217 protein-coding genes, 8 tRNA genes, 2 pseudogenes, 1 riboswitch and 2 other annotated features (1 of these 230 cut by a window edge) are annotated in these 230,686 nt (G+C 42.8%); of the genes and pseudogenes, 174 read left to right on the plus strand and 53 right to left on the minus strand.

Going from position 1 to position 230,686, the window contains the following annotated elements:
• The first annotated feature begins 2 nt into the window (after positions 1-2).
• From H9647_RS16200 to H9647_RS16255, 12 genes are all read left to right on the plus strand, one after another.
• Positions 3-77, plus strand: a tRNA-Gly gene (locus H9647_RS16200).
• A gap of 8 nt (positions 78-85) precedes the next feature.
• A tRNA-Cys gene (locus tag H9647_RS16205) sits at positions 86-159 on the plus strand.
• A gap of 10 nt (positions 160-169) precedes the next feature.
• Positions 170-255: transfer RNA gene (locus H9647_RS16210), tRNA-Leu, on the plus strand.
• Positions 256-265: 10 nt separating this feature from the next.
• Positions 266-338, plus strand: a tRNA-Arg gene (locus H9647_RS16215).
• 13 nt (positions 339-351) lie between these two features.
• Positions 352-431, plus strand: a tRNA-Leu gene (locus H9647_RS16220).
• A 342-nt stretch (positions 432-773) separates the two neighbouring features.
• A complete protein-coding gene (locus tag H9647_RS16225) occupies positions 774-1,088 on the plus strand; it encodes a LiaF transmembrane domain-containing protein (protein WP_191801845.1) in 315 nt (104 codons plus the stop codon).
• A gap of 35 nt (positions 1,089-1,123) precedes the next feature.
• Positions 1,124-1,795: a PspA/IM30 family protein gene (locus tag H9647_RS16230; protein ID WP_191801847.1), complete on the plus strand. Its 672-nt coding sequence runs from the start codon at positions 1,124-1,126 to the stop codon at positions 1,793-1,795.
• Positions 1,796-1,801: 6 nt separating this feature from the next.
• Positions 1,802-2,248: a PspC domain-containing protein gene (locus H9647_RS16235; protein WP_191801849.1), complete on the plus strand. Its 447-nt coding sequence runs from the start codon at positions 1,802-1,804 to the stop codon at positions 2,246-2,248.
• A gap of 1 nt (position 2,249) precedes the next feature.
• A complete protein-coding gene (locus tag H9647_RS16240) occupies positions 2,250-2,948 on the plus strand; it encodes a PspA/IM30 family protein (protein ID WP_191801851.1) in 699 nt (232 codons plus the stop codon).
• 207 nt (positions 2,949-3,155) lie between these two features.
• Positions 3,156-3,803 (plus strand): cell wall-active antibiotics response protein LiaF, encoded by a 648-nt coding sequence (gene liaF / locus H9647_RS16245; protein WP_191801853.1) that lies wholly within the window; start codon positions 3,156-3,158, stop codon positions 3,801-3,803.
• Positions 3,804-3,830: 27 nt separating this feature from the next.
• Positions 3,831-4,898 carry a sensor histidine kinase gene (locus H9647_RS16250; RefSeq protein WP_191801855.1) on the plus strand — a complete coding sequence of 356 codons (1,068 nt, stop codon included), beginning with the start codon at positions 3,831-3,833 and terminating at the stop codon, positions 4,896-4,898.
• Between the two features lie 4 nt (positions 4,899-4,902).
• Positions 4,903-5,547 (plus strand): response regulator transcription factor, encoded by a 645-nt coding sequence (locus H9647_RS16255; RefSeq protein WP_191802287.1) that lies wholly within the window; start codon positions 4,903-4,905, stop codon positions 5,545-5,547.
• Positions 5,548-5,650: 103 nt separating this feature from the next.
• On the opposite strand, the gene H9647_RS25825 is transcribed toward H9647_RS16255, so the two are convergent.
• Positions 5,651-6,016 carry a hypothetical protein gene (locus H9647_RS25825; RefSeq protein WP_225229353.1) on the minus strand — a complete coding sequence of 122 codons (366 nt, stop codon included), beginning with the start codon at positions 6,014-6,016 and terminating at the stop codon, positions 5,651-5,653.
• Between the two features lie 345 nt (positions 6,017-6,361).
• Between H9647_RS25825 and zwf (H9647_RS16265) the strand changes: the two genes are divergently transcribed.
• Positions 6,362-7,918 carry a glucose-6-phosphate dehydrogenase gene (gene zwf, locus H9647_RS16265; RefSeq protein WP_191801857.1) on the plus strand — a complete coding sequence of 519 codons (1,557 nt, stop codon included), beginning with the start codon at positions 6,362-6,364 and terminating at the stop codon, positions 7,916-7,918.
• An 85-nt stretch (positions 7,919-8,003) separates the two neighbouring features.
• Here zwf (H9647_RS16265) and H9647_RS16270 read toward each other — a convergent pair whose 3' ends face one another.
• Positions 8,004-8,876 (minus strand): SDR family oxidoreductase, encoded by an 873-nt coding sequence (locus tag H9647_RS16270; RefSeq protein ID WP_191801859.1) that lies wholly within the window; start codon positions 8,874-8,876, stop codon positions 8,004-8,006.
• Between the two features lie 360 nt (positions 8,877-9,236).
• Here H9647_RS16270 and H9647_RS16275 point away from each other — a divergent pair, with 360 nt between their 5' ends.
• A complete protein-coding gene (locus H9647_RS16275) occupies positions 9,237-10,820 on the plus strand; it encodes a peptide chain release factor 3 (protein ID WP_191801861.1) in 1,584 nt (527 codons plus the stop codon).
• 115 nt (positions 10,821-10,935) lie between these two features.
• Here H9647_RS16275 and H9647_RS16280 read toward each other — a convergent pair whose 3' ends face one another.
• Entirely contained in the window at positions 10,936-11,169 is a 234-nt protein-coding gene (locus H9647_RS16280; protein ID WP_191801862.1) for a small acid-soluble spore protein SspI, read from the minus strand.
• Between the two features lie 121 nt (positions 11,170-11,290).
• On the opposite strand from H9647_RS16280, the gene H9647_RS16285 reads away from it, so the two are divergent.
• The 3 genes from H9647_RS16285 to H9647_RS16295 all read left to right on the plus strand — a co-directional run bounded on the left by H9647_RS16285 (position 11,291) and on the right by H9647_RS16295 (position 13,999).
• Positions 11,291-11,962, plus strand: coding sequence for a potassium channel family protein (locus H9647_RS16285; protein WP_191802290.1), 672 nt, complete (start codon positions 11,291-11,293; stop codon positions 11,960-11,962).
• 42 nt (positions 11,963-12,004) lie between these two features.
• Positions 12,005-12,790, plus strand: a complete 786-nt coding sequence (locus tag H9647_RS16290; RefSeq protein WP_191801864.1) for a TrmH family RNA methyltransferase — start codon at positions 12,005-12,007, stop codon at positions 12,788-12,790.
• Positions 12,791-13,114: 324 nt separating this feature from the next.
• Positions 13,115-13,999, plus strand: coding sequence for a DUF1002 domain-containing protein (locus tag H9647_RS16295; RefSeq protein WP_191801866.1), 885 nt, complete (start codon positions 13,115-13,117; stop codon positions 13,997-13,999).
• Positions 14,000-14,180: 181 nt separating this feature from the next.
• Here the strand turns inward: H9647_RS16295 and H9647_RS16300 are convergent, their stop codons facing one another.
• Entirely contained in the window at positions 14,181-14,492 is a 312-nt protein-coding gene (locus tag H9647_RS16300) for a winged helix-turn-helix transcriptional regulator (RefSeq protein ID WP_191802292.1), read from the minus strand.
• Between the two features lie 371 nt (positions 14,493-14,863).
• Between H9647_RS16300 and zwf (H9647_RS16305) the strand changes: the two genes are divergently transcribed.
• From zwf (H9647_RS16305) to yunB, 4 genes are all read left to right on the plus strand, one after another.
• Positions 14,864-16,318, plus strand: coding sequence for a glucose-6-phosphate dehydrogenase (zwf, locus tag H9647_RS16305; RefSeq protein WP_191801867.1), 1,455 nt, complete (start codon positions 14,864-14,866; stop codon positions 16,316-16,318).
• A 104-nt stretch (positions 16,319-16,422) separates the two neighbouring features.
• Positions 16,423-17,316, plus strand: a complete 894-nt coding sequence (gene gnd / locus H9647_RS16310) for a phosphogluconate dehydrogenase (NAD(+)-dependent, decarboxylating) (RefSeq protein WP_191801869.1) — start codon at positions 16,423-16,425, stop codon at positions 17,314-17,316.
• 111 nt (positions 17,317-17,427) lie between these two features.
• Positions 17,428-18,093 carry a fructose-6-phosphate aldolase gene (fsa, locus tag H9647_RS16315; RefSeq protein WP_191801871.1) on the plus strand — a complete coding sequence of 222 codons (666 nt, stop codon included), beginning with the start codon at positions 17,428-17,430 and terminating at the stop codon, positions 18,091-18,093.
• 167 nt (positions 18,094-18,260) lie between these two features.
• Positions 18,261-19,109, plus strand: coding sequence for a sporulation protein YunB (gene yunB, locus H9647_RS16320; RefSeq protein WP_191801874.1), 849 nt, complete (start codon positions 18,261-18,263; stop codon positions 19,107-19,109).
• 90 nt (positions 19,110-19,199) lie between these two features.
• Here yunB and H9647_RS16325 read toward each other — a convergent pair whose 3' ends face one another.
• Entirely contained in the window at positions 19,200-20,234 is a 1,035-nt protein-coding gene (locus H9647_RS16325) for a M23 family metallopeptidase (RefSeq protein WP_191802294.1), read from the minus strand.
• Positions 20,235-20,470: 236 nt separating this feature from the next.
• On the opposite strand from H9647_RS16325, the gene lipA reads away from it, so the two are divergent.
• Together lipA and H9647_RS16335 are read left to right on the plus strand one after the other, a co-directional pair.
• On the plus strand, positions 20,471-21,358 hold the full coding sequence (lipA, locus tag H9647_RS16330; protein ID WP_191801877.1) for a lipoyl synthase: 888 nt from the start codon (positions 20,471-20,473) through the stop codon (positions 21,356-21,358).
• Between the two features lie 59 nt (positions 21,359-21,417).
• Complete coding sequence (locus H9647_RS16335) at positions 21,418-21,924, plus strand: YutD family protein (protein ID WP_191801881.1); 507 nt, start codon at positions 21,418-21,420, stop codon at positions 21,922-21,924.
• 24 nt (positions 21,925-21,948) lie between these two features.
• Here H9647_RS16335 and H9647_RS16340 read toward each other — a convergent pair whose 3' ends face one another.
• Both H9647_RS16340 and ylbJ read right to left on the minus strand, forming a co-directional pair.
• A complete protein-coding gene (locus H9647_RS16340) occupies positions 21,949-22,755 on the minus strand; it encodes an NAD kinase (RefSeq protein WP_191801882.1) in 807 nt (268 codons plus the stop codon).
• Positions 22,756-22,835: 80 nt separating this feature from the next.
• On the minus strand, positions 22,836-24,053 hold the full coding sequence (gene ylbJ, locus H9647_RS16345) for a sporulation integral membrane protein YlbJ (RefSeq protein ID WP_191801883.1): 1,218 nt from the start codon (positions 24,051-24,053) through the stop codon (positions 22,836-22,838).
• Between the two features lie 443 nt (positions 24,054-24,496).
• Between ylbJ and H9647_RS16350 the strand changes: the two genes are divergently transcribed.
• Positions 24,497-24,877, plus strand: a complete 381-nt coding sequence (locus tag H9647_RS16350) for a globin domain-containing protein (RefSeq protein ID WP_191801885.1) — start codon at positions 24,497-24,499, stop codon at positions 24,875-24,877.
• Positions 24,878-24,919: 42 nt separating this feature from the next.
• Here H9647_RS16350 and H9647_RS16355 read toward each other — a convergent pair whose 3' ends face one another.
• Positions 24,920-25,156, minus strand: coding sequence for a hypothetical protein (locus tag H9647_RS16355; protein WP_191801886.1), 237 nt, complete (start codon positions 25,154-25,156; stop codon positions 24,920-24,922).
• Positions 25,153-25,347 carry a YycC family protein gene (locus H9647_RS16360; protein ID WP_191801891.1) on the minus strand — a complete coding sequence of 65 codons (195 nt, stop codon included), beginning with the start codon at positions 25,345-25,347 and terminating at the stop codon, positions 25,153-25,155. Before H9647_RS16360 ends, H9647_RS16355 begins: the two co-directional genes overlap by 4 nt.
• Before the next feature lie 158 nt (positions 25,348-25,505).
• Between H9647_RS16360 and H9647_RS16365 the strand changes: the two genes are divergently transcribed.
• Both H9647_RS16365 and H9647_RS16370 read left to right on the plus strand, forming a co-directional pair.
• Complete coding sequence (locus H9647_RS16365; protein WP_191801916.1) at positions 25,506-27,302, plus strand: M3 family oligoendopeptidase; 1,797 nt, start codon at positions 25,506-25,508, stop codon at positions 27,300-27,302.
• 209 nt (positions 27,303-27,511) lie between these two features.
• The gene (locus H9647_RS16370) at positions 27,512-27,913 is read left to right on the plus strand and encodes an O-methyltransferase (protein ID WP_191801918.1); all 402 of its coding nucleotides are present in this window, start codon (positions 27,512-27,514) and stop codon (positions 27,911-27,913) included.
• 97 nt (positions 27,914-28,010) lie between these two features.
• Here the strand turns inward: H9647_RS16370 and H9647_RS16375 are convergent, their stop codons facing one another.
• Together H9647_RS16375 and H9647_RS16380 are read right to left on the minus strand one after the other, a co-directional pair.
• Positions 28,011-28,226, minus strand: coding sequence for an alpha/beta-type small acid-soluble spore protein (locus H9647_RS16375; RefSeq protein ID WP_191801921.1), 216 nt, complete (start codon positions 28,224-28,226; stop codon positions 28,011-28,013).
• A 224-nt stretch (positions 28,227-28,450) separates the two neighbouring features.
• Positions 28,451-29,428: an aldose 1-epimerase gene (locus H9647_RS16380; protein ID WP_191801922.1), complete on the minus strand. Its 978-nt coding sequence runs from the start codon at positions 29,426-29,428 to the stop codon at positions 28,451-28,453.
• A 184-nt stretch (positions 29,429-29,612) separates the two neighbouring features.
• Positions 29,613-29,860 (plus strand) — a binding site (T-box leader).
• Between the two features lie 67 nt (positions 29,861-29,927).
• Here H9647_RS16380 and trpS point away from each other — a divergent pair.
• The gene (gene trpS, locus H9647_RS16385; protein WP_191801924.1) at positions 29,928-30,908 is read left to right on the plus strand and encodes a tryptophan--tRNA ligase; all 981 of its coding nucleotides are present in this window, start codon (positions 29,928-29,930) and stop codon (positions 30,906-30,908) included.
• Between the two features lie 3 nt (positions 30,909-30,911).
• Here trpS and H9647_RS16390 read toward each other — a convergent pair whose 3' ends face one another.
• On the minus strand, positions 30,912-31,094 hold the full coding sequence (locus H9647_RS16390; protein WP_191801926.1) for a hypothetical protein: 183 nt from the start codon (positions 31,092-31,094) through the stop codon (positions 30,912-30,914).
• Between the two features lie 121 nt (positions 31,095-31,215).
• Here H9647_RS16390 and H9647_RS16395 point away from each other — a divergent pair, with 121 nt between their 5' ends.
• A complete protein-coding gene (locus tag H9647_RS16395; RefSeq protein WP_191801928.1) occupies positions 31,216-31,434 on the plus strand; it encodes an alpha/beta-type small acid-soluble spore protein in 219 nt (72 codons plus the stop codon).
• 150 nt (positions 31,435-31,584) lie between these two features.
• On the opposite strand, the gene H9647_RS16400 is transcribed toward H9647_RS16395, so the two are convergent.
• Complete coding sequence (locus H9647_RS16400) at positions 31,585-32,574, minus strand: metal-dependent hydrolase (RefSeq protein ID WP_191801930.1); 990 nt, start codon at positions 32,572-32,574, stop codon at positions 31,585-31,587.
• Positions 32,575-32,890: 316 nt separating this feature from the next.
• On the opposite strand from H9647_RS16400, the gene cyoE reads away from it, so the two are divergent.
• Entirely contained in the window at positions 32,891-33,823 is a 933-nt protein-coding gene (gene cyoE / locus H9647_RS16405; protein ID WP_191801933.1) for a heme o synthase, read from the plus strand.
• A gap of 287 nt (positions 33,824-34,110) precedes the next feature.
• On the plus strand, positions 34,111-34,671 hold the full coding sequence (locus tag H9647_RS16410; protein WP_191802296.1) for an SCO family protein: 561 nt from the start codon (positions 34,111-34,113) through the stop codon (positions 34,669-34,671).
• Positions 34,672-34,723: 52 nt separating this feature from the next.
• Here the strand turns inward: H9647_RS16410 and H9647_RS16415 are convergent, their stop codons facing one another.
• Complete coding sequence (locus H9647_RS16415) at positions 34,724-35,077, minus strand: toprim domain-containing protein (protein WP_191802298.1); 354 nt, start codon at positions 35,075-35,077, stop codon at positions 34,724-34,726.
• A gap of 174 nt (positions 35,078-35,251) precedes the next feature.
• Positions 35,252-36,403 carry an MFS transporter gene (locus H9647_RS16420; RefSeq protein ID WP_191801935.1) on the minus strand — a complete coding sequence of 384 codons (1,152 nt, stop codon included), beginning with the start codon at positions 36,401-36,403 and terminating at the stop codon, positions 35,252-35,254.
• 181 nt (positions 36,404-36,584) lie between these two features.
• Between H9647_RS16420 and H9647_RS16425 the strand changes: the two genes are divergently transcribed.
• The 12 genes from H9647_RS16425 to H9647_RS16480 all read left to right on the plus strand — a co-directional run bounded on the left by H9647_RS16425 (position 36,585) and on the right by H9647_RS16480 (position 51,756).
• Entirely contained in the window at positions 36,585-37,022 is a 438-nt protein-coding gene (locus tag H9647_RS16425; RefSeq protein ID WP_191801937.1) for an ATPase, read from the plus strand.
• Positions 37,023-37,063: 41 nt separating this feature from the next.
• Positions 37,064-38,215, plus strand: coding sequence for a transglutaminase domain-containing protein (locus tag H9647_RS16430; protein WP_191801939.1), 1,152 nt, complete (start codon positions 37,064-37,066; stop codon positions 38,213-38,215).
• Between the two features lie 39 nt (positions 38,216-38,254).
• Positions 38,255-40,321, plus strand: coding sequence for a peptidoglycan D,D-transpeptidase FtsI family protein (locus H9647_RS16435; protein ID WP_191801941.1), 2,067 nt, complete (start codon positions 38,255-38,257; stop codon positions 40,319-40,321).
• Between the two features lie 180 nt (positions 40,322-40,501).
• Positions 40,502-42,535: a peptidoglycan D,D-transpeptidase FtsI family protein gene (locus tag H9647_RS16440; RefSeq protein WP_191801943.1), complete on the plus strand. Its 2,034-nt coding sequence runs from the start codon at positions 40,502-40,504 to the stop codon at positions 42,533-42,535.
• A 124-nt stretch (positions 42,536-42,659) separates the two neighbouring features.
• On the plus strand, positions 42,660-44,696 hold the full coding sequence (locus H9647_RS16445) for a peptidoglycan D,D-transpeptidase FtsI family protein (protein ID WP_191801945.1): 2,037 nt from the start codon (positions 42,660-42,662) through the stop codon (positions 44,694-44,696).
• A gap of 288 nt (positions 44,697-44,984) precedes the next feature.
• Complete coding sequence (locus H9647_RS16450; protein WP_191801947.1) at positions 44,985-45,938, plus strand: metal ABC transporter solute-binding protein, Zn/Mn family; 954 nt, start codon at positions 44,985-44,987, stop codon at positions 45,936-45,938.
• Positions 45,939-45,967: 29 nt separating this feature from the next.
• A complete protein-coding gene (locus H9647_RS16455; protein WP_191801949.1) occupies positions 45,968-46,774 on the plus strand; it encodes a metal ABC transporter ATP-binding protein in 807 nt (268 codons plus the stop codon).
• A 5-nt stretch (positions 46,775-46,779) separates the two neighbouring features.
• Entirely contained in the window at positions 46,780-47,709 is a 930-nt protein-coding gene (locus H9647_RS16460; RefSeq protein WP_191801951.1) for a metal ABC transporter permease, read from the plus strand.
• 12 nt (positions 47,710-47,721) lie between these two features.
• The gene (locus tag H9647_RS16465; RefSeq protein ID WP_191801954.1) at positions 47,722-48,603 is read left to right on the plus strand and encodes a metal ABC transporter permease; all 882 of its coding nucleotides are present in this window, start codon (positions 47,722-47,724) and stop codon (positions 48,601-48,603) included.
• A gap of 221 nt (positions 48,604-48,824) precedes the next feature.
• The gene (locus H9647_RS16470) at positions 48,825-49,580 is read left to right on the plus strand and encodes an HAD family hydrolase (protein ID WP_191802300.1); all 756 of its coding nucleotides are present in this window, start codon (positions 48,825-48,827) and stop codon (positions 49,578-49,580) included.
• A 7-nt stretch (positions 49,581-49,587) separates the two neighbouring features.
• Positions 49,588-50,073, plus strand: coding sequence for a DUF456 domain-containing protein (locus tag H9647_RS16475; RefSeq protein WP_191801956.1), 486 nt, complete (start codon positions 49,588-49,590; stop codon positions 50,071-50,073).
• Positions 50,074-50,124: 51 nt separating this feature from the next.
• The gene (locus H9647_RS16480) at positions 50,125-51,756 is read left to right on the plus strand and encodes a putative polysaccharide biosynthesis protein (RefSeq protein WP_191801958.1); all 1,632 of its coding nucleotides are present in this window, start codon (positions 50,125-50,127) and stop codon (positions 51,754-51,756) included.
• A 47-nt stretch (positions 51,757-51,803) separates the two neighbouring features.
• Here H9647_RS16480 and H9647_RS16485 read toward each other — a convergent pair whose 3' ends face one another.
• A complete protein-coding gene (locus tag H9647_RS16485) occupies positions 51,804-53,114 on the minus strand; it encodes a DUF2515 family protein (protein WP_191801960.1) in 1,311 nt (436 codons plus the stop codon).
• Positions 53,115-53,254: 140 nt separating this feature from the next.
• Here H9647_RS16485 and H9647_RS16490 point away from each other — a divergent pair, with 140 nt between their 5' ends.
• The 8 genes from H9647_RS16490 (at position 53,255) to H9647_RS16525 (ending at position 61,326) form a co-directional block, all read left to right on the plus strand.
• Positions 53,255-53,599, plus strand: a complete 345-nt coding sequence (locus H9647_RS16490; RefSeq protein WP_191801963.1) for a thioredoxin family protein — start codon at positions 53,255-53,257, stop codon at positions 53,597-53,599.
• Positions 53,600-53,850: 251 nt separating this feature from the next.
• Positions 53,851-54,795 carry a COX15/CtaA family protein gene (locus tag H9647_RS16495; RefSeq protein ID WP_225229358.1) on the plus strand — a complete coding sequence of 315 codons (945 nt, stop codon included), beginning with the start codon at positions 53,851-53,853 and terminating at the stop codon, positions 54,793-54,795.
• A gap of 161 nt (positions 54,796-54,956) precedes the next feature.
• The gene (locus H9647_RS16500) at positions 54,957-56,723 is read left to right on the plus strand and encodes a UbiD family decarboxylase (protein ID WP_191801965.1); all 1,767 of its coding nucleotides are present in this window, start codon (positions 54,957-54,959) and stop codon (positions 56,721-56,723) included.
• 67 nt (positions 56,724-56,790) lie between these two features.
• Positions 56,791-57,510, plus strand: a complete 720-nt coding sequence (locus tag H9647_RS16505; protein WP_191801967.1) for a Cthe_2314 family HEPN domain-containing protein — start codon at positions 56,791-56,793, stop codon at positions 57,508-57,510.
• Positions 57,511-57,622: 112 nt separating this feature from the next.
• Positions 57,623-57,756, plus strand: a riboswitch (SAM riboswitch).
• Positions 57,757-57,855: 99 nt separating this feature from the next.
• Entirely contained in the window at positions 57,856-58,881 is a 1,026-nt protein-coding gene (locus H9647_RS16510) for a methionine ABC transporter ATP-binding protein (RefSeq protein ID WP_191801968.1), read from the plus strand.
• Positions 58,868-59,536: a methionine ABC transporter permease gene (locus H9647_RS16515; RefSeq protein ID WP_191802304.1), complete on the plus strand. Its 669-nt coding sequence runs from the start codon at positions 58,868-58,870 to the stop codon at positions 59,534-59,536. The genes H9647_RS16510 and H9647_RS16515 overlap by 14 nt, the downstream gene beginning before the upstream one ends.
• 48 nt (positions 59,537-59,584) lie before the next feature.
• Positions 59,585-60,424: a MetQ/NlpA family ABC transporter substrate-binding protein gene (locus tag H9647_RS16520; RefSeq protein WP_191801970.1), complete on the plus strand. Its 840-nt coding sequence runs from the start codon at positions 59,585-59,587 to the stop codon at positions 60,422-60,424.
• A gap of 131 nt (positions 60,425-60,555) precedes the next feature.
• Entirely contained in the window at positions 60,556-61,326 is a 771-nt protein-coding gene (locus H9647_RS16525; RefSeq protein WP_191802306.1) for an SDR family oxidoreductase, read from the plus strand.
• A gap of 47 nt (positions 61,327-61,373) precedes the next feature.
• Here the strand turns inward: H9647_RS16525 and H9647_RS16530 are convergent, their stop codons facing one another.
• The gene (locus H9647_RS16530) at positions 61,374-61,622 is read right to left on the minus strand and encodes a NifU family protein (protein ID WP_191801972.1); all 249 of its coding nucleotides are present in this window, start codon (positions 61,620-61,622) and stop codon (positions 61,374-61,376) included.
• A gap of 81 nt (positions 61,623-61,703) precedes the next feature.
• Between H9647_RS16530 and H9647_RS16535 the strand changes: the two genes are divergently transcribed.
• On the plus strand, positions 61,704-61,955 hold the full coding sequence (locus tag H9647_RS16535; RefSeq protein ID WP_191801974.1) for a YuzB family protein: 252 nt from the start codon (positions 61,704-61,706) through the stop codon (positions 61,953-61,955).
• 19 nt (positions 61,956-61,974) lie between these two features.
• On the opposite strand, the gene H9647_RS16540 is transcribed toward H9647_RS16535, so the two are convergent.
• Positions 61,975-63,036, minus strand: coding sequence for an NAD(P)/FAD-dependent oxidoreductase (locus H9647_RS16540; protein WP_191801976.1), 1,062 nt, complete (start codon positions 63,034-63,036; stop codon positions 61,975-61,977).
• Positions 63,037-63,213: 177 nt separating this feature from the next.
• The gene (gene mqnE, locus H9647_RS16545) at positions 63,214-64,320 is read right to left on the minus strand and encodes an aminofutalosine synthase MqnE (RefSeq protein ID WP_191801978.1); all 1,107 of its coding nucleotides are present in this window, start codon (positions 64,318-64,320) and stop codon (positions 63,214-63,216) included.
• 362 nt (positions 64,321-64,682) lie between these two features.
• Between mqnE and H9647_RS16550 the strand changes: the two genes are divergently transcribed.
• From H9647_RS16550 to H9647_RS16560, 3 genes are all read left to right on the plus strand, one after another.
• Positions 64,683-65,042: a HesB/IscA family protein gene (locus H9647_RS16550; RefSeq protein ID WP_191801981.1), complete on the plus strand. Its 360-nt coding sequence runs from the start codon at positions 64,683-64,685 to the stop codon at positions 65,040-65,042.
• A 232-nt stretch (positions 65,043-65,274) separates the two neighbouring features.
• A complete protein-coding gene (locus H9647_RS16555; RefSeq protein ID WP_191801983.1) occupies positions 65,275-66,021 on the plus strand; it encodes a hypothetical protein in 747 nt (248 codons plus the stop codon).
• 260 nt (positions 66,022-66,281) lie between these two features.
• The gene (locus H9647_RS16560) at positions 66,282-66,668 is read left to right on the plus strand and encodes a VOC family protein (protein ID WP_191801985.1); all 387 of its coding nucleotides are present in this window, start codon (positions 66,282-66,284) and stop codon (positions 66,666-66,668) included.
• A gap of 69 nt (positions 66,669-66,737) precedes the next feature.
• On the opposite strand, the gene H9647_RS16565 is transcribed toward H9647_RS16560, so the two are convergent.
• Entirely contained in the window at positions 66,738-66,965 is a 228-nt protein-coding gene (locus tag H9647_RS16565) for a hypothetical protein (RefSeq protein WP_160034799.1), read from the minus strand.
• A 287-nt stretch (positions 66,966-67,252) separates the two neighbouring features.
• On the opposite strand from H9647_RS16565, the gene ppk1 reads away from it, so the two are divergent.
• Positions 67,253-69,346, plus strand: coding sequence for a polyphosphate kinase 1 (gene ppk1 / locus H9647_RS16570; protein WP_225229360.1), 2,094 nt, complete (start codon positions 67,253-67,255; stop codon positions 69,344-69,346).
• Here ppk1 and H9647_RS16575 read toward each other — a convergent pair.
• Together H9647_RS16575 and H9647_RS16580 are read right to left on the minus strand one after the other, a co-directional pair.
• The gene (locus H9647_RS16575) at positions 69,321-70,850 is read right to left on the minus strand and encodes a Ppx/GppA phosphatase family protein (protein WP_191801987.1); all 1,530 of its coding nucleotides are present in this window, start codon (positions 70,848-70,850) and stop codon (positions 69,321-69,323) included. The two genes, ppk1 and H9647_RS16575, sit on opposite strands and share 26 nt — an antisense overlap.
• Before the next feature lie 111 nt (positions 70,851-70,961).
• Complete coding sequence (locus H9647_RS16580; protein WP_191801990.1) at positions 70,962-71,165, minus strand: hypothetical protein; 204 nt, start codon at positions 71,163-71,165, stop codon at positions 70,962-70,964.
• 195 nt (positions 71,166-71,360) lie between these two features.
• Between H9647_RS16580 and H9647_RS16585 the strand changes: the two genes are divergently transcribed.
• Together H9647_RS16585 and sda are read left to right on the plus strand one after the other, a co-directional pair.
• Complete coding sequence (locus H9647_RS16585; protein ID WP_191801992.1) at positions 71,361-72,020, plus strand: YheC/YheD family protein; 660 nt, start codon at positions 71,361-71,363, stop codon at positions 72,018-72,020.
• Between the two features lie 314 nt (positions 72,021-72,334).
• Positions 72,335-72,478: a sporulation histidine kinase inhibitor Sda gene (gene sda, locus H9647_RS16590; RefSeq protein WP_191801994.1), complete on the plus strand. Its 144-nt coding sequence runs from the start codon at positions 72,335-72,337 to the stop codon at positions 72,476-72,478.
• On the opposite strand, the gene H9647_RS16595 is transcribed toward sda, so the two are convergent.
• Both H9647_RS16595 and H9647_RS16600 read right to left on the minus strand, forming a co-directional pair.
• A complete protein-coding gene (locus tag H9647_RS16595) occupies positions 72,475-72,753 on the minus strand; it encodes a hypothetical protein (RefSeq protein ID WP_191801996.1) in 279 nt (92 codons plus the stop codon). The two genes, sda and H9647_RS16595, sit on opposite strands and share 4 nt — an antisense overlap.
• Before the next feature lie 84 nt (positions 72,754-72,837).
• Positions 72,838-73,839, minus strand: coding sequence for an NAD(P)/FAD-dependent oxidoreductase (locus tag H9647_RS16600; RefSeq protein ID WP_191801998.1), 1,002 nt, complete (start codon positions 73,837-73,839; stop codon positions 72,838-72,840).
• Positions 73,840-74,329: 490 nt separating this feature from the next.
• On the opposite strand from H9647_RS16600, the gene H9647_RS16605 reads away from it, so the two are divergent.
• Together H9647_RS16605 and H9647_RS16610 are read left to right on the plus strand one after the other, a co-directional pair.
• Positions 74,330-75,520 carry an NAD(P)/FAD-dependent oxidoreductase gene (locus H9647_RS16605; RefSeq protein WP_191802000.1) on the plus strand — a complete coding sequence of 397 codons (1,191 nt, stop codon included), beginning with the start codon at positions 74,330-74,332 and terminating at the stop codon, positions 75,518-75,520.
• 3 nt (positions 75,521-75,523) lie between these two features.
• A complete protein-coding gene (locus tag H9647_RS16610) occupies positions 75,524-75,775 on the plus strand; it encodes a hypothetical protein (RefSeq protein WP_160034815.1) in 252 nt (83 codons plus the stop codon).
• A gap of 68 nt (positions 75,776-75,843) precedes the next feature.
• On the opposite strand, the gene hemQ is transcribed toward H9647_RS16610, so the two are convergent.
• On the minus strand, positions 75,844-76,590 hold the full coding sequence (gene hemQ, locus H9647_RS16615; protein WP_191802002.1) for a hydrogen peroxide-dependent heme synthase: 747 nt from the start codon (positions 76,588-76,590) through the stop codon (positions 75,844-75,846).
• Between the two features lie 241 nt (positions 76,591-76,831).
• Here hemQ and H9647_RS16620 point away from each other — a divergent pair, with 241 nt between their 5' ends.
• From H9647_RS16620 to dnaI, 3 genes are all read left to right on the plus strand, one after another.
• Complete coding sequence (locus H9647_RS16620; RefSeq protein ID WP_191802004.1) at positions 76,832-77,125, plus strand: YuiB family protein; 294 nt, start codon at positions 76,832-76,834, stop codon at positions 77,123-77,125.
• A 266-nt stretch (positions 77,126-77,391) separates the two neighbouring features.
• Positions 77,392-78,927 carry a DnaD domain protein gene (locus H9647_RS16625; RefSeq protein WP_191802006.1) on the plus strand — a complete coding sequence of 512 codons (1,536 nt, stop codon included), beginning with the start codon at positions 77,392-77,394 and terminating at the stop codon, positions 78,925-78,927.
• 79 nt (positions 78,928-79,006) lie between these two features.
• Positions 79,007-79,963 (plus strand): primosomal protein DnaI, encoded by a 957-nt coding sequence (dnaI, locus tag H9647_RS16630; RefSeq protein WP_191802008.1) that lies wholly within the window; start codon positions 79,007-79,009, stop codon positions 79,961-79,963.
• A 129-nt stretch (positions 79,964-80,092) separates the two neighbouring features.
• Here the strand turns inward: dnaI and H9647_RS16635 are convergent, their stop codons facing one another.
• Positions 80,093-80,251 carry a YqzM family protein gene (locus tag H9647_RS16635; protein WP_191802010.1) on the minus strand — a complete coding sequence of 53 codons (159 nt, stop codon included), beginning with the start codon at positions 80,249-80,251 and terminating at the stop codon, positions 80,093-80,095.
• A gap of 233 nt (positions 80,252-80,484) precedes the next feature.
• On the opposite strand from H9647_RS16635, the gene trxA reads away from it, so the two are divergent.
• Positions 80,485-80,799, plus strand: coding sequence for a thioredoxin (trxA, locus tag H9647_RS16640; protein ID WP_191802012.1), 315 nt, complete (start codon positions 80,485-80,487; stop codon positions 80,797-80,799).
• Positions 80,800-80,989: 190 nt separating this feature from the next.
• Positions 80,990-82,903 carry an excinuclease ABC subunit UvrC gene (gene uvrC, locus H9647_RS16645; RefSeq protein ID WP_191802014.1) on the plus strand — a complete coding sequence of 638 codons (1,914 nt, stop codon included), beginning with the start codon at positions 80,990-80,992 and terminating at the stop codon, positions 82,901-82,903.
• On the opposite strand, the gene H9647_RS16650 is transcribed toward uvrC, so the two are convergent.
• Complete coding sequence (locus tag H9647_RS16650; protein WP_191802016.1) at positions 82,872-84,581, minus strand: CPBP family intramembrane glutamic endopeptidase; 1,710 nt, start codon at positions 84,579-84,581, stop codon at positions 82,872-82,874. The two genes, uvrC and H9647_RS16650, sit on opposite strands and share 32 nt — an antisense overlap.
• A gap of 386 nt (positions 84,582-84,967) precedes the next feature.
• Here H9647_RS16650 and H9647_RS16655 point away from each other — a divergent pair, with 386 nt between their 5' ends.
• Together H9647_RS16655 and H9647_RS16660 are read left to right on the plus strand one after the other, a co-directional pair.
• The gene (locus H9647_RS16655) at positions 84,968-86,299 is read left to right on the plus strand and encodes a TrkH family potassium uptake protein (RefSeq protein ID WP_191802018.1); all 1,332 of its coding nucleotides are present in this window, start codon (positions 84,968-84,970) and stop codon (positions 86,297-86,299) included.
• A gap of 19 nt (positions 86,300-86,318) precedes the next feature.
• Positions 86,319-86,984 carry a potassium channel family protein gene (locus tag H9647_RS16660; protein ID WP_191802020.1) on the plus strand — a complete coding sequence of 222 codons (666 nt, stop codon included), beginning with the start codon at positions 86,319-86,321 and terminating at the stop codon, positions 86,982-86,984.
• Here H9647_RS16660 and H9647_RS16665 read toward each other — a convergent pair.
• The gene (locus tag H9647_RS16665; protein ID WP_191802022.1) at positions 86,974-87,897 is read right to left on the minus strand and encodes a LysR family transcriptional regulator; all 924 of its coding nucleotides are present in this window, start codon (positions 87,895-87,897) and stop codon (positions 86,974-86,976) included. The genes H9647_RS16660 and H9647_RS16665 overlap by 11 nt on opposite strands.
• 234 nt (positions 87,898-88,131) lie before the next feature.
• Between H9647_RS16665 and H9647_RS16670 the strand changes: the two genes are divergently transcribed.
• From H9647_RS16670 to H9647_RS16705, 8 genes are all read left to right on the plus strand, one after another.
• Entirely contained in the window at positions 88,132-88,794 is a 663-nt protein-coding gene (locus H9647_RS16670) for a succinate dehydrogenase cytochrome b558 subunit (protein WP_191802025.1), read from the plus strand.
• A gap of 23 nt (positions 88,795-88,817) precedes the next feature.
• A complete protein-coding gene (sdhA, locus tag H9647_RS16675; RefSeq protein WP_191802027.1) occupies positions 88,818-90,560 on the plus strand; it encodes a succinate dehydrogenase flavoprotein subunit in 1,743 nt (580 codons plus the stop codon).
• A 50-nt stretch (positions 90,561-90,610) separates the two neighbouring features.
• The gene (gene sdhB / locus H9647_RS16680) at positions 90,611-91,384 is read left to right on the plus strand and encodes a succinate dehydrogenase iron-sulfur subunit (protein ID WP_191802029.1); all 774 of its coding nucleotides are present in this window, start codon (positions 90,611-90,613) and stop codon (positions 91,382-91,384) included.
• A 124-nt stretch (positions 91,385-91,508) separates the two neighbouring features.
• Complete coding sequence (locus H9647_RS16685) at positions 91,509-92,333, plus strand: aminoglycoside N(3)-acetyltransferase (protein WP_191802031.1); 825 nt, start codon at positions 91,509-91,511, stop codon at positions 92,331-92,333.
• Positions 92,334-92,365: 32 nt separating this feature from the next.
• A complete protein-coding gene (locus tag H9647_RS16690) occupies positions 92,366-93,316 on the plus strand; it encodes a metallophosphoesterase (RefSeq protein ID WP_191802033.1) in 951 nt (316 codons plus the stop codon).
• A 55-nt stretch (positions 93,317-93,371) separates the two neighbouring features.
• Positions 93,372-94,139, plus strand: a complete 768-nt coding sequence (locus H9647_RS16695) for a metallophosphoesterase family protein (protein ID WP_191802310.1) — start codon at positions 93,372-93,374, stop codon at positions 94,137-94,139.
• Between the two features lie 31 nt (positions 94,140-94,170).
• Positions 94,171-94,773, plus strand: coding sequence for a GNAT family N-acetyltransferase (locus H9647_RS16700; RefSeq protein WP_191802035.1), 603 nt, complete (start codon positions 94,171-94,173; stop codon positions 94,771-94,773).
• On the plus strand, positions 94,751-95,713 hold the full coding sequence (locus tag H9647_RS16705) for a DMT family transporter (RefSeq protein WP_191802036.1): 963 nt from the start codon (positions 94,751-94,753) through the stop codon (positions 95,711-95,713). Before H9647_RS16700 ends, H9647_RS16705 begins: the two co-directional genes overlap by 23 nt.
• A 161-nt stretch (positions 95,714-95,874) precedes the next feature.
• Here the strand turns inward: H9647_RS16705 and H9647_RS16710 are convergent, their stop codons facing one another.
• A complete protein-coding gene (locus tag H9647_RS16710) occupies positions 95,875-96,684 on the minus strand; it encodes a histidinol-phosphatase (RefSeq protein WP_191802038.1) in 810 nt (269 codons plus the stop codon).
• 18 nt (positions 96,685-96,702) lie between these two features.
• Positions 96,703-97,605: a LysR family transcriptional regulator gene (locus tag H9647_RS16715; RefSeq protein WP_160034853.1), complete on the minus strand. Its 903-nt coding sequence runs from the start codon at positions 97,603-97,605 to the stop codon at positions 96,703-96,705.
• A gap of 178 nt (positions 97,606-97,783) precedes the next feature.
• Here H9647_RS16715 and H9647_RS16720 point away from each other — a divergent pair, with 178 nt between their 5' ends.
• The 6 genes from H9647_RS16720 (at position 97,784) to H9647_RS16745 (ending at position 104,193) form a co-directional block, all read left to right on the plus strand.
• The gene (locus H9647_RS16720; protein ID WP_191802040.1) at positions 97,784-99,121 is read left to right on the plus strand and encodes an MFS transporter; all 1,338 of its coding nucleotides are present in this window, start codon (positions 97,784-97,786) and stop codon (positions 99,119-99,121) included.
• Positions 99,122-99,371: 250 nt separating this feature from the next.
• Entirely contained in the window at positions 99,372-99,830 is a 459-nt protein-coding gene (locus H9647_RS16725) for a chemotaxis protein CheX (RefSeq protein WP_191802042.1), read from the plus strand.
• A gap of 104 nt (positions 99,831-99,934) precedes the next feature.
• Positions 99,935-100,711: an SDR family NAD(P)-dependent oxidoreductase gene (locus tag H9647_RS16730; protein WP_404822637.1), complete on the plus strand. Its 777-nt coding sequence runs from the start codon at positions 99,935-99,937 to the stop codon at positions 100,709-100,711.
• Positions 100,712-100,856: 145 nt separating this feature from the next.
• Positions 100,857-102,197, plus strand: coding sequence for a DEAD/DEAH box helicase (locus H9647_RS16735; RefSeq protein WP_191802046.1), 1,341 nt, complete (start codon positions 100,857-100,859; stop codon positions 102,195-102,197).
• Positions 102,198-102,226: 29 nt separating this feature from the next.
• A complete protein-coding gene (locus H9647_RS16740) occupies positions 102,227-102,973 on the plus strand; it encodes an ABC transporter ATP-binding protein (protein ID WP_191802048.1) in 747 nt (248 codons plus the stop codon).
• A gap of 2 nt (positions 102,974-102,975) precedes the next feature.
• Positions 102,976-104,193, plus strand: coding sequence for an ABC transporter permease (locus H9647_RS16745; RefSeq protein ID WP_191802050.1), 1,218 nt, complete (start codon positions 102,976-102,978; stop codon positions 104,191-104,193).
• 128 nt (positions 104,194-104,321) lie between these two features.
• On the opposite strand, the gene H9647_RS16750 is transcribed toward H9647_RS16745, so the two are convergent.
• From H9647_RS16750 to H9647_RS16760, 3 genes are all read right to left on the minus strand, one after another.
• Positions 104,322-104,468: a sporulation protein YjcZ gene (locus H9647_RS16750; RefSeq protein ID WP_191802052.1), complete on the minus strand. Its 147-nt coding sequence runs from the start codon at positions 104,466-104,468 to the stop codon at positions 104,322-104,324.
• A gap of 196 nt (positions 104,469-104,664) precedes the next feature.
• On the minus strand, positions 104,665-105,963 hold the full coding sequence (locus H9647_RS16755) for an aminotransferase class I/II-fold pyridoxal phosphate-dependent enzyme (RefSeq protein ID WP_191802312.1): 1,299 nt from the start codon (positions 105,961-105,963) through the stop codon (positions 104,665-104,667).
• 172 nt (positions 105,964-106,135) lie between these two features.
• Entirely contained in the window at positions 106,136-106,759 is a 624-nt protein-coding gene (locus H9647_RS16760; protein WP_191802054.1) for a pyridoxamine 5'-phosphate oxidase family protein, read from the minus strand.
• A gap of 136 nt (positions 106,760-106,895) precedes the next feature.
• Here H9647_RS16760 and pdxR point away from each other — a divergent pair, with 136 nt between their 5' ends.
• Together pdxR and H9647_RS16770 are read left to right on the plus strand one after the other, a co-directional pair.
• Positions 106,896-108,368 (plus strand): MocR-like pyridoxine biosynthesis transcription factor PdxR, encoded by a 1,473-nt coding sequence (gene pdxR, locus H9647_RS16765; protein WP_191802056.1) that lies wholly within the window; start codon positions 106,896-106,898, stop codon positions 108,366-108,368.
• A 102-nt stretch (positions 108,369-108,470) separates the two neighbouring features.
• Positions 108,471-109,256 (plus strand): helix-turn-helix domain-containing protein, encoded by a 786-nt coding sequence (locus H9647_RS16770; RefSeq protein WP_191802058.1) that lies wholly within the window; start codon positions 108,471-108,473, stop codon positions 109,254-109,256.
• A gap of 292 nt (positions 109,257-109,548) precedes the next feature.
• Here H9647_RS16770 and asd read toward each other — a convergent pair whose 3' ends face one another.
• Positions 109,549-110,370 (minus strand): archaetidylserine decarboxylase, encoded by an 822-nt coding sequence (asd, locus tag H9647_RS16775; RefSeq protein WP_191802060.1) that lies wholly within the window; start codon positions 110,368-110,370, stop codon positions 109,549-109,551.
• A 142-nt stretch (positions 110,371-110,512) separates the two neighbouring features.
• Positions 110,513-111,589 (minus strand): YheC/YheD family endospore coat-associated protein, encoded by a 1,077-nt coding sequence (locus H9647_RS16780; RefSeq protein ID WP_191802062.1) that lies wholly within the window; start codon positions 111,587-111,589, stop codon positions 110,513-110,515.
• Positions 111,590-111,946: 357 nt separating this feature from the next.
• On the opposite strand from H9647_RS16780, the gene H9647_RS16785 reads away from it, so the two are divergent.
• From H9647_RS16785 to H9647_RS16860, 16 genes are all read left to right on the plus strand, one after another.
• Complete coding sequence (locus H9647_RS16785) at positions 111,947-112,930, plus strand: glycosyltransferase family 2 protein (protein ID WP_225229361.1); 984 nt, start codon at positions 111,947-111,949, stop codon at positions 112,928-112,930.
• Positions 112,931-113,002: 72 nt separating this feature from the next.
• On the plus strand, positions 113,003-114,028 hold the full coding sequence (locus H9647_RS16790; protein WP_191802064.1) for a glycosyltransferase family 2 protein: 1,026 nt from the start codon (positions 113,003-113,005) through the stop codon (positions 114,026-114,028).
• Entirely contained in the window at positions 114,025-114,798 is a 774-nt protein-coding gene (locus H9647_RS16795) for a glycosyltransferase family 2 protein (protein ID WP_191802067.1), read from the plus strand. Before H9647_RS16790 ends, H9647_RS16795 begins: the two co-directional genes overlap by 4 nt.
• Positions 114,799-114,800: 2 nt before the next feature.
• The gene (locus H9647_RS16800) at positions 114,801-115,532 is read left to right on the plus strand and encodes a sugar phosphate nucleotidyltransferase (protein ID WP_191802069.1); all 732 of its coding nucleotides are present in this window, start codon (positions 114,801-114,803) and stop codon (positions 115,530-115,532) included.
• Between the two features lie 14 nt (positions 115,533-115,546).
• Complete coding sequence (locus tag H9647_RS16805; protein WP_191802071.1) at positions 115,547-116,584, plus strand: GT-D fold domain-containing protein; 1,038 nt, start codon at positions 115,547-115,549, stop codon at positions 116,582-116,584.
• A 16-nt stretch (positions 116,585-116,600) separates the two neighbouring features.
• Positions 116,601-118,013 carry a glycosyltransferase family 2 protein gene (locus H9647_RS16810; RefSeq protein ID WP_191802073.1) on the plus strand — a complete coding sequence of 471 codons (1,413 nt, stop codon included), beginning with the start codon at positions 116,601-116,603 and terminating at the stop codon, positions 118,011-118,013.
• A 135-nt stretch (positions 118,014-118,148) separates the two neighbouring features.
• Complete coding sequence (locus H9647_RS16815) at positions 118,149-118,766, plus strand: DedA family protein (protein ID WP_191802075.1); 618 nt, start codon at positions 118,149-118,151, stop codon at positions 118,764-118,766.
• Positions 118,767-118,919: 153 nt separating this feature from the next.
• Positions 118,920-120,446, plus strand: coding sequence for a helix-turn-helix domain-containing protein (locus H9647_RS16820; RefSeq protein ID WP_191802077.1), 1,527 nt, complete (start codon positions 118,920-118,922; stop codon positions 120,444-120,446).
• A 43-nt stretch (positions 120,447-120,489) separates the two neighbouring features.
• A complete protein-coding gene (locus tag H9647_RS16825; protein WP_225229362.1) occupies positions 120,490-122,313 on the plus strand; it encodes a sensor histidine kinase in 1,824 nt (607 codons plus the stop codon).
• Positions 122,303-123,844: a response regulator gene (locus H9647_RS16830; protein WP_191802079.1), complete on the plus strand. Its 1,542-nt coding sequence runs from the start codon at positions 122,303-122,305 to the stop codon at positions 123,842-123,844. Before H9647_RS16825 ends, H9647_RS16830 begins: the two co-directional genes overlap by 11 nt.
• Before the next feature lie 127 nt (positions 123,845-123,971).
• Positions 123,972-125,651, plus strand: a complete 1,680-nt coding sequence (locus H9647_RS16835) for an ABC transporter substrate-binding protein (protein WP_191802081.1) — start codon at positions 123,972-123,974, stop codon at positions 125,649-125,651.
• A gap of 140 nt (positions 125,652-125,791) precedes the next feature.
• A complete protein-coding gene (locus tag H9647_RS16840) occupies positions 125,792-126,757 on the plus strand; it encodes an ABC transporter permease (protein WP_191802083.1) in 966 nt (321 codons plus the stop codon).
• Complete coding sequence (locus tag H9647_RS16845) at positions 126,754-127,698, plus strand: carbohydrate ABC transporter permease (RefSeq protein WP_191802085.1); 945 nt, start codon at positions 126,754-126,756, stop codon at positions 127,696-127,698. The genes H9647_RS16840 and H9647_RS16845 overlap by 4 nt, the downstream gene beginning before the upstream one ends.
• Positions 127,699-129,258, plus strand: a complete 1,560-nt coding sequence (locus H9647_RS16850; RefSeq protein ID WP_191802087.1) for a glycoside hydrolase family 43 protein — start codon at positions 127,699-127,701, stop codon at positions 129,256-129,258.
• 54 nt (positions 129,259-129,312) lie between these two features.
• Positions 129,313-130,350 carry an endo-1,4-beta-xylanase gene (locus H9647_RS16855; RefSeq protein WP_191802089.1) on the plus strand — a complete coding sequence of 346 codons (1,038 nt, stop codon included), beginning with the start codon at positions 129,313-129,315 and terminating at the stop codon, positions 130,348-130,350.
• An 82-nt stretch (positions 130,351-130,432) separates the two neighbouring features.
• Complete coding sequence (locus tag H9647_RS16860) at positions 130,433-131,419, plus strand: glycoside hydrolase family 43 protein (protein WP_191802318.1); 987 nt, start codon at positions 130,433-130,435, stop codon at positions 131,417-131,419.
• A gap of 131 nt (positions 131,420-131,550) precedes the next feature.
• Here the strand turns inward: H9647_RS16860 and galU are convergent, their stop codons facing one another.
• The gene (gene galU, locus H9647_RS16865) at positions 131,551-132,432 is read right to left on the minus strand and encodes a UTP--glucose-1-phosphate uridylyltransferase GalU (RefSeq protein ID WP_191802091.1); all 882 of its coding nucleotides are present in this window, start codon (positions 132,430-132,432) and stop codon (positions 131,551-131,553) included.
• 387 nt (positions 132,433-132,819) lie between these two features.
• On the opposite strand from galU, the gene H9647_RS16870 reads away from it, so the two are divergent.
• From H9647_RS16870 to H9647_RS16960, 19 genes are all read left to right on the plus strand, one after another.
• Positions 132,820-134,454, plus strand: a complete 1,635-nt coding sequence (locus H9647_RS16870) for a lactate permease LctP family transporter (protein ID WP_191802093.1) — start codon at positions 132,820-132,822, stop codon at positions 134,452-134,454.
• Positions 134,455-134,496: 42 nt separating this feature from the next.
• Positions 134,497-135,450: an L-lactate dehydrogenase gene (locus tag H9647_RS16875; protein ID WP_191802095.1), complete on the plus strand. Its 954-nt coding sequence runs from the start codon at positions 134,497-134,499 to the stop codon at positions 135,448-135,450.
• Between the two features lie 135 nt (positions 135,451-135,585).
• A complete protein-coding gene (locus H9647_RS16880) occupies positions 135,586-135,873 on the plus strand; it encodes a nucleoside-diphosphate sugar epimerase (protein ID WP_191802097.1) in 288 nt (95 codons plus the stop codon).
• Between the two features lie 36 nt (positions 135,874-135,909).
• Positions 135,910-136,230 (plus strand): restriction endonuclease subunit S, encoded by a 321-nt coding sequence (locus H9647_RS16885; protein ID WP_191802099.1) that lies wholly within the window; start codon positions 135,910-135,912, stop codon positions 136,228-136,230.
• Positions 136,231-136,232: 2 nt separating this feature from the next.
• Complete coding sequence (locus H9647_RS16890; protein ID WP_191802101.1) at positions 136,233-136,526, plus strand: hypothetical protein; 294 nt, start codon at positions 136,233-136,235, stop codon at positions 136,524-136,526.
• Positions 136,527-136,541: 15 nt separating this feature from the next.
• The gene (locus tag H9647_RS16895) at positions 136,542-136,880 is read left to right on the plus strand and encodes a hypothetical protein (protein ID WP_191802103.1); all 339 of its coding nucleotides are present in this window, start codon (positions 136,542-136,544) and stop codon (positions 136,878-136,880) included.
• 252 nt (positions 136,881-137,132) lie between these two features.
• Positions 137,133-138,200 (plus strand): CgeB family protein, encoded by a 1,068-nt coding sequence (locus H9647_RS16900; protein WP_318245330.1) that lies wholly within the window; start codon positions 137,133-137,135, stop codon positions 138,198-138,200.
• Between the two features lie 44 nt (positions 138,201-138,244).
• Positions 138,245-139,396 (plus strand): CgeB family protein, encoded by a 1,152-nt coding sequence (locus H9647_RS16905; RefSeq protein WP_318245331.1) that lies wholly within the window; start codon positions 138,245-138,247, stop codon positions 139,394-139,396.
• Positions 139,397-139,576: 180 nt separating this feature from the next.
• Complete coding sequence (locus tag H9647_RS16910; protein ID WP_191802106.1) at positions 139,577-141,004, plus strand: glycosyltransferase family 4 protein; 1,428 nt, start codon at positions 139,577-139,579, stop codon at positions 141,002-141,004.
• Between the two features lie 16 nt (positions 141,005-141,020).
• Complete coding sequence (gene wecB, locus H9647_RS16915; protein ID WP_191802108.1) at positions 141,021-142,112, plus strand: non-hydrolyzing UDP-N-acetylglucosamine 2-epimerase; 1,092 nt, start codon at positions 141,021-141,023, stop codon at positions 142,110-142,112.
• Positions 142,105-143,091 carry a polysaccharide biosynthesis protein gene (locus H9647_RS16920; protein ID WP_191802110.1) on the plus strand — a complete coding sequence of 329 codons (987 nt, stop codon included), beginning with the start codon at positions 142,105-142,107 and terminating at the stop codon, positions 143,089-143,091. Before wecB ends, H9647_RS16920 begins: the two co-directional genes overlap by 8 nt.
• Complete coding sequence (locus tag H9647_RS16925; protein WP_191802112.1) at positions 143,088-143,918, plus strand: dTDP-4-dehydrorhamnose reductase family protein; 831 nt, start codon at positions 143,088-143,090, stop codon at positions 143,916-143,918. Before H9647_RS16920 ends, H9647_RS16925 begins: the two co-directional genes overlap by 4 nt.
• Entirely contained in the window at positions 143,900-144,859 is a 960-nt protein-coding gene (locus H9647_RS16930; RefSeq protein WP_191802114.1) for an NAD-dependent epimerase/dehydratase family protein, read from the plus strand. Before H9647_RS16925 ends, H9647_RS16930 begins: the two co-directional genes overlap by 19 nt.
• The gene (locus H9647_RS16935) at positions 144,856-145,578 is read left to right on the plus strand and encodes a glycosyltransferase family 2 protein (protein ID WP_191802116.1); all 723 of its coding nucleotides are present in this window, start codon (positions 144,856-144,858) and stop codon (positions 145,576-145,578) included. The genes H9647_RS16930 and H9647_RS16935 overlap by 4 nt, the downstream gene beginning before the upstream one ends.
• A gap of 16 nt (positions 145,579-145,594) precedes the next feature.
• Entirely contained in the window at positions 145,595-146,176 is a 582-nt protein-coding gene (locus tag H9647_RS16940; RefSeq protein WP_191802118.1) for a class I SAM-dependent methyltransferase, read from the plus strand.
• 12 nt (positions 146,177-146,188) lie between these two features.
• The gene (locus H9647_RS16945; RefSeq protein ID WP_225229363.1) at positions 146,189-146,896 is read left to right on the plus strand and encodes a glycosyltransferase; all 708 of its coding nucleotides are present in this window, start codon (positions 146,189-146,191) and stop codon (positions 146,894-146,896) included.
• Between the two features lie 21 nt (positions 146,897-146,917).
• The gene (locus tag H9647_RS16950) at positions 146,918-147,964 is read left to right on the plus strand and encodes a glycosyltransferase family 4 protein (RefSeq protein WP_191802122.1); all 1,047 of its coding nucleotides are present in this window, start codon (positions 146,918-146,920) and stop codon (positions 147,962-147,964) included.
• A 204-nt stretch (positions 147,965-148,168) separates the two neighbouring features.
• Entirely contained in the window at positions 148,169-148,942 is a 774-nt protein-coding gene (gene aroD, locus H9647_RS16955) for a type I 3-dehydroquinate dehydratase (protein ID WP_191802124.1), read from the plus strand.
• 174 nt (positions 148,943-149,116) lie between these two features.
• Positions 149,117-151,309 (plus strand): stalk domain-containing protein, encoded by a 2,193-nt coding sequence (locus tag H9647_RS16960; protein ID WP_191802126.1) that lies wholly within the window; start codon positions 149,117-149,119, stop codon positions 151,307-151,309.
• A 129-nt stretch (positions 151,310-151,438) separates the two neighbouring features.
• Here the strand turns inward: H9647_RS16960 and H9647_RS16965 are convergent, their stop codons facing one another.
• Complete coding sequence (locus H9647_RS16965) at positions 151,439-152,860, minus strand: glycosyltransferase family 4 protein (RefSeq protein WP_191802128.1); 1,422 nt, start codon at positions 152,858-152,860, stop codon at positions 151,439-151,441.
• Positions 152,861-152,881: 21 nt separating this feature from the next.
• The gene (locus H9647_RS16970; RefSeq protein WP_191802130.1) at positions 152,882-153,952 is read right to left on the minus strand and encodes a glycosyltransferase family 4 protein; all 1,071 of its coding nucleotides are present in this window, start codon (positions 153,950-153,952) and stop codon (positions 152,882-152,884) included.
• A gap of 192 nt (positions 153,953-154,144) precedes the next feature.
• Here H9647_RS16970 and H9647_RS16975 point away from each other — a divergent pair, with 192 nt between their 5' ends.
• From H9647_RS16975 to H9647_RS16995, 5 genes are all read left to right on the plus strand, one after another.
• Complete coding sequence (locus tag H9647_RS16975) at positions 154,145-155,167, plus strand: ABC transporter ATP-binding protein (protein ID WP_191802132.1); 1,023 nt, start codon at positions 154,145-154,147, stop codon at positions 155,165-155,167.
• Positions 155,164-155,877: an ABC transporter permease subunit gene (locus H9647_RS16980; RefSeq protein ID WP_191802135.1), complete on the plus strand. Its 714-nt coding sequence runs from the start codon at positions 155,164-155,166 to the stop codon at positions 155,875-155,877. Before H9647_RS16975 ends, H9647_RS16980 begins: the two co-directional genes overlap by 4 nt.
• 5 nt (positions 155,878-155,882) lie before the next feature.
• Positions 155,883-157,271: a GldG family protein gene (locus tag H9647_RS16985; RefSeq protein WP_191802137.1), complete on the plus strand. Its 1,389-nt coding sequence runs from the start codon at positions 155,883-155,885 to the stop codon at positions 157,269-157,271.
• A complete protein-coding gene (locus H9647_RS16990) occupies positions 157,268-158,224 on the plus strand; it encodes a DUF4340 domain-containing protein (RefSeq protein WP_191802139.1) in 957 nt (318 codons plus the stop codon). Before H9647_RS16985 ends, H9647_RS16990 begins: the two co-directional genes overlap by 4 nt.
• 150 nt (positions 158,225-158,374) lie before the next feature.
• Complete coding sequence (locus H9647_RS16995; RefSeq protein WP_191802141.1) at positions 158,375-159,214, plus strand: YhcN/YlaJ family sporulation lipoprotein; 840 nt, start codon at positions 158,375-158,377, stop codon at positions 159,212-159,214.
• A 138-nt stretch (positions 159,215-159,352) separates the two neighbouring features.
• Here the strand turns inward: H9647_RS16995 and H9647_RS17000 are convergent, their stop codons facing one another.
• Positions 159,353-159,787, minus strand: a complete 435-nt coding sequence (locus tag H9647_RS17000) for a hypothetical protein (protein WP_191802143.1) — start codon at positions 159,785-159,787, stop codon at positions 159,353-159,355.
• Positions 159,788-159,967: 180 nt separating this feature from the next.
• On the minus strand, positions 159,968-160,753 hold the full coding sequence (locus tag H9647_RS17005) for a DUF817 domain-containing protein (RefSeq protein WP_191802145.1): 786 nt from the start codon (positions 160,751-160,753) through the stop codon (positions 159,968-159,970).
• Between the two features lie 435 nt (positions 160,754-161,188).
• Here H9647_RS17005 and H9647_RS17010 point away from each other — a divergent pair.
• Positions 161,189-161,261: transfer RNA gene (locus H9647_RS17010), tRNA-Phe, on the plus strand.
• A gap of 65 nt (positions 161,262-161,326) precedes the next feature.
• Here H9647_RS17010 and H9647_RS17015 read toward each other — a convergent pair.
• From H9647_RS17015 to nikA, 5 genes are read right to left on the minus strand one after another with little or no spacing between them, the layout of a single operon-like run.
• Positions 161,327-162,091, minus strand: a complete 765-nt coding sequence (locus H9647_RS17015; protein ID WP_225229364.1) for an ABC transporter ATP-binding protein — start codon at positions 162,089-162,091, stop codon at positions 161,327-161,329.
• A 7-nt stretch (positions 162,092-162,098) separates the two neighbouring features.
• Entirely contained in the window at positions 162,099-162,881 is a 783-nt protein-coding gene (locus tag H9647_RS17020) for an ABC transporter ATP-binding protein (protein WP_191802149.1), read from the minus strand.
• Between the two features lie 4 nt (positions 162,882-162,885).
• On the minus strand, positions 162,886-163,731 hold the full coding sequence (nikC, locus tag H9647_RS17025; protein WP_191802151.1) for a nickel transporter permease: 846 nt from the start codon (positions 163,729-163,731) through the stop codon (positions 162,886-162,888).
• The gene (gene nikB, locus H9647_RS17030; RefSeq protein ID WP_191802153.1) at positions 163,731-164,675 is read right to left on the minus strand and encodes a nickel ABC transporter permease; all 945 of its coding nucleotides are present in this window, start codon (positions 164,673-164,675) and stop codon (positions 163,731-163,733) included. The genes nikC and nikB overlap by 1 nt, the downstream gene beginning before the upstream one ends.
• A complete protein-coding gene (gene nikA / locus H9647_RS17035) occupies positions 164,676-166,259 on the minus strand; it encodes a nickel ABC transporter substrate-binding protein (RefSeq protein ID WP_191802155.1) in 1,584 nt (527 codons plus the stop codon). It abuts the gene before it with no gap.
• Positions 166,260-166,565: 306 nt separating this feature from the next.
• Here nikA and H9647_RS17040 point away from each other — a divergent pair, with 306 nt between their 5' ends.
• Positions 166,566-167,048, plus strand: coding sequence for a DUF2975 domain-containing protein (locus H9647_RS17040; protein WP_191802157.1), 483 nt, complete (start codon positions 166,566-166,568; stop codon positions 167,046-167,048).
• 9 nt (positions 167,049-167,057) lie between these two features.
• Entirely contained in the window at positions 167,058-167,273 is a 216-nt protein-coding gene (locus tag H9647_RS17045) for a helix-turn-helix domain-containing protein (RefSeq protein ID WP_191802159.1), read from the plus strand.
• A gap of 159 nt (positions 167,274-167,432) precedes the next feature.
• On the opposite strand, the pseudogene H9647_RS17050 reads toward H9647_RS17045, so the two are convergent.
• A pseudogene (locus H9647_RS17050) lies at positions 167,433-167,669 on the minus strand (Lrp/AsnC ligand binding domain-containing protein); the annotation flags it as partial.
• On the opposite strand from H9647_RS17050, the pseudogene H9647_RS17055 reads away from it, so the two are divergent.
• From H9647_RS17055 to H9647_RS17065, 3 genes and pseudogenes are all read left to right on the plus strand, one after another.
• A pseudogene (locus tag H9647_RS17055) lies at positions 167,666-167,965 on the plus strand (MBL fold metallo-hydrolase); the annotation flags it as partial. The pseudogenes H9647_RS17050 and H9647_RS17055 sit on opposite strands and share 4 nt — an antisense overlap.
• Positions 167,966-167,995: 30 nt before the next feature.
• Positions 167,996-168,199, plus strand: coding sequence for a nuclear transport factor 2 family protein (locus H9647_RS17060; protein ID WP_191802162.1), 204 nt, complete (start codon positions 167,996-167,998; stop codon positions 168,197-168,199).
• Positions 168,187-168,402: an ester cyclase gene (locus tag H9647_RS17065; RefSeq protein ID WP_191802164.1), complete on the plus strand. Its 216-nt coding sequence runs from the start codon at positions 168,187-168,189 to the stop codon at positions 168,400-168,402. Before H9647_RS17060 ends, H9647_RS17065 begins: the two co-directional genes overlap by 13 nt.
• A 198-nt stretch (positions 168,403-168,600) precedes the next feature.
• Here H9647_RS17065 and H9647_RS17070 read toward each other — a convergent pair whose 3' ends face one another.
• The gene (locus H9647_RS17070) at positions 168,601-168,822 is read right to left on the minus strand and encodes a helix-turn-helix domain-containing protein (RefSeq protein WP_047913631.1); all 222 of its coding nucleotides are present in this window, start codon (positions 168,820-168,822) and stop codon (positions 168,601-168,603) included.
• A 268-nt stretch (positions 168,823-169,090) separates the two neighbouring features.
• Between H9647_RS17070 and H9647_RS17075 the strand changes: the two genes are divergently transcribed.
• From H9647_RS17075 to H9647_RS17090, 4 genes are all read left to right on the plus strand, one after another.
• Positions 169,091-169,948 (plus strand): MurR/RpiR family transcriptional regulator, encoded by an 858-nt coding sequence (locus H9647_RS17075; RefSeq protein ID WP_191802166.1) that lies wholly within the window; start codon positions 169,091-169,093, stop codon positions 169,946-169,948.
• A 5-nt stretch (positions 169,949-169,953) separates the two neighbouring features.
• The gene (gene nagB / locus H9647_RS17080; RefSeq protein ID WP_191802168.1) at positions 169,954-170,679 is read left to right on the plus strand and encodes a glucosamine-6-phosphate deaminase; all 726 of its coding nucleotides are present in this window, start codon (positions 169,954-169,956) and stop codon (positions 170,677-170,679) included.
• 1 nt (position 170,680) lies between these two features.
• Entirely contained in the window at positions 170,681-171,865 is a 1,185-nt protein-coding gene (gene nagA / locus H9647_RS17085) for an N-acetylglucosamine-6-phosphate deacetylase (protein WP_191802170.1), read from the plus strand.
• A 151-nt stretch (positions 171,866-172,016) separates the two neighbouring features.
• Positions 172,017-173,000: a phosphotransferase family protein gene (locus H9647_RS17090; protein WP_191802171.1), complete on the plus strand. Its 984-nt coding sequence runs from the start codon at positions 172,017-172,019 to the stop codon at positions 172,998-173,000.
• Positions 173,001-173,100: 100 nt separating this feature from the next.
• Here H9647_RS17090 and H9647_RS17095 read toward each other — a convergent pair whose 3' ends face one another.
• The gene (locus H9647_RS17095; protein ID WP_191802326.1) at positions 173,101-174,456 is read right to left on the minus strand and encodes a dipeptidase; all 1,356 of its coding nucleotides are present in this window, start codon (positions 174,454-174,456) and stop codon (positions 173,101-173,103) included.
• A gap of 237 nt (positions 174,457-174,693) precedes the next feature.
• On the opposite strand from H9647_RS17095, the gene H9647_RS17100 reads away from it, so the two are divergent.
• The 7 genes from H9647_RS17100 to H9647_RS17130 all read left to right on the plus strand — a co-directional run bounded on the left by H9647_RS17100 (position 174,694) and on the right by H9647_RS17130 (position 187,790).
• Positions 174,694-177,114: an AraC family transcriptional regulator gene (locus H9647_RS17100; RefSeq protein ID WP_191802173.1), complete on the plus strand. Its 2,421-nt coding sequence runs from the start codon at positions 174,694-174,696 to the stop codon at positions 177,112-177,114.
• Between the two features lie 381 nt (positions 177,115-177,495).
• Positions 177,496-178,431: an ABC transporter permease gene (locus H9647_RS17105; protein ID WP_191802328.1), complete on the plus strand. Its 936-nt coding sequence runs from the start codon at positions 177,496-177,498 to the stop codon at positions 178,429-178,431.
• Positions 178,432-178,485: 54 nt separating this feature from the next.
• Positions 178,486-179,370 carry a carbohydrate ABC transporter permease gene (locus H9647_RS17110; RefSeq protein ID WP_191802176.1) on the plus strand — a complete coding sequence of 295 codons (885 nt, stop codon included), beginning with the start codon at positions 178,486-178,488 and terminating at the stop codon, positions 179,368-179,370.
• A gap of 33 nt (positions 179,371-179,403) precedes the next feature.
• The gene (locus tag H9647_RS17115; protein WP_191802178.1) at positions 179,404-180,930 is read left to right on the plus strand and encodes an extracellular solute-binding protein; all 1,527 of its coding nucleotides are present in this window, start codon (positions 179,404-179,406) and stop codon (positions 180,928-180,930) included.
• Positions 180,931-180,953: 23 nt separating this feature from the next.
• On the plus strand, positions 180,954-184,220 hold the full coding sequence (locus H9647_RS17120; protein ID WP_191802180.1) for a glycosyl hydrolase: 3,267 nt from the start codon (positions 180,954-180,956) through the stop codon (positions 184,218-184,220).
• Positions 184,217-185,506, plus strand: a complete 1,290-nt coding sequence (locus H9647_RS17125) for a Gfo/Idh/MocA family oxidoreductase (protein ID WP_191802181.1) — start codon at positions 184,217-184,219, stop codon at positions 185,504-185,506. Before H9647_RS17120 ends, H9647_RS17125 begins: the two co-directional genes overlap by 4 nt.
• A gap of 226 nt (positions 185,507-185,732) precedes the next feature.
• Positions 185,733-187,790 carry a glycoside hydrolase family 88/105 protein gene (locus H9647_RS17130; RefSeq protein ID WP_225229366.1) on the plus strand — a complete coding sequence of 686 codons (2,058 nt, stop codon included), beginning with the start codon at positions 185,733-185,735 and terminating at the stop codon, positions 187,788-187,790.
• A gap of 87 nt (positions 187,791-187,877) precedes the next feature.
• Here the strand turns inward: H9647_RS17130 and H9647_RS17135 are convergent, their stop codons facing one another.
• The gene (locus tag H9647_RS17135) at positions 187,878-188,756 is read right to left on the minus strand and encodes a DUF72 domain-containing protein (RefSeq protein WP_191802183.1); all 879 of its coding nucleotides are present in this window, start codon (positions 188,754-188,756) and stop codon (positions 187,878-187,880) included.
• 185 nt (positions 188,757-188,941) lie between these two features.
• On the opposite strand from H9647_RS17135, the gene H9647_RS17140 reads away from it, so the two are divergent.
• Positions 188,942-189,955 (plus strand): MBL fold metallo-hydrolase, encoded by a 1,014-nt coding sequence (locus tag H9647_RS17140; RefSeq protein ID WP_191802185.1) that lies wholly within the window; start codon positions 188,942-188,944, stop codon positions 189,953-189,955.
• Between the two features lie 58 nt (positions 189,956-190,013).
• Here the strand turns inward: H9647_RS17140 and H9647_RS17145 are convergent, their stop codons facing one another.
• Positions 190,014-190,592: a phosphatidylglycerophosphatase A family protein gene (locus tag H9647_RS17145; protein WP_160036321.1), complete on the minus strand. Its 579-nt coding sequence runs from the start codon at positions 190,590-190,592 to the stop codon at positions 190,014-190,016.
• Positions 190,593-190,713: 121 nt separating this feature from the next.
• Here H9647_RS17145 and H9647_RS17150 point away from each other — a divergent pair, with 121 nt between their 5' ends.
• The 3 genes from H9647_RS17150 (at position 190,714) to H9647_RS17160 (ending at position 193,258) form a co-directional block, all read left to right on the plus strand.
• On the plus strand, positions 190,714-191,769 hold the full coding sequence (locus H9647_RS17150) for a GerMN domain-containing protein (protein ID WP_191802187.1): 1,056 nt from the start codon (positions 190,714-190,716) through the stop codon (positions 191,767-191,769).
• A gap of 99 nt (positions 191,770-191,868) precedes the next feature.
• Positions 191,869-192,624, plus strand: a complete 756-nt coding sequence (gene rph, locus H9647_RS17155; RefSeq protein WP_191802190.1) for a ribonuclease PH — start codon at positions 191,869-191,871, stop codon at positions 192,622-192,624.
• Between the two features lie 7 nt (positions 192,625-192,631).
• Positions 192,632-193,258 (plus strand): XTP/dITP diphosphatase, encoded by a 627-nt coding sequence (locus H9647_RS17160; protein ID WP_191802192.1) that lies wholly within the window; start codon positions 192,632-192,634, stop codon positions 193,256-193,258.
• Between the two features lie 104 nt (positions 193,259-193,362).
• Here the strand turns inward: H9647_RS17160 and asnB are convergent, their stop codons facing one another.
• Positions 193,363-195,207 carry an asparagine synthase (glutamine-hydrolyzing) gene (gene asnB, locus H9647_RS17165; RefSeq protein ID WP_191802195.1) on the minus strand — a complete coding sequence of 615 codons (1,845 nt, stop codon included), beginning with the start codon at positions 195,205-195,207 and terminating at the stop codon, positions 193,363-193,365.
• A 179-nt stretch (positions 195,208-195,386) separates the two neighbouring features.
• Between asnB and H9647_RS17170 the strand changes: the two genes are divergently transcribed.
• From H9647_RS17170 to mgtE, 4 genes are all read left to right on the plus strand, one after another.
• Positions 195,387-195,722: a hypothetical protein gene (locus H9647_RS17170; protein WP_191802197.1), complete on the plus strand. Its 336-nt coding sequence runs from the start codon at positions 195,387-195,389 to the stop codon at positions 195,720-195,722.
• Between the two features lie 18 nt (positions 195,723-195,740).
• A complete protein-coding gene (locus H9647_RS17175; protein WP_191802199.1) occupies positions 195,741-196,094 on the plus strand; it encodes a hypothetical protein in 354 nt (117 codons plus the stop codon).
• Positions 196,095-196,167: 73 nt separating this feature from the next.
• Positions 196,168-196,296 (plus strand): hypothetical protein, encoded by a 129-nt coding sequence (locus H9647_RS26030; RefSeq protein WP_263621324.1) that lies wholly within the window; start codon positions 196,168-196,170, stop codon positions 196,294-196,296.
• A gap of 245 nt (positions 196,297-196,541) precedes the next feature.
• Positions 196,542-197,921 (plus strand): magnesium transporter, encoded by a 1,380-nt coding sequence (gene mgtE, locus H9647_RS17180; RefSeq protein ID WP_191802200.1) that lies wholly within the window; start codon positions 196,542-196,544, stop codon positions 197,919-197,921.
• A gap of 149 nt (positions 197,922-198,070) precedes the next feature.
• Here the strand turns inward: mgtE and H9647_RS17185 are convergent, their stop codons facing one another.
• On the minus strand, positions 198,071-198,364 hold the full coding sequence (locus H9647_RS17185; RefSeq protein ID WP_191802202.1) for a DUF4870 domain-containing protein: 294 nt from the start codon (positions 198,362-198,364) through the stop codon (positions 198,071-198,073).
• 143 nt (positions 198,365-198,507) lie between these two features.
• Here H9647_RS17185 and H9647_RS17190 point away from each other — a divergent pair.
• Both H9647_RS17190 and H9647_RS17195 read left to right on the plus strand, forming a co-directional pair.
• A tRNA-Arg gene (locus H9647_RS17190) sits at positions 198,508-198,581 on the plus strand.
• A 142-nt stretch (positions 198,582-198,723) separates the two neighbouring features.
• Entirely contained in the window at positions 198,724-198,957 is a 234-nt protein-coding gene (locus H9647_RS17195) for a hypothetical protein (RefSeq protein ID WP_191802204.1), read from the plus strand.
• Between the two features lie 239 nt (positions 198,958-199,196).
• On the opposite strand, the gene H9647_RS17200 is transcribed toward H9647_RS17195, so the two are convergent.
• Positions 199,197-199,270 (minus strand) — tRNA-Arg (locus H9647_RS17200).
• A gap of 244 nt (positions 199,271-199,514) precedes the next feature.
• Between H9647_RS17200 and H9647_RS17205 the strand changes: the two genes are divergently transcribed.
• The 25 genes from H9647_RS17205 to H9647_RS17325 form a co-directional block, all read left to right on the plus strand.
• Positions 199,515-200,447: a hypothetical protein gene (locus H9647_RS17205; RefSeq protein WP_225229367.1), complete on the plus strand. Its 933-nt coding sequence runs from the start codon at positions 199,515-199,517 to the stop codon at positions 200,445-200,447.
• A gap of 133 nt (positions 200,448-200,580) precedes the next feature.
• Positions 200,581-201,909, plus strand: coding sequence for a trigger factor (gene tig, locus H9647_RS17210; protein ID WP_191802206.1), 1,329 nt, complete (start codon positions 200,581-200,583; stop codon positions 201,907-201,909).
• 435 nt (positions 201,910-202,344) lie between these two features.
• Positions 202,345-202,935 carry an ATP-dependent Clp endopeptidase proteolytic subunit ClpP gene (gene clpP, locus H9647_RS17215; protein ID WP_191802208.1) on the plus strand — a complete coding sequence of 197 codons (591 nt, stop codon included), beginning with the start codon at positions 202,345-202,347 and terminating at the stop codon, positions 202,933-202,935.
• 12 nt (positions 202,936-202,947) lie between these two features.
• The gene (gene clpX, locus H9647_RS17220; RefSeq protein WP_191802210.1) at positions 202,948-204,207 is read left to right on the plus strand and encodes an ATP-dependent protease ATP-binding subunit ClpX; all 1,260 of its coding nucleotides are present in this window, start codon (positions 202,948-202,950) and stop codon (positions 204,205-204,207) included.
• A gap of 126 nt (positions 204,208-204,333) precedes the next feature.
• Positions 204,334-205,431, plus strand: a complete 1,098-nt coding sequence (gene ispG / locus H9647_RS17225) for a flavodoxin-dependent (E)-4-hydroxy-3-methylbut-2-enyl-diphosphate synthase (protein ID WP_191802212.1) — start codon at positions 204,334-204,336, stop codon at positions 205,429-205,431.
• A gap of 183 nt (positions 205,432-205,614) precedes the next feature.
• A complete protein-coding gene (gene lonB / locus H9647_RS17230; RefSeq protein WP_191802214.1) occupies positions 205,615-207,354 on the plus strand; it encodes an ATP-dependent protease LonB in 1,740 nt (579 codons plus the stop codon).
• Between the two features lie 87 nt (positions 207,355-207,441).
• Entirely contained in the window at positions 207,442-209,778 is a 2,337-nt protein-coding gene (lon, locus tag H9647_RS17235) for an endopeptidase La (RefSeq protein WP_191802216.1), read from the plus strand.
• Positions 209,779-209,796: 18 nt separating this feature from the next.
• Positions 209,797-210,456 (plus strand): ribosome biogenesis GTP-binding protein YihA/YsxC, encoded by a 660-nt coding sequence (yihA, locus tag H9647_RS17240; RefSeq protein WP_191802218.1) that lies wholly within the window; start codon positions 209,797-209,799, stop codon positions 210,454-210,456.
• Between the two features lie 250 nt (positions 210,457-210,706).
• Positions 210,707-211,294, plus strand: coding sequence for a non-ribosomal peptide synthetase module (locus tag H9647_RS17245; protein ID WP_191802220.1), 588 nt, complete (start codon positions 210,707-210,709; stop codon positions 211,292-211,294).
• 423 nt (positions 211,295-211,717) lie between these two features.
• Positions 211,718-212,116 (plus strand): adenosylmethionine decarboxylase, encoded by a 399-nt coding sequence (gene speD / locus H9647_RS17250; protein ID WP_191802222.1) that lies wholly within the window; start codon positions 211,718-211,720, stop codon positions 212,114-212,116.
• A gap of 373 nt (positions 212,117-212,489) precedes the next feature.
• Complete coding sequence (gene hemA / locus H9647_RS17255) at positions 212,490-213,875, plus strand: glutamyl-tRNA reductase (protein WP_191802224.1); 1,386 nt, start codon at positions 212,490-212,492, stop codon at positions 213,873-213,875.
• Positions 213,876-213,892: 17 nt separating this feature from the next.
• Positions 213,893-214,720, plus strand: coding sequence for a cytochrome c biogenesis protein CcsA (gene ccsA / locus H9647_RS17260; protein WP_191802226.1), 828 nt, complete (start codon positions 213,893-213,895; stop codon positions 214,718-214,720).
• A gap of 10 nt (positions 214,721-214,730) precedes the next feature.
• Positions 214,731-215,381 carry a precorrin-2 dehydrogenase/sirohydrochlorin ferrochelatase family protein gene (locus H9647_RS17265; protein ID WP_191802228.1) on the plus strand — a complete coding sequence of 217 codons (651 nt, stop codon included), beginning with the start codon at positions 214,731-214,733 and terminating at the stop codon, positions 215,379-215,381.
• A gap of 4 nt (positions 215,382-215,385) precedes the next feature.
• The gene (hemC, locus tag H9647_RS17270; protein ID WP_191802230.1) at positions 215,386-216,330 is read left to right on the plus strand and encodes a hydroxymethylbilane synthase; all 945 of its coding nucleotides are present in this window, start codon (positions 215,386-215,388) and stop codon (positions 216,328-216,330) included.
• Between the two features lie 5 nt (positions 216,331-216,335).
• Positions 216,336-217,871 carry a uroporphyrinogen-III C-methyltransferase gene (gene cobA, locus H9647_RS17275; protein ID WP_191802232.1) on the plus strand — a complete coding sequence of 512 codons (1,536 nt, stop codon included), beginning with the start codon at positions 216,336-216,338 and terminating at the stop codon, positions 217,869-217,871.
• A gap of 43 nt (positions 217,872-217,914) precedes the next feature.
• The gene (gene hemB, locus H9647_RS17280) at positions 217,915-218,916 is read left to right on the plus strand and encodes a porphobilinogen synthase (protein WP_191802235.1); all 1,002 of its coding nucleotides are present in this window, start codon (positions 217,915-217,917) and stop codon (positions 218,914-218,916) included.
• 46 nt (positions 218,917-218,962) lie between these two features.
• The gene (hemL, locus tag H9647_RS17285) at positions 218,963-220,267 is read left to right on the plus strand and encodes a glutamate-1-semialdehyde 2,1-aminomutase (protein ID WP_191802237.1); all 1,305 of its coding nucleotides are present in this window, start codon (positions 218,963-218,965) and stop codon (positions 220,265-220,267) included.
• Positions 220,264-221,169: an RluA family pseudouridine synthase gene (locus tag H9647_RS17290; RefSeq protein WP_191802239.1), complete on the plus strand. Its 906-nt coding sequence runs from the start codon at positions 220,264-220,266 to the stop codon at positions 221,167-221,169. The genes hemL and H9647_RS17290 overlap by 4 nt, the downstream gene beginning before the upstream one ends.
• A gap of 147 nt (positions 221,170-221,316) precedes the next feature.
• Complete coding sequence (locus H9647_RS17295) at positions 221,317-222,645, plus strand: LysM peptidoglycan-binding domain-containing protein (protein ID WP_191802241.1); 1,329 nt, start codon at positions 221,317-221,319, stop codon at positions 222,643-222,645.
• Positions 222,646-222,877: 232 nt separating this feature from the next.
• Positions 222,878-223,160: a binding site (T-box leader), on the plus strand.
• Positions 223,161-223,240: 80 nt separating this feature from the next.
• The gene (locus tag H9647_RS17300; RefSeq protein ID WP_191802243.1) at positions 223,241-225,919 is read left to right on the plus strand and encodes a valine--tRNA ligase; all 2,679 of its coding nucleotides are present in this window, start codon (positions 223,241-223,243) and stop codon (positions 225,917-225,919) included.
• A gap of 69 nt (positions 225,920-225,988) precedes the next feature.
• Complete coding sequence (locus tag H9647_RS17305) at positions 225,989-227,365, plus strand: bifunctional folylpolyglutamate synthase/dihydrofolate synthase (RefSeq protein WP_191802245.1); 1,377 nt, start codon at positions 225,989-225,991, stop codon at positions 227,363-227,365.
• 7 nt (positions 227,366-227,372) lie between these two features.
• Positions 227,373-228,740 carry a UDP-N-acetylmuramate--L-alanine ligase gene (gene murC, locus H9647_RS17310; RefSeq protein WP_191802334.1) on the plus strand — a complete coding sequence of 456 codons (1,368 nt, stop codon included), beginning with the start codon at positions 227,373-227,375 and terminating at the stop codon, positions 228,738-228,740.
• A 125-nt stretch (positions 228,741-228,865) separates the two neighbouring features.
• The gene (locus tag H9647_RS17315; protein ID WP_191802247.1) at positions 228,866-230,170 is read left to right on the plus strand and encodes an SPOR domain-containing protein; all 1,305 of its coding nucleotides are present in this window, start codon (positions 228,866-228,868) and stop codon (positions 230,168-230,170) included.
• Positions 230,171-230,195: 25 nt separating this feature from the next.
• A complete protein-coding gene (locus tag H9647_RS17320; protein WP_404822638.1) occupies positions 230,196-230,534 on the plus strand; it encodes a DUF4321 domain-containing protein in 339 nt (112 codons plus the stop codon).
• 103 nt (positions 230,535-230,637) lie between these two features.
• Positions 230,638-230,686, plus strand: the 5' end (the start) of a protein-coding gene (locus H9647_RS17325) for a Maf family protein (protein WP_191802249.1). It continues 569 nt past the right edge of the window; only the first 49 of its 618 coding nucleotides appear in the window; its start codon is at positions 230,638-230,640; its stop codon lies off the right edge, out of view.

Consider the following 230,686-nt stretch of genomic DNA (forward strand, 5'->3'; position numbering starts at 1 on the left):
TTGCGGACGTGGCTCAGCGGTAGAGCATCGCCTTGCCAAGGCGAGGGTCGCGGGTTCGATTCCCGTCGTCCGCTCCAATATTTACGGCGCCATAGCCAAGTGGTAAGGCACAGCTCTGCAAAAGCTTTATCCCCAGTTCGAATCTGGGTGGCGCCTCCATTTTTTATAAGCGGGAGTGGCGGAATCGGCAGACGCACAGGACTTAAAATCCTGCGGTAGGTGACTATCGTACCAGTTCAAGTCTGGTCTTCCGCATATCTAGTCTGTGCCCTAGCTCAGCTGGATAGAGTATTTGACTACGAATCAAAAGGTCCGGTGTTCGAATCTCTTAGGGCACATACTATAGAATAAGCCGGTGTGGCGGAATTGGCAGACGCGCGCGACTCAAAATCGTGAGGGAAACCGTGGGGGTTCGAGTCCCTTCACCGGCATAGAAAAATAAGGGTTATATTACTGAATTCAGTAATATAACCCTTATTTTATTTTCATATCATAAGTTAATGTTATGAATCATGTAAGTTTGTGGCGTGGTTGGAACCTGAGGAAGTAAATAGAGCTTGAATAGACCTATAGGTTTTTATAAGGCTAAATCCGTTCGTCGATCTGAGGTTTCAGTTGACTTATACTCATGGATTACTTAAGGGTCCGGGATGATCCCCGACCTGAGTCTAGGATAAAGAACCGTCCGGGGTCCGTTTTATAAATCGCGAAAATTACCTAAAATAAAGACATGAGAAACACGTAGTACACAAAAGAGGCGGTGATAACAAATTATGAGGTACACGAAAGAGAAAAACTTGGCCATCATTCTGATCGCCATCGGAGCATTATTGTTACTTGGTAAATTTATTCCTTTTCTCGGATTTATCTCTGGAACGATTATGAGCTACCTAATACCGGTGATTATGATTGCGATTGGATATTACGGTATTAAAAGAGGGAATGCGCTTTTTGGTTACATCATTCTGATTATCGGCGTACTTTACTTGCTCAGTAAACTTGCATGGCTTATCGGACCGCTTCTTGCAATTGGACTTATCATCTTCGGTATATCCATGTTAAGAGGTAGAGGAGTAAAAAGGTATTAAGGAAAGAGCAATAGAGAAAAGGGAGGTAAACAAGAATGAGTGTGTTTCGCCGAATGCGGGATATAACCGCAGCTACGATTAATGAACATTTAGAACAAAGTCAAGATCCTGTGAAAATGATCGACCAATTTCTTATGGATACAAGAAATGAGATCGGTGAGGTAGAAAAACTGCATGCGCAGTATTCACGTCATACAAGACAATTGAAGCAGCAGGTAGATGAAGCCAAAGCGATGATCATCAAACGAGAAGAGCAAGCACTGCTTGCACTCAAAGCAGAAGAAGATCATCTTGCTAAACTGGCTCTACAAGAAAAAATGCTATATGAAGAAAAATACAACCAATATATCGGACTTTATGAACAGAGTAGAGACGCATTAACGGAGCTAGAAGAACAACTGGATCAATTAAAGACCGAATACCAAACCGTCTATAGCAAACGTCAGTACTACTATGCACGAATGCAGACGATTCAGCTCCAGCAACGAATGAACGAACGAGCGGGCAAAATGGGAGGCACTCAAATTCCAGGTATGTTCGGAAGACTTGAGGATCGAGTCTCAGATCTGGAATATGAAGCAAGAAGCCTTCGTGAGCTTCGTCGAGGCGAGCAAGAACGCAATTCATTACAGCATTCCGTATCTGACTTACTTGAAAGAGAGCTTGCAAAGCTTAAGAAAAAGTTGGATTCCGGAGGAAAGGAGTAACTATATATGAGTAAGCTATATCGCTCTAGACGTGATAAAAAAGTAACAGGATTGCTTGGCGGTTTATCTCAAACGCTAGGTATGGATTCAACTCTGGTGCGGGTGATCTTCATTGTAGTCACATTCTTTACAGGTGTACCGATCTTCCTGTACTTTCTTGCTGCACTAGTTGTACCGAAAGAACCTTTCCCTCCTTATGATCCATATGCTCCAGGACCTGGAATGGGAGGGTACCCTGGCGGAGGATTCTCTAATCCTCAAGGCTATGACTCACAAGGTTATGGAACTCCTAGAGACAATCGTTATAACAGCAATCGTTTTGATAGAGGATTCGGGGCTCCAAAAGAAGATCATTTGGACTCCATGATGGAAGATATCGAGAAAAAAGCATTGAAAAAAGAAAACGAAGAACTACGTAAAAAACTATCAAAGTATGAGAAGGGAGAATTATAAAATGGGAGTATTTAAAAGAATTAAAGATATGACAAAAGCGTCGGTAAATGAGGTTCTTGATAAAGTAGAAGATCCAATCGTAATGCTTAATCAGTACATTCGGGATATGGAAGCAGAGATTCGTGAAGCAGAGGTTACGGTTGCAAAACAAATGGCTAATGAGCGCCGTATGAAACAACGTTTGGAAGAGGCAGAGCGTCTTGGTGGACAACGTGAAGCACAGGCAGAATCTGCACTTATCAATGGTCAAGAAGAAGTAGCACGCAAGCTGCTGGAAGAAAAAATTTACTACGATCAAAAAGTATCTGAATATCAGAATCTGCATGCTGAATCCGAGACTCAAGCGAAAGAACTTGTACAACAACTGCATGATATGAAAGATGAGTTCTACAAAATGCGTAACAAACGTAACGAGCTTGTATCTCGTGCCCAAATGGCAAAAGCAAGAAAGCAAATGTCCCAAATTAACAGTGTTCATTCCATTGAGAGCGGCAATGCATCATTAGGATTCCACCGTATGGAAGAAAAAATTATGCAACTCGAAGCAGAAGCAGATGTAATGCGTGTACCTTACAGCTCCAGCTCATATACTCCTAATTCTGTAGATCAAGAAAAACAATTTCAAGTTAATGAGCAGCTGGAAGCATTGAAAAGTAAATTAAATGGAAAAGCTTCAACTTCTGAAGCTCCAAAAGAATAAACTACCCAATGTATCATAGGATATGATATCCTAAGTATCGTGGAAAAGCCATACGGAGTTCATCCTTCGTATGGCCTTTTTACTGAAAGAACATGAATTGTAGTGCGGGATATTACTCTTAGCTTTTTTGCATGTGAATTGATGATATACATAATACGGATGAAACGAGAGGCAACTCTTGTTATCCAATAAAAGGGGGTGTGACGAATGAGTAGAGGAAAGTCGCTGTTTGCTGTTCTGGCAATAGGGATTGGCTTAATGATGTTGCTAGGAAGATTCTTGAGTTTCTTTACTATCGTTGCACTGCTCTTATTGATCTTTGGATATTACAAACACAAGTCAGGGGACATCAAAAAAGGTCGTACTTTGATGTGGGCAGGAACAGCAATTATTATTCTAGATAATCTCATCCTTGTGGTAGGAATAATGTTGATTTCACTCGGTGTGTTTTATTGGAAAGGTCGTAAAGTTCAGCCGCGCGAAGGATATATAATTAATCAGAACTTTATGTCTAATTATGCATGGGATCAAGCACCTTGGATTCTTCGGAACACCAGTATATGGCATGTTATAGGAGAAGTAGATGCTGATCTTTCTCTTGCACTTCCTGAAGAAAAAGAAACGGTCATTTATTTACAGGGTGTGATGGGTGATATTGATTTGTCGATCCCTGAAGATTACGGTGTAGAAATTGAAGCATTTGTGCTATTCGGAAGACAAAAGTTTGGAGATGACCAGAAAAGCGGCGGAATGAACAGATTGGTTTATCAATCCCCTGGATATGCCGGAAGTGAATACAAAGTTAAATTTGTAATTTCCTATTTAATTGGAGACCTTGATGTAAAACTAACGTAATACTATCTATAGGAGGGGAGGTTCCGGATGCATTCCGAAAAGACAAAAAATATGGTGACTCGCGGCATGGGACAGGGCATTTTGTTTTCTGTATTGCTAGGGGCTGTCATCATTTACATTCTTTCATCTTATGGCTTTCTAACTCCTTGGTCGACATGGGATCGATGGATTCCGTTCGGAGCAACTCTCGTATTATTGTTAGTAGGTGTGGGTGCTTGCTACGGATTCCTTCAAGCTTATCGAACAAAGGTGAAACTAGAGAGGCTTCGGGAGACATTATTGCAGTGGGAAAAAGGCAGTGTGATGAGAGCTGTTCCTGAGCTAGGAAGTGATGAGATCGGGAGACTAGGGGAACAACTTTCTCGTATCAGTAAAAAGTGGGAAGAACAAGTGAGTTCTTTACAGCGCTTGTCGACGAATAATGCACAGCTTGCAGAGAAGGCTCGGATCTCCGCTATCGTGGAGGAAAGACAGCGACTCGCTCGAGAACTGCATGATGCGGTATCTCAGCAGCTTTTTGCTATCTCGATGACGGCTACGGCAGTCGGCAGAACACTCGACAAAGATTTTAATCGTGCGAAGAGACAAGTGGCGCTCATCGAAGAAATGTCAGCTGTCGCACAATCTGAAATGAGGGCACTTTTGCTTCATTTGCGGCCTGTATATTTAGAAGGGAAACATCTTGAGCAGGGCCTTAGAGAGTTAGTAAGAGAACTACAAGTGAAAGTCCCTATGGAAATATTGTTTGAGATGGATGAGAATATTCATTTGGTAAAAGGAGTGGAAAATCACCTCTTCCGCATTATTCAGGAAGCCATGTCTAACACGCTTAGACATGCAAAAGCAGAAAAGATGGAAATTCGGATTCTGCGAAAAGATCAGGCAGTAAAGGTCGTCATTCGAGACGATGGAGAAGGTTTTGAGTTAGATGATAAAAAACAGGCCTCCTATGGCCTTTCTAATATGCAGGAACGTGTTAACGAAATTGGAGGTTCTATTCTTTGGATTACAGCACCAGGTAAAGGAACAAGAATAGAAATAACAGTTCCTGTGATGGATAAAGAAAGTGAGGTAGCACCAGGTTATGGAAGATGAATTGATGGAGAGAAATATCAAAGTGCTTTTGGTCGATGATCATGAAATGGTACGAATTGGTCTTGCTGCAGTACTGGATACCGAAGAAGGGATTGAAGTGATCGGAGAAGCAGGTAGTGGAGAAGAAGGTCTCCGGCTTGCTAAAGAGTATAAACCTGATGTGGTACTGATGGATCTCGTGATGGACGGGATGGACGGAATTGAAACCACTAGAGAACTGCTTAAACTACAGCCTGATTGCAAAGTTATTGTGCTTACCAGTTATCTAGACGATGAAAAGATGTATCCAGTTATTGAAGCTGGAGCATTTAGTTATTTACTCAAAACGTCACGTGCTACAGAAATTGCAGATGCAATTCGGGCAGCGGATCGCGGGCAGTCTGTACTGGAATCACAAGTTGCATCCAAAATGATGAATCGCTTTAGACAACCTCCTGCGCAAATGAAAGCACATGAAGATTTAACGGATCGCGAAATGGATGTCTTACGATTGCTCGCTCAGGGTAAATCTAATCAAGACATTGCAGATACGCTAATCATTGGGATCAAGACAGTTAAATTTCATGTGACCAACATTTTAGCAAAACTCGATGTAGATGATCGTACACAAGCCGCCATCTATGCTTATAAGAATGGATTAGCAGAATGAACATACACATATGTAAGGTGCGATTCTTGTCTTCGTAAGGAAGAAAAGAAACGCACCTTTTTAAATTCAATTAAGAGTTTAGTAAAGAGCAGTTAAATCCAGATTAGATAAGGAATAACAAAGCCAGAGCTGTTAAACCTAAAGCCCAGCCCCATCCAGCTCCCCATCCGCCTCCATAGCCGTAACCGCCATATCCGCCGTAAGGATAAAAACCTTTGATCTTCGCGTTTGGTTTACGTTTCTTTTTCTTTTTTGTCGTTTCTGTTTTTGGATTTGTCTCAAGGATGCTGGATTTGTATGCTCGGCATGGACGATATTGATTACGGCGTTCATCTGCAACGAAGATGTGTGTATTATTGCATGCTTTAAGTCTGCCGAAAATACGCCGGCCGTCTTTTGTTACCGCACAAACCATCTTTCCACAATGGCGGCTTAGTACCTCTGGAGTTAAAGGGTTGACAGGATACATATAGTACACCTCTTCATTAAATAAGATAGTAGTCAAGATATTTATATTCTTACAGAGTTAAATAGGTTTGGACGATGGACTAAGCGAGTGAAAATAACTCTGCTTGGAAGGATTAAGTACGCCGATCAAGGTGAATATTAAAACAAAGGCATCAAAGTGAAGGTTTGATGAATGTTTATTGAAAGTAAAAGATTAGCAGAGAAAGTTCGTAGCTTTCGAAGGAACACTTATGCTAAAATGTCTTCAACATAAATGACTTTTGCTTATGTGGAAAAGGCGATAGTCCACTTGAGACACATTTTAATATACTAAAAAATCTATGATATATAGGGGAAAGAAGGGGCCATGAATACTAATCAACCATTGGAATCACTCAAGACTTCGGGTGCCGTATTTTTTATTTTTGGTGCTACAGGAGATCTTGCTCGGCGCAAGCTATTCCCAGCCATTTATAGTTTGTACCGCGAAGGGAAATTAGCACAGGATTTTGCAGTTGTCGGTTTGGCACGTCGCCCTCGTACACGTGATGAGTTCCGACTTGATGTACATACATCCATCCAGGAGTTCTGTCGTTATTCCTGTGATTCAATTGAAAGTGAAGAATGGACAACATTCGCAGAGCACTTCGAGTATCAATCTCTTGATATTAATAATGTCGATGGTTTTCGTGAGCTGAGTGTTCTGACTGAGGAACTAGAAACGAAGTTTGATATTCCGGGTAACCGTATGTTCTACCTTGCCTTGGCTCCTGAGCTATTCGGCAGTGTGTCCTATAATTTAAAAGAGGGTGGACTTCTAGAGAGCGCAGGGTGGCACAGACTTGTCATTGAGAAGCCTTTTGGATATGATCTGGCCTCAGCTGAGAAATTGAATGAGCAGATTCGGGAAGTATTCCGCGAGGAAGAGATCTATCGTATAGATCATTATCTGGGTAAAGAAATGGTGCAAAATATTGAAGTTATTCGGTTTGGTAATGCGTTCTTTGAACCTTTGTGGAATAACAAACATATTGCGAATATTCAGATTACACTTGGTGAAACGGTAGGAGTGGAAGAGCGCGGAGGTTACTATGACTCCGCAGGTGCGCTTCGGGATATGGGACAGAATCACATGTTGCAAATGCTCACTATGATTGCTATGGAACCACCTAGCAGGCTGCTTCCTGAAGATATTCGAGATGAGAAGGTGAAAGTTCTTCGGTCGCTTCGTCCTTTTGCTACAAGTGATGATGTGAAGAACAACGTAGTACGCGGTCAATACACAGCAGGTGAAGTGAGAGGCACTGAACTTCCTGGATATCGTCAGGAGGAGAAGGTAGATCCTAACTCTAATACAGAGACTTATTTTGCAGCCCGTGTATTTGTAGATAATTTCCGCTGGGCGGGTGTACCTTTTTATATTCGTACGGGGAAGCGTCTTCCTGTGAAAACAACAGAGATTGTAGTCGAGTTTAAATCGATGCCAAACAATGTCTATTTGGGTCAAAAGCATAAGCTCGAACCTAACTTACTCGTTATTCGTGTGAATCCAATGGAAGGAATCTACATTAAGATTAATGCGAAAAAACCAGGGACAGACTCACAAATTGAGCCGCTCGCAATGGATTTCTGTCAGAGCTGTATGATTGGAATTAACTCTCCGGAAGCTTATGAGCGACTTATTCATGATGCAACGAAAGGGGATTCTACTTACTTTACTCGTTGGGATGAAGTGGCGACAGCTTGGTCATTCGTAGACCGGATTGCTGCTGCATGGGCAGAGAATCCAGGCGATATTGAGACATATCCTGCGGGAAGCTGGGGACCGAAAGCAACAGAAGATCTACTGGCGAAAGATGGATACTTCTGGTGGCCGGTTAATGGTCAGGACGAAGATAATGTAGTGTGGATCAAAAATAATTAATTTGCATGACAATGAAAAAGCAGGTCACTCTCTACGGAGAATGCCTGCTTTTTCTCATTATTGGATAAGACTTATCGTATAAGGCTTAGGAAGACATCGTCATACCGCCGTTTACATGGATACACTGACCGGTCATGTAAGAACCTTCGTCAGAAGCAAGCAGAACGTAGGCTCCTACGTGTTCAGCAGGTTGTCCCGGACGACCCATAGGTACATTTTGACCAAAACTTTCTACCATGTCTTCGTCCATAGTAGAAGGAATTAGTGGAGTCCAGATTGGACCTGGAGCTACCATGTTTACTCGAATGTTTTTCTTAGCGAGACTTTGGGCCATACTGCGGGTAAACCCAACGATGGCTCCTTTGGTTGAAGTATAGTCAATAAATACTTGGTTCCCAACGTAAGGATTAACGGAAGTCGTGCTAATAATGGAGCTTCCTTCCTTAAGGTGTGGTACCGCATATTTAGTCATATAGAAAACGGAATAGATATTTGTTTTAAATGTTTTATCCCATTGTTCACTCGTAATGTTCTCAATTCCTTCCACTACGAACTGAATAGCAGCATTATTGACGAGGATATCAAGTTTACCGAATTCTTCTACTGTTTTATCGACGATTTCTTTACATGTGTTCTCGTCTGACACATCGCCAGGAAGAAGCAGTGCTTTGACACCTTCTGCCTCAATATAATTTTTGGTTTCTTCTGCATCACCTTGCTCTTGATCGGAAAGATAGTTAATAGCTACGTGAGCACCTTCTTTTGCATAAGCAATGGCAACAGCACGCCCTATTCCGCTGTCTCCACCTGTAATAAGAGCCACTTTACCTTTTAATTTTTCACTGCCTTTGTAATCAAGAGGCTGAATGGGACGAGGATCCATTTGGGATTCTACACCAGGTTGACTAGCTTGTGTTTGTTTTGGAGTTCCATTTTTTTGTTGTTCGTAAATATTCATAAGTTGTCATCCTCCATTTAGCTAATAGGTTGTATCGTAGAATTACCCGTCTCATTTGTTCTAAAACAGAATATTTTCAAGAAATTAATATATATACGGATGGGATTACAGGTAAAAATAATAAACAAATGTGGTACAATAGGAAAGTTAACTTGGTCGAATTAATCGTACTTAGGAAAGTAAAATTCACTCTTGTAACGAAAGGAAGGTGGCACCCTTGTGAGTAACCACTCAAAACTTTTATTATGTTATAGAGGTTTGCAGAGGGACTGCCTTTACATTTCACAAGAAGAGCCTATATGAAATAGTAAATATACAGATACTTATATTAATTTACTGAAGGGTAAGAGGGATAACAAAATGAGTAAATCACAAGAACATGCTATACAGAAAGAAGTCGACAAACGTCGTACGTTTGCGATTATTTCTCACCCGGATGCCGGGAAAACGACACTAACGGAAAAGCTTCTTTTATTCGGGGGTGCGATTCGTCTTGCAGGAACAGTAAAAGCGCGTAAGGCTAGTAAGCACGCGACGAGTGACTGGATGGAAATTGAAAAGCAACGGGGGATCTCTGTAACGTCTTCTGTTATGCAGTTTGATTATAATGGACACCGTATTAACATTCTCGACACTCCTGGTCACCAAGATTTCAGTGAAGACACGTACCGTACGCTTACTGCAGCCGATAGTGCAGTCATGCTGATTGACGTGGCTAAAGGGGTCGAGGCTCAGACGATTAAATTGTTCCAGGTCTGCGCAAAACGTGGAATCCCTATCTTTACGTTTATCAACAAATTGGACCGTGAAGGACAAAGTCCGTTTGATTTGATGGAGGAGCTGGAGAACGTACTCGGAATTCGTTCGGTACCAATGAACTGGCCAATCGGAATGGGACGGGAACTGTGCGGAGTATACGATCGGATGAAAAATCAGGTTGAATTATTCCAAGGAGATGACCACTCCAACATCCAAGTACAAAAAGTAGACAGTTATGAAGACCCGGTAATTCGTGAGATGGCGGGTGAGTTTTTACATGAGCAGTTGAAACAGGATTTAGAGCTTCTGGATGTTGCTGGAGATCAGTTTGATTATGAGAAAGTATTAAAAGGGGAATTAACTCCGGTGTTCTTTGGCAGTGCGGTAAATAACTTTGGTGTTCAAACCTTCTTAGAGAACTTCCTCGAACTTGCACCTAAACCTGAACCGCGCCGCAGTACGCAAGGTATGGTAGAGCCGACGAATGAGAAGTTCAGCGGATACGTATTCAAAATTCAGGCGAATATGAATCCTGCTCACCGTGACCGTGTTGCATTCCTTCGGATTGTATCAGGAAAATTCGAACGCGGAATGAGTGTACGCCATGTACGAGCAGGCAAAGAGATCAAGCTGTCTCAACCGCAACAGTTCCTCGCTCAAGATCGGGATATCGTTCAGGAAGCTTATCCTGGAGATATTATCGGTTTGTTTGATCCCGGCATTTTCCGAATTGGAGACTCTTTGAGTCAAGGCGGCAATATTGTGTTTGATGAATTGCCAACGTTCTCTCCTGAGATTTTCTCCAAAGTTACGGTTAAGAATGCCTTGAAACATAAACAGTATCAAAAAGGGATTGACCAGTTAACTGAAGAGGGAACGATTCAGGTGTTCCGTACAGCGAGCTTCGATGAAACCATTCTTGGCGTAGTTGGACAACTGCAATTCGAAGTATTCGAACATCGGATGAAAGCAGAGTATGGGGTAGATGTACAGTTACAGCGTATGCCGTATCAGTTTGCCCGCTGGATTATTGATGAGAAAATAGATCCAAGTAAATTCCGGATTAACTCTGTACTTGTTAAGGATAAGAAAGATAATTATGTCGTTTTATTCGAGAATGAATACGCGATGAGAACAGCAATCGATAAAAACCCGACTGCTCAATTCCTTGAGATGGCTCCTTAAACAGCTGATTTAATTAGAAAATCAAGGTATCGAAGATTAAATAAAAAATCCTCCGTCCCATTAACTATGGGCCGGAGGATTTCTTTTTTTGCAGTAAAAGAAACAGATGTGGATCCTAGGTTAATGGCACGGGTTGAATGGTCTTTAAATGTGCTTGCGCAACTTTAACGAGTTCATCCCGTTTCTCCGCGGAGAGCTGTTTCCAGATCATTTCAAAAATAGAGCCAAGACCCGGTAATGCTGCTTCGGGACCGTCGACGGAACCTTCAATCATTTCCTTAAGTTCTTGATCGGTTTTACCGTGCACCTTGTGAACAATAGCTTGGCGCAAATCCATTACGATTGGCATTCGCTTGTCCCTCCAAATTCAGTCTTTTCCTGCCTTTATACTGTTCCCCGCACCTCTCGCTTACATTCAAGTTTTTCAGACATTGTGGTATACTACGTAGGATGATAGCACCGCAGGAGGTATCCATATTATGGCTAAGAAGCAATATGCCGTCATCGGTATGGGCCGATTCGGATCCAGTGTCGCAAACGTTCTTAGCGATATGGGTTTTGATGTGCTCGCCATTGATCGGGATGAGCAAAGAACACAAGAAATATCGAATGTAGTAACCCATGCGGTTTCTGCGGATTCTACAGATGAAGAGGCACTCAGAGCGCTTGGAATACGTAATTTTGACGTAGTGGTTGTCTCCATCGGGGAAGATATTCAGGCCAGCATTCTGACGACGCTGATCCTTAAGGATATGGGGATAAGTACACTGGTTGTAAAAGCGAAGACAGAACTGCATGGCAAGGTGCTCGAAAAAATCGGTGCAGATAAAGTCGTTTATCCAGAAAGAGACATGGGCATGCGGGTTGCTCACCATCTGGCCTCTCCTAATATCCTAGATTACATTGAACTATCGGATGATTATAGCATTCTTGAAATGAAAGCTTCTTCAAATATTGTAGGGCAAAATTTAAAACAGCTTGATATTCGTGCACGCTATGGATGCAACGTGATTGCTATTCGGCGGGGGACGCAAATGAACATTTCTCCGTATGCAGAAGACAGCATACTTCAAGATGATGTTCTTATTATTGTAGGTCATAAAGGTAACCTCAGTAAAATGGAGCTGGCTTATTCGAAATAAGAAATAATGAATTGGTGAAAGACATAAAGAAGGGAACTAAACATGGAAATTGCTTCTGTTAACAATCCTCGTGTTAAGGATTGGGCTCAGCTTCTCGAGAAGAAGCATCGAACGAGACAAGGAAAATACATCATCGAAGGCATACATCTGGTCCAGGAGGCGCTCGAGCATCGTGCTGAGATTGAATGTATTGCTTATGATATGGATAAAGGCATTCCGAGTGAACTTAGCGGGTATGCGAATACAGCGGGTGTAGAATGGATTGGGGTATCGGCTGCTGTTATTGCTAAATGTACAGATACGGTGACACCGCAAGCGGTGTTTGCCGTTATTCGTAAAGATGATAAGCAAGCGGATGGACTACTACGTAAACCGGATAGTCTCGTTATTGTGCTGGATCGACTCCAGGATCCTGGAAATGTCGGGACGATTATCCGCAGTGCAGATGCTGCGGGGGCAGATGGTGTTATTTTGGGACGCGGAAGCGCGGATGTGTATAATCCCAAGACGATCAGGTCAACGATGGGATCGTTTTTTCACCTTCCAGTTGTAGAAGCTGATCTTAGTGTGATTTTGCCTGAGGCAAAAGAAGCAGGTGTGACTCTCGTGAGCACTTCACTTGCTGCGGATCACTCCTGTTATTCTTATGATTTCAAAGGTTCACGCTGGATTGTGATTGGTAACGAGGGAAGCGGTGTATCCCAAGAGGTAGGCAGTCTTGTTGATGATGCTGTTATTATCCCAAGCAAGGGGCAAGCAGAGTCACTGAATGCAGCGATGGCAGCAACCGTACTTTTGTTTGAAGCAATGCGTCAGCGCCATTTCTAACAAATAAAAATCAGTTAATAATATCGACTATCCTTGAGCAGCTCATGCTCTGGATAGTCTTTTTGTTATGTCCAAAATCATGAGACACAACGAGCTTAGTTACAATCGGCGAATATTTAACCTAGTCTATATTTATTTGGAACTTTTTTGACGGAGGATGCGTCTTTTATTACAAGCAGTGAGCATCTTAAGGCAGAACTAAGGACAACCATGGTATACTATGGAGGCTGAGTTATATTTGCTGATAAATAGAGAAAAGAGCTCTGCTGTATTTTATTTATGAAAGAAAAAATCAGATGATTTACGTTAAAAAGGAGAGTCATAATGAACATTCTACGTAAATGGACAGCTCTTGTGCTGTCGGCGCTTCTCATTGTAGCTGTATATAGTCCTATAGCAGCTTATGCCGACGCAGCCGAGGGTGATGTCATTATCATTCTAGGAGAAAATTTAACGAATGATCAAAAAGTAAAAGTGTTGGCTGATTTGGAAGCACCAAGTGGCGCTACAGAATTAACTGTTACTAACGAAGAGGAACATAAATATTTGGGAAGTTATTTATCTAAAGCACAAATTGGAACCAGAGCACTTAGTTCTGCCAAGATTGTGATCGGTAAGGCAGGCAGCGGACTATCGGTAACTACAAATCATATTAACTGGGTAACGAGTGATATGTACCTTAATGCGATGATTACAGCTGGAGTTAAAGATGCACACGTGATGATTACAGCTCCATTTGACGTATCCGGAACCGCGGCCCTTACGGGAATCATAAAAGCTTATGAAACAACGACAGATACTAAAATACCGGAAGAACAAAAACAAGTAGCGAATGAGGAAATTGTTAAAACTGCAAAACTCTCTGATTCGATTGGAGCGGAAGAAACAACGACCCTGATGACGAATATTAAAGAGCAGCTTGCAGAGAAACAGCCTCAAACAAGAGAAGCGATGCAGTCCTTAGTGGAAGATACAGCTAATAACCTGAACATTGCGATACCAGAAACTCAATTGAATGGACTCGTAGACCTCTTCATGAACATGAAAGATGCCAATATTAACTGGGATGCGGTGGGAGAACAGTTAGACCAAGCGAAGCAGCAGTTTACTGATTTTATTGAATCGGAAACAGGACAAGGGATTATTGCCAGCATAAAAAATTTCTTCGTGGGACTTATTGATGCAATAAAAAGTTGGTTCTCATCTTAATTATAAAATGCCGAAGTACGTAAAATGATCTAATCTCATTTACGTTGCTTCGGTTTTTTTTATGGAAATTCCGGTGAAATCATCGCAATAAACGACAAAAACCTTCCAAATTTCTCATTCACTTGGGATTGGGAGGTTCTTGTTTGAAGATGTTCCTTTGGTTTATAAATTCTTTATGCGGTTATAACCATTCTTTAGCCCAACGACCAACCGCATTAAGCGCTCGGGCAAGTTCGGTTCCCTTTCGAGTTAAGGAGTATTCCGTACGTACTGGCCGATCTGCAATCACATTCCGAAGGATAATTCCTTCTTCTTCTAGTTCTTTCATTCGTTCTACGAGTACTCGCTTACTTAGATCGGGAATTAGGGCATGTATTTCACTGAATCGCTTTGGCTCTTCCATCAAGGTGTGAATAATGGGTGCAACCCATTTTCGTCCAATGATCTGGTAAGATTGGGTCACTTTTTCACACATTTTCAAATAATTTGACATGGATTCCTGGTCCATTGTAAAAGCCCCCTTCACGTAGGATTGTTTACTATAAGTAACTGTGATTTTCAATGGACTATATCACACTTTTTTTGAACGATTTATTAGTATAAGTAATAGGATAGCATAGAAAGCGCTACCATAACAGGATAAAATTAATGTTCACAGATTGGACATTTTTCATTGACGAATGTTGTCGGATGGGTGTATTATGGTTACATAATCTTAACTGGTTACATTTAATAACCTAAAAATAGAGAAAGCTGATGATTCAGCATTCTACTTTCGATGTTATGTATAGACAGAATGTGCACGTAACGTTCTTCACATGCTAATGTCGCACATTATAGAGTGAATATCAGGAGGCAATACGCATGGAAGCAATGACATTTGTCCTGTTCGGGGCTACAGGCGATCTAGCCAAAAGAAAAATATATCCGGCACTTTACAATTTATATGTCGATGAGAAGATGCCAAAAGCATTTTCGGTAATCGGTCTGGGAAGAAGAGAAGTATCCGATGTTGATTTTCAAGCCCGAGTTGAGGAATCATTACATACATTCTCTCGCCGGTCGCCAGAAGATGCAGCTAAAGTTCGGGACTTTTTAGGCGCATTTCGTTATACGTCGTTAAATAATAAGAACGTAGAAGACTACAAGAAACTGTTAGAGGTTGTGGAACGCCGTGAACAAGAACTGGGTATCCCGCAGAATCGGATGTTCTATTTGTCCGTAGCACCAGAGTTCTTCGAACCGATTGCTGAGAACATTAAAGAAAGTGGATTGGGATCAGGAAAAGGTTGGAAACGAATGATTATTGAAAAACCTTTCGGGCATGATCTCAAATCAGCACGTCGTCTGAACGAGAAACTCAGCAATACATTTGCAGAAAATGAAATTTTCCGTATTGACCACTTCCTTGGTAAACCTATGGTTCAAAATATGGAAGTGCTTAGTGCTACTAACCCTGTCATTCAAGCTCTATGGGGTAATCACTATGTATCGAACATTCAAATTACAGCAAGTGAAACGGTAGGGGTAGAGGAAAGAGCGGCATATTACGACCAAAGTGGTGCAGTACGTGATATGTTCCAAAATCATATGCTGCAGTTACTCATGATGATTGCTTTACATCTACCGAAGAAATCTTCTCCAGAAGAGATTCGTTCGAAAAAGAAAAATACGGCAGAAGCACTCATTCCTCTTTTACAAGAAAAATTGAATGAGAACATTGTTCGTGCACAATATCGTGCAGGAGAGCTGCAAGGTAAACCTGTGGTGGCATATGTGGACGAACCTGGCGTTGAGTCATCCTCTCAGAATGATACGTACTTTGCTGCACGTGTATTTCTGGATGATCCGTTCTGGAATGAAGTTCCTTTCTATATTCGTACAGGTAAACGTCTCAGCGAGAAATCCACACGGATTGTCGTTGAATTTAAACGCCCGCTCAACACGGGAATTCCTGTCGATGAAAACTTAGGCGCAAATCTGCTCATTATTGATATTGGTCCAAAAGAAGGAATTCGCATCCAATTGAATGCGAAAAGTCCGATGCACCACGATACGATTGAACCGATGGAACTCAGCTATAGTTCATCTTACGATAATGTTCCAGAAGCTTACGAGAATCTGATCTTTGATGCTTTACGTGGAGATGCAACCTTCTTTGCACATTGGGATGAAGTAGAATTGTCCTGGAAATGGGTACAGCCTATTCTAGATGCATTTACAGCTAATGAAGTACCGCTCCATTATTACGAAGCAGGTACAGAAGGCCCGAAAGCTGCAGAAGAACTTCTTGCTCAAGATGGTAACGAGTGGCACTAATAATGAAAAACTGATTTTATTCGCGTTATACAGCTGACTAAAGCTGATGACATATACAGTTTCACTACATTTTAGATCGAGCATAATTTAGGAGGCACTTGGACATGAAAGTAGGATTAATTGGTTTAGGTAAAATGGGACTTAATCTAGGTAAAAATCTGATCGACCACAAGCATGAAGTGGTTGCTTATGATTTGAATGAAAATGCAGTTTCAGAGATGAAAGAATACGGTGCAACAGGCGTTTCTTCTTACAAAGAAATGGCAGAATCCTTGGAATCACCAAGAATCCTATGGATCATGGTACCGCACTCCGTAGTTGATGGAGTAATTTCGGATTTGATCCCAGTATTGTCTAAGGGCGACATTGTTATTGAAGCGGGCAACTCTCACTACAAAGAATCCACTCGTCGTTATGAGCAGCTAAAAGAACATGGCATTCACTTCATGGACGTTGGTACTTCCGGCGGCATGGAAGGTGCAAGAAATGGTGCATGTTACATGATTGGCGGCGACGAAGAAGCATGGAATATTGTTGAACCGTTATTCAAAGACACGGCTGTAGAGAATGGATATCTATATGCAGGTAAAGCCGGCAGTGGACATTTCCTGAAAATGGTTCACAACGGAATTGAGTACGGTATGATGGCATCGATCGGTGAAGGATTTGAAGTTCTCGAGAAAAGTGACTTTGACTTTGACTACGAAAAAGTAGCACGCGTATGGAACAACGGTTCGGTTATTCGTTCTTGGCTGATGGAACTTACAGAGCGTGCCTTCTCCAAAGATTCGAACCTGGATGAAATTCGCGGGGTTATGCACTCTTCTGGTGAAGGTAAATGGACGGTTGAAACGGCATTTGATCTACAAGCAGCTACTCCAGTTATCGCACTTTCGCTTCTTATGCGTTACCGTTCCCTTGAGAATGATACGTTTACAGGAAAAGTGGTAGCGGCACTTCGGAATGAGTTTGGCGGACATGCTGTAGAGAAAAAATAAAAAATATAAATTTGTTTAAAATATATGCCAATGTTTATATATAAATGTTGGCATATATTTATATCTATTTGAGATCGACCTATTATTTTAAAAGATGGAGGGCATGTCATTATGAAATTTTTCTTAGATACTGGTAATGTTGAACAAATTAAAAGAATTCATCGTCTGGGTCTGGTAGATGGCGTAACGACGAATCCTTCTCTAATTGCTAAAGAAGGTCGCGTTTTTAAAGACGTGATCAAAGAAATTACTTCTTTTGTAGAAGGTCCTGTCAGTGCTGAAGTGATTGGTACAAAAGCAGAAGACATGTTGAAAGAAGCAGAAGAAATTGCAACTTGGGCGCCAAATGTGGTTATTAAATTGCCAATGACTGAGGAAGGCCTATACGCGACGAACGAACTGAGTAAAAAAGGAATCAAAACCAATGTAACCCTAGTTTTCTCAGCAGCTCAGGGTCTCATGGCAGCAAAAGCGGGGGCAACATTCATTAGTCCATTTGTTGGACGTCTTGATGATATCTCAGTAGATGGAATGCAGCTTATCCGTGATTTGCGTCAGATCTTGGATACTTATAACCTTCCTGCTGAAATCATTGCAGCAAGTATCCGTAACATTAAACATGTAGAGGATGCTGCACTGGCGGGTGCACATATTGTAACGATTCCTGGTACACTGGTGCCAACCCTATGGAAACATCCACTTACTGATAGTGGAATTGAGCGTTTCCTTAAAGATTGGGAGTCTGTTCCTCAAGATGCTAAACCACCAATGAAATAACTTTTAAAATTCTATTATTTATAATTTGGGTGAATAAAAAGGGAATTCCTACGGGAGTTCTCTTTTTTTTTTGTATACATAATCTTGAGATCGTTAGGCTTGCTTCTTTTTTAGGGTCAGGCTGCATAGATTAAACAAGGAACCTCTCTCAAGGGAGGAATGCGTGCATGGCATTCAGAAGATCTAGGTGGAGAAACCAGCGACAAAAAACAGGGGGACACTGGAAGAAGTGGGTATTGATCATCATGCTGGTAATTGTAATTTTGACGGTACAATCTGCTGCATATATAGAGCGGAATCTGAAACCTCCTATTATGCATCTAGCTAAAATCAGGGTGAAACAGCTGGCGACAGAAGCGATTAACAAAGCCATAACGAGTCAAATTGCAGATGGCAAACCGTCTGATGATCTCATTGAGTGGAAAACGGATACCAAAGGAAAGATTAGTGGTTTTATGCTGAATTATGATGAGCATATGAGAATTACCTCAAATGCTTTATCTATTGTTCAAACTACACTTCAAGATATGGAATCATTCAGAGATCACGTTCCACTCGGGCAAGCGCTGGGAAGTACGATATTATCATCTTTCGGTCCTAAGGTGCCCATTCGGATCGAACCACAAGGCGCGGTAAAAGTAGATCTTAGTACCAGACAGCAAAATGCAGGAATTAATATGATTTTAGTTGAGGTATATATTCATATCATTGCTGAGGTTGCGGTTGTAGTTCCGCTTGATATGGAACCGGAAGTAGTGGACACTGAGCTGCCGATTTCCTACTTGCTTGTTGTTGGAGATGTACCGATGTATTATTACGATAATCAAGGACGTCCCGTAGGAGATAATGGAGCAAGTGCACCAAGCTTAGCGATTCCTTCTTTGCCGTCAGGTACAGGATCACAGAATACTGGAGTAACAACTCCGGATGCAAGCAGCACCGTTCCCAAGAACGAGGGGAATAGCGAGCTGTATCTTGAAGAGCCGGAACCTCTTTTGCCGAATGGTAATGAGTGAGAAAAATAAAACCTGGATCGTAAAAAAGAAAGTGACTTGTACAAGAATCGTCTGTTTACAGAAGATGCTTAAGTAACAAGTCACTTAAAATTACGATGAGGTTTTATTTTTCTTTTTGGCTTGTAAAGCTTTACGTTCTTCATTCTCCCAGCGATGCAGTGATGGATAGGGATCGAAGGACCATTCCGTAAGCCCTGTATCCCGATAGATCCCATAATGGAGATGCGGAGGGAACTTACCTTGTGTCCCTGGCTTACCATAACCAGAGCTTCCTACCCAGCCGATGGTTTGTCCTGGAGTAACGATACTGCCTACATGTATACCCTTTTCGAAACCAGACAAATGCGCATAGTAGTGATAGTGGTTGTCCAAGTCCCGTATTCCCACGCGCCATCCTCCAAAAGGATTCCAGCCTTTAATTTCAATAATCCCATAACAAGTACTTCGGACCGTCATCCCATGCGGGGCAAAAAGGTCTGTTCCTTCATGTATTCTTCGTCCACCCCAGCTGCGGCTTGTTCCCCATGTGCTTCGGTAAGAGTACATATTACCTAAAGGTAACGGGAAGGCATGCTTTGAAAGATCAAGCGTATCAAAATGCTTATAGATTCTGGCGAATTGCTGTATTCTCTGTACTGCTCTTGTGTTTTGGTAATAGTGCCATAGCGAGATCCCAATATCATCTGCCGATATCCCATATTTTGAAGCAACACGAGACATTGTAAAAAGCAAGTCTACATTGTTCTCTGGGTCTGCTTTTTGATCTCCAGTTCCATCTAGTCCGAGTCCACCAAAGAGGGCGATGGACATAGGATTCTTATCCTGCTGATCCGGATTTAAAATTCCTGTCCATCTTCGAGATTCAAAAAAGATACCTGTTAACCGATCTTCGTGTGCGCGGTCTTTCGGATGTGCTTTTGTCATCGTCCGCTCATACTGATCAATAGCTGCAAGATAATACCAAGGAACGCCACTCACAATACTAATTTGGTCATATAATGCCTTGCGTTCTTTATATATTTCTTGTGCGCTTGGCGGATTTGCAGGTTTCTCCTGAGCCAAGGCATCAGCTGGTGCGATGGAGGCAAAGAAAGAGAGTGTGAGTGTGACTTTCAGACAAAGCATTCGCCAGTTATGTTTTTTGTATATCCGTATCAACAGATACTCCTCCTTTCTTCGTTTCCGCTCAAAGTTATGTTTAGGTTCACACAACTTCCTTGTTTTTATGCCTTATCATGAAAAAAGAATCTGAATCGAAAAGAAGAAATGATAAGAAATGGAGGTTATTTCCATAATAAACGTGTTATAATGTGTCCGTGCGAAAGTCTAATACAACTCGATATAGAAAAGAGGGTACTTCCTTGGGAAGCAAAGTGAAAGAACCTAAACCAGAGTGGATTAAGATTAAACTAACCGCAGGCGAACCTTATCAAGAGATTAAAACAATGATGCGTTCGAAAACTCTTCATACGGTCTGCGAAGAAGCACGTTGTCCTAATATTTATGAATGCTGGGCAAACCGCACAGCAACTTTTATGATCCTTGGAGATATTTGTACAAGAGCCTGCCGGTTCTGTGCAGTAAATACCGGGCTGCCTACTGAGCTTGATTTAGAGGAGCCTGAACGTGTTGCTGAAGCGGCAGAACAGATGAATTTACAGCATTGTGTAGTAACAAGTGTAGCGAGGGATGATCTTAAAGATGGGGGAGCTTCCATCTTTGCAGAAACGATCAAAGCGATACGCAGAAAACTGCCTTTATGTAGTGTAGAAGTACTCATTCCTGATTTTCTGGGAAATAAGGAGGCACTGCAGATTGTAATGGATGCTAAACCGGATATTTTGAATCATAATATTGAAACGGTGGAACGCTTGTCTGATCAGGTTCGTGCCAAAGCTAAATATGAACGTTCTCTTGAATTGCTTAAAACGTCAAAAGAAATGAACCCCAATATACCAACCAAATCAAGTATTATGTTAGGGCTTGGAGAAGAATGGGATGAAATTCTTCAGACAATGGATGATTTGAGATCAGTGGATTGCAATATTATGACGATTGGGCAATATCTTCAGCCCTCGGACAAGCATTTATATGTAAAAAGATATGTAACACCTGAAGAATTTGCTGAACTGAAAAAAGAAGGGTTAGCCCGCGGATTCAGTCATGTGGAATCGGGACCTATGGTTAGAAGTTCATATCATGCACATGAACAAGTAAAGTCTGCCGCGAATGCAAATAATGTAGTATAGTAGGAGTAAGCCTTTGCATAAAAAAGAGGCGGTTCGGATAGAAGGGAAGGAAGACGGTTTTGATTCAGATCAGCGGCAAAACTTATGAAGTCTTGCAGGACTATAGAAACGGTTGGAATCCGGAAGCCTTTCGTGATCGGTATAGCGATGTCCTTGAACGATATGATTACATTATTGGGGATTGGGGCTATAATCAACTGAGACTTAAAGGATTTTACCGAGAGAACCACCCGAAGGCGAATAAAGATACTTCGATTACGGGCATGGTTGATTATATTAACGAATATTGTAATTTTGGTTGTGCCTATTTTGTACTTCATAAGCAAAAAGAAACTAAGGATTCTAAAGAGAAAGAAATTAAAGAATCTAAAGAATTTCAACCTAAAGAACAAAAAGAGGCTAAAGAGCTCAAAGAGTCAAAAGAACATAAAGAGGCTAATGAGGCTAAAGAGCCGAAAGAGCCAAAAGAACCAAAAGAACCAAAAGAACCAAAAGAACCTAGAGAGCGCAAGTTTTCTAAGGAGAATAAAAGAAAAGAAGAAGTTACAACAAAAAGCGGTTCCTAAATAGGAACCGCTTTTTGTTGTAACTTAATCCAGAAAGGCTGTACGAACTCGATCCCAGAATGGGTAAGGACGATATCTTGCAAAACTTACTTTCTGTCTGGAAACCTGACATCTTACAGATATAAGGTCATCAATCGTCATATTGACGTGATCAATGGTAAGTAGCAGTCTTTGGGATTTTCTAGAGAAAATATCGCAATGATGATGCTTGGGCAGTACGATAGGCGATCCTAACGTTCGGTAGACCCGGTTATTAATGGAGGCAATCTCAGCAATTTGCATCGCTTCAATCGTGGGGTGAATCATGGCTCCGCCAAGCGCTTTGTTGTAGGCCGTGCTACCAGAAGGGGTGGATACGCAAATGCCGTCACCACGAAACATCTCAAAAGTAATATCATTAATATCGACTTGAGCTACAACTGTTCCATCGACACCCTTGAGGGTAAACTCATTAAGTGCAACCATGGAGGTAAACCCTGACTTTCGGTGGATCTCCAGATCAACTAAAGGGTACTCCACAATCCGTGGCTGCAACTGCTGACTCGCATTTAGACCGTTACTCATAAGATTGATCAGCTCATGAAGTTCATCCGCTTTCCAGTCTGCATAAAAACCAAGATGCCCCGTATGAACACCAACAAAAGCAATATCAGGGATTTGATCTATAAACGTATGAAAAGCCTGTAGCATGGTGCCATCGCCGCCAATAGAAACAACGATCTCTGGAGATTTGGCATCAAGTATAAATCCGTGCTCTTCAGCAAGACGGTGAAATTGCTCAGCCAAATCCATAGATAAAGAGTCTCCTCTGTCCTGAACATAATATCTCAAGATGAAAGCTCCTTTGTAATAAGTATAACTTGATGATATCCAATTTCAGGACAGAAAACAATCGCTCCAACACATTTCCTTTAGTTTCGATATTTTGCAATGAATTGACTGACCCAGATATAGACAGCGGTTATTATAACTAACCCACCAATCAGAATTATAGTGATTGCTAATTGTGATGGGAGCAGGTGAATACCAGTCAGAAGAGGAGCGGAATCGGAAAATCCTGACGGATAGATTGTATCTACACTATTCATTATTGGGTTCCAGCATAAAAATACAATTCCGGCTGCAAGGATCGCATGAACGGCTCTCGCAAACATAAAAGGTAGATAACGCAGCGGTGTAGAGTTCAGGATGCTCACCACCTGAGCATGAACGGATAGACCTCCCCAAGAAAGAATACAAGCAGCAGCTGCAACTTTATAGATGAGGGGGATTCCTTCTAAAGTTCCGGCATACCGAGCTCCGAGGGTAACTTCAAACAATCCTCCAACAAGCGACTGAGATAATTCTTTAGGTAAGCCTAGGAATAGAAGGACTTGTTCAAGCCAGTGGTACATTCCATTCATAAATCCAGCCTCTGTAAATAATTGAAGAATGACCGAAAAAAATACGACAAGTCCGCCGACAACGATCATCAGCTGTAAAGAAGAACGGATTGCTTGTTGCACAAGTTGTCCAAGAGAACGCCCATCACTCTCACGAGCTTGATGCATTGCATAAAATGCATGCTTTAAACGGTTACCTTCTACAGTCAACGCTTCCGAATTCTCATGCGTATCTTTTGGACCATGAAACCGCATCAGTAGCCCAACGATGAGTCCAGATCCATAATGAGCAATGGCTAGAATGCCTGCTAAAGCAGGCGTGTGAAAAAAACCAACAGCGACTGCTCCTATTAAGAAAATAGGATCAGATGTTGTAGTAAAAGCAACGAGTCGTTCTCCTTCTTCTCGTGTAATTTGTTTTTGTTCCCATAACTTAGCTGTCAATTTAGCTCCAACCGGGTATCCGGAAGCATAACTAATAGCGGCTACAAATCCGCCCGTTCCTGGGATCCGAAAAACCGGTCTCATAAACGGATGAAGAAGAGTGCCCATGAAGTGGACGATGCCAAGTCCAAGCAGTAACTCTGATATGACAAAAAAGGGAAATAGAGAAGGGAAGAGAACCTCCCACCAAATGGAAAGACCGCGAACTCCGGACTCCCATACGGATAAAGGATAAACCACCATTAAAATGCATATAATGAGTAGACCGCAGGTGATCAAAAGTGGTAAAGCTAGACGCTTCATATGCCATGGTTCGCCCCTTTTTTTAAAAGCTGTTCGCTGGTTATGAATACTATATGAGCCAAGATGGACAAACAGGACAAAAAAAATAGAAAGCGTTTGCAAATTTGCTGTAATTTAAGGAAATGTATGCTAATATAAATAGTAATTAGTGAATAGATCTAAAGTCCTCTTTTGATATGCCTGATTTCTATTATGTAAAGGATGGAGTGGTGTCGTGATGGGAGTAATTGCAGGGATACTCGTCTGCGCTATTGTATATGTGATGCGGGAAGCGCATACCCATCCGGGTGAAGAAGACTGGCGGAGTTATTAAAGATCAACTGCAAATATATACGTAAGGCAAGAACAGCTGATATGAGACAAGAGTCCTAGACAGATAGGAGCTCTTGTCTTTTTTTGTTATACTAGAGCAAGAACTTTAGCATGAGAAAGAAGGCGAGAGAATGGATCCGAATAAAACGCTTTATGAGAACTTAGGAGGGGCTGAGGGTGTAAGAGCACTTGTTGAGGCTTTTTATCCAAAGGTGCAAAAAAATGAATTGCTATCTCCGCTTTTTCCAGAGGATATTACTCCGGTTATGGAGAAACAGTATATGTTTTTAAGTCAATTTTTTGGAGGTCCCTCTCTGTATTCCGATGCAAATGGTCATCCGATGATGAGAGCAAGACATTTACCTTTTCCTGTTACCGAAGAGCGGGCTCAGGCTTGGTTATCTTGTATGTATGAAGCTTTAAAAGAAATGGATATTCCGGAAACGGTTGTGGATGTTACCATTCAACGATTATCTGGCCCGGCCCACCATTTTATTAATACTCCCTCGTAATGATGAACAAGAAAAGCACCGGTTTTCACCGGTGCTTTTCTGTCATAAGGATCTTAAACGCTGATCAGCGAGCAGATAATCCTGATCGATATCGAGCAAAGTCACCCGGTTTTTACAGCATGGAAAAACAAGCAGATGTTTTTTTCCGTCATGTATTAATGAAAGTTGATTCGGTTTCAAGGGAAGTAGAACATTCTCTGCCGAGCAAAATGGACACTCCTGAACATAAATGTCGCCCATTACAATGTCATAGGGCCATGTATTTTCAAAAGGAATCATAAACGGTTATCCTTGTCTTGATCTGTACTTATATCGGAGTTCTCCGCAGCTGGAGAAGACTCTTCCTTAGCCAGCTCAGCTAGTTTTTGCATAAGAATATGTTGCGGCATATGCATGAGATGCTCAATAGGAACACCTAGTTTTTTAGATAACGTAACGGCTGTCTCTGCAGAAATTTGTAAAGGTCTCATTTATATTTCCTCCTGAAAGTTATATATAGAATTTAGGTAATGACTGGAATCAATAGAAGCTTACTTCTGATATAGTATTAGTTATACACCTTGAACAGGGGTTGTTCAAACCTGTTTCTTGATGTTTTTGAAAAATAAATATAAGAGGTGGCAAAAGTATGAGTAAAACACTGCGTCAAACATGGGATTTGGAAACGATTTTTAGCGGAGGTTCCTCATCGGAAACCTTTGCTGTTTATCTTAAACAACTGGAGCAGGATATCGCAAGTCTAAATACACAAGTGGCTGATGCCAAAGTTCCTGTGACAGTGGAAGATACATATGCTCACGATGGAATGATTGATCAGCTTCAAGATATTATTGCACGATTGTCAGAAGGATCGGCCTTTGTATCATGCCTTGGTGCAGAGAATCAAGATGATAAAAAAGCGGTACAGCTCACGGGCAGAATTGCTTCGCTTCACGCCCAGTTAGCGAGTGTGAAGACTAGGTTTGACAGCTTGCTGCAACAAACGGATGATGAAGTCTGGACAGGGTGGATGAAGCGCCCTGAGATCATGCCAATCGCTTTTGTTATGAATGAGAGCCGTCAAGAAGCGAAAGAGAAAATGGCACCTGAACTGGAAAGCTTAGCGCTTGATCTTGCAGTGGACGGATATCACGGTTGGGGAGATTTCTACGATACGATCGTAAGTAAAGTGCGGGTTCCTTATGAAGAGAATGGGGAAACGACTTTCTTGTCTGCGGGACAAGCGGCGAATAAATTACAGCACCCCAATCGTGAAGTACGTGAATCGATGAGTGTGAGTTGGGAAAAGGCTTGGAGTGAGGCGGCAGACTACTGTGCTGACACCCTTAATCATCTCGGCGGTTTCCGTTTGAAACTGTATGAAAGAAGAGGATGGGATTCTGTTCTCAAAGAACCACTTGCTATTAACCGGATGTCTGCACAGACCCTTGATGCGATGTGGGATGTGATAACACGCGCGAAACCAGCCCTTGTCAAATATCTGGAACGTAAGGCTAAGCTTCTTGGTGTTGAGCGTTTATCCTTTGCTGACGTATCCGCACCTATTGGTGAATCAACAGGAACGATTTCTTACGAGGAAGCGGCGGAAAGTATTGTATCTCAGTTCCGTAAATTTAGCCCTCGGATGGCTGATTTTGCACAGATGGCCTTTGATAAACATTGGATTGAGGCTGAGGATCGCCCAGGTAAACGACCTGGTGGATTCTGCACATCGCTTCCCGTAAGCAAGGAAACACGTATTTTTATGACTTATGCAGGTACTGCCTCTAACGTGTCCACACTAGCCCATGAGCTCGGACATGGTTATCATCAGCACGTAATGGATGATATGGAGATCTTGAATCAAAGCTATGCTATGAACGTAGCAGAGACGGCATCTACTTTTGCAGAGCTAATTGTAGCAGATGCACTGATCCAAGAAGCAGATGAAACAGAAAAACTTGCTTTACTGGAAGAAAAAATTCAGAATACGGTTGCTTTCTTTATGAATATTCATGCTCGTTTCCTTTTTGAGACACGTTTCTATGAGAAACGTAAAGAAGGTCTTCTCAGTGCAGCGGAATTGTCTGAGTTAATGGAGGAAGCACAGCGGGAAGCATTCTGTGATTCTCTTGGTTCATATCATCCAACATTCTGGGCATCGAAGCTGCATTTTTATATCACGGGAGTACCTTTCTACAATTTCCCTTATACATTTGGTTTCATGTTCAGTACAGGGATTTATGCACAGGCTCAAAAAGAAGGAGCAGCATTTGCTGAGAAATATGACAATTTATTACGGGATACCGGCCGGATGACAGTGGAGGAACTTGCTGATAAACATCTAGGTACAGATGTAACGAAACCTGATTTTTGGCAGGGAGCTGCTGATTTATGTATCGCTGATATTGAACAATTTCTTCAAATGACGGAAGGCCTACAATAGAACTCGAATGAATAGGACCTTAGCAGCGATGCTGAGGTTCTTTTTTTATAAAAGTTATTGATTTATGCCTGAAGTTTGTCGAAATATGATTATAGAATAAAAAAACATTATTTTTTTGCATAAAATTGTTGTAAAATAGAAAAATTTGACATATACTGAGTCACAGGCCCTATATATGTATAGGCTAAAAGTATAAGAGGATGGTGTATATGATCTCACTTGATCAGCTTTCTCTACCTAGACAACTGGATATTGTCTTTAGAGCACTTGATGAAGAACTTACAGGTCTTGATTCAGGAATCGTTTTTGTGCAAATTCGAAATAATGTTATAGGTAAATTCGGGATTAGACATTATCCTGTACCTATGAAAAAAGTGATGGAGAGTTCTAAAGGACTCACAGAAACTCAGCGTTCTTCTTTTCGGCTTATGGCCCTGGAATCTCTAAAGTTAAAAAAACACTGGACGCATGGAGAAATCACTTATGATTTCGCCGTTAGAAATGACATGATTGTTGTAGATTCAACCTTAGAGTCCAATTATAACCTTGCTAGTTTGATGATTCGTTACCCACGTACTACATATACAGATATTCAATTAGGCCCATCATAATAACAAAGCGGCCCTCTCCACAAAGAGAAGACCGCTTCGTTTAACCCGCTTAGATTCTTGCGTGGAACCTAGCTAGATTTATGAAAAGATAACGACGTTATTGACGACCAGCCAATTGCTGTTCAGCGATTTGTACCAGACGTTTTGTGATATAACCTCCGAGAGATCCAGTCTCACGGGAAGTATAGTTACCGTAGTAACCATCTGCCGGAATTGTTACGCCTAGCTCTTGTGCTGCTTCCAATTTAAGTTGTTGAAGTGCAGCATTTGCTTGTGGAACTACCAAGTTGTTAGAACGAGATCCTGATGCCATGTGTTGTCACCTCCTTTTGTGCTTTGTGAGATTAGTATGGTTTTAGGAAGAGAAAATATACTTAAAAAACAAGCAGGTAACAAGTGGAAAAAGCAGATTTAGTCTGAGGTGAAATTGGAGATGAAATCTGAGGTAAAAACAAAGATCAACTTGTTTTAGAATACGTGTGTATACAACACAAATAGACAGCTGAATCAGCTGTCTATTTGTAAAATATGTTTTTATTATTCTCGCTCTGCAGGTTGAACGATTTCAATCTGTGTAAAAAGTTCAATGGTTTGACCAGGCTCCATATGTATGAGTCCTGTAAAGTCTGCATTTCTCTCCATATTGGGAGCATCGGGCAACCAAGTATAAGGTTCAATGCACAAATAATCACTGCTTTCTCCTTTGGTAAATAATACCCAATGTAAAAAAGAATCTTTATTCGCTGTATATTTAATGGCATAACCATCATTACGCGTTAGATAAGCAGTGTCATGTTCACGATCTGATCTAAATATGGTATCTAGATTGTGCCCTGCTAGATTTATTCCATAAGGCAGACCGGCTAGAGAACCCAAATCCTCTAAATCTCCGGTTGGCAATAAATCTTCGTTAAGCGGATAAATTCCATTCACCGGAAGTTTAATATTCCAACGCTGTGGCTCACCATCGAGCATAAACCAAGTGTGGTATCCCATACCAAATGGTGCTGCATGATCACCTTGATGGGTAACACGAAGTTGCTGTGTCAGAGTAGAACCTTGCAGTCGAAAAGTCATTGAAAGTGTCATAGGAACGGGAAAATGTCTCATCCAGAGTTCATCTTCACTTGTCTTCCATTCTGTTGTTACGGTGCATCCATCTTCATCTTCTTCTATGTCACTAACGCACCAAGGCTGTGTACGATGAAGTCCATGAATATGGTTATTATTTACGGAATTTTGAGCAAATTGATACTCTTGACCTTCATATTCAAAGTGACCCAGGTGAATACGCCCTGGGGGGATCAACATCGGAACACCAAAATGGTAAGGTTTCTGAAGATAAAAAGCGAGATCCTGTTCGTCAGGTTTACGAACGACTTCCCGGTTTTGAATACGATCATAAATGGATATAATGTTGTTACCGAGGCGGGGTAGCAGGGTGACTTCAAGATCACGACTGTGCAAAATATAAGTATCATAGCCGTTCCAAAGCCCTTTGGTCACTTGTTTCATCTTTTTTGCTCCTTTTCCCACGAAAGATCTTAAGCATCTTACACGTATGTCTATCATAACAGATAATTGTATCTGTAGTAAAAAGCACTTGGATTTCACAAATGAAATTTATGTAATTTATGCTTCTCATATTTCATGTTGACATTAGAACTTTATCATGATTATGATAAAGCAAGTATATAACTTATAATCGTTGATAGGGATAAGTAAGCTTAGTGATGGCAACTTGCAGAAAGCCGATGGTTGATGCGAATCGGTGTTGCGGACTTTGACTGAATGGACCCTGGAGAGCCCGGCTTAACGAGAAGTGATCCTTCTTTAGTAGGTCAGGACGACTAATCCGCGTTAAGGAAGATAAGGTTGCTTATGAGTAGTTTTTGATGTGCGAATAGGCAACAAATTAGGGTGGCACCACGGTCTCACGTCCCTTTCACGGGATGTGGGGCCTTTTTGTATTTTGTTTTATTTTGAAAGATATGAATTGTAGGAGGAATAAAGAATGAAAACGGTATTCTCGGGTATTCAACCTAGTGGAAAACTAACCCTAGGGAATTATATTGGGGCAATGAAAAATTTCGTTAAGTTACAAGACGAATATCATTGTAATTTTGTAGTTGTAGACTTGCACGCAATTACGGTTTCACAAGACCCAGCTGCGCTTTACGAACAATCTAAAGATGTTGCTGCTTTGTATCTGGCCGCTGGAATTGACCCAAAGAAAGCAAATGTGTTCTTGCAATCTCATGTTCCTCAGCATGCAGAACTCGGATGGATGCTGACTACGCTGACAGCGATGGGTGAACTTGAACGTATGACACAATTTAAAGATAAATCGGCAGGCAAAGAATCCGTAGGGGCAGGACTCTTTGTATATCCTTCTTTGATGGCAGCTGATATTCTGCTCTACAACGCGGATCTCGTACCGGTTGGAGATGACCAGAAACAGCATATGGAACTGACAAGAGACCTCGCTCAGCGGTTTAACCGTCGTTATGGAGAGTTCTTTACCATTCCTGAAATCTATACGCCAAAAGTCGGGGCACGGATTATGTCACTGGATGATGCATCTAAAAAAATGAGTAAGAGTAACCCGAATCCAGGAAGCTATATCTCGCTTTTGGATACACCTAAAAACATTCGTAAAAAAATCAGCCGTGCAACAACGGATTCGGACAGTACGGTCCGATTTGATCCTGCGAACAAACCGGAGATCAGTAATTTAATGAGTATTTACAGCGAATGTTCCGGACTCTCTCTGCAAGAGATCGAAAAACAGTACGAAGGACAAATGTACGGAGCTTTCAAGAAGGAACTTGCGGAAGTCGTGGTTTCTGTTATTGAACCGATGCAGGAGAGATTCCGTGAAATTCGTGAGTCCGATGAGCTGATGCGTATTCTAAATGAATCTGCTGAGCGGGCAAGAGAGATCGCCGCTGCAAATCTGACAGAAGTGAAGAAACGGATGGGGTTTGTTGTTTAGTATCTAAGACTGGTTCATTTCAGCACGATTTCGTTTTGCCTTAATGATAAATCCCCAGCCGATATTGCAGGTGGCTAAAATACTAAAGAGTAGAGCTAACCATAAGGAATGGCTAAGTGAAACTGCGGTGACCATAAGTAATATAATAGAAGAAGCGGCAAACCAAAGAGACAGACCTTTACTCATGTGAAAGTACCTCCAAAAAAATATTTTTAAAAAGAAGTATAGCTTTTCGAGAGAGAGCCATAATAATCTTGCAAGCTTGCAACAGCATATATCACGCGCGAAGCGAAAGGAGATTACACACATGGCATCAGGATCTCGTTCTAACAATTTGGTAGTTCCACAAGCGAACGCTGCACTTCAACAACTTAAATTGGAAGCTGCTCAAGAGCTGGGCGTAACAATTCCGGCGGATGGTTACTACGGTAACTACACTTCCCGCGAAACAGGTTCACTCGGGGGATATATCACAAAACGTCTGGTACAAATCGCTGAACAGCAATTGTCTGGTCAAAGCAAATAAATGTAATACAACAATCACATTAGTGAGCTTGGACGGTATTCCTACCGTCCAAGCTTTTTGTGTTACCTATGTAGCTGATTCTGCATGAAAGCGGTATATTCCGTCAAGCATAAAAAAACGGCCTTAAGGGCCGTTTTCTCTTTTTTATAGTTAGATGTGAGAGCCAAGGGATAATTTCTTCTCCATCTTATCCTCACTAAGCCACCCTACATAAGTGCTGATCGGTTCATAATTTTTGTCCATTACCATACAGGCAACAAAGGGATATTGTTTACGATGACGATACCTTACATCTCCCCATCGAACAAAATAGCCGAAACTTAATTCTTCTACTTCTGCAACAGCAAACGAAGTGAAATATAGAAATGCCTGAATGTCTGGATGAGATTTAGAAATCTCTACAGCAGGATGATCTGAGGACACAGCATGCTTACTCCAAACGAGGAGATGTCCATCTAGTTTCCCAATCTCGTAGCTGCCATCTTTGTGTGCTTTTACTACATGCCAGCGGTTTAAGTGAATCGTAGGTATCACATAATACTTATCTTCAGGAACCGATGAAGTATCCATCTTTCTTACTTGTTTTGTTTTGGAATAATGAACTAGTGTACGCCAGACGTAATAAAGAGCCAAGAATGAATAAAGGACAATAAAAGTGGGTGCAGGATCGAAAATCCCAAAGAACCAGAATAAAATAGCGATCACATGGGTTGTAAAAAGAACCGGATCAAAAATATGAATGATATTCCACGAAATCCATTTTTCTGTAAATGGTCGCATAGCTTGTGTCCCGTATGTATTAAATACGTCGGTAAATACGTGAACACACACGGCTATTCCGGTCCATAACGCAACATGCAGGATCGGTATGTCTCGGAACAACAAGGAAATAACGGCAGTAATCAGCGCTGTCCATATAAATAGAAAGGGAATCGAATGCGTTATTCCTCGATGATTTCTTATATAGGAAGCATTGTTCTTTTTAATCCGAAGAACGGTATCGATATCTGGAGCTTGTGACCCTGCAACTGTGCCAATCATGACGGCAACGGCCAGTTCTGGATTTGAGGCCACGACAGGGTCAACGAAGCTTAGGCCAGCAAGACCAAAACCCATAACAAAATGTGTAGCTGTATCCATGTAGGTACTCTCCTTTTGGTAATCAAGTCATAAATTCTGCTGAAATTGTTACTTTGTAATTATAAAGATATTAAATTATTTAATGCCCTATTGGGGAAATCTCTATTCAAGTAAGAAAAGATACAATGCTCGTATTTTGCCATAAAGGTACATGATATTCCAATAACTTACCTCACAAATAGGAAATTTGTCATAGCCTATTCATATTTCAATGATCTTTGTCAAAGACTTTCCTTATTTGTTATGATAAAATTTATATCGGAGGCAATAATGATTTTCTCCAATAAGACGTTCATCGTAAGGAGGATTTACAAGCGTGAATAATAGATATCAGGCATCTTCCGATACAGCAGCTATCCCCGCACGGCCTACGCCGCCGAGAGAATCTGCAACATGGAAAGATTTTGTTGTTTTAACAAAGCCAGGCATCCTGAGAACAAACCTGGTTGCAGCATTTGGTGGTTTTTGGCTTGGATCACAATGGGATGTTGATTATTTAAGAATGATTATTACCATGATCGGGACAATGCTTGTTATGGCCTCATCCTGTGTGTTTAATAATTATTTTGATCGTGAATTAGATAAAAAAATGGAACGGACTCGTAATCGCGCACTACCCACTGGGAAACTAAGCCCGAAGGTAGTGCTTACTTATGCTGTCAGCTTAGGAATTTTGGGACTTGTCGTTTTGTTTGCCTATTCCGGCTGGCTTGCAGGCGTCCTTGGTATTTTTGGGATGTTCATTTACGTCATCATCTACACATTATGGCTGAAGCGTTCATCCACATGGAGTACATCCATAGGCGGATTCTCCGGTGCGGTACCACCCGTTATCGGATATGTAGCTGCATCAGGAACACTTGATCTTGGCGCTCTACTTTTGTTCGCTTTGTTGTTTCTATGGCAGCCTCCACATTTCTGGGCACTGGCAATTCGCAGGGTAGAAGATTACCGTGCTGCAGGATATCCGCTTCTTCCTGTGGTAAAAGGGATCGAACGTACAAAAATTCAGATGATTCCTTATATTATCCTTCTAGTCCCTGTGCCTATTCTGATGTATGTGTACAATTACACAGGTTTTGTGTTTATGATTGTTTCGTTAGTTTTATCATTGATATGGTTATTTTACGGCTTCCAAGGTTTCAAAGCAAAAGACACCGATGCCTGGGCCAAAAAAATGTTTTTCTTCTCAATTAATTACCTAACGATCAGTTTTCTTCTTATGATCCTAGATACGGTTCATAAATAAAAAGAATGACTTTGTTTCAAAAACGATGTCTATTTTTATTACACCAAGTAACTTTGCGTTAATCATGAAATAAGAGGGAGACCTGCTCCAAACGGGATGGGCCTCCTCCTTTTTTACTCTTCAGCTTCAATAATATTACATAGTTGGATCTATTTTATAACACCTTTAGTTGCATTTCATATATCGCATACATCGTTTTCATCAACCATTCATTGAAGAAGGAGCGGATCTTTTTGATTTTCAAAAAGTACATATGGACGTGGATATTATTATTGATTGCAGCAGTTATGGCAGGTTATCTCATTTATAATGCACTCGATTTTGGGAAAGAAGAGTATCCAAAGTTAGGGAAAGTAGATAGTTTTTCAATGGAAAATGTGGATGGAAGCACTGTTTCTCTAGAAGATACGGAAGGGAAAACACGGCTGTTTTATTTTTATTTTACAAGTTGTCCTGATGTATGTCCGGTGACCACTTTTAGCATGTCACAGATTCAGGAACTTTTGAAGGAAGATGGGACGTTTGTCAAAGATGCTTCTTTTGTTTCTATATCATTTGATCCAGAAGTAGACACTAGAGAGACTATCAAAGCCTTTGGAGATCGATTCAAAGCAGATTATTCAGGCTGGTATTTCTTGAGGGGAGATGCAGAAGAAACAAAGCAGTTAGCAAGAGAATCATTCAAAATTCTCATTGAAGGAAATAGCGTGGATAATTTCGTACATGCTAATCTGATTGCATTGGTCGATGAGGATAACAATATACGCAAAATCTATAATGCTTCTAATACAGAAGAAGCTGCGCCGGAGATCATTGCAAGAGACGTTAGAAATGTAGTGAGTGAATAATAGCTTTATCTGTATCGTGAAGAAGCTGTGTCCATAAAGGCACAGCTTTTTTTTATTGAAATGGTTGCTGAAAGTCAGGGTAGATAATGTATTCATCGAGACCTGCTTTTTCTAACTGGGCAATAAGATACTCATCAGGTGTACCTTCCACTCCTGCATAACCTCGTCTGGTATAAATATGCTCTGCATCCGGGAAAGTATCTCTGAGTTCACCTCGAATACGTTTTCCAGAGCTGTCATTGTCCATAAACAAATAAACCTCATCATATTTAATCTGTTTACGAAGTTTCTCAAGCTTCATGCTATTGAGTGTTCCATACGTGCATAAAATAGAAATCTCGGGTTGTAACAACCGACGGAGTTTGCTGCGATCATTTTTACCTTCCACAATGACATGAATCGGCATCGTATGCTTCACCTCTTGTTTTATTCGCATATGAACTCGAAATTCCCCGGGAAATGTTTATGTTCTATTTTATCGCAAAGTATGGATTTCATGCAAAAAGATCAGTCCATTATTGGGCTGATCTCAAACGGTAGACAAAATTAGTCTCACCTAGTTTGCCTACCGTCTTTTTTATTAGATGTGTTTTGGTTCTGGAGTAAGTGTGGAGGTGCGCACTTGTTTTGAAAAAGGTAAAAATAAGAGACCAATCATGAGGACAAGGAAAGCTAGGAAGTAAGGAGAGATCTCCATTCGAATCTGTCCTGATGCGATGGGGCCTACAAACGAACCTAATGAAGTGGCGATAGATTGAATGGAAAAAATCCTTCCAAGCCTAACTCCGCCGCTTAGCTGTACAAACATAGTAGCTAGTGCTGGGAAGATAATACCTTTGGATGTGCCCAGGACATATAGAATGAGCCATAAAGGCAGTTCGGGCGCAGAAGCGAGTAGAAAGAAGCTGATTGCCATCAGTAATACGCCTGCGGCAAGACGAAGCTTCGTTGAATAACGATTGAGAAACAACATACTTAATGTAGTGAGTGCTCCTAGACTGATGATAGAGAATAAGAGGCCTGTTGATAAGATGGAAGCTGATCCGCTGCCTCTCAGGGGGAGTTCAAAGAATAGAACGCCTTGAGAGCATGCAATGACTAGCGGTAAAACAAAATAACGCCAAGATATCGGAAGAAAACGGCCTTCCATAGGAGGCAACACTTTGGCACTCTGGGTACTTGCTGCCTTTACGGCAGGAATCGTAAAAAATGCCATCAGCCCAGTAATGATCAGCAGAATTCCAAGAATCTGAAAAGTCCCGGAGAAGCCAATGCCTGCAACAATGAAGGCGCCCGCTGCGGGAGAGACCACAGAAGCCAGTGTATGGACCACACCATGTCCCGACATATACTTTCCTTGCGTGGTTGGATCAGACGACAACTGAGCAAGCAGAGTCATACAGGCAGGAGAGAGAAAAGCAAGAACAAATCCGCTGAGTGCCCGTAAAATAAGTAGTTGCCACGGGGTATCAACATAGGCTTGAAGCAACAAAAGGATCCCAGCAGTTGTTAGACTGAAAATAATGTAACGCTTGCTTCCATACTTATCGATTTTTGTGCCTGCAATCAGATTTCCCGGTAGATGGGTTAAGGAATAAATGCCCATCATCCAACCAATAAAGGTGGGAGCTGCGCCTAATGAAATCGCAAAAGGCGTAAGAATAGGATACTGAGCATGTAAATCGAAGAAGGCTAAAAAAAGAAATAAATAAAGCCATATGGCCGTTTTCAAGGAAACAGCACCTCCCATTTCAATATATAGCTAGAACATCGTATGATATACTTGTACGCCTAATGGGACAGTCTTATACCGTATTTTTGCGTAAACCGGCGCTTAGCTGACAGCAGTATCGGTAATCATGTATAATATTCGGGAACTCATAACAATGGAGTTCGGGAGGTGGATGATCATAATGGATTTAGAAGTATGGAAAGAGTTCGTACAGCAAAATTGGCTGGTTATTATTGTTGCTTTGATCTTGTTGTTTATTGTCATTAATGTACTTAAGACGGTACTCAAGTGGGCTATCGTTCTTGTAATTGTGGCCGCACTGATCATATACAGCGGTGTTTCTTTGGACCAGATCAAAGATGTAGTTACGGATGTAAGTTCGTCTACTGTGGAAACGGTGAAAACAGAAGCACAAGAATTGATGCAGAACGAAGCGAAGCAAGCTACCTATGTTCTTCACGAGGATGGAACGTTTACTATTACGAGTCCCAATGTGGAAGTTTCAGGAGAACAAGGTAAAGATAAAGTGAAAGTAAGTCTGCGCGGTGTATCTGTAGGTGAGTGGAGTATTAATAATGCTGCTGTGAAACAGTACATGGAAACCGCACAAACTAAATAAATAAAGATAAATATAAGTATAGGTATAACAGGGGTGAAAACATGTTCGAATCATGGATCGATAGCCTATTGAACGGAAATGTGGTCACGCTTGTTTTATTGGTCATTCTCCTTGTATCACTGATTCAAGGATTTGCAAGAGGAGCTTCACGCTCAGCAGGAGCATTGGTAAATCTGGTTACGGAAGGGATGTTTACCGTCATTGGCCTTGCTGGTGCTTTTTTGCTATCTATGAAGTTATCTCCAATTATCCAAACGTGGCTAGCACAGTACAGTGAGAACATACCTAATCGAGATTTGAAAGTATGGGAGCAAATTTATTATACTGCCATTACCGGGCTCACTGATTTTCCGTTAATGCGATTTGCTGTTCTTTTTATGATTAGTTATGCAGTGATACGTTTTGTTCTTTCTGTAATTGGTGGTTTGCTTACAGGGCTTGGCCTTGGCAGGTCAAATACCAGATCTCGTAAGGATCCAGGAATGATTAGTCGCCTTCTTGGTGCTGCTTTCGGAGTTGTTGTCGGCGTAGCGAGAAGCATTCTGGTAATTGCGCTGTTGTTTATATTAGTGAGTCTATATCCAGGAAGTGCATTCAGTAATTATGTTGAATCTTCCCCTTTGTATCAGCAGGGTGCCAAAAAAGTGATTGAACCGCTCTCGGGAACACTGATTAAGGAACGGCTTCCTGTCATTACCCAAGCGGCTAAAAATGAACTGACCGGCATAATGCAGCGAAGATATGAAGTGATCGATCGGAGTATTCCTAAGGATATAGAAGGAGCAGCTGCTAAAGTAACAGAGAACGCGGCCACTGATGAAGAAAAGGCAAAGGCGCTCTATCAATGGGTAGGTACTCGTGTTGAATATGACTACGGAAAAGTAGAGGACTATGAACAAAGAGGCATTTGGAATGAGCAAACACCGCAGGATACTTTTCAAACCATGAAAGGCGTTTGCATTGACTATGCAAGGCTATACGCGGTTATGGCCCGGTCACAAGGATTGGATGTAAAAGTCATTACAGGTCTTGGATATAATGGACAAGGCGGATACGGTGCTCATGCATGGAACGAAGTATATTTAAGTGAGACAGATGAGTGGGTACCTCTTGATCCAACTTGGGCGAATAGTGGGAATTGGTTTAATCCATCAAACTTCTACGACACCCATATTAAAGATCAGTCCTTATAATGTATTTGTTAAACCGCAGTTAGAAAGGATAGTTTAGGAATGAGCAAAGAGGAAACAGACCCATATATGAAAAAAGAGATTTTGAAGGAGAAAAGGTTTACTTTTCGACTAAATGTCTTTTTCCTTGCTACCTTTTTGATCTTTGGTGTACTGATCATCAGGCTGGCTTATCTGCAGCTGGTTCAGGGTCCTACGCTAAAAAAAGAAGAAGCAAGTGTCGCAACGAAAAGTGTATCTCTTTCTCCCATTCGAGGGACGATATTTGACTCTACGGGCGAGAATCGCCTCGCCTATTCGACCTCGACTCAGTCTTTGTATGTGAGTTTAGATAAAAACTACACCCGTGAAGAAAATAAAGATGAATTAAAAGAGCTGGTTTCGAGTCTCAAACATGTTTTTGATCGGTATGGAGATCCGAGCAAAGCAATGACAGAAGCTGAAATAGAAGAAGCTCTTGATATATCCTATCGCAAGAATTACGGATATACGCCGAGAAGAATTAAGACGGATCTGACAGATGAAGAGATCGCCTATTTTCTATCGCATAAGGATGATTTCCCAACGGTAGAAGTGGTAGAAGAAAACGTGAGACGTTATGACGAGGATACCGTTGCCGTACAGACTGTAGGATATATGAAACCATTCCGCTCCGTAATTGATCCAGATTATGGACTCGGTTATTATCTGAAAGCCAAGGAAGAAACGGACCCTAAACTTCAATATCTGGACGACGAGGAAGTCGGATATGATGGTATAGAGTTTATGTTTCAAGAGGAATTAAGAGGAACAAAGGGCGTTAAGACTTTCCCAGTTAACTCACAAAATCAAATTTCTGGTGAAGCAGAGATTACGGCTCCTAAAAAAGGGAATAACGTGTGGTTATCTATTAATAAAGATGTTCAGTTGGCTACCGAGCAGGCAATCATGGACCAATTGGAATATTTGCAAACGACAAGTAATTCTAATATAAAAGCACCAAATGCCAAAACGGGATTTGCAGTTGCCATGGAAGTGGACACAGGCAAGATCGTAACGATGGCGAGTATGCCTGACTATGACCCGAACATTTGGACAAAAGGAAGCATGACACAAGAAGAACTTAATAATATTGCTCCTTATGCTTCAAATGGCGCAATTCGCGAAGTGTATCAGTCCTACAGCAGTAAAGAAGAGAGTTATAAACATCCATCTTCCACTGTGCTGCTCGGTTCCGTTATTAAGCCTTTATCTGTTCTCATTGGTCTGCAAGAAAACTTATTTACGACTTCTACTTTATATAATGATGTGGGGGTAGGGAAGTTTGGTAAGAAGGGTTATGAAACTTCCGTTCGAAATTCGGGGAGTCACGCTTACGGTTTGATCGACCCTGCTTCTGCTATTGAACATTCTTCCAATGCGTTCATGGTAGAAATGGTCGGCAATAAATTATATGAGAAGTATGGTGCAGATGGCGTTGACGTATGGGATCAGTACATGAAGGAATTTGGGCTGGGGGTATCGACAGAGAGCGGTTTACCTAATGAGCAGTCTGGTCTACGCGAATATATAAATGAAGCACAGAATAGCAGTTCGCAGTCAGCGCTTGCCTATGCTTCTTTCGGACAGCAAGGAAAGTACACAACACTCCAGCTTGCTCAGTATACAGCCATGCTTGCGAATGAAGGAAAACGACTGAAACCACAAATTGCAAGCAAGATTACGGATGTAGAAGGCAATGTAGTGAAGGAATTTGGTGCGGAAATACTAAACACCGTTGAATTTGATTCTTCTTATTGGGATGAAATCAAAGCAGGGATGAACAGTAATGCTCAAGGATTTGAGGGATTCCCGTATGATTTTGCTCGCAAAACAGGAACATCTCAGCAAAGTGTAGGTGGCGAACTCGTAGAAAACGGCGTCTTTATTACATTTGCTCCTAGAGACAACCCGAAACTTGCTATTGCTGTGGTTGTGCCTGAGGGAGGATTTGGATCGGTTAGTGCAGCGCCTATTGCACGTAAAATTTATGATGCCTATGATCAATACATTGGCCTTGACGGAACACCAAAAATTCAAGATACTCAAGATCAGAGTGAAGCTTCTGAACAAGATGATTCCGGTGAATAGGCTTTGAAATATCCATTTGCAATATAATATGATAAAAACAGCGTGTGCCACGTTAATGAGGCGCACGCTGTTTTGTCGTTTTATGACGAAATTGTAATCAACAAAAGAGAAATTTGGATATCAGTTGTGGTAGAATAAAAAAAGGATATCTATGGAACAGAAAGAAAAGTGAGGTATAGTATGACGCAGCAGCAAAATCATGAAAAGGAAGAACTCTCAAATAAACGCCGATTTAGTTTTCGTCTGAATTTTTTCTTCTTTAGCTCTTTTATTATTTTTTCTATTATTATCATTAGACTTGCTGTGCTTCAGTTTGTAGAAGGACCGGAGCTCGCGCAGCAGGAGAGCGGCAGTGTGACTAAGAATATACCGCTACTTCCGGTAAGGGGTTCCATACTTGACTCTACCGGTGAGGTGAAACTTGCTTATTCAGAGCCTATTCAGTCACTGTATATTACTTTATATAAAAATTATAGTAAGCCGACAGACGGTTCGGTAAATCCAAACCATGCAGAGGCATTGGAGATGGCTGAGCGTCTTGCTGAAGTTTTTGAGAAATATAAAGATCCGGATGCGGAAACAATAACAGCAGCTGACATCGAAAAGGCAATGGACCTTAACTATCGACAAACGCATGGCTATACACCTAGGCTGATTAAGAGTAACTTATCAGAAAAAGAAATCGCTTATTTTTTGCAACATAAAAAAGAGTTTCCAGGTGTCAGCGTAATTGAAGAGACGGTAAGGAAATATGATGAGGATACAGTTGCTGTACAAGCAATCGGCTACCTCAAAACGTTTAAGACTTCAAAAACACTCGAGAAATATAAACAAATAGATGAAACGAACAAAGATCAAACCGAACCAGGGCTGGTGTATTCGGAACTGGAGTCAGTTGGTGCAGACGGCCTTGAAATGCAGTATCAGGATGAACTTCGTGGTAAAGCAGGCTATAGTCAAATTCCAATCAATCCACTGAATCTTCCAGAAGAAGGTACAGTTATTCAGGCTCCTGAAAAAGGAAATGACATCGTATCTACCATTAATAAAGACATTCAGGTAGAAACGGAACAAGCGATTCTGGATCAGCTTGATTGGCTGCATCGTAATCCTGTCTCTGGTAAACTACATCCTAATGCTACAACGGGTTACGCTGTTGCGATGGAAGTAGATACAGGGAACATTGTGGCAATGGCAAGTATGCCGGATTACGATCCCAATGATGAATGGGACTATGACAAAATCAAGTACATTTATCGTAACGGAACAACAGAATCGTACCCGCCGGATGATTCGAGAAGACGGATGGAATCGACGGTTCTTTTAGGTTCTACTATTAAACCACTTAGTGTATTAATCGGTTTAAAAGAAGGTCTATTCAGTACAAACACGGCCTATCAAGATGTGGGGTATGCCCTTTTTGGTCGAGACGATTCTAGAGTACGAAACTCACAGAACCATGTGTATGGACTTCTTTTCCCGGATACAGCCATTAAGCACTCCTCGAACGCGTTTATGGTAGATATGATCGGTGAAAGACTGTATAACAAGTTCGGCAGTAAAGGAATTGATATCTGGGATCAGCATATGAAAGAATTTGGTCTTGGTGTTGAGACAGGTGTAGATCTACCGCGTGAATTTAAGGGGCAAATTGAGTATAAGAACGAAAAGGAAACAGCTCTTTCTCGACTTGCATTTGCATCCTTTGGACAGCAGGGTAAGTATACAACCATGCAGCTTGCTCAGTACACAACGATGCTGGCTAACAAAGGAAAAAGGTTGGAACCGCATCTTATCAAAGAAATTCGCGATTCCGAAGGAAATATAGTGAAGAAAATTGAACCTAAGATACTCAATGAAGTGGATTTCGCAGATGAGTACTGGAATACGGTTCACCGCGGGATGTCGACGAACGTAGATATGGCCTTCTCAGGATTCCCATATGACTTCGCTCGTAAAACAGGTACCTCGCAGCAAGATATTTTTTACAATGGGACAAAAAATCGGATTGATAATGGTGTGTTTATTGCCTTTGCACCACGTAATAATCCGAAGCTGGCTGTAGCCGTTGTCATACCTGAAGGTGGATTTGGTTCTAGCAGCGCGGCTCCCGTTGCTCGTAAAATTTTTGATGCTTATGATAAAGTGTACGGTCTGGATGGTGTTCCTAAAGGGGATCCGCAAGACGATGAAGAAACTTCACAGAATGAATAGATTGATAAGAAAGGCGTCTTTTGCATAAAAGCAAAGGGCGTCTTCTTTTTTGTACAATAGTGGTAAATGTTGGTATAATTAGGGCGTATGTACAGTTGTTGTTTTATCTATGGGGGGACTACTAATGAATCGTTATGAACAGGATGAAGAGAATATAAAGATCGAGCGGAGACGGACTTTTCGTATGAATATTTCCTTTTTCGCCGTTTTTACATTATTTTGTGTTCTTATTGTGAGACTTGCATTTATACAGTTTGTAGAAGGGGAGGAACTGGCGAATCTAGAACGAGGAGAGAACAAAAGAGCGGTACCCATGATGCCGATCCGCGGGACGATCTTTGATTCTACTCATACACCACTGGCTTATTCAGAACCCTCACATTCCTTATATATTTCTTTATACGAGAATTATGGAATGTCTAATGGGATTCCTACAGCAGGAAGAATTGAAATGAATTTAATGGCCGAAAAAATAGCAGATATCTTTACGAAATACGGGGATAAGGATGCTCCGGAAGTTACTGCTGGGCAGATTATTGAGGGACTCGATCTTAATTATTCTAAGTTCGGTGGATATGTCCCTCGTCTCATCAAAAGTAATTTGTCAGATAAAGAAGTTGCTTACTTCTTACAAAATAAAGATCAGTTCAAAGGGATTCAAATCATTGAAGAAACGGTGCGTAAATACCATAAAGATACGCTTGCTACGCAAACCGTTGGATACCTGTTTAAATATAAAGGAGCCAAGGATGATCCTTTCTATAAGAAGATTAGTGAACAAAATTCAGAAGTGGGTCTAGAAAATCCAGGTCTTTTTTATCAAGAGAATGAGAATGTTGGTTTTGGCGGGCTTGAATTACAATATCAGGAGGAACTCCGCGGAGAATCGGGCTATCAGTTAATACCAGTAGATATGCGTAATATGCCAACAGGTCCAGGGGAGCTAGTGCCGCCTAAAAAAGGGAACGATCTATATACTAATCTGCATAAAGATGTACAGCGGATAACGGAACAGGCCATTACAGATCAGATCAAAGCGCTGCGTACAAGTGGAAGAAAAGAATCACGCAATGCAAAGACAGGTTATGCGGTAGCCATGGAAGTCGATACGGGAAATATAATTGCTATGGCAAGCATGCCGGATTACGATACGAACGTATGGGAAAGCGGCGGGGTTTCTCCTAAGGTATATGATGAAATCAAAAATGTATATCAAAACGGCACGATACGATCTTTTTTTCCAACGGATCAAACGAATACGCCGGAGTCTGTAGTTCTACTAGGTTCAACGATCAAACCTCTTAGTGTTCTCATAGGACTAGAAGAAGGACTCATCAGCCCATCATCAGTGTATACAGACCGAGGCTATGCTGAATTTGGACGTGATGGCAGAGTAGGTAACTCAGGCGGTGCAGTGATGGGAAGATTGACTCCACGGGAGGCCATTCGCAGATCATCTAATGCTTTTATGGTGGATTTGATTGGGGAAGGACTTTGGAATCGTTATGGCAGCAGCAAGGCAATCGATATCTGGGATGAATATATGAAAAAGTTTGGGCTTGGAGTAGAAACCGGGGTGGATCTTCCAAATGAATATCGTGGATACATTGAGTATAAGAACGAAAAGGAAACAGCTCTCTCCCGGCTCGCTTTCGCCTCTTTTGGACAGCAGGGAAAATATACGACAATGCAGCTTGCTCAGTACGCAGCCATGCTTGCGAATAAAGGGAAACGCATGGAGCCGCATCTTGTCAGCGAGATTAGAGATTCTGAAGGGAATGTCATCCGTAAAATTGAGCCAAAGGTACTGAATGAAGTAAAGTTTAACGATGCGCACTGGGATTTGGTCCGAAGCGCGATGGCAACAAATGTAGGAACAAGCTTTGATGGCTTCCCTTATGATTTTGCGCGGAAGACAGGTACTTCTCAGCAAAAGATTTATCCTGGAAAAGGTCAGGCAGCGGTGACGGTGGATAATGGAGTATTTATTGCCTTTGCTCCTCGTGAAAATCCAAAACTTGCGGTTGCAGTTATGATTCCGGAAGGCGGCTTTGGATCGGTCAGTGCTGCCCCGATCGCTCGCAAAATCTTTGATGCATATGATATGTATTATGGTTTGGATGGCACACCTAAGAAACAGAAGGCAAACAAAGAGAAATAAAAATAGTCGTATCGTCCTGATTAAAGCAACTAAAGGTATTATGAAATTGATTCAAGTGACCGTGAATCTCACGAAATTATATTCAGGCTATAGCCGTTTAGTAGCCCAATCTAAGACAAGCAAGAGAAAATTTCTCTTGCTTTTTTATTTTGTCTCCAATAAAATTTGCCTTAGGGAAACTTAATTGGTTATATATAAATTAATTGTGATAGGTTAAACAACTTGTACATGGTAAAGATTTGGGTTTTGGGATTTGCCAAATTAACTCGTAGAGAGGAAGAGTGGACAATGAAAAAGAGGAGTAGATGGAATCAAATCGTTATGGCTGTGGTGGTGATGAGTTCGCTCGTGGTTTTAGCAGCTTGCGGTACATCAAGTGAAGCTGGAGGAAACGAGGAAACGGGGAAACTAAAGATCACGACCACAACGGGCATGATTGCAGATGCTGCTAAAGAAGTCGGTGGAGATCATGTAGAAGTAACCGGACTGATGGGACCCGGAGTGGACCCCCACTTGTATAAAGCTTCTCAAGGAGATATTAGAAAATTAGAACAAGCGGATCTCATTTTGTATAACGGTTTGCATCTCGAAGGAAAGATGTCCGATATTCTAATCAACTTAGGCAAATCTAAGACCGTGACTCAAGTGACTAAGGATATTCCAGAAAGCGAGCTGCTCATGGTTCCTTATGGCGATAAGGAAGAAGCGGATCCTCATGTATGGTTTGATGTGACAAAGTGGATACAGGTTACGGATACAATTCGGAATACCCTCATTGAGGCAGATCCCGAACATGCGAAAGATTACAATGACCAGGCTGATGCATATATAGCGAAGCTGCAAGATTTACACGAAGAAGTCAGCGAAAGCATTGCTTCCATTCCTAAAGCATCTCGGGTACTCGTCACAGCACATGATGCTTTTGGATACTTTGGTCAGGCTTACGATATTGAAGTGCTTGGTTTACAAGGAATCAGTACATCTGCTGAATATGGAGTGAACGATGTTAGTGAGCTGAGAGATTTTCTTGTAGACAACCAAATTAAAGCGGTTTTTGTAGAATCCAGTATCTCACCTAAAGCGATGGAAGCGATCGTAGCTGGGGCAAAAGAGAAAGGTCATACGGTTACAATCGGCGGTCAATTATACTCTGATGCGATGGGCCAAGAAGGAACCGAAGAGGGGACCTATATTGGTATTGTAAAAAGGAATACGAAGGTTATCGTAGCAGCTTTGAAATAGGATGCACGAGGATAAGAGGAGTGGAGAAAATGGGCATATTAACGCAGGAAGACACCGTGAACCTGTCAGAATCTAGTGAAGAACAATTTCCGTTTTCTGTTCAACATCTGGCCGTTGCCTATCATAAAAAACCGGTGCTTGAAGACATCACATTCTCCGTACCGGAAGGAAAATTAATAGGAATATTAGGACCCAATGGAGCGGGAAAATCAACACTGATTAAAGCAGCGCTAGGCCTAGTGCCCTCCCTCAGTGGGGATGTCAAGATATACGGAAAATCTTATAAAGAACAGCGCAAGAGAATTGGATATGTACCGCAACGAGAATCCGTCGATTGGGATTTTCCAACGAATGCCCTTGATGTAGTTATCATGGGAAGGTATGGAAGACTGGGTTGGTTTAAGAGACCTGGGAAAAAAGAAAAGGAAATCGCAATGGATTGTCTGAAAAAAGTAGGGATGGCCGATTTCTATAACCGTCAGATTAGTCAGCTGTCTGGTGGACAGCAACAGCGTGTATTCCTGGCAAGAGCCCTTGCTCAGGATGCGGATATCTATTTCATGGATGAACCATTTGCAGGCGTAGATGCGACAACAGAGAAGGCCATCATCGCCTTGCTGAGCGAACTGAAAGAACAAGGGAAAACAGTGCTTGTCGTTCATCATGACCTTGCTACAGTAGAGGAATATTTCGATCATGTCATATTGCTGAACGGAAAGTTAGTGGCAGCTGGTCCAACACCAACCACTTTTACATCAGAGATGCTTCAAAAAACATATGGCGGCCGCATTGCGATGATTGGTCAGTCTGCCGCTGCGGAGAAGTGGAAGGAGTAGTACGTATGATGAACTGGATATTCTCCATTATGACAGATCCAAATGCAAGGTGGATCATGCTTGGTTCGATGCTGCTTGGGTTTAGCAGCGGAATGGTGGGATCATTTACTTATCTTCGTAAGCAAAGTCTGATTGGAGATACGTTAGCTCATGCCGCTCTTCCAGGCATCTGTATAGCCTTTATGCTAAGCGGGGTAAAATCAACTTTCTTATTTATGTTGGGTGCTCTCGTTTCCGGAATAATTGCGACAGTCGGAATATCAGTCATAACGAAGTATTCCCGTATAAAGCAAGACACTGCACTCGGAGTCATATTGTCCGTCTTTTTTGGAGTAGGGGTTATGTTGTTAACCCGCATTCAGCACGGGGATTATGGAAGTCAGAGCGGACTGGATAAATATATGTTTGGTCAAGCGGCTTCTATGGTTAGAAGCGATGTCTATACGATGCTGGGTGTTTCTATATTTCTACTTGTTGTATGCTGTCTTTTATTTAAAGAATTTAAGTTAATTAGTTTTGATCCGGGATTTGCTAGAGGAATGGGGTATCCTTCTGGGTTACTTGCGCAGCTGTTACTGTTCCTTACGGTAATTGCCGTCGTAGCAGGAGTTCAGATTGTAGGTGTCGTGCTTGTTGCTGCACTTCTCGTTACGCCCGCTGCAGCGGCTAGATATTGGACACATCGGCTGGGTCTGATGGTTGCTCTAGCTGGATTATTCGGAGCACTTAGTGGAGTAATCGGTACGGTGATTAGTGCAACAACACCCGATTTACCTACAGGACCAGTAACCGTACTCGTTGCTACAGGATTGTTTGCTGTATCTGTTCTTTTTGCCCCAGATAGAGGATGGATTGCTAGAGTCATTCTTGGGCGGAGAGTGAAAACAGATTATAATCAGCGGTCAAGTAAGCAGCAGGCTGAAATCAGGAAGTAGAGGAGGATTATCATGTCAGGATTTTGGATTATACTCACCGCGATACTCGTTTCCTCCGCCTGTGCGCTTCTTGGAACTTTTCTAGTGCTTAGAAAGATGGCAATGGTCGGGGATGCCATTAGTCACGCTGTGCTGCCAGGTATAGCAATTGCCTTTCTAATCAGCGGGCGTGAGTCGCTGTGGATTTTGGCAGGCGCTACTGCTTTTGGACTCATTGCTGTTTTTCTCATTCAAACTTTACAGTCGAGCGGACTATCGTCCGATGCATCAATTGGGATTGTGTTTACGTCTCTCTTTGCCGTAGGCGTTATCATGATCAGCTTGAACGCACAAAATATTGATCTTGACCTCGATCATGTGCTTTTCGGAGAAATCGCTTATGTTCAGTGGGATCAGCTGACTTTGGGCGGTGTTGACGTAGGACCAAGGGCGGTATGGATGCTTGGGATAACCCTGTTTGTCATATTGGCCTTACTAACTTTATTTTATAAACAATTTAAACTTTGTTCGTTTGATCCAGCACTTGCGGCAGCAAGCGGTATTCCGGTGGCACTGTTTCATTATTTACTCATGGGGATGGTCTCCATGACTTCGGTTGCCTCTTTTGATAGCGTAGGCGCTATTCTCGTTGTCGGGATGCTCATTGTTCCTGCTGCAACAGCCTATTTATTGACTGACCGTCTTGGCGTCATGCTGATTCTTAGTGTTCTTATCGGAGCAGCAAGCTCCGTTGCTGGGTATTATACAGCCTTCCTGCTTGATGCTTCGATTGCGGGATGCATGGTGGCTTCGGCAGGTGGGTTGTTCATACTTGCTTTTCTGTTCTCGCCGCTTCATGGTGTCTTCGTTCGGAGAATGATGCGAGGCAAGGGGAGCAGGGAAGTACAACTGTAATATGGAATATATATGAAAAGCATAGGAATAAAATAAATTCATAGGTAAGAGCAGGTGAAACCACCTGCTCTTTTTATATATGTCTCACATATGTCTTTGTAACATGTGAACCTCTTTTGTTGCATTCCCTTGTTTATGATAAAATGCGATATGTATTGTGATTCATAAACGGACAATAAAGATAAATAATGGATGGATAAGAGAATAAAAGGAGGATACTTATTTTGAATAATCAATATCGATATAAATTACTTGCTTTGGATATGGACGGCACACTGCTGACCGATGAACATGAAATCTCTCATGAGACGTCCAGCTGGATTCATAAGGCGATGAAAGCGGGTATACATGTATGCCTATCTACAGGACGTGCTGCTCATCATGCGCTTCCCTATGGACAGGAACTCGGTCTTGATACACCGATGGTTACGGTGAACGGAAGCGAAGTGTGGAAATCACCGAATGAATTGCAAGTAAGAACTCTGCTTGATCCGGAACTGGTATCTAAAATGCATGAGATTGCGATAAAGCACGATTGTTGGTTCTGGGCTTATTCGGTAGATAAACTGTTTAACAGTGAACGGTGGGTGGAATCCATCTACGACCATGAGTGGCTGAAATTCGGTTATACAACCGACGATAATGAGGTCCGCCATCAGATTTTAATGGAACTTCAAGATTTGGGTGGTCTTCAGATTACGAATTCTTCAACAACGAATCTCGAAATCAATCCGGCGGGTATTTCTAAAGCCAGCGGGATACAGGAAGTATGTAAACTACTCGGAATTACGATGGAAGAGGTGGTTGCGGTAGGCGACAGTCTGAATGATCTTGCTGTCATTCAAGCAGCAGGACTTGGAGTCGCTATGGGGAATGCACAGGAAACGGTAAAAGAAGCAGCAGATCTCGTAGTAGGCACGAATAATGAAGATGGAATTGTGGAAGTGATACGAGACTATATTTTGAAGGAGGCATAATCGCCTGATGACAATCCTTGGCTGGATTTTAGTTATTCTATTATTTGCGATTGGACTTGCGGGAGCGATTTTCCCCATTCTACCTGGCGCTCTTGCCATTTATTTAGCCTTTTTCGTATATGGCTGGTTCTTCGGATTCGAACAATTTGGAGTCTGGTTCTGGATTATCCAGACACTGATCGTCGTGGTGCTGTTTGTTGCTGACTACGTAGTGAATGCCTGGGGAGTGAAGAAATACGGAGGTTCAAAGCTTTCGACCACACTCAGTACGATTGGTGTAATTATCGGACCTTTCGTTATACCGGCATTTGGACTTGTTATTGGACCATTCCTAGGCGCTTTCGTTGGTGAACTAATCGGTGGATCGACGGTTCAAAAATCAGCGAAAGTTGGATTTGGTTCTGTGTTAGGTTTATTTGCAAGTACAGTGATGAAGATCATTTTGCAAGTAGCGATGGTTATCATATTTTTTATATGGATTACGGTTAATTAAAATTAGGTTCCTAAACGTTTCGTTCGGGGGAAGGAAGAAGGGAATTACGTCTTGTCTAAAAAGGAATCATTCATCAAGGGTACCATTATCCTTGCTGTGGCAGCACTTGTTGCCCGGCTGCTTGGGCTTGTCCAGCGCGTTCCGCTTGAACACTTGCTCGGAGATGTGGGGGACGCCTCTTTTGGGGTTGCGAACAGCGTATATCTAATGCTGCTTACGGTTGCTACTGCAGGTATTCCAAGTACACTCAGCAAAATGGTTTCCGAGCGTTATGCGCTGGATAAACCTGAGGAAGCAAAACGAATTTATCAAGCTGCACTTATTTTTTCCGCATTTGCTGGGATTGTAATGACGATACTGCTATGGACACTCGCTCCATTCTACGCAACTTATGTTGCCCAAGTTCCGGAATCGGCTTTAGCCATTCGTGCACTGGCTCCGGCGCTATTGTTGTTTCCGACGATTGCCATGATGCGCGGCTACTTCCAAGGTCGCAACAACATGACAGCAGGCGGAATCTCGCAGATTGTTGAACAATTTGCACGGGTCGGTACTGCAATCTTGCTTGCTTATATCTTATTAAGAGCGGGATATGGAGATAGTGAGGTTGCAGCAGGTGCAACTTTCGGGGGAGTACTCGGTAGTGTCGGTGCATTCGCAGTAATGCTGTATTTCACTCGGAAACAGATTCGAAAAGATCGAGAACTCGGTCTCCATGATCTGCAAACTGCGCGAATTCCATTATCTCGGATCTATCGTGATATTTTCACACTTTCCATACCGATTGTACTGTCATCGTTAGCTGTTCCAGCTGTTAACTTTATTGATTCGTCCATTATTAAACCGCTGATCAGCGGTCAGGTCGGCTCAGATATGTCGACGACGTTACTTGGTATTTTGACAAACCGGGCTCAGCCCGTTGCGGGGATTCCACCGATCCTGGCAATTGCACTTAGCACGTCGCTGATCCCGATTATCTCGGCAGCATTTGCAAGAAAAGAAGAAGCGCATTTGCGTAATCAAGTGACGCTCGCTATGCGGATCGCCATATTGACAGGGATGCCAATGGTTATTGCTCTCTGTGTAGCTGCTTATTCGATTAATGGTCTCTTGTTTAGTAGTTTGGATGGCAGCGGAATTGTTGCTTTATTGACATTTGGAACTATATTTCAAATTACAATGATGACTTCAAATTCCATTCTGCTGGGTATTGGCAAACCAAGAATTACAATGGTAACCGTGTTTATCGGGATTATGGTCAAGTTGTTGTCTAGCTTTATCCTTGCTCAATTTTTTGGAATTTACGGAATCATTATCTCAACGGGTCTTGCTTTCTTTATCATTACACTTCTCAATATTCGTGTACTGAAAAAGACAGTTGCCTTCTCCATTCTCGGTAAGAGATGGGTTGGTTTTCTGATTACTGTTATTATATCCAGTGCGATTGGATATGGACTTCATCAGCTTGGGCTATCTATGGTAGATATGATGCCCGCAAGAGTGGCATTTTTACTGAACTGTATCATCGTTGGAATTGTTGTAGTAATCAGTTACTTCGTTCTGCTTATTGCGTTGCGCGTACTTCGTCAGGACGAGCTTGCCAACTATCCGCGGATGATTCAGAAGGTGCTTCGGCCTTTGATGAGATTACAGCGAGGTAGTAAGCAAGGTAGCAAAGAATAAAACAAAAAGAACGATAGCTCATGTAATCATGAAGCTTCGTTCTTTTTTTATGGGATCTGATGGTTATTTCTCATTTCGCTCAAATCATGAACAATGCCAAGTTTCCATAGGGCGAATCGGTGCCGGTAACTTACATCAAATACTCGTGGTCTTCTTGGAAGGTTAAGGTGACCAAGAGTATCTGTACGAGGGGTATGAGTAAGCCAGTCCTCACGGGTTATTTTCTCATAGGGCATATCATACCAAGCTTTATATAGTGTAGGACTGTATATTTTATTTTCTGTAGAAAGAACATTTTTATTACTTAACGCAGGTGTAAGAAGGGGTTCCTCCCGTTTCTGACCATATAAGGAAGTGTAATATTTAGGCCAATATTCACTTCGGGAACCTTCGTGATGAATTTTTTTAGAAAAGGCGGTGGCTCTCTCTAGTACCTGCGAATACCCGAATAGCAGGGCATACAGCGCTTTGCCGAATTCGATCCGTTCATGAAGTTTGTTGAAATGAGTAATCGTCAAACCGACCAATTCCTGATCCACACCAAGCGGAATAATAATATGATTGAGCCCAGCTAGTTCATGGGAACGAAAAGAGAGCGTAGCCATGACATGATGCTGATAATAGGGATTACGAATGACCCGATTCTCGATATAATTTTGCTCGTTAATAATAAGACCGACGGTCAAGATCTCACTGTTGCGTTCCAGCCAGAATTGTTCCCAAAAAGGACTCATAAAGGCGGAAACATGAAACTCGGATAACAGATGAAAATAGCTACGACCTTTTTCTCGACTTTTCATATATAACATCAGCTGCGGATAAGCATCTTGAAAAATAAGTGCATTACACCGTTCTAGAAGAAGATAAACTTGTTTATTATCCTGACTTTTAAGTACATTTTGCAAAAGCTCGCTCTTTAGATCGGTCATATTGTAACCGCCGTTACGAGATACAAAATGAGCAAGCAGAGCCCAGTGAAGCTCCGGGTAAGCCTCATAGCAAGCCAGATAAGCAGCAGTTCTTGTTATATTGCTTTGATTATGCTGCTGAGTTTGTTCCATGATCTCGCGTACGAGTTCCAGCTCTTCCACACTATAAGGATCGAGCTGACTGCTCCGCATGGAAGCAGGCTGGACTCCGCTGGCACGTACACTAGCGAGTGTTTGTTCCAGTTCATTCTGTATCCAGGAAGCAGATGAAGCAGGCCAGGTGAGTGGACGAAGCGGATGACGCAGTTGTTTCGATGACCGAATAGCGGCCTGTTTTCCGCGGATCACTTCTGCTGCAGTGATAGGCAATGTCTTCAACATTTGCCATATTGCGTCTAAGGAATGGACAGAAGATTGCTGACTTTTCATCTTTTTCTTGCCTCCTCTTTTGCTACAGACTTTGCCTGGTTATATAATAGTATGTACGAATGATTTGACTTCCACTCGTCAAGAATGATTCACTGAACCAGAAAGTCTATACGAGCTGTAACTAGAGAGGATGAATAAGGATGAAAAAAATTACTTCTAAAGCGGAATTCGATGTTTTAACCCAATCTTCTAATTTGACGGTCGCTGTCTTTAAAGCAGACTGGTGCGTAGACTGCAGATTTATCGATCCCTTCATGCCAGAGGTAGAGCAGGAGTTTTCCCAGCTTCTTACCCTGATTGAAGTCGATGTAGAACAAACCGGCGATTTAAGCCAGGAACAGAACATCCTAGGAATCCCTAGTTTTGTGGCTTATGCAGATGGACGTGAACTCATTCGTTTCGTGAATAAAAATCGCAAATCCCGCGAGGAAATTGTAGAATTCCTTCAACGTGCGGTTGAAGTGTATCAAACACTGCGCAGCTAAACATAATCATAAAAAAACACCGTGCTCTTAGATAAAGAGAGTGCGGTGTTTTTTGTGTGAATGAATTTTGTTAGGATCTAGCGAGGCAATGAAAAATGTTACGTTTGAACAGGCGTTAAGATATTGTCACAATCCCATTATGTTTCGAATTCTTTTATCCGTTATAATAATAAGAGTTGCTGAGAATTGCTTATATAATCAGCATGCGGAGAGTTCTCTTCGCCATATCATATAATTGCAGGTGAATAAGGTTGAGGCATATCAGACTTTTAAAATGGTTTAGTTTTGTGACTACGCTGTTCATGTTTTTTGCTACCTTCGGCGGCGGCGTAGTTACGCGTACGGATTCGGGCCTTGGTTGCGGGAATGAGTGGCCTTTATGTCACGGGGAATTTGTGCCTGCGCATACACTCGCTTCGCTCATTGAATATTCACACCGGATTGTCAGTACGTCAGCAGGGCTGCTTTCCATTACCACATTTGTACTCTTTATGCTGTTTGCTAAACAGCGCCGTGATCTACAAATTTTTTCGCTTTTAACATTGTTCTTCGTTGTTATTCAAGGGATGATGGGAGCACTCGCAGTTGTATTCTCCCAAGTACCCGCTGTTATGGCATTACATCTTGGTTTTGCCATTATTTCGCTTGCAAGTTCTTTGATGACTACCCTTGGTGCAAGACAAGAACAAAAATTTGGCGGACTTGCTAAGTTTGATAGCCTGCCGCGGGTAAGTAAGCAATTTCGTAACTTGGTGTGGCTAACGATGATTTATTCATATATCGTTGTTTATACAGGAGCTTTTGTCAGCCATACCGAGTCTGCAGGTGGCTGCAGTGGATTCCCACTCTGTAATGGAGCAGTGATTCCTGAACTCTCAGGCGGTGTAGCTGTTGCATTCTTGCATCGTGTTGCTGCGTTTTTCCTTGTAGTCGTTATTGCTGTCCTCAGTCACTATGCTTACCGGCATAATAAAGGGAACAGGGAGCTGCAAATTCTTGGGATTACAGCGATCTCACTCGTAATTATACAAGTGTTGTCGGGTGTAGGCCTTATGCTGACAATGGATCGTCCTGAGATTTACATGTTTGTTGTACTTGCTCATATGACGATTATTTCGGTATTGTTCGGACTTCTCGCCTACATGAGTTATGTGGTATGGAAACTGGCTAAGCCGGCAGGTATCCATCGCTCATAAAAGACATCATAAATAACTGGATACAATAGTTGTATCTTGGAAAAAAATAGCCGGACAGTGTACAATAAATGCTAGTGCCTGTCTGAAGGCTACATATGTAAATGACAAAGTCCACGAATTAGATTCGCAGGGCTTTGTTTTATAAAGGAGGATCTTCCACATTGATTTATTCAAATTTACGTGAGTTTGTAACTAAATTACAACAGGAAAAAGACCTTGTTATTATCGACGCGCCTGTTGATCCTTACTTAGAGATTGCAGAAATTCATCGACGTGTCATTGAGGAGCAGGGACCTGCTTTGTTATTTACAAACGTAAAAGGAACTCCTTTTCCGGTACTCACGAATATGTTCGGGACAAGCCGTAGAGTAGATATGGCATTTGGACCAAGACCTGAAGAACTCATGAAATCCATTGTTGGTGCAACGAAAACACTGATGCCCCCAACAGCAAAAGCACTCTGGAATGAACGAGGCTTGATTAAAGAAGCACTAAAAGTGGGTTTGAAAACAGTGCAGCGAAGTGATGCACCCATTTTATCTGCGAATCAAACAGATTCCCCTCTAAAGATGCTTCCGAAGGTAACGAGCTGGCAGCTGGACGGAGGCCCATTTTTAACATTACCGCTTGTTTATACAGAACATCCTGATGATCATAAAGATCATAACCTGGGGATGTATCGTATTCAAATTTATGATGATCATACGACAGGCGTACACTGGCAGATTCAAAAAGGCGGCGGATTCCATTACCATGAAGCTGAAAAGCGCGGGCAAGGTTTACCAGTGTCTGTCATCCTCGGAGGTCCACCGGCTCTAATTGCGTCTGCAATTGCTCCTATTCCGGAGAAGCTTCCGGAACTGCTCATGGCTTCCCTGATTATGGGGGACAAGCTGAAAATGGTTGATGACCCTTTCGGGGGGCACCGTATGCCGGCTGAAGCAGAATTTGTAATCAAAGGAATTGTGCCGCCTCACGAGCGTAGAATGGAAGGACCATTCGGTGATCATTTCGGTTATTATTCTTTGGCTCATGAGTTTCCCATCTTGAACGTGGAGCGGATGTGGCACCGTAAAGATGCGATTTACCCGATGACGATCGTGGGTAAACCTCGACAAGAAGATTATTATCTCGGAGAATTCGTACAGCGGTTATTATCTCCCGCCTATTCCATTGTCATGCCGACGGTGAAAGATTTATGGGCATATGCGGAAAGCGGAGTTCACGCGCTTGCTTCTGCTGTTGTACGGGAAAGCTATTCGCGCGAGGCATTAGTTTCCGGATTCAGCATACTTGGACAAGGACAATTGTCTTTGACTAAATTTTTGATTTTAACCGATCAGGCAATCGATTTATCTAACTTTACGGAATTGATTGAAACGGTACTGGAACGGTTTGATCCGCAGACGGATCTGTTTATTTTTGATCATACTTCACATGATACGCTCGATTATACCGGTCATAAGCTGAACCACGGAAGTAAAGCCATCTTAGTCGGTGTTGGAGAGAAAGTGCGCGATCTTCCTCGCACATACGAAGGTGGATTTGTGAATGAAATTTCCAATATCACACCTTACTGCGGCGGGGTACTGCTTGTAGAGGGAGCTTCATATGAGGAAGAACCAGAACTTGCAGGCCGGCTCGTAGAACGTTTTGGGGCACTCGAACAGACTTGGCCGCTCGTGATTCTGGTCGATCATGCACAAGAAACAGCGAAAAATCAGATGTCCTTCTTATGGACCGTGTTTACTCGCTTTAATCCAGCAAGTGACATGTATGCAGATACTTCAGTGAAACGGAATCATATCGGGTACTCCTTGCCGATCGTTATAGATGCACGGATGAAGCCAGGTTACCCTGAAGAAGTCATTCCACGGGAAGATATTGTAAAACTGGTCGATTCACGCTGGAAATCTTATTTTGCTTAGGACCAATAAGAAGTAGGGATTCTGTGTGCCTGTATGGGGGAAAATGAGGTGCAGGGAGGATGTTCATATGCTGCGTACTTTATTAGGTGAACCACCCCGGGTGAACTCGGGATACTTGAAAGAAGCCATGGATGCGATGGCACGTATGTTGCAGTTACTTATGAATGAAATAAAAGAGAGTACAGATCCAACACATGACTATCGCGAATTGGAAATATGGACCCGTGGACTGATCACATCATTAGATGAACTAGAACAAAGTTCCTTTGCTGCTTCTTTTTATGCCGCGAAGATCCATGCTGCATCAACGGATGATATGGGGCCGGATGAAAAAGCCGATTATGCCAGATACGTATACTTTTACAAGGACGGCTTCATTCGTATGTTTGCAACCTTAGACAAACTGGGTAATGTTCTAGATGACTGGTATCATTTAGAAACGTCCAGAATTAAAGCGCACTTTTCCTATTTTACGGTTCTGAAACAGCTCGAAGGACAACCGAAGCATAAGACGCTTCTCATCAAATTAAGCAGCCTGAAAGATAAGTATCATCAGCCCATGAATCGTCTTCGCAAAAGACGCAACACAGAGATTCATCATATGAACGTGGAAATGCAAGATGATTTATGGCAAAGGCATCAAGCACTGCATGGGAAAGTGAAACTCGAAGATCTAAAAGCGTTTACCTCCGATTTAGAACTTGGTGTGGATTTGGTCTCGAGAAGTTTACGTGAATCCTTTGAGTACATGAATAGCACTTGGAAAAAACAAACGGTTCGCGCATAATACTTTTCCTTTGACAAGTGTTATGAAATATCATATACTTTCACTAAGTTTCTGAAACAATTAATTTGTTTAGCAAATGACAACATTCGACTTTATTCATAATTGCATATCATTCTTATCGAGAGTGGCGGAGGGACAGGCCCTATGAAGCCCGGCAACCGATTCTTTATAGAGATTTTTTCTATATTGGATGACATGGTGCTAAATCCTTCAAGATCATATGTTTTTGGTCTTGGCAGATGAGAAGGAATCGTTTAACTATTGATGCCCTCTTTTTCTGTGAAAAAGGGGGATTTTTGTGTCTATGAGTCAAATGAGAATGACCGCAAGTAAGGAGGTACCGTATTGATTGAATTAAAAAATATCCGCAAAGATTACGGACAAGGAAAGCAGGTAACTACTGCCTTGTCAGGTCTTGATTTGTCTATTAATAAAGGCGAAATCTTTGGGGTGATCGGTCATTCCGGAGCAGGGAAAAGTACACTGATTCGGTTGATTAACTTGTTAGAACGCCCAACATCGGGTGAGGTTTATGTAGACGGCATTAATATGACGAAATTAAATAAATCGCAACTCCAGGCGCAGCGGCGCAAAATAGGGATGATTTTTCAGCATTTTAATCTGCTGAGTTCTGCCACCGTTTACGAGAATATTGCATTCCCGCTGCGTTTAGTAAAAACGGACAACAAGAAAGTGGATCAAAAGGTGAAGGAATTACTTGAACTGGTTGGACTTACAAACCACAGTAACAAATATCCTTCTCAACTGTCCGGAGGTCAAAAACAGCGTGTGGGTATTGCAAGGGCGCTGGCAAGCGATCCTCAAGTTCTGCTGTGTGATGAAGCGACCTCAGCGCTGGATCCGCAGACAACGAACTCAATTCTCAAGTTGTTGCTTGATATTAACCAGAAGTACAATCTCACGATTGTACTGATTACTCATGAGATGCATGTAATTTCGACCATCTGTGATCGGGTGGCTGTTATTCATCAAGGTGGGATTGTGGAAGAAGGACCGGTGGCAGAAGTGTTCCTGAAACCGCAACATCCTGTTACCCAAGAATTTATTTTACGTGAAACGGAAGTTAGTGATTTAATGGAGGAAGCCATTCAGGCTTCGCATTTAGAACATTCACAAACGGTAAAAATCACTTTTCTAGGAAGTAAAACCTATGATTCGATTTTATCGCAGACTGTGCGGCAAACCGGAGTGGATTTTGCAATCTTGCAAGGAACAATCTCTACAATCAAGCAGATGCCGTATGGTCAGTTGATGGTTCGTTTAGAGGGACATCCTGAACAGATTTTAAGAACGGTTGAATCCTTGACTCTTCAAGGTCTTGAAGTGGAGGTGCTACATCATGGGTCTTGATTTTTCCGTAATTAATTGGGATGAGATTCAAAAAGCTACCTTAGAGACACTAAGTATGCTGCTTGTATCCGGTATCTTTACTTTTATTATTGGACTGCCGGTGGGAATTATCCTATTTTTAACTTCACGATCTGCTTCTACACCAAATCGTTTCATATACACTGTACTATCTTTTATCGTAAATATCTTACGTTCGGTTCCCTTTATTATTCTCATTGTGGCCATGCTTCCGATTACAAAAGCGATTGTCAGCACGACAATAGGGGTTGTGGGCACAATCCCGCCGCTGGTGGTTGGTGCGGCACCTTTCTTTGCAAGGCTCGTTGAGACTTCTCTGCGTGAAGTGGACAAAGGTGTTATCGAAGCATCGCAAGCAATGGGCGCTTCTACCGGGCAGATCATAATGAAGGTGCTCATGCCGGAAGCTCTTCCTGGGTTACTTGCAGGAATTACGATCACGGTGGTTACACTAATATCCTACACCGCAATGGCCGGGATGGTTGGCGGCGGGGGACTTGGTGCTCTAGCCATTAACTATGGATATTACAGGTATGAACGTGAAGTGATGATTGTAGCGGTTATCGTTATGATTATTCTTGTACAAGTCCTGCAGATGGCAGGGGACAGATTAGTTAAACATTTTACACGTAAATAGCAATTCGCTTTAAGAGATAGGGATTTACTATACTTAGGAGGGTTAACGATGAAAAAATGGTTTTTATCTAGTCTTACACTTGCATTGGTACTGGTTTTAGCTGCATGTGGAAATGATTCTGCTGGTAATGATACGACAGGAAGTGGAAATAGTGGTCAGACAGATAAAAGAGTCACCCTTCGAGTAGGAGCATCGCCTGTACCGCACGCTGAAATTTTGGAACAAGTAAAACCGATTCTTGCAGAAGAAGGTGTCGATCTGGAGATCACCATCTTTAACGATTATGTACAGCCTAATGTACAATTGTCACAAAACCAACTGGATGCAAACTTCTTCCAGCACAAACCATATCTTGAGAACGAGAATGAAACACGCGGTTTGAATTTGGTTGCTCTTAACAATGTTCATGTAGAACCTATTGGAGCTTATTCCAACACCATTACATCAGCAGATGAATTAAAAGAGGGAGCGAAGATTGCAATCCCTAATGATGCTACGAACGGTGGTCGTGCACTGATGTTGCTTGATAAAAACGGAATTATTAAACTGAAAGACAACACGAATGTAGAGTCTAAAATCAGTGACATTGCGGAGAACCCGAAAAATGTTAAGATCGTTGAACTGGACGCAGCTATGCTTCCAAGACAACTAGGTGAAGTAGATCTCGCTGTAATCAATGTAAACTACGCACTTGAAGCCGATTTAAACCCACTTGAGGATGCCCTGTTCATTGAAGATGAAGAATCTCCTTATGCGAACTTGCTTGTCGCTCGTGAGAACAATCAGAATGATGAAGCTGTACAAAAGCTTAATGCTGCTCTGAATTCCGATGAAATCAAGACATTCATTGAAGATAACTATGCGGGAGCGATCGTTCCTGCATTCTAAAATTACGAAGAACCTGCACTCTGTTCATAGAGGCAGGTTCTTTTTTTCTAGAAATCTATCCTTTCTTTTCTTATTACTCCAGCTATATTATACTGAGTAGGAACCGCTCTTTTTAGGAGGAGGAAGGGATGTTGGACAACAAAGTCGCTCTGATTACAGGAAGTGCAAAGGGACTTGGCAAGATGACAGCACTTCGACTTGCAGCAGAAGGGTATGATATTGCTCTGAATTATGTGCATAGTCAGAAGGAAGCAGAGGAATTATGTGCAGCCGTCAAAAAGCTGGGTGTTCGTTGCATCGCAGTACAAGCGGATATATGTAAGGCAGAAGATATCGAACGGCTGATTACAACTGTAGAACATAAGCTTGGTGTAGTGGATATACTTATAAACAACGCTGGTCCTTTTATTAGGGAGCGGAAGCTGTTTTCGGAATATACGCAAGAAGAAATTATTATGTTAACGCAAGGAAACCTGGTAGGGACGATGTTATTAGATCACCGGGTGCTTCCCGGCATGAGGAAGAAAAATTGGGGACGTATTATCCATTTTGGATTCAGCCATGCGGGTGAAGCGAGATCTTGGCCACAGCGGGCAGTTTATGCCTCTGCAAAGGTAGGGCTTGTTTCTTTTACAAAGACACTTGCTGTCGAAGAAGCGCCTTATGGTATTACCGTTAATATGATTTGCCCTGGGGATATTCGGGGAGCGCATAAAGAGATGACTATTGAACAAGTAAGTGGGTTAATTGATAAGGAGACACCAAGAGGAAGACCGGGAAGTGGAGAAGATGTGGCAAGAGTTATTCATTTTCTATGTCAGGATCAATCGGACTTTATAACAGGGAATATTATGGATATCTCAGGAGGACTTGATCCGATTCGTCCTACGATTACAGAATAAAAAAGAGAGTCCCATATTCGGGACTCTCTTGTATGCTTAGGGGATGATTAGAATACTTGAACTACTTCATGTACGCCCTCTACTTCTTCAACGAGTGCGCGTTCAATCCCTGCTTTTAATGTAATGGTGGAGCTTGGGCAACTACCGCAAGCACCCATTAATTTCAGCTTAACGATGCCGTCTTCAACATCAACCAATTCCACGTCACCGCCATCGCGTTGCAGGAATGGGCGAAGTTTATCAAGAACTTCTAGAACTTCATCATACATGGTGCTGCTTTGTACGTTTTCGCTCATATTGTCAACTCCTTTCCTTCCCTTTATTATAGTACAATTGAAGTCAAAATAAAATGGTCAAAACTAAAGCAGGTGAATAATTTGAGACCCATTATTGAATTTTGTACCAACAACATGCATTTTGGAACGGATGAGGTCTTTGAGGCACTTGAAGAAAACCTTGAATACGACGTGATCGAATACGGATGCCTCACCAATTGCGGACAATGCAGCAACACTCCATTTGCTCTTGTGAATGGTGAAGTTGTCACAGCGACAAGTGCAAAAGAACTGCATGAAGCCATTTTGTCCAAAATTGCAGAAATTGACGCATGGAATGACCTGGATTTTTAAAAGAGAGAGACTCTCTTCTTTAACCCAGATGACGTTTCGACATCCAGAGGACACCGCTTTTTAGAATCCGGGGAACACGTCCCATCATCGATGTCTTACCCATAAGCCCAAAACCAGCTTTCTTGCCGAGTGCTCCTAGAGTACCGCGCAGTTTGAGAGCTTCGGTTTTGGGTTTTTCATTCTTCCAAAGTGCTTGAATAATATGTGCAATTTGTTCTCCTTGCACTTCTGCAGCCTGTGCGCTTGGTGCAAAAGGAAGGCTCGCACAGTCACCCACGACATATACTTCCGGATATTCAGGAATTTGATAATACTCATTAAGAGTAACCCGGCCCTGGGGATCTTTCTGTACATTCAGATCACGAACCATTTTTACAGGCTGAATTCCTGCTGTCCATATTACCGCATCGGTTACGATTTCTTCATCCCGATTATAGATGGCATTGGGTTCTACCCTCGATACCGAAATATGATTCTTAATCTCTACCTGATGTTCTGCGAACCATTCTCCAACATAAGCAGATAATCGCTGCGGAAAAGCGGAAAGAACACGATCACCTCGGTCCAAAATGGTTACATTTAGATCTGATCGGCTTTCTCTAATTTCAGCAGCGATTTCAACTCCGCTGAGTCCTCCTCCTACAATGTGAACTTGACCATAGGGTTTGATTTCACTGAGGCGTAGATAGGTCTCACGTGTGTTTCGGAAGCTTTGAATGGTATTACTGTATTCTTCTGCACCCGGGGTTCCATGAAAACGGTCTGTGCACCCAAGACCAATAACTAATTGATCATAAGGGAGGGGGTCCTCATTTTGAAGTTGAATCACTTTTCCTTCTAAATCAATGGATTCAACTTCACCATATTTATATGTTAGACGTTCATGCACAGGGTACTGCACACGCAGATCATAATCAGATACAGTCCCTGCAGCAAGTGCGTAGTATTCAGTTTTGAGCCCTTGAAAAGGCATGCGGTCCACGAGGACAATCTGAGTATCATTTGGGATAGAGCCTTCAAGAAGATGTTTAATTACGGTAAGACCGCCGTAGCCGCCTCCGAGGATAACGATATTTTTCATGACGATATAACTTCCTTTCTTATGCGATCTTGCAAAGATGTTAGTTTACGCTCGGTCATGATGATAAGGCCGATGGGGATGATGGGATAATGAATGTAACCTGCGGAAACAATAAAGTGGATTCAGCTCTATGGTAAAGAGCTGAATCCAATGGGAATTGTTTCAAGGATCAAGTTATTATTCGAAAACTTCAATCTCATTGTAGAAGGTGTCACGTTCAACGGGAATACGGCCCGCACCTTTTACAAGCCAGATGAGTTCTTTACGAGTTAGCCCTGCAGGAGTAAGCGCACCAGCAGCGTGACTGATCTGTTCACGTACAATTGTACCGTGCACATCAGATGCCCCAAAACTGAGAGCTACTTGCGTTAATTGAGCACCAATATTAATGAAGTAAGCTTTCACATGATCGATGTTATCGAGCATGAGTCTAGAGATCGCGATGGTTTTAAGATCTTCATATGCTGAGTTCCGACGCATGATACCGGCATTTTTACTTTTCGGCTGCATGGAGAGCGGAATAAAGACCATAAATCCACCCGTTTCATCTTGAAGCTCACGAATTTGCAGCATATGTTGAATTCGATCTTCGTAGGATTCAACAGAGCCATAAAGCATTGTTGTGTGTGTCTTCATACCAAGCTGATGAGCTGTCCGATGAACTTCGAGGTAGCGATCAACATTGGCTTTGGTTACTTTCATTTTCTGACGATATTCATCAGATAGAATTTCCGCACCGCCACCTGTGAGGGATTGGAGTCCTGCGTTTTGCAGTTCTTGCAAAACTTCTTTGACACTGAGGCCGCTGATCCGTGTGAAGAAGTCAATTTCAGCTGCCGTGTACGCTTTAAGTGTAACATTCGGATATTTTTCGTTCAGAGCTCGCAGGGAATCAACATAATACTCGAATGGCACATGAGGGTTATGTCCACCAACAATATGGAACTCTCTAACACCAGGATGGATGTGCTGTTCTACATAGTCAATCATTTCTTGTCCGGAAAGGGTATAAGATCCTTCTTCCCCCTGGTCTTTTCTGAAGTTACAAAAAGCACAGCGAGCTTCACATACATTCGTAAAATATAAACTCATATTTTCAATGAAATATACTTTTTTACCGTTTTTGCGCAGATTTGCTTCATTGGCAAGTTGTCCAATCGTAAGAAGATCATCGCTCTCATAAAGATAAACACCGTCTTCCAGTGTCAAACGCTGTCCATTCTGTACTTTTTCGATGATGGCAGCCATTTTGGTATCTGTAAATGGTGTGATTAATGTAGACATGCTAATTCCTCCTGAGTCAAACTTTATGTTTTCCATAATAAAATGATTCAAAGACCAAACAGTAGTTATGTTAAGAATGTGAAAAAAGTTACAACTAAAATTACGGCTACAAAGGCAGATTTCTGTGACAATTCTTCGACACTTCCATGTACAATTCCCTACTATTATAAACCTCACATCCGAGCGGTTCAATACATAGGTGTAAAAAGCTTGTTCACTTAGGGGCTTTATTCCATGTTAATCCCTTGAGGTAGGAGAACAGGTGGAGTATAATTCTACATAAGATATAGGAATCATATTATTTTTTCGTCACATCGGACGTCAGATAATTGAATCTTATTAGATAGAAGGAGGTATGACCGATGATTACCATTAGTGATACAGCAGCAGAACGTTTGAAAGAGATGCTCGAGCAACAAGAAACACCAAATATGTTTTTGCGTCTTGGCGTAGCACCCGGTGGTTGCACCGGATTTTCATATGCAATGGGATTCGACGATAACGAAACAGATCAAGATGTATTTATGACGATCCAGGATATGAAGGTAGTCGTGGAGAAAGACAGCCTTCGTCTGTTAGAAGGTCTGGAAATCGACTTTGAAGAATCCGGCATGACCGGAGGATTTACCATTCATAACCCGAATGCGATTGCCACTTGCGGATGCGGTTCTTCTTTCCGTACGGCAACCGATGCAGGGAAACCAAACGAAGAACCTTGCTAAGATCTACTTTTCATAGCATAAAAATTTCATATTGGATTTGAAATGTATAGGACGATACCTCCTGAACCTTGAGCATAGCGAAAGTGATGCTTAGTTCAGGAGGTTTTTTTTGTTTTTTATGAATGATTTAGACTCATCATAATGATCGTATTCACCGATATCTTTTATATAAGCAGGTCTTTGTACATAGAAAAAGGGGACTAATATGATGGTGAATAGCATAAATAGGGTCATGCGAACTATCCTTGTCGTACTGATTATTTGCGCAATTCTGTTAATTTTGGTGAAAAAGGTGGTTGAACCTGTATTTTCGGATTACATCGCACAGCCCATTTCGGAACATATAGTAAAAAAAGCTTCAGATTACTTAGAGTTACCTCCCTCACCTGAGACGCTTAGGGAGTTTAAACAGGAAGCACTAGGCAATGATTGGTATGATTCAAAAGGTCAGCTGATTGTGGAGTATAAGCAGCTTCCAAATGCTACAGAAGGGACGATCACTGTATCGTACTCCGAGACATTTTTGATATTTATGCGACTAAGCTCTTCGTCCAATAAGGTGGTTTATTATCAGGAGCCTAATGACACGGAATTCCTTGTTTCAACAGAAGATGGAGACATAGAGCAGATGACGACTGAATATGCAGAGGGTGCTAAAACGGAACAGCCTGAAGAGACCAATGAGTTAACGGCAGAGAGCGGGTCCGTAGAGAGCGAAGCTGTAATAGCAATAGAAGAAACTGCACCGTTACAGGACATATTCCCGGAGGAAACAGAACAACCCAGCAAAGACAGCGCAGAGGTGATTTTGGCGAATACAGAAACTTCTTCGGAAGAACACGGTGTAGCTTTATATGTAGATGGGGCCTATTTTGATGCCTATTTAAATAAACAGGATGCGTTAGAACTTGCCGCTTTTGTCGAAAATGCAAAAATTATCGATTTGGTTACGAGTCGTGTCGTGTGGGAGAGTCAATAAAAAGGTAACGTACATAGATAAGTGGCATTCTGATGAGTACAGATGGTTAGTATCTTCTGTCTAACTGAATATGTTGATGATAAAAAGAGAGCTGGCGATATCACAATAAGTGATGCTGCCAGCTCTCATTTATTGTCTTTCGCAGATTTCGTAATTTATATCAACAAGAAGCGCAGGATATGTTAGCATATCATTACAGACTGTTTTGTAATATATTTCCTGTTAGGATATACAAAAGAAATAGAAGAGGTGTAACCACCATGATTGAAATGGAACGTATCCATCATGTGAGTTTGGCAATTCGAGACTTAACGAGGGCTCATCAGTTCTATGCTGAAAAATTAAAATTAAAACAGATAACGCGGCCTCCTTTTGATTCAACAGGAGTTTGGTACTCGATTGGAGAAGGGCAGCAGCTGCATCTATTGCAGCACCCAGCAGGAGAAACACTTCGGATCAGCGGGGTGGATACTACAGACGGGCACTTTGCTGTGTGGGTAAAAAGCTTTGAAAAAACGAAACAATGGCTTGAATCTGTAGGAATCCCCTATGAAGCAAGACCTAACAGTGTGGCTGGATTTGCCCAAATTTTCATTCTTGATCCCGATCATAACATCATCGAATTTGATGCACCGTATTTATCATAATATGAAGTAATAAAAAACGACTACATTACAACGGATAAATGCTTCGTGTCATGTAGTCGTATCTATATATTAAACCTCGGTTTGAAATATAACGGTATCTCTGGAGTAATGGTGTTCCATCCCATCCTCACTTCTAACTCGAACCTGATCATTAGAAAACATTTCTACATATCCGCGAGCGATTTCGCAATACACGCCTGCGGAATCTTCCTGCCAGACGGAAACGACGGTTTGAGATAAGGCGGCGGTAAAAAACTCTATGTTTTTTTGCAACGTTCTAGATTTGTTAGAATTCATCGTATCCTCCTTCTATTAGGTGTTAATTTACGTTCTAATGCCCTAAAGAGAGCTGACGTAAACACTTTACCTTCTCTCTACTCTATTGTAAAGCATTCGATAGAATTTGGCAGACTAGTGCTCTAAACTTTATGAACTCTTCATCCTATCTACGATATATATATGCAGCCGAATGGAAGATTTTACATGATATTTACGTAAATTTAACATAGGGTTGATGATTGACTCTTTTAGGAAGGTTTACAATATAATGAGCTACTATAATGATTCTTACTGTGAGGGGTCTTATGAAAAAAGAGAACGTGATTCTAGAAAACAGGACGGAACGTGAAGTATATTCCTATTTGAATCGAGATTTAAGCTGGCTCGAGTTCAACCGAAGAGTACTTCAGGAAGCACAAAATGTGGATACACCTCTATTAGAACGTGTTCGTTTCTTATCCATTGTTACCTCGAATCTAGATGAATTTATGAGTGTACGGGTCGCTGAAACGAGAGAGAAGATGAAGGCAGAGCTGATGAAAAAAGATTTTACCGGTTACACACCAACGGGTCTCTACAAACGATTAATGAAGCGGATCTCTAAGATGATTCAGGAACAGTATCGCTCTTATCGGGACCTCATGAGACAGCTCTCCAAAAAAGGCATTGTATTTATGGAGTACCCAGATCTGAATGCAACCCAGCAGAAGGCGATGGAGCAATATTATCATGATATTGTGTTTCCTGTGCTTACACCTATGGCTGTGGATCAAAGCAGACCTTTTCCACTTGTACATCATAAGTTTGTTTATCTCGCTGTCGTCTTGCGGAAAGAAGGAGACGGGGACGAACTTTATTTTGCTATCGTCCAAGTTCCTTCCAATATCCCAAGAGTGATTCAGGTTCCACTCCGTTCGAACAGTAAGAAAAAATCATTTATCCTTACCGAAGAGCTAATAAAGCATCATATTCATACGCTGTTCAGTGGGTACATACCGGAGTCGGTTCATGGCTTTCGGTTAACCAGAAATTCGGATCTTTATATTAATGAAGAAGAAGTAGAAGATTTACTGGAAGAAATAGAAAAAGAGCTAAGACGTCGCCGGCGGGGAGCCCCGGTATGCCTTGAAGTGGAGGAGGGTATTCACCCGAATGCACTTGCTTACTTGAAGCATGAGTTCGGTATTAAAGACGACCAGATGTTTGAAATTCAGGGTCCGCTGGATCTAGGGTTTCTAGGCAGTTTTGTTGACCAGCTCGAAGGCTACAATCATTTGAAATATCCGAATCTGAAACCGGTATATCCAGAAGTCTTTCATACCGACGAAAGCTATTTTAAAATTTTACGCAGACAAGATGTTCTCTTATACCATCCCTATGAATCTTTTGATGCGGTGACTGATTTTCTGGAAGAAGCAGCAGAAGATCCAGATGTCATGGCGATCAAAATGACGTTATATCGGGTAAATGGAGACTCGCGGTTAATTCCTGCGTTGGCACATGCTGCTGAAATGGGGAAACAGGTCACCGTCGTCGTAGAACTCAAGGCAAGATTTGATGAAGAACGAAATATAGCTTGGGCTCGGGAACTTGAAAAAGCGGGCTGCCACGTAGTTTATGGCTTATTAGGTCTCAAAACGCATGCGAAAATCATTCTGATTGTACGCAGAGAACAGGATACGCTGCGCAGATATGTTCATGTAGGAACCGGTAATTATAATGCGAGCACAGCACGGGTATATACGGATATCGGTTTATTAACCTCGAGTCCACAGATTGGAGAAGATGCTTCAGAGATATTTAATGATATTACTGGTTATTCAGAAGCTCAGGGGCTAAGGGAAATTCATCTCGCACCAGATGGACTGAAAAATAAATTGTTCGAAATGATCCAGCGAGAAGCAGCAAACGCCAAGAATGGTAAACCCGCTAGAATTATTGCCAAGGTTAATTCTCTTTCTAATCAGGAAATCATTGATGAACTATATGCAGCTTCACAAGCGGGAGTAAAGATTCAGCTTATCGTTAGAGGAGTTTGCTGCTTGCGTCCGGGCCTTGAAGGGATCAGTGAGAATATACGGGTTATAAGTATTGTCGATCGTTTCTTAGAGCATTCACGTATTTTCTACTTTGAGAATGAAGGAGACTACGAAGTTTATTTATCGAGCGCAGACTGGATGACAAGGAATCTGGATCGCCGGATCGAACTCATGTGCCCGGTAAATGATCGCAAACTAAAAGAAATACTGGTGAATACGCTGGAACTTTCGCTTAAAGACAACGTAAAAGCCCGCCTGTTATTATCTAACGGAACTTATGTCCCGGTTAATAACAAGGAGCCTTTACTTCGGAGTCAATTTGAGGCGATTCAGATTAAGACTTGGAAGAAATCGAAATAGTCCAATACAAGTGTACTTTCCAAGCTTTTTCTACTTCTTTTTTTATGTCTTCCAGTTCTTTTTGTTCCATAGATGGCATTCTGCGGCAAGTTAAATTCAGCTGCAGGAAGTCGTCTTTTTTGTCTATTGTCATCGACTCTACGACGGTTCCGCCGTTTCCATACAAGGCAGAAGCAAGTCTTAGCAGTGAGCCGAGGCGAGTGATTCGTTTATAGTCTTCTGAATATAAGATGTCTTGATGAGAATCGATCTCAGCAGGCGTTCGGCCTTTTGGATGATAGTCGGCTATGATGGCAGTGATGATCGTTTCACGGTGGCTCAGGCCCCATACTCCATGGTTCTTAATCCAGTAAAGCGAGTGCTGGCTTGCCCTATGATGCTGAATTTGCTCCCCGATGCGATACAGCATGGAGGAGGCATACATAATTCGGCTGTCAGATAGCGAAGCTTCCCCTTCAAGCACCTGATACAGCTGCTGCATACAGGAATGGACTTGGTTCATATGCCCTGCCGGGGCTGATGAATGGAAATGAAGGAGATTCCAAATACTTTTTGTTAATACTTCCTGTTTCATGTACTCAGGGTAGTCTTTTTGCATGAGTTCATAGAAAAGCCCATCTCGAAGCCCTGCTCCACTGACGATGTAGTGTGTGGATTCAAGCCAGTCGAAGATCGTTTGTAATAAAATTACACCAGGAATGATCAAGTCTGCCCGGTCTTTTGATAAGCCGGGTGTCTTTTTTCGTTGATCTGAAGGAATATAAGGAAGAGTATTATAAAATACGCGAATATCTTCCGATTCCATTCGGTAATTGTGCATGACAGGAAGAGAATATTCTTGTTTTTTCTGTACCATCTTAGCTAGAGAACGAACCGTGCCTCCAAGACCAACCAATGTGAGCCCCGGGTGTTGCTGTGTCCAAGCATGTTCCTTGAGAAAGGTATGTATGGAACTACGGAAATCGTCTACCATCTCACGACTCCAGTGAGTAGAAGTTCCATAGCGGGCATGCGCATTTACAGCACCATATGGAATAGAAAGACTTTCATGATATTCACCGTTTAGAAAAAGGGTTATCTCCGTACTTCCTCCGCCAATGTCAATAATAAATCCGTCAGATAAGGAAATGGATTCAATGACACCTAAAAAGCCTAAACGGCCTTCATCTTCCCCAGATATCAGCTGGATTTCAAGACTAGTTTCTTCCTTAATCCACTTGGTTATGTCGCTGCTATTCTGTGCATTACGTATCGCAGCTGTAGCGGCTGCTCTGACATGAGTTACTTGGTAGCTAGCACATATTTCTTGATAACTGCGAAGTACCGGCAGAATAGAGCTGATCGCTTCATAGCTGATCGTCCCGTCAGTGTCTACCTTTTGGCTCAGTCTTGCCGCATATTTTTTCTCGTATAAAACACGGTAGGCTCCTATATTCAGCACTTCATAGATTACAAGTCTGATGGAGTTCGATCCGATATCAATGATTCCAATACGCTCAGACATGGGCAGCACAGCTCCTTCTTTCCTCGTTTTTGTTATTGTAACCGAAAAAGAGATATACGAAAAAAACCATCTCTCTTTTCTTTGGAGAAGATGGTTTCCTGTAACCATTGCTTAAGCGCTAATTAACTTAACGGCTTCTATAATAATTACGGTAAAGAGAATGGAAAAGCCAATACAGCCGATTCCAAATCCGATATGTTTTTTATCACGAATAAACTTGATGCCTGTGATAAAGGTAAGAGTGGTGACTGCCACGAGTACAATGGCCATGGCGAAATAGGCAACCCCGTAAAAACTTTCAATAAATTGAGCCACGAAGTGAAAGCTCCTTTCCTTATCGTAATCTATCTATTAATATAGCCTATCTTAGATAAAAATCCCAATTCTCATTTCCCTCATAAAGAGGCGTTTCTATAAGGACAGACATACAAGAGAAGAAAGAGTTACAGAAATATATATATATTAGGACTCGATCTGACTTCATTTTTATGTTCTGAAGGAGGGAAACGTATGAATCGGATCATTGGAAGTAAATTAATTAAAACAGAAGTTCTTCAGACAAATCCTTATATCGCAAATCATATCCCAGAAACAGCGGTATTTACCGAGCAACATTTGAAAGATATGTTACAGAAATATGGAATGGTATTTGTTAAGCCCGTACATGGCGGGGGCGGGAACGGAGTTATCCGTGTGAGTAAAGAGGGAGAAAAATATTCTTTTACGAAAATGTCTCATACGTATAGCTTCTCTAGCTATAAAGCGTTGTATCGTTCGCTTGCGAAAAATAAATTGAAAAGAAGTTATCTGATCCAACAAGGAATTGCTCTGGCTCGTATTAAGGGACGCCCTATTGACTACCGAGTAAAATTCGTGAAAAAAGAGGGAGAGTGGAAGATTACAGCCATGCTTGGGAGACATGCTCGCCCAGGTCTCGTCATAACCAATGTATGTAAAGGGGGAACGCTACTGAAATGTCGGGAGGCTTTGCGACGTTCCTTACCTCATATTGATGCGAGAGTGAAACAGCAAGAGATGCGCAAACTTACGCGAACCTGCACCGTACTTCTAGAAGAAAGGTTCCCAGGCATTGGTGAACTTGGCTTTGATTATGGACTTGATTATTCCGGGAAAATATGGATTTTGGAAGTGAACACCAGACCACAATAATTTTATTTAGAAAGTGATTAGAGAAGATGTAACCGGGTAAAAGGTTCTGATATTTCTTCTTTTCTATTATTTCACTTTAAATCTAGCTAATTTCTTTAATAATAAATTAAATATATTTTTTTTGAAAATCGTTTTATTGTCCTGTGTATAAATATTGTCCACATATCCTTCCTTTTAAAACCTCGTCTTTTTCAATTTATTAACATATTATACACATGATTTCCACATTTGGGTGTGGATAACAGAACGCTTGTTCTACTTTTTGTTCTTTGATAGAATAGAGACGAGGAAAAAAAAGAAAGGTTGTGTCGGAGATGGCTATGCTTTCAGATGAGATGTTGCTCGATTCTTATCACATGGCAATCGAGCTTCAGCTTGAGCGCGATTTCATTGAGTTATTATTAGGTGAGATCCTCAGGCGCGAACTGAACACCGACGTCCCTGCCGTTTTTCATTAGAGATCCTCGTGGTTTGGCGGTCCAATATGGCCTGGCACTTCCCATGTTTCTACAGCATATGAAGACTGCGTCAGACAGTGAGGACAGAACATGAGGTGAATACAGTAGCCTTTAGCTTCTGGTATCGTAAGATAATCCGAAGATGACACATAAGGGCTATAAGGCCCGGCGTAATCTTCCGTTAATCCGTAATCCACGATAGACTCGCCGCAGGTGGGACAAGGTTGTGCAGCAGGTATATGAAGACCGTTACATAGTGGGCACAAATAAGACAAAGGGTATCCCTCCTGAATGGTTGTCAGGAGTAAGATACCCTTTTTTATTGGTGTGTTATTCTTCAATTATAATTTACCAAAAGATTACATCTTCATATTACTACTGTGTCCAGGAGAAAGTTTCGCAGTAGGGTCCACATATACTTTGGCATTATTGACTGCTGTAGGTGCTTCACCGAAGCCGACAGCAATCAGTTTAAGTTTACCTTCGTAAGTTGTAATATCCCCTGCAGCAAATATTCCAGGTATGCTTGTCTCCATTCGACTGTCGACAACGATGGAGTTACCTTGAATCTCAATTCCCCACTCAGCAATAGGACCAAGAGAAGAGATGAAACCAAAGTTTACGATGACATCATCGACTTCGATTTCTTGTGTTTCTTTCGTTTTTACATGAGATAGAGTAACTTTGGTAATCCGATCTTCTCCGTGCAACTCTGCAATTTCTGTAGGAGTAATGACATTTACTTTGGAAGCCATCAGATTCTCCACACTATGTTCGTGCGCACGGAATTTGTCACGGCGGTGGATCAGTGTAACTTGTTCAGCAATTGGCTCTAGCATGAGCGCCCAGTCAACTGCAGAGTCGCCGCCGCCGCTGATCAGCACCTTTTTACCTGCGAAACGGCTTAGATCACTTACAAAATAGTGAAGGTTTGTTTTTTCAAAACGTGCTGCGCCCTCAAGATCCAGTCTGCGTGGTTCAAATGCGCCTACGCCTGCTGTAATAATAACGGATTTAGCATGATGAACATCTTTGTCTGTCGTAACAACGAAGTGCCGTTCTTCTTTTTTTTCTACAGATACGACTTTTTCTTCAAGTCTAATGTCTGTATCAAAGCGATCCATTTGCGTGAGGAGATTATTCACCAGTTCTCCTGCTGTAATTTTAGGGAAGCCGGCTACATCATATATGAATTTCTCAGGGTATAATGCAGCAAGCTGGCCGCCCAGTTGAGGCATGCTTTCTACAATTTTCACAGATGCCTGACGCATACCGCCATAAAAAGCAGCAAACATCCCAGCAGGACCACCGCCGATAATGAGCAAATCCGTCATTTCATTCGTAGTTTCAGGGGTCGTCATTTTAAAAACACACCTTTCTCTATATGTTATTGTGAATCAATAAAGTCACGGATATCCACGAGATTGTCGATTCTTATATTTAAAGTCATTTTCATTATAGACACTACCGCAATTTGTTGCAAAGATGATTTCTATTCTGTTTCCACTGTTATTTCAAGCTATTGCCTTTCATTTTATCCCAGTAACAAGATTTATTTTCACTTGCTATTTTGAGATTGTATCGCTATCATTTTTGTTGCATGATATATTTCTTGATTTTTACGAATTTTCCTTTTATTTTATAAAGTTTTGAAACCTCATGACATAACATGTCGTTTTAATGAATAGGGATAGAACTATATTTGTCTTTAGGTAGTAATCAATTTTTATAGGTTGGGATTATAGAGTGACTAAGGAGCCCTTTTTGGAACTTATCGCTTTCATGCGTTAATTTCATGAAATATTCTTAGACCTTCTATAATGAGTTGAATGATTTTGGAGGGGTAGGCGCATGAGTAACATTCCTAAGATCGTCATCCTTGGCGCAGGCTATGGCGGTATTTTAACCGCACAGCGACTTCAAAAAGAACTGAACTACAATGAAGCAGATGTTACGCTTGTAAACAGGCATGACTACCATTACATAACAACGCATCTGCACATGCCAGCTGCTGGAACGGATACTATTGATCATGCAAGGGTACCCATTTCTAAGCTGATTGACGAGTTCAAGATCGATCTTGTGAAATCTGCTGTTAAAGATATTAGGCCGCACGAGAAAAAAGTAATCCTGGAAGACGGCACCTTGTCGTATGATATTTTGGTCGTCAGTCTAGGGGGAGAACCGGAGACATTTGGGATTCCCGGGATGAAAGAACATGCAATGACGATTCGCAGTATTAACTCTGTAAGGTTAATTCGAGAACATATTGAATACCAGTTTGCTTGTTATAAAAATGACAATATAGCAAGCCGTCTTCGATTTGTAGTCGGAGGAGCTGGGTTTAGCGGAGTAGAATTTGTATCTGAACTGGCAGACCGGTTACCTCGACTATGCAAAGAGTTTGATGTAGAACCGGAAAAAGTTGAACTTTACAATGTCGAGGCAGCTCCCACCGCGCTTCCCGGCTTTGATAAAGAATTAGTAGAGTATGCTATGGATGTACTTAAGAATAAAGGGATTATACTTCGAATCGGTGTACCGATAAAAGAGTGTTTTGCCGGTGGTGTCATCATTGGAGATGGCGAACGAATTGAAGCCTCCACCGTAGTGTGGACTGGGGGGATTCGAGGTAACAAGCTGATCGAGAATGCAGGGTTTGAGGTGACACGCGGACGTGTCAAAGTGGATGAGTATTTGAGAGCGCCAGGTTACGACCATATTTACATTATAGGAGACAGCTCACTCGTACTTAACAAGGATGGCCGTCCTTATCCACCGACGGCTCAAATTGCTATGCAGCAGGGGGTTAATTGTGCGAAGAATATAGCGCTTTCGATTCGCGGGAAACATCTGATCAAGTTCACATTCAGCCATAAAGGAACGGTGGCTTCACTCGGTAAAGGGGAAGCCATAGCGATTGTGAACGGAAAGAAGTGGAAGGGATGGAAGGCCGCGCAGCTGAAAAAAGCAGTGGATATTCGCTACCTATATGTGATCGGCGGTATACCGCTTGTACTCCAAAAAGGAAGGTTCTTTTAAACAATGAGACATTGCAGTGTACAGGTTAGAGGGCTACTAAAAAGAGATGAACTGGATCGGTATCATGCCTTAATGGAAGTTGGGAGTTATCTCGAAGAGCAGGAAAAGTATGATCTATCCTATATAGTACAAAAGGAAATTGATATCTTGATATTACCCGCTATCGAAAGGTTAAAAGAAAAAGGTCGTGACCGTGATCGGGCCACGGCTGAATTCCTGGAATCCTTAAAGAAGCTTGAAGAAGAGAATGACTAAACGAAAAAAACACGCAAAAAAAGGATGCCGCATAAGGGCATCCTTTTTATTATATGAGCTTATTTACATTATACTTTCAACATACTTTCGAAAGATTCCGGATTCAGCTGACTACCTACATAGAAAGATCCGAATTCTCCGTAACGTGCACTAACCTCGTCAAAACGCATCTCGTATACCAGCTTTTTGAACTGAAGAGCATCGTCGGCGAAGAGAGTAACGCCCCATTCCCAATCATCGAAACCAACAGAACCGGTAATAATTTGTTTTACCTTCCCTGCATAGCTTCGTCCAATCAGACCATGACTTCTCATCATTGCTTTACGCTCGTCCATAGACAGCATGTACCAGTTATCGCTCAATTCACGCTTTTTATTCATTGGATAGAAACAAATATATTGTCTTTTTGGAAGAATCGGCTTCAGACGCGCCACAATTTCTGGGTTTTGCATCGGATCAGCGTCTTTACCAGCGAGGTAATTACTCAGTTCTACTACGCTGACATAAGAGTAAGCTTTGGTTGTAAAACGAGCAAAAGTCGTTTTGTTAAATGCATTTTCAAGTGCATTCAAATCTTCCAAAGATTCACGTAAATGCATCATTACAAAATCAGCTTTTTGACCGATGATCGTATATACGGCTGAACTCCCTTTGCCAGCTTCTTCAACAGAAGTCCACTCTTGTAAAAATTCTTGCAGATCATCTAAAGCAACAGCACGTGCTTCCTCATCAGCAGAACGCCAAGCGGACCAGTTAATCGATCGGAAATCATGAAGAGCATACCAGCCTTCCAGAGTTGATGCAGCTTCGCTCATTTGTTTCACTCCTATATGATATTAAATTTTGTATATCAGATTATTTCATATATCAAATCAATGATTCTATTGTATCAAAGGCAGAAGGAGCAGGGCAAATGAAGATCTCATTAAAAGTCGGTAAGTACACTGGAGTAACCTAGAAAGTTCATTGCCGGGATACATTTTTTCGGTTACACTATTTATTATCTGTTATGGATAGTAGTTCTTGATTTGGTAGAAAGAAGGAGGATGTAAGCGAATGCAGTTTTTACCTGTGCTCGTGCTTATGATCTTGTTTTTTGTTATGATGTTTGGAATCGGGTTTATTTTGAATATGCTGATGAAAACGACTTGGTTTCCTGCTTATCTATTTATCATTGTCCTTATACCCATTGTCATTTTCTCCATGTGGGATCGCAGCAGCAGTTTCGGTACACATATGAGTTCTTATGGACCTGTTGATTATTTAATTGGACTCAGTGGTGTGGCGGGTGCAATTCTAAGTGGATGGACGATCCAAAAGTTACGTTTAGGCGGCTACAAAATGTTTTGATTTCCCCATATTATTTGTGTGTATACTTGCCCTCTTTTCATATCATGAGAAGAGGGTTTTGTCATGAAAGTCTTCCCTTTTCATAGAATAGTAGAGTACAATGAAACACCTTGATTTCAAAAACAGAGGGAATGCGAACATTTGTCAGATAAGAGGGAATAGCGGAAAGATTAAGCAGGGATTTTGGCTATATTTGAAGATTTAAGCCGGCCCTTTTTATGATAGAATAGAATTCACTACAAATCGGAGAGAAGGAGTAATGAGCAATGCGCGTGAAGAATATGCTTCACTTTACAGAAAATCATCGTTACTGCGTTTTCCGTGAGTTTGGCCTTAGCAGCCTGGACGAACGGATGCTCAGCTCTGCCTATCAGCCGATGGTAGGCGCTTTTGCCATCAGTCTGTACCATTTGCTGTTTCAGCATGTAAGAGCTGATCAGATTGGTTATTCAGGAATGGAACAGCAACGTAAATTATTTCTGACTTTGGGAATTGATCCAAGTGAGAAGGGACGGTCATTCCTGATGGAACAAACTTCCAAGCTGGAAGCGGTCGGCCTTTTACAAACATCACGGGTTTATGTACCAGAGACAGATGAATATACCTATGAATACGAGCTTAGTCCACCGCTTTCGCCTGGAGAGTTTTTCAGGACACAGCATTTGACTTTGCTTCTTAGAGATAGAATTGGCAAGTTTGCCGTGCTGGCTTTGCGGTCTCAGTTGTGGACGGAAGATGCACCGGATGTTGGAATGCCTGCTATGAATAAAGAGAATATTTCGGTGCCTTTTTATGAAATTTTCGAGCTGAATACGCATGTAATTGATTATGAACTGGAACAAGCTTTGTCCGAAGTATCCAGTGGCAGAGCCGATCAAGCGATTGTTTCTGTACCGGAAGAAAGCAAACTGAACTATTCAGATATTATTCTTCGGTTTCCGAAGGAATCCGTGAATCGTCGTCATGTGGAACATCTTAGATTTGATACAGAACAGCTGGGGATTATTAATTATGTAGTCCATAAATATAGCTTAGGTGTTCAAGATGTATGCAGATTGCTTGATGAAGATGGTGTATTTAATCAGCAAGGCGAAGTCATTCTAGATCGACTTCAGCAACTGGCGAGTCAAACATTCCGGCAAGGGAAGAAACGGAAAGAAGAACAAAGTATCCATGCAGCCAAAGTGGTTAATCTTCGTCAGGTAGCGCAGAGTGAACAAAGCGATGAACTTCCTGTTGAACATGTGGTTGAAATGGAGTACTATCTGGAGGTTCCACCTCAATTTGCGACTAAATGTGACATTCATCAATATAATATGATGCTTAGGAACGAGCCTTATTTACGTCTATTACAAACGTTCTTCCCAGGTTCTGTTCCGGATAATCTGATTGATATTTTTGAGAAGGTTGATCTAAGCTATAAGCTGCCAGCAGAAGTGATCAATGTGCTGATCCACTATCTGATGACCATGCTTGTAACAGGCAGCGATCAGCGAATTAATCGTAATTTTGTGGAAGCTATAGCTTCAAATATGCTGCTAAAACAAGTGTATACTTATGAAAAAGCAGTTCAATATATTCGGGATCAAGCGAAAATAAAAGGGAACAAAGAAAAAGCGGGAGCTGGAGAACGGACTTCTAAAACAAGTCGTCCTCGTTCATATCAACAGCAGACAAGATCAAAACCCGAGATTCCAATTGTTCAAGATACAGGCAGCAGTGATGTTGTCAGTGAGGAAGAACTGGAGGAAATGATTCGTTTTGCTGAGGAAATGCAGGCGAAACGAACTACTTTTTCTTGAGTTTCGGCTAGGTACGCTTAGCAGAGCTGAGCGAGTTTAATTCACAATTTAAGAAGAAAGGTGGGCGCAAACTATACCTATGGAATCTTTAGGCCCCATTTTGCAACAGTTGAATCCATCCTTTCGTCAGCAATCGAAGCGCATTGAAGAACAGGTTAAAGCAGATCCAAATGTGCAAAAATTCAGGGAAGAACATCCTGAAGTGGATGATATGAAGTTTAAGCTCTCATTAAGTAAATTTTATCAATACGCTAAAGACCGCAATCATTGTGCCAATTGTCCGGGACTTGCGAATTGCCCCAATGATTTTCAGGGTCATTATTCCAAACTTTCGGTTGAATATTTTAATGGACAACCTGAAATTATAGATAAGAAGACGCCTTGCTCTCTACAGCTGAAAAGCGAACATGATAAGCAGGTGAAAGAGCGAATCCGCAGTTTCTATGTGGATGACCGTACTTTAAGTGAAGGATATAATGTCGCAGAGATTTTACGTAAAGATCTCCAGCGTGCTCCTGCTGTGAATAAAGTGTTCCGTTATATTAATGATACGAAGCAAAATGGTTTATCACCAGAAGGGCTTTACCTGGAAGGAAGTTTTGGAACAGGGAAGACATTTTTAATGGGGTATTTGCTTCATGAACTTGCTCTTCTTGGTTATACGGGTGTGATCGTCTATATGCCTGATTTCGTGGAAGATCTGAAATCCATGATTCAAGAAGGACAGAAGCTAAAAGAAACAACGGAAATATTAAAAAATTGTGATTTGCTCATTTTCGATGATATCGGTGCAGAGAACTTAAGTCCATGGGTACGGGATCATGTGCTTGGTTCCATTTTGAACTACCGAATGAACCGTAAACCAACGTTCTATACCTCCAATTACAGTTTGGAAAATTTGGAACAACATCTGAGTTTTACAAGCAAGGATGGGGAAGAGAGACACAAAGGGCAACGACTTATGGACCGTATCCGGCCTTTTGTTGAAGTTGTTCCTGTGCGCGGAGAGAATCAGCGGGGAAAACATAGAGGATAAAGCAGATGGAACTTTCTTTTTCGGAAAATTGAATAATAAATCGCTCTAAGCAGCAAAATAAACAAAGTCTGATCCTATCTCTTAATAGAGAAAAGAATCAGACTTTGGTGTTTCCTGGATCTTCGGCGGTTAACTGATCAGGAACTTAATAATGACCATTCCAAAAAAGATGACCGTCATGAACAGAAACATGCCAAAGAATCCACCCATAAGATCGAATAAATCATTACGGGGTTCTTCATTCTTGTGGGAACGTGGATCGTAAGGACGAAGCACTTTTGGTTCCATGATGGACCCTCCTCCATAAGACTGTATACGCTGAAGTTCTTTCCTATAACAGCGTGTACGAATTTCTTCAAGTATAACGTTTATAGGAAGATTTTGTAAAGAAATTGTAGGGATAGGAAACAATCAAACGTTTCGCATTACACATCGTTATATGCTATAATAAAGTAATCGTTTATGATAACGATAAGGTGTTTAAATAATACTTGTGCATGATATAGAAGGAGGACTTTCTCATGGCTATTGTAAATGTATCCGATCAATCCTTTAACACTGAAGTTGAAGGTACAGGTACGGTTCTTGTAGATTTCTGGGCGCCTTGGTGCGGTCCTTGTAAAATGCTTGCTCCGATCTTGGAAGAGCTTGCTGCTGACGTGGGCGATGACGTTAAAATTGCTAAGGTGAACGTAGATGAGAACCCTGAATCTGCTTCCCGTTTTGGCGTTATGAGTATTCCAACTTTGATTCTGTTCAAAGATGGTCAGCCCGTGGATAAAGTCGTTGGATTGAACTCCAAAGAAAACCTAAAAAACCTGATTTCCAAGCACTAATACCGCTTGTGATAAGGGGAACGCCTCTGGCATTTATGCCAGGGGCGTTTTTTATGTAATCCATAGGCTTCCACTTGAATAGAAGAAACAGAAGTTATACTATGATATAAGAACATGTATTCGATAAATAATTTAGGATGAGATCCTTTTTTATATAAAGCTTATTTCATGGTTAGGAGGGGAAACCGCGATGGATTCGCATTTGGAGAGCATAGAAGAACAAGAAAAAGCGCTTGAGAATATCAGGCATAAGCTCGCTTTACTTCCGGATCTTCCCGGCTGCTATCTCATGAAGAATGCACAAGGAACGATTATTTATGTAGGTAAAGCCAAAGTTTTGAAGAATCGGGTACGGTCTTATTTTACAGGTAGTCATAATGGAAAAACACAAAGACTCGTTGCGGACATTCGCAACTTCGAATATATTGTCACAAACAGTGACAAAGAAGCGTTGTTACTTGAGCTCAATCTCATTAAAAAACATCAACCGAAGTATAACGTACTTTTAAAGGATGACAAGACATTTCCTTATTTAAAAATAACGAATGAACGCCATCCCAAGTTAGAGGTGACGCGGAGAGTTCTCAAGGATAAAGCAAAGTATTTTGGGCCCTATCCAAACTCTTATGCCGCACATCAGACAAAAAAGCTGCTCGACCGGATGTATCCGCTTCGTAAATGTGGTGTTATGCCTAAAGAAGTTTGTCTTTATTACCACATGGGTCAGTGTATGGCTCCATGTGTGAAAGAAATTCCGAAAGAGACGTACGAGGGCATTAGTCAGGAGATCGGATCTTTTCTTAGCGGTGGTCATGAAGAAATAAGAAAAGATTTAGAGAAAAAAATGCATGAAGCTGCAGAAGATCTTTATTTTGAACGGGCAAAAGAATTACGTGATCAGATTATGAGCATAGATGCCCTTATGGAGAAACAAAAAATTACGACCGCGGATAATAAAGACCGGGACGTATTTGGTTTTGCTGTGGATAAAGGGTGGATGTGTGTTCAAATTTTATATGTTCGCCAAGGGAAAATGATTGAACGACATGTCACGACTTTTCCGTTCTATGGGGATGCTTACGGTGATTTTATATCCTTCGTAACGCAGTACTATAGTGACAACCCTGCATTACCTAAAGAGATTCTGCTTCCCGTAGCAGAGGAAATGGACCATAAGGAAGATCAAGAAAAAGATGAAGCCGCAGCGCTATTGAGATCCGAAAATGCGGAATCTGTTGGAACGCATGACCCTATTTCTGCAGCTGCACTTTTACAAGACTGGCTTGGTATTAAAGTCCTTCTGCCAAAACGTGGACTCAAACGTCAAATGGTAACCATGGCGATTCAGAATGCGAAAGTTTCTCTTGATGAGAAATTCCGTTTAATTGAACGGACCGAAGAACGGACCTCCAAAGCAGCAGAACGCTTGGCTGATGCCCTTGGACTACCGTCATTAAACCGGATTGAAGCGTTCGATAACTCGAATATTCAAGGTTCAAACCCCGTATCTGGTATGGTGGTATTCATTGACGGAAAACCAGAGAAGAAAGAATACCGGAAATATAAGATTCGGACTGTACAAGGACCTGATGATTATGAGACGATGCGTGAAGTGATACGGCGCCGATATGAAAGGGTGCTGAAGGAAGACTTGAAGCGACCTGATTTAATTATCGTCGATGGCGGGAAAGGCCAAATATCAGCAGCTCAGGAGATTTTGCATGACGAGTTAGGCTTATTTATTCCGGTTTGCGGACTTGTAAAGGATGCAAAACATAAGACTGCGCAGCTGATGAAGGGCGATACCTACGAAACGGTGCAGCTTGCTCGCGACAGCCAGGAATTTTATCTTCTTCACCGGATTCAGGAAGAGGTTCACCGCTATGCCATTACGTTCCACCGTGAGCAGCGCGGCAAGTCCATGGTTGTCTCTAAGCTTGATTCCATTCCAGGGATTGGGGAAAAGAGACGCAAGATGTTACTCAAACATTTTGGTTCTTTACGCAAAATTAAAGAGGCCAGCATTGAAGACTTCCGGCCTCTTTCCATTGGCGATAAACTAGCCAAACAAATTATTGATTCTCTTCAAGATGAGGAGCCGTGAATAACGGCTTCTTTTTTTTAGGTGCGGGATTAAATCGATAAATAATGTAACCCACAATAGCGGGAAGAATGATCCAGAAAACGCCGGCGAACACATTTACTGCATCCATCATCATGATCAGGCTTACTCCCATCAGAATGCTGTTAAATATGACGTGACTAAACATGGAAGTGATAAATCCGTATCGTATCATAATAAAGCTGAATACGAGTCCGATAATGGTAAGTTCAATCGGTCTTGTTATGACAGGATAGATCGGATACAGCGTATGTCCCATTGCCCAAATCACAGAAGTGATCAGACTTGCGAGAATGGTGCTGCGCACCATTTTTTTGAACATACGGATACCGAACAGACGATATACAGCTTCTTCTCCAATACCAGCCATCCAAGCGAGTAGAGGCATAAGCCATGGATAGAGCATGTTATACGGTGACTGGCTTGCATCTGTTGTTGACCAGGAACCAAGGCCTTTTTCCAAAAAGATGAAAATGATGGATTGAAGCCCTAACAGAGCGAATGCCCAGAGGTAACCGGAAAACATACTGTTTAGTACATAACGTCCATATCCTTTTTCATTGGCCTGCGGCCATAGATTCATTCCATCTTTACGCCAGAGTCCATTACCAGCCACAAGGGAGAAGTACACGAGACAAGTCATCGCCAGTGTAAACAATGCTTGTATACTAAGCAGTATGATCAACATCGCCGTTGAATATCCTTCTGCCTGAAACGTGGGAAGCAGGTTAAAGGTACCGATCATGGTAAACAGGAAGTACAAAATGGATAGCCAGATTCCTCGTTTAAAAGAGGTGTATGCTCGGGTACGGACACTGTAGATAATGGCTAGAACACCGAGCAGTAAGGTGAATAAACCGTAACCGACAAGCGTCATTATGGTGGCTTGAGACGTTTGTTTTTCTACATAGGCTGTATGAGCTGCCGGAACAGAGAACTGAGGCTCATATGAACGTATTTCTCCATTCTCAAAGGTGAATCGAAGTTCAAGAACAGAGTCGCCAATTTTCATGGAAGGATCCGTATAGATAAGGCCTGTATCCGATTCATCCGTATTTGTAAGGTTCAGCTTACTGGGTGTATAACCTGCAGCGGCTAAGATGGGAGCAGCTAGTTGCTGCTTTTCCGATAAGGTAATCCCTCCTTCTGCCATTCGGTTGATTAGCAGTGCTTCTTCTACTTGAGATGCGGGAAGCACTTCAGGGTCCACATAAGAAGAAGAAGGGGACTCATGAGTATAGCTAACGGGTATCCCCGTATTCATATGTACATCGACAGTCACCTGCCCACCTTCTGAATCCGGTATCCTTACACTGTATAGATCATAAGGATATTGCTGTTTAAACTGTTCGTTATAAGAAACAAGCAGCTTATTATCTACCAGATAGCCGTAGAGATCGGAGTGAGACTTATAGGTGACAAGTACATCTTCATATGAGACATTGGCTGCTATAATTCCTACTTGCTGCTGTGCATAAGGCAGAGCTGCCTCAAAGGCTTCTTGTTTTGTAATTACCTTCTGTGTCTGCTGTTCAGTGGACTGCATCGCAGTTCCTGGTAAAATTTGAAAGACAACAAACAAAATAAGGCCGATAGCTCCCAGCACGCTAAGCCGCTTAAAATTGGGGGTAAGCACAAGGGGTTGCCCTGTTCGATTCATGTTATTCCTCCTTGTAATTTGCAGGTAAATCGCCATAATAAGTTTACTGTAAAGATAGCATAGCCACTTAGTGAAAGCGAGTGGATCGAGCAAATCTATGATAAAGCGTTTATAAGCTTGTAAATATACAATAATGTCTTATAATCTAATCTTTATGGATGAATTTATGCTAATTTGAATGAATTTCTTTTAAATTATCGGTTCTTTCATTTTGTGTTCATGATTGGGGAAGACTTATAATCGGGGATGAACTTCATATGGTCATGGGCAGAATAAATCCTAAAAAGTAAAAACAGGGGGAACCATTACCTAGAGCTATACAAACTTGCTCGGAAAAGGTTCTCTTTTTAATTGAAGAAAATGAATGAGGTGAACATGTGTTTAACATGACTGCCCGTATCTTTAAATTAAACCCGCCTCAAATATTAGTGCTCGGCTTTGCAGCAATTATTATGGTTGGTACTTTGCTGCTGATGCTTCCGATTGCTAATACGACAGGGGAAAGGATCGCATTTATAGATGCTTTTTTTACGGCAACATCGGCAACATGTGTAACTGGACTTGTCGTAATGGATACGGGACATTATTTTTCTGTATTTGGCCAAGTGGTGATTGCTGTACTCATTCAGCTTGGCGGTCTGGGATTTATGACAATGACGACTCTGATCGCGATTGTCTTTCGGCGGAAGATATCCCTGCGTGAACGGCTTATTTTACAGCAAGCTTTAAATCAAAATTCGATAGAAGGCATTGTAAAACTGGTAAGGAAAGTATTATTTTACTCTATTTCTATAGAGTTGATTGGAGCACTCATCTTAACAATACGCTGGTCTTTTGATATGCCGTTTGGCAAAGCCCTCTATTTTGGTGTGTTTCATTCGATCTCTTTGTTTAATAATGCTGGGTTTGATTTGTTTGGCGATTTCCGCAGTTTAACCCTGTACGTAAATGATCCGGTCATCAATATCGTTAGTATGGCTATCATCATTCTTGGCGGTCTTGGATTTGTGGTTTTGTCTGATTTAGTCGGAATACGTCAGATTAGAAAATTATCTTTACATTCTAAAGTAGTCATTTCTGTGACTTCGTTTCTCATTATTTTCGGAGCTGTCGTATTTTTTATTCTGGAGGTTACCAATCCTAGGACACTGGGACAAATGGATGCGGGGGGCAAAATACTCGCTTCATTCTTTCAGTCAGTAACCACTCGGACAACGGGCATGAATACGGTCGATATTGCCGGACTCCGGCAAGCAACTCAGTTTTTCATAATTATATTGATGTTTATTGGTGCTTCCCCGGGCTCAACAGGCGGAGGGATCAAGACTACAACATTTGCGATTCTTATAGGGGCAGTTATCTCCATGGTTAAAGGACAAGATGATGTGGTGATGTTCCGTTATCGAATTCCGCAAGAACGAATATTTAAAGCATTGACGATTACGATGTTATCTTTGGTGGTGGTTATCGGAGTAACGATGATTCTATCGACAACGGAAGACAGTCAGTTTTTAGCAATCTTATTTGAAACCACTTCTGCCTTTGGGACGGTCGGTCTCTCCATGGGACTTACACCGGATCTCTCAACGATTGGGAAATTATTGATCAGTTTAACGATGTTTGTGGGTCGTCTTGGTCCGATTACACTAGGTTACGCGCTTAGCAAAAAAAATAAAGAACTATACAGGCACCCTGAAGGCAAGATCATTATAGGGTAAGGGAGTTATTAATATAAAGATGAAGAAACAACAATTCGTAGTGGTGGGGCTTGGTCGTTTTGGATCGAGCCTTGCAATGGAACTCGTTGAAAAAGGATATGAAGTACTCGGTATAGACCGCAATGAAGAGATCGTAAATGACATGAGTGATGTGCTGACTCATACCGTTGTAGCGGATGCTTCAGACGAGGACATGCTGCGCTCGCTTGGTGTCCGAAACTTTGACTGCGGAATTGTCGCTATTGGCGATGATGTGCAGATGAGTATTTTAAGTGCGATTTTGTTAAAAGAACTCGGTGTAAAAAAAGTCATTGCCAAAGCCATTTCCTTACTGCACGGAAGGGCCCTTGAGAAACTCGGAGTCGATCGTGTAGTTTATCCTGAAAGGGATATGGGTAAGCGGGTCGCTCATCAGCTTGTAACCCCTAATCTGCTCGATTATATTGATCTGTCGGATAACTACACGATCGTTGAAATCACAGCTCCGATACATCTGAACGGAAAAACATTAAGTGAGGTAAATACCAGAGCACGTTTCAATTGCAGTGTTGTCGCTCTCCAAAAGAAAGAGGGCGTAATTATCGCCCCTACTGCTCTTGATGCCATTAACAGTGGAGATATTATGGTTATTATTGGTACCCATACCAACATTGATCGTTTTGAAGAAGAAGTAATTAACGAGTAAAAGGAAGACGCATCATCGTGAGCGGCGGGCATGCAAAAAATTCAGTCGTTTCCTGAATCCACTGCTTGGCGGTTGCGCTGAGTTCTTCTTTTTTTCCGTAAATCATACAGGTCGTTCGCAGCGTCTGCTTCAGCTCGGCGATCTGAACGGTGACAAGATCATTGTCTAACAGTAGCTGCGGTCTTACATAGGATTTGGGAAGTAAAGCAGCTGCTTTACAAGTAGGAAGCAGACGAATAATAGCCTCAAAGGAATCAATTTCCATGCGAATGTCAGGCATTATCCCTGTTCGGTGAAACAGATCATCGGTTAATTTACGGTACCATGTCCCCTTGGAAAAAGTGATCATAGGCAGCTTCTGTAAGTCTTCCATAAAGGACTCTTTACCGCTTAGAGGATGAGTGCTGGGGACGACAAGTTCTAGGTGATCCTCAAATAGTGGAATACAATTCAGCCCTGGCTCACTGATGGATGAGGCAACAATGCCTACATCCGCTCGCCTATCACGTACTGCCGATACAATCTCATGGGTTTTCCCTGTGACAAGCTTAATCTCTGCATGGGGATGGTTATCCATAAAAGCCGAGATCAGGGGAGGCAGCGTGGTTTGAAGCGTCGTAAGACTCGCTCCTAGTGTGATGATACTATCGGTGTCGTCCTTAAACTGAGCCAGAGACTGCAGAAATTTTAACTGATGCTGACGCTGCTCCAGTGCAAAGTCATAAGTAAGCCGACCAATGGATGTCAGTTCAAGCCTTTTTCCTTTCCGATTAAAGAGTGTCACGCCAAGCTCACCTTCGAGCTTGGCTATTTTGCGTGATAAGGCTGGCTGGGATAGATTTAATAATTTGGATGCCTGATTAAGACTGGATTGTTCTACAACAGTAGCGAAGGCTTGCATCTCTTCAAACATATACTTGCACCTCCAATGGATCCTTTGGAACCTTATACCTTTTAGTTATAACATGTAATAATTATATTGCAATTCCATTATAAGAGAAAAAGAGGTAACATAAAACATGACACAAGTTGTTCACAAGTAGGAATATGGAGCAATTTGTCGATCCCTTTGTAGCAAAGGGTAATGCGGTGATCTTTCAATTCAAAATATGAAAACGCTGTACATGGGAAAGGGGAACGTCAATTTATGAAAGGGTTTTATTCGAGAAAGCTCCACTCGCTTCTTGGTGTCATCCCACTGAGCTTGTTTTTCCTCGAGCACTTGATTACGAATTTTTCAGCCGTTGAGGGCGGCCCGCAAGCGTTTAAGGATTCGGTTGCTTTTCTGAACAGTCTTCCGCTCGTACTTGTCTTGGAGATGTTCTTAATTTGGCTGCCGCTTCTGTTCCATGGTGTTTACGGGTTGTATATTGCTTATCAAGCGAAACCGAATGTGGGACGCTTTGGTAACGAACGTAACTGGAGATACACTCTACAGCGGATTTCCGGTGTCATTACGTTTGTATTCGTAATCTGGCATATATACGAGACACGAGTTCAGGTAGCTCTTGGGAATGTGACACATGAACAGCTGGGCAGTGTTATGCACGATATCGTGATGAATCCAATCTTCTTTGTCATCTATTTGATCAGTGTAGTATCAGCATCATACCACTTTGCAAATGGTATTTGGTCTTTCTTGGTAAGTTGGGGGATCACACGCGGACCTCGTTCGCAACGCGTATCTTCTTATATTTGTATGAGTATGTTTGCACTCATTTCCGTTATGTTTATCGCATCATTATTCGCATTCCGCGGCGTGGAGTTCGATGAAGCGTCCGCTTTTATTGAAATATTGAAGACAGTCTAAGGTTTAAAGGAGAGTGAACTAAAGTGGCTACAACTAACGTTATCGTAGTGGGCGGTGGTCTAGCAGGCCTTATGGCTACCATTAAGGCGGCTGAAGCCGGCGTCCATGTTCATTTATTTTCGATCGTACCCGTAAAAAGATCTCACTCCGTGTGTGCACAAGGCGGTATCAACGGAGCCGTTAATACGAAAGGAGAAGGGGATTCTCCTTGGGTGCATTTTGATGACACCGTTTATGGCGGAGACTTCCTGGCAAATCAGCCTCCGGTTAAAGCGATGTGTGAAGCTGCGCCGGGTATTATCCACTTGATGGACCGGATGGGTGTTATGTTTAACCGTACACCGGAAGGACTTCTTGATTTCCGCCGTTTTGGTGGAACGAAGCATCACCGTACTGCATTCGCAGGTGCAACGACAGGACAACAGCTCCTATACGCACTTGATGAGCAGGTACGCCGCTGGGAGACAGCAGGACTCGTAACCAAGCATGAACACTGGGAGTTCCTGCAAGCGGTTGTAGACGATGAGGGTGTATGCCGCGGAATCGTAGCTCAGGATCTGCGTAACATGGAAGTTGTTACTTTTGCAGCAGATGCAACTATTCTTGCAACAGGCGGTCCTGGTATTATTTTCGGTAAAACAACAAACTCCGTAATTAACACAGGAACAGCTGCAAGTGCTGTATATCAACAAGGTGTTAATTACGCGAACGGTGAATTCATTCAGATTCACCCCACTGCGATTCCTGGCGATGACAAACTAAGACTGATGTCTGAGTCTGCGCGTGGTGAAGGTGGCCGAATTTGGACTTATAAAGATGGTAAGCCATGGTACTTCCTTGAAGAGAAATATCCTTCTTACGGTAACCTTGTACCGCGGGATATTGCGACTCGTGAGATCTTTGATGTCTGCGTCAGTCAAAAGCTCGGAATCAATGGCGAGAACATGGTATATCTTGACCTGTCTCATAAAGATCCGAAGGAACTGGATGTAAAGCTCGGCGGAATTATTGAAATTTACGAGAAATTCATGGGTGATGACCCGCGTAAAATTCCAATGAAAATTTTCCCAGCCGTTCATTATTCCATGGGCGGTATGTGGGTAGATTATAACCAAATGACAAATATTCCTGGTTTGTTTGCAGCCGGTGAATGCGAATATCAATATCATGGTGCGAACCGTTTGGGTGCAAATTCCCTGGTGTCAGCGATCTACGGTGGTATGGTTGCAGGACCGAAAGCAGTGGAATACATCAAAGGAATGAAAAAATCTACACAAGATATTTCTTCTTCTGTTTTTGATGGGTACAGAAAACAACAAACAGAGAAATATGATCAAATTACTAAAATGCAAGGCAGCGAGAATGCCTATGTAATTCATAAAGAGCTGGGCGAATGGATGACAGACAACATGACGGTTGTTCGTCACAACAATAAGCTTGAGCAAACGATCGGTAAGATTAAAGAACTGAAAGAACGTTACAAGAACATTAATGTGAACGATACATCGAGCTGGAACAATGCGGGGGCTTCGTTTACAAGACAACTCTGGAACATGCTGGAATTATCGGAAGCAATGACACTGGGCGCTCTATTGCGTAACGAAAGTCGCGGCGCTCATTATAAACCGGACTTCCCGGAACGTGATGATGAGAACTTCCTAAAAACAAGTATCGCTACATGGAGTAAAGAAGGACCTAAGATTTCTTATGAGGATGTTGACGTATCGCTGATTCCGCCGCGTATTCGTGACTACTCCAAAGATTAAGTTAGGATATCAGCAGCAATCCTGCAGTAATAAGTGAGGAGGGAAACATCATGGCAGAAACTACGGTGACAAAACAATCATCTAAAACTGTGAAGTTTATTATTACCCGTCAAGATAAGCCGGATTCCGCTTCGTACAATGAAGAATTTGAGCTTCCGTACCGCCCGGGTATGAACGTAATTAGTGCTTTGATGGAGATCCAACGAAACCCAGTGAACACAGAGGGCAAACAAATTGCCCCTGTCTGCTGGGATTCCAACTGTCTGGAAGAAGTGTGCGGCGCTTGTTCTATGGTCATTAACGGGAAACCCCGCCAAGCTTGTGCAGCACTAGTAGATCAGCTCGAACAACCGATTAGACTTGAGCCGATGAAGACCTTCCCGGTCGTCCGTGACCTTGTTATCGATCGTGACCGGATGTTTAAGGCGCTCAAACGCGTTAAGGCATGGATTCCAATTGATGGCACCTATGACCTGGGACCAGGTCCTCGGATGCCTGAGAAGAAGCGTCAGTGGGCTTACGAACTGTCGAAGTGCATGACATGCGGCGTATGTCTCGAAGCTTGCCCGAACGTAAATGAAAAAACAGACTTTATCGGCCCGGCAGCCATTTCACAAGTTCGTTTGTTTAATTCACATCCAACGGGTGAGATGAACAAGGAAGAGCGTCTAGAAGCGCTGATGGATGATGGCGGCATCGAGGGCTGTGGTAACTCTCAGAACTGTGTACGTGCTTGTCCAAAAGGTATTCCACTCACCACTTCCATTGCGGAGATGAACAAAGACACAACAAAACATATGTTTAAACGTTGGCTTGGCGCGTAACTTACGAGTAGTAACGATAGAACATGAACCCCGTTCTTTATGCACGGGGTTCTTTTGTTTGGAATGACAAAGATAAAATGTAGAATATGATATAATTTGATCACTAGAAGGGAAGTGCATCTCTATGGCAGACGCCATTATAGAAAGACCCGTCACCCGTTCTGAAATAGCGGAAGGGCTTACGAAACTTGGAATTAGGCCCGGAATGACGATTCTTGTCCATTCTTCAATGAAGAGTCTTGGAGGGTGGGTCCCAGGCGGTCCTCCAGCGGTTGTTTTAGCGCTCCAGGATGTGATTGGCCCGGAAGGAACCATGGTTATGCCTACCCAATCGATGGATCTGACAGATCCTTCTACATGGATGAATCCACCGGCTGATTCCAAATGGTGGAATTTGATTCGTAATGAGACGCCTGCCTATGAACCCGATCTCACGGAAACCGCAGGAATGGGTGTCATTGTAGATGCATTCCGGCAATCTAAAAATACCCGCCGTAGCAGACATCCGCATGTGTCTTTTGCTGCATCAGGACCGATGGCTTCCTATATATTAGAAGACCACAGTTATGATTACAGTCTCGGGGAACAGTCCCCCTTAGGACGTCTATATGAACTGGATGCACACGTTGTCTTACTTGGCTGCGGACATGAGCGGAATACTTCATTTCATCTAGCTGAATATCGAGCCCATTATGCAGGTAAGGAAGAAGTCCAGCACCGTGCCCCTGTTCTATCGAATGGAGTAAAGCAGTGGATTACATACCGAGACTACAACATTAACTCTGATGATTTCCAAAAACTGGGCATGGATTATGAGCAATCTGCAGTTTCGCCTTATAATAAAGTTCAGATTCGCTGGGCTCCGTGTTTTATGGCACCACAGCGTGCCTTGGTTGATTTTGCGGAAACATGGTTGATTACAAATAGAAAGATAGAGAAGGAAACCTAAGCGATGGTTAGGTGAAGAAAGGGGGCCTCCTAATGAAGGAAACACGAGTGCATTCAGAGCAGAATGACCGTAAACCGGAGCGACCAAAAGATGGACGCGAAACGGTCCCAGCGATTTTCCCAGGAAAAGAAAAAGTGCATGATCCCTCCCGCCGGCGCTTTCTTAAGAAGGCGAGTAAACTTGCGCTTACAGCAAGTGCCGGTATTTTTACAGGAGGATATGCTTGGTTATGGGAGCCGAGGCGACTAGAAGTAGAACATGTAGAGCTGTCATTGCCGCGGTTACCCAAAGCTTTTCATGGTATGAAAATTGCCCATTTCAGTGATATGCATCTAGGATTTCATATGGATTTATCAGATATGGAGCGTCTTGCTTCAGCACTAGCCAGACAAAATCCGGATCTAATCTGTTTTACTGGAGATATGTTGGAAGGCAGAGCCGAGCCCATGGAAGAATGTATTCCACTGTTACAATCAATGAAAGCCCCGCTCGGGAAGTATGCCGTTCTCGGTAATCATGATTATCGGGGACGTGAATATGAGCGACTCGCTCAAATGTACAGGGAAGCAGGATTCACATTACTCGTAAATAAGCATATCACTGTGGAGCGCGAGGGAGAACAAATAGCCATCGTAGGATTAGATGATGCATTAAACGGAGTACCTGATCCCGAAGCAGCCCGCAAAGGGCTGAAAAAAGGAACTTTTGCTTTACTTCTCATGCACGAACCTGATTATGCGGATATCGCAAAGGATTATGATTATGATCTGCAATTATCAGGACATAGCCATGGAGGTCAGGTTAGAGCACCTTTTATAGGGGCACTTACCACTCCAAGAGGATCTGAGAAGTACATTCAAGGACTGTATTACACAGGTGAAAAAGGAAAATCGATGCCTGTTTATGTGAATCGTGGAGTCGGTATGACTCAGCTGCCCATACGTTTTCTGTGCAGACCGGAACTGACCATTGTTCATGTATAACATTCATGGCATCGTAGAAGTAAAGCTGGCAAAAAGGGCAGAAAGGAATGATAACATGCAGCGAATCGCCATTGTTTCCGATATTCATGGCAATATGACGGCATGGAATGCGGTGCTAGGAGATATTCGTAAAAGAGGAATTACCCGTATCTTTTGTTTGGGTGATCTGGTTGGTAAAGGTCCGAGCTCGATCTCAGCTGTGGATAGTGTTCGTGAGAACTGTGAAGTTATTGTGCGTGGGAATTGGGATGAACTTGTTGCGAAGAGACAGCCAGGTCCGCATTTTGAATGGCATGCGGAAAGTCTTGGGGAGGAGCGTTTATCCTACTTGGCAGCACTTCCTTTCAGTTATCACTTCCAGCTAAGCGGTAGACTGATTCGGCTTGTTCATGCCTCGTCTACGAGTGTATATCACCGGGTACAGCCATGGGATAAGCTCGAAGAGAGGATGGGGATGTTTGGGACCATTCCAGAGTCTGTCTCGAAGGAAATGATTGTTGGAGAACCGGATGTCGTTGCTTATGGTGATGTACACAATGCATACTTACAGTATTTGAACGGTAAATTGTTATTCAATGTTGGCAGTGTCGGCAATCCCCTTGATCTGCCGCAGGCTTCCTATTGCATTGTAGAGGGAACTAGCAAAGAACAAGATGAACTTGAAACAAACACTTCAAGCCAACCTTTTAATGTGCAGTTTGTTCGTGTACCTTATGATATTGAAGCAGAAGTATCTATAGCGTTACAATCAGGCGCACCTAATATTGATCTTTACATCAATGAAATTCGAACGGGAGTTTATCGCGGATTACAAGGCAAGTAACTTATTTTGAAGAAGGAGTACACTCACTTTCATGTTTACAAAACTTGCGCTGAGACAGGGTTTGCCGGTACTGACTTCAGAGCGCTTGCGTATGAGAGCTTTGGCGCCTGAAGATGACGAGGTAATCTTTCAATTTTTAAACGATAGTGAAGTGATTCAATATTTAAATCGTGTAAACTTACCGACCAAGATCCGTGCAAGACGCATTATGAAAGAAATGCGGATATCTGGAGCAAAACTCGAATCCATACATTACGGAATTTGCTTGCAGGAATCAGGGCATCTAATTGGGGTTATCTCGTTTCAGCAGTGGAAAGAGTCGCAAAAGCATGCACAGATAGGCTATATGTTTGATCGGGCATATTGGGGTCAAGGATATGCTGCAGAAGCATTAGAGCGGCTAATCCGGTTTGGTTTTGAAGAGCTTGATTTTACTCGGCTGGAAGCAAGATGTCATGAGCAGAATGGTCGGTCTCAGAAACTACTGATGAGAAGCGGTTTTACTCATAAAAAGACACAACAGCACTTTTCTTTACTTCAAATGCAGAAGCAAGACATTCTTGTCTATGAGACAGACAAAGAACAATACAGACATAATAGAAGAGGTTATCATGAAAGCGGAAAATTGGTTTAGACATCCGGCAGGCATTGTCGTAAGTTCTGCAGTTGCCACATTACTGTGGGGCAGTGCTATGCCTGTCATTAAAAAAGGGTATGCAGCGCTTGATATCGAGGCAGCCAATATTAGTGAGCAATGGCTGTTCGCAGGATATCGCTTTACGCTGGCAGGTATGCTGCTGGTCTTATTTCACTATCTGTTCCAGAGAAAGAAGAGCGGATCTGAGCAAAGAATAAGAAAAGGACGGCTTGGCCGACTCGCACTCATTCAGACATTTCTTCAGTATCTGCTGCTCTATGTAGGACTTAGTTACAGTACAGGAATACAAGGGTCTATTATCGTGGGCTCTACTTCCCTGTTTCAAATGTTATCGGTTCGGATGTTTGACTCATCAGAGCGACTTACTTTGATGAAAATATCAGGTTTGTTGCTTGGGTTTGCAGGAATTGCGGCTGCAGGGATAGGAAATGGAAATATGGAGATATCCTTTGGATGGGGAGAATTATTGCTGCTCGGTTCTGCGATGTTTGGCGGAGTAGGGAACGTACTCGCTAGGCAGGAAAGTAAAAACGAACCGGTCTTATCTTTGACTGGAAGACAGATGATGCTGGGCGGGATTATGCTGCTTGTTATTAGTGTCCCTGTTACTGGACTTGCCCCATTTCCGATGGACGGAACAACTTTCTTATATTTATTTTATCTTGCCTTGTTATCAGCAGCAGGTTTTGGATTATGGAATACCATTATGAAATATAATGAAGTGGGCCGGGTCTCGATGTACTTATTTTTCATTCCGGTATTCGGAGTAATTCTATCCTCTCTCATCCTTGGGGAAGAGCTGTCAGGCTGGATTTTGGTATCTCTATCGCTGGTGGTCAGCGGGATTATTATCGTGAATCGATCGGTTTCGGACAAGCGTTTAAAGCGGCTAAAAACAACGAATAACACCCCATGATATCGCATTAACATATCTTGTTACACAAATGAAATATTGCTGACACTAAACTCTAACAGAGACAGGGTAAACTGATCTCATGACCCCCTTTTTGATAATATAAAATGCAGTTAGGACCCGTGAGCGAGCTCAACGGGTCCCTTTTTTTATCTGGAGTCAGGCTAGAGTGGAACAACCTGCATTTCTTTTTGTTTGAAATAGACCCAGCTTTCAAATCCAATTTCTTTCAGCTTGCTGCGAACCTCTTCCCATTCATCACCAACACGCTCTGGTTTATGCGCATCAGAACCAAATGTAACATACACACCGTAATGATGGGCCCGCTCCAAGATCTCGTCAGAAGGGTACCAGCCGCCGCTAAGTTTAGTTTTGCCGGATGTATTAATCTCAATAGCAATCCGTTCTTCCGCAATCGTTTGCAGCGTATCGTCAATCGCTTTTTCCGCCGGTATTTTAGAAAAGTCAGGGTAATTGCCTTTCATTGCATCAATATGACCGAGGATTTGGAACATCCCGCTTTTTGCCGATTGCCGAATCAAATCATAATACGTTTCTTTGACTTTGATTTTCGCCTTTTCATCATGATTTTTCCAACGATTTTTGTTAAAAATACTAACTCCTCCCGTACTATGTACGGAACCGATAATGTAGTCGAACGGATACTTGTTTAGCGTCTCGCGATACACTTCGGCAAACTCCGGAAAAAAGTCTGACTCAATGCCAAGCAGAACATCAATCTTTCCTGCATATTCTTTCTTGAGAGAGAGTACTTCCTCCACATAGTTTACAAGCTCGCTTTTTGCCATCGCAATTTTGGGAAAAGCCTGTTCTTCTTCCCTTCCAAAGTAAGGGGTATGATCAGAAATACCAATCACTTGAAGGCCTGCAGATATTCCAGCTTCAACGTAGTCCCTTATGGTTCCGTTTGCATGACCACAGCGAACGTGATGCGTGTGCAGATCAAATTTCAAGGGTAGAGTCCTCCTATTCTATTCGGAACTGACAAACTGAGTTTCTGGCATACCTTTCAGGTCACTTAAAAACTGCTGCATCGCGGAGTTTAAATATCGGGTGGATTTGTAGATGACGCCAACAGGATGAGCAACACCAAGCTCGCTAAGCGGGATCATAACTAGTGAGCCTGAGCGGAGTTCACTTGCTGTTGATTGTTTTGAGATGACTGCCGCGCCCAGGTTAAGCTCCACCATCCTTTTGATCTCTTCACTGCTAGACAATTCCATAACAACATTTGGTTCAATCTGATGCTTCTGCAGAATGTCATCAACAAACTTTCTTCCTACGGTATCAGGAGAAAGCATAATTAAGGGGGTTGTACCTAATACATCAATGGTTGCATGTTTTTTTTGAGCTAATGGATGATGCGGTGAGACCACGAGCTCAAACGTATCATAGTAAAGTACAGAGGTATTTAAATTAGGGTTACGTTCAATAAGATAACCGATTCCCACATCGATCATGCTATTTTCTACTTGCTGATAAATTTGGGAGGAGGGCATGGACTGAATACTGGTTTTAATTAAAGGAAATTGATCCTGAAAATAGGACAGAATTCGCGGTAGAATCTGAATCGCGATCGAAGTCGTTGTTCCAAGCACAATATGTCCTTGTGGATTTTGATCGAGGTCGGAGAGCTTAAGTTTGAGTTCATCCACAATATCAAGAATCCGTTCCGCATGATTTAAAAATACCATGCCGCGATCGGTTAGTGTTACGGGCTGCGTACGGTCAACCAGCACCGTCCGAAACTCGTCTTCCAGACTTTTAATTTGAGCCGACACAGCAGGTTGCGTTAGATTGAGAAGTTCTCCGGCTTTGCGGAAGCTCATCGTTTTAGAAATGGTGATCAGTGTCTCCAGTTGACTGATGTTCATGACGTGCCTCCTGACGTTGAAGAGTGCATAGATTTCGTTCTTTATAAATTATAGGGGATTGATAGGTGGAGGGCAACGCTGGTGTGTTTTCATTTTTAATAGAAAGCTTGAATATATTTCATACATCTCCTGTAAAGTGGCTTATATCGAAGATTAGTATAAAGATGGAGGGGTTTAGGTGGACCAAAAACGGGCAAGGGCCTGGGCAATGTATGATTGGGCTAATTCTGCGTTTGCAACAACGATGATCGCAGCTGTACTTCCTGTGTTTTATCAAACAGTGGCTGCAGCTGATCTTGAGGGGGCGGTAGCTACGAGTTACTGGGCTTTCTCTCAAACAATAGCGATGATACTTGTTGCTGTGCTGGCACCCCTGCTTGGTGCGGCTGCAGATCAAGGGGGGAGAAAAGGGCTTTTTCTTCTGATCGCTGCTATTGTAGGAGCTGTTGCAAGTGCACTCATTGGCTTTACAGGGAGAGGTGATTATGTAGCTGTCTCTGTCCTGTTTATTATTGCAACGCTTGGTTTCTCCGGCGGAAATACGTTCTATGACTCTATGTTACGTGATATTGCGCCGCCAGATCAGCGTCATGCCTTGTCTGCACGTGGTTATACGTATGGTTACCTTGGAGGCGGCCTCTTACTTCTTGTGCACATTGTGCTCATTCAAGGATGGGCGAGCTTTGGATTTACTTCTCAAATTCAAGCGATGCAAATCGTTTTTATGACCGCTGGTTTATGGTGGCTGCTGTTTTCGATTCCACTTTTTCGGAATGTTCCACTGATTGAGCCTAAACACACCGATTCTTCACAATTCTCTCCCAAGATAGGGGTGCTTCGCACCGCGAAACAAAGTGTAAAAAGCGTTCTTCGCACCTTGTTACATATCAAAAAATATCCTGAACTATTCAAATATTTAGTAGCCTTTTGGCTTTTTAACGATGGAATCAGCACGATTATCAGTATGGCAGCTATATATGGTGCCGAGATTGGCATTGGCGCTACGCATCTAATAGCGGCGTTACTGATTACTCAGTTTGTGGGTGTTCCGTTTACTTTCCTGTTTGAGAAACTACCGGTGAAAATCGGTGCTAAAAATGCCCTTTATTTATCCCTAGGGTTTTATGTGGTGATTGTTATTGTTGGTTATTTTATGAATAGTCCGCTTCACTTCTATATTCTTGCGGCGATGGTTGGTATGGTGCAGGGAGGAAGTCAGTCCCTCGCAAGGTCTATTTATAGTCAGCTTGTTCCTGCAAGCAAAGCCACCGAATTTTTTGGCTTTATGAGTTTGTCGGGCAAAGTATCTGCTGCGCTCGGTCCAGCCGTATTTGGCCTTACCGCAGCAATGACAGGCACAAGCCGGCTTGCGATCTTGTCCGTTCTATTCTTTTTCTTATCAGGGATGTGGTTCTTAACGAAGGTCGATTTACCAAAAGGAGAGAGAGAAGCGATAGAGGATGATGATAAGTCTTTGCCGCCGGATCATAATACACCTAGTGGGTTTACAGTGTAAGAGAAGTTTCGGGGTCTTTTGAACTAGGAAAATAAGATGGTGAACCTTCAGACTTGCCTAATTGCATGCATGTGATTTAGCAGGACTTCTTATTCATGTATAAACAATCCCTTCTTATCTGTCGATAACATTTATTATGGGCCTTTGGATTTAATTCGTAATGAATTAAAATATGGCTTCAAGTATAATAATGTTAATTATAATGGGACTTTTGGTTCGAGACCATTAACCCAGTAAGGGGGCAAAATCGTTGAAAGCCGAAGTGATTAATCCGTTTTTGGAGTCCGCAAGGCTCGTATTTGAACAATTGATTCAAATATCACCTTCCACCGGTCAACTGGGTATCAAAAAAGTGGAGTACTTAGAGGACCATATATGGATCATGATCGGAATGACAGGACAACTGAACGGCAAAGTTGTTTTTGGAATTGAGGAACAGGTCGCACTGCGTATCGTATCCGCTATGATGGGCGGATTTATCATTGCTGAGATGGATGAGATGGGGCAGAGTGCTATTTCAGAACTCGGTAATATGATTAGTGGGAATGCAAGTACCATTCTATATAATCAGGGATACTCCGTTGATATTACTCCGCCGCAGGTGATGAAATCCTCTCATCCCGGTATGGATCTTGTCAGTCAGGCACTTTGTATTCCCATATCAATGGACGGCATCGGAGAGTTAGATATACAAGTTATGATCTCTTAAACCGTTCTCTAAGCAGCAGCTCGCTATTCTAGTTTTGTTTTTTACATACAAGTGCATTATCATAATAGGAATATAGCGAACTGCAGGCTGGAGGATAAATGGCGATGAGGTTACAAGGCAAAGTTGTACTGATTACAGGAGCTTCAAGCGGTATCGGCGCTTTATGTGCACAGAAGCTGAGTGCGGAAGGTGCGATTCCGATCTTGACGGCAAGATCAGAGAAAAAGCTAACCCATATCAGTCAGTCCATAGGCGGTACTCATGAATGGCTGAAGATGGACGTAACAGATACAAAGGAAGTACAGTCCAGCGTAGAGAAAATCATAAAAAAGCACGGTGAAATTGATATTGTACTTAATAATGCGGGCTATGGACAATTTGAATCGTTTGTTGATATGCCTGTGTCTTCTTTCGAAGATATGATGGATGTGAATTATTTGGGAACGGTACGGGTAACGAAAGCCGTATTGCCTTATATGTTGAAAGCAGGGCAGGGCCAAATTGTGAACGTTGCCTCGATGGCAGGAAAGATCGGAACTGCAAAATCCGTTTCCTATACAGCGACTAAACATGCGGTTCTCGGCTTTAGCAATGCGCTGAGACAGGAGTATAGAAAGTCGGGCATTCACGTAACAACGATTAATCCGGGACCTATTGATACCCCTTTTTTTGAACTGGCAGATCCGGACGGCGGGTATATGAAAAATCTGGGCGGCTTCATCATGAAACCCGAATACGTAGCTGATAAAATTGTAGAGGCGATCATCCGCCGCAAGGAAGAGGTAAATCTCCCCCGATCAGCGGCTTTTGGCATGCGGATTTATCAGTTGTTTCCAAGATTTGCAGACAGGTTAACCTATGGACTCATGAACCGAAAATAAAGGGAAAGCTCCTGGCTAATTATAAGCTTAGGGGCTTTATTTTTCGTTTTTTTATGACGGAAAAAAAGATCGTATTTGGTACAGCGCCTGTTTTCGCATATAATGAAATATAATCGATTTTCAAACAAAGGATGGACTAATAAAAATGACAACAAGTTTTGATTCACTCGGGCTACACCCGGATTTAATACAATTGCTTTCGGATAAAGGGATAACAGAGCCTTCTCCCGTACAGGAACAGACGATTCCTGTGATACGTGAAGGAAAAGATGTACTTGCTCGTTCCCAGACCGGAACAGGAAAAACACTAGCTTATTTACTGCCGCTTTTTGAAACGGTAGATACGAATGTGAAAGGTACACAAAAAGTAATTCTTGCTCCGACACAAGAGCTTGCTATGCAGATTGTACGAGAAGCAGAAATGTACGGCGCATATAAAGGAATTAAGACACTTGGTCTTATTGGCGGTGCTGCTATCAAACGCCAGATCGAAAAGCTGAAAGAGCATCCTGAGATTGTCGTAGGGACACCGGGCCGAGTACGTGAATTAATTGAAGTACGTAAACTCAAAATGCACCAGGTCAAAACGATTGTTATCGATGAAGCCGATCAGGTATTTCAACTAGGCGGTGCAGGCGATGTGAATCATATCCTGCGCAGTGCACTCAGAGATCGCCAGCTCGTCTTTTTATCCGCTACGGTGGATGAAGGAACACGGAGACTGGCTGAACGTGAAATGAAAGATCTGGTCACGATTGGTATTGATCCAGAGCAAATGACGGCAACCGGACTCACACATTTGTATTTTGTAGCGGGTGAGCGCGAGAAAATTGATATGCTTCGCCGTGTGGTGCGTCATTTTGACCCAACCAAAGCGATTGTGTTCGCTAATAATGCGGAGACGATTTCGGAAGTAGAAGCGAAAATGAACTACATGGGTATCTCTGCTGCCGCTCTTTACGGTGATGCGGATAAAATGACTCGGACCCGGGTTTTGAGTGCATTCCGTGATGGACAGATTAAACTTCTCATTGCCAGTGATGTAGCTGCACGAGGTCTTGATATTCAAGATTTACCGCTCGTCATTAACTTTGACCCTGCTTTTGACTCCGATCATTATGTTCACCGTGCAGGCAGAACAGGACGGATGGGCAAGACGGGGACCGTTGTCTCCATCGTTGGGGAGAAAGAGACCTTTATCATGCGTAAATTCGCTAGAGAACTTGGCATTGAGCTGAATGAACGGGCAATGCAGGGTGGAGAAATTAAAGATGGAGCGGCGGTTTCTTCTAATAGACCTCAGCGCACATTTACTAAAAGAGGAGATTCTCCTTCCGCTTCTCATGGAAAACCAGCGGTTCGCACAAGCAGTACGAAAGACCGTGAGCAATCTGCTCCTGTTCCTGGACGCAAAAATGAGAGAGAACGGGATCGGAAGAACAAAGGGGCTCCAAAATGGCTTAAGGACAAGAAAAAAGAGCAATAAGTCTAATATAGAAGAAAGCGGGGGATATCATGGAACAATCACCGATTCTGCAAATTAATGATCTTAGCGGAGGGTATAGTGCCAAAAAACCCGTACTGCATCATATTGATTTTCAGGTGGCTCCTGGTGAGATGGTAGGCCTGATTGGACTTAACGGGGCGGGGAAAAGTACGACCATGAAGCATATACTCGGCCTGATGGTTCCGCAGCAAGGGGAAGTTCTGATTCAAGGGAAACGAAGGGAAGAAGATCCTGAATCTTATCAGAGCGGAATGGCCTTTGTTCCTGAATCACCGGAACTGTTTATGGAAATGACCGTTATGGAGCATCTGGAATTTACAGCACGTGCTTATAACGTAACCAAAGCAGAGTTTAAGGAACGGGCTGATCATTTGCTGGACATGTTCCGAATGAGAGATAAGAAAGATACCTTGTCCTCTCATTTGTCCAAAGGGATGCGGCAAAAAGTGATGATTATGAGCGCTTTTGTCGCAAGACCGCCGCTTTACATTATCGATGAGCCTTTCCTAGGTCTTGACCCGCTAGGTATTCGGTCTTTGCTCGATTTTATGATGGAAATTCGCGCATCGGGTGCTTCCATTTTGCTTAGTTCGCATATTCTATCGACTATCGAAAATTACTGTGACAGATTCATCATTCTTCACAGTGGCAAAATTATTGCCCAAGGAACACTCACAGAACTGCGTGAACAGTTCGGTATGGAGCAAGCTCCGCTCGAAGATCTATTCTATCAACTTGTACAAGGCAGGGATTGAAGATGGATCTGAAGCAGCTATGGAAAACAAGGCGTTCTGCATTCTGGAATCAGATTACTCCTTATTTAGGGTATGTAATGCAGAGCGGGGTAGCAGTGATGATGGGGTTCGCCCTGATTGCTTTTTCCGCTTGGTATACCGCACTTGTCCAGGATATTCCTGAAGGATTTCCGATCAACCTGGTTATGCTTGTTGTGCTTGCTCCTCCTGTGATTTTCAGCAGTTTTAGAACGTATCTGCAGCAGGCAGATATCGTCTTTCTAAGACCTCAGGAATATCGGATGAATCTGTATTTACAGAACAGTTTTGTAAGAGGGATCGTCTATAAGTCGGTAGGTCTTGTTCTATTATTCATTCTTCTATGGCCGCTTTATATTCGCAGTGAAGGAGAACCGAAGCCCTTTTATCTGTTCTTACTTGTAATTCTATTGCTTAAGTACTTCGCCAGCTATGGTGGATGGACTGAGCAACAGATGCTATCACGGTCTGCTCGATTAGGGTATCGAGTAATAAGATATGGCTTTATTGTAGTGAGTTTATATGCATTTTTATGGCATTCGCTTGCGCTGAGTTTGATCTTTATTGCCTTGCTTGCCGGATTATATCTGGTTTCTCTTCGTTTTCCAGTGAAGCTGCCTGTTCACTGGGAATATTTGATCGAGACAGAGCAGAACCAAAGTTCACGAGCGATGAAGACGTTAGGTTGGTTTGTAGAAGTTCCTGCTTCTCGTCAGCGGGTTCATGCCCGGAAGTGGCTGGCGCCACTCGCTGATCGGCTTCGGTGGGGGCAGCAAACGGCATTTCAGTATCTTATCATCAAAACATTCCTGCGCAGCGACTTGCTTGGAATCACCGTAAGACTTACCGTGATTGGCGGATTATTCGTATACTGGACAGCAGGCAGTTTATGGGGAAGCGGAGTTTATTTGTTTTTCTTATTCCTGTTAGGAATTCAATTGTCTGGTCTTCGGCGTAATCACCATGATTCGTTCTGGATTCATATCTATCCTGTGACCCCACAAAGCCGAAGAGAACAGGTACTTGGTTTTGTCTATGTATTACAGATGGCGGGTGTAGTCTTATTATTCATCCCGCTGCTTCTTGGAGGGTGGGGCAGATGGGTAGAGATCCTAATTACATTCGTAATAGGCATACTCATCGCCCGCTGGTTCCGAGCTTCGGAACGTAAGAAGTGGTCAAACGAGGAAGATGTGGAGTAAATGGAAGGTGTAAGAGGACAAACATTGAAGAAATAATGGAGTCCTTGCCATTGATCCGATGGGAAGAAAACAAGGCCGGGATGATCCCGGCCTTTTGTCTTGTAATGGTTACAAGAACAGGTTTTTAATTAGTAGCTGTAGCTCATGAACGATTTAGCGATAATCACGAGCAAGATAAAGAGTACGAGGATTGCACCAATGCTTTTGCCATCACCGTGACCTCCGCCGTAACCTCCACCGTATCCATATCCGCTTCTTTCTTCAGATCCAGACATTGTACATTCCCCTCTCAAAACGATTTGTCGTGCGCCTCTTAACGAAGCGTACAACGTATTGTATGACAGGTGTACCTTGAGGGTTTGGGCTTAAGCCTTAATGTGTGAAAAAAAAGGAAACTCCGTGCTGAAGAGCAACGAAGTTTCCTTTTTTTTGTTAATGTAAAAGTTAGTATGGGACAGGAAGTGTGGAATTCTACTCCTGGATTAAATCTTGAACAGCCTGATAAATGAGATCAAACAGATCTTCTAGCTGCTCTTCTTCAAGAGAAGAAAATGCAATTCTAAGATCGTGTTCGCCAATGGCAATCGTGCCGATTCCGTACTCATTCAGCAGATGAGCTCGCAGTTCTTCAGCAGATACTTTTGTGAGCTTGAGGCACATAAAATAACCGGAGTTAAACGGATAGTAATCCCAAGCGCCGCTGTATTTTCCACTATCGAGCAGTGCTTTTACTTTATTAGCTCTTGCCTTCATAATCAAAAATTTCTCTTGTTTTTGTTCAGAGAATTCCGGTGAATTCAGTGCATCGAGTACAAAAGTCTGGGATGGGTGTGGTCCGCTTGAAATCGTTGCCCGAATAATACCTAGTGTTTTTTGCTCCAGTGCAGATAATACATCAGCACTTTCATGACCGTAGGTTATGAAGCCAACACGGAAGCCCCACACGAATTCTTCCTTCGTTGCGCCGTCCACTTTTATAGGCAGAATACGCGGATGAATGTTGGTCAGGCTTCCGAAGAGGGATTCATGCAGTGAATCTTCAAAGAAGAGACCGAAATAAGCATCATCCGTAACAACCACGACATTAATACCTGCGTCTGCGGCTTCTTTCACGGCAGCCACAATTTCTTTGCCTTCCTCAGCCCCTGGCGTATACCCTGTTGGGTTATTCGGGAAATTAAGTACAACAATCGCTTTTCCTTGATCTTTTTGAGCAAGGAGAGCTTCTTTGAGTCCTGCGCTGTTAAACTGATTGTTCTCATTAAACAGCGGATAGTTAATGAGTCTACCTTGTCTGCGAACCCCAAAAGTGAGTTCATAGTTCTCCCAGTTTTTATCTGGGTATATAACAGCATCCCCTTCGTCTACGAATAGGTCGGCAACAATGCTGAGACCATGGGTGAGCGCATTCGTAGCGACGGGATTACCAAATGATTTTCCTTGTAAAGAGGGGGTCTCTTCGAGCATTTTCTTACGCCATGCATCCCGGAGAGCCGGTTTGCCTGCAGGAGGTGCATAAGGATACAAATCCTGTGGTTTGTAAGCAGATAATTTTTCTTGAATGACTTGAAGGTGCATCGGTTTACCGTTTTCAGTGGCGATTCCGATTGTAGCATTATATTTCTTGGCACGGCTAGAAGCTTCTGCTGATTGACTCAAAATACCTTCTTTCGGATAATAAAGTTCTTTGCCAAGCTTCGAGAGCATGTCGTACACATGATTACTGCTCGCTTGAATGCTTTCGTTCAGCTGTAAAGCTAGTGGATTCATTTTATTCATCCTTCCAAGTCTTTGAATTGCATCCGTTCTGACCTTCTAAGGTGATAATATAAGACGCAGCCCGGATAGTCACCATTTACTGCCTCATATTATAGCACCAACACCTAGTGCCGTCACGGAAAAAAGGCTTCAGGTGAGCACCCACTGCAAGAACGCGTTACTTTTATGTTAGATCTGTATGGAACGGGCAAAATTTACGCATGAGTTCAGCTGTTTCTACGTCTTTATTCGTTCCTCGTTCTTCGAGCAAGGCCTGCACCTTCTCGTGTTTACTTTGCTCTAGGTTTTGTCCAAATTTAAATTTAGCCGTAACTCGGTCAGGTACGATACGAATGACAGCAACTGCTTTTAGCTGCCCTTTATATAAGGCGTCGTTTGCAATAATAGGAGTGTATCCGCCTTCCGGTTGGAGTTTATTCATGAACAAGGAGAGAGCCTTTGCTTTTTCTGAAGGATCAGATACTTTCTCCGCATGACCGAAAACCGTGACACTTTTGAAATACGCAGTAGCAGGACAAGCCAGCAAGGGATCACTGAAGTAGGAAGGAATGAGTGCATACTCTTCTGCTACATTAAAACTGACTCGAGTCTTTGCTTTAAGATGCTTCATCTTTTCGCCTGCAAGGCTTCCATGAAAATAAACATAACCGTTATCATATACAAAATTCAGCGGTGTAATATGCGGATCTCCATCCACACTTATGGTTCCAAGAAACCCATAGGTTTTCTCTGCCAGAAAGGCCTCGATTTCTGCTTCTTGCTCTATCGTAAATTCTTTTCTTCTCATTTGTCGTAGTACCTCCCCTTTGTTTTGTTTATCATAGAGGGAAGATTGTCATGAAAATAGATCCAATAATTCGAATTTTTATTGGTCCATTAGAGTGGGAGATAGTAATGAGTAAGAGAAAAGGGAGAGGTTGGATATGGAATTCACTATACCCTGGGAACACTACGTAGCAAAATATCGTTACAAATACAGTGCCTTATACCATGCAATTCGTGAGGGGATTCTAACAGGAACACTCCAGAGCGGCAGACGATTACCAGCTACGCGGGAACTAGCTCGGCAATATGGTATCTCAAGAGGTTCAGCTGCAACAGCTTACGATATGCTGCTCGCTGACGGTTATATCATTACAGAGATCGGGCGAGGGACCTATGTAGCAGTAGTACGTATAGAAGAAAAACAAGCTGTTCATCCCTCTTCCGAAGTTTCGCTGTCTACTTGGGGGAAAAGAGTACTGGAGCAACAAAGAAGGGAAGAGGCAGGCGGACTTTTGACTTCTTCTGAGACAGGAGAAATACATATAGAGGATCAGATCCGCTTTGATAAAGGAGAAATGCCAGCCGATGACTTTCCTTTTGCAGAGTGGAGAAAAGTCGCTTTCTCTAAAATGGAAGACGAAGATTCTGCTGTAACTGATCCTGCAGGTGATGTTTTGCTTCGGGCAGCTATTGCGGGCCATCTTGGACTAAGCCGGGGTATTGCAGTTGATCCTGATCTCATCGTATTATTTAGCGGTTCGATGCAAGGAATTGCCCTGCTGACACAAATCTTGCTGAATGAGTCCGAAAAAGCGGTGATAGAAAATCCCGGATACCCAGGATTCTTGCAGGCGATCCGTGTTAATGGTGGTGTTCCTATATTCGCCTCAGTAGATGAGGCAGGAATTATTCCGGAAGACTGGGATGCTTCCCTTCTATATGTGACGCCAAGTCGTCATTTTCCTACGGGGGCTGTGCTTCCCCTGTCCCGAAGGCAAGAACTGCTAGCCTGGGCTCACAAGCGGAATGCTATCATTATAGAAGACAGTTATGATAGTGACTTTCGTTTTCGGGGCCGTCCCATTGAGCCGCTGAAAGTGCTGGATTCAGAAGACAGAGTGATCTATATGGGTTCTTTCTCAAAAACAATGTATCCGGGATTTCGTCTTGGCTATGCCGTACTGCCGCGCGGACTTCTACAGGCTGCTCGGGCAGTAAAGTCTTTTTATGATCCGTTTCCACCGGGTTTGAATGAGCAGCGTGGACTTGGGGAGTGGATGCGAAGAGGCGGATATGCGAAACATGTACGCAAGTTAACCCGATTGTATGGTTCTAAGCTGCATGTTTTTGTGGAAGCAATGGAAACCTATACGGATGATTTTTTTGAGCTTCATGTTGGAGATGCAGGGATCAGAGTGTATGCCATCTGGAAGCAGAACAGGGAGAAATACGTACAATTTATGGACAAGTGCAAGCAGAACGAAGTTTATTTTACGGACAGTGCGATCTATCAGATGACGGAAGATCATAAACCGGCTGTGTATTTTGGATATGTACACCTAACGGATGAAAGAATAAGAGAAGGCGCAAGACGGATGGCAGCTGCTTGGGAAGAAATAAGAAACCGCTAAGAACCTTCACAGATCGCTGCTCCCGTCTGTTTTTTTTCAAGACGTTTCACGCTATAATAGAAAAAGTACATAGGAACCACTTTTATAAGGAGGAAGGACGACATGTTACAGGCGTCACCGTCGTCTTTTGTGATTTTGCCCGCCGTCGCCAAGATTGTCTGTGAGCCAGGCTGGAAATGGCAGAAGCGCGAAAAACCGATGCAAAACTATGATTTGTTTTATGTATGGAGCGGAGAAGGCACCGTTATCCTGAATGATGAACCTTTTTCTGCCCAAAAAGGAAGCTGTTTTCTGTTTAGACCTGGTGACCATACGAGTGCGACTCATAATCCACAAAAACCATTTGTCTTGACGTATATTCATTTTGATGTGGAAGGGCTGGTCGAGGAAGTTCCTGGTCCTTATCGCAAACTTAGAGAAACAGTTCATTTTGAACACATGCTGGCTAGGTATGTGCGTTTGTTCTTGTCTAATTCGTATGGCAGAGAGGAAGAAATCAAACTGATCCTTAAACAGCTGATGATTCATCTGCTTCGGGTTGACCGAGAGGAGCCTGAGGAAAGGAAAGTAAGTAATCAGCTTGCACAAGCGATCCAGGAGATTGCAAACTACGTAAGGCAGCATCCGGGAATTAATCATCGTGTGGAGGATTTGGCTGCACGTGCAGGGTTATCCCCGCGTTATTTTTCAATTAAATTTAAAGAACTGGTCGGTTATTCGGTACAGTCTTATATTATAAAAATGAGAATTGAACGTGCCGAGCATCTATTGGTTCACGCGGGTATGAATGTGACCGAAGTAGCCGATGCGCTAGGATATCGTGATATTTTCTTTTTTAGCAGGCAATTTAAACAGTACACAGGAAAGAGTCCATCCGAAATTCGGTGAGATGAGACCGTTTCAAACTCTTTTGTGCAGGGTATTTACTTGAAATACTTGAAATAGTAGATGAAAATGCTTGCACAGGGAGGAGGGTGTAATCGTGAACGGAACACGAAGAATTCGTAATCGTGGTTGTTCGGGTAAAGGGTGGAATTTATTCCGCACGCGTATGCGTCGTAAACCGGCAGAAGATATATGGTTTTAATGTCAATGATAATCACATCTCAGTCCATATGATGATTGGCCATAGATAAAAAGCAGCGAGCTTGTCAGGATATCCTGAAAGCGGCTGCTTTTTTTAGGTATGTGGCTGAGTGGATACTGAACGTGATTTTTTAGGTTTTAGCAAGCCAAGAGGCTGCCCCATTTTCACATTTTGTCCTAGAGTAAGATCATGATTCGGTTCAAAAGTTCCTTCCTCGCAGAGGAGAACAACCGTGGAACCAAATTCAAAATAAGCAAGTTCATCTCCGCGTTCCCAAGCGGTTGCTGTATTGTCTGTATATTGAATGCTGCTTACATTCATGGCCCCGACTTTGACCACCGCGATCTCACCAAATTCGTGTTTGATATATGTAATTCGTCTTTCATTTCGGCTGAGTACCGACCTCATATGACGAAGACCGAAATCATTCACAGGATATACTTTACCGCGTATATGTTCACTTTCTACCAAAGTTCCAGATACGGGAGAGTGAATTCGATGATAATCTTTTGGACTGAGATACAGTACAAAAGCCCAGCCATTCTTATATTTTTCTAGATGAGGAGAATGGTTGAGAAGATCTGACAATGTGTAATCATGGCCTTTTACATTGAGGAGTGTTCCTCCCGTAATAGGGCTCATCGCTGTAATCTTACCGTCCACAGGACTCAGGAGCATATTTGGTTCTTCGTAAATCATTCTTGCACCTGTCTGTAATCTCCTCGTAAAAAAAGCATTTAATGAGGGATAATCACCAGGTGCAAGTTCTGCCTCGTGTGCAGGGATCTCATATGTTTTGATAAACCATGGAATAAGCAGCCGGCTTGCACTGCTCTTCGAAAAAGTGCCGGTGATCCGGGAGATCCATTTACGTGAAGAAAGCTCTGTCATCAGACGCAGCAATGGTTTCGACATGTATATCCCCCTTATAGACGTACCTTATAGACCGGGTTTCAACGGCCCGGCCACTCTGCATTATATTGACACAGAACGCAGGCGAAATCAATACAGCTTTATTCTTATCAAATGATCTGCATAGAGAGATTCAGAGGGTGCCTTAGCTCTGCTCCAACAAAAATCTTGCATACGCTATAGGACTTCTATAACTTTCCAGCCATTCCTTATCCATTCCTGCTTTTCGAAAACCGTAACGCTGGTCTCTGCCATTACATTCGATGAAATAGATTTCTCCCTGTGAGGTAAGAGCCATGTCAAACCCTAGATCAGCTAGACCAGGTAACGTAAGGGAAAGATGCTGAGCGGCTGTTACAGCCAGGTGGTGGATCTGTTGGACAACAGCTGGTAATGAGTGCGAGGGAAGAACCAAGGGATGTATTACGTCATAAGGCAATGCCATTCCGCCTTGAGCCACATTAGTCACAAAATGATCCCGTGGAGCAACCTTCGCATACATCCCCGTTACATGCCAGCAGCCCGTACTTCCTTTCTGCACAGAGACACGAAGATCAATAGGACACCCTTCATAGGTAGCTAGGGGAATCCGTTCTTGAACTAGGTAATTCTTTTTCCGAATACGAGCGTATAGTGCAGGAGGCAGAATCCCGTTTTTGATCGGATAATGATCCCGCTTTTTATCACGAGCCGATGAAATAAAGATTTTCCCATTTCCATGTTCGTGAATGACACGCATAATTCCTTTTCCTATACTGCTGCTTACCGGCTTAAGGATCAAATCACGGTGTCTTTCTAGCATTCGCTGAATTGCCCCGATGGATGCAAGTTCTGTTTCCGGCAGATGAGTGGATAGTTCCGTGTTGTTCATGAGCAATCGGTAAATCTCATCTTTACCATAACGGTTCCGCACATTAAAAATAGTAATGCCACGCTGAATGAGACCGGCAATTAAGTAATGACTGATTTTAGAGAAGTGCATGGCCCGGTTGTGGATTACCTTAGGGATTTCGATATGATGCATCTGGTAACGTTGATTTTTACGAATGTAAGCTTTGCATTTACCCGCAAGTAGGTCGACATCTTCTAATCTTAGATAACAGACAGTCAGACCATAGCTAGTAGCAGCAAGCTCATAGCAAGCAAGAGATTCCTGTCTAGTTCTACCTGCAGGGATGCCCCGAAGTATGCTTGAATCCAGTAAAATTCCTACACGGTTCATCACCATACCCCTTCCTATTTATTTCCTGCCTAGTTGTTATTCTTCTTATTCTATGAAAAAAGAGAACAGCCCGGGTAGGGCAACAGCTGAACCTGAAGAAATGATACAAGCCTGATTCGGGAGCTGGGGAGTAAACCCACGGAGAGGCACGGGCAGAGAGGAGATATGAATCGCAGTGTCAGGCGCCCAAAAGATAGCATAGGATGCTAAGATTGCAGATCTATGTTGATCTGTTCACCCGAGAAGGTTATTAAGAAAAGGAAGGGCAACTGCCGTTTCCAAAATTGAAAATGGTCATAAGATGTACGTGATAACTCCATCGATATGCTGGAGGCCTGCAAGGGAGGTATACAGCGCATGGGAGATTTGAGTAAAAGACAGCGGAAGGCGAAGAACGGATCAAGAAAAAATTCAGAACCTAAACATCCGGGAATCATTAGAAAAAAAACAAAGAAAGGTTCCATGAAACCTCATCGAACCCATCAAATAAAAAATAACCGAAGTAAGAACAAGAAACGCAGAAGTAAGAGAACTAGGCCCATCTGGGCAACGGTATCCCCACTAGAGCAGGAACAATTCATAGCACTGACCCGTAGCATTCCTTCAGATGAACCGGTAGTTTCGGTTATTATTCCTGCGATGAATGAGGATTCCACGATTGCAGAAGCAGTCCTCGAGGGCCGCCGAATTCATCCATCCAGTGAAGTAATCGTTGTGGATAATGGTTCTACAGATGAGACAGCAGTACGAGCGGAGACAGCGGGAGCCAAAGTGTTACGTTATCATGATCCACTTGGTCATGATGTCGGGAGACGTATGGGAGCAGAAGCAGCAAAAGGACGGGTGCTTTTATTTGTAGATGGAGATATGGTTATACCGGCTCAACAGCTTCGGCCGTTTATTCAGGCGGTTCTATCGGGTGTTGATATCGCACTTAATGACTATAAGGGTCCGATACAGCGAACACCGGTTCATCCGGTCATCGAAGCCAAATATGTGTTAAATATTATGCTTGGAAGGTCCGACCTAAGGGGCGCTTCGCTGACAGCAGTACCTCATGCGATCAGTCGTAACGCATACGAAACGATGGGGTCAAGCGCCCTCAGTTCTCCTCCGCTTGCACAGGCAATAGGAATAGCAAGCGGACTGAATGTTCAGGCGGTTCATCCTATTCCCGTGGGTCAGCTGAATCCATCTCGGCGGAAGGGCGGAGCAGATCTACTGACGGAGGTTATTCTCAGAGACCATCAGGAAGCGATACACTGGTTGACCGAGAACTATGGTTCAAGAGCAGGTTACACCGATTTATACCGAGATCGGCAGTTAGTACGAATGAAGTGAGGCGAGGTGATGAGAATGAGGAACTCTACTGCAAAGAAAACGATAAAGCCGCGAAAGCGAAAAAATAAAAACGTGAAGCGAATCCGTGTTTCTCGTATCTCATCTGCTCCTAAGACGCTTCGGATTCTTGGAGTAAAGGCAGGTCTCGCCGCTTCGAAAAAACTGCGTCGCCAGTCCTCGGTATCCATACAAAATGTGCATGCGGAATTTACGTCATGGTATTTTCAATCCGTAAATAAATCCCTGCCATATGGTCAAGTTAGACAAATTGCAGAAGCCTATCAGCATGCCTTTTATCTCAAGAAGAAAAGTACAAACCTGCCTATATTATTGCCACTTGCGCATTCAGCTGCAGCCGTTGTATCCGCTTCAGACGAAGAAAAAACGCTCGGTGCTGTTTTGAATGAACTAAGCAGGTTGCCTTTGCAAGAAATCATCGTAGTACTCAATGGATGCAGTGACAATAGTTATGATTTGGCGAGAGAATACCCCCTCGTGACGATTATCTATGAGCCGGAGCGGGTCGGTCATGATGTCGGGCGGGCGATCGGTGCTCAAATGACGACCGCAGATACGGTATTGTTCACAGATGGTGATATCGTCATCAAAGCAGAACAATTGGCTCCTTTTCTATATGCTGTAGACAGAGGGGTAGATATGGCTCTAAATGATCTTCGTTCCTACTTACCGTCTTTTGCTAATCAGGATGCAGTAACACGTCTGAAAAGTTATCTGAATTCGGTACTGAATAGGCGAGATCTGGGTGCAAGTTCCCTTATCTCTGTTCCGCACGCCCTTTCAAAAAAATGTATTCAAACGATAGGATATCCTAGCTTGATTGTTCCGCCGCTAGCTCAAACCACAGCAATCCAAAAAGGATGCACTGTAGAGGTGGCTGCATCCGTTGACGTTATTACAAAGAATCGCCGCAGAATAGGGAATGTGGGGAAAGGGAATTCGGTGGAACAAATGATTATTGGAGATCATGTTGAGGCACTGTCATCACTGTTAAGCACTTTACGTGCGGAAGCGGAGGAAAAAACCGAAGCCTCATTCTTAAGCAGAGTAGAGGTAGCGCGCTGGAGGAATGCCAAATGAATCATTACCCTCTAACGAGTATAGTAATCCCCTCATTTAATGGGAGAGGTTGGCTGAAGCAGTGTATCGATTCCATCCGTCAGTACACGAATGAACCTTATGAAATCATTGTCGTGGATGATGGTTCTACGGATGATACATTTGGCTATTGTGCTTCAGAGAAGGTTCGTTTCATTTCTTTACCGAAGACTGGAGGATTTCCTGCCGCCTGTAATACAGGGTTAAGATTGGCTAGAGGGGAATCACTGCTGCTGCTTAACAACGATGTAACGGTGACAAAAGACTGGCTTACCTTACTCTTGCAAGGGCTTTATAGTGACCCATCTATTGGAATTGTAGGCCCAGTCACCAATTATGCGAGTGGAATTCAGCAGATTCCGGTGGAGTACCATTCAGTGGAGCAATTTCAACAAATAGCGGCTGAACATAATAGACCGGACCCTCAGAAATGGTTAGAAGTAAACCGAATTGTTGGTCTCTGTTTTTTGTTCAAACGTGAGGTTCTTGAGGCAATTGGCGATCTTGATGAACGATTCAGCCCAGGTCATTATGAAGATGATGATTATTGTTATCGGGCTCGGCTGGCGGGATATCGTCTTCTCGTCTTGGGTAATATTCTAGTCCATCATGAGGGAAGTGCAAGTTTTAATAAAGAAAAGAAGGAAAGATTACAGCAAATGATTAACCGCAATCGGATGTTATATATGGAGAAGTGGAAGGTAGATCCACTGCAATTTATTGATAATTCATTTGATGCGAAGGAGGGATAGACTTGAAAGGAGTAATCCTTGCAGGAGGAACGGGAACACGTCTTCGTCCGCTTACCCTGTATTTAAATAAACATCTGCTGCCAGTCGGGAAGTATCCTATGATTGTGTACGGAATTGAATCTTTGCGTAAAGCAGGAATAAAAGAAATTTTTATGGTCATCAGCAAGCAGTCTTCAGGTCTATACACTGACTTTTTAGGCAGCGGAGAAGCTTTTGGCGTGAGTATTACCTACCGAATCCAAGAACAAGCAGGTGGAATCGCTGAAGCGCTAGATCTAGCCAAAGGATTTATTTTGCCAGAGGAGAAATTCGTCGTACTGCTGGGGGATAACTTGTTCGCAGATGATCTAAGTCCCTATGTTGCATCTTATGCAAAACAACCGAAAGGAACGGCCCGGGTGCTGCTGAAAGAAGTGGCGGATCTAAGAAGGTACGGCGTCCCTGTATTTGACACGGCGAACAATAAACTTATTTCTCATATTGAAGAAAAACCGGATCAACCTAAGTCTGGTTATAGTGTAACTGGGTTCTACATGTTCGATGCTTCCGTATTTCAGTTCATCAGCGGACTTGCTCCCTCGGCAAGGGGAGAACTTGAAATTACGGACGTGAATAATGCGTATGCCGCAGCAGGAGGGTTAGAGTATGATATTATTCCTGGTTTCTGGAGTGATGCAGGAACGTTTGAATCTTTACAAGAGGCCACAATAAAAATGAAAGACCTACTGCCATAGGAGAGTGGTCTATAATGAGTCGCAAGCAAGTCTCCAAACATAAGAAAGGGAGTCGTTCCTATAAAACTTTCTCCGGATCCAAGTCCAGAACGAGAGGGAAAGGTAGCTTTCGTGGCTCCAGATCAACCTCTGCGGGCTCGAAGCGCCATCGTAAGGTTCCTAAACAGCCGGCTGACAAGCAGATAGCAAAAAAGAGGCAGAAGGCCGTAATGACTGAATCCAGGAATCAACCTCCTCTTCATTCCTTATATAGAGAAGGACTTTATTCAGGTGGTGAAGCCCTCGTAGAGAAATGGATGCCTGACGGGATGCTGCTGCCGGATGTCACTTGCGAAGATATAATCCAGGCAGGACTTGAATATTATCGTTCTCATATGTTGCAGCTTGCAGGCACCTCGGAGATTAGAGATCTCTTGTGGACCGCAATCGTTGAGAAGAGGCCGCTATCGCTGGTAAGGCTTGGTGATGGGGAGCTGCTAAGTCTTGCTTATGATACAGTGATGTCTCCAGCAGAAGTCGATGAGTTAGGGGCATTCCTACCCTATGCTGGAGTGCCTGTACCTGATGCTTCTGTACAGATATCCTTAATAGATGCGATCAAAACTGCTGATTATATCGGGGTGCCTGTATCACGCAAACCAGCTTTTCAGATGCTGATGTTTCGTTTATTCAAGCATTACCAGCTGCCTATCAGAGAAATGAGACTCACGACTTCTACTATAAACTATAGCCTATATCACACAGGGTATATGATACCGCTTCTGTACGGAAGGCGTATACTACTCATCGGGAACAAAGCCGTAAGTGCAGCGCAGGTCCTGCGGGGAAAAGGAATTAATGTGACCGGTACAATCTATCCGGTCTCTGATTTTTCTGGCATTGACCAGGTTCTTGCTTCCTGTTCGAAATACGAATATGATATTGCACTTGTAGCTGCGGGTGTTCCAGCTGTCGTTATCTGTCAGCGAATTGCATCAACGTACGGAAAGGTTGCTATTGATATAGGTCATGTTGTGGATGAAATGATAAATAATGAAGCAGCACCTGGCTGATAAAAGGGGAATTCGTATGAAAAAAACCTTCAGCAAGAAAGGGACCATCTCTAGAAAAAGGAAGCAAAAACAAGGAGGATCAGTCGCACAGCCATCCAACCCTGCTTATCAAGACGGATACCGGTTGGGCTATGAAGAGGGCTTAAATGCGGGGACAGTATCATACGGGAATTACATGGATGGAACCAGTATTGTTATTCCTACATTTAACCAGGTCGCTTATCTTAAAGAATGTATTAACAGCATAAAGGCAAACACCGACGTGCCATACGAGATTATTGTCGTGGACAATGCGTCAAGTGATGGCACAGCAGCTTATTTACGGAATCAAAAATCAGGGATACGCTATACAATTCTTGAAGAAAACCGCGGGTTTTCAGGGGGAATTAATTACGGGCTGATGATGGCACGAGGCAAATATATTGTCATGCTGAACAATGATACAGTGGTAACAAAAGGGTGGTTAACTCATATGCTCCATTGTTTACAGAGCGATGAGCAGATCGCAGCAGTGGGCCCTGTCACGAATTACATTGGTGGAGACCAGCAGATTGATGTGCCTTATCAGCGGATACAGGACATGTGGGCATTTGCGGAAAGATACAGTATCCCCGATCCTTCTCAGTGGCGGATAACAGACAGGCTTGTGGGATTCTGTCTATTGTTTCGGCGTGAGCTCATATCAGAAGTCGGCTATTTGGATGAAGGATATCGCATCGGAAACTATGAAGATGAAGATTGGAACATTCGTATTCACTTACTAAACCGAAAATTAGCTGTGGCGGGAGACAGTTTTATTCATCATTATGGCAGTGTAAGTATGAAGAAGCTTGCAGATCAGTTCGTTCAGACGAATGATCGTAATGCGAAGTTTTATGCAGACAAGTGGGGAAATCCCCATGATCTTGTTCAGAGTACAAAAGAAATACTGCGAACAGAAAACACTCCTGAAATAAATAAATATGCCTACCATCTCTACCCAAACTATCGCTGGATTCAGAGTGCAGCAGGGAGTCTATACTGGTTAGCTGATGGACAGAAACATCGGGTAAGCTATGGTGGAGAAGAGGCTGACTATCATCTGTTTCGAAAGAGGGCTGTCACTTTATCAAGACCGGAGCTTCGTCAGATTCCGACTGGGGTGGACATTACGGCAAGCTCTGAACAAGAGGTCGCTGGTATGATGAGGCTGCAAAACTACACTTTTGGCTTACCCGAAGGAAGTATCATCGCGGAGAACTCCCTGAATGAGAATTCGGAATTGTTTCAACTGTGTCAAGGAAAGCGAAGACCATTCGTGACCAGGTATGCTGCGGAGTGCTGGTTGAACGATACGGATATCATTCATATCCTTAGCAGCCAAATCATTCATACCTTACCGCTGGGACTGCCCTTAATTGCACCCTCTGTGATGTATCATTCACTATAGAACATGCGCAAGAACCTTCTGCTTATCTCTATGATTCTTTTGAGAGGCAGAAGGGTAAACTTGATTAAAGTTCTACATATGGATTACTATTTCTAGAAAAGAAAATACATTTATTTCTGTATATAAGGAGACTTCATGAATCTGATTGATGTAGTAGAAAGATTGTTCGATCAATACGGGTACTATGTATTACTTATTGGGCTGCCCTTAGATTTTATTGCTTTGCCCATTCCTCCGGGTAATAGTACGTTAACATATACGGGATATTTAGTATATCTAGGTCTGCTGCACTGGCTTCCTGCTTATTTATTTGCCCTGGCAGGTGCAATTCTAGGTGTTACGATTACATATAGCATTGGTTATCGGTTTGGAACTCCGCTTGTAGATCGGTTTGGAAAATGGCTGTCTATTCATCCTGAGTTCTTAGAGAAGACAAGGAAACGATATGATAAATATGGGGACAAGCTGTTGCTCTACGTCTTTTTTGTTCCTGGCGTGAGACAATTTATTGGCTATTTCATCGGTATTATTCGCCTCCCTTACCGTACAGTAGTAACGTACGCTTATGCAGGCACAGCCATCTGGGTCACTGTATTTTTCTCTATTGGTTACGTGTTTGGTGAACAGTGGAAGCAAGTGTTTCAGATCGTTGAACGTTCGCTGACCCGGACGCTTATTTTGCTTGGAGTCGTATTTGTACTGTATCAGCTCATTCGCTGGATCATTCGCCGATCGAATAAACGAAAATCATAGTCTAGGCAAATAAAACACTTGGATTTTTAGGTAATAATTGTAATTACGATGCGAAAATGTGATATATTACAATAAATATTGTTGTTTTAGCAAGTATTTACATTCGCTTTCGAACACCGTGCAAGCTGCATTCAAAGGAAGGAGGAAGCAAGTATGATGAATGTTTTATTGGTGGATGATGAGCCATGGGTGCTGGAGGGCTTGCGAACCATGGTGAATTGGGACAAATATGGATTTCAAATCTGCGGAGAGGTCGAGAACGGAAATGCTGCCTGGTCCTTAATTGAAGATCTTCAGCCGGATCTGGTGCTTACAGATATTCATATGCCTTCCCTGAGTGGTCTCGAACTGATTGACCGTTCTATGCAGGAGCTGGCTAAGCCGCCGAGATTCGTCATATTAAGCGGATATGATAGCTTTGAATATGCGAAAACAGCGCTTGAACAGCGTGTTGAGGATTACTTGCTTAAACCCATTGATGAAGTTGAGATTGAAAATGTTTTAGAACAGATCAGCCGTAAAATTCAGGAAGAGCAGGCTTTCGAGGATGTGCATCAGCGCGAGCATGCTTTGTATGTAAATAGCTTGTTCAATCGACTGCTCCAGGGCGAAGATTGCAGCATACTAAAAACGGAAGTAGAAGCGATGCTGCAAATGAAAGGCCATGAGAATATCGCCTGCCTTTTAATTGAGACGGATACTTATGAGGAAGACATAAAATCGCAGGTTCGTAGCCTAACGGGTGCTTATCGCGCGGAGCTCTTCACAGATGCGGAAGGAAGAGTAGGAGTATTCTCTGCGATGAAAGAACCATCCCAGGAGCGGATGGAGATGCTCGGAAGAGAACTCTATGAGCTATACTCCGGTCATACGCAAATGACGATGGCACTCGGACATCATCCAGGCGGAGTAGAGGCTACGAAGCAGGCCTACGAAAAAGCATTATTTGCACTTAAATGGAAGCGCTATCAAAGAGAAGATGGCATTATTCATTATGAGGATCTACCACCAAATGAGGGTATGACGAGTGTGAATCAAAAAGCGTTGACGACTCTGATGGAAACGATTATGTCCGGTGAACAGGGAAAATTGGAAAGAGCAGTGCAAGATTTGCTTACTAACTCTAATTCTGGGGTGCCTGTATCGGATATTGAATATGCCCGGGTTCAATTACTTGCACTCGAAATGGGTGTTCGTAAGCAGTTGAAGGAGCTGGATGGAGATGTGGATCACTTTATGCAGGACATGGAAAATACGCTGGGTCTTACTACCGGAATTAGCTCCTATTCTGCGTTTCGGAAATATGCGCTCGATTTAACTCAGAACGCTATGAAAATGCTGAAGGAGCTACGGAAAGAAAAGGAGTTTAGCACGATTTTTCATGTAGTGCAGTACGTTAATCAGGAGTTTCGAGAGAAATTGCAACTACAGGAGCTTGCACAAAAATTTCATATGAATGCTAACTATTTGGGGCAAGCATTCAAACAGCAGACCGGCAAGTCCTTTCGAGAGTATCTAAATGACAAACGAATGGAGGAAGCAAAGCGATTGTTGCGTCAGAGTCGTTTCAACATTGCTGAGGTTTCATTGAATTCAGGGTATCCCAATGTTGACTATTTTGTCAGTCAGTTCAAACGAATGACCGGGATGGCACCTTCTGCATATCGAAAGCAACGATGATGACGATTTGATAAGTAACAAATGGAGGATGGCGATAACAACCATGTTTAAGAAATTTCGATTTCGCGGCATCGTGAACGATATTCCTTTGAACTATAAGTTTATGCTGATCTATATTATTGGGATTTTGCTTCCCATCATCGTGAGTAATTCTCTGTTCATGGATCGGATGTCTGGGCTGATTAAGGAACGGGAAGAGCAAAATTTACAAATATCCCTGGAGCGGGCAAGAAAGGACATCCATACGATGATTGATGGCGGTGTTGCTGTCAGTCATGCCTTGATCACAGACAAGCTGTTGTCTGAATCCATGGACCGGCAGTACAACGGCCAATTAGATTTCTACAGGACGCTTGATGAGCAGCTTCGTCACCGAGTGACCTCTTATATTCCTGTAAATAACCAAATTCAGCGAATTGGTATTTACACGGACAATCCAACCATCGTGCCTGGCGGCGATTATTACTATCTGGATAGTTCGGTGCGTTTAAGCAACTGGTTTAAGGCTTGGGAAGCGGTGGGAGAACCTCTGCAAGTGGTCGCTTACCGCGATCAGGCAGCCAATGATCGGGCTACGACCTCGTCTTATTTTAGCGTTATTGAAAAAATGGACTATTACTATGCGGACAATGCTTATCAGAAGCTAGTGCGCATTGATTTTTACCTGAATCGGTTTTACGACGTGATCGCGAGAGAAGAAAGCTCGCTTGATCTGTATCTAGTCAACGCCCAAAATCAAATTATCGTGTCTGCAAATGACAAGTACCAGGGCGAGATGGGCAGCGATTATGCGTTGTTTGATACGAGCAAAACAATAGAGCAGGACTTACATATTGTTCCGATTGGCAATGCCAGCTATGTGAAGGGATGGAAACTGATTGGCGTGCCTCAGGAAACGCGTACGAAACAAGCGATGCTGTCCATGCAGCTTTATTTTGGCATGCTCGCAGGCATCATTACTTTGATTACCTCGATTTTCATATATATTATGCTGCGTTCGTATAATTACCGAGTGAAACGGCTATCCAGACATATGCAAAAGGTGGGGAATGAGAAATTTGATCTGATCAACATCGATGGTGGACAAGACGAGATCGGTGATTTGATCCGAAATTTCAATATGATGACCGCTCAGATCCATTCCTTGATTAACAATGTGTACAAGCTTGAAATTCAGCAACGAAGTTTAGAGGCTGAGCGTATTCGTGCTGAGCTTAATTTGTTGCAAAGCCAAATGAATCCCCATTTTTTATTTAATACATTGAATGCGCTGCTAGTGGTTAGTACCAAGAACAATTATGTGGATGTTAAGGACATTATCAAAGACCTGTCCAAGCTGCTTCGTCGTCTGTTGAATTGGAAGGATGATTTGGTCACCTTGGAGGAGGAAATGAGTTTTACAGTAATGTACCTGGGGATCGAGAAATTCCGTTTTCGGGACAAGTTTGAATATTATATTGAAATCAGTGAAGAGGCGCGGCGCTATAAAATACCAAAAATGAGTATTCAGCAATTGGCAGAAAATGCTTGCAAACATGGGATACAAGCCACTCCGGGACTTGGTTATGTGAAGATCCGAGCTGAAATCATGGGCGATTGCCTGCGTATCGTTGTATCTGATAATGGCAAGGGCATGGATAAAGAACGGCTGCAAGAGGTGATGTACCATATGCGGAGCAAAGAGGAAAGTGGAGGAAGTAACATTGGCATGCGGAACGTTTATCGCCGTCTCGAATTGTATTATGACGATAAAGTAAATTTTAGAATTGTGAGTAAATTGGGTGAAGGGACCGAGGTGTCCTTTGAAATTCCTCTACAGCTGCTTGAGAGTCAAGGTGGAGAAGGAGGCAGAGACAATGACATTTAAAGTGCTGCTGATTGATGATGAGCCATGGGCGCTCGAGGGCTTGCAGCTCTGGATTCCCTGGGAACAGCTTGGATTTGAAATATGCGGTGTCTGTGAGAATGGGGCAGAAGGACTTAAACGGATGGAGGAACGGAAGCCTGATCTCGTCATGGTCGATATCCATATGCCAGTTATGGATGGACTAGAAATGATCGAGGAGTGGCGGCGCAGAGGTAACGGGACGACTAAATTCATTATTATAACGGGGTACAGTGATTTCGACTATGCAAGAAAAGCACTTAAATTTCGAGTGTCCCGTTATTTGCTCAAACCTCTTGATGAGGATCAGGCAGTGTTCGAAATTCGTGCGGTAGTAAAGGAACTCATCAAGGAGCAGGAACAGCTTCATATTGGACAAGTCGTACAGAGAGAGCACGAGATTTTGTCGATAAAGGAGGCGCTCATGGGGAAAGAGTTATCCATAGAAGCGAATCAGGTTATAGAGTCTCTCTCCCCGTCCGCCGAAGAGTGGAATGTATGCCTGGTTCAGGTGCCCCAAGAGAACGCTGCCCGGTGGATCAGCCTTGCTGCAGATTTTCTAAACAAATGGGATACCGTTTATATGGTTCGTTTGCGAAATAATCTGGTTTCCATTGTATTCGGTGATGCTGCTGCTCATGAAACGAGTGAACCCATCAGAAAACAATTGGAAATAATGGCTCGCCGTCTGGCGAGCTTTCGTGCATTTATGGCTGCTGGTTCTGCCGTGCCTTCACTGACTCGTATTAGACATTCTCAAATAACGGCAGAAGAAGCGCTGTTGCATGCCTTTTATGAACAGGAAAATAGTTTTATTTTGGATTATGACAAGCTCAAGGATCAGAACTTTTCTAAGCATTATAACCAGCTGGAGATACTGGAGCGCATACTGGCAGCATTTCAGCTCATTGATCATGCGGCCTACCGATCTGTCGTCGAGTATATGCAGCAGACCTTCCTTCAAACACGGGTCCACCCGAATGAAGCTCAGAAATTTGTGATCTATCTTCTTCATGAAATACGGACGTATATGGATAAGCATATATCACAGAATTCAGGGACACTAAACCAATTGTTCGAAATTCCTAATCTGGATGAAGCTTCGCTGACCTTTGATGTGCTGATTGGCATGCTGTATTCGTGCGGCCGAGTCTGCTTTGAGCTTTTACTTAAGGAGAATCCAGCTGAAGCCCAAGGCATTGTGCAAGATATCAATGATTATATTCATGTGCATTTTCGTGAGGGATTGACCATTAAGATGCTGGCGGAACATTTCTTCCTGCATCCGGCCTACTTAGGGCAATTATTAATACGTAAAAATGGGATTGGATTTAATGAAATGCTTCATAATCTGCGGATTGAGGAAGCATGCCGTTTACTCCAGATGAATCAATACAAAAATAGTGAAATTTCAGAAAAGGTCGGATATTCAAGTTACCCTCTTTTTTTAAAGCAATTTGAGAAACGGATGGACATGTCACCTAATGATTACAAGAAAAATGTCCAAATATAAGAAAACCTGTACTTTTCTCGGAAAAAGCTATAATTCAGATATAGTTTCCATGACACGTTAAATCTATAATGAAATTACGTAATGTAAGGGCTTTCAACATGGCAAGACCAAAATTTGGAGGTGCTTTATGGGGGAAAGAAAAAAACCATTTTTTCGTGCGGGGGCAACATTGTTATTGTCACTGGGTGTAGTGCTAGCCGGCTGTTCAGGCGGCAGTGGGAATGATCCAGGCAGCGGAGAAGCAAATAAGGGAAGTGAGGTTGGAACTGATAATCCGATAGAAATCTCGGTATTCCTAAACGAGGCCGGACAACAGCCAACTGCAGACAACAAAATCTACAAAAAAATCAAGGAAGAGCTTGGTGTTACATTTAAATTCGAATTTCTAGCCGGTGACAAGAACCAGAAGCTCGGCGTTATGATTGCTGGTGGTGATTATCCAGACTTGATCTCTGCGGATACCAAGCTGACAGCGGCGGGTTCGGTAATTCCACTGGAAGATTTGATCGAGGAACACGCACCTAATTTAAAGAAACATTACGAGAAGTACTGGAATCAGATGAAGGACCCTAATGATGGACATATCTACTATCTGCCTAACTACGGGGCATATAACGGTGAAGTGTCTGATACTTATTACAGCGGACCTGCTTTCTGGGTTCAAAAAGAAGTGTTGAAGGAATTCGGATATCCAAAACTGAAGACACTCGATGAGTATTTTGACTTGATCGAGAAATATAAGGAGAAGTATCCAACCATTGACGGCAAGCCAACCATTGGTTTTGAAGTACTGAACTATGACTGGAAAAACTGGGGCTTGCTAAACGCACCACAGCATTTGATCGGTCATCCAAATGATGGCGGTGTGGTTGTAAATGATGGCAAGGCCGAGATTTTTGCGGATAAAGATTATGCTAAACAGTATTATCAAAAGCTCAATGAAATCAATGCCAAAGGCTTGCTAGATAAGGAAGCGTTTGCGCAAAACTATGATCAGTACATGGCTAAAATATCGAGTGGTGCGGTACTGGGCATGTTCGACCAGAAGTGGAACTTCGGCACAGCGGAAGATTCCTTAAAAACGCAAGACAAAATCGAACGAACTTATGTAGGTTTTCCGCTTGTATATGACAGCAGCACGAAGGACTATTATCGTGACCGCGCGGCACTGAATTTGAACAATGGTTTTGGCATTACTGTAAGTGCCAAGGATCCGGTGAAGATCATCAAAGTGCTTGATAAGCTGATGGAAGAAGAATGGCAGAAAACACTCACTTGGGGTGTTGAGGATGAGGACTATTACGTTAATGACGAAGGACGTTTCATGAAAACGGAAGAACAGCGCGATAATGCAACCGATGCTGCCTGGAAGCTGGCAAACAAAGCAGATGCTTTCTATGCAACTGCACCGAAGCTGGAAGGTTACTTCAGCGATGGGAACGCAACTTCGGCAAGCAATCAGCCAGAGGAATATCAAGCAAGCTTGAAACCTTTTGATAAGGAAGTTCTGGATGCTTATGGATATAACAGCTATGTGGACTTCTTTAGTGATCCACCTGAAAATCCGGTTTATTACCCAGCATGGTCTGTTGATCTGGTAGAAGGATCTCCCGCCAAGATTGCAAATACGAAGCTGACGGAAACGTCTACCAAGTATTTACCTAGAGCTATTCTGGCTAATCCATCCGAATTCGATAGTGTCTGGAATGAATACGTTTCTGAGATTCAAAAACTGGACGTTAAAGCTTATGAAGATCGCATTAATGAAGTATTGCAGTGGAGAATTGATAACTGGTCTGCGAAGTAAGGCTATTTCTATCGGGAAGGAAGGTATCCTTCCTTCCCGATTTTTTTTCGAAAAAGAATGTTTGATACGTTGTTATATGGAAGATTCGCTACTCTACGTTTTTCTTTTCATGACAAAGATGGATAGGGAGTTTGATATTTATGGAGGAAATTGTAGTGGGCACCAAGCCCCACAGCCCGAAGAAAAAACCGAAAAACAAGCGGCTGACCTGGGAAACGATTAAAGAACAGAAACAGCTCATATTCATGTCTGTTCCTCTGCTAGCATATATCATCACTTTTTCTTATGTACCTGTCTGGGGCTGGACGATGGCTTTTCAGGATTACAAACCTGCACGAAGCTTTTCGGATCAAACTTGGGTGGGATTTAAACATTTTAAATTTTTGTTTACAGATGACAACTTTCTACGCGTACTTCGCAATACGCTAGGAATGAGTATTATCAACTTAATACTAGGATTTGTAACTGCCATTATTTTGGCCCTTCTGCTTAATGAGATCAAAAAGGTTCTATGGAAGCGGACAGTGCAGACCATTTCCTATCTGCCTCACTTTTTATCTTGGATTATCGTTACTGGGATCGTAGCAACATCACTAGCTTCCGATGGAATTATCAATGATATTTTAATGAAACTGCATTTGATAGATCAGCCGATCCTGTGGCTGACGGAAGGAAAGTATTTCTGGGGAGTCGTCGCAGCCTCCCATGTTTGGAAAGAAGTAGGATGGAATACAATCATTTATTTGGCAGCCATTGCCTCTATTGATCCGGCGCTGTATGAAGCATCCGACATCGATGGAGCTAACCGCTATCAAAAAATGTGGAATATTACTTTGCCAGGAATCAAGCCTACGATTGTTATCCTGCTGATTATGTCTATCGGACATATTCTAGAAGCGGGCTTTGAGGTTCAATATTTGCTTGGCAACGGACTTGTTGTTGATTGGTCAGAAACGATTGATATCTTCGTGCTTAAATACGGGATTGCACAAGGCAACTATTCACTGGCTACTGCAGGCGGGATATTCAAATCTGTGGTCAGCATTACCATGTTGCTCTTTGCGAATTGGACCGCCAAGCGGCTTGGGGAAGAGAGGCTGTTATGATGAAAAAAACACCATTGTCTGGTTCAGCGGTAGTTTCTACACGCCGCTCGGGAAACGGAACCATCGAACCAATCCTGTTCAATACCTTCAATACCATTTTCATGATCATGTTGGTGACAGTGACACTGTATCCATTTTTGAACACGATCGTTGTTTCATTTAATGCAGGAAATGATACCATTCGGGGAGGATTATACTTATGGCCTCGTGAGTTCACCCTGCAGAATTACAAAGCAGTATTTGCTTCAGGTACCATTTATAACGCATTCCTAGTTTCTGTTGCACGTACCGTTTTATCCACAGTCTTGAATATTTTCTTGACTAGTATGCTGGCCTATACGCTGAGCCGGCGAGATTATGTCTTCCGTAAGCTGATTACTACGGTCTTTGTTCTCACGATGTATTTCAACGCAGGACTTATTCCAGGGTATTTCCTGATCAAAGACCTGCATCTAATTAATTCGTTCTGGGTGTATGTATTACCATCACTTATCAGTGCGTTTAACCTTATCGTTATTCGGACTTATATTTATACCATTCCTGAAGCCTTGATCGAATCAGCAAAAATCGACGGTGCGGGAGAATTCAAAATTTTCTGGAAAGTCATCTTTCCGTTATGTACACCCGTTCTTGCAACCATTGCCCTTTTTGTTGCGGTTGGCGCGTGGAATACTTGGTTTGATGCTTTTCTATACACGTCCTCTCGTCAAGAATTGAGCACACTCCAATATGAATTGATGAAACTTTTATCTTCCAGTATGAATGCCAACAGCAATCCTTCGGTTGCCAACGGTGTGGGAATGGAAAATGCAACCCAGGTGACGCCGATTTCCATCCGAGCTGCAGTTACAATTGTCGCTTCAGTGCCGATCCTGTTGGTTTACCCGTTCATGCAAAAATACTTTGTTGTTGGACTCAATGTAGGGAGTGTGAAGGAATAGATGAAGGATCAGCTACTTTCCAAAACGATCCGTTACACGAATCCAATCCTTCCTGGGTTCTATCCCGATCCTAGTATCGTGAAAGCAGAAGATTATTTTTATCTCATTTGCAGCTCCTTTGAATACTTCCCCGGCGTGCCGATTTTTCGGAGCCGGGATTTAATCCATTGGGAGCAGATAGGCAATGTACTGAATCGGTTCAGCCAGCTTGATTTAACCGGGCAAAAAAGTTCAGATGGGATCTATGCACCTGTACTTAGATATCATGAAGGCATTTTCTATATGATAACGACAGATGTGAGAGGCATCGGCAACTTTTATGTTACGGCAACGAACCCCGCGGGTCCTTGGTCCGACCCGATTCGCATTCCTTATGGAGGGATCGACCCATCGCTGTTTTTTGATGATGACGGCAAAGTGTATGTTACTGCTCAGCAAGGTGCCGATTACGACTCTCATGCCATTCAGTATGAGATCAATATTGCTACAGGAGAGGCACTCTCTGATCCGCAAATTGTTTGGTATGGAGATGGCGGTCCTTGGACGGAAGGTCCGCATTTATATAAGATCAACGGTTTGTATTACATGATGTCCGCTTCTGGAGGTACGGCCAAGGAACACCGTGAAATCATCGGTCGAAGTGAAAATCCGTATGGTCCGTTTGAACGCTACCCTGAGCCGATTCTAACTCATCGTGATCTGGATCATCCTATCCAGTATCTGGGTCATGCTGATCTGGTCGAAGATCATCAAGGCGACTGGTGGGCTGTATTCCTTGGTGTTCGATTGACAGATGGCGGATACAGCGTGCTTGGACGAGAAACGTTTCTCGCACCCGTCGTTTGGAAGGATGGTTGGCCGCACATCGACAACAATGAAGGGACAGTTAGCCTGGATATGTCAGTCCAGCGGGTAGAGATGACAGCACCTTCTATCTTAGCCAGGAATGAAGCAATCGTTGTTGGCCGGGAGGACTTTGACGCAGAGCTTGGGCCGCACTGGCTGTATGTACGCAATCCAACAGATGGAAAATGTACGGTTACGGAAAAACCAGGTTTCCTTACTTTGTATGGTCAGGAAGCAGGGCTTAATGATACCGGGCAGATCACATTTGTTGGCCGAAGACAGCAACATTTACATGCCAGCTTTACTGCTTGCATATCATTCGTGCCGGCTTTCGAAGGAGAAGAGGCTGGACTATGTATTCGCCGAGATGAGGATGCGCATTATGAAATTGGCATAAGACGGTCTGCAGGTCAGAATATTATTTTTGCCCGCCTGACGGAACGTGGAAAGTCCGAAATTGTGCATGAGAGCGAGGTAGAAACGGAGCAGCTATTACTCCGAATCGAATCGACAGAGAACGAATACACCCTAACTTGTTCGGAGGATGGACAGAACTGGTTACGTTTAGGTTCAGGTACAGCTCGTGCAATCTCTCCAGAGGCTTTTGTGCATAAAATGTGCTTTACCGGGGCAGTGGTCGGGCTATATGCTACCGGCAATGGCCAGGAAAGTCAGACACCTGCTCGCTTCGACTGGTTTGAGTATCTTATTTAATTTGCATTAATGCATGAGAGGGTGGGTTAGCAGCAAGACAAGAGGAGGGGAACCATGGAACCGATAAGAACAGAAGCTCCACTGAAGGAATTGTACAAGGACGCTTTCCAGATTGGAGCAGCAGTTAGTCCGAAAACGATTGTAACCCAAGGATCATTACTTGCATATCACTTCAACAGCTTAACCGCAGAAAATGTAATGAAATTTGAAATCTTACACCCGCAAGAAGATGTGTACTCGTTCGAAGACGCGGACGTTATAGCCGCATTTGCCAAAGAGCAGGGTATGGCACTGCGCGGTCACACACTCGTCTGGCATAACCAAACTCCGGACTGGCTGTTCGAGGATGGAAGAGGAGGACTAGTGCCACGTGATGTATTGTTTGCGCGATTGCAGGAGCATATTCAGACAGTCGTTGGCCGATATAAGGATGTCATTTACTCCTGGGATGTCGTGAACGAAGTCATTTCAGATGATGCAGGCGATGAAAACGCATTTTTGCGGCCATCGAAATGGCTGGATATTGCTGGAGAAGACTTCATTGCCAAAGCTTTCGAATTCGCCCATGAAGCAGATCCTCAGGCGCTTTTGTTCTATAACGATTACAATGAGTCCCATCCGCATAAGCGGGAGCGCATTTATCGTCTCGTTCGTTCCTTGTTAGATCAAGGTGTGCCGATTCATGGTGTTGGTTTACAGGCACATTGGAATCTATTTGATCCATCTCTGGATGATATTCGCGCTGCGATTGAACGGTATGCAGAGCTGGGCTTGCAGTTGCAGCTTACTGAACTGGATATGTCGGTATTTCGCTTCGAAGATAGGCGCACGGATCTTATTCAGCCTACGCAGGACATGCTGGAGTTACAAGCCGCAAGATATGAGTCTATTTTTCGCGTGCTTTATGAGTATCGTGAACATATCAGTGCCGTAACCTTCTGGGGAGCTGCTGACGATTATACCTGGCTTGATGATTTTCCGGTTAGAGGACGCAAAAACTGGCCTTTCCTATTTGATGAGGCTCATCATCCCAAGGAAGCTTATCAGCGAGTTGCCCGAATTCCTGATCTAAATATAAACAAGAGGAACTAATGCAATAACTTGAACCTATAGAACATCGATATAATAGAGCAATTCATTATACCTTTTGGAAGGAGTTATTTGGATGTCTACTATGCCTAAACAGCCGAAACCCCATGAACCTTTAGTTACTCATATTTATACTGCTGATCCGTCAGCTCATGTGTTCGAGGGTCGTATCTATATTTATCCTTCTCATGATTTGGATCACGACGGTCCAATTAATGACAATGGTGATCAATATAAGATGGAGGATTACCACGTTTTATCAATGGATGATCTGAATTCACCCGTGACTGACCACGGTGAGGCACTGCATGTGAAGGATGTCCCGTGGGCATCTTGTCAAATGTGGGCACCGGATGCCGCTTTCAAAAACGGGAAATATTATTTGTTTTTCCCTGCGCGGGATCATGAAGGTATCTTTCGTATCGGCGTAGCTACGTCATCGTCTCCGGCAGGTCCATTTAAGGCCGAGGAACAGTATATTCAGGGCAGTTTCAGTATTGATCCGGCTGTCTTTATTGACGAAGATGAACAGGCTTACATGCTCTTTGGCGGACTGTGGGGCGGGCAATTAGAGAAGTGGCAGACGGGAAGCTATGTGGAAGATGCAGAAGGCCCAGCTCCGGATGAGCCGGCGCTTGGTCCAAGAATAGCGAAGCTAAGTGAAGACATGCTCTCCATGACCTCAGAAGCGATGGAGATGGTTATCCTGGACCAGGAAGGACAGCCGCTGACCGCAGGTAATGAGGAATGCAGGTATTTTGAAGGACCATGGATGCACAAGTATAATGATAAGTATTATCTGTCCTACTCTACAGGTTCGACACACAAGCTGGTTTATGCGATCGGTGACAGTCCGATGGGACCTTTCACATATCAAGGCACCATTTTACCGCCTGTTATGGGCTGGACAACACATCATTCAATTGTGCAATTCCAGGAAAAATGGTATTTATTCTATCACGATTGTTCTCTTTCCGGCGGCGTTGATTACAAGCGTTGCGTCAAATTTGCGGAGCTTACGTACAATCCGGATGGGACAATTCGTATGATTGATCCTTATCCCGAGAAGTAAAGTAGATTTGAGGGGCTGGAACAGGATTGCTCTGGAACTGGAGCAGCAAGGCAGAAAAGCCAAAAAGGAGGATGTCTCATAACATGAGACTTCCTCCTTTTTAATTAAAACAAGTAATCTATCATTGTAATTTATCGATGTAAAGAGGTATTTTCAAGTTTGGTATGTAACATGCGTAATACTTCATCACGGTACTTAGGATTTGCTAAGGCAAATTCAATATTCGTATCGAGAAATCCTAGTATATCACCTACATCATATCGTTTACCTTCAAATTCGTAACCGTATACAGGCGTAATTTGATTTAATCGCTCAATCGCATCAGTTAACTGGATTTCACCGCCAAGACCAATGTGGTGATCTTCTAGCAGCGGGAAAATATCAGGTGTGAGTACATACCGACCGATAATTGCAAGATTGGAGGGAGAGGTTCCAGGTTTTGGTTTCTCGACAAAACGCAATGCAGAATAACTTCGTCCTCTTTTTCCAAGCGGCTCCATAATGCCATATTTGTGTGTATCTTCATCGGGTACCTGCATGACCCCCAGTACCGATGCACCAACCTTTTCATGCTCATCAATCAACTGTTTCAAGCAAGGTACAGGATTTACAACAATGTCATCGCCAAGTAGAACCGCAAATGGCTCATCTCCGACAAATTTTCGAGCACACCAAATTGCATGGCCAAGACCTTTTGGTTCCTTTTGCCGGATATAATGAATATTAGGCACAGTAGAGGAAGAGAGAACTTCTTCCAGAGCGAGGGATTTCCCTTTGTCAGCAAGCAGTTGTTCCAGTTCAAAAGCATGGTCGAAATGATCCTCGATTGCTCTTTTTCCCTTTCCGGTAACGATGATAATATCTTCGACTCCAGCAGCGATCGCTTCTTCGACAATATATTGAATGGTTGGTTTATTCAGAATCGGCATCATTTCTTTTGGCATGGCTTTTGTAGCGGGAAGAAATCGGGTTCCAAGTCCTGCAGCAGGAATTACTGCTTTTTTTACTGTCATGAATCTCATCACCTTCCTAGTTTATCTGCTTATGATCATCATATCAAGATTATGGAATAAAGTCACAGAGGGCGAATTTGATGGAATTATCTTCTTATTAATAGAAAAAGTTAGAAAATATTTCACTGGAATATAATGTATCTGATATATCGTGTGAAATAAATCACATACAAAATTGATAAGCATCGCTATAGTAAAAAACGCGGCCGGGCATTGTGACAATCATCATAAATGAAAATGAGCGGCTTTTTTTAATCGCTTTAAAGTGAAAGTTTTCACATACTTGGATTAGAAAGACAAGCATCTCTATTTTGTCGGCAATGTGAATAGGATAATCTAGCACGGCTCACAATATCTAAACAATTAGGATTAAGGAGTGGGATACAAGTGGGGGTTTGGAATCAAATCTACGACCCGATGGGCAATATATGGCTATCTGCTTTGGTGGCTGCCATACCCATCATATTCTTTATCGTGGCTTTAACGGTCTTTAAAATGAAAGGTTATGTAGCAGGAATTCTCAGCATCGTTGTTGCAGCATGCGTTGCTCTATTCTTCTATAAAATGCCTTTCGTTAAAGTGGTTGGTACTGGTTTCTATGGTGTACTTGCTGGTTTATGGCCAGTAGCTTCAATTGTACTTGCAGCAATTTTCTTGTACAAACTTACGGTAAAAACAGGAAAATTTGATATAATCAAGAATAGTATAGCAACAATTACCGAAGATCAGCGTTTACAAGTACTCCTTGTTGCTTTTTCCTTTGGTGCGTTCCTGGAAGGGGCAGCTGGCTTTGGTGCTCCTGTGGCGATTACAGCGGTAATCCTGATTGGTTTGGGATTCAAGCCTGTATACGCAGCTGGTCTTTGTCTTGTGGCTAACATTGCCGGAGGTTCTTATGGTGCGATGGGTATTCCTGTTACGACACCAGCTACGCTTACGGGACTTTCTGGACTTGATGTTGCAAGCCGAACATCGTATGTTATTCCGATTATCAGTTTAATGATTGCTTTTCTGTTGGTTTACTTAATTGATGGATTTAAAGGAATGAGACAAACTTGGCCAGCGATCCTGGTAAGCGGAGGTTCATTTGCCATCACTCAGTTTATTGTACTTAATACCCTGGGTGCTGAACTCGTAGATATTATCTCTGCCCTTGTCAGTCTGGTTGTGCTTGCACTCTTCCTGCGTGTATGGAAACCGAAAGAAATTTACCGTTTGGATAATGAGGAATCAGCGAAACAAACGAAACAAGCGGTTAAGAAAGAAACGTATAGTTTGGGACAAGTTGCTTTTGCTTGGTTACCATTTATTTTGCTAACGATTATGGTTATTTTGTTCTCACTGAAACCAGTTAAAGCGTTGTTCGCAGCAGGTGGACCGCTTAACAATCTGGTCTTCAGTTTCCCTATAAAAGGAGTTCACAACCAAATTCTGAGACAACCTCCGGTTGTTCCAGAAGAGACACCTTACGCTGCTGTATTTAATCTTGATTTATTCTCATCTACTACCACCGCAATTGTCATTGCAGCGCTTCTAACCATTCTGATTTATCGAATTAAAGGAAGCGTCATTAAAGAAGCAGCAGTAGAAACGTTTAAAGAATTGTACATCCCGATTATTACCATTTGTAGCGTGCTTGCATTTGCTTACATTTGTAACTATTCAGGTATGTCTTCAACACTCGGTCTTGCTTTTGCATCAACGGGCAGTATCTTCCCATTGTTCGCACCAATTCTGGGTTGGATTGGGGTATTCTTGACCGGTTCTGTTGTTAATAGCGGATCTCTATTTGCACCATTACAGGCTGTAACGGCAAATCAAATCGGCATTTTGCCAGAAGCCATGGTTGCAGCGAACGTAATGGGTGGTGCAATGGCTAAAATGATCTCGCCGCAATCCGTAGCAGTAGCTGCAGCGGCAGTAGGTCTTGCAGGTAAAGAGAATGAATTGTTTAAATTTACAATCAAGATCAGTGTAATTTTACTCGTAGTTGTTGGGATAATAAACTGGGCTCTTTATTAAGAACAAAAATTCAGCTTTTGAGATTGAAGGGAGATTATTATTATGGTAGGTAATAAAATTAATCGTGTTGTATTGGTAGGTACTGGAGCAGTAGGTTGCAGTTACGCTTACGCTATGATTAACCAAGGGATTGCTGAGGAACTCGTTCTTGTTGACGTAAATGCTGCTAAGGCTGAAGGCGAAGCAATGGACCTTAATCATGGTGTACCATTCGCACCTTCTCCAACTAAAGTTTGGAGCGGTTCTTATAAAGAATGCAAAGATGCTGACCTTGTGGTTATTACAGCAGGTTTGCCGCAAAAACCAGGTGAAACCCGTCTTGATCTTGTAGACAAAAATGCGAAGATCTTCAAAACGATTGTACGTGAAATCATGGACAGCGGATTTGATGGCATTTTCCTAATCGCTTCTAACCCGGTAGATATCCTTACTTATGTAACTTGGAAAGAGTCCGGATTGCCAAAAGAGCGTGTGCTTGGTTCTGGTACAACTCTCGATACAGCTCGTCTACGTTATATGGTGGGTGAATACCTGGAAGTGGATACACGTAACGTTCACGCAGCCATTATTGGTGAACATGGTGATACAGAATTTGCTGTATGGAGTCAAGCTTCCATCGGTATCGAATCCCTTGATAAAGTAATTGAGCGTCGCAATAACCCAGAAGACCGAGCAAAACTGGATGAAATTTTCGTCAACGTTCGTGATGCGGCATATCACATCATTGAACGTAAAGGTGCAACTTACTATGCAATTGGTATGGCACTCGCTCGTGTTACCAAAGCAATTCTTGGTAATGAGAACAGTATCCTAACCGTATCTTCGCTTCTTGAAGGACAATATGGACAAGAAGATCTATATATCGGTGTGCCAGCCGTTGTTAACCGCGGCGGTGTGCGTGAAGTCATCGAGATTGATCTGAACGAAGAAGAAAAAGCGAAATTCAATCACTCTGCAAAAGTACTCAAAGAATTGATCGCTAAAGTTTATAGCTAATCCCCTTATTATATATAGGAACTGAGTTCCCCGGCCCGGCATATGCTACTTAAGGCAAATGCTAAGGCCGGGGATTTTTTGTTCTTTCGGAAAATTAAATAACCGATCTCAAATTTTATAAGGAGGGGCCGGGACATGCAAAACAAATTAGATGAAATGCTTGCACATATGGCTCATGCTCATCAGCAAGTGGCCAGAGTACTCGATGCGGAACGAGAGGTCAATGTCCGTATGGCAGAACTCATGAATGAAATGCCAGATCTATTGCCTCATTTTACAGATGCTCAAGGCTTGCTGGATGGTTCTGGTTCTATAAATGCGGGCATTGTTGCTTATCTCAGCGGACTTGCTGATTTACAAGAAATGATGGCTGACTCCATTTCTCATTTGGTAAAGGAACTGGCAGTAGCTGATGAAGAATAAAATTACTTATATTTTAAAGGCAGGTGATCGTGGAAAATGAACAGAGAGAAATCACTGCTCCAAATGCTCGATGCTGCGGTCAAAGTTCAGTATAATATTTCCCTTATATTGGAGGCGAAGGCGATCGAAGCAGAGAAAATGAGAAACTGGTCCGTCAATCACTTAACCAGTGCCACCTATGACAGTCATGAGGATCAACTAACCGTCTCCCTTAAATTACAAGAGCAGTTAATTGAGCTGCTTGAGGGAATTAACCGAATGGAAGCAGGACTGAACAAGAATTTGAAAGCACTGCTTCATCAAAGTGAAGAGAGTGGTTTTGATCAAATGATGGACTACGATAGCGGTAAGGGATAGAGATGAATCTACTATCAAAAGAAAAAGAAGCGAAAATCGCATTTCTTGAATCCATGACAAGAAGTCAGCTAGCACTGTCACGGATGCTGACCATCATTGCCGATCGCTATGAGCTGATTAGCCCCACTGAGGACATTGTGCCTGAACATATCCTTCTTATTGAACGCTGTCGCCTGGAGATGGCAGAGATGGCCGGGATGATGAAGATCAATGCACTGAATAAGGGAACTCCTACGCCTCCATGGTATGCAAATCAGCTATTGTCATGCAAGCACGCATCCCAAGACTCAATTTAAACAGGAGGAATGATGATGAAAAGAAAAAAGTCTTCAAAAGCAGGGCCCTTAAAAAAAGGTGCTTCCAAAAAGGCAATTCATTCGGCGCCGAAATCAGTGAGACTTGCGAAGAAAAAAAAGAAGATGGCAGGGCGGAAGACCAAATCTCTGTTGAAAAAGAAAACCTCTTCGATAATCAAAAAAAAGAACCGAAAACGAAAGGTCTCACGAAAAACTACCGAGAGACGACACTCGCAAGCAAAAAAAACCGGACTCAAATCGTACAACAACGCTTACAACGAAGGGTTCAACGTCGGATTTGCCAAAGGGTTCGAAGATGGTCATGCACTCGCTTATCAAGGTGAAGAGATCTAAGCTCGTGAGGGCCGTCATCTTTGTCTGTCTTATGTAAACAGACGTGTAAGATGACGGCTTAGGCTCTATTTTCGGGAGGACAAGTCACTCGAATAGACTTGCCTATACATAATGCAACATAGACAAATGTCTGCCGTACAAACGCCAATTTTCGTAGGCTCTGGACACACGTCCATGATGCATTTGACCTTAGGGCATATAGTTAGAAGGACTACATGAACTAATGTACAAGAGAGATAGGGTGAGTGCGAGGTGAAACTTACAAGGAGGAAGCAAAGTTATCGTGATGGATATGCGGAAGGGATCCGGTTCGGTGGGTGTGAGGCAATCCTTCAGAGAGTAAAGAAGCCCGAATATATGGTCCACCACATGAAAGTACTTTATGTACCACAAGGTTTTGAAGCCATCGATGAAGGAGTCATTGCTGCTCTACAGACGGCTGTCTCGGAGTGTATCGTAGTGAATGCTGCTCATGTGAGAGAATATGCTGCGATCCATAGGCCGGATCTTGTGCTCGTTATGAATGGTCTTCATGTTTTTCCTGAGGATCACCTATCACAAATAGATGAGATTCGAGCATTGGGTATTCGTACGGCGATCTGGTTCGTAGATGATCCTTATTTTACAGAAGATACAGCAACCATTTGTCTGCACTACGATCTAGTGTTCACCCATGAAATTAGGGCGATACCATTCTATCGGGATCAGGGAGCTAAACATGTCCATCATGTTCCGCTCGGTGTAAACACATCCCTTTTCTCACCTCGTAAGACATCCTTAGATTATCAATATGATGTTTGCTTCATCGGCAATGGATTCTGGAATCGTATCTCTTTATTTGATGAACTAGCTCCTTTTCTGAGAAATAAACGTGTACTGATTGCAGGAGGACAGTGGGGCAGGCTGCAGAGGCAAGATTTACTCACTTCTTTTATCAAGCCGGACTGGATTCCTCCAGTGGAAACGGTAGATTACTATAACGGAGCAAAAATCGTGATTAATATGCATAGACCTCATGAATACGGGTTAGATAATCGGAACACTCATCAGATTACTGCAGGCTCTATTAATCCGAGAACGTATGAAATTAACGCCTGTGGAACACTGCAAATTACGGATATTAGAGAAGATCTATCGAATTACTACAGGCCCGGCTACGACATAGAGACTTATGAAAATGGTGCTGAGTTGCAGGATAAGATTGCATATTATCTTAGGAATGAAGAAGAAAGGCTAGCTGTTGCTTGGAGAAGTTTATATACAACACATGAGAATCATACCTTTCAGACGCGCATTCAAACGTTGCTGAGTTATGTGTAGACTATTCACTTCGTGAACAGACAAGAAGAAGGAGGGTGATCGTGGTGGCCATAAAGCGAGTAAAGGCTTCGAGAAAGAAAACAGTACGAGCAAGACCAAAGCGGTTACCGTATTCAGTAAATCCAGCGAATCAGAGTACATTTTTCCAAAGAGGTTATGAAGATGGATATCTGCGCGGCCGCGCTAATTTTATGATGAACCGAGCAGTAGAGCCTTTTCCTGTACGCCCTGTTCATGTTCTATATGTTTCTTCTGGCAAGGGGTTTCCTTATTCGCCGCTGGACGAAGCAATAAGAGGGACGTTGCGAGACTTGGTTACGACTCTTCATGTAGCAGAACCTCATGAACCCATTGCAGAAATGGCAGCCTTGCTGAAGCCTGATCTCGTGCTGGTCTTAGATGGAATGTACTTTCCGGTAGAACAGGTAGATGCCATTCGAAATCAAGGAATTAGAACCGCAGTCTGGCTGACAGATGATCCCTATTACACAGATCTAACGCTAAATATCGCTCCTCATTATGATTATGTATTCACACTTGAACTCAATTGCATCGAGCTATATGAGAGTCATGGATGTCCTGAGGTGCATTATTTACCTTTTGCTGCTTATCTCCCCCAGTTTCACCCGAATACGCTGCCTACCATTCATCGCAGAGATATCAGCTTCATTGGGTCAGGATATTGGAATCGTGTGAATTACTTCCATCCTCTTCTCCCCCGCATGATGTCGCATCAAACCGTATTCAACGGAATATGGTGGGATCGACTCCCTGACTTTGAAAAATATAAACACAAGATTGAACTGAATCGCTGGATGAGTCCAGAAGAGACAAAAGATGTGTACAACGGAACAAAGATTGTGCTCAACTTGCACCGTTCCCATGAAGATGACTCAGTAAATAATAACAGTCTTAAAATCCCCGCTTTATCACCCAATCCTCGTACTTTTGAAATTTCAGCTTGTGCAACCCTGCAGCTTACCGATGCCAGAGAAGATTTGGCCCGTTTTTATACACCTGGAGTAGAGATTGAAACGTACGAGACGGCTTCTGAGATGATGGACAAAATTGAATACTATCTTGCTAATGAAGATAAACGGAGAGACATTGCGCTGAGAGGCTTTGAACGCACTTGGAAAGAGCACTCATATCATCACCGCATTCACTCCTTGCTTCAGACGATATTCGGCTCTTAGCGAGCATGCTGTAAATTATGTGCGAATGATACGGTGCATATGTCGTGCCGTCATTTGCCGTATTTCATATATTGAGGTTAGAGCCATGATCCTTCAAACGCACAATCGAAGGAGGTGAACAACGCACATCCTTTCGCTGGCTATTGTGAGGTAAGTAAGCAGGAAGGTTGTACGCCCGAGATGACACGAAAGCCAAAATTAATGTTATTCAGTCATATCAGTCACAGCCAAAGTATTACGGGGGCAGAAAAGTTGTTGTTGCGCTTTTGCCAAGAAATGAGTCCTTACTTTCGCTGTGTACTCGTGGTCCCTAGTGAAGGATTGATCTCCTGGCTAGCTCGAAAGAATGGAATTCGGGTAAAAGTCCAGTCTTATGAACTGCTTCACACCATATACACCCCCTATGAGGGACTTAGGCATGAAGCAGATAGGTTAATGCATACCCCATCTTCCCACGCGGTGATCCATCTGCTGCAAAAAGAATCCCCCCAAATCGTACTCACGAATACTTGTGTGAATGCGGTACCTGCCATGGCAGCACGAATGCTTAATATCCCGGTGATTTGGAAAATTACCGAAACCATTACTATGAACGCGTATACTGCGGAATCCATAAAGATCATTGATGAGTTCAGCAACTGGGTAATCGGCATCTCGCAAACGGTCTTTGAACCCTTACAAGGCGGCAATATCTCCGCAAAATCCACCGTATTATCTCCAACATGGGATGATTCTTTTGCTGCTATTCATCAGTGGAACGATCTTCGAGCAACAAGACGCAGCATGATGGGACTATCCCCTGAACATTTCTGCATTGGTTATATTTCCACTTTTATATACGATGCCAAAGGGTTACTGCCTTTCGTACGAAGTGCTCTGTCTTTATGTGAATTACATCCCCATAGCAGGTTTTGGATTATAGGAAACCCGGTTGATGAAGTCTATTACAACCAATGTGTGAGAATGATTGCTGAATCGGGGTACCGTCATCAATTCATCTTTACTCCTTTTCTTGAACAAGTAAGCGAGGCGTACTGTGCAATGGATCTTACCGTCGTCCCGAGTATGGTCAAAGAAGGTTTTGGGATGACGGCACTGGAGAGTCTTTACTTTGGAACACCGGTTGTTGCCTTTGGGCAGGGAGGACTTCAGGAGATGATGGAGGCGGTCGGTAATTCTCATCTACTTGCTGAGCCGGGTAGTGTTGAGGAATTAGCAAGCAGGATGGCTGTCTGTATCCAAAACCCAGAGGAAACTGCACGTACGGGCGAACGAAGTAAATTAGCCGCAGAGCAGCGATACGGTACAGAAGCATATAAGACCCGCGCGGAAGAAATGATTCGTAACCTCATGAGCCGATTCCCGGATTGGTTCAATACACCCTCTGCTCGTATACGAACTCATGGGAAGAAGCGTAAACCGGCAAGAAGCAAGAAAAAGATTCTTCATCAACGAAAGAAAAAATCGACCTCTGCACGGCTGAGAAAAACCGTTAAAAAATCTAAAAATACAATGAAGATAAAGCCAATGAAGAAAAATAAAAGGAAACAAACACGTTCTGCCATGAAGCCTCTGAAGTCTCAGAAAAAACGGAAGATGACTTCATGAAAAAGGAGGGATCACCTTGAAGATCATGACGGTACTTGGAACAAGACCGGAAATTATCCGGCTAAGTCTTATTATTCCTAAGCTGGATCGTTATGCAGATCGGCACATCCTCGTGCATACAGGACAGAATTTCACGGAAAGTCTCAGCGGCCAATTTTTTAGAGAATTAGGACTGAGATCTCCGGATTATATACTCCAGGATGAAGCAGCTACGCTTGGTGAGCAATTGTCTGCAATGTTCAGTCAGCTGGAAACGATTCTAATTCAGGAAAAGCCGGATAAAATCTTGCTGCTAGGAGACACGAACAGTGCTTTATCGGCAATTCTTGCGGAGAGAATGGGCATTCCAGTCATTCACATGGAAGCAGGGAATCGGTGTTACGACCTAAATGTACCAGAAGAGAAGAACCGCCGGGTAATTGATGCCATATCAAGCATTAATATGCCTTATACAGAACAAAGCAAAGCACACTTAATCCGGGAAGGTGTCCCTAGTCAGCGAATCGTACTCACGGGCAATCCCATATACGAAGTAATGAAGCATTATGAAAATCGTATGCTGGACAGCAAAATTATGAAAACCTTGAGACTTGAAAAAGGAGAGTACTTTCTCGTTACGGCCCACCGTGCAGAAAATGTAGATCATCCGGGGCATCTAGCAGCCATTATGACGGGACTCAATCTCGTAGCAGAGAAACATGGAAAACGGATTATTTGCAGCATTCACCCTCGTACAGCTGCACGGATTAAGGAACATTTAAAACTTAAAATGCATCCGCTAGTAGAATTTCATGAGCCTTTCGGCTTTTTTGACTTTCTTCTACTGGAGCAGAATGCATGCTGTGCCTTAACGGACAGCGGAACGGTACAGGAAGAATGCTGCATTATGGGAGTGCCTACTGTGACCATGCGTAAGACTACGGAACGGCCAGAGACCGTGGATTGCGGCAGTAACATTGTATCAGGGCTTGATGCTGACCGTATTGCATCATCCGCAGCGCTGATGATGGAACTGCAGCGTTCATGGCAGTGCCCCAAAGGGTATCTCGCTAAAGATGTATCGGATAAAGTAGTTAAATTTCTGCTTGGAGGGAAGCTGCATGTTTGAAAATCAACGTATTCTCGTTACCGGAGGTACTGGTTCTTGGGGGCATGAATTAATCACTCAATTACTGACTTTAAATCCGAAGGAAGTCATCGTATATTCTCGCGGCGAATCGAGCCAAGTAGCCATGAGCCGTGAATTTGAAGACAGCCGCCTTAGCTTCTGTATCGGAGATATCAGGGATAAGGAAGCGCTTGTTGCCGCTTGTAAAGAAGTGGATTATGTATATCATTTAGCAGCGCTGAAGCATGTACCTGTCTGCGAAGATCAACCCTATGAAGCGTTAAAGACCAATGTCATTGGTACTCAAAATGTAATTGAGGCAGCGGTAGAGAATGAAGTAAAGAAAGTGATCTATATCTCCACGGATAAAGCAGCAAATCCATCGAACTTTTATGGAATGACAAAGGCGATTGGAGAAAAGCTGATTGTATATGCGAACTTACTCCGCAGCAAAACAGCATTCGTAACCGTGCGGGGCGGTAATGTTCTGGGTACGAACGGAAGTGTAGTCCATCTGTTTAAGGATCAGATTAAGAATAAAGGCGTAGTATCGATTACGGATATGGAGATGACTCGGTTCTTCCTTACGCTTCGCGATGCGATATCGCTTTTATTTGATGCTTCTGTAAAAAGTGTGGGTGGAGAAATTTTTGTAATGACGATGCCTACCTGCAAAATTGTAGATCTTGCAGAAGTATTAATCGAAGATGCAGGGGTATCTGGTGTTCAAATCGTGGAACGAGGTACTCGGCCGGGAGAAAAAATTCACGAAATTCTGATGAGTGAGTTCGAGAGCAGAACAACCGTTGTTTATGATGAAAAATACCTTGTCATTCTTCCGACGATTAATCTGCCTGATCTTAAAGAACACTATAAATACTACGAGCCGGTGACCTTCTCCAGTTTCAGTTCGGAATTTAATCTGATGTCGAAAGAGGAGATAAAGGAAATCCTGCAGCGCGGGGGGTTCCTTGGATGAAACTGCTCATAATTGGTGGTCAGGGTATGGCGGGGCACATGATGGTTCAATACTTCAAACAACAAGGACACCACACGGTGTTTTATACATCTCGTAATAAGAAAGATCCAAACGGACTGATCCTGGATGTAAATGATATTCACAGTGTCGATCTGCTCGTAAAAGCGGTTCACCCTGATGTCATAATCAACGCAGTGGGGATCTTAAATCAGTATGCAGAGAAAAATATAATTCAAGCCTACCATGTAAATGGTTTTTTACCGCATCGCCTTGCGAATTTGGCTGATCAGATCGGTGCAAAACTCATTCATATCAGCACAGATTGTGTATTTAAAGGGGACCGGTCAGGAGGTTATACAGAAGAAGATTTACCAGATGGAGAGACGATATATGCGATTACCAAATCACTCGGGGAAGTTTGTTCCCCGGGTCATCTTACGATACGTACCTCCATTATCGGACCGGAAGTGCGTAAGAACGGGATCGGTCTCATGCATTGGTTCTTTCAGCAAAAAGGGGTTGTGCAAGGGTATACGAAAGCAAGATGGAATGGAGTGACTACACTCATGCTTGCTAAGGTGGTGGATGAGTACATGACTTCGAAAGTGTCGGGTCTGATTCATCTGGCTCATCCTGAACCCGTATCGAAGTATGAGCTATTATTACTTTTTAAAGAAATATGGGATCTCAAAGAAACAGTAATCGTCCCCAACAGTACGTTTGTACAGGATCGAACCCTCGCTGTCACTCGGGAGGATGTAAACCCTCTTCTGCCGTCTTATCGTGACATGCTGAAGGAGTTGAAAGAATGGATACAACAGGGCTGAAAGACAAAGTCGTGCTGGTAACCGGCGCTTCTGGATTTACAGGACGGCATGCAGTTCAGCTTCTCCGAGCCTGTGGTGCAAAGGTTGCGGCCGTCACCCGATCTCTTTCTGCAGATTTTCAAGATGATAACGTAACCGTTCATTTATGTGATCTCCGAGATCGTCAAGCAGTGAATCAGCTTGTGAGTCATACTCAGCCTGATTATATCTTACATTTAGCAGGTCAGAATTCCGTACCTGCCTCCTGGGCAGACCCTGTGTCTACAATTGAAATGAATGTGATGTCCCCGCTGTACCTGCTCGATGCCATGCGAACGCTGCCCGAATGCCGGGCAGTCATCGTTGGTTCACGTCTGAAGTACATTCCTGTTCCAGATCTCCCTCTATCGCCTCCTCACCCTTATAGTCTCAGTAAGTACATGGAGGAACTCGTTTCTATGTCATTCTCAGCAATGTATAGCCAGCAGATGATCTACGCTGAACCAGGAAATCTGATTGGGCCCGGTCCTTCCACTGGCATATGTTCATTGCTTGCTGCACATGTCATATCGGCGGAACAAGGGAAGAATCCAGAACCATTTCGTCTATCTTCTCGTAGTGATGCTCGTGATTATTTAGATGTGCGGGATGCCGTTCGGGCATATCTTGCGCTTTTGCTAAATGGGGAGCCAGGCAGAATCTATCCTGTTATTTCAGGGAAAGAAAGAATGCTTGGAGAGATCGCTGACTTACTCCTTTCTAATACAAAAGCGCAGGTACCTCTGCTGTGGGGAGCGCCTTCTTCTGGTCCTGGAGGTGTCTCTGCTGTAGAGAATGAGTCTGATTCCTGCGTTTCTCTTACCAAATTAGGGTGGAAACCAGAAATCCCATTTGCCTCTTCTATAGAAGATGTACTACAAGATCATCGCCATCGCCGAAGTAAGGAAGGAGGGCAAGCATGAATTCGCTCCCTCTGGTCACGGTAGTCATTCCTTTCTATAACTGTCCCTATATCTCACATGCCATTCGCAGTGCACTCAGCCAAACGTATTCTATGGTAGAAATTATCGTAGTGGATGACGGATCTACACAGTATACGGAACAAATTCATCCCTATCTGCCTTTTATTTATTATCTTGGTAAGGCGAATGGCGGGACGGCATCCGCACTCAATCACGGAATACGGTATGCCTCTGGAGAGTACATCGTTTGGCTTAGCTCGGATGACCGGTTCTATCCAGAGAAAATAGAGAAACAAGTACAGTTCATGATGAATCAGCAGGCCGTCATTTCGCATACCAATTTTAATTATATTAATGAACATAACAGTGTGACCCAATTCTGTGCTGGGAGTTCCCCGATGACAGATACGGAAATGATGCGGATTTTTCTTATGGGCAATCCAGTGAATGGATGCACCGTTATGTTTCATAAATCACTGGTTGAGGCCGTAGGATTATTTGATGAATCTCTGCCTTATACGCATGATTATGATTTATGGTATCGCGTTCTGCTGAAGGGATATTCGGTTCCCTATTTGCCGGAACCGCTGACGGCCTATCGTAAACACCATGGAATGGGTTCTGTAAAATATGCAGATGCCATCCAGCAAGAAATTCGAATGATTCAAACCAGATATGCGGAACGGATTCAGCAGATGATTCAAGTGCAAGGAGGGTAAGGAAGGGGGAAAACGAGTGTATCATGAAATACAGAAAACTGATTTTTTGCCATTATTGAGTGAATTGCTTCGCTTCTCAGATAGTGTGCTTGATGTTGGCAGCGGTCTAGGTGTTTTACTAGAATATTACGAGTCCAGGCTCATTGTAGCACTGGATATCCATCGGCCCTATCTGGAACATCGCGTCTACCGAGCTCCGCATGTCATCCCCCTGAATGCAGATGCCAAACTATTAGATCAATTATTTCTTCCCAATTCATTTTCTGCGGTAACGATGATTGATTCTTTGGAACACTTTACAAAAGAAGATGGAACCTCGATTCTTCAACAAGCAGAAAAAATTGCGAAAAATCGGATTATTATCTTTACGCCGCGCGGTTTTTTTCCTCAAGAAGGGGTTGATCACTACAACTTACAGGGTGAAGTGTATCAAAATCATTACAGCGGTTGGGAAGCAGAAGAACTCGAAAGTATTGGATATCAGGTCATTGTCCTTAAAGGATTTCACAATCAAAAGAACCCCTCTTTCGAGGAGTCCTATGGAACAGAACATGAACCTGTTGATGCACTATTGGCTTGGAAAATCCTTGATGAGTAAAAGTGAGGTGAGATGCTTGTGAATAGCAAACCTGTTGTGACCATCGTTATCCCCTTTTATAATTGCAAATATATTGGAGAAGCCATCGGGAGTGCTTTGCAGCAAACCTACCCCCATATCGAAATTATTGTCGTGGATGATGGATCAACTCAGCACACAGAACTCATTACACCTTATAAAGATCAAATTCGCTATATCCGTAAAGTGAATGGCGGGACAGCTACGGCACTAAATACAGGAATTGTACATGCGAAGGGGCAATATTTTGCCTGGCTGAGCAGTGATGATGCCTTTCTTCCTCATAAAGTGGAGACACAAGTGAATTATATGCTTGAAAAACGCTTATCTTTTACCCAATCGGCTTATCATTATATGAATTCACTTAGTGAGCAGACCGAAACGATCTATCCCAAGCTTGGAAGCAGATCAGACATGATTCATACTCTTTTATCGTACTGTCCGATCAACGGTTGTTCCGTCATGCTAGATACGCAGGTATTTGGTAAAGTGGGGCTATTTAATCCGAATTTCCGCTATGCACATGATTATGAGATGTGGCTCAGATTACTTCCGCATTACGAACTTGGATGTGTGGATATCCCGCTGATCAAGTACCGGATGCATGAACAGATGGGAACTGCAAGGCATATGGAAGAGATAGAAAAGGAGATAGCTGTCATTCAGAATCTTCATAGGGCTGCTCTGTTATCTTTACTGTGAATGGATGGAGGTGAAGGGCAGGTGCGTTACATTTTACCTGTATATACGTTATGTCACGGCGGTGCACAGCGGATGATCGCAGAACTTGCGAATCGGCTTGTGGACACGGGGCATGAAGTTTTGATCGTAATGCCAAGTCAAGGAATAGTCGAATATGAGATCAAAGCACGGATTTTGCAAGTGAAGGAGACTATTTTACAATCACGCCATATTCCTAAAGGGGATGTCATATTATCTAATTTCTACACAACAGCTTATCCGGCGCAGCAAGCCAGCGAAGAAGGGAAGGGGCTGCATGTACGATTGTCCTTGTGTTATGAGCCTACTTTTCTGAGAGATAACCAATATTCATTTCCTTCGTATCATCTAACCCCTCATTTACTTGTATTATCTCGGTGGCAACAAGATATGATTTTTCTTAACCATGGAATAAAAGGCAGAATTGTACCTGTAGGTGTGAGTACATTTTTTCATAATATGCGTTTTCGGGATCAATTAAATGGTCCGCTAAGTATTACTTCGATCTATCGGAAAGAAGAAGGGGATTTTTCGTGGCATCGGGAACAAAAATATTTACTTGCTCAGCTTGATCTTGTGAAGGCCGCCCATCCAGAAGTGACTCTGAACCTAATTACGCCACCAGGGGAATATGCAGACTCCGAGGATATACAGTTTCTTCAATCGACGGGAAAATATAATATCTTCACTCCAGAGAACGATGAAGAGCTGAGATATCACTATAACCAGACAGATATTTATGTTAGTTCAGGATCATACGATACAGGTTCTCTTCCAGGTCTTGAAGCGATGAGATGCGGAGCGGCTCTTGTCGCTTGTTATTCAGGAGGAAACACGGAATATGCAGTGCATGAACGAAATTGTCTTATGTCTTATCGATACGAGAATCGGTTAGCTAAAGATGTAATCAGGCTGATTGAAGATCACCCGCTTCGGTTAAAACTAGCGAAGAATGGGGAACGGGACTCGAGTGTCTTCACCTGGGAGAAAAGTTATTCCGAGCTGGAGCGGATTGTGAACGATATCGTGAGCAGAGCCCATGCGAATTAACCCTAAGTTTCTTTTGAGTTCCTATAGGAAAAGACCTCTGCGTATAAGGCAGGGGCTCTTTACGTTTGGTAACGATATAAAAAGTCTTGCTTTTCTTTTTGAGATTTCGCTTTTTCTGATAATATTCTCAATAGCTGTAATAACAGGTATACTATCCAAAACGAGTATCAACTCTTTATAGAGAAGATAAAGGAGTCTACCAACATGCAAAATACGCTAAAGCCCGTTATCGTAAAAAATGTCGCGATCGGCGAAGGCGCACCTAAAATTTGTGTTCCTCTCGTAGGGGAGACGGTTGAACAGTTAAAAGAAGAGGCCGACTTTTTAAAAAACCAAGATCTTGATGTCATTGAATGGCGCGTCGATTTCTTTGAACATGTAGAAGATCCTGAGAAAGTGAAAGAAGCTCTAGCGGAAATCCGCTTGATTCTTCCTTCCCAGCCGATTATCTTCACGTTCCGCAGCGCGAAAGAAGGCGGAGAAAAAGAAGTCACCACCGCTTATTATGTAGAACTGAACCAAGCCATTGCAGCTACCGGACAAGTAGATATCGTGGATGCGGAGCTGTTTACAGGTGATGCAGAAGTAAAAGCAATTATAGAGGCAGCACATAAGAATAATGTGTATGTGATCATCTCAAATCATGATTTTGACAAAACACCTTCTAAAGAAGAAATCGTCTCTCGCCTTCGCAAAGCACAAGAACTCGGCGGCGATATTCCGAAACTGGCAGCTATGCCGCAAAGTGTCGCTGATGTGCTGATGCTGATGGAAGCGACTCATACCATGAAAGAAGAGTATGCAGACAGACCGATTATTACCATGTCTATGGCGGGTAAAGGTGTGATCAGCCGCATTGCGGGTGAACTGTTTGGTTCTGCACTCACTTTTGGAGCTGCTAAGAAAGCATCTGCGCCAGGTCAGGTGCCGGTTGGAGAACTTCGCAGTGTGCTGAACACGCTGCACAATCATATGTAAATTTGAGACAAAAAAACGTTTGGGGCCTTTTGGGGTTCAAACGTTTTTTTATTTAAAGGTAAATTATGGCTTCATTTAAATTGTGCGAAACATTATAATTCATTCTGCGTCTAACTTAGGGCACGTTTTTTTTAACATAGTCCTACATATATCACACACCTAGAAGGAGACAGAATGAAACAAATGAAGCGCAGTTTACTAGTTATAATCACCATTTTAGGACTGCTTTGCTATCCTTTATCAGGGTACGCTCAGGCAGATGAGCTTGATTTTGAAGATCTTTTTAACGAGGCAGTTATTCTGTCCATTGGGAGTCCAAACGCCATCTATGATACGGAAGATCGTATTATTGATGAAAACAACTACAACATTGTGCCTTATGTGAAAAGTCAACGAACGATGGTGCCGTTGCGCTTTATTAGTGAAAGCCTTGGTGCACGAGTTGCCTGGAATCAGTCTACTTCTACCGCAACCATTACGCTTGCAGGAAAGGAAATAAAAATTACGCTAGGCAGCAAGACCATACTTGTGAACGGGAAGAAGACAGCACTTGATGCACCGGCAGAATATAAACAAGGCCGGACGTTTGTACCTATTCGTCTGATCAGTGAAACACTAGGTAAGAAGGTATTTTACAGCCGGGGAATTATTGTGATTAGTGAGAAAGCAATTCTACATCCGGTGCAAGATGCTGAGATTGTAGATTATTTAAAATTTATTTTAGAACCCTATAACAAAAGTCCTTATACAGGTAAAAACTTAACAAATCAGCAAATCGCGGGTTTTGAACAAAGCGTTGTTCTATTGGAAGCACTGGATCGCAGCGGTGAATCTACGGGATTTGGCAGTGCATTTGCGATAGGTTATGGTTTGTACTTAACGAATTATCACGTGATTAATGAAGCAAGCAGTTATGTAATTTACACAGGAAAAGATCAAGTGTATGAAGCAGCAGGCATTGTAGCTGTGGACAAGACGAATGATCTGGCTTTAGTAAAAGCGAAGATTCGAACGAATGTACCTCCGCTTCATATCGGTTCCACACAGAATTTGGCGAAAGGACAAGCCGTTGTTGCCATTGGTAATCCGGAAGGACTGCAAAACACTGTTTCTACCGGAGTGATAAGTGGACTTCGTGTAATTGATAACCAAAGTTTAGTTCAATTTACAGCACCGATTGCTTCAGGCAGTTCGGGAGGAGCGCTATTCAATAAAAAAGGAGAAGTTATCGGCGTTACTTCTTCCAGTATAGATGAAGGGAATTTGAATTTTGCTGTTCCGATTGATTATGCGAAATCTTGGATTAGCAAATATAATTCCACGGCTTTTTCAAAAATAACGGTATTAAATCAAGATCAATTTAGAGAGCCCATGAATGGATCTGGTACAGTTACACCTGAAGAAACTCCAAAGCCTCCAGCAGTTACACCGGCAGGAAATGTAAGTGTACTCAATGAAGTTATACAGGAAGCAGTAACCGATCCATCGAGGCCCGTTGTCTATGCTATCGATGACAGTGAATCTACTATTGTCTCCTATGACCTTACTAAGAAGAAAGTAATTAAGACTTCTACTTCATTTAGCAAGGCACCACGGAAACTCGTATATGCAAGTGGAGAACTTTATGTCATTTTTAGTGATGGAGAATACAGTCCCTATCGGTTTGATGAAGAGCAAGGTGGAACCGTGAGAGTACTTGATCCGTCTACACTACAAGTAATAGATGAGTGGGATGTGGATATTGATCCTTACGATATTGTGGCTGATGAATCGGGTCATGTATATCTTACCTCAGGCTCCGGTCAGTGGACATATATTAAAAGTTATGACCGAATGACCAAGAGGGAGCTTTCTTCGTCTCGCGTATATCACCAAACGAAAATCATGATGCATCCATCAGAGAATCGGATTTATTCGATTACTACTCCGTTAAGTCCGAGAGATATGGATGTGTTCCGGCTCACGGATGGGAAGATTACAACCACCTATGATTCTCCCTATCATGGAGACTATAAATTGTCTACGGTATTTGGGATTACGCCAGATGGTAAATTTATTGTGAATGGTGCGGGTTCGATCTTTACTGCTACTAATAATAAAACAAGTGATATGAACTATGCAGGTACGATGGATAAGTTTGATATCTTTGTTGCGAATAAGAATCATAGTGAAAAATTCTATACAGCTACAAAAAATGTGATTAATCAAGTGGACACAAACACATTATCCACTACGAAAACGTACAAGACACAAGGCGCCATCGTAAAACTGCTGATGACAGATACTCAGCTCATTGCAATTACTAAAGTCTCTGTGACGGGCTCAACGCTAACGAGACATGCGATGGAGATGGTTACAGAGCTCTAGTTCAAAGAAACGGTTAGACATTACTAAAAAAATTCCTTGTCTCAAAAGAATGAGAAATAAGTGCCTCAATCATCCGATGCGCGCAGACGGTAGACAAACTAGCTTCCTCTAGTTTGTCTACCGTCTTTTTTATTTTCCTTCCTTTATTACCTTCCGATCAGGCAGGCGGTAATCGGCGGGAAGTTTGCTCATTAAATCTGCAAGAAGCTCGGAAGCAATCGGCAGATGATGAAGAGAGAAAGCTGGTGATGTACTTAGGGATTCCATTCGTGCATCTCTTCCGATTTTCATATCTGTCTTCTCGTCTTGCCCACGCTCCGCCAGCCGATCCTTTTTGATATACCGCTCATAAACCGCAAGGGTATCCTCTGCCTGCCGCTCCAGTGAACGATATTTACGTGCCCAGGTACGCGCTGCCGCTCCAACATGGGTTCTTACTTTAGGATGTGTGAGAAGGTGGTCAAGCTTGCGGGCAAGAGCGGCAGCATCGGAAGGAGGAACGACATATCCGGTCTTGCCCTCTACTACCATATCCGGCATACCGGCGGTATCTGCCACAATGACGGGAATTCCAGCAAGCTGTGCTTCCGTGACAGAGAAGGGCTGAGTATCCTGTAAACTCGGCTGTACATAGATATCCACGTTTTTTAGAAATGAAGGCACATTAGTAACCATACCCCAGAATTTCACATGATCGTTTAATCCTTTTTTCTGAGTTTGTTCTTTATACAGTGATCCCATACTTCCTTCCCCAGCAATCCAGATGACAAAGTCCTCTCTGTACTCTTTCAGAAGTGCGGCCGCTTCAAGCAGAACATGGATCCCTTTGATGTATTCCAAACGACCTGTAAAAGCAATCACCTTTTTGTTAGGAGGAGCAGGATATGAAGTTTGTCTTGCTGCAAGCTCATCATACTGGATCAGGTCTACCGCATAAGGAATTCGGCTGAATGCAGCGGGAGGTGCACCAAACTGCTGCATTAGCTGCTGAATCCAGCTCGATGAGACGATAAATCCGTCGGATGCAGCGATGCCGAGTTGTTCCATCGTCTGATAGTATTTTCCTAGCGGGGTACGTAAATAATCTTCTTTACGAGCATTAGGATTTATCTGCAGTTCATCGAGATATCCTTCTAAATGAAGTGATCCATGATAACTCGTCACAAGCGGAACTTTGCGTTTCATCACACGGGAGATAGAGTATGCGCTAATCGGGTCTTGGGCATGAATCAGGTCATAAGATTCGGTTCCAAGATAGGCCATTCCAAGTTCATAGGCATACCGATTCAGTTCCAGATAAGCAAGATAGGGGTCTGCATGAAGTGCTAGAACATGGTCGGTAGTAAGTGTTGAACGCAGAGCGGGGAGGACCGCCTTTTTTTCGAATAACCATCCCTTTTTTAATATATAAACGGTCTCTTGCTGCATATCGGTTCCGATGACATCGACTTCTATTCCATGTTCCGCGTACCACTCCGATAACTGCCGAATATACGTCCAGATCCCCCCAAGGTTCTGCAGTCCCCAGAAGGTTGCCATGAGTATTTTCATGAAGAAGTGCGCTCCTTCCTATTAAAAAACAGCCAAGGCGTTCATCATTTGACGGAACGAATGAGCATAAGCATCTGGGGAAAATTGAGAGACGAGATACTCACGGCCTGCCTTTTGAATCTGCGTACGAATCGTATCATTGTTCATCAGTTCCAGGACTTCGTTTGCTGCCTGTTCGACTTGACCCAGCGGATAAAATTTGCCGGTTTGATTATGTGTAATGAACGCTCTTACGCCGTCCGAATCCGTGCTGACTACAGGACATTCACAGCTGATCGCTTCAGCCACCGCATACCCAAAGCCCTCCATAATCGACGTAGAAATCATGACTCCGCCTGATCTCGCAGCCATGGAATAGTACATCGGCATTTTGGAGTGTGGAACGTTGCTGAAAATACCGATTTTATCTTCCAAATGGAGCGTTTTTAATGTTTCGTAGAACTGCTGTTCATCCGCTGAAAAGGCAAGGGTAGGGTCATGAAAAAACCATAGTCTTGCTTCCGGTTTTTCTTGAATTACACGGTGACCAATGTGGAGGAATTCCCGCCAGTTTTTATTAAATTCGAGACGACCGACCCAGAGTAAAGCGGGATAGGGTGGGATGTCGGTTTCAAGCGGGGCAAAGCTCGTTGTATCGAGCATTCCTTTAATAATAAACAGGTGCATAAACGGGCACATGTCCAAAAAAAGTTGATGAAGATGGGTGGTTGGGGGAATAAGAACAGCATCTGCATAGGCTTGCAGATAAGGAGAAGCCATTTCGATGGTCTCAACAGCCGCTTCTCTTGTGCCGAGTCCCTGAGCCTCAAAGATAATTTTCCCTTTGTAATGAAGAAAAACACGGAGCCGTTCCAGCATATTAATATCCGAAGTAGAAATGACGGCATCGTATTGCTGCTCTTCCAAAAGTGCACGAATCTCCTCATTATCTGACATGGTAAACACCGTACCTGTAGTATTCTGAAGTCCGGTGCCTGGCATGAGATATAAGGTATGTGCTTCGATACCATGTTGTTTCAAGGCTGCACAGCGCAGCCGATTGAGCGTCTCCACACCGCCGCTTGGAATAAAGAAAGTGAATAGTACTTTCAAGACATACCCCTCCCGTTACTTTTGATAAGATAAGGTACGTATAACATGGGGGGACGGTGTGGGTGGATAGGTGTTAGTTCACAATTTAGACAACTTTTTTTAAGGATTCTTTTAGATTCATTTAAGAATCGTTTATTGTTATAAGGCTAGACTGGAAATACCGTTAATGAACGGAGAAGAGAAGCAGAAAGGATGAGTCTTTTGCTGAAGCTAGATCAAGTAAGTAAAACTTACAATGGTCAAAGAGGGGTTCAGGACCTCAATTTCTCAATGGAGCGGGGAGAGATTGTTGGCTTTCTGGGCCCAAACGGAGCAGGGAAAACAACAACCATGCGAATGATTACCGGATATTTAAGACCAACCGAAGGCAAGGTCCTCCTAGATGGAATGTCTGTACATGAGCAGGGGAGAAAAGTTCGTTCTCGTATCGGATATTTACCAGAGACCCCCCCATTATATCCAGACATGACCGTTCTGTCTTACTTAAAATTTGTCGCGAAATTACGTGACGTACCTGCAAGGGAGCAGAAGCACAGAATAGATGAGATGGTAAGCAGACTTGGACTGATCGGAAGAGAACACCAAATGATTCGAAGCTTATCCAAAGGATATAAACAGCGGACGGGACTGGCAGGAGCCATTATCCATAAGCCGGATCTACTGATTCTTGATGAACCTACGTCTGGACTAGACCCCAACCAGATTATGGAGATACGGGATTTAATCAAAGAATTAGGAGAGAATCATACCGTATTACTCAGCACTCATATCCTCCCAGAAGTAAGTGCTTTGTGCAGTCGAGTTCTCATTATTAACCAAGGGAAACTTGTATTGGATGGATCACCGGATTCGATAGGAAATTCCATGGAGGATGCATTCCAAGTTCATCTTACAGTAAAAGGAGAAGCAGATTATATATTGCCTATTCTGACTTCTTGGGGAAATACTCAAGAACATCCTATCTCAGTGGGGATGCACAAACAATCAGGTGGATTATTAGAGCTGCAGCTGAGCACCCCATCTCGTTATGACTACAGAGAGGAACTCTTTAGCATGCTTGCTGCTGAGCATATTCCTATTCTAGAAATGAAGAAACAGGATCAGACACTGGAAGAAGTGTTCCAGAAACTGACGATGACGGAAATAAAAGATGGAAGCGAGCTTTCTAGCGAGGAGTCCGAGAAAGCCAAGAAAGAAGGGAGGAAGCGGAAATGAAACGGATGATGGCTATTTTCTATAAAGAACTTCAATCTTACTTTCTTGCTCCCACTACGTATTTTGCTTTTGCAGTATATGTATTGTTGTCGAGCTTTTTGTTCTTTATGAGCTTTGTCTACTATCAGCCTAGTATTGTGGACTACCGGCTTGTGCTCGGAGATACCGTATCTTTATTGATTTATATTGTACCTCTGCTGACCATGCGTCTTATTGCCGAAGAATTTAAGCAGGGAACCGACGAACTATTAATGACTTCACCCACGAGCGTAACTGAAATTGTGTTTGGAAAATATTTAGCGTCTTTGGTCATTTTACTGCTTCTGATTCTATGCAGTCTGACCTACCCGCTTATTATGTCCTTGTATGGTGATATTAATGAAACGACAGTATGGCTTTCCGCACTCGGTCTCTTTTTAATGGGTGCTTCGATGATGGCTATTGGACTCTTTGCGTCATCCTTAACCCAACATCAGATGGTATCAGCGGTGGCTGGATTCATTATATTACTTGTGCTGTGGATGATTGATTCCTTTACAGATAGCAGCAGTACGATCACGGCTTGGCTTTCGCCATTTTCCTTGTCTAACCGATTCGCGAATTTCACTAAAGGTGTGATTAGCGGACCTGATGTGATTTTCTATCTTACATTAGCCGGTGTTTTCCTGACGCTCAGTATTCAGGGCATTGAGCGGAAACGGTGGAGGTAAGAAAAATGAAAAAATGGATGAATCATACGAACAGCGGTATTATTTCCGCAGCGGTTATCGGTATTTTTATTTTGCTGACGTTATTTATTAATTCACTCGGAAGTTTTCAGCTTGATTTCTCTGAGGGAAAGCAGAACACGTTATCAGAACAAACGAAAGAAGCGGTCAAAGCGATTACGGAAGATACCCGGGTACTGGTGTTTACGGTTAACAGTTCAAGTGACGAATTATTAAACCGGGAAGTAACGGATTTAGTCGATGAGTACAGTAAACTGAATAGTAAACTGAAAGTGGAAAAATATAATCTTGAATCGGAACCTATACTGGCTCAGCAATATGGACTGAATTCAAGTTCCATTGTGATTTTACAAGGGGACAAGCAGCAAATTGTGTCGATGATTGACTTATTTTCTTCTGGGGAAAATGAAGGATCTTATTTGTTCTCAGGAGAAGAAAAATTAACGCAGGCACTTCTTTCACTTGAATCAGATGAAAAACATAACATAGCCTTTTTAACTGGACATGGGGAACTTGAACTGTCTGCGGCTACAACGCTGCAAAATTCACTGAATCAGAGCAATATGGAGACAACTGAGATTACTTTATCGGAAGATACTGCGGTACCTGAAGATACAGATGTCCTAGCTATTTTGGGTCCGCAAGAGGATCTGAGTGACGCAGAGTTGAAGCAGGTTCAAAACTATATGGATCATGGGGGCAAGCTGCTCCTCACACTTGGTTTTCACGAAGATATGGAGAGCAAGTGGACAAATATTGATGCTTTGATGAAACAATACGGTGTGGTAGATGAACATGCCATTATGGTCGATCAGGAATCTTCTACAACTAATGGACCTTTATGGTCCATGCCTCAGCTTGAATCACATGCGGTTACAGATAAATTAATTCAAAATAATCTCCAGCCTGTCTTCAGTTTATCGCTTGGACTTAGTGCTGAAGTGCAAGATAAATGGATGGTAACGTCCATTCTGGAGTCCTCTGATACGAGTTATGGGGAAACAGATATAACAGGTCTTTTGGAGAATGAAACCAATAATGATACGGAAGAAGATTTGCAAGGACCCGTCAAATTAGGGTATGCCATAGAAACAACGGATGGTAATCCGAAAGCCGTTATTTTAGGTGCGACTACTTTTATGCAAGATTACGAAATTGGAAGTGGGGGGAACCGGGATTTTGTCCTCAATACCATTAATTATCTTGCTGAAAAAGAAAATGGCGTGACCATTCGTCCAAGGGAGCAGATGGGATACGAACTGGCTTACTTGACACAGGCGCAAGGTTCGGTAATTTTCGCGATTGCCGTGATCGGAATGCCGCTTATTTTTGTCATCATTGGTGCTTTATTATGGTGGAGGCGCAGAAAAAAATGAAGAAGTTTATTCCGACGATTCTTTTGTTAGTTGTGCTCGCAGGGATGTGGGCTTTCGCTCACTCCCAGAACTATTTTCAGGAAGAAGCTGAACCGGAAAAACTAATGGGCACGGATGTGATAGACCCAGCAGCGATTACCTCATTTCGTATTGTGAGCGGCGGTGAAACCACAGAACTTACAAAGCAAGATAACGAGTGGGTAATGACTACCCCTGAAGAGTATCCTGTGAATAGCTATGCCGTTGATGAATGGCTTGATACGGTAACTAATGTGGATCTTGCGTCCGTCGTAGAAGAGAATCCGACAGATCTTGAGAAATATGGACTTTCTCTAGATGATCAAGGGATTATAATTACAACGGAAGATGGCGGTACGGTTGAAATCGCGCTTGGGAATAACTTGCCCACGGGAAGCAAGGTTTACGCACAATTAGGGGCAGGACAAGTGGTAAGTATTGCAGAAACGACGGCATCGAATCTCCTGCTGAGTCCTCTACAGCTGATGGACACCACCCCTTTTGAATGGGATAATGATCAGCTTGTATCTCTTGAGTGGGAAAGCAGCGATATTTCATGGGTTTTGAAACGTAAAGATGGAGAAGAAGGGGAGACAGCGGTCTGGACTTTAAATGGTGAAAGTGTAGAACTCACGGATGCAGATTCGCTTATGAACCAGCTGAAGACGATCGCTACCGATCAAGTGCTGCAAAAACCTAAACAAGGAAGTACCTCTGTTTCTTTTACACTAACGACTGAATTAGAAGATGGAACGACCCAGGTGTATCAAGGGCTGACGGATTCCACTGACGAAGGTATTTACTATGTGAAAACGAACCAGGACATTACACTTGCTTATGTTATTTCTGCTGATTCAGTGGATAAGGTAGCTGATAAAGCGAAAGATTTACTGAATGGTACGAGTGATACAGAAGAAACGGATACAACAGAATAAGGAAGGAAGCTCGAAGATCCTGCTTATACAGTGGAAATCTTCGGGCTTTTTTTAATGGCGTGTTCCATATCCTTTCAGCATAAGGCAGCAGTGCTTCGCGCATGCTAACGGAGTGCTATAACAACTTCAAACTGAAGCGGAGGATGAACCATGCCAGGAATGAAAAAAACCAAAGCGGTTACCCTTTCTTTATCTGCTGCAATTCTTATGATGTCAGCCCTAACCGGTTGTGGAACATCAACGGATGATCAAGGAGTGAAAACGAACAGTGTCCGTAATTATGCGTCGGATGTGAACCGCAACGTTCGTAATGGGATCAACTATGGAATTAATGGCATTAATCCGGACCGAGCTAGTGTACATCGCACAACCAATCTTTCTGCACACAATCAAATGTCAAAAGCGATCTCGGAAATGAACGGAGTGGGAGAGGCTTATGTTTTGCGCACTGATCATAATGCTTATGTTGCGGTATCGCTCAAAGAAGGCGTCCGGCCACAAAGTACAAGACATCATAATAACCGAAATCAAATGAATCAAGATTTAGGCGGGGTGGGTGTAAATGATATGGGGACAAGAGCTCCATATACAACGAGCGGTATTGCACCAGGGCTTCGCTCAAACGACTATTCTCAAAGCAATATGCTTGGAGATAATGCGAATGGTCCTCGCGGGGCAGGCGGAATTTTCAACCCGAATAGTGTTAGCATGAAGAGCCAAAAAGGGCCTGGAACGTACACGAACAAGAATAACACCCAAGCAGAAGAACAAGTTACAGATGAAATGAAACAAAAAATCACGAAGAAAATTAAGCAAATGGATCCAAAGGTGAAAAATGTGTATATTTCAGCTAACCCTGATTTCTTGGAGCGTGCACAAGGATATGCTTCTGATCTAGCGAATGGCCATCCGATTAGCGGTATTGTGAGTGAGTTCCAGGTTATGATGGACCGCATTTTCCCGGCCAAAACCACGTCTAATCAAGAGTAAAAGCAGTAATCATTGATTTTATTAAAATTGAAGTAAAGGCGTTGTCCAATAGGACAGCGTCTTTTTAAACTTGGCAACGAGATAATGATGACAGAACTTTAGAACATGGTTAACCTTACATCGAATATACCAAGGTGGTTATATGCCTCCAGCAACAGCTATTCCGCTAAAGCTTCTAGCTCCTAAACCTATACCGTAATTTGTAGATACGCTAATTGTATACTGTATTTGACCCAGGAGAACTTCGTTCTCGGGGGGGAAATCTACAACTGTAATTGCTGCCATTTCGTATGTTATATCTAATTGATTTGCTGGTTTTTGATATACAGTTGTGAAAATGGTAGTTCCGTTACGCCTGACTGTAAATGTAGCATTGGGAATAATGGTTGGATTGGAAGAAGGGGCCATTAGCAATCGTACATATGCATTTAGTGTTACGCGTACGGAGTTTACATTGCTCGGAGAAACACTTGCTGTCTGTAGGCCGATGTCCCCAAATGTATACGGAAAAAGTGAAGAGGAAGTAAGCTCCCTCTGGGGTGTATCTTGTACACTATCTGAGGAGATTCTCATATCTAAAAACTGTGTACTCAACTTGATCATCCCTTTCTATTAATATAGTTCATATTATGATAGAACAGAGGAATGTGATTAGACAAAGCTATATGAATTGAAGGACGAATATATAAGTTTTGAAAGCCACGCTCAATGATTAATATAGTCTAATAGTGCGGAATTTTTCTTTGAGTAATACTAAAGAGTGTGTCGCGGATCTTTGGTTCGACTTGCTTTCACATGTTTAAGCTGGGCAACAATGATAACGCTAATGATAACTAGCAGAAACCAGGAGCTGATTTTACTAAAACTAACTAACTGCCAGGTTTCATGCTGGTCAGGGTATTTCCAACCATCAAAGAATGTAGCTATATTCTCCGCAGCCCAGATGAAAAAACCTACTATAATAAAGGCGAGAGTTAGAGGCATTCGATAGGTTTCAGTCCGTACCCGATAAATGATCCAGGTTTTCCAAAAAACAATAAATACAAGCACAGTCAACCACCAACGAAAATCGGGTATAAAATGATGCGTGAAAAAGTTGAGATAAATGGCTCCTCCTAACAAGAGCGAAGGAATAAGCCCAGGCCATCCAGTCATGTCCATGCGCAGTCTCCGCCATATTTGACACATAAAGCTTGCTACACTTGCATACATAAATCCGCTATAAAGCGGTACACCAAATAGCTTGGTATATCCAGGCTCTGGGTAAGCCCATGACCCCATCCATACCTTATAAATCTCCAGCACCAATCCAATAACGTGAAATATACAGATTACTTTAATTTCGTCTATTGACTCTAATCCACTGCGGTACATGAGAAACTGCACTCCGAGCAGTATAAGGAGAATAGCGTCATAACGATAGAGGAAGGGGATCTCTATTACACTAGTGAGGGCAAGCGTAATAAAGATTGCCACCGGGAAAATACAGCTCATCGCCTGATGATAACCAAAATGTAATAGTTGTATGATAGGTCTCACTTTATGTACATCTCCTTTCTATTTGAGTAAAAGGATCATTCATTCGTAGCCTACGTATTAAATATATTTCTTTTTGTTATTTATTAATATATAGGTGTAATGGATTCGAAAAAAGAGAAAATAGTCTGACCAAAAGTTCTTATTTTTTATATGCATTAGATAATCCTATCTGAATACGCCGAAGATTGAGAGCGTTTCTAGGGTAATGGTTTGAATGAAGTTCGCTCTGGAGCTGTCCCTTGAAACCATTTGATGGTAAGTAGAGGTGTACCGGTTTAACCGTTATTTATTAAAGTGAGAGCTTTCTTCTTTGTTAATCAAGAAGGCTCTAATATAGGGTGGTACCGCGGCTCCTCGTCCCTTTGAACGAGGGGCTTTTTTGTATTCAATTAAGGAGTCAATAGGTTCCCATTAGCAATGATCTATTTAAAATAAGGCTTGGTAGCTCAGTAGGTAGAGCATAGGACTGAAAATCCTAGTGTCGGCAGTTCGATTCTGTCCCGAGCCATTTATTACAGTTCTTCGGACTTGTTTAAAATAAAAAACGACTCAGTAGATGAGTCGTTTTTTATTTTAAAATATAGAAATGAGTTCTTTTGTATAGGGATGTCGATGATCTGAGAATAATTGATCGCGGTTGAATTGATCTACAATGTTCCCATCCTTCATAACCATGATTCTTTGACTCATTTGATGCACAGCGGCAAGATCATGAGAAATAAATAAATAAGAGAGATCCAAGGTATTGCGAAGTTTTGTTAATAAGTCCAGGACCGCACCTTGTGATATGACATCTAAACTGGCGGTAGGTTCATCAAGTACAATAAGCTCCGGCTCAATACTGATCGCACGAGCAATGGTGACACGCTGACGTTGTCCGCCGCTTATTTCGTGTGGATATTTGTTCGCTATGTTCTCTGGCAGTTCCACTGCTTCAAGAAGCTGCTTTACAAAGGCTTCTTTTGAAGTATAGGAGAAGTGTCTTAACTTGAGCTTCTTACGATATACGTCGTAAGGATCGACTAACGAATCTTTGATTCTTAGCTTGGGATTCAGAGCTGCGGAAGGATTTTGGAATACAATTTGCATCTTTTGACGGTAAGGATGTAACTGACGCTCATTAAGATGCTCTATCGCTGTATTGTTAAATTGAATCGAACCTTCATCTATAGACTCAATTCTTAGCAAGCACCGGGCAAGCGTACTCTTGCCACAGCCGCTCTCGCCAACGAGTCCAAGACATTCGCCTCTAAACAGTTCAAAGGAGAGGTTGTTTACCGCCAACTTCTCTTTTCCTTGGTATGATTTTGTTACATGGCTTACTGTAAGCAACTTCAAACGACTTCTACCTCCTGTACATACGCTGCATGGCATCTAGTGTGGGTGCTGCTTTGATTAATTGTTTGGTATATTCGTGCTTTGGATCATGAAGAATATGATCTTTCTCGCCTGATTCGATGATTTTACCGTCTTTCATTACGGCCAAACGATTTGCATTACGTTTAACATGGCGCCAGTCATGTGTGATGAATAGAATGGCAAAGCCTGTCTCTTTTTGCTTCAATGAAAGTAATTCTAAAATCTTATGTCCAGAGACACTGTCTAGAGCCGTGGTTATTTCATCTGCAATGATTAAATCTGGCGATAGCAGAAGCGCCATAGCAATAGATACTCGTTGCAGCTGTCCACCGCTTAACTGAAAAGGGTATCGACGATATAAAGATGTATCTAAACCAACAGATTCAAGAGCATGAAAGGCGTTTGATTTTCTGGCCTTGCTGTCGCTAATCCCATGTACTTTTTGATATTCTTCAAAGTGCTGTCCAATGGTTCGAAAAGGTGTGAAGGACCCTTGGTAATCTTGAAAAATATAAGATATTTTCTGACCGCGAAGTGTCCTCATCTGTTTTGGTGGAGCAGTCAGTAAATCAATATCATGAAACAAAATTTTGCCGTTTGCTTGAAGATTAGGAGGGAGCATCTGGCCAATCGCTTGTGATAATAATGTTTTTCCACTTCCGCTTTGCCCAACTAGTGCATACCAATCTCCCTTATGAAGAGAGAGGGATACAGAATCAACAATTTTCTTGTTTTTGCTGGATACGGATACTTGTTCGATGGATAACACTAACTTACCGCACCTCTTTCTTTACATCAAAATAATCACGTAAGTAATCCCCGAGCAGATTTGTTAATAGTACAGCAAGCACAATAGCCAGCCCAGGACAGATCATTAATTCAGGTTTAGATTGGAAATAAGGTCTTGATTCATTAAGCATTGCTCCCCATTCAGGAACGGGAGGCTGCGCACCAAGTCCGATATAACAGAAGGCAGAAATAAGTAAGATAATCTTTCCTAAATCCAAACTTGCAAGTACAAAAACATTTCCTATAATATGCGGGAATAAATGCTTACACATGATTTTGCTAGAAGATAGACCGTTCGTACGTGCAATCAGAACATAATCTTTTTGCGACTCTGCTAGAACAGTGCTGCGTACAAGGCGGGCATAACTGACCCATTTAACCATTACAATGGCTAGGACAAGGTTGCCGATTCCAGCTCCGAGCAGTCCACTTAGAACGATAGCGACAATTGTATCCGGGAAAGCTAAAAATCCGTCAGCAATCCGCATAAAAATCCGATCAACAATTCCACGCTTATATCCTGAAAAGAGACCAATTGGAATTCCCATCACGAGAGAAACGATCAGTGCTAGTAAACTGTAACCAATGGTTTGCTGCGTTCCTACTAAGAGTCTGGTAAGCACATCTCGTCCGAGTTGATCAGTTCCAAGTGGATGCTGAAGGCTCGCTCCCTGAAGTCGATTATCCAAATTTGTGAGAGAAGGGTCATGTCGTAAGAAAATAAAAGCATAGATAGCAATAACCACTACAAAGAGAATGCATCCCAGTGCGAGGATCCCTTTCCAACGATGCTTTTTAATCTTCAGGAGCTGTAAAGGTATACCTCTCATCAATGGTTCTCCCTCTCTTTCAGTTTCATTTCCGGATTTAAATAACGGTAAGATAAATCAACACAAGTGTTTACGACAAAAACAATTACAGCCATCATTAAAATGTATCCTTGAATAAGTGGATAGTCACGTTGACGAATTGCATCAACGATAAGCTTTCCCGTCCCTGGATAAGCAAATAAAACTTCAATGACGACAACACCGCCAATTAAGCTCCCTAGACTTACTCCGAAAAAGGTGATTACAGGGGGGAGACTGTGTCTGAGTGCATGCACTAGAAAAATCCTATACTCGGACAATCCACGGCTTCTTGCTGCACGGATGAATTCTTGGCCTAGGGAATCAAGCAAACTTGAGCGGAGTAAACGAACATATACACTGGAGATCGCTAGACCGAGCGTTAGTGAAGGTAAGATCAGTGTTGCCCACCCGTCTCTTCCCATAGTAGGCAGCCAGTTAAGGCGTACACTAAACAAATCAATAAAAATCAGGCCAAGCCAAAAACTTGGGATGGCTGCTCCAAGAATGGATAGGGTTCTACTTACTTGATCGATCCAACTGTCTTTGTAGAGAGCAGATAATGATCCTAACGGGATCGATACGAACAGCATCACGAGTAACGCACCGGTGGCTAATTCAAGTGTTGCTGGAAGTCCCCTTAAGATGACGTCCATTACAGGCTGACCGGTGGTGTAGGATTGACCAAAATCAAGTTGAATAAATTGGAGCAGCCACATTCCATATTGAACAAGTAAGGGATCATTAAATCCCATCTCTTCTCTTAATGTCTCCACTTGCTCTTGGCTAACGGATAACTCATCCACATTCAAGATCGTAAGCACGGGATCACCCGGTGCAAGTCGGATAAACAAAAAACTGATAAATGTAATAAATAACATGAAGAAAAGAACTTCCAAAAACTTACGAGTTAATATTCGAATCATTTAATTCACATCCAGCTGGTTTGTAATCATGTAATATTCGCTGCGTGTGGTAACCCAATTTTTCACTTTGTTTGCATCGTAAGCAACGATCGTAGAAGGGTGGAGAACATACGAATTGAGCACATTCTCATGAACGTAATCAGCAGCTTGTTCCGCTAGCAAAGCCCGTTCCTCCTGACTAACGGTTTGATTCAGTTTTTCAATAATTGCGGTGAGTTCAGGTTGTTCTGTGCGACTAAAGTTGAGAGCGCCTGTAGGATGATACGTTGCATTTAAATAATATCCAGCATCTCCACGCGGGGCTGTTAGATTACTATAAGTAGCTAAATCCCAATCCCGATTCGAAGCCATGTATTCTTCCGGGGTATCGATTTGACGGATCTCGACATCAATTCCGATCTGTTTAGCGTCTGACTGAAACACTTGGGCTATTAATGGAAGATCTGCTCTTGCACTATAAGTTAAAAGAGTGAGCGTAAGAGGTTCACCGTCTTTTTGCATTTTTCCATCTACAAGAGAGTAACCTGCTTTATTCAGGTACTGAATAGCGATGTCGGCTCCTGATGGTTGCTGTTCATACTTAGGAGCGAAAGGTAGTGAAGGCAGAAAAGGACCTGTAGCAGGTTCAGCGTAACCAAGAAGAATGGAATCAACAATCTTTTGGCGATTGATTAACGCATCAACTGCTCGCCGTACATTCACATCTTTTAGACTTTCACGATCCATGTTCATTGTCATTTGATGTACGCGAAATGTAGCAGTGGATTCCACTTTAATACTATCTTTTGCCTGAAGGGTTTCTAAACTTTCTGTCGCAGGACGGTATACGATATCAACTTGACCGGACTGCAGGGCAAGCGTTCGGGCATTTGCATCTTCATTGAAGGAAAAAGTCACTCCATCCAGATTGGAAGCACCATCCCAGTAATCATGGTATCGTTCAAGCTCTAGTTTACTTCCAGGTGTGAAAGACTTAAGGACAAAAGGCCCCGTTCCCACCGGTTGATTGATAAAATCTTCTTCCGTTACGTCAATAATGGATACATTCGGATTAACCAGCTCGGATATAAATTCAGGAAAAGGTTCCTTTGTCGTAATATGAAGGGTATAATCCTCTGCTTCAATGCTTTTAATTTTAAGTGCGTTTTGTATAGCAATGTTTTCATGTAATGCACGTTCTAGAGAAGCCTTCACAGCTTCTGCATCCATTATATTTCCATTATGAAACGTGATATTCTCACGAAGTTTAATGGTCCAATGCTCTCCATCATCGCCTTCCCAGCTTTCCGCTAGCCATGGAGAAACCGTTAGATTTTCCTCATCTAAACGAACCAGTGTTTCCGTAATTCCTGCTCTTAAAGGAACGTAACTCGAATCTACATGTGGATCTAACGAATTTGTTGAGAAATTATAAAGAAAGTGGATGTGTTTACGATCATCAGCGCTTTGAGGGGGCTGGCTGCAAGCACTTATTAAACTGATACATAACAATAAAATACTATTCTTAAGAAAGTTATATCTATAGCTCTTTTTAGGCTGTTTAACATTAATATGATGCTGTGAATTGTTTTTCTCATGTCTCATTCTATGTACCTCCCTTATTCGTAATAATTACGATTACGATTTATATAATAACGGAAGGATCCTTTTGTGACAAGAGAATATTTTTATTGAATTTTGGTGGGTTTTAAAGAAAGTATCTGAGATCGATATCTTTTGATCACTTGGACATCGTAGATACAGCAGAAGCAAAGAATATATATGATGATCCTGCAATCAAAGCAGTGATGAATCAGGAATAATAATGTAATAAATAACAATATTTTTTTATTGAAAATCGATAAATCACTATGTTAAAGTGAATGAAAAAAATTGAAGTGAGGTGTATTTGTGAAACGAGTATCAACACTCTTTTTAAGAATAGCTGTTGTACTTATGGGGATTCCGATTCTTGCTTTATGCATCTTTTTGGTGCCTAATATCGGGGGATTTGTAGGAGAAATGATTCCGAACATCGCTTATATACAATATTTCGTTATATTTTACTTTCATTTAACAGCGATCCCTTTTTATTTTGCTCTTTATCAAGCCTTTAAACTTTTGAACTATATTGATAAGAACGAGGCTTTCTCGGAATTATCGGTAAAGGCTTTGAAAAATATAAAATACAGTGCTATCACAATCAGTGTATTATATGTGATATCCTTGCCACTCTTTTATATTGTGGCAGAGATTGATGACGCTCCAGGAATCATCGTCATTGGACTCATCTTAATCTTCGCCTGTATGGTGATTGCCGTCTTTGCAGCAGTTCTTCAAAGGCTTTTACAAGAAGTAAATGATATAAAATCAGAAAATGACTTTACAGTCTGAGGTGATCGCATGGCCATTATAATCAATATCGATGTGATGTTGGCTAAAAGAAAGATGAGTGTTACGGAGCTATCTGAGAAGGTTGGGATCACGATGGCTAATATCTCCATTCTGAAGAATGGGAAGGCCAAAGCAATTCGATTATCTACTTTAGAGGCGATTTGTAAGGCTTTAGAATGTCAGCCTGGAGATCTATTAGAATACAAAAGTGACAAAGATACTTAAGTATGATGTGAATAAAAAACAGAATTATGATAATTAATTTGTAAGAGGATCAATGCTCATGATACGTTCATTGATTCTCTTTTTTTTGTTAACTCTATGTTAGTTAAACTTTTGCCCTGTTTGTCTTACATTTATCTTCCCAAAAACTGTTTCCAAATCTTATGATTTATCAATAACAATAGATAATTTATAGTTCGCATACTCGTTTAACGCTTCTAGAAATTCATTCATTCGTTCATTCGATGGAAATTTGCATTCAAGAATGTAACAACCATCTCCACTAATTTTATAGTTACGTAGAAGGTATTGTTCTTGAGTTTTGATAAAAGATAAATAGGGCTGATGGTTCGTGCTCTCTGTAATGATCGTTAGAAAAGCATGGATATAATACTTTAACGGGTGATACCGTATGGTATGAAGCAGTTCAAGAGACCATCACTGCACATAAACCAGAAGTCATTGTAGCCAATGCAGGAGATAATCAATTTCTGGTGGGTGGTTCTCTTGTCATGGGGACCGAAGATGTATATGAAGTGTACAAGGCTGCCCCTGATGCAAAAATCATTGCTGTTCACATGGAAGCTGTAAACCATTGGGGATTGTCCAGAGAAGAATTAAAGAGCTTTATTAACAAAAAAGGGATTTCGTCCAATGTGCTCGTGCCAGATGACGGAGAATCTTATTCATTTTAAGGTTAGAACAAGAAATGGAGGATTAACATTATGTCATTAGAAGCTAATAAAGAATTAGTTCGTCGTTTTTTTGAGACGATAGAAGAAGAGAACTATGATGCTCTTCGAGATTTCTGTCATGAAGACTATGTATTTTATCCACAGGTTGATACCCCTTTTTCAGGTGTGGAAGGTCTTATAGAGTCCGAAAAGAAAACTTTGATGCTTTCCCAGGCTTTAAAATGCCGATTGTAGAAATGGTAGCGGAAGGAGATCTTGTAGCCGCCACTTTTATTTTTGAAGGAAAACATACGGGGATCCCTTTTGCTGGTGTTCCTGCAACTGGGAAAGAAGCTAGGTTTTCTCTGATGATACGTTTGCGTATTTCTGAAGGGAAAATTATTGAGCAAAGATCGTTTGTAGATAGTCATGATATCATTCGGCAAATAAAGGCTTAAGTAATTATAAATTTATTTGTAAGGAAAGAGACCCTATAAGGGTCTCTTTTTTATGTAACAGATTATCTTGTTGGTAACCTCATAATAAATTCCTAAGCAACTAGCAAAGCCCCCGAGTAACAAGTAAAGCCCTCTTCTCTCATCCCTAAGGACAAACGAAGAGGGCTATGACGAAATGATAGAACTTCCTTCTTTTCGTCAGATTTTTAATTCTCCTAGCTTAATCAATTCTACTACCGCTTGTGAACGACCCTTAACATTGAGTTTCTGCATCACATTTGAAATATGATTGCGCACCGTTTTCTCGCTGATAAAAAGAAGTCCCGCGATATCACGCGTCGTTTTGTCCTGCACCAGAAGCTCGAATACTTCGCGTTCACGGTGGGTCAACAAAAATTTGCTCTTGTGGTCACCCTTCAATGTTCACCCCTCCTTGCCCGGGTTTGTATGGTGTAACAAGGTTAAGGGATACAGTCAACTCATCTTATGTAAAGTCACCTAGAATGGTTCGGTATGTGCAAAAATTTGGGCTAATCCAAGTTTTCATAGAACATGCTACCAACAGAACACAAAACCTGGTTGATTTCACTATCTATAATGGATTATGATGAGACCATAGTAAAAATAATTTTCTTGAATTAAATATAATTACATTAAAATAATTTTCATGCTGAGGTGGATTCATCCTATGGCTGCGATCTTACATGCGTTACTCAAAGAAATGGAACAGCTTCCTCCGCAGGAGAGAAGAATTGCCGAGGTCATTTTAGAATCACCCTCTGTCATCACGCAGTTATCTATTAAGGAACTAGCCGAAAAAAGCGGAACGAGCCCAGCAACGGTGACTCGGTTCTGTAAATCCAGACATTTTCGAGGTTTTCCAGACTTCAAAATGAAGCTTGCAGCAGAAACTTCCCAACCCTCGGGTGTAAATACATATCAAGATATCGTTGCAGGAAATTCGCTTACTACGATTGTAGAAGCCATCGAAGCGAATCACTTAGCATCGATTACGGACACAACAAGACTGCTTGATATGGAACGCCTTGAGGAATCGATACGGCTGCTTTGCCGAGCAAGACGGGTAGATCTGTACGGAGTCGCTACTTCATCTATCGTGACGCAGGACTTCTATCAGAAATTAATTCGAATTGGGGTTTCCTGCACAGCTTTTTCCGATGGACATATGCAGGTGACATCTGCTTCATCCCTGGGAGCTGAAGACGTTGCTTTTGCGGTTTCCTATTCAGGTGAGACGCAGGACACTATTGATGCGCTGGTTTGTGCTAAAGAACACGGAGCGAGTACGATATCTCTTACTTCGTATGGACACAACACCCTTGCATCTATTGCTGATATTCCCTTGTTTACTTCCTCACTAGAACAAGGGATGCGCCGAGGAGATATGGCTTCGCGTATCGCATTACTACATGTGATTGATATTTTATTTACAGGCATGGTTAGTCAGGATTTTGAACGATTTGTTCCAAGACTGGATGGCTCTTATGAGCAAGTACAACGTGTGAAATTACGGAATGGGGGATAAATAGGATGAATATTAGAACTTTTGATCAAGAAAAAGAGCTTAACACAACCGGAGCAGAGCTTATCGCATCACTTTTACAGAGTAAACCGAAAGCTGTACTCGGGCTTGCAACAGGGAGTTCCCCTGTTGGAATTTATAACGAACTGATCGATATGTATAACCGCGGACTTGTAAGTTTTGCGAGCGCTTCTTCTTTTAATTTGGATGAGTATGTTGGATTGCCTGTAAATCACCCGGAGAGCTATCGCAGTTTTATGAATGAGAAATTGTTCAATCATGTCGATATTAAACTTGAAAATACACATGTACCCGATGGTAATGCACCAGATCTAGATGCGGAATGTGCACATTACGAGCAACTCCTGAACGACCATGGTCCTGTTGATCTTCAGATATTAGGTATTGGACATAACGGACATATCGGATTTAATGAACCAGGAGTGAGTCTAACTGGCAGTACTCACGTTGTGGATTTAAAAGAAGAGACGCTGAAGGCAAACGCACGTTTCTTCCCATCCATTGAGGATGTGCCTAAACAAGCAATGACGATGGGGGTTGCCTCTATTCTCAAGGCGAAGCAAATTGTGCTTGTTGCCAGGGGAGAAGATAAGGCGGAAATTATTCGCACGGCGCTGACAGGTCCAATTACGACGGAATGTCCAGCATCTCTTTTGCAATGTCATCCGAATGTGACTGTTCTGCTAGATCGCGGAGCAGGGAGGTTCCTGTAATATGTTGAATCAGGAAAACAGATTGACCACCATTCATGGAAATGTAGTGATGAAAGATGAGGTTCTAGAACAGGGCGCTGTAATTATACAAAATGATAAAATCGTTCACGCAGGTCCTGCCTCTGATATTCCCCATAGATGGACGGATGAACAAGGAGAAGTGATTCAGGGAAATGACGGATACATTGTTCCTGGTTTTATAGATGTTCATGTTCACGGCGGCGGCGGCGAAGATTTCATGGATTCCTCAAAAGAAGTCTTAGACACGATTACTTCGTATCATGCTTCTCAAGGGACGACAACCATGCTTGCAACGACAATGACGGCCCCTAAAGAATGGATTGATAAAGTTCTCCATGAAGTGAATGAATATCGCACGCAGCCGATGCCTTATGCACAGCTGGCAGGGGTTCATCTAGAAGGTCCGTTTATTAGTCCAAAATGGCCGGGAGCACAAAATCCAGAACATATTTCACTGCCTGATAAGAACTGGCTTATTTCCTGGGAAAAGATGTACCCAGGTCTTATTCGTCAAGTCACCCTTGCTCCAGAGCGAGAAGGGGCTCATGAAGTGATTACATGGCTGCGGGAACAGCATATTACTGCTGCTTTAGGGCATACCGATGCTACGTATGAAGAAGTGGAAGCTGCGGTGGAAGCTGGACTTCATCACGCAGTTCACACGTTTAATGCGATGACTCCTCTGCATCATCGGAAGCCAGGAACGGCGGGTGCTGTATTAAGTGATCGTCGGATCAGTGCTGAGGTGATTGCCGATGGAATTCATGTGCACCCCGCTGCGGTATCTCTCATTGCTCAGCTCAAAAGCAGTATTCAAAAACTGGTGCTCATTACAGATGCAATGTCAGCTACAGGTCTTCCCGATGGAAATTACACATTAGGAGATTTGCCCGTTGTAGTGAAAGAGGGCGTTGCCCGGCTGGAAGATGGGATAACACTCGCAGGAAGTACGCTTACTATGATTCGGGGGTTCCAATTCCTAGTTAAGGAAGTGGGGCTGAGTATAGTAGAAGCTTCTCAGGCAGCAAGTCACAATCCAGCGAGCCTGCTCGGACTTCTTGATGTAACAGGAACAATTGAGCAGGGGAAACAAGCAGATATTCTGCTGTTGGATTCTTCCCTAGAGCTTACAAACGTATGGATTAAAGGTTCGAAATTATCCTGATCCAATCGCGTTTATATGATCTCCTAAGAATTAGAGATCTCTACGAATACAAAGAAACACCACTTTCACAGCAAAATGAAAGTGGTGTTTTTAATTTTTATCATAGATAATTGAAAATGAAGTAGTAAATGCTGTTAAAGGGGGACGAAAAATGGACTCAGCATCCAAACGCAAACTTAGCGAGAATGAGTTACATAAGGTGACAGCACTTGCTTTTCCCGGGAGTACACTGATCAACGCAGTTGAAATTACTGATGGTTGGGCGAATTCTATCTATGTACTGACCGTAAAATCAAAGAAGGATGAAACAACGCAGTCTGTATTGAAAGTAGCGGCGAACAATCCGGACTCTTTGATGCGATATGAGCGAGATTTGATGACAGCGGAGGTTGAAGCCTATCATCTATCAAAGGAGGCGGGATTATCTTTTATTCCGAATGTCCTTTATCATGATCCATCCCTGGAAGTCATTGATACCGAATATTTTGTGATGAGTCTCCTACCTGGGCAAGCTTACAGTAAAGTAAAACCTATATTGTCAGCGCTGCAGAGAAGCAAGATTGAGTATCAATTCGGTATGTATAATCGAGCTTTGAACGAAATTACGGGGACTCGTTTTGGGTACCTTGCTCAGAAAAAAAGGCAATGTAGTACATGGCGTGAAGCATTTCTTACGATGTTGGAAGACCAGTTCGCAGATGCTGCAGATCGTAAAGTGAATATGCCTGCTTCTATTGAGGAAATACGTGAGGCGATGCACCGTATTTCGGATTGTCTGGATGAAGTGACTGTGCCGCGTCTTGTGTTATGGGACATATGGGATGGAAACATTATGGTAGAGAATGGCGAGATTACCGGTTTAATTGATTTTGAAAGGGCTTTCTGGGGAGATCCACTGATGGAAAATTATTTTAATCATTTTCAAGATTCGAAGGCCTTTCGGGATGGTTACGGCATTGGGGAATTGACTGAACTTCAGAAGTCACGACTCAATTTATATAACTTGTATGTAGATATTATCATGTGGGTTGAATGTGATTTTAGAAAGTATACTGATCCGGAACATACAAAATGGGCATGGAATAACCTGCTGAAAGGTTGGGAGGATTTTAACAGCCGGGTAGATCATGATTAGCTTTGGTATTAAAATAAAAAGCAGGCTGGATTCACTCCAGCCTGCTCTCATTAAAAACTCGACTTCGAAACCATCGGATCGAGTTTTTTTATATTCATTTTTAAACACGTTTCAAATACTCAACAATGGTCAGCAGACCTTTATCGAAATTCTCCAAGTTGAAATGCTCATTTGGTGCATGCAGATTTTCATCTGGCAAGCCAAAGCCCATCATTACCGTAGGTGCATTCAGTGTGCTGGCCAGTTTTTCAACGATAGGGATTGAACCTCCATCTTTGGTAAACAGTGCACGTGTACCATATACCGTTTCGTACGCATCTGCCGCTTTTTGCAGCATCGGATGAGACGGATCGATATTAAAGGCAAATGCTTTCTCTTTTGGAGTAATGGTTAGTTTTGCTCCTACCGGAGTGTGAGCATTCAGATGTGCTTCGATTGCATCAAGGCAAGCTTGCGGATCTTGATTAGCAACAAGGCGACAAGTAATCTTGGCGTGTGCTTCTTTAGGGATAACCGTCTTTGTTCCTTCTCCTTGGAATCCGCCATATACGCCGTTAAGTTCAAGCGTTGGACGTGCACCGATTCGTTCCACGAAAGAGTAACCTTCTTCGCCATAGAGCGCATCAAGACCGAGATCTTGTTTCAGTTTCTCTTCATCGAATTGCTGTTTAGCAAATTCTTCGCGCATTTCCGGAGACAATTCTTGTACTCCATTATAGAAACCTTCCACACTTACTCGTCCTTGTTTATCGTGCAAGGTAGAGAGTAGTTCGACCATCGCATGAAGGGCATTAGGTACGCCTCCTCCATAAGAACCGGAATGCAGGTCTGTGTTTGCTGTATTCAAAGAAAGCTCAAGGGAACAAAGTCCACGAAGTCCTGTAGAGATGGCTGGTTTTCCTGGAGCAAGCAAGGATGTGTCTGAGACGAGAACGACATCAGCTGCAAGCTTTTCCTTGTTTTCTTCGAGGAAGAGCGGAAGGTTTGGACTGGATACTTCTTCTTCACCTTCAATACAGAATTTGATGTTAACGGGTAGTTCCTTCTCTTGTTTCAAAATCGCTTCAACAGCCTTAACATGCAAGAACAATTGCCCTTTATCGTCGGTTGCACCGCGAGCATACAATTTCCCGTCACGAATGGAAGGCTCAAAAGGAGGTGTCTCCCATAAATGGAGTGGATCAACCGGCTGTACATCATAGTGACCATAGATCAGGACGGTAGGTTTCCCTTCCGCATGCAGATAATCTGCTGTAATCAAAGGATGACCTTTGGTTTCATGGATTTCTACATGTTCAAGGCCCGCTTCCGTCAGTTTAGCTGCAAGCCACTCCGCCGCTTTATAGACATCACCTTTATGTTCAGACAAGGCAGAGATACTCGGAATGGCTAACCATTCTTGTAACTCATTCAGATGTTGTTCACGATTGTTTTCAAAATATGCTTTGTAATCAATACTCATAATGAAAGGATCCTCCTCAAATAGCATCTTCAACGATTCCTTATTATTTTACACTCTTTTTCGAGGAATACGAAATATGGTGTATTGAAACTACATAATAATCCATTTTTGCAGGATTAAGGGTGAAACAAGGCGAAACAAACATATTAACCATTTCATTGTCTTGTTAAACCCTATAGAGCTTAAAATTCATAAATCGTGACTTCGAGAAACAGGCAGGTGAACATAACGATGATTCCTCATCTTCGTGCAACACATAAGAAGAAGTTAAATCCGCTTGGTTTTATAAAGGGAAGTCCCCGCAAGGGACGATTCTATCGTAAAAGTTTAATTACAATTTTACTGATTGCAAGTATTCCAGGGCTCATTACAGGGATGACGATGTACTGGCTTGTGATTGGACAGATGGAAAAAGAATTTAACAGGCTCCATCAGAATCAGATTATGAACCGTGCTGAGAATCTTGCCGACCAGTTCAGTTATATGGAACTCAGCTTATCTCATTGGGCGTTTGAACCCCGTTTTGGGGAAGAACTGAAAGAAATGGATTATGTCTATCAGTTTACAGAGACAGTAGATATTATGAAAACATTATACGTACTGCAAGGCTCTAATCCACTTATCCAAAAAGTAGAGCTGTACGTGAATGAACCTCAGCCGATCTTGTTCAATCGTTCTTATAGCGAGCTGACTGATCTATCGCTGATTGAATCCTATAATGAATATCTTAAAGATGGGAGCCATATTTACTGGACAGATCGAATTCCAGGACAGCCGCTGGCGGAGCAGAGGACAAAGGGTACTGAAAACAACCCAGACCATTTGCTTCAGACGGATTCAGGAGAAGGCTTAGTTCTTGTTCACAAAATTCCAGGGGGGAGTCTCAGGCCTTTCGGAGCCCTCATTGTTAAGCTGGATAACAAAAAAGTGACAAACTTACTGAAAACGCTTACCCCTTATGATCAAGGTTCGACTTTTTTAATGGACCAAAAAGGAAATATTCTCTTGTCCGGTGGAGACCATGAGGGCAGCTCCTCTAAACAGTTAAATGAAGAAATTAGACAAAAGGTGGACCTGTCTCAAGACAAGGGTTCATTACTATATACGTTTGAAGGGATCTCTTACTCTGTGTCCTATGGAAAAATGAATCGGATTGATTCGGACTGGATCTATGTTTCAGCAGCGCCGATTACCGACATAACAGCCCCTTTGTTATCGGTGTCTAAAGGGATTGTACTCATGAGTACGGCGGGACTCCTTCTTGCGATCCTATTATCCTGGCTGGTATCTCGCCGCATCTATACACCAATTGAACGATTATTGAGATTGCTTTCTGCTGAATCAACGGGTAACAACCCTGTTCCGCCTGCGGTTAATGTGGATGAATTCGAACTGCTTGAAGCGCAGTGGAATGAACTTGTGATGGAGCGAAGTACCGTTCGTAAAAGACTTGAACTTCAGTTACCGCAGTTGCGGGACGGATATATTATGCAGCTCATTCAAGGACATCTGTCTGCTCATTCCGAAACAGATCTAAGGCAGCGACTAGAGGATCTTGGATTTCGGGTGCAGGATCAGCGATTCTTACTCGTAAGACTGCAACTAACAGGATACTCCAAGCTAAGTGGACGTTTTCTTGAGCAGGATAAAGGCCTTGTTACTTTGACAGTAGTGAATATTATTGAGGAATTCGCAGAGCAGCGTTTTGAGCAAGTCAGTGTGCTGAATTTCCACGATCTGTCTGCTGCAATCCTTTTAACCGGTGAAGAAGAAAAACTAAAGGCATCTGTGCTTGAATGGTCCGAAGAACTGATGGTTGTTATTAACCAAATTATGAAAATGAATGTGACAATTATGGTGGGTAGATCTACGTCTTCTATTCGTGATTTACCTTCCCTATTTATGGAACTTGAGCAAGCAGAAGCATTCCATAGCATTGAAGAACTTAACCAGCTTCTAGATTTGGATCATTTGACACTCGCTCACGATATAGAGCAGTCGAGTTATCCATTTCTTATTGAACGAGACCTGATTCATGCCATTCGAACGGGGAAAGAAGAAGAGGCAGGAAACTTACTCCATGATTTTGTAAAACAAGTCACACAGCGTCAATGTACGATCTATCAGCTGCAGCAGATGATGCTTCAACTGCTGGCAAGTATGCTTCATATGATGTTGCAGTCTGGAATTCCCCCATATGAACTATTCAGTGGCCGTAATTTATATGATGAGCTTGCCCAGCTAAGGGAACCGCTGCAAATTGAGGCTTGGCTGAAATCTGAAGTCATTGCTCCTTTTATTGCCTTTATGGAAGACAGATCACATTCAGGCCTGAAACCAGCAGTTGAACGCACCATGGAACGCATTGATCAGCAGTATATGACGGATATATCGCTAGAAGCTTGTGCTGATTTGGAAGATATGACTCCTTATGCACTTAGTAAAGCTTTTAAACAGGTTGCAGGAATCAATTTTATTGATTATGTCACCTTTCGGCGTATGGACATGGCAAAACGTTTACTACGAGAAACCGATTTGAAAATTAACGAAATTGCAGATCAGGTAGGTTATCAGCATAGTTACTTTAATCGTATTTTCAAGAAACAAGAAGGATTGACCCCAGGACAATACCGTGAACAGTGGAACCGTTAATTCGATTTCTATATGTACCTATCAGCTGCTTTTTGATGCAATTTCCGCCTTGCTCCATGCAAATCACTGCTAAAGGAGGGGGCGGATCTTTCTATACAAAAAAAGAAATGAGTGCAAAAAAGTGATATAAAAGACAAAACAAAAAAGTGGAAAAGACATAAATCTCTTGTTCCACCAGGCTTTTTGAGCGATCTCACCTACATACAAAAATGGTCAGTTGCCGGAAACGGGTAGCGATCTGTAAAGTAAAAATCAATCAATTGTTAACGCTTACAAATTAATCTGGTTTCATTCGCCAAAGGAAGGAGATCGCTCATGAATCAACATTTGCCTGGTGGTTCACCGGATTCTGCAACATTACAGCCGTATACACCGAATAGAATGACCAAGGCTGAAGCGAAACAAAAAGCAAGAAAAAGATGGCTGGCTCAATTAAAACGAAACAAGTGGCTTTATGTCCTCTTAGCCCCTGGACTGCTTTATTTTCTTATCTTTAAATACGCACCGATGTGGGGGGTCGTCATTGCATTTCAGGACTATCAACCCTTTCTTGGAATTCGTGACAGTCAGTGGGTAGGGTTTGATAACTTTACTACATTCTTTCAGAATCCGGACTTCTTCAGGCTGCTTCGAAACACTTTGATTCTTGCTGTATATGATTTGATCTTCTTCTTTCCTGCACCGATCCTAGTCGCCTTACTTCTTAATGAAGTTACAAAATCATGGTTTAAAAGAACGATTCAGACGCTTGTTTATGTACCTCACTTTGTATCCATGGTTATTATCGCAAGTATCACGTATGTTTTTCTTACACCGAATGGCGGTGTTCTCTATGAACTGATCGCCCAAGTCACGGGCAGGCCAGTGGATGTGCTGTCAAATCCAGATGCTTTCCGGCCTCTGATCATTATCCAAATGTTGTGGAAAGAAGTAGGATGGGGAACCATCATATTCTTGGCAGCACTTGCAGGGGTAGATATGGAACAATATGAAGCTGCTATTGTAGATGGGGCGGGACGGATGCGAAGAATATGGCATATTACCCTTCCTGCTATACGTAATACGATTATTATTTTGCTGATTCTTCGTTTGGGTAACTTTATGGACACCGGATTTGAGCAAATTTATCTAATGACCAATTCCTTGAACCGTGATGTAGCGGATGTGTTTGATACCTATGTGTATCAAGTCGGTATCACACAGGGAGCTTTCAGCTACAGTACTGCGGTTGGATTATTTAAATCTTTAATCGGCATTGTCCTGATTCTTGGAGCTAACAAACTGGCCAAAAAGTTTGGGCACTCCGGTATCTACTAGTCCAAGGCTGGTTAGCTTGCATCGATTCTAAATTTTTAGTAGGGGGTCCGCAAGATGAACAAACGGTTTAATACCCCAGGCGGGCGTGTGTTTGATGCGTTCAACTACGTGTTCTTGGGTCTGTTTGGACTTGTCACTGTACTGCCGTTTCTCTACATTATTGGTAATTCATTTGCCACAGAAGCAGAGATTACGGCCCGAAGTTTCTTTCTGATACCAAAGGAATTTTCGATTAGTGCGTATCAGTATATTTTCTCTTCATCTACGATTTTTAGAAGTATTGGAAACTCCATTTTCATTACGGTTGCCGGGACCATTGTCAATTTGTTTTTTACACTGACGATGGCGTACCCCCTGTCTCGCAAAAACTTCTGGGGACGAAATGTAGTGATGAACTTAGTTATCTTCTCCATGTTATTTGGTGGAGGAATGATCCCAACTTATCTCGTTATTCGTGGTCTAGGTTTGCTGGATAGCTACTGGGCATTGATTTTACCAGGGGCGATTGGCGCGTTTAACTTGATTGTGGTCAAAAACTTTTTTCAAGAACTTCCAGCAGGATTGGAAGAGGCAGCTTCGATCGATGGGTGTACGGATATCGGGGTCCTATGGCGAATTGTACTTCCGTTATCGAAACCTGTTATCGCCACCTTCGCTCTATTTTACGCGGTAGGTCATTGGAATAACTTTTTCTCGGCCCTTTTATATCTAACAGACAGTGCGAAATGGCCGCTGCAGATCATGCTTAGGCAGATTGTACTTCTATCGCAAGGTACGGTGGGAGACATGGCTAACCTTGATCAAAACTTTGTTCAGCCACCTGAACAGTCCATTAAAATGGCGGTTATCGTGGTTGGTACGATCCCAATTCTAATCGTGTATCCGTTCTTGCAAAAGCATTTTGCAAAAGGGGTCCTGCTTGGTTCCATTAAGGGGTAACAAGAAACTAAACATATATGGGGGTATAGGTTCATGAAAAAAACCAAAGGCACGTTAGCGTATTCTGTAAAAATGGTGAGTACTGCGTTCTTGATTACTTCCTTGCTTGCCGCTTGTTCACCTGGGGGAAAAGAAAATACAGCTGAACCCGAAAGTCAGAACAGTCCAGGAACGAAAAATCAAATTAGTATTATGGTACCAAACTTTCAAGCAGAAACGCCTGCGGATAACAATGCGGTTCTACAGAAACTTGAAGAACTTACGGATACAGAAGTGGAGTTTCAGTGGGTACCAAGCAGTTCCTATGATGATAAATTCAATATCACACTCGCATCAGGCAAGCTCCCTAGCCTCATGGTCGTACTTGGCAAATCGCCAAGCTTTATCAATGCGGCCCGCAGTGGTGCATTCTGGGAGCTGGGCCCTTATTTGAAAGATTATAAAAACCTATCAGGTGCGAATGAGATCATACTAAACAATGCATCGATTGATGGGAAAACCTATGGCATATACCGGGCTCGGGCACTTGGAAGAAATGGGGTTACGATTCGGAAAGACTGGCTGGATGCCCTTAAGCTAAAAGCACCGACTACAATTGATGAATTTTACAATGTCATGAAGGCGTTTACAGAAAATGACCCGGATGGCAATGGGAAAAAGGATACGTACGGGCTCATCGCGAGTCAATTTAACGGGCCATGGGACATCATGCAGGTGTGGTTTGGTGCACCGAATGGCTGGGGAGAAGAAGACGGAAAGCTGATCCCAGCGCATACGACCCCTCAATATCTGGAAGCTTTGAAGTTCTTCCGCCAGTTGTATAGTGAGGGCCTTATTAATAAAGATTTTGCTGTAATGGATGCTACCAAAATGTCGGATCTGATGGTTAACGGCAACGGTGGAGTCATGGTCGATGTAGCAGATAATGCGCAGCGTATTGAATCCAAAATATTGGAGAAGGACCCGAATCATACAGATGCTGTAGATGTTTTGCAAGCTATGGTAGGGCCTGAAGGACATCGTGATCTTCCAACTTCCGGATATGCTGGCATGATCGCTATTTCCAAAAGTGCAGTGAAAACGGAGGAAGAGCTGAAACAAGTGCTTACTTTCCTTGACCGTTTGAATGATGAGGAGCTGCAAATGTTGATGTCTTATGGACTCGAAGGCACTCATTATGAGAAAAAGGATGATTACATCGTTCCTACTACAGATAAGTTGGCCATGAGAGATTTGAATGGAACCAACCAGATTCTCATGTTTATTCCGGAGACACGGGGACTCACTGTAGAGCAGACAGAAATACGTAAGAAGGTAGCTGAAGTGCAAAAAGCAAACGAATCCATCGTTATTCCTAACCCGGGTGAGCCGCTGATCTCGGATGTCTATGCACAAAAAGGACCACAGCTCGACAATATCATTAATGATGCGCGTACGAAGTTTATCGTGGGTCAGATTGACGAAAAAGGGTTGCAGGACGCTTTTGCCTTGTGGGAGAAAAACGGAGGTAAAGAGTATGTAGAAGAGATCAATACACTTTACGCCGAGCTGCAGAAATAAAAGGCTTCAGGGAGGTTATCAGCATGTGGAATGTCCAAACATTTCAGAATCCAGGAAATGAATATCGTGCTCATCCTTTCTGGTTCTGGAATGGTGAGATGGATGATGAGCAGATCAAACACCAAATTTCGGAGATGGAAAAACAAGGCGTAGGCGGATTTTTTATCTGTGCGAGACAGGGACTAACCATCCCTTATCTCTCACAGGCTTGGTTTCATAAGGTAAGGTTTGCTGTGAAGGAAGCGAAGGCAAAAGGGATGCAGGTTTGGCTTTACGATGAATATCCGTATCCGAGCGGCATGGCCGGCGGAGAAGTAACCCTTGAAATGCCCGAAGCAAAACAGCGTGCACTCATACATCACACAGGTAGGGTGAACCATGGCGAAAATGTGTCATGGACCTTGCCATGGGCGGTGATTTTGTATGCAAAAGCAGTACCGGTTAACGCGGACGGGACACACGAGTGGGAACAAGTAATAGAACTTCGAAAACAGATCGGGAATATCCAGCTTGAGCAGGTATATCAGGAAACGGGACTCACTTCATATAATCGCAAGCGATTTTTCACTTATGAAACTGCGTTTCGTTTGGAATGGGAAGTACCTGAAGGAGAATATGAAATCTTTATTTTCATGGAGCAGGAGATTGATGATTTTAAATATTACGGTAATTTTGTAGATCCTCTCAATGAGAAGGCGATGAAACGATTTATTGAGCTTACGCATGAGCGGTATGAGGAGGAACTTGGAGAAGATTTCGGAACCGTGATTAAAGGGATGTTTACGGACGAGATTGCACCTCTTGGCCGAATTCCTTGGTCACCGCAGTTGCCGTCTTTTTTCAAAGAAAGAACAGGTTATGATCTTATCGAACAGCTTCCTGCCTTACTGCGAAGTGATGTACCCAAGGCAAAACAGACTCGGTATGACTATTATCAATCCGTTCATCTGCTGCTGCGAAAATCGGTCCATAAGCAGGCACACGATTTCTGTGAACAGGCACAAATCGAATATGCAGCTGAGGTTCCATCCCTGCGAATGACGACACAGCTGTACAGCCATCTGCCTGGCGGTGATTCTGCTCATGAAAAAACAGGCCGTTCGCTTGAATATATACTACAGCGCTACGGACTAAATATGCGGGATAACCCGAAGATGGTTAGTTCCCTTGCTCGGCAGCTCGGCAGACCGCGCAATATGATTGAATGCTTTCACAGTGTAGGCTGGTCCATGACCTTACAGGATGCAAAATGGATGATTGACCGTATGGCTGCGATGGGCACGAATTTTTATAATTTCCATGCCTTTTTCTATACCATCAGTGGGCTTGCAAAACATGATGCACCTCCTTCTCAATTTTTACAGAATCCCTATTGGCCTTATTTCCGCGAGCTCGGAGATTATGTAGGGCGCATTAGCTATCTGATGAGCGAAGGGAAGGCAGATATTCGAATTGCTTTGCTTGACCCAACAACCACATTCTGGACCCTGATGGGGAATCCGCTACATGGATTTGCGTACGGCGGAGAAGAGGAAGAAGAAAAAGCACAGCTTGATCAGCTCAAGGAAGACTGGCTTATTCTATCGAATCTACTGCTTCGATATCGTCGTGACTACGATCATCTTGATCCAGAACTGCTTGCTGAAGCACAGATTAGAGAGGGGAACATCGAAATCGGTGAGGCATCCTATGAGGTGTTGATTCTGCCCCCTATGCTGAATCTGGAGGCTGCTGCTTGGAGTCAGCTTCAAGCTTTTGTCAGCGCAGGTGGAAAAGTCATTACGACGGGGTGTCTTCCGGTTGAGTCAGTCGAGCCGGGATCTCCGGGAGCCTTGGACTGGGAAGAACTTTGCAAAAAGGAGAACGTGTACTCTCTTCCTGTAGATGGAGCGATGGAACAGAAAATTTCAGAGTACCTTCTACCACAGCTCGATGAATGGATAGAAGATGCCGTCGTACTAAGCATAGAGAATGACCCTCTGCATGTACTTCAGCAGTTCCGTATGATCTCAGCTCATGAGGCGGTTTTATTCCTGACGAATCAGGAAGGAGAAACCTTGCAAGGGAAGTTGCAGATTGATAAGAAGGCACTGCTCAGTAGATTAGGAGCGAATGCGGAGATTAGTAATATCCAAGTGGATGTGCGGAACTTATCACTTCGTACAGGGGAAACCAGTGAAAGACGGTCTGTCACTGATATTAAAGAAGTGGAAGTTACACTTGCTCCTTATGAAGCGGTAATTTTCCTATTAGATGTTGTCCCGGCAAACGTGATGACGGATAGAGAACTGAGAATAGTACCAAGTCCTTATCAAATCGAACTTCCTGTAGCAGGGGGGTGGACGGTAACCCCGGAGCAGGATAATAAACTGCGTATCGGTGATTTTTCGTTAACCGTTACTGACTCGTTAGGGCAGGTACATATTCAGGATCTGAAAGTACAGGCTAAAACGTTCATTGAGCAGATTGCGAGTGAAGCGGGAAGCGGACTGCCTATCCAATTTAATCAAGTATTTGGTACACCGAAGAAAGCCAAAGTGGCTTATCCACTTGATGCCGTTTATAAATCTCAGTTCATGTGCCATAGAAAAGAACAGAACTGCTTATTATTTTTTGATGGAAGCGCCATCTCAGGGAATTACGTAATCGAAGTCAATCAGCACCGGCTGAGTGCTTCTGATTTCGCTCCTGTCTGGATCACCGATTATACCAATATTGGGACTCAGATTGCTCCATACCTTCAGGTTGGGCTGAATGAAATTTCGATTAAAGTCGAAGTGACAACAGATTATGACGGTATTGTAGATCCGCTCATGTTGTCAGGTGCATTTGGTGTTTATTACGAGGACGATATGCCTGTACTGGCGGCATTACCTGAATCTATTGATACCCTTCTACCAGAACCGATGGCAGGTTTCCCGCATTACGCAGGGACGCTAAGTGTAAAACGGTCCTTTGAATACAGGGCTGTAGATGAGCAGGGCTCCGACCAGTTTGAACTATTGTTTACGGATTTTCGTTTGCAAGATGTAATCGAAGTGCTAGTTAATGGACAATCTCTGGGGATTCGTGCTTGGTCTCCTTATTGTTGGGTGGGCAGTACCTCACTTCTTCGTGAGGGAGGCAATCAGGTAGAAGTCAAAGTTACCGGAACGCTGATCGGCCTGCTCGAAGGCACTTATTTTGATCAGGAGCAGCATGCCGCAGTAGATGTGAGAGTAAAACAAAATGAAGCCCAGTTAACATGCCAAATTACAAAAATAGAAACCTTAGGAGGTAACATAAAATGAGCAAAAAAACTTATGCGGTTGTAGGTACGGGAGGACGAGCAGGATTTTTCTATACGGCACTGGCCCAGGATTACCGCGATCAGTCTGAACTTCTTGCATTTTGTGATACCAATCAGACACGTATGGATTATGCCAATAAAGTGCTGAGGGAGAAATGTGATTACCCTGAAGTACCTACTTATAAAGATACTGAATTTGAAACTATGATTGAAAAGCATAAGCCGGACACTATCATTGTCACGAGTATCGACCGGACGCATCACCGCTATATTATCCGTGCTCTCGAACTCGGTTGTGATGTCATTACAGAAAAGCCGATGACGGTTGACGAGGAAAAATGTCAGGAGATTCTTGATGCGGTAGAAAGAACCGGACGGAATGTTCGGGTAACTTTTAACTATAGATATGCTCCGCATCATACGAAAGCTCGTGAGCTGATCTTGAACGGGACGATTGGTGATGTTCATTCCGTACATTTTGAGTGGCTTTTGAATACTCGTCATGGCGCAGATTATTTCCGCAGATGGCACCGTGACAAACGGAACAGCGGGGGACTCCTCGTACATAAATCAACGCATCATTTTGACTTGGTTAATTTCTGGATCGGCTCTCAGCCGGAGACTGTCTTCGCGTTTGGGGATTTACTCTTCTACGGTAAAGAGAATGCGGAGAATCGCGGAGAGAGCCATCCTTATCAGCGGGCAACAGGAAATGAACATGCGAAAGATGATCCTTTTGCATTGCATCTAGATGAGAACGAATCACTCAAAGCAATGTATCTTGATGCAGAGCATGAAGATGGATATCAGCGGGACCAAAACGTTTTTGGAGACGGAATTAATATCGAAGACACGATGGGTGTCCTTGTAAAATACAAAAATCGTGCAGTCCTTACGTATTCCCTGAATGCGTATATGCCGTGGGAAGGATACCGTATTGCTTTTAATGGCAGTAAGGGACGGATTGAAATGAATATTGTTGAACAGTCCTACGTGAATGCAGGCGGAGACCGGGCGAACGAAGGTGCACTGCAAGGACATAGTATCAAAGTATTCCCAATGTTTGATGTGCCTTACCTGGTTGATGTAGAGGAAGGAGAAGGAGGACACGGAGGAGGCGACCCAGTTCTTCTGAATGATCTATTTGGTGAGCCGGTACATGATCCATTTGACCGCGCAGCGAACCACGTGGATGGAGCACGTTCTATTTTGACAGGGATTGCTGCTAACAAAGCCATTCGTACCGGACTTCCTGTACAGATTGATGATCTTGTGAAGTTCTACTAGGACGTTTTCCGTGATAACGGACTCTATAAATTAAGAACAGAAGGGACTGGTCCTCATTCGATATTTTCATGCTAATGAAGCGATAGCGAGCCGTGTACCTGATTCCATTCCGGATGTGCTTGAGACAATTGCACAGCGATATATCGGGGATAATCCTAAGCATTCGTTTCTATTTCGCGCCTTTCATAGAGAGGGGTTCAAGAGACTTTCGGATTATAGATATGAAATGGATCTCTGTGAACGTCTGCCGGAAGCAACTACCGGAAGTTATGCTTATGTATGGGGAAAGTTGTGGAGCGGACATCCGCAGGAAACGAAACTGAATATGAGTTTAAGCTGCTATAGTCCTGTGAAAATTTATGTGAACGGAGCCTTATTTTTCACTTCGGATCTGCATCAAGAACTATTTCCAGAAAGACGAACTGCTCTGCAAATTCCCGTTCAGTACGGTTGGAATGATGTCATTCTTCAGTTTGTGAAGACCGATGTTGGGTTTGGCGGTGTCTTTGGTACAGGTTCGTTTAAGAATTTTCCTCTTCATTTTATTGTTCCAAGTCATGACCGGGATGGAATGGAAGGGTGGCTGTATTCTGAAGCGTTTCGAGAGCCTCCGGCAGAGCTGCCTCGACAAGGGATGACCGAAGAAGAAACGGGGCTTACCTGGTATCCTCGGCAGCATTGGACTGAACTAGAGGAACATTCTGGAGTATTCGCAAGGCTCTATGGAACAGAGCAGCAGGCGGAAGCGTACGCCTGGACAACAGTTGCTGTAAATAAGCCGGGAAGCCCCCCTCTTTTATTGAAAGGCAGACACGACGGACCGATTACGGTCTACTTAGATGGAGCGATGATCTATGAATCAAAGGCATCTGAAGGGGAACTGACACTGCCGATTCAGCGCAAGTTCGGTGTTCATCATCTGGTCATTAAGGGAGCCTGTCTTGATTCTTCAGTTTCCAGGTGGGGATTTCATCTGGAGGAGATCGAGCAGGAGAGCGGGGCAGCACTGATCTCACCTTATCCCGTAGCGGGGAGCCGCGATCCTTACCTATACCTAGGACCTTTTGAGCCGGGGACAAATTTACCCCCTGCTCAGGTTCAGGAAGTACACCGTGTATTTGATGATGGCAAAAAAGGCGTATACTATGAGCTAGATCAGCCAGGAACGACCATCCGGCCTTATCTCGAAAACACACATTATGGTAAATGGAATTATCCTTTAGGGGTCACATTACTCGGCCTTCTGCATACGGGAACGGAGCTTGGAAGAGAAGATTATATTCGCTATGGCGTAGATCATATTTCACTTAGTACTACCTTTGATCAGTATGGGTTATGGGACAGGGCAATGTATGGAGCGGCAGGGATTAATAATCAGCTGTCAGCCATCGATAGTTTGGATGACTGCGGTTCTTTTGGAGCGACGATGATGGCAGCGATGGATCTGCAGGATATTCCTTATGGAAGAGAGACAGCAGACCGTATTGCTGCTTATATCACGGAGGAGCAAGAACGTTTGGAAGATGGGGCTTTCTTTCGCCAAAGAGGCAGTGGTGAGATGCGTCAGGAGACAATGTGGTGTGATGATTTATACATGAGCACTCCTTTTCTATCCCGTTACGCGCGGCTGTCCGGGGATTCCTCGTATTTAGAGGATGCGGTACAACAATTTTTGCTGTTCCGTAAATATCTCTATATTCCGAAACTGCAAGTGATGTCTCATGTATATGATTTTGTTAGAGGCAGCGCAACGGGAATCCCATGGGGACGAGGGAATGGGTGGGTGCTTTTCTCACTCACTGAACTTCTGGAGATCCTTCCTGAGAATCATGCTAAGCGCTCCGAACTGATATCTTTTTATAGGAATTTGTGTGAAGGTTATCTTCGTCTACAAGGAGAAAATGGTCTGTGGCATCAGGTACTAAACCGTCCTGATAGTTATGAAGAAAGTTCTTGCACGTCTATGTTTATTTATGCTTATGCCAAAGGGATTCGTAACGGCTGGTTGACCGAGCCTGCTCCGTATATTGATGCGGTATTCCAAGGCTGGAGAGGGCTGACTCGTGTCGCGATTGATGCGAAAGGCAATATTTACGGTGTCTGCCGCGGCTCAGGATATTCTTTTACAGCAGCCTATTATAAAGATGATTTAGGATGGAACCTGAATGATACGCATGGAATTGGAATCGTGCTTCTTGCAGGTGTAGAAGCGTTGCGTTTACAAAATGAGCTTGAAAAAACAGAAGCTGCTGAAGCCGCAGCGGTTTCACCTCGTTCTTCTTAAGTGCCAATCTGAAGATTCGTTCAAATGATAACAAAAGGGTAAGAGGCTCATATAGAGTCCCTTGCCCTTTTTGTATATGTGCCATAGCTAGAAGAGTTCAAGCTGCTCGGGTTCTTCTTCCTGTCTTTGTTTCACGATATCAGAAGCGAGAGGCTGAGGTGACATGCCTAGTAAGGTCATCAGCTGTTTTGCATTAGCAGCGGCATCTCCGCCGGAGTTGTTGTTAAATACAATGCAGATTTCTTTGCTTTGACGAGATAACTCATGAAGCTTCAGCTTCCAATCGGCGAGTTCTTCTTCATTGTAGCGGTAAAGATACCTTACTTCTCTCCAGTTAGGAGCTCCGCTTTGATGCCAGCCAGCGGCATTTCTTCCATGGAATCGAATAATGGATAGATCATCGTCTGTGGCAGATAGGATGGTAGGTATAGAGCCTTGTCCTGCATCAGGTTCATCGCAGATGCTGTGAATCCAGCCTTCACGGCGCATGAAGGCAAGTGTTTTTGCCTGCATGTCTCCTTCAAACCAGCTCTGGTGGCGAAACTCCAGCGCACAGGGAATCCCTTGCATGCGTTCTTTGATCTCACGCAGTGTATTTACGTTGTCCCGAGTACAATCAAACCAAGGCGGAAACTGAAATAACACAGCTTTTAGTTTGCCGCATTCGATCATAGGTTTAAGAGATTCGTTAAACGCAGCATACATACTTTCTGTATCTGTAAAGTAAGGTTTGCCGCGAAGATGGCCTGTCATCCCTTGATACGCCTTAACAATAAATGAAAAGTGTTCCGGTGTATCTTCAGCCCACTTTGCCATGCGATCTGCCGGCTGAACAGCATAGAAGCTGCTGTCTACTTCCACAATGGGAAAATGGGCGCTGTATTCGGCCAGTTTATCTTTGGATTTCGTGCCGGGCAGGTACAGATCATCATGGTCGCCCCAGCCCGTTAGACCAATATGGATCATTAAGGTGTACCTCCTCGCCTCATTTTTCTGGTAAACTTTCTTTGTCCGCACATTATATAGTAAGTTTTATAGGGGTTCAAATGCGATAACCCATACCATTTTAATACGACCTTACCTATCGGTTTGAAACAGACGGGATTTATTATATTTCTTTTTATGTCAGTTATAGAAGAGAGAGGAAACATATGAAACTGCCTGAATGGACATTCCACGAGGAAGAAGAATTGACACGGGTTAAAATTTCCATGTCCGGCCCATTACGATGGGTGAACAGTTATCTGTGGAGAGGGGAAAAAGGTGTTGTCATTGTGGATCCTGGCCCGCGTAGTAACCAGACAGAAGAGGAATGGCATGTAGTCTGGAATGCATTATCGATTACGCCGCAGGAGATCACAGATATCGTCCTGACACATCATCACCCAGATCATTACGGATTAGCCGGCTGGATGCAGGAACAGACAGGAGCAAGCGTATGGATGTCTCGGCGTGCACATCAGGAAGCTGAATTTATGTGGGGGAGAGAGGCGGAGATTAATCACGTTCTGCCCGTATATTTTCGCAGCCATGGTATGACAGAGATATGGACGGAGCAGCTGCTTCCTCACCTAGAAAGTTTCGACCCCCAGGTTAGCCCAACACCCTTGGTACAATATGTAGAAGAGGGTGCTTTTGAAGTGGGAGGGCGAACGTTTCAGGTCATTGAAACTTCAGGACATGCTCCTGGGCATTTGTCATTCTACGAGGCGGACAGGGAACTGATTCTATGCGGAGATGCGGTTCTGCCGCAAATTTCACCGAATATTAGCTTACTGCCTGGCAGTGATCCAGAGCCGCTGCTTTCTTTTATGCAAGGATTAGACGAGCTCGGAGCGCTCTCTGTGCGTAAAGCTTTTCCAGGTCATCGGCATCCGATGAGATCTTTCCACGAGCGTATAAGTTCACTGAAGATTCACCACGAAGAACGGCTGAATCAGATCGAGAAAATGATTGGCGAACAGCCGCAGTCTGCATTTGAAGTTTGCACGGCCCTATTCGGACAGAAATTTGGAATTCATCAAATGCGTTTTGCTATGGCGGAGTCGTTAGCTCATCTGCAAGAGCTTGTTCGTCAGGGAAGAGCTGATCTCACTTCAATCACAGAGCAGGGAAGCAAGCATCCGCTGTATGTTTATGTAATCAAAACGAAGGACAACCCTTGATTAGATGATAGGGTTGTCCTTTTCTACTTATCCATCTGGTGCAGTGATAAAGGACTGTTTATTTTTCGATTTCCATAATCTCTTCCATATCGTCTCTAACCGGATACCCGCCGAGTTCTTCTTCCCGCTCAGCCTGTTTACGATGGGCAATCCGACTACTGGCTGAAGCAGCGACAGCACCTACAATATCGTCAAGGAACGTGTGAATATGACCATCGTTCTTGTCGTTTAATTTCTCTAAGATTCCCGGTTTTAATTTATCAATGTACCCGTAATTGGTAAATCCAATACTGCCATATACGTTCACAATGGAAAAAGCGAGCACTTCATCCACTCCGTAAAGGCCTTCATCATGTTTGATCATATCCTGCAGCGGCGAGATGAGTTTTCCTTCTTCTGCAAGGATATCAAGCTGAATTCCTGTAATTACGGCATTTTGTACTTCGCGTTTCTTGAGCACTTGCTTCACGTTATGAATGCACTCTTCCATGGTGAGCTCAGGATAGTATTTTGATTGTAGCAGCATGACAAGTTCCGCAATCTCTTCTACTTTCACACCACGTTTTTCCAGCCATTCATTCGTTGCTTCGGCTACCTTTCGGCTGTTCAAGCTATAAGGCATATTGTCCAGTGTCATTATCTTCACTCCTTTGTCAAAGCACAGTTTATCCCGTTTCTTTAAAATTTAGTTATTTTTTAACCAAGAGCTCGTATACATAGTAGTACAATCTGTACAAAATTGTTAGGAGGACATCGATATGAGTCGTTTCCAGCGCAAGGTTAAAATGATATCTGCAGCGGGTCTGATTACGGTTCCTGTATTACTTACAGGATGCGGTATATTTCCATCACAAACTTCTCAGCCCATTGACGAGCCACCTTCCATCATTGAATCTGCGATGATCAAGGCAGCCGAGGGAAAAGGAGGCGCTCTTCAAACGGCGCAAGCCACTATTTATTTGAAAGATCAGAATGGTCTACTTGCTCCTGTTACTATGTCACTTCCTACTCTTGGAGATTTAACCTTTGCTGAATCAGAACTCGCTGCACTCGTAACGGGAGGAGCTTACTCGGGGTATCTGCCGGAAGGGTTTACAGGTGTGCTTCCACAAGGAACAGAAATTAAGGATGTAAGTATTGATACAGAGAACAAGCTGGCTGTTGTTGAATTCAACTCCAAATTTACGGAGTATAAGCCAGAAGAAGAACGTCAGATTCTTGAAGCACTCACCTGGACACTTACCGGAAATCCAGATGTGCAAAATATACAGCTGTGGGTAGATGGGAAGAAGCTAAACGAAATGCCAGTCAACGGAACACCAGTTGCGCAGTCTCTAACACGAGGGATGGGTATCAATCTTGATCTTGGCAGTTCGCTGTCCACAAACTCAAGTCCTGTTACGGTATATTTTACCGACTCGACGCCAGACGGAGTGGAATACTATGTCCCTGTGACGAGGTTAATAGAACCGAGTAATGATCGTCTCAAATCAGCCCTGACTGAACTCATTAAAGGACCGGGAAGCGGTGAACTGGATATGGTGCTGACAACAGGCACACTTCTAGAATCTGTCGTAACTGGAGAAGATGGTATCGTTACTGTAGCTCTGCAGGATGATATCTTTGCAGAAGGAGTTACTGTCCCTACCTCACTTTTACAATCGGTTGTAATGACGGTAGCGGATAACTCAGGTAATCCAGATATCAAAGTGAAGATTACACTAAATGATCAGAAGACAGTAATAGGTGAAGATGAGCAGAATTATGGAGAACCGGTCACGAAACCAGAGTATATTAATGAAATTCCAATTTAATGAATAATTCTTAACCTGTAAAAGGTGCTTTTGATGGACCATTTTGGTAGAATAAAAAAGACTATTACAGGACGCTTAAGACGTAGGAGGCAGTAAAAGATGAGATCTAACGGACGCACCAGTGAACAGCTAAGGCCGATCACGATAACCGCAGGTACCAACAAATTCGCAGAAGGTTCCGTATTTATTGAGGTGGGGGACACCAAAGTAATTTGTACAGCAACTGTGGATGAGAAAGTACCGCATTTCATGAAGGGACAAGGCAAAGGCTGGGTGACAGCTGAATATTCCATGCTTCCTCGGGCAACACAAACCCGGAATCAACGTGAGGCAGCTCGCGGCAAATTAACGGGTCGTACCATGGAAATACAGCGACTCATTGGACGTGCTTTACGGTCCGTGGTTGATTTGCAAGCACTTGGTGAGCGCACAATTACCCTGGATTGCGATGTGATTCAGGCGGATGGAGGAACACGTACGACTTCCATTACCGGTGCCTTTGTTGCGATGGCCATTGCAATTGACAAAATTGCTCAGCAGCATCGTTTGCCTGTATTCCCGATCACTGATTATCTTGCTTCGGTGAGTGTTGGTGTAGTAGGACAGGAAGCTATGCTTGATCTGAACTATGAAGAAGATTCCAAAGCGAAAGTCGATATGAATATCGTGATGACAGGCAGCGGTGAATTTGTAGAGCTGCAAGGAACGGGCGAAGAGAGACCATTCAGCCGTAAGGAACTGGACGAATTACTCAGCCTTGGGGAACGCGGTGTGCTTGAGATGATTAAGCTGCAGAAAGAAACACTAGGTCCGATCGCACTGAAGATCGGTTCACGCGGAATTGGGGAGGCTTGATTCTCCCATGTTTCAGCTTGATAGCCCCATTGTTATTGTAGCCACTAAGAATAAAGGAAAAGTCCGTGAATTCTCCCATGCATTTGCTGCACTTGGTATAGAAGTAAAGAGCATGTATGACTATCCGGACCTGCCTGATGTGGTGGAAGACGGTGAGACGTTTGCTGCTAATGCGTTTAAGAAAGCAAAAGCTGTAGGCGATGCCCTGTATCTTCCTGTACTCGCTGACGATTCCGGCTTATGTGTGGATCGATTGGACGGAGCTCCAGGCGTATACTCTGCGAGATATGCCGGTGAAGGTGCGACGGATGCCGACAATAATGAGAAGCTGCTAAGTACACTCGGCTCTCTTCAGCTTGGTGAAGATACAGAGCAGCCTCTCCTTAGTCCCGCCCGGTTTGTGTGTGCCTTAGTGCTATACGATCCTTCAACAGGAAATAAGGTGGAGTCTTTCGGTTCAGTAGAAGGGTTTATTACATCCGAAGGTGCCGGACAAGGCGGTTTTGGATATGATCCGCTCTTTTATTTGCCGGAGTATGACAAAACGATGGCTGAACTTAGCCTGGATGAGAAGCAAGCCATTAGTCATCGGGGAGCTGCACTGCGCGAACTGATGGCGAAGTTAAAGGCATAGTACACCTATGAGTACACGAATACCTTCCTGAGATTATCATCCAGGAAGAGAAAAAAGACCTGCCGGTGGCAGGTCTTTTTTTATAATACTAATACGTTTCTCTATCAACGAATCGCCACTTTGTAGGTCTTAAGCCAAAAGTTAACTTGCGTAAGATAGGCGAATAACTGAGGGCCGGACATAAGTTGGCCAAACCATGGTAAGTTTGAAGATGCGTCTTTGGAAGAGGCAAGTTCTTTAATTTTCTTCACATCAAGCAGCGGTAATACCGGTGAACTAGGATCGTCCAGCACATCTAGCATTTGCTGGCGTACCGTCGCCAAGTAGTTTGGATTATGGGTTTTCGGATACGGACTTTTTTTACGATAGAGCACATCATCAGGTAGAATACCTTCCAGTGCTTTACGCAGAATGCCTTTCTCGCGATCTCCGGTGATCTTAATTTCCCATGGAACATTAAACACATATTCAACCAGACGATGATCGCAATAAGGAACGCGTACTTCAAGACCAACGCCCATACTCATCCGGTCTTTCCGATCGAGCAGTGTTGGCATAAAACGGGTAATATTCAGATAAGACATAATACGCATTTGAGCAGCTTTACCCGTTTCTCCTGCGAGAAGCGGTGTTTCTGCGACAGCATCCGAATAGCGATCATTTAAATATTCAAGCGGTCGAGTCCACTCGGCAATATCGGCAGATAAGAGACTTGCTCTCATTTTGGGCGCAACCGCCCAAGGAAAGGTGCCGGAGTTCAGCATGTCTTCACGATGGAACCATGGATATCCGCCAAATACTTCGTCTGCAGCCTCACCGGAAATCGCAACCGTTGCTTTTTTCTTAATTTCCCGACAAAACAAATAAAGCGAGGAATCGACATCGGTCATCCCCGGCAAATCTCTGGATATCGTGGCTGCATTTAGTGCACCTACTACTTCATCTGTATCGAATTCTATAAAATGATGGTTGGTTTTTAATTCTTCGACCATTCGCTGAATAAAAGGAGCATCCGAATTAGGCTGGAAAGCATGGGCTTTAAAATGTTTGTCATTATCTACGTAATCAACCGAGAATGTATCGATGTTGCCTTGGCCTAATTTTTTATAGTAATTAACGGCAAGTGCAGACAGTGCGCTTGAATCAAGTCCTCCTGATAACAAAGAGCCTAGCGGTACATCGGAAGCAAGTTGACGCTCGAGCGTATCTATAAGCAGGCGTCTTACTTCGGCAGCTGTTGCATCCACATCATCTTCATGCGGCTTGCTTTCAAGCTTCCAGTAAGCGTAAGAACGAAAACCATTTCTAGTGAACAAAGCGGCATGACCTGCCCGAAGTTCTTTCATTGAGGAATATACACCATGACCTGGTGTTCTGGCAGGACCAATAATAAAGATTTCCGCAAGTCCTTCAGGTCCAACCACAGCTTCCACAGCAGGGTGCAGCAGCAGGGCTTTTGGTTCGGAACCAAATACGAGTGTATCCCCTTGATGACTGTAGAAAAGTGGTTTTACGCCTAAACGATCCCGAGCCATAAAAATATGTTCGCGGCCGCTGTCCCATATAACAAAAGCAAAAATACCATTAAATCGGTCTACACATCCGGGTCCCCACTCCACATAACTTGCCAAAAGCACCTCTGTATCACAAGTGGTCTTGAATCGATGTCCACGCTGTTCCAGTTCTTTTTTTAGCTCCGGTGCATTATAAAGCTCTCCGTTGTATACAAGGGTATACTGTTTGTCGCTGTGGTTCATAATCATTGGTTGGGCACCGTTCTCAGGGTCCATGACGCTCAATCTTCGATGCCCAAAGGCGCACGGTCCAGAGATCCATGTTCCTCCCGCATCAGGTCCTCGATTCGACATACTTTCAGTCATGCGAACAAGAAGTTCCGAGTCCTGCGTGAGATCATGATTCCACTGTATAAATCCAGTAATTCCGCACATGAGAGTTCATCCTTTCTGGTCGTTTCTTCCACAGAAGTTTGTTTTTAGGGAGTGGGGAGCGGTCCTACCTTATATTTCTATTCTCACAGTAAAACAAATATATGCCGAATTCAGGCATAAAATGTCTGTCCGCATCCGAAACTATAAATGAGAAAACTATGCATGAGGAGCGATGAACATTGCAAAAGAGCCTGTATTTCGTGTCGGTAGGAGGACGATCCGTTCTTGCTGACCAAAGAGCTGCTTCTTACGAGTGGATCATTCAAGCAACGCCTGAACAGGCAGAGAATCTGCAAGGGCTGCTAAGTTTAATGCAGGAAAAAGAAGAAGAGGCCTTTCCCGGATATGTTTTTCCATGGCCCGATACAGAAGAAGCCTCCGTCAATGTGTTATATGAGGAAGCACTTCAAAATGTGTATAACGAAATTTATCGGTTAGGAACGAATGACACGCGAAGCCATTTGTCGCAATATGGCATCGTACGAGATTACGTCAATAGACAAGACTTTCAGTAACGGAAGGAGAAGGGGAATATGTATGTCATTCAGGATGCGAAAATAACAAAAGAACTGGAGCTAGATGGTCGATCTTGTGTAGAAGTTGCCGTAGAACCCGCCAGAATGGGAGATCCCTCTTTACTGTTATACATAACAGGCAGTGCAGACGGATCGCTGGATCTCCATAGAATCATAAGAAACCATCATGATCTTACACTGGACTGGTATAACGATAATGAGAATACCGCTTTTGAGGATGCGACGGAGATTGCTTTTGAGAATCGTGTAGATATGGTGGCAGAGCAGGAAAAAAAGCAGTTCATGCAGTCTTTGCTAAGTTATGGATCTATAAATCAGGATTTACGAAATCGACTTTTTAGCAAAAAATGATGCAAATAATTTTGATTATGAAATGCGACAATGACACATAATACTCCTGTAACCCGGGGAGGTGAACTGAAAAGTGACTTCAAAGTACAAGAAAAGTAAGGGAAACCGTTATAAGGATAATAATGAGTTTGCTGAGGAAGTACTTGCGAAGAACAACCAACATGAAGTACATCGTAACCCGATGCGCTTCGGGAACAAATAACCCGGGCTGCAACAGACGCCTCCACTCTTTCTTTAGGGAAGGGTGGAGGCTGTCTACTTAGAAAAGGGAAAATACATACAGTAACGTATTACAGAAAAAAGCCGGATAAGAAGAAATTGTTGATTTGGTTGGTTTTGCATTTCCCAGCTCGGGTAAAAGTTTACAAGGTAAAGAATTATTTTTATAGACAAGCAGTGTGCGGTTGTAGTCAATATATTTTGTATTAGGAACAGAAGGTGATGAAAATGAGAAGACGAGATAAACGTAGTAGAGAAGAAGACCTGCATGCCCTGACTTTAAGCCTTGAAGAAGCTATAAAAACAGGGCGCATCAATGAGATGGTAAGTGAGCTTGAAGAATGGGAACCTTACGATCTCGCTGTTGTTTACGAAGAGATAAATGAGGCCTATCGTCCGCAGTTTATGAATGCTCTTGAGATTGAGACATTGACAGGGATGCTCAGCGAACTTTCTCCCATGGTTGAGGTAAGTGCACTGTACATACTTAGTAAGGAAAAGGCAGCTCAAGTTTTAAATCGGATGGATAACGATGACCTTGCCGATTTATTAGGTGAGATACCTGAAGAGATGAGAGAATATATGCTCTCTATTATGGAAGTAACGGAGAGAGAGACGGTTCGTGAGCTCATGAACTTCGGTCCAGAGACGGCCGGGGGCATTATGACCAACCGTTATGTATGGTTTTATGCCAAATATACGGTTCGTGAAGCGGTCGAGAAAGTAAAACATTTTGCAGATCTGACGAATGATATACAAGATCTATACGTGCTAAATGAAGAGAAAGAATTGATTGGTCTGACCACATACCGTGATTTGGTACTAGCTCAGGCTACGGATCTCATTGAGAACTTGATGCGCGAGAATGTAGTCAAGGTTCCGGCAGATATGGACCAAGAGGAAGTAGCCCATTTATTTGAACAGTATGACCTTGTGTCTATGCCGGTTGAAGATGCAAATGGAAAATTAATCGGGGTTGTTACTTTTGACGATGTCCTTGACGTATTGCGGGCAGAAGCAAATGAAGATATTAACAAATTGTCAGCTACCGACAAAACCATCGATTTTAATACGCATCCATTGACCGCTGCCAAGCGCCGTCTGCCCTGGCTCATTATGCTCTTGTTTCTTGGTTTGTTATCGGGTAGTATCATCAGTATATTTGAGGGCACGCTTAGTAAAGTTGTAGCTCTAACCTTTTTTATGCCAATGATCGCAGGGATGACAGGAAATACGGGAACACAGTCCTTAGCCGTGGTTATTCGTGGACTTAACCCTCAAACAAAAATGAATCGGAAGACGATTACCCGCTTGTTGCGGCGAGAATTACTCGTAGGGTTTATTATTGGTGGGATCTGCGGTATCAGTGTTGCGCTTGTTGCTGGTTTCTGGCAGACGAGTTTTGCACTAGGGGCAGTGATTGGATTTTCGCTCCTTCTGACGATTATTATTGGGACGATGGCGGGAACGATCATCCCTATTATATTGTACAAGCTGAAAATAGACCCTGCCGTAGCTTCCGGTCCGCTGATCACTACACTGAATGACTTATTCTCATTATCAGTTTATTTTGGCACCGCTACTGTATTTATTTCTTATTTAACATGATTGAATCATCGAAAGGTACTATGAAATTGATTCGCTTGAATAAAAAAAGCAGTTGTTCCAAAGCTGTACTCTATTGTTAGATACAAATAACAATGGGAGGTACACTTCATAGGAATCAACTGCTTTCTTTTCTAAATTACAGCAAGGAATTAAGCATCATCGCGGAGCACCTTAATACCTTGAAAAATATTATAGATAAAAACAGCAATATAAATAACGAAGAAAAGGATCGCGTAGCCGATAATAGAAGTTGTATGGTTCGCATTAAACATGAAGATTAACAGCGGTATCAGCGCAAGAAAAGGAAACACATGCGAGAAGAATGCTTTCTTGGCATGCCCCCTAACATAGTTATCTTGTGCTACGATCCATACAATGAGTGGAAGCAAAAATGGGGCAAAGAAAATACTGAAATAACTAAGGGATGAGAGTAGTTGTCGCATAAGCTAGGAACGCTCCTTTTTTTGTTTTATAATATTTACATCATATTACCCTAGCATGCCTAGGATGATACCTAAAAAAAATACTTTGACAAATAGTCATTTTGCGATATAATAAGTATCGCACGTGAAAAACTACATAACTTGTCTCAGTAGCTCAGCAGGATAGAGCAACGGCCTTCTAAGCCGTCGGTCGGGGGTTCGAATCCCTCCTGGGACGTACAAAGAAAAGGCATCCCTTCGGATGTCTTTTTTGTTTTTTTTATAGATCCCTTATCAAATATATAACGATTTAACTTGGAGTTTGCGGACAGATAAACATAATTAAGGAGAGATACGCTAGGAAAAAATTTGCTGTGTGGATGCCTTTCATCGTTTTCTTGGTGGTATTGTTAAACTATTTTGGTCTTGATGACTACAATATTTTGATTATGGGTGTTAGCCCTGTTGCTTGGTTCATTGAATTTGTACCAAACATGAATAGAGCACATATTTCTTCTTTTGTTATTTACATCGTTGCTGTTGTTTTCTGGATGCTGATTGGTATGTTATTGGATCGATCCATTATCGGCTTGAAGAAGAAATCAGCTGAGTAAAGCAGAAACTTACTACACATAATAGCTATACTTTTCCATACAAAAAAAGAGAGATATCCAGATGGATGTCTCTCTTTTTTCTTATTGGTATTTTATAAAGTTTCAGGAAAGAGACCACCTTGCGGGCTACAAGCGAAAGAACGATAAGGAAAAAAAGCTCCGACGCGCCCCTTGTAGGGGGTCTCATCCCGAAGACATAAAAAAAAGGCATCCTATAAAGGATGCCTTAATGCATTATACGTCCCAGGAGGGATTCGAACCCCCGACCGACGGCTTAGAAGGCCGTTGCTCTATCCTGCTGAGCTACTGAGACAAATTCAAGCGCGAAATAGAGCATAACATATATAAATCGTGAAGTCAACAGTTATAGTAAAAATAAAATAAAAAGTGTGCAGCGATCTGTTACTTGTTTCGGATTATTTTATAAAATGGAGAGCTCTATGTTTTTTCTGTGTCACTTTCGGTTATTCTAATATATTAGTGCTATACATAGTCTACGGGTTTCTATATAATCAACGAGTCGCTTTAAGCTTCCGGGTAGAGAGGAGGTAATCTTAATGAAAGATACAAGTTCACACACTACAGATAAAAATATTGTATTGTTTCCTAAGACACTAGACTTTTATCAGATTCAGCTCACCGTTATGCTGGAAAATGAACGCTATGCGGAAGCGATGAATTTGCTTGAATTTCTGCTTCAGTGCCAGGGACAGGATCAGAGAAATTATGAAGAATGGGCAGCGTTGCTTGAATGGTTAAAGGCAGCCTTTCCTCAATATATAAGTGCTGATGATAATAATCCGGTTCCTGAAGAAGAGGATGAAATTGAAAGTGAAGAGGATTTAGCACGCCAAAATGCGAAAAATAAGCTGGCTGAAGACGGAGATTATGCGAATAAATTACTGCGTATTTTGAAGGAAGAGCCGCTGAGTGAACAAACGATGCTTGCGCTTGACCAGCTAGCATACGTAGACGTGCCGAGCGTCGATGAATCACTAAGAGAATGGATTGAACATAGCAGATTACATCCTTTACTCCAGTTCAGAGTGCTTCAAACCCTGCGGAAAAGAGGGGCTGACTTTCATGTTACTCTGCAAAGAGGAACAGAGAAGGTCGAAGTAGAAATAGAGACAGTACCTCTGAAACCTGAAGATTTCCCGCATGCTGTTCTTCGGATTCTAGAACGTGTCGCAGAACAGACGGAAGTTCACGAGCCCACTTTGTTTTATTTTGCTCAGGAACTTTGGTCGCAATATATCATGGCCGTTTTTGGAACAAGTGATTACCGCTCTATGCTGGAAGGCGATGAATCCATGCTCGATATGTGGGCCGCTGCTCTTCATGCTGCGGTGGCTGAGAGTTTGGGAGGTTCGCACAATGAAGAAGAGATACGCACAGTGTATGGGATCACGAGCGAGGTTAGGTTCCGATTTGAGCAGGCGTATCGCTCAATTAAGCAATTTGTTTCAGGAGGACTGGGCACAAAATAGGGTATAAAACTTTTCCTGCTGTGTTTGCAAGGGTTTACCCTTGAAATTGCATTTAATGTTGTTTATACTAAAATGGTTATTTTGTACGCGCTTGACAATGGTTAACACGTGAAATTTGGAGGGGAAAGCATAAATGAAAGCAACTTGGGAAAAAATAGAGAAGAACCTTGGGGTTCTTGAAGTTGAAGTAGAAGCTGATCGTGTAGCTGCTGCTCTCGACAAGGCTTTTAATAAAGTCGTTAAAAAAATAAATGTACCTGGATTCCGTAAAGGTAAAGTTCCACGTTCAATCTTCGAAGCACGTTTTGGCGTAGAGAGCTTGTACCAGGATGCAATTGACATCCTTCTTCCAGAAGTATACACGGAAGCTGTTGACCAAACAGCAATCTTCCCTGTAGAACAACCAGAAGTTGATGTTGATCAATTTGCTAAAGGACAAACATTCAAGTTTAAAGCAAAAGTGGTAGTTAAACCTGAAGTTGAACTTGGCGAGTACAAAGGTCTTGAAGTTCCTAAAGTAAGCACTGAAGTTTCTGAAGAAGAACTGGCTGCTGAACTAGAGCGTCTGCAACAGCGTCATGCTGAACTTGTAGTAGTTGAAGAAGGACAAGCTGCATCTGGTGATGTTGTTGTTATCGACTACGAAGGTTCTGTTGATGGTGAACTTTTCGAAGGCGGAACTGCTGAGCGTCAATCCCTTGAACTTGGATCCAACACATTTATCCCTGGTTTCGAAGAGCAAGTAATTGGTCTTGCAACAGGCGACAACAAAGACGTTGAAGTGACATTCCCTGAAGAATACCATGCAGCAGAACTTGCTGGTAAAAAAGCGGTATTCAAAGTGAAAGTACACGAAATTAAACGTAAAGAACTTCCTGCACTTGACGATGAGTTCGCTAAAGACGTTAGTGAATTCGACACACTTGTTGAGTACAAAGAAGATCTGAAAAAACAACTTGCTTCCCGCAAAGAAGAAGAAGCAAAAGCAACTCAAGAAAATATCGTAGTTGAAAAAGCGGCTGAAAATGCAAATGTTGAAATTCCACAAGGAATGATCAACAGCGAAGTTCGCAACATGATGCGTGACTTTGACAACCGTCTTCGTCAACAAGGTATGAACCTTGAAATGTTTATGAGCTTCTCTGGTCAAACAGAAGCAGATCTTCAAAACCAAATGAAAAACGATGCTGAAAAACGCGTTCGTAACAACTTGGTTCTTGAAGCAATCGGTAAACAAGAGAATCTTGAAGTAACAGAAGAAGATGTAAACGAAGAGCTGAACAACATGGCTGCTTCTTTCAAACGCTCTGTTGACGAGATTCGTCAAATTCTTGAAAGCAACGGTTCTCTCGACAGCTTGAAAGAAGAAGTATTGCTTCGTAAAACAATCGACTTCCTTTTGGCAAACAGCAAAGAGGTAGATGCTCCTGCTGAAGAAGCTAAAGAAGAAGCGGCTGAATAATCACTCACATATGAGCATGTAGTATAAATCCAGAACCGGAAATGGAAATGGATTTATGCAATATGCAAATCACGTATATCAGATAAGGCACGTAATGTTTTTTACGTGCCTTATTTTTTCTAAGTAATATCCATTTTATAGTAACTTTTATTATTAGATGGATATTAATTAATATGCGTGATAATTTTTATAACCTTCCATATACTGAATATATAGGTCTTTACTCTATATGTCGGAAGGCGCATTTGCACATACATAAAAAAAATGGTTAAATATGATCAAGCTTTCTTATTATTGGTTCTGTGAGAAAGCGGATCTATATGACATGAAACAGGGAACATGTTAAAATAAGATGTACTGTAAAAATGTTTACAGATTCTTATGTTTTCCCTGACTTGTGCGGTAAAGATTCTATTAAGGAAAAGAGGTTTACACATGAGTCTCGTACCTATGGTTGTTGAACAAACGAATCGCGGAGAACGTTCTTACGATATTTACTCTAGGCTGCTGAAAGATCGGATTATCTTTCTCAGTGGTGCAATAGATGATGATGTGGCGAATCTTGTAATCGCCCAGCTTCTTTTCCTGGCTGCAGAAGATCCGGAAAAAGATATCAGTTTATATATCAATTCACCTGGTGGTTCTGTTACAGCAGGGTTGGGTATATATGATACGATGCAGTTTATCAAGCCAGACGTATCCACGATCTGCGTAGGTATGGCTGCCAGCATGGGTTCTCTGCTACTAACAGCGGGTGCTCCTGGTAAGCGATATGCACTTGAAAACAGTGAAGTAATGATACATCAACCGCTGGGCGGAGTCCAAGGTCAGGCATCCGATATTCAGATTCATGCTGACTGGATCATTAAGACTCGTCAGAAACTGAATCAGATTTACGTGGAGCGTACAGGTCAACCCCTTGATAAAATCGAGCGTGATACGGACCGTGACTATTTCATGAGTGCGGAAGAAGCTTTAGAGTACCGTATCATTGACCAAGTACTCACCAAACCGATCAATTCTTAAAGGGGTGGTTATATGTTTAAATTTAACGATGAGAAAGGACAATTGAAATGTTCTTTCTGCGGTAAATCCCAGGAACAAGTCCGCAAGTTAGTGGCGGGACCAGGGGTGTATATATGTGATGAGTGTATCGAGCTTTGCGCGGAGATCGTGGAAGAAGAACTCGGTCATGATGAAGAGATTGATCTGAAGGATATTCCGAAACCAAAAGAGATTCGTGATATTCTCGATCAATATGTAATTGGTCAAGATCAAGCTAAGAAATCATTGTCTGTAGCGGTTTATAATCACTACAAACGTATTAATACACAGAGCAAAATTGACGACGTGGAAATGTCGAAAAGTAATATCTTGCTTCTAGGACCAACAGGTTCTGGTAAGACTTTACTTGCTCAAACGATGGCTAAAATTCTGAATGTACCGTTTGCAATTGCAGATGCTACGTCTTTGACGGAAGCAGGGTATGTTGGTGAAGACGTTGAGAATATTCTTCTCAAGTTGATCCAAGCAGCGGATTATGATGTAGAAAAAGCAGAACGCGGCATCATTTATATTGATGAAATTGATAAAGTTGCACGTAAGTCGGAGAATCCTTCGATTACACGTGACGTTTCTGGTGAAGGTGTGCAGCAAGCTCTCCTCAAAATTTTGGAGGGAACGGTTGCTTCCGTACCGCCACAAGGTGGACGTAAGCATCCACATCAAGAGTTTATCCAGATCGATACAACGAATATTCTATTCGTTTGCGGCGGTGCCTTTGATGGACTAGAGCAAATGATTAAACGCCGTATCGGTAAAAAAGTAATCGGATTTAACTCTGCAACAGAGCAAAAGGACTTGAAACCAGGAGAATATCTTGGCATGGTTCTTCCAGAAGATTTGCTCAAGTTCGGTTTGATTCCGGAATTTGTAGGACGTTTGCCAGTCATTTCTACTTTGGAGCCGCTTGATGAAGACACACTTGTTCGCATCCTGTCTGAGCCGAAGAACGCACTGGTTAAACAGTACACGAAAATGCTCGAACTCGATAATGTTACTCTTGAGTTTGAACCAGGAGCACTTGAGGCCATTGCTCGTGAAGCGATCAAACGGAATACAGGAGCTCGTGGACTTCGTGCCATTATCGAAGGCTTATTGCTTGATGTAATGTATGAAGTGCCATCTCGTGAAGATGTAACCAAATGCGTAATTACACAACAGGTTGTTGAAGAAAAAACAACACCTGAATTACGTAGTGGAGATGAAAAAGATAAAAAACAGGAAGAAAGTGCGTGATCTTGGCTGATCCCACTTATCTAGTTTAAATAATTTAGTCATACTCCACTGGTACAGGGGCTTATTACTGGATATTCCAGTCCTCTTGCTGGTGGAGATTTGACGTTATGGGGAGAGAAAGCCATCATGTTTCTGAGACAAGATACACGTCCCGTAAAAGTTGGAGATATTACCATCGGCGGAAGCAACGAAGTAATTATACAAAGTATGTGTACGACAAAAACTGCCGATGTAGAAGCAACCGTTGCTGAGATCTTGCGTCTGGAAGAAGCAGGTTGTCAGATCGTTCGCGTAACGGTAAATAATGACGAAGCAGCAGATGCGATTAAAGAAATTAAGAAACGGATTCATATCCCACTGGTAGCGGATATTCACTTTAACTACAAGCTGGCTTTGAAGGCGATAGAGAACGGGATTGATAAAGTTCGTATTAATCCAGGGAACATCGGCCGCCGTGAAAAGGTAGAAGCAGTAGTTGAAGCTTGTAAAGCAAAAGGTATCCCGATTCGTATTGGAGTCAATGCCGGTTCTCTTGAGAATCATTTGCTCGAAAAGTACGGATATCCTACAGCAGATGCGATGGTAGAAAGCGCACTTTATCACATTGGTATTCTAGAAGAGCTTGATTTTCACGATATTATCGTATCCCTGAAAGCATCTGACGTACCCATGGCGATTGAAGCTTATACTAAAGCAGCTCAGGTTATTCCTTATCCGCTTCATCTTGGGATTACAGAAGCTGGCACCCTGTTCTCTGGAACGATTAAGAGTTCAGCGGGAATGGGAGCACTTCTTTCACTCGGGATTGGTTCAACGATGCGTATTTCACTTAGCGCCGATCCGGTAGAAGAAATAAAGGTAGCAAGAGAACTGCTCAAAACGTTTGGTCTGATCTCGAATGCAGCTACGCTAATTTCTTGCCCGACTTGTGGACGTCTTGATATTGATCTATTCTCCATTGCAAACGAAGTGGAAGAGTATATCTCACAGATTAAAGTACCGATTAAAGTATCTGTACTCGGCTGTGCGGTTAACGGTCCAGGAGAAGCAAGAGAAGCAGATATCGGTATTGCCGGTGCTCGGGGAGAAGGATTGTTATTCCGTTATGGAGAGATGATTCGCAAGGTACCTGAGGCAGAGATGGTTAATGAATTGAAAAAAGAAATTGATAAAATTGTGGTTGCCTATGAAGAAACAGGGGTCATCCCTGGCCGTAAGCACTAATATATTATTATCTATATAAGATAAGTCAACTTTCCACCGCGAAAGTTGGCTTTTTTTTGTTTTTCCGTCCTACTTCATCCGTATTTTACGTTTACCACAAGGGGAAAAGGCTATACTACCAAGTATCGAACTTTTTACGTGGCAAAAATATGTGAAACAAAGATTGAACAGGAGGACATAGATATGGGAAATGAAATAACGATTATCATTATGTTGGTCAATTTATTTTTTGGAGTGGTGATTGGGTTATATTTTTGGAATATGCTGCGCTCGCAAAAGAGTAATCGAAGTGCGGTAGAAAAGGAATCTCGCAAAGAATTGGATAAACTACGGAAGCTGAGAGCCATTTCGCTGACGAAGCCGCTTGCTGAAAAGACACGACCTGCGAAGCTTGAAGATATTGTTGGCCAAAAAGATGGCCTGCGCGCCATGAAGGCCGCTCTCTGCAGCGGTAATCCTCAGCATGTCATTGTTTACGGTCCACCGGGAGTAGGGAAGACAGCGGCAGCCAGGGTCATTTTAGAGGAAGCGAAAAAGAACCCGGCCTCTCCTTTTAAGGCAGATGCCAAATTCACAGAGATCGATGCGACCACAGCGCGTTTTGATGAACGGGGAATTGCGGATCCTCTCATCGGATCCGTACATGATCCGATATATCAAGGAGCGGGTGCAATGGGGGTAGCTGGTGTTCCTCAGCCGAAACCGGGAGCTGTTACCAAAGCGCATGGTGGGATTTTATTTGTGGACGAGATTGGTGAACTTCATACGATTCAAATGAACAAACTTTTGAAAGTACTCGAGGATCGCAAAGTGATTTTGGAAAGTGCGTACTACAATTCCGAAGATACGCATACTCCTGCTTATATCCATGATATTTTCCAAAATGGGTTGCCGGCAGATTTTCGTCTTGTTGGTGCAACGACTAGATCTCCACATGAAATTCCGCCAGCACTGCGTTCTCGCTGTATGGAAATCTTTTTCCGCGCGCTATTACCAGAAGAGATTGGACAAATTGCGGAAGATGCAATATCCAAAATCGGGTTCTCAGCGAATCCGGAAGCAGTAGAAGTTGTTAAAAAGTACGCGACGAATGGTCGGGAAGCAGTAAACATCGTACAGCTTGCTGCCGGACTTGCCCTGACGGAAAATCGGGATGAACTTCAAGCCTCTGATTTAGAATGGGTAGCGAGCAGTAGTCAAATTCAGCCAAGACCTGATCGGAAAATACCAAGTCGTCCTCAAATCGGTTTTGTTAACGGACTTGCTGTGTATGGTCCAAATATGGGAGCGTTGCTTGAAATTGAAGTTTCTGCTGTACCTGTATCAAAAGGCAAAGGAACCTATAACATTACGGGTGTCGTAGAGGAAGAAGAGATTGGTGGAGGATCTAGAACACTGCGCCGCAAAAGCATGGCAAAAGGTTCTGTAGAGAATGTACTGACTGTTCTTCGTGCTATGGGGTATTCGCCATCTAATTATGATCTTCACATTAATTTCCCTGGTGGAACGCCGATTGATGGACCTTCCGCTGGGATTGCGATGGCAACGGCGATTGTTTCGGCAATTCGAGGAATCCCTGTAGATCATGAGCTGGCCATGACAGGAGAAATAAGTATTCACGGAAAAGTGAAGCCAATCGGTGGCGTTTTGGCTAAGGTGGAAGCAGCATTTCAAGCAGGGGTCAAAAAAGTAATTATTCCAGCTGAGAACTGGCAATCCATTTTTGATAACTTGGAAGGCTTACGTGTGATTCCGGTTGAGACGGCTGAAGAAGTGTTCCAGCATGTGTTTGGTGAGTCGGAAAAAATAGTAGTGGACGAGATTGTTTCTCCTCCTACGGAACTCTTTCCGCCTTCCTCTCCATCTGTTCTGCATGCTGATCATAATCGGAACGGTAAACTGAATAGTACCGAAAGCATGTAATGCTTGTCCCTTCATTGGTTTTTTATGTGAACATTTGATAAAATAATGAATGATAACAACTTGAGAGCCATTGGAGGTGTGAAAGCGATGGGACCGAGCAAAGCCAAAGGTCGTCGTTTTCCTTTACTGCCTTTGAGAGGACTTCTTGTTTACCCGAGTATGGTACTTCATCTCGATGTGGGCAGGGAGAAATCAGTTAAGGCTTTGGAAAAAGCGATGGTAGAAGAACATTTAATCCTCCTGTGTTCCCAATCTGAAGTAAATATTGAAGAACCTACAAGAGAAGACATCTTCCGGATCGGGACAGTGGCGAAGGTCAGACAGATGCTGAAGCTTCCGAATGGGACGATTCGGGTTCTTGTAGAAGGATTGGAACGTGCGGAAATTACCGAATACACAGATAATGTTGATTTTTATGAAGTACTGGCAGTAGAACTTCCTGAAGAAGAGACAAACCATCCGGAGACGGATGCTCTAATGAGAACGCTACTGAACCAGTTCGAAAATTATATAAATCTGTCTAAAAAGATTACCCCGGAGACACTCGCGGCGGTGTCTGATATTGAAGAACCTGGGCGTCTTGCGGATGTAATAACCAGCCATCTTTCACTTAAGATTAAAGATAAACAAGAAATTCTGGAGACGATTAACGTTAAGCAAAGACTTGAGAAACTCCTCGATATTCTTAATAACGAGCGGGAAGTTTTGGAGCTTGAACGTAAGATCAGCCAACGTGTGAAAAAGCAGATGGAAAAAACGCAGAAGGAATATTATCTGCGTGAACAAATGAAAGCAATTCAAAAGGAGCTTGGAGAAAAAGAAGGCCGTGCAGGTGAAGTGGAAGAACTGCGCAACCAAGCTGCTGCTCTAAATCTTCCTGAGAAGGTTCAGGAGAAGGTAGACAAAGAAATTGATCGGCTTGAGAAAATGCCGGCTAGCTCTGCGGAAGGCGGCGTTATTCGAAATTACGTTGATTGGCTGCTTGCTTTGCCTTGGAGCCGTTCGACGGAAGATGATCTTGATATTCAGGCTGCCGAAGAAGTACTTGATGCAGATCACTATGGCCTGGAGAAACCGAAGGAGAGAGTGCTTGAGTACTTAGCAGTTCAGAAGCTGGTTAAGAAGCTCAAAGGCCCGATTCTCTGTCTTGTAGGACCTCCTGGGGTAGGGAAAACATCTTTGGCCCGTTCTATAGCGAAGTCACTTGGACGGGAATTTGTACGCATCTCACTTGGCGGAGTTCGTGATGAGGCGGAAATTCGCGGTCATCGCCGAACCTATGTAGGCGCAATGCCGGGCAGAATCATTCAAGGCATGAAAACAGCAGGTTCACTTAACCCTGTCTTCTTACTTGATGAGATTGATAAAATGGCTTCTGACTTCCGCGGTGATCCGTCATCAGCGCTTCTTGAAGTGTTAGATCCGGAACAGAACAACACATTTAGTGACCATTTTGTCGAACTGCCTTTTGATCTGTCGAATGTCATGTTTGTGACAACGGCGAATACTGTGCACAGTATTCCTAGACCGCTTCTTGATCGTATGGAACTCTTGAATATTCCGGGTTATACGGAACTAGAGAAACTGCAAATCGCGAATCGCTATTTGTTGCCTAAGCAGATTCGAGAGCATGGTCTTACAGAGCAGCAGCTTCAGGTTGGTGAAGATACACTGCTGAAAGTCATTCGTGAATATACAAGAGAATCCGGTGTACGGAACTTAGAACAGCAGATGGCATCCCTCTGCCGTAAAGCAGCCAAGAAAATTGTGACAGGGTATGAAGGAAGTATCATCATTACACCGGAAGAGATTAAAGATTATCTAGGTCCGGGTAAATTCAGGTACGGTGTAGCAGATCTTGAAGATCAGATCGGTACAGTGACAGGTCTTGCATGGACAGAGGTTGGCGGCGAAACTTTGGTGATTGAAGTGACTGTTGTGCCGGGAACAGGCAAGTTAACCCTAACCGGGAAACTTGGAGACGTGATGAAAGAATCTGCACAAGCAGCATTTAGCTATACTCGTTCCAAGGCGATTGAACTTGGGATTGCGCCAGACTTCCATGAGAAAAATGATATTCATATTCATATACCGGAAGGTGCTATTCCTAAAGATGGTCCTTCAGCAGGGATCACGATGGCAACGGCACTTATTTCAGCCCTCACGAATCGTCATGTGTCCAAACACGTAGCGATGACGGGTGAAATCACGCTGCGGGGCCGAGTGCTTCCGATCGGAGGACTGAAGGAAAAATCACTGGCAGCTCACCGAGCTGGATATAAGAAAATTTTATTACCTAAGGACAACGAACGTGATTTAAGAGATATTCCGGACAGTGTTCGAGAAGATATCGAATTTATTCCTGTTGCTCATATGGATCAAGTACTGCAGCATGCTCTTGTAGAACAAGCAGGAGTGCATTAGAGAGGACAATTATCAACTATGAAAGTAACAAGATCGGAATTTATTATTAGTGCTGTAAGCCCCAGTCAATATCCTGAGGATGCCTTGCCGGAGATTGCTCTGGCAGGGCGTTCCAATGTGGGGAAATCATCACTGATTAATCGTATGATTAATCGGAAAAACCTGGCACGAACGAGTTCGACACCAGGTAAAACGCAACAACTTAACTATTATCGTATTAATGATCAGCTTTATTTTGTCGATTTCCCGGGTTATGGATATGCTAAAGTTTCTAAAACACAGCGAGCATTATTTGGACAAATGATGGAGAAATACTTGCTGGAGCGTTCGGAACTGAAACTTGTGATGCAGATGATCGATATGCGTCATGCACCAACCAAGGATGATATTATGATGTATGATTGGCTCAAACACCATGGTCTTCCTGTTTGTATCGTAACTACAAAGATGGACAAGATTCCAAAAACAAAACGCGCCAAACATGCAAAAATTATAAAAGAAGCCCTTCAGATCCATCCAGATGATTCATTTGTATCTTTTTCTTCGGAAGAAGGTCTTGGCAGAGATGAATTGTGGGAAGTTATTTCCCGCTATGCATTCTCTAATGATCCATTCGGTGAGGAAGAAGAGCAGGATGAAGTAGAAGAAGGCCAGGAAACCTCAACTCACGAAGCGTAACAAGCCTAAAATGCAGGATGACAGAGTTAGCATGAACTTTTAATGCAGGAAAGTGAGCATCTTCCCTATCAGCTATAGAATTTAAGCGCTTATCCCCTTATTTACGGTTTTTGCGCAAGTTTTTATGGTTTAGAGAAGGAGCGAACCGTTTAAAAGGTAGTGTATAATAGAGTCAGGCATAAGCTTGTTACGAAATTTCCGGTGAATACACCGGCCTGATGAAAATCAGGAAAGAATTGGGGAGATTTTTATGGCTCAGCGGTTAGCCACAGAATATGTTAAAGCCACTTTGAAATTGTCGGAAACTCAAATGAAGCAGTTCTTGCAGATGGCAGAAGACGGTCATGTCCATTCAAGAGTGAAAATTCTTGGTAATGGAGGACAGGAAATTGTACTAGAGGATCATGCAGGCGAGGAAGTTCATTTTCCATTTGATCGTAGAGAAGGGTTTTATGTCTGTGAGTTGTCTTGCCGCTTGGTAAATTTACACTTAACTAATTTGGTGCGCAAGTTATTCCTTTGCTTCAAAGGAGAAGGAATTGTAAATCGGGTATACGCTGGGTTTACAATGTCTTATGTCTATTCAAAAGGATCTGTGCGTAAAATTGTGGAAGTAAAAGAGAATCAATCCCAGACGGTATATCAATACAAAAATACACTTCAGGAAATGGAAGATGTATTCCGAATGAGAGATGTCGAGCAACAGATTACAAAGGTTAAAAGAAGTGTTAACGAACTGCTTGATTTACGGAATGTAACCTATAATCAAGAAGGAATTGCTAAGATTGACGAGCAATTACGCACTCATACGTTTACTTTATTTGCTTTAGAAGCATAAGTACTTCCCGAAGGAAATACGCTAGCATATTATTTTCTAGAACTCCTTACCCTACTGTGGTATGGAGTTTTTTTGTTTGTATAAACAAGGATGAATTAACCTTTTTAGATCGCAAATCTTTATAAAAAGGATTGTTTCGATTCGGAGTGAAACTCCGATTTAGGCCCCTACAGTTCCGATTACTAAGTGATTGTGATTTACTTCATAGTAACAGATGTATTTATTTGCAGTGCTTGTAAAAAAACTGTTGCAATTGCATTAGATAGATGTTACTTTTAATCTCGTTGAAAAGAATATAGGAACCAGGATTCACTCAGGACATTGAATGTTGCGAGAGATTATTCCCTCGGGAAGTGAATGACGTAGGTCCTAGCGGATGAAATTTTTTCAAACATTTTATTCCTAGGAAGGGGGAACCGGAAGATGGAATATTCAACTTTCGGAAGACACGTTGCTGTTGATACTTGGGGAGTCGACTTTGATTTACTGAACAATGAGGAGTTTTTGCAAGCTCAGATGATTGATGCAGCTGAGGCTTGTGGTGCGACAGTATTGTCTGTACAATCCAAGCAATTTGAACCTCAAGGAGCGACAGTACTTGTATTGCTGTCAGAGAGCCATCTCTCGATTCACACGTATCCTGAGAGAGGTTTTGCCGCAATTGATTGTTATACTTGTGGAGAAACGGTAGACCCGCAGTTAGCCATTGACTACCTGGTGTCCGTACTGAAACCAGAAAAAACGTACGCCAAAAAATTGGTTCGCGGTTTGGGTGAAATGAAGGTTGAAACACCTGAAATGAACCAAATCGAACTTGTTTGATGGAAAGTTAATAATATTGATTAAACTGACAACCATGGATAAATATCCATGGTTGTTTTATATATGTAGATATTTTACAATTCTGGTATACTTAATTGGGTGAATAATTTCATTTTAAGATTTGAACTAAGAAAAGTGCAGGGTGTCTCCGTCGCTGCATAAAGATATGAAGAGCCGGTAAAATTAAGCGAAAGCTATGCCTGTAAAATGAGGATTTCATAAACATGTCATAAAAAGCACTTAGCCGGGTAAATACATATGTTATACTGAGTATTGTTTGCATTATGTACTCAAGATCATGTGCTGTTTACAGCGCATTGTGATATAGATCATTTACAAAATTAATGAAATCGTAGAGGCAGGTGAACTTGCAATGCACATCGTCGCAGTTGGATTGAATTATCGCACAGCGCCTGTAGAAGTCAGGGAACGTTTTACGTTTGATGAGAAGGACTTATCCCTTGCACTCCAGCAGCTTAAAAAGACAAATAGTGTATTGGAAGGCGTCATTGTAGCTACATGCAACCGGACTGAAATGTATGTGGTAGTCGATCGTCTTCATATGTGCGGCTATTTTATTCGTAGTTTTATGGAGAAATGGTTTGGAATTTCTCGTGAAGAATTCACCCAGCATCTTTATATCTACGAAGATGAGCAGGCAATCCGTCATCTGTTTCGTGTGACAAGCGGGCTTGACTCTATGGTTATTGGAGAAACTCAGATTCTTGGGCAAGTTAAACAAGCTTTTTTGTGTGCACAGCAAGAGAAAGCAACAGGTACGTGGTTTAATGAACTATTTAAACATGCGATTACGGTTGGTAAACGAGCACATTCAGAAACATCCATTGGGGAAGCTGCCGTTTCGGTGAGTTATGCAGCCGTAGAACTAGGTAAGCGAATTTTCGGCTCGTTTTTGAACAAAAAAGTAATGATTCTTGGTGCGGGAAAAATGAGCGAACTTACCGTGCAACATTTGTACGCAAATGGAGCGGAAGAAGTTATTGTCGCGAATCGGACCTTTGTACGGGCTGAAGAATTGGCGAAAAAATTCCAAGGAACCGCTTGTACTATGGAACAGGCATTTTCCAGATTACATGAAGTCGACATTCTGATTAGTTCTACGGGTGCTAAAGACTTTGTTATTTCCCTGGATATGATGAAAGAAAGCATGAAGCGAAGAAAAGCACGTCCGCTCTTTATGATTGATATCGCCGTCCCAAGAGATATTGATCCTGCAATCAGTGATATGTCCAATGTTTACTTATATGATATTGATGATTTGGAAGGCGTAGTAGAGACCAATCTTGAAATGCGCCGTATGGAAGCCGCTAAAATTGATGCATTTATTGAAGAAGAAATGATCGCTTTTCAGCAGTGGCTTACAACGCTGGGAGTACGACCTGTCATTCGTGCCCTTCAAGAAAAAGCGAATACTGTTCACGAGGATACACTCGAAAGTTTATTTAATAAGCTGCCGGAACTGGATGATAGACAGCGAAAAGTCATTCGGCGTCTTACCAAAAGTATGCTGAATCAAATAACTCATGAGCCGATTAACCAAATTAAAGAAATGGCTGCTGATAAAAAAGCAGACGACGCTTTATTGATGTTTACCAAAATGTTTGGGCTCGAGGATGAGGTTGATGACAAGAAACAGGACATTGCTCCTTCTCAAGGGAGCTTACAGCCTGCCGTGGAAATGAACCATGGAGCTGCAAAGGAATCTTCGCGTCTCGCTTATGTTCCTGTGAGCCTGTAAGGCAGGTGTAGAGCTAAGTGACGGTTCATGATACGATTCACAGTTTCATCATTTATATTTACGCTCTGAGCCTTCTGTTTTATTTCTCGGATTGTATTCGTCGTAATGCGAATGCAAAGCGGATAGGCACAGGGCTTCTTGTTATTGTATCGATAATGCAGTTTCTATATCTTTTGTTCTATACGGTGAATGAAGGGTATGTTCCCATCTACTCCATGTACGATTTTATTTTCTTGTTTTCATTTTGTATCGTATTAATTTCATTCATATTAAGCCGGGGGCAGAGGTCAGAATACATTGTATTCCTACTGAATGTAGTCAGTTTCAGCGCTTTGGTGCTTAGTGACTTTTGGCTCGCTCCGAGTGAGAATGCACTACTCAATTGGCAGACCGTACATGGTATGCTGGTAATGCATATTGCACTTGCAAATCTTGGATTTGCAGCACTGACGGTATCGGCAGTTTTTGCATTGATTTATCTCTTTTTACATTACAGACTGAAGTTAAAACGTTGGAATGATTCTATGAGACGTGTGCCAAGCCTTGAAATTCTGCAATCGTATATGAACAAAGCAAGCCTGATCGGTACACCCATTCTTGGGATATCTGTGATCCTCGCCATTTTGTCGATTGTTGCCGAGAAGCAGTGGCTGTACCTATTGGATCTGAAAGTACTCGCTACTTTTATTGCTCTATGTATTTATGTTGGTTATTTTGTATCAAAACGATATATTGATGCACCTCAGCATATAATGGCAAGGTGGATTTTGATTGGATATGCTTTTGTTATTGTTAGTTTTTTGAGTAACGCTTGGTCAATGTTTCATCGCTGGACAGGGGAGTGAGACATTACGCATGGAGAATCACTATGTACCAATTATGTTAAATTGTTCAGGGCGCAGGTGCATTGTTATCGGTGGAGGTAAGGTAGCAGAGCGAAAGATTGAGGCTCTTGCAGGTTCAGGAGCGTTGCTCACTATTATTAGCCCCGAAGTGACGGAAAACCTTCTTCACATGGTTCACCGGGGTGAAGCCGAATGGCGTAAGAAGCCCTACCTCCAGGGAGACCTGGAAGGGGCTTTTCTTGTATATGCGGCAACGGATAGCCCGGAAGTCAACGAACAAGTCATTGCCGAAGCCCAGCAGAGAAACATACTTGTTAACCGTGCAGATGCTCCGAGTACAGGTGATTTTATTACACCCAGCTCTTTACGCCGCGGTAAATTAACGATTGCGGTTTCTGCATCAGGTGCAAGCCCTGGATTTGCAAAACAAGTTATGGAACAGATGAGAGCCAACTATGGGGAAGAATATGAGATTTACCTTGATTTTTTACAGCAATTTCGAGAGGTCATTCAGCTTGAAGTCGAAGATCGTAGAGATAGAAAGTACTTGCTTGATCGGGTGCTTGAAATGGATGTTTTAATACAAATTCGAGAAAAACGGTTTCATTCATGGTCACAGGAAGAAATGGTAAAGTGGATTACTGTCAATCGAGAGGGGTAATAAGATGCGTACAATTATTGTGGGAAGCAGACAAAGTGCCTTGGCATTGACACAAACAGGTCATGTCATCGAAGATTTGAAAAAGATATGTTTAGAGCATGGACTTGAGTTTGATTTTGAAGTGAAGAAAATTGTCACTAAAGGAGATCAGATCCTAAATGTTACGCTGTCAAAAGTAGGCGGCAAAGGACTGTTTGTCAAAGAAATCGAACAGGCAATGATGAACAAAGAGATTGATATGGCGGTACATAGTATGAAAGATATGCCTTCGGTGTTGCCTGAATCACTTACGACGGGGGCCGTACCCAAACGAGAGGACCCAAGAGATGCTTTGATCTCTCGAAATGGTGCTTCGCTTGATGAGCTTCCTCATGGAGCAAAGATCGGTACCAGCAGCCTTCGCCGTGCCAGTCAGTTGAAGGCTTATCGACCTGATCTCAATGTAGAGTGGATCCGCGGGAATATTGATTCTCGTTTACGTAAACTGGAGACGGAAGGTTTTGAAGCAATTATCTTAGCTGCAGCAGGTCTTTCACGCATGGGATGGAGTGATCGAATCACCTCATATTTATCTCCTGAAACTTGTTTACCAGCCGTTGGTCAAGGGGCGCTGGGTATTGAATGCCGTAAGGATGATAAAGAACTGCTTACACTTCTTTCTTTATATAATGATGAAGTAACAGCCAGACCGGTTGCTGCTGAACGAGAGTTTTTACATGTGCTGAACGGTGGTTGCCAGGTTCCTATTGGAGCTTATGCCACATGGGTTACGGGTAGTAACATGGAAGACAAACAGATTGAACTCACGGGTATGGTAGGTACACCGGATGGTCAGACCGTATTGAAACAAACCTTAACAGGTACTGATCCAAAACAGCTTGGTAAGGCTGTGGCCAGCCGATTAATTGAAATGGGTGCAGAGAAGATACTGGCAGATGTAAGGGGATGATATCCATGACAGGGAAAGTTTATCTAGTAGGGGCAGGTCCGGGCAATGCAAAGCTCATTACTGTTAAGGGATGGGAATGTATTCAAAAGGCAGATGTTGTCGTATATGATCGACTAGCGAGTCCTAGACTGCTTCGAATTATGAAACCGGGAGCAGAAAAAATTTATGTAGGCAAAAAGACAAATCGACACACGATGAAACAAGATGATATTAATCAGCTTCTAGTTGATTTGGCTCTTGCAGGGAAGAAGGTTGTTCGTTTAAAAGGCGGAGACCCTACGATTTTTGGAAGAGTGGGTGAAGAGGCAGAATTATTGAAGCAGAATAACGTACCTTTTGAGATTGTACCAGGAGTAACTTCTGCAATCAGTGTACCTGCCTATGCTGGAATCCCCGTAACTCACCGGGATTACGCTTCTTCTATTTCGATTATTACAGGACATGAGAGCCCAGAAAAAATGAACCGTGCCATCCACTGGGATAAGGTAACGAATGCAACCGGAACACTTGTTTTTATGATGGGTGTTGCGAATATTGGATATATTAGTAAGCAGCTAATTGATCATGGCAGACCAAAGGATACGCCTGTAGCCCTTATTCGCTGGGGAACATGGGCAGAACAGGATACACTGATCGGAACGCTGGAGGATATTGAAGCCAAAGTAATAGAGAATAAATTCCTTCCGCCCGGTGTGATCGTGGTAGGAGATGTGGTTAAACAACGTGAACGCCTCAAATGGGTAGAATCCATGCCTTTATTCGGTAAACGAATCTTGGTCACACGGGCTAGAACACAAGCGATTGATCTGGTAGATCGAATTGAAGAGCTTGGCGGAGAAGCTTATGAGCTGCCTGTGATCGAAACCGTGCCTCCCGTCTCAGCAGAAACAAGAGATCAGATCAAAAACGCACTCGCCTCTATGCCGGAGTATGATTGGGTATTCTTTACGAGTGTTAACGGAGTGGAATACTTCTTTAAGCATCTCGAAGAGCTAGGCCTGGATATCCGTGCATTATCAAAAGCTAGAATCGTAGCTATTGGACCTTCTACAAGAGAAGTTTTACGAAGTAAAGGAATTGTAGCAGAAGAAGTGCAAGGGTCTTACCAGCAAGAAGGTTTAATGGACACCTTTGGAGATGAATTGTTGCCAGGTCAGAAGGTTCTTCTGCCTTGTGGAAATCTTGCGCGGTCTTGGCTGCCGGATCGACTTCGTGAAAAAGGTCTGGAAGTTAGCGTAGCCCACATTTATGAGACAGTGATTCCCGATGAATGGGATGATGATGTCATTCAGCTGCTGGAAAAAGGGAAAATATATGCTGTTACTTTTACAAGCTCTTCTACCGTAACACACTTGCTTGCATTGCTGAAGAAAATGGGTAATGACAATCCAGTAGAGCTTCTTAATAAAGTGCATGTTGTATGTATCGGTCCCGTTACTGCTCAAGAAGCAGAGAAGGCGGGCCTTTCTGTAAGCATCATATCGGATAAGGCTGCAATGGACAGTCTAACGGATGCTTTGTGCGAACTGAAAGATAAATAATTAGGTTATAAAAAAAGGAAGACAGAAAGGGGAATTATCGATTATGGGATTTCCAAATGTTAGACTTCGTCGCTTGCGCAGTACTGCCGCAATTCGCAGTATGGTGCGTGAAACACATCTTCATGTGAGTGATTTTATTCAACCGATTTATGTAACTTACGGAACGGGAGTGAAACAGGAGATTTCTTCGATGCCTGGTGTCTACCGTTTTTCTTTAGATACTTTAAAAGAAGAAGTACAAGAGATTGCTGAACTCGGTATTCCGGCTGTACTTTTGTTTGGAATTCCGGAAACGAAAGATGCAGTGGGTTCATCTGCTTATGCCGAAGATGGAATTGTCCAGGAAGCGACAAGGCTGATCAAATCATGGTATCCAGACCTTCTGGTTGTTGCTGATACTTGCTTGTGTGAGTTTACAGATCATGGACACTGCGGAATGGTTCATACTCATGAAAGAGACGGGCATGTACATGCACATGTTCTGAATGATGAATCGCTTGATCTACTGGTGAGAACGGCGGTATCCCAAGCGGAAGCAGGGGCAGATATTATTGCTCCTTCGAACATGATGGATGGTTTTGTTGGTGCAATTCGCCAAGGTTTGGATGAAGCAGGGTATGAGAATATCCCCATTATGTCCTACTCTGTAAAATATGCTTCCGGTTTCTACGGACCTTTCCGTGAAGCAGCTGACTCTGCTCCGCAGTATGGGGATCGTAAAGGCTATCAGATGGATCCAGCGAATGCACGTGAAGCACTTCGTGAAGCAGAAAGTGATGTTCTCGAAGGAGCAGATATGCTGATGGTAAAACCATCGCTTTCTTATTTAGACGTGATGCGAACCCTCAAAGATCAGTTTGATCTCCCGCTGGTCGCTTACAACGTAAGTGGTGAATATGCGATGGTGAAAGCAGCAGCAATGAACGGATGGATTGATGAGAAATCAGTGGCTATGGAGATTTTGCTAAGCATGAAACGCGCAGGTGCAGATATGATCATCACCTACTACGGCAAAGATGCGGCTCGCTGGCTCTCAGAGAAATAAGGTACGGTGGAAGTAGGAAGTGACTACACAAAGAGGAGTGAAAGTAATGGGCACTAATCAACGTCAGCCTCGTATGGAGGAACAGTCAAGAAAGGCTTTTGAAGAAGCAAAACAGTATATGCCGGGCGGAGTGAACAGTCCAGTTCGTGCATTTAAATCCGTTGGACTTACACCAATCTATGCAGATCATGGTATTGGATCAAGAATCTATGATATCGATGGGAATTCGTTTATTGATTATGTGGCTTCCTGGGGACCGCTTATTATGGGACATGCTCATCCCGAGGTCATCGCTGCGATTCAAGAGACAGCAATAAAAGGGACAAGCTTTGGCGCACCAACTTTAATAGAGACGGAAATGGCCAAACTTGTTTGCGAACGTGTGCCATCCATTGATATCGTACGAATGGTCAATTCCGGAACCGAAGCAACGATGAGTGCAATCCGCCTTGCACGGGGGATAACGGGACGTAGTAAAATTTTGAAATTCGAAGGCTCTTATCATGGACATGCAGACAGTTTGCTTATTAAAGCAGGCTCTGGAGTAGCAACGCTTGGTCTGCCGGATAGCCCGGGTGTTCCAGAAGGTGTAGCTGTAAATACGATCACCGTACCTTATAACGATCTTGAATCGGTAGCCATAGCATTTGAGAAATTTGGAGAAGAGATCGCAGCTGTGATCGTCGAACCGGTTGCTGGGAATATGGGGGTCGTTCCGCCCGTATCTGGATTCTTGGAAGGACTTCGCCAAATTACAGAAGATTACGGAAGTATTCTCATTTTTGATGAAGTCATGACTGGTTTCCGGGTGGGACTTAACAGTGCTCAAGGCAGATTTGGGGTAACACCAGATTTGACATGCCTTGGTAAAGTAATTGGCGGCGGTCTGCCTGTGGGTGCTTATGGCGGTCGTCGGGATCTTATGGAACAGATTGCTCCTTCCGGACCGATCTATCAAGCGGGTACACTGAGCGGCAATCCGCTTGCTATGGCAGCGGGTCTGACTACGCTTCGTTTACTCAATCAAGAAGTTTATGATCGCTTGGAGATGCTAGGAGCGAAGCTGCAAGCTGGTTTTGAGAAAAATGCACGTGAGCTTGGTATTCCTATAACGATCAATCGGGTAGGCTCGATGGTATGTCCTTTCTTTACGGAGGAGCCTGTTACGAACTATGATATCGCGAAATCAAGTAATCTCGATCGCTTCCGGGCCTATTTCGGACATCTGCTTCAGGAAGGAGTCAGCGTAGCACCATCTCAATTTGAAGGAATGTTTATCTCGGGTGTGCATTCCGAACAAGATATTGAAGATACAATTGAAGCTAATTATAATGCGCTGAGAAAACTATGATTACTTCAAAAAGAAGAGGAGAATGGCTGGAGCTTACTCCAGGAAAAAAAGCACTCTCTGGCGAAAATCGGAATGCAGCTGCCGAAGCTTGGCTCTTGCAGGAGCTGGGCATGCCGCCTAAACTTCTTCATGAATTGAAGCAAAATCAAGGGATCAAAATTGCGGGGGACCGGCTGAGGCTGGCCCTTTTTCCGTCTGTATCGCTAGGCATCTCTCCACGTTATTTCCTGCTTGATATTTTATATGAAGATGATTTTTGTCTTGTTGTTAATAAACCGACAGGTATGCCAGTCCATCCTGACGGAAATGAGCGCCATGATGGAATTATTACGCTGGATCATGCGGTTGCTGCCTACTATGAATCTGAGGGTCAAGAGATTGCGGTACGCCATATCCACAGGCTTGATGTAGATACATCCGGACCTGTGCTATACGCCAAGAATCGATATGCTGAATTAAAACTAAATTCGATGATGGAACATAAAGCGATTGATAGAGCCTATGTGGCGATCGTTCATGGAATCATTACTCAGAATGAAGAAGTGCTAGAATATCCGATCGGCAAAGATCGTCATCACAAACAGAGAAGAAGGGTTTCGCCTACAGGACAGCATGCGGTAACTCGTATGAAGGTCTCTGAACGGTTAGACGAGGCAACTCTTGTCCGTCTGCAATTGGAGACAGGGAGAACCCATCAGATCAGAGTTCACCTTAGCCACATCGGTCATCCTTTATTTGGTGATACACTCTATGGGGGCAGAAATGAAGGGATTCGCAGGCAAGCCCTTCACGGGGAGAGGCTTACATTTCATCATCCGTTTACAGGAGAGTTGCTCCGTATTGAGGCACCTTGGCCGGAAGATATTATGGAACTATATAAAGCGAGAAAAAAAGTGGAATAGATCGAATACTCATAAAATGGTATGAGTCCTTTATTTAGAGCATATACATGTCAACGAGAAGAAACTTATTGCTAAACTCTCGTTACATGAGCGAAAGCCATGGTCTTTTTTCATGGTAACTATATGCCCGAAAGGAGGACTACAGCTATGTTAAACCCGCCCTACGGACTTCGATTTGATATTTATGAACGTGTTCAATTACCAGAACATGTTCCTGCTATTGCAGAGCTTGAAGAGATTGAACTCTATCCTCGAATACAGGTGATTACTGATCAGGAACACGCAGCTCTTCGGGGGCATCTGCTGTTGTCAGGTGTGTATATTGGTGAGAATAAGGAACAGGAAGGTTTGCAACACCTGATTCCGGTGGAGATTACGATTCCGCTTAGCCGGGTTGCCTCTGTGGATGAGATCGCTGTTGAAATTGAGAATTTTGATGTCGATCTATTGTCTACAAGAAGCTTGAATATTACCGGGGTGTTGTCTCTCAGAGGAATTGAAGGGATTCAAACAGAGGAAACTCCTGCCTGGAATTCGGACGAATTTACGGTAGTACACACGAATTCTGCTTCTGAACAGGGGAATAGCGAACCAAAAGAGTATAGCGGATATAACCCATATCATCATGCTAGGGAAGATGGCGAAGCTTCATTTGAGCAAGAACGTACGAGTGACGCTTCTCCCGTACCGCCTACATTTTATGCTCCTTATATAACACCGACTTCCACTCATAATGAGGGGCAGGAGGAGCGAGACGTTTGGAATCTCCCTTATGAGACTCTATCTGTAGATGAAGGTTCTAATCAGCAGGAAGATTCTAATATAGAAGAGCAGAGAATAGAGAATCAAGAGAACTGGGAGCTAAGAGAGACAAAATATAATCAGGACGCGGAAGAAGAAAATTCTGCGACTGAGCTCTCTGCCGCGCCAGAAGTTTGGCATTTTGAAACGCCTGCGGAACCTGTTGTAAGTCTTCAAGAAGCAGAAACACCTATAGAAGAACAAGCTGCAGAATCTGCCACGATCCAGCGAGATGATCAGGAGATTACCTGGGAGGATGAGGGAGTCCTGCTTACAGCAGATGTACCTCAGCCAGAGGCAGAAGATGAAAAACCGGAGCTGAAAGTTGCTTTTGGCAGTAAAAAAGAGAGTGATGCACCTGCTTCTGATTCGTATGGGATTACCTCTCTTCTTCAGAAGAGCAAGAGAACGGAAGAGGTTCTACAGTTAGAAGAACAGATTTCAGTAGAAAAGCGTGAAGAAGAGCAGACAGAAGATGTACAGTGGAAAAACTTGTTTCTTGGCGGTAGTTCTGAGCAGACGCCATTCAAGAGGGTCAAGCTCTGTATAGTACAGCGGGAAGAAACCTTGGATACGATTGCAGATAGGTATCAACTAAGCACACGTGAGTTACAGCTGTATAATCGTTTATCCGAGCAGTCTATTGAAGAGGGACAGGTGCTTTACATTCCTTAACAAATATTAAAATGAGGTGTTCTTGGACGTAATAACGACCAGGGACACTTTTTTATCATTATTTTGGCGTTACATAAAACTTAGCTATCATCCTGCTCCAGTCTTTCCCTATGCGGAAAATAGGTACTCGCCTGTTGACGAATTTAGGCTAGAAATGTATGATGTCTGTAGGATTGGGGATACAATGAATATAATTCATTGTGGTTCGTATAGATCCCTTGAATTTACACATGGAACAACGAAGAACGGGAGTAGTAAGCAGTGAACCCTTCAGAGAGTGGAATCGAGTGGTGTGAGATTCCGCAGGATACTTTACTGATCCGAAGTCACCCGGGAGTTGCCCTTTTGAATGCTTTCGTATGCTTTGTACATAGAGAGCACTAGAATGTGGCCGGCTGCAGCCGTTATACTGCCTAACAAAGTGTCATATCAAGCCGCAAACTAAAGTTTGTGGTAATTATGTTTTGGTATGAAACAAAGGTGGTACCGCGAAAGAATGACCTTTCGTCCTTTGAGGATGAAGGGTCTTTTTGTTTTTTTATCGTTACCGATGAAAAATAAATTTTGGATTTCTAAATTAACAGGAGGAATGTATATGTCTGAAGCAACAAACCAACCAAATCAATCCAATCAGACGGAAATGCCAACAACTTATGATCCGCATGCTGCGGAGCAGAAGTGGTATCCGTATTGGATGGAAAATAATTTCTTTAAAGCAGGTCAGCGCAAGGATGCGCAGCCTTTCACCATTGTAATTCCACCGCCAAACGTAACGGGTATGCTTCATATCGGTCATGCGCTGGACTTTACACTTCAGGATATTATTATCCGTGCGAAACGGATGCAAGGTTATGACGCGCTCTGGCTGCCAGGTTCTGACCATGCAGGGATTGCAACCCAAACCAAAGTAGAGCAAAAATTAAGAGAAGACGGGATTACTCGTTATGATCTCGGACGCGAAAAGTTCCTCGAGAAGGTATGGGACTGGAAAGAAGAATATAACAATACGATCCGTTCCCAATGGGCGAAAATGGGCTTGTCTCTTGACTACTCTCGTGAGCGTTTTACGCTGGATGAAGGGTTATCAAAAGCTGTACGCGAAGTGTTTGTTACACTGTATAATAAAGGCCTCATCTACCGCGGAAAACGTATCATTAACTGGGATCCGGCAGCACGTACTGCTTTATCTGATATTGAAGTTGAGTATAAAGAAGTACAAGGTCACTTATACCATCTGAAATATGAATTAAAAGACGGCAGTGGCTCCATTACCGTTGCAACGACGCGACCAGAAACCATGCTTGGTGATACAGCAGTTGCGGTTCATCCCGAAGATGACCGTTACAAAGATATGATTGGCAAAGTACTTGTGCTGCCGATTATTGGCCGTGAAATTCCTGTAATTGCAGATGAATATGTAGAAAAAGAGTTCGGAAGCGGAGCGGTAAAAATTACGCCTGCGCATGATCCAAATGACTTTGAAGTCGGTCTTCGTCACGACCTGCCGCAAATCACAGTCATGGATGAGACGGGCACCATGAACGAGGAAGCTGGTAAATATAAAGGCCTTGACCGTAGTGAGTGCCGTAAGCAGATTGTTGCTGACCTTAAGGAACTAGGTGTACTCATTAACATTGAAGACCATGTGCATCAAGTTGGTCATAGTGAGCGTTCAGGTGCTGTTGTAGAGCCTTATCTGTCTACACAGTGGTTTGTTGCGATGCAGCCGCTTGCGGAAAGAGCGATTGAAGCTCAGAAGAACGGAAAAGGGGTAAACTTTGTTCCAGATCGTTTTGAGAGAACGTATCTTCACTGGATTGAGAATGTTCGCGACTGGTGTATTTCTCGTCAGCTTTGGTGGGGACACCGTATTCCAGCGTGGTATTGTAATGCTTGCGGAGAGCTTCATGTTAGTCAGGAAGACCTCACGACTTGTACGAAATGTGGTTCTGCAGATCTTCGTCAAGATGAAGATGTTCTTGATACTTGGTTTAGTTCGGCGTTATGGCCTTTCTCTACTCTAGGCTGGCCTGAAGACGCAGAAGATCTGAAACGCTACTATCCAACGTCTGTGCTCGTAACTGGGTACGATATCATTTACTTCTGGGTAGCTCGAATGATCTTTACAGCGCTTGAATTTACGGATGAAATTCCGTTTAAAGATGTACTGATGCATGGTCTGGTACGGGATGCAGAAGGACGCAAAATGTCGAAATCGCTTGGCAACGGGGTAGATCCGCTTGAAGTTATTGAAAAATATGGAGCAGATGCAATGCGCTATATGATTTCAACAAGCAGCACACCAGGACAAGATCTTCGTTTCCGCTGGGAGCGTGTAGAACAAGCACGTAACTTTGCGAATAAAATTTGGAATGCTTCCCGTTTTGCTCTCATGAATCTTGAAGGCATTAAATATGAGGACATTGACATTACAGGTGAACTATCCACGGCTGATCGCTGGATTCTGCATCGCCTAAATGAGACAGCAAGAGAAGTAACTCGTCTTATGGACGCTTATGAATTTGGAGAAACCGGACGTGCGCTGTATAACTTCATATGGGATGATCTGTGTGACTGGTACATCGAATTCTCCAAATTGACGTTATATGGTGAAGATGAGCAGGCAAAACGTAAGACCCAGTCGGTACTTGCTTATGTACTGGATCGTACAATGCGTCTTATTCATCCGTTCATGCCATTCATTTCAGAGGAAATTTGGCAGCATTTGCCGCATAAAGGAGAGACCATTACGCTTGCAGCATGGCCTGAATTTACCGAAGAACTTGTTAACGATCAGGCTGTAGCTGAGATGAATATGCTGATGGATCTCATTCGTGCTGTTCGTAATGTTCGTGCAGAAGTGAATGTACCGATGAGTAAGAAGATTGAAATGAATGTAAATGCAAGTAATGCGGATGCGCTGCAGATCATCGACAACAACCTTGTTTATGTTAGCAGATTCTGTAATACTTCCGATCTGACTACTGGTATTTCTTTACCTACGCCGGAGAAAGCGATGACGGCAATTGTATCAGGTGCTGAAATTTATTTCCCGCTCGCAGGACTAATCGATATTGATCAGGAGATTGCTCGTCTTGAGAAAGAACGCGAGAATTTAGATAAAGAAGTGCTTCGCATTGAGAAAAAACTTGGCAATGAAGGCTTCGTATCCAAAGCACCAGCTAAAGTGATTGAAGAAGAACGTGCAAAACTTGCGGATTATTCTGATAAACGCAGTAAAGTTATTGCTCGTATTGCTGAACTACAAAGCTAATTCGGTTATAGTTTCGCGATATCCCTTAAAGAAAAGTCTCACAAATTTCGCAATCGGAGGGTGAAGAAAATGTCTGAAAATACGGGAGCTGCTTGTGCAGCTCCTTTACAAACCTACAATGATGCAGTAGCTTGGATTAACAATCTTATTCCTTTTGGAATTAGACCGGGACTATCCCGGATTGAATTGTTATTATCCAAGCTGGGCGACCCTCATAAACATCTGAAATTCATTCATGTCGCGGGAACGAACGGAAAAGGATCGACTTGTGCCTTTCTGACTTCTACCCTTAGACAGGGCGGTTATGATGTAGGGACATTTACTTCTCCGTATATCACCAAGTTTACAAACCGTTTTCAGTATAATGAAGAAGACATCCCGGAAGACACTCTATTGCAGCTGGCTAACAAGCTGAAGCCTCTTGTGGAAGAAGTGGCTGCTACAGAACTTGGATCTCCGACGATGTTTGAGGTTGCGACAGCGCTCGCAATTCTGTATTATGCGGAGGTATGCTATCCCGATGTGGTAGTATGGGAGACTGGGCTTGGGGGAAGGCTTGATGTAACTAATGTCGTGACTCCTATCATTTCGGTGATTACGAATATTGGTTTTGACCATACCGATATTCTTGGGGATACGATTGAACAAATTACATCTGAAAAAGCAGGGATTATTAAACCCGGCGTCCCTGTTGTTACTACGGTTGAACAGCCGGAAGCAATTCGTATCATTCGTGAAACCTGTGCTAAGAAAAAATCAACCCTGTATGTTGCAGGTGAACAGTTTACTTATGAGCAACTTGAGGTTAATAAGAATGGTCAAAGATTCCATTATAATGGACCGTTTCGTGAACTTGATGTGGAGCTGACAATGCAGGGCAAGCACCAAAGTGCAAATGCTGCCTGTGCTCTGATGACACTTGAAGTGCTGCGCCAGTACATGGCGTTCTATATGGAAGAGGAAGATTTGAAAAAAGGATTTCACAGAGCTTTCTGGGCCGGACGTTTTGAAAAAGTGTCCGATGATCCACTTCTTATTTTGGATGGGGCACACAATCCGGAAGGTGCAGAAACACTTGCCAGAACGATAAAGGATTTGTATGCAGATCGGAAATTAATTTTAATGATGGGCATGCTGGAGAATAAGCATCACAAATCATATTTACAGCATATACTGCCACTAGTGGATACGCTTATCCTGACTGAGCCTGATTTCCGTCGTAAAATGGATGCGGCACAGTTAAAAAATATGGTAGAAGAGCTTCGTCCATCCTTTGCCAAACCAAACCTTGACATCATTGTAGAACCTTCATGGAAAAATGCACTGAGCTTACTTAAGTTACGGACGGAAGCGGACGATCTGGGGATTGTGTCCGGCACTTTGTATTTAATTGCAGATGTTCGGGCCAGTCTTTTGCATCAAACCGATTCTGAAAAAGGTTGGTGAAAACTTGTTGAATACTACGGAACATGTACATTTTATCGGTATCGGCGGCTATGGGATGAGCGCCATTGCAAGAGTTATGCTAGAGATGGGTTATACGGTAACAGGTTCGGATGTGGCATCCCAGGAGCTAACTGAAAAGCTCGCCGCAAAAGGAGCAAAAGTATATATCGGCCATACAGCGGAACAGGTACACGGCGCAGATTTAGTCGTTTATTCAACGGCTGCGACTGCGGACAATGTGGAACGTGTTGAAGCGGAACAATTAAAAATTCCGGTTCTTCATCGTGCACAAATGTTGGCACGTTTACTTAACGAGCGTAAGGGAGTTGCTGTTGCGGGAGCACATGGTAAGACAACGACTTCCTCAATGATCGCGCTTGTTATGGAAGAATGTGAAACAGATCCTACTTACATCATCGGTGGAGAGATTATGAACCTTGGTACGAATGCCAAGGCAGGTAAAGGCGATTGTGTCGTTGCTGAGGCAGATGAGAGTGATGGTTCATTCTTGCATTATCATCCTTGGATTGGGATTGTAACCAATCTGGAAGCCGACCATCTTGAAAACTACAATAACGATTTTAACGAGCTGAAAAATGCTTATGTGAAGTTTTTAAATCAGGTAAAACCTGAGGGCTGTGCAATTGTTTGTGCAGATGATGAGAACATTCAGAGTATTATGCCACAGCTCAAATCTAACATTATTACTTATGCAATTGATGCGGAAGCGGATTATACAGCAACGGATCTTATCCTTGGTGATCGTCATATTTCATTTACGATGAATCATCGCGGAGCTCCGCTAGGCAAAGTAGAGCTATCTGTACCTGGTAAACATAATGTAAGCAATGCAATGGCAACGATTATCACTTGTTTAGAAGCAGGCATCCCTTTTGAATCCGTTGTGAAAGCAATCGTGAAATTCAGCGGTGCAAAACGCAGATTCCAGGTGCTTGGTGAAGCGCGCGATATTCTGATTATCGATGATTATGCTCATCATCCTACAGAGATCGAAGCTACAATCAGTGCTGCAAAAGCGACAGGGAAACGGATTATTGCCGTATTCCAGCCGCAGCGTTATACGCGAACATTCTTCTTGCTAGATGCATTTAGTCGAGCTTTTGCTGAAGCAGATGAAGTCATTATTACGGATATTTTCTCTCCTGCCGGGGAGAAACAAATTGAAGGGGTTCATTCCTCTAAATTGGTTGAGCTAATCAAGCAAAACAGTAATCCCAATGCAACCTACTTCCCGACAAAAGAGGATGTAGTTACAGATTTGGAACACCGATTAAACCCAGGCGATCTAGTGTTAACTATGGGAGCAGGGGATATTTGGAAAGCTGGATATGAGCTGGCTAAAGGCTTGAAATAGGCGACTCGATAAGAACCATAATAAAAAGCATCATTTCTGTGATAGGCAGAGATGGTGCTTTTTATGCATATATCGCATGTTTCACACATATAGCTGATAAAAAGGACAAGGGAGGGGCTTACACCGTGAATAAGGCGAGAATGACCTTTCGTTTTGGTGAGGAATCTCAGAATACTTCTCATCAGCTTCCCAACCGCATAACAGAAAAAATAGAGTCTCCTCGTACTAATCAGAAGATTGCTTTGGGAACTGAAATAAATCCAATCTCGCTGGATCGTAGCGTCCCTCCACCTGAAACATATCACCAGTTAGATGGGGAAAAAGATCGGTCAGGTTACAGTGAACAAAATCTTTCAGGATATCTTTCCGCAGAGCAGAAAGCGGGAAAGGAAGATACCTATTACGGAAATTCGATCTATGATGATTGGGGTGAACCTTTTGGTCCCTATGCCGGTTCTTCGATGATCGAGAATAGGAGGCTTACCGAGGGCTCTTCTGCCAGGGAAGATAATGGGGATCCTTATGAGGATTTACCTATGCAGCATTATCCGGAGATAACCACTAAATCGTATTCTGTTCATCATCGAAAAACCCCAGGAGGATGGAAAGTATTTGGTTCGGTAACTGCCGCGGTAATGACCGGTGTGTTATTTGGATTTGTAGCCATGTCTATGCTCGATTCTGAAACGAGTACAACTCCTCAGACTGTATCGGGAACGGCGGTAGGGACAGACCTTATATCTCCTACTGTAAATTCCCAGACACAGACGTTGGGAACGGAAACTCCCAATATCGCTAGCACTGCTGTATCCATACCAGGAGCGACTTATTTTATGCTTCAGTATGGTGTGTTCAGCATGGCAGAAGGTGCAAGTCAGGCAAAGAAAGAGCTCACCCAGGCAGGGATTGCAGCAGGAAGTGACCCAATGGATGAAGCGAGAGTATATGCAGGGGTATCTTCCAATCGGGAGGAAGCAAAGCTAATAAGTAATCAGCTGAAGACAGAAGGAGTAGAGCTATACGTAAGAGAGATCTCTCTGCCTGCCGTTTCAGATGTGGTATTCATGGGGGATGCAGATGTGGTTAGTCCTTTTTTTGAAAATAGCAGAGTACTTACTGACATGCTTGCTTCTTTATCAATCACTCATATTGGCGAGCAAGTTCAAACCGCTGTATCAAAGGACAAATTAAGCGAGATCTCGGATGCACACCAGCGATTTACAAGCAGTGTTGGAGCGATCCATGCAGGACTCTCTGAGAACGGTAAGCAGATTGAACGGAAGATGGAGTCCTCAATGAGTACTGCTATTAGTGCAGTTTTCGAATATAATAAAAATCCTAATAAAGAGCATATGTGGAAGGTACAGTCTGCTGTAATGGATTATATCCTTCAAGAAAAACAGCTGCTTGAGGTAATGAAACAAACATAAGGTGACCCTTTGGTCCGGCCGGGAAATGGAAATACTTCCCCAGGCCGGATTTGTATTTGTACTTACGCGTTGCTTCCCGTATAATAATGAAGGTGTCAAAATATGGCGAGGGAAGAGTACAATGAAAAAAAATTTCGGCATGTTGTTACTGTTTCTGCTCCTGGGATGGCTGATAGGAGCCTTCATAGCCAAGGGCCTAGAGCAATTCAAGGCTCTTTCTATTCTAACGAATACGACAACAATAAGTTGGTCGCCAAAAGCAAATTTCGACATCATTAGTTATAACCTAAACATTCAATTGAAAATGAGCCTGCTTAGTCTGCTGGGTATGGTGTCAGCAATTTGGCTCTATCGCAAATTGTAAGCAGTATATTCACTTTGCATATCTTAGCAGTTTTAAGTCAGTACAGAAAACGATTAAAACAGAGATGCTTATAGCATTATCGGTGAAGTAAGGAGTTATCCCTTTGAAAAAGCAGCAGAACCATCGAATCATTCTAGCCTCAACATCTCCAC

The organism is Paenibacillus gallinarum, from assembly GCF_014836635.1.
In the GTDB taxonomy this organism is placed as follows: Bacteria; Bacillota; Bacilli; order Paenibacillales; family Paenibacillaceae; genus Paenibacillus; species Paenibacillus gallinarum.

What these genes read in the sequence shown, in the direction of transcription:
- H9647_RS16225 (WP_191801845.1), top strand. Translation starts at nt 774, where the DNA reads ATGAGGTACACGAAAGAGAAAAACTTGGCCATCATTCTGATCGCCATC.
- H9647_RS16230 (WP_191801847.1), top strand. Translation starts at nt 1,124, where the DNA reads ATGAGTGTGTTTCGCCGAATGCGGGATATAACCGCAGCTACGATTAAT.
- H9647_RS16235 (WP_191801849.1), top strand. Translation starts at nt 1,802, where the DNA reads ATGAGTAAGCTATATCGCTCTAGACGTGATAAAAAAGTAACAGGATTG.
- H9647_RS16240 (WP_191801851.1), top strand. Translation starts at nt 2,250, where the DNA reads ATGGGAGTATTTAAAAGAATTAAAGATATGACAAAAGCGTCGGTAAAT.
- liaF (WP_191801853.1), top strand. Translation starts at nt 3,156, where the DNA reads ATGAGTAGAGGAAAGTCGCTGTTTGCTGTTCTGGCAATAGGGATTGGC.
- H9647_RS16250 (WP_191801855.1), top strand. Translation starts at nt 3,831, where the DNA reads ATGCATTCCGAAAAGACAAAAAATATGGTGACTCGCGGCATGGGACAG.
- H9647_RS16255 (WP_191802287.1), top strand. Translation starts at nt 4,903, where the DNA reads ATGGAGAGAAATATCAAAGTGCTTTTGGTCGATGATCATGAAATGGTA.
- H9647_RS25825 (WP_225229353.1), bottom strand. Translation starts at nt 6,016, where the DNA reads ATGTATCCTGTCAACCCTTTAACTCCAGAGGTACTAAGCCGCCATTGT.
- zwf (WP_191801857.1), top strand. Translation starts at nt 6,362, where the DNA reads ATGAATACTAATCAACCATTGGAATCACTCAAGACTTCGGGTGCCGTA.
- H9647_RS16270 (WP_191801859.1), bottom strand. Translation starts at nt 8,876, where the DNA reads ATGAATATTTACGAACAACAAAAAAATGGAACTCCAAAACAAACACAA.
- H9647_RS16275 (WP_191801861.1), top strand. Translation starts at nt 9,237, where the DNA reads ATGAGTAAATCACAAGAACATGCTATACAGAAAGAAGTCGACAAACGT.
- H9647_RS16280 (WP_191801862.1), bottom strand. Translation starts at nt 11,169, where the DNA reads ATGCCAATCGTAATGGATTTGCGCCAAGCTATTGTTCACAAGGTGCAC.
- H9647_RS16290 (WP_191801864.1), top strand. Translation starts at nt 12,005, where the DNA reads ATGGAAATTGCTTCTGTTAACAATCCTCGTGTTAAGGATTGGGCTCAG.
- H9647_RS16295 (WP_191801866.1), top strand. Translation starts at nt 13,115, where the DNA reads ATGAACATTCTACGTAAATGGACAGCTCTTGTGCTGTCGGCGCTTCTC.
- H9647_RS16300 (WP_191802292.1), bottom strand. Translation starts at nt 14,492, where the DNA reads ATGTCAAATTATTTGAAAATGTGTGAAAAAGTGACCCAATCTTACCAG.
- zwf (WP_191801867.1), top strand. Translation starts at nt 14,864, where the DNA reads ATGGAAGCAATGACATTTGTCCTGTTCGGGGCTACAGGCGATCTAGCC.
- gnd (WP_191801869.1), top strand. Translation starts at nt 16,423, where the DNA reads ATGAAAGTAGGATTAATTGGTTTAGGTAAAATGGGACTTAATCTAGGT.
- fsa (WP_191801871.1), top strand. Translation starts at nt 17,428, where the DNA reads ATGAAATTTTTCTTAGATACTGGTAATGTTGAACAAATTAAAAGAATT.
- yunB (WP_191801874.1), top strand. Translation starts at nt 18,261, where the DNA reads ATGGCATTCAGAAGATCTAGGTGGAGAAACCAGCGACAAAAAACAGGG.
- H9647_RS16325 (WP_191802294.1), bottom strand. Translation starts at nt 20,234, where the DNA reads ATGCTTTGTCTGAAAGTCACACTCACACTCTCTTTCTTTGCCTCCATC.
- ylbJ (WP_191801883.1), bottom strand. Translation starts at nt 24,053, where the DNA reads ATGAAGCGTCTAGCTTTACCACTTTTGATCACCTGCGGTCTACTCATT.
- H9647_RS16350 (WP_191801885.1), top strand. Translation starts at nt 24,497, where the DNA reads ATGGATCCGAATAAAACGCTTTATGAGAACTTAGGAGGGGCTGAGGGT.
- H9647_RS16355 (WP_191801886.1), bottom strand. Translation starts at nt 25,156, where the DNA reads ATGATTCCTTTTGAAAATACATGGCCCTATGACATTGTAATGGGCGAC.
- H9647_RS16360 (WP_191801891.1), bottom strand. Translation starts at nt 25,347, where the DNA reads ATGAGACCTTTACAAATTTCTGCAGAGACAGCCGTTACGTTATCTAAA.
- H9647_RS16365 (WP_191801916.1), top strand. Translation starts at nt 25,506, where the DNA reads ATGAGTAAAACACTGCGTCAAACATGGGATTTGGAAACGATTTTTAGC.
- H9647_RS16370 (WP_191801918.1), top strand. Translation starts at nt 27,512, where the DNA reads ATGATCTCACTTGATCAGCTTTCTCTACCTAGACAACTGGATATTGTC.
- H9647_RS16375 (WP_191801921.1), bottom strand. Translation starts at nt 28,226, where the DNA reads ATGGCATCAGGATCTCGTTCTAACAACTTGGTAGTTCCACAAGCAAAT.
- H9647_RS16380 (WP_191801922.1), bottom strand. Translation starts at nt 29,428, where the DNA reads ATGAAACAAGTGACCAAAGGGCTTTGGAACGGCTATGATACTTATATT.
- trpS (WP_191801924.1), top strand. Translation starts at nt 29,928, where the DNA reads ATGAAAACGGTATTCTCGGGTATTCAACCTAGTGGAAAACTAACCCTA.
- H9647_RS16390 (WP_191801926.1), bottom strand. Translation starts at nt 31,094, where the DNA reads ATGAGTAAAGGTCTGTCTCTTTGGTTTGCCGCTTCTTCTATTATATTA.
- H9647_RS16395 (WP_191801928.1), top strand. Translation starts at nt 31,216, where the DNA reads ATGGCATCAGGATCTCGTTCTAACAATTTGGTAGTTCCACAAGCGAAC.
- H9647_RS16400 (WP_191801930.1), bottom strand. Translation starts at nt 32,574, where the DNA reads ATGGATACAGCTACACATTTTGTTATGGGTTTTGGTCTTGCTGGCCTA.
- H9647_RS16410 (WP_191802296.1), top strand. Translation starts at nt 34,111, where the DNA reads ATGGCAGGTTATCTCATTTATAATGCACTCGATTTTGGGAAAGAAGAG.
- H9647_RS16415 (WP_191802298.1), bottom strand. Translation starts at nt 35,077, where the DNA reads ATGCCGATTCATGTCATTGTGGAAGGTAAAAATGATCGCAGCAAACTC.
- H9647_RS16425 (WP_191801937.1), top strand. Translation starts at nt 36,585, where the DNA reads ATGGATTTAGAAGTATGGAAAGAGTTCGTACAGCAAAATTGGCTGGTT.
- H9647_RS16430 (WP_191801939.1), top strand. Translation starts at nt 37,064, where the DNA reads ATGTTCGAATCATGGATCGATAGCCTATTGAACGGAAATGTGGTCACG.
- H9647_RS16435 (WP_191801941.1), top strand. Translation starts at nt 38,255, where the DNA reads ATGAGCAAAGAGGAAACAGACCCATATATGAAAAAAGAGATTTTGAAG.
- H9647_RS16440 (WP_191801943.1), top strand. Translation starts at nt 40,502, where the DNA reads ATGACGCAGCAGCAAAATCATGAAAAGGAAGAACTCTCAAATAAACGC.
- H9647_RS16445 (WP_191801945.1), top strand. Translation starts at nt 42,660, where the DNA reads ATGAATCGTTATGAACAGGATGAAGAGAATATAAAGATCGAGCGGAGA.
- H9647_RS16450 (WP_191801947.1), top strand. Translation starts at nt 44,985, where the DNA reads ATGAAAAAGAGGAGTAGATGGAATCAAATCGTTATGGCTGTGGTGGTG.
- H9647_RS16455 (WP_191801949.1), top strand. Translation starts at nt 45,968, where the DNA reads ATGGGCATATTAACGCAGGAAGACACCGTGAACCTGTCAGAATCTAGT.
- H9647_RS16460 (WP_191801951.1), top strand. Translation starts at nt 46,780, where the DNA reads ATGATGAACTGGATATTCTCCATTATGACAGATCCAAATGCAAGGTGG.
- H9647_RS16465 (WP_191801954.1), top strand. Translation starts at nt 47,722, where the DNA reads ATGTCAGGATTTTGGATTATACTCACCGCGATACTCGTTTCCTCCGCC.
- H9647_RS16475 (WP_191801956.1), top strand. Translation starts at nt 49,588, where the DNA reads ATGACAATCCTTGGCTGGATTTTAGTTATTCTATTATTTGCGATTGGA.
- H9647_RS16485 (WP_191801960.1), bottom strand. Translation starts at nt 53,114, where the DNA reads ATGAAAAGTCAGCAATCTTCTGTCCATTCCTTAGACGCAATATGGCAA.
- H9647_RS16490 (WP_191801963.1), top strand. Translation starts at nt 53,255, where the DNA reads ATGAAAAAAATTACTTCTAAAGCGGAATTCGATGTTTTAACCCAATCT.
- H9647_RS16505 (WP_191801967.1), top strand. Translation starts at nt 56,791, where the DNA reads ATGCTGCGTACTTTATTAGGTGAACCACCCCGGGTGAACTCGGGATAC.
- H9647_RS16520 (WP_191801970.1), top strand. Translation starts at nt 59,585, where the DNA reads ATGAAAAAATGGTTTTTATCTAGTCTTACACTTGCATTGGTACTGGTT.
- H9647_RS16530 (WP_191801972.1), bottom strand. Translation starts at nt 61,622, where the DNA reads ATGAGCGAAAACGTACAAAGCAGCACCATGTATGATGAAGTTCTAGAA.
- H9647_RS16540 (WP_191801976.1), bottom strand. Translation starts at nt 63,036, where the DNA reads ATGAAAAATATCGTTATCCTCGGAGGCGGCTACGGCGGTCTTACCGTA.
- mqnE (WP_191801978.1), bottom strand. Translation starts at nt 64,320, where the DNA reads ATGTCTACATTAATCACACCATTTACAGATACCAAAATGGCTGCCATC.
- H9647_RS16550 (WP_191801981.1), top strand. Translation starts at nt 64,683, where the DNA reads ATGATTACCATTAGTGATACAGCAGCAGAACGTTTGAAAGAGATGCTC.
- H9647_RS16555 (WP_191801983.1), top strand. Translation starts at nt 65,275, where the DNA reads ATGCGAACTATCCTTGTCGTACTGATTATTTGCGCAATTCTGTTAATT.
- H9647_RS16560 (WP_191801985.1), top strand. Translation starts at nt 66,282, where the DNA reads ATGATTGAAATGGAACGTATCCATCATGTGAGTTTGGCAATTCGAGAC.
- H9647_RS16565 (WP_160034799.1), bottom strand. Translation starts at nt 66,965, where the DNA reads ATGAATTCTAACAAATCTAGAACGTTGCAAAAAAACATAGAGTTTTTT.
- ppk1 (WP_225229360.1), top strand. Translation starts at nt 67,253, where the DNA reads ATGAAAAAAGAGAACGTGATTCTAGAAAACAGGACGGAACGTGAAGTA.
- H9647_RS16575 (WP_191801987.1), bottom strand. Translation starts at nt 70,850, where the DNA reads ATGTCTGAGCGTATTGGAATCATTGATATCGGATCGAACTCCATCAGA.
- H9647_RS16585 (WP_191801992.1), top strand. Translation starts at nt 71,361, where the DNA reads ATGAATCGGATCATTGGAAGTAAATTAATTAAAACAGAAGTTCTTCAG.
- sda (WP_191801994.1), top strand. Translation starts at nt 72,335, where the DNA reads ATGGCTATGCTTTCAGATGAGATGTTGCTCGATTCTTATCACATGGCA.
- H9647_RS16600 (WP_191801998.1), bottom strand. Translation starts at nt 73,839, where the DNA reads ATGACGACCCCTGAAACTACGAATGAAATGACGGATTTGCTCATTATC.
- H9647_RS16605 (WP_191802000.1), top strand. Translation starts at nt 74,330, where the DNA reads ATGAGTAACATTCCTAAGATCGTCATCCTTGGCGCAGGCTATGGCGGT.
- H9647_RS16610 (WP_160034815.1), top strand. Translation starts at nt 75,524, where the DNA reads ATGAGACATTGCAGTGTACAGGTTAGAGGGCTACTAAAAAGAGATGAA.
- hemQ (WP_191802002.1), bottom strand. Translation starts at nt 76,590, where the DNA reads ATGAGCGAAGCTGCATCAACTCTGGAAGGCTGGTATGCTCTTCATGAT.
- H9647_RS16620 (WP_191802004.1), top strand. Translation starts at nt 76,832, where the DNA reads ATGCAGTTTTTACCTGTGCTCGTGCTTATGATCTTGTTTTTTGTTATG.
- H9647_RS16625 (WP_191802006.1), top strand. Translation starts at nt 77,392, where the DNA reads ATGCGCGTGAAGAATATGCTTCACTTTACAGAAAATCATCGTTACTGC.
- dnaI (WP_191802008.1), top strand. Translation starts at nt 79,007, where the DNA reads ATGGAATCTTTAGGCCCCATTTTGCAACAGTTGAATCCATCCTTTCGT.
- H9647_RS16635 (WP_191802010.1), bottom strand. Translation starts at nt 80,251, where the DNA reads ATGGAACCAAAAGTGCTTCGTCCTTACGATCCACGTTCCCACAAGAAT.
- trxA (WP_191802012.1), top strand. Translation starts at nt 80,485, where the DNA reads ATGGCTATTGTAAATGTATCCGATCAATCCTTTAACACTGAAGTTGAA.
- uvrC (WP_191802014.1), top strand. Translation starts at nt 80,990, where the DNA reads ATGGATTCGCATTTGGAGAGCATAGAAGAACAAGAAAAAGCGCTTGAG.
- H9647_RS16650 (WP_191802016.1), bottom strand. Translation starts at nt 84,581, where the DNA reads ATGAATCGAACAGGGCAACCCCTTGTGCTTACCCCCAATTTTAAGCGG.
- H9647_RS16655 (WP_191802018.1), top strand. Translation starts at nt 84,968, where the DNA reads ATGACTGCCCGTATCTTTAAATTAAACCCGCCTCAAATATTAGTGCTC.
- H9647_RS16660 (WP_191802020.1), top strand. Translation starts at nt 86,319, where the DNA reads ATGAAGAAACAACAATTCGTAGTGGTGGGGCTTGGTCGTTTTGGATCG.
- H9647_RS16665 (WP_191802022.1), bottom strand. Translation starts at nt 87,897, where the DNA reads ATGTTTGAAGAGATGCAAGCCTTCGCTACTGTTGTAGAACAATCCAGT.
- H9647_RS16670 (WP_191802025.1), top strand. Translation starts at nt 88,132, where the DNA reads ATGAAAGGGTTTTATTCGAGAAAGCTCCACTCGCTTCTTGGTGTCATC.
- sdhB (WP_191802029.1), top strand. Translation starts at nt 90,611, where the DNA reads ATGGCAGAAACTACGGTGACAAAACAATCATCTAAAACTGTGAAGTTT.
- H9647_RS16685 (WP_191802031.1), top strand. Translation starts at nt 91,509, where the DNA reads ATGGCAGACGCCATTATAGAAAGACCCGTCACCCGTTCTGAAATAGCG.
- H9647_RS16690 (WP_191802033.1), top strand. Translation starts at nt 92,366, where the DNA reads ATGAAGGAAACACGAGTGCATTCAGAGCAGAATGACCGTAAACCGGAG.
- H9647_RS16695 (WP_191802310.1), top strand. Translation starts at nt 93,372, where the DNA reads ATGCAGCGAATCGCCATTGTTTCCGATATTCATGGCAATATGACGGCA.
- H9647_RS16700 (WP_191802035.1), top strand. Translation starts at nt 94,171, where the DNA reads ATGTTTACAAAACTTGCGCTGAGACAGGGTTTGCCGGTACTGACTTCA.
- H9647_RS16705 (WP_191802036.1), top strand. Translation starts at nt 94,751, where the DNA reads ATGAAAGCGGAAAATTGGTTTAGACATCCGGCAGGCATTGTCGTAAGT.
- H9647_RS16715 (WP_160034853.1), bottom strand. Translation starts at nt 97,605, where the DNA reads ATGAACATCAGTCAACTGGAGACACTGATCACCATTTCTAAAACGATG.
- H9647_RS16730 (WP_404822637.1), top strand. Translation starts at nt 99,935, where the DNA reads ATGAGGTTACAAGGCAAAGTTGTACTGATTACAGGAGCTTCAAGCGGT.
- H9647_RS16735 (WP_191802046.1), top strand. Translation starts at nt 100,857, where the DNA reads ATGACAACAAGTTTTGATTCACTCGGGCTACACCCGGATTTAATACAA.
- H9647_RS16740 (WP_191802048.1), top strand. Translation starts at nt 102,227, where the DNA reads ATGGAACAATCACCGATTCTGCAAATTAATGATCTTAGCGGAGGGTAT.
- H9647_RS16745 (WP_191802050.1), top strand. Translation starts at nt 102,976, where the DNA reads ATGGATCTGAAGCAGCTATGGAAAACAAGGCGTTCTGCATTCTGGAAT.
- H9647_RS16750 (WP_191802052.1), bottom strand. Translation starts at nt 104,468, where the DNA reads ATGTCTGGATCTGAAGAAAGAAGCGGATATGGATACGGTGGAGGTTAC.
- H9647_RS16755 (WP_191802312.1), bottom strand. Translation starts at nt 105,963, where the DNA reads ATGAATCCACTAGCTTTACAGCTGAACGAAAGCATTCAAGCGAGCAGT.
- H9647_RS16760 (WP_191802054.1), bottom strand. Translation starts at nt 106,759, where the DNA reads ATGAGAAGAAAAGAATTTACGATAGAGCAAGAAGCAGAAATCGAGGCC.
- pdxR (WP_191802056.1), top strand. Translation starts at nt 106,896, where the DNA reads ATGGAATTCACTATACCCTGGGAACACTACGTAGCAAAATATCGTTAC.
- H9647_RS16770 (WP_191802058.1), top strand. Translation starts at nt 108,471, where the DNA reads ATGTTACAGGCGTCACCGTCGTCTTTTGTGATTTTGCCCGCCGTCGCC.
- asd (WP_191802060.1), bottom strand. Translation starts at nt 110,370, where the DNA reads ATGTCGAAACCATTGCTGCGTCTGATGACAGAGCTTTCTTCACGTAAA.
- H9647_RS16780 (WP_191802062.1), bottom strand. Translation starts at nt 111,589, where the DNA reads ATGAACCGTGTAGGAATTTTACTGGATTCAAGCATACTTCGGGGCATC.
- H9647_RS16785 (WP_225229361.1), top strand. Translation starts at nt 111,947, where the DNA reads ATGGGAGATTTGAGTAAAAGACAGCGGAAGGCGAAGAACGGATCAAGA.
- H9647_RS16795 (WP_191802067.1), top strand. Translation starts at nt 114,025, where the DNA reads ATGAATCATTACCCTCTAACGAGTATAGTAATCCCCTCATTTAATGGG.
- H9647_RS16805 (WP_191802071.1), top strand. Translation starts at nt 115,547, where the DNA reads ATGAGTCGCAAGCAAGTCTCCAAACATAAGAAAGGGAGTCGTTCCTAT.
- H9647_RS16810 (WP_191802073.1), top strand. Translation starts at nt 116,601, where the DNA reads ATGAAAAAAACCTTCAGCAAGAAAGGGACCATCTCTAGAAAAAGGAAG.
- H9647_RS16815 (WP_191802075.1), top strand. Translation starts at nt 118,149, where the DNA reads ATGAATCTGATTGATGTAGTAGAAAGATTGTTCGATCAATACGGGTAC.
- H9647_RS16820 (WP_191802077.1), top strand. Translation starts at nt 118,920, where the DNA reads ATGATGAATGTTTTATTGGTGGATGATGAGCCATGGGTGCTGGAGGGC.
- H9647_RS16825 (WP_225229362.1), top strand. Translation starts at nt 120,490, where the DNA reads ATGTTTAAGAAATTTCGATTTCGCGGCATCGTGAACGATATTCCTTTG.
- H9647_RS16830 (WP_191802079.1), top strand. Translation starts at nt 122,303, where the DNA reads ATGACATTTAAAGTGCTGCTGATTGATGATGAGCCATGGGCGCTCGAG.
- H9647_RS16835 (WP_191802081.1), top strand. Translation starts at nt 123,972, where the DNA reads ATGGGGGAAAGAAAAAAACCATTTTTTCGTGCGGGGGCAACATTGTTA.
- H9647_RS16840 (WP_191802083.1), top strand. Translation starts at nt 125,792, where the DNA reads ATGGAGGAAATTGTAGTGGGCACCAAGCCCCACAGCCCGAAGAAAAAA.
- H9647_RS16845 (WP_191802085.1), top strand. Translation starts at nt 126,754, where the DNA reads ATGATGAAAAAAACACCATTGTCTGGTTCAGCGGTAGTTTCTACACGC.
- H9647_RS16850 (WP_191802087.1), top strand. Translation starts at nt 127,699, where the DNA reads ATGAAGGATCAGCTACTTTCCAAAACGATCCGTTACACGAATCCAATC.
- H9647_RS16855 (WP_191802089.1), top strand. Translation starts at nt 129,313, where the DNA reads ATGGAACCGATAAGAACAGAAGCTCCACTGAAGGAATTGTACAAGGAC.
- H9647_RS16860 (WP_191802318.1), top strand. Translation starts at nt 130,433, where the DNA reads ATGCCTAAACAGCCGAAACCCCATGAACCTTTAGTTACTCATATTTAT.
- galU (WP_191802091.1), bottom strand. Translation starts at nt 132,432, where the DNA reads ATGACAGTAAAAAAAGCAGTAATTCCTGCTGCAGGACTTGGAACCCGA.
- H9647_RS16875 (WP_191802095.1), top strand. Translation starts at nt 134,497, where the DNA reads ATGGTAGGTAATAAAATTAATCGTGTTGTATTGGTAGGTACTGGAGCA.
- H9647_RS16880 (WP_191802097.1), top strand. Translation starts at nt 135,586, where the DNA reads ATGCAAAACAAATTAGATGAAATGCTTGCACATATGGCTCATGCTCAT.
- H9647_RS16885 (WP_191802099.1), top strand. Translation starts at nt 135,910, where the DNA reads ATGAACAGAGAGAAATCACTGCTCCAAATGCTCGATGCTGCGGTCAAA.
- H9647_RS16890 (WP_191802101.1), top strand. Translation starts at nt 136,233, where the DNA reads ATGAATCTACTATCAAAAGAAAAAGAAGCGAAAATCGCATTTCTTGAA.
- H9647_RS16895 (WP_191802103.1), top strand. Translation starts at nt 136,542, where the DNA reads ATGAAAAGAAAAAAGTCTTCAAAAGCAGGGCCCTTAAAAAAAGGTGCT.
- H9647_RS16910 (WP_191802106.1), top strand. Translation starts at nt 139,577, where the DNA reads ATGACACGAAAGCCAAAATTAATGTTATTCAGTCATATCAGTCACAGC.
- H9647_RS16920 (WP_191802110.1), top strand. Translation starts at nt 142,105, where the DNA reads ATGTTTGAAAATCAACGTATTCTCGTTACCGGAGGTACTGGTTCTTGG.
- H9647_RS16925 (WP_191802112.1), top strand. Translation starts at nt 143,088, where the DNA reads ATGAAACTGCTCATAATTGGTGGTCAGGGTATGGCGGGGCACATGATG.
- H9647_RS16930 (WP_191802114.1), top strand. Translation starts at nt 143,900, where the DNA reads ATGGATACAACAGGGCTGAAAGACAAAGTCGTGCTGGTAACCGGCGCT.
- H9647_RS16935 (WP_191802116.1), top strand. Translation starts at nt 144,856, where the DNA reads ATGAATTCGCTCCCTCTGGTCACGGTAGTCATTCCTTTCTATAACTGT.
- H9647_RS16945 (WP_225229363.1), top strand. Translation starts at nt 146,189, where the DNA reads ATGCTTGTGAATAGCAAACCTGTTGTGACCATCGTTATCCCCTTTTAT.
- aroD (WP_191802124.1), top strand. Translation starts at nt 148,169, where the DNA reads ATGCAAAATACGCTAAAGCCCGTTATCGTAAAAAATGTCGCGATCGGC.
- H9647_RS16960 (WP_191802126.1), top strand. Translation starts at nt 149,117, where the DNA reads ATGAAACAAATGAAGCGCAGTTTACTAGTTATAATCACCATTTTAGGA.
- H9647_RS16965 (WP_191802128.1), bottom strand. Translation starts at nt 152,860, where the DNA reads ATGAAAATACTCATGGCAACCTTCTGGGGACTGCAGAACCTTGGGGGG.
- H9647_RS16975 (WP_191802132.1), top strand. Translation starts at nt 154,145, where the DNA reads ATGAGTCTTTTGCTGAAGCTAGATCAAGTAAGTAAAACTTACAATGGT.
- H9647_RS16980 (WP_191802135.1), top strand. Translation starts at nt 155,164, where the DNA reads ATGAAACGGATGATGGCTATTTTCTATAAAGAACTTCAATCTTACTTT.
- H9647_RS16985 (WP_191802137.1), top strand. Translation starts at nt 155,883, where the DNA reads ATGAAAAAATGGATGAATCATACGAACAGCGGTATTATTTCCGCAGCG.
- H9647_RS16990 (WP_191802139.1), top strand. Translation starts at nt 157,268, where the DNA reads ATGAAGAAGTTTATTCCGACGATTCTTTTGTTAGTTGTGCTCGCAGGG.
- H9647_RS16995 (WP_191802141.1), top strand. Translation starts at nt 158,375, where the DNA reads ATGCCAGGAATGAAAAAAACCAAAGCGGTTACCCTTTCTTTATCTGCT.
- H9647_RS17000 (WP_191802143.1), bottom strand. Translation starts at nt 159,787, where the DNA reads ATGAGAATCTCCTCAGATAGTGTACAAGATACACCCCAGAGGGAGCTT.
- nikC (WP_191802151.1), bottom strand. Translation starts at nt 163,731, where the DNA reads ATGAGAGGTATACCTTTACAGCTCCTGAAGATTAAAAAGCATCGTTGG.
- nikB (WP_191802153.1), bottom strand. Translation starts at nt 164,675, where the DNA reads ATGATTCGAATATTAACTCGTAAGTTTTTGGAAGTTCTTTTCTTCATG.
- nikA (WP_191802155.1), bottom strand. Translation starts at nt 166,259, where the DNA reads ATGAGACATGAGAAAAACAATTCACAGCATCATATTAATGTTAAACAG.
- H9647_RS17045 (WP_191802159.1), top strand. Translation starts at nt 167,058, where the DNA reads ATGGCCATTATAATCAATATCGATGTGATGTTGGCTAAAAGAAAGATG.
- H9647_RS17060 (WP_191802162.1), top strand. Translation starts at nt 167,996, where the DNA reads ATGTCATTAGAAGCTAATAAAGAATTAGTTCGTCGTTTTTTTGAGACG.
- H9647_RS17065 (WP_191802164.1), top strand. Translation starts at nt 168,187, where the DNA reads ATGCCGATTGTAGAAATGGTAGCGGAAGGAGATCTTGTAGCCGCCACT.
- H9647_RS17075 (WP_191802166.1), top strand. Translation starts at nt 169,091, where the DNA reads ATGGCTGCGATCTTACATGCGTTACTCAAAGAAATGGAACAGCTTCCT.
- nagB (WP_191802168.1), top strand. Translation starts at nt 169,954, where the DNA reads ATGAATATTAGAACTTTTGATCAAGAAAAAGAGCTTAACACAACCGGA.
- nagA (WP_191802170.1), top strand. Translation starts at nt 170,681, where the DNA reads ATGTTGAATCAGGAAAACAGATTGACCACCATTCATGGAAATGTAGTG.
- H9647_RS17090 (WP_191802171.1), top strand. Translation starts at nt 172,017, where the DNA reads ATGGACTCAGCATCCAAACGCAAACTTAGCGAGAATGAGTTACATAAG.
- H9647_RS17100 (WP_191802173.1), top strand. Translation starts at nt 174,694, where the DNA reads ATGATTCCTCATCTTCGTGCAACACATAAGAAGAAGTTAAATCCGCTT.
- H9647_RS17105 (WP_191802328.1), top strand. Translation starts at nt 177,496, where the DNA reads ATGACCAAGGCTGAAGCGAAACAAAAAGCAAGAAAAAGATGGCTGGCT.
- H9647_RS17110 (WP_191802176.1), top strand. Translation starts at nt 178,486, where the DNA reads ATGAACAAACGGTTTAATACCCCAGGCGGGCGTGTGTTTGATGCGTTC.
- H9647_RS17115 (WP_191802178.1), top strand. Translation starts at nt 179,404, where the DNA reads ATGAAAAAAACCAAAGGCACGTTAGCGTATTCTGTAAAAATGGTGAGT.
- H9647_RS17120 (WP_191802180.1), top strand. Translation starts at nt 180,954, where the DNA reads ATGTGGAATGTCCAAACATTTCAGAATCCAGGAAATGAATATCGTGCT.
- H9647_RS17125 (WP_191802181.1), top strand. Translation starts at nt 184,217, where the DNA reads ATGAGCAAAAAAACTTATGCGGTTGTAGGTACGGGAGGACGAGCAGGA.
- H9647_RS17130 (WP_225229366.1), top strand. Translation starts at nt 185,733, where the DNA reads ATGGATCTCTGTGAACGTCTGCCGGAAGCAACTACCGGAAGTTATGCT.
- H9647_RS17135 (WP_191802183.1), bottom strand. Translation starts at nt 188,756, where the DNA reads ATGATCCATATTGGTCTAACGGGCTGGGGCGACCATGATGATCTGTAC.
- H9647_RS17140 (WP_191802185.1), top strand. Translation starts at nt 188,942, where the DNA reads ATGAAACTGCCTGAATGGACATTCCACGAGGAAGAAGAATTGACACGG.
- H9647_RS17145 (WP_160036321.1), bottom strand. Translation starts at nt 190,592, where the DNA reads ATGACACTGGACAATATGCCTTATAGCTTGAACAGCCGAAAGGTAGCC.
- H9647_RS17150 (WP_191802187.1), top strand. Translation starts at nt 190,714, where the DNA reads ATGAGTCGTTTCCAGCGCAAGGTTAAAATGATATCTGCAGCGGGTCTG.
- rph (WP_191802190.1), top strand. Translation starts at nt 191,869, where the DNA reads ATGAGATCTAACGGACGCACCAGTGAACAGCTAAGGCCGATCACGATA.
- H9647_RS17160 (WP_191802192.1), top strand. Translation starts at nt 192,632, where the DNA reads ATGTTTCAGCTTGATAGCCCCATTGTTATTGTAGCCACTAAGAATAAA.
- asnB (WP_191802195.1), bottom strand. Translation starts at nt 195,207, where the DNA reads ATGTGCGGAATTACTGGATTTATACAGTGGAATCATGATCTCACGCAG.
- H9647_RS17175 (WP_191802199.1), top strand. Translation starts at nt 195,741, where the DNA reads ATGTATGTCATTCAGGATGCGAAAATAACAAAAGAACTGGAGCTAGAT.
- mgtE (WP_191802200.1), top strand. Translation starts at nt 196,542, where the DNA reads ATGAGAAGACGAGATAAACGTAGTAGAGAAGAAGACCTGCATGCCCTG.
- H9647_RS17185 (WP_191802202.1), bottom strand. Translation starts at nt 198,364, where the DNA reads ATGCGACAACTACTCTCATCCCTTAGTTATTTCAGTATTTTCTTTGCC.
- H9647_RS17195 (WP_191802204.1), top strand. Translation starts at nt 198,724, where the DNA reads ATGCCTTTCATCGTTTTCTTGGTGGTATTGTTAAACTATTTTGGTCTT.
- H9647_RS17205 (WP_225229367.1), top strand. Translation starts at nt 199,515, where the DNA reads ATGAAAGATACAAGTTCACACACTACAGATAAAAATATTGTATTGTTT.
- tig (WP_191802206.1), top strand. Translation starts at nt 200,581, where the DNA reads ATGAAAGCAACTTGGGAAAAAATAGAGAAGAACCTTGGGGTTCTTGAA.
- clpP (WP_191802208.1), top strand. Translation starts at nt 202,345, where the DNA reads ATGAGTCTCGTACCTATGGTTGTTGAACAAACGAATCGCGGAGAACGT.
- clpX (WP_191802210.1), top strand. Translation starts at nt 202,948, where the DNA reads ATGTTTAAATTTAACGATGAGAAAGGACAATTGAAATGTTCTTTCTGC.
- ispG (WP_191802212.1), top strand. Translation starts at nt 204,334, where the DNA reads ATGTTTCTGAGACAAGATACACGTCCCGTAAAAGTTGGAGATATTACC.
- lonB (WP_191802214.1), top strand. Translation starts at nt 205,615, where the DNA reads ATGGGAAATGAAATAACGATTATCATTATGTTGGTCAATTTATTTTTT.
- lon (WP_191802216.1), top strand. Translation starts at nt 207,442, where the DNA reads ATGGGACCGAGCAAAGCCAAAGGTCGTCGTTTTCCTTTACTGCCTTTG.
- yihA (WP_191802218.1), top strand. Translation starts at nt 209,797, where the DNA reads ATGAAAGTAACAAGATCGGAATTTATTATTAGTGCTGTAAGCCCCAGT.
- H9647_RS17245 (WP_191802220.1), top strand. Translation starts at nt 210,707, where the DNA reads ATGGCTCAGCGGTTAGCCACAGAATATGTTAAAGCCACTTTGAAATTG.
- speD (WP_191802222.1), top strand. Translation starts at nt 211,718, where the DNA reads ATGGAATATTCAACTTTCGGAAGACACGTTGCTGTTGATACTTGGGGA.
- hemA (WP_191802224.1), top strand. Translation starts at nt 212,490, where the DNA reads ATGCACATCGTCGCAGTTGGATTGAATTATCGCACAGCGCCTGTAGAA.
- H9647_RS17265 (WP_191802228.1), top strand. Translation starts at nt 214,731, where the DNA reads ATGGAGAATCACTATGTACCAATTATGTTAAATTGTTCAGGGCGCAGG.
- hemC (WP_191802230.1), top strand. Translation starts at nt 215,386, where the DNA reads ATGCGTACAATTATTGTGGGAAGCAGACAAAGTGCCTTGGCATTGACA.
- cobA (WP_191802232.1), top strand. Translation starts at nt 216,336, where the DNA reads ATGACAGGGAAAGTTTATCTAGTAGGGGCAGGTCCGGGCAATGCAAAG.
- hemB (WP_191802235.1), top strand. Translation starts at nt 217,915, where the DNA reads ATGGGATTTCCAAATGTTAGACTTCGTCGCTTGCGCAGTACTGCCGCA.
- hemL (WP_191802237.1), top strand. Translation starts at nt 218,963, where the DNA reads ATGGGCACTAATCAACGTCAGCCTCGTATGGAGGAACAGTCAAGAAAG.
- H9647_RS17290 (WP_191802239.1), top strand. Translation starts at nt 220,264, where the DNA reads ATGATTACTTCAAAAAGAAGAGGAGAATGGCTGGAGCTTACTCCAGGA.
- H9647_RS17295 (WP_191802241.1), top strand. Translation starts at nt 221,317, where the DNA reads ATGTTAAACCCGCCCTACGGACTTCGATTTGATATTTATGAACGTGTT.
- H9647_RS17300 (WP_191802243.1), top strand. Translation starts at nt 223,241, where the DNA reads ATGTCTGAAGCAACAAACCAACCAAATCAATCCAATCAGACGGAAATG.
- H9647_RS17305 (WP_191802245.1), top strand. Translation starts at nt 225,989, where the DNA reads ATGTCTGAAAATACGGGAGCTGCTTGTGCAGCTCCTTTACAAACCTAC.
- H9647_RS17320 (WP_404822638.1), top strand. Translation starts at nt 230,196, where the DNA reads ATGGAAATACTTCCCCAGGCCGGATTTGTATTTGTACTTACGCGTTGC.